At 66.3% G+C, this 229,439-nt stretch carries 208 protein-coding genes, 7 tRNA genes and 2 pseudogenes (2 of these 217 cut by a window edge); 146 read left to right on the top strand and 71 right to left on the bottom strand.

The annotated features are described in order from the left end of the window. The 3 genes from rsfS to HH110_RS08225 form a co-directional block, all read left to right on the top strand. Positions 1–55, top strand: partial view of a ribosome silencing factor gene (rsfS, locus tag HH110_RS08215; protein WP_121038588.1) — the 3' portion only. 377 nt of this gene lie to the left of the window's left edge; the window shows 55 of its 432 coding nt (coding positions 378–432); the start codon falls outside the window, past its left edge; the stop codon is at positions 53–55. A gap of 84 nt (positions 56–139) precedes the next feature. Further along, positions 140–610 carry a 23S rRNA (pseudouridine(1915)-N(3))-methyltransferase RlmH gene (gene rlmH, locus HH110_RS08220; protein WP_088434465.1) on the top strand — a complete coding sequence of 157 codons (471 nt, stop codon included), beginning with the start codon at positions 140–142 and terminating at the stop codon, positions 608–610. Positions 611–667: 57 nt separating this feature from the next. After that, positions 668–744, top strand: a tRNA-Asn gene (locus HH110_RS08225). 127 nt (positions 745–871) lie between these two features. On the opposite strand, the gene HH110_RS08230 is transcribed toward HH110_RS08225, so the two are convergent. From HH110_RS08230 to HH110_RS08240, 3 genes are all read right to left on the bottom strand, one after another. After that, the gene (locus HH110_RS08230; RefSeq protein WP_176989241.1) at positions 872–3,706 is read right to left on the bottom strand and encodes a TonB-dependent receptor; all 2,835 of its coding nucleotides are present in this window, start codon (positions 3,704–3,706) and stop codon (positions 872–874) included. Between the two features lie 180 nt (positions 3,707–3,886). Then, complete coding sequence (locus tag HH110_RS08235) at positions 3,887–4,540, bottom strand: energy transducer TonB (protein WP_176989242.1); 654 nt, start codon at positions 4,538–4,540, stop codon at positions 3,887–3,889. Positions 4,541–4,752: 212 nt separating this feature from the next. Beyond that, positions 4,753–5,487, bottom strand: coding sequence for an SIMPL domain-containing protein (locus tag HH110_RS08240; protein WP_176989243.1), 735 nt, complete (start codon positions 5,485–5,487; stop codon positions 4,753–4,755). Between the two features lie 130 nt (positions 5,488–5,617). Between HH110_RS08240 and HH110_RS08245 the strand changes: the two genes are divergently transcribed. Genes HH110_RS08245 through tldD form a run of 4 tightly spaced genes read left to right on the top strand, consistent with a single transcriptional unit; the run spans position 5,618 to position 13,070 of the window. Beyond that, positions 5,618–6,199 (top strand): Maf-like protein, encoded by a 582-nt coding sequence (locus HH110_RS08245; RefSeq protein WP_176989519.1) that lies wholly within the window; start codon positions 5,618–5,620, stop codon positions 6,197–6,199. Then, positions 6,192–7,679, top strand: a complete 1,488-nt coding sequence (gene rng, locus HH110_RS08250; protein ID WP_176989244.1) for a ribonuclease G — start codon at positions 6,192–6,194, stop codon at positions 7,677–7,679. Before HH110_RS08245 ends, rng begins: the two co-directional genes overlap by 8 nt. Before the next feature lie 30 nt (positions 7,680–7,709). Beyond that, positions 7,710–11,570: a YhdP family protein gene (locus HH110_RS08255; RefSeq protein WP_176989245.1), complete on the top strand. Its 3,861-nt coding sequence runs from the start codon at positions 7,710–7,712 to the stop codon at positions 11,568–11,570. A gap of 54 nt (positions 11,571–11,624) precedes the next feature. Further along, the gene (gene tldD, locus HH110_RS08260; protein WP_176989246.1) at positions 11,625–13,070 is read left to right on the top strand and encodes a metalloprotease TldD; all 1,446 of its coding nucleotides are present in this window, start codon (positions 11,625–11,627) and stop codon (positions 13,068–13,070) included. 77 nt (positions 13,071–13,147) lie between these two features. Here the strand turns inward: tldD and yjgA are convergent, their stop codons facing one another. Then, entirely contained in the window at positions 13,148–13,762 is a 615-nt protein-coding gene (gene yjgA / locus HH110_RS08265; RefSeq protein WP_176989247.1) for a ribosome biogenesis factor YjgA, read from the bottom strand. A 68-nt stretch (positions 13,763–13,830) separates the two neighbouring features. Here yjgA and pmbA point away from each other — a divergent pair, with 68 nt between their 5' ends. Further along, positions 13,831–15,198, top strand: coding sequence for a metalloprotease PmbA (pmbA, locus tag HH110_RS08270; RefSeq protein WP_176989248.1), 1,368 nt, complete (start codon positions 13,831–13,833; stop codon positions 15,196–15,198). 78 nt (positions 15,199–15,276) lie between these two features. Continuing rightward, a complete protein-coding gene (locus tag HH110_RS08275) occupies positions 15,277–15,654 on the top strand; it encodes a DUF4870 domain-containing protein (RefSeq protein ID WP_176989249.1) in 378 nt (125 codons plus the stop codon). A 102-nt stretch (positions 15,655–15,756) separates the two neighbouring features. Here HH110_RS08275 and HH110_RS08280 read toward each other — a convergent pair whose 3' ends face one another. From HH110_RS08280 to HH110_RS08300, 5 genes are all read right to left on the bottom strand, one after another. Further along, positions 15,757–16,635 (bottom strand): polyprenyl synthetase family protein, encoded by an 879-nt coding sequence (locus tag HH110_RS08280; protein ID WP_176989250.1) that lies wholly within the window; start codon positions 16,633–16,635, stop codon positions 15,757–15,759. Beyond that, on the bottom strand, positions 16,625–16,885 hold the full coding sequence (locus HH110_RS08285; RefSeq protein ID WP_176989251.1) for an exodeoxyribonuclease VII small subunit: 261 nt from the start codon (positions 16,883–16,885) through the stop codon (positions 16,625–16,627). Before HH110_RS08285 ends, HH110_RS08280 begins: the two co-directional genes overlap by 11 nt. 36 nt (positions 16,886–16,921) lie before the next feature. Continuing rightward, the gene (gene tilS / locus HH110_RS08290) at positions 16,922–18,211 is read right to left on the bottom strand and encodes a tRNA lysidine(34) synthetase TilS (protein WP_176989252.1); all 1,290 of its coding nucleotides are present in this window, start codon (positions 18,209–18,211) and stop codon (positions 16,922–16,924) included. 66 nt (positions 18,212–18,277) lie between these two features. After that, positions 18,278–18,838, bottom strand: coding sequence for a WG repeat-containing protein (locus HH110_RS08295; RefSeq protein ID WP_176989253.1), 561 nt, complete (start codon positions 18,836–18,838; stop codon positions 18,278–18,280). Next, on the bottom strand, positions 18,838–20,550 hold the full coding sequence (locus HH110_RS08300) for an alkaline phosphatase (protein WP_176989254.1): 1,713 nt from the start codon (positions 20,548–20,550) through the stop codon (positions 18,838–18,840). Before HH110_RS08300 ends, HH110_RS08295 begins: the two co-directional genes overlap by 1 nt. A gap of 149 nt (positions 20,551–20,699) precedes the next feature. Between HH110_RS08300 and HH110_RS08305 the strand changes: the two genes are divergently transcribed. The 7 genes from HH110_RS08305 (at position 20,700) to HH110_RS08335 (ending at position 28,248) form a co-directional block, all read left to right on the top strand. Continuing rightward, positions 20,700–22,028 carry a dicarboxylate/amino acid:cation symporter gene (locus HH110_RS08305; RefSeq protein WP_176989255.1) on the top strand — a complete coding sequence of 443 codons (1,329 nt, stop codon included), beginning with the start codon at positions 20,700–20,702 and terminating at the stop codon, positions 22,026–22,028. Between the two features lie 567 nt (positions 22,029–22,595). Then, a complete protein-coding gene (locus HH110_RS08310) occupies positions 22,596–23,126 on the top strand; it encodes a hypothetical protein (RefSeq protein WP_176989256.1) in 531 nt (176 codons plus the stop codon). Next, positions 23,123–23,761 carry a hypothetical protein gene (locus tag HH110_RS08315; RefSeq protein ID WP_241696481.1) on the top strand — a complete coding sequence of 213 codons (639 nt, stop codon included), beginning with the start codon at positions 23,123–23,125 and terminating at the stop codon, positions 23,759–23,761. The genes HH110_RS08310 and HH110_RS08315 overlap by 4 nt, the downstream gene beginning before the upstream one ends. A 56-nt stretch (positions 23,762–23,817) precedes the next feature. Then, complete coding sequence (locus HH110_RS08320) at positions 23,818–25,266, top strand: adhesin (protein WP_241696482.1); 1,449 nt, start codon at positions 23,818–23,820, stop codon at positions 25,264–25,266. Positions 25,267–25,422: 156 nt separating this feature from the next. After that, the gene (locus HH110_RS08325) at positions 25,423–26,109 is read left to right on the top strand and encodes a C39 family peptidase (protein WP_176989521.1); all 687 of its coding nucleotides are present in this window, start codon (positions 25,423–25,425) and stop codon (positions 26,107–26,109) included. Between the two features lie 9 nt (positions 26,110–26,118). Beyond that, positions 26,119–26,883, top strand: coding sequence for a hypothetical protein (locus tag HH110_RS08330; protein ID WP_176989258.1), 765 nt, complete (start codon positions 26,119–26,121; stop codon positions 26,881–26,883). A gap of 48 nt (positions 26,884–26,931) precedes the next feature. After that, positions 26,932–28,248, top strand: coding sequence for a hypothetical protein (locus tag HH110_RS08335; RefSeq protein WP_176989259.1), 1,317 nt, complete (start codon positions 26,932–26,934; stop codon positions 28,246–28,248). 31 nt (positions 28,249–28,279) lie between these two features. On the opposite strand, the gene HH110_RS08340 is transcribed toward HH110_RS08335, so the two are convergent. From HH110_RS08340 to HH110_RS08350, 3 genes are all read right to left on the bottom strand, one after another. Next, on the bottom strand, positions 28,280–29,617 hold the full coding sequence (locus HH110_RS08340; protein ID WP_176989260.1) for a sigma-54-dependent Fis family transcriptional regulator: 1,338 nt from the start codon (positions 29,615–29,617) through the stop codon (positions 28,280–28,282). Between the two features lie 247 nt (positions 29,618–29,864). After that, on the bottom strand, positions 29,865–30,626 hold the full coding sequence (locus HH110_RS08345) for a C40 family peptidase (RefSeq protein WP_194243679.1): 762 nt from the start codon (positions 30,624–30,626) through the stop codon (positions 29,865–29,867). A 146-nt stretch (positions 30,627–30,772) separates the two neighbouring features. Then, positions 30,773–31,312, bottom strand: a complete 540-nt coding sequence (locus HH110_RS08350) for a C40 family peptidase (RefSeq protein ID WP_176989262.1) — start codon at positions 31,310–31,312, stop codon at positions 30,773–30,775. Between the two features lie 111 nt (positions 31,313–31,423). On the opposite strand from HH110_RS08350, the gene HH110_RS08355 reads away from it, so the two are divergent. The 6 genes and pseudogenes from HH110_RS08355 to HH110_RS08380 all read left to right on the top strand — a co-directional run bounded on the left by HH110_RS08355 (position 31,424) and on the right by HH110_RS08380 (position 36,995). Beyond that, entirely contained in the window at positions 31,424–31,903 is a 480-nt protein-coding gene (locus tag HH110_RS08355; RefSeq protein WP_176989263.1) for a peptidylprolyl isomerase, read from the top strand. Positions 31,904–31,986: 83 nt separating this feature from the next. After that, a pseudogene (locus HH110_RS08360) lies at positions 31,987–33,384 on the top strand (DUF418 domain-containing protein); the annotation flags it as partial. Positions 33,385–33,389: 5 nt separating this feature from the next. Next, positions 33,390–34,745, top strand: coding sequence for a glutathione-disulfide reductase (gene gorA / locus HH110_RS08365; protein WP_176989265.1), 1,356 nt, complete (start codon positions 33,390–33,392; stop codon positions 34,743–34,745). 205 nt (positions 34,746–34,950) lie between these two features. Next, positions 34,951–35,871: a DMT family transporter gene (locus HH110_RS08370; protein WP_176989522.1), complete on the top strand. Its 921-nt coding sequence runs from the start codon at positions 34,951–34,953 to the stop codon at positions 35,869–35,871. Further along, positions 35,868–36,230 (top strand): MGMT family protein, encoded by a 363-nt coding sequence (locus HH110_RS08375; protein ID WP_342589233.1) that lies wholly within the window; start codon positions 35,868–35,870, stop codon positions 36,228–36,230. The genes HH110_RS08370 and HH110_RS08375 overlap by 4 nt, the downstream gene beginning before the upstream one ends. Positions 36,231–36,320: 90 nt before the next feature. After that, a complete protein-coding gene (locus HH110_RS08380) occupies positions 36,321–36,995 on the top strand; it encodes a rhomboid family intramembrane serine protease (RefSeq protein ID WP_121038514.1) in 675 nt (224 codons plus the stop codon). 92 nt (positions 36,996–37,087) lie between these two features. Here the strand turns inward: HH110_RS08380 and HH110_RS08385 are convergent, their stop codons facing one another. The 5 genes from HH110_RS08385 to HH110_RS08405 all read right to left on the bottom strand — a co-directional run bounded on the left by HH110_RS08385 (position 37,088) and on the right by HH110_RS08405 (position 50,945). Beyond that, entirely contained in the window at positions 37,088–39,100 is a 2,013-nt protein-coding gene (locus HH110_RS08385; protein WP_176989266.1) for a M13 family metallopeptidase, read from the bottom strand. A 144-nt stretch (positions 39,101–39,244) separates the two neighbouring features. Beyond that, positions 39,245–41,353 carry a M13-type metalloendopeptidase gene (locus tag HH110_RS08390; RefSeq protein WP_176989524.1) on the bottom strand — a complete coding sequence of 703 codons (2,109 nt, stop codon included), beginning with the start codon at positions 41,351–41,353 and terminating at the stop codon, positions 39,245–39,247. A gap of 220 nt (positions 41,354–41,573) precedes the next feature. Continuing rightward, positions 41,574–44,387, bottom strand: coding sequence for a TonB-dependent siderophore receptor (locus HH110_RS08395; RefSeq protein WP_176989267.1), 2,814 nt, complete (start codon positions 44,385–44,387; stop codon positions 41,574–41,576). Positions 44,388–44,790: 403 nt separating this feature from the next. Beyond that, positions 44,791–47,598 (bottom strand): TonB-dependent receptor, encoded by a 2,808-nt coding sequence (locus HH110_RS08400; protein ID WP_176989268.1) that lies wholly within the window; start codon positions 47,596–47,598, stop codon positions 44,791–44,793. 362 nt (positions 47,599–47,960) lie between these two features. Further along, complete coding sequence (locus HH110_RS08405; RefSeq protein WP_241696483.1) at positions 47,961–50,945, bottom strand: TonB-dependent siderophore receptor; 2,985 nt, start codon at positions 50,943–50,945, stop codon at positions 47,961–47,963. A 343-nt stretch (positions 50,946–51,288) separates the two neighbouring features. Between HH110_RS08405 and apbC the strand changes: the two genes are divergently transcribed. Both apbC and dcd read left to right on the top strand, forming a co-directional pair. Continuing rightward, entirely contained in the window at positions 51,289–52,143 is an 855-nt protein-coding gene (gene apbC / locus HH110_RS08410) for an iron-sulfur cluster carrier protein ApbC (RefSeq protein WP_176989269.1), read from the top strand. Positions 52,144–52,207: 64 nt separating this feature from the next. After that, entirely contained in the window at positions 52,208–52,780 is a 573-nt protein-coding gene (gene dcd / locus HH110_RS08415) for a dCTP deaminase (RefSeq protein ID WP_019182646.1), read from the top strand. A gap of 56 nt (positions 52,781–52,836) precedes the next feature. Here dcd and HH110_RS08420 read toward each other — a convergent pair whose 3' ends face one another. The 3 genes from HH110_RS08420 to HH110_RS08430 are packed head-to-tail and all read right to left on the bottom strand — an operon-like array spanning position 52,837 to position 54,113. Further along, entirely contained in the window at positions 52,837–53,001 is a 165-nt protein-coding gene (locus HH110_RS08420) for a DUF5668 domain-containing protein (RefSeq protein ID WP_167390309.1), read from the bottom strand. Between the two features lie 15 nt (positions 53,002–53,016). Beyond that, positions 53,017–53,439: an HIT domain-containing protein gene (locus HH110_RS08425; protein ID WP_176989270.1), complete on the bottom strand. Its 423-nt coding sequence runs from the start codon at positions 53,437–53,439 to the stop codon at positions 53,017–53,019. Further along, positions 53,436–54,113 (bottom strand): dienelactone hydrolase family protein, encoded by a 678-nt coding sequence (locus HH110_RS08430; protein WP_176989271.1) that lies wholly within the window; start codon positions 54,111–54,113, stop codon positions 53,436–53,438. The genes HH110_RS08425 and HH110_RS08430 overlap by 4 nt, the downstream gene beginning before the upstream one ends. 204 nt (positions 54,114–54,317) lie before the next feature. Between HH110_RS08430 and rimO the strand changes: the two genes are divergently transcribed. Together rimO and HH110_RS08440 are read left to right on the top strand one after the other, a co-directional pair. Beyond that, the gene (gene rimO / locus HH110_RS08435; protein ID WP_176989272.1) at positions 54,318–55,682 is read left to right on the top strand and encodes a 30S ribosomal protein S12 methylthiotransferase RimO; all 1,365 of its coding nucleotides are present in this window, start codon (positions 54,318–54,320) and stop codon (positions 55,680–55,682) included. Further along, positions 55,679–56,512 carry a DUF3025 domain-containing protein gene (locus tag HH110_RS08440; RefSeq protein ID WP_176989273.1) on the top strand — a complete coding sequence of 278 codons (834 nt, stop codon included), beginning with the start codon at positions 55,679–55,681 and terminating at the stop codon, positions 56,510–56,512. The genes rimO and HH110_RS08440 overlap by 4 nt, the downstream gene beginning before the upstream one ends. Before the next feature lie 29 nt (positions 56,513–56,541). Here HH110_RS08440 and greB read toward each other — a convergent pair whose 3' ends face one another. Together greB and HH110_RS08450 are read right to left on the bottom strand one after the other, a co-directional pair. Further along, a complete protein-coding gene (gene greB, locus HH110_RS08445) occupies positions 56,542–57,045 on the bottom strand; it encodes a transcription elongation factor GreB (protein ID WP_176989274.1) in 504 nt (167 codons plus the stop codon). A 55-nt stretch (positions 57,046–57,100) separates the two neighbouring features. Continuing rightward, the gene (locus tag HH110_RS08450; protein ID WP_176989275.1) at positions 57,101–58,606 is read right to left on the bottom strand and encodes a helicase HerA-like domain-containing protein; all 1,506 of its coding nucleotides are present in this window, start codon (positions 58,604–58,606) and stop codon (positions 57,101–57,103) included. 121 nt (positions 58,607–58,727) lie between these two features. Between HH110_RS08450 and HH110_RS08455 the strand changes: the two genes are divergently transcribed. Together HH110_RS08455 and HH110_RS08460 are read left to right on the top strand one after the other, a co-directional pair. Next, a complete protein-coding gene (locus HH110_RS08455; RefSeq protein WP_176989276.1) occupies positions 58,728–60,338 on the top strand; it encodes a transglycosylase SLT domain-containing protein in 1,611 nt (536 codons plus the stop codon). Between the two features lie 113 nt (positions 60,339–60,451). Beyond that, a complete protein-coding gene (locus tag HH110_RS08460; protein ID WP_176989277.1) occupies positions 60,452–60,793 on the top strand; it encodes a ribonuclease E inhibitor RraB in 342 nt (113 codons plus the stop codon). 158 nt (positions 60,794–60,951) lie between these two features. Here the strand turns inward: HH110_RS08460 and asd are convergent, their stop codons facing one another. Together asd and HH110_RS08470 are read right to left on the bottom strand one after the other, a co-directional pair. Beyond that, entirely contained in the window at positions 60,952–61,794 is an 843-nt protein-coding gene (gene asd, locus HH110_RS08465) for an archaetidylserine decarboxylase (RefSeq protein WP_176989278.1), read from the bottom strand. After that, positions 61,791–62,441, bottom strand: a complete 651-nt coding sequence (locus HH110_RS08470) for an SCO family protein (protein ID WP_176989279.1) — start codon at positions 62,439–62,441, stop codon at positions 61,791–61,793. The genes asd and HH110_RS08470 overlap by 4 nt, the downstream gene beginning before the upstream one ends. Before the next feature lie 148 nt (positions 62,442–62,589). On the opposite strand from HH110_RS08470, the gene prmB reads away from it, so the two are divergent. The 8 genes from prmB (at position 62,590) to HH110_RS08510 (ending at position 70,881) form a co-directional block, all read left to right on the top strand. Beyond that, entirely contained in the window at positions 62,590–63,519 is a 930-nt protein-coding gene (prmB, locus tag HH110_RS08475) for a 50S ribosomal protein L3 N(5)-glutamine methyltransferase (RefSeq protein ID WP_176989280.1), read from the top strand. Further along, the gene (gene aroC / locus HH110_RS08480) at positions 63,516–64,619 is read left to right on the top strand and encodes a chorismate synthase (protein WP_176989281.1); all 1,104 of its coding nucleotides are present in this window, start codon (positions 63,516–63,518) and stop codon (positions 64,617–64,619) included. The genes prmB and aroC overlap by 4 nt, the downstream gene beginning before the upstream one ends. Then, a complete protein-coding gene (locus HH110_RS08485) occupies positions 64,612–65,667 on the top strand; it encodes a D-glycerate dehydrogenase (RefSeq protein WP_176989282.1) in 1,056 nt (351 codons plus the stop codon). The genes aroC and HH110_RS08485 overlap by 8 nt, the downstream gene beginning before the upstream one ends. 203 nt (positions 65,668–65,870) lie before the next feature. Next, positions 65,871–66,896 carry an aspartate-semialdehyde dehydrogenase gene (locus tag HH110_RS08490; protein ID WP_176989283.1) on the top strand — a complete coding sequence of 342 codons (1,026 nt, stop codon included), beginning with the start codon at positions 65,871–65,873 and terminating at the stop codon, positions 66,894–66,896. A gap of 88 nt (positions 66,897–66,984) precedes the next feature. Further along, positions 66,985–69,024 carry a FimV/HubP family polar landmark protein gene (locus HH110_RS08495; protein ID WP_176989284.1) on the top strand — a complete coding sequence of 680 codons (2,040 nt, stop codon included), beginning with the start codon at positions 66,985–66,987 and terminating at the stop codon, positions 69,022–69,024. Continuing rightward, complete coding sequence (locus tag HH110_RS08500; RefSeq protein ID WP_176989285.1) at positions 69,021–69,404, top strand: VOC family protein; 384 nt, start codon at positions 69,021–69,023, stop codon at positions 69,402–69,404. Before HH110_RS08495 ends, HH110_RS08500 begins: the two co-directional genes overlap by 4 nt. Before the next feature lie 50 nt (positions 69,405–69,454). After that, positions 69,455–70,228, top strand: a complete 774-nt coding sequence (truA, locus tag HH110_RS08505) for a tRNA pseudouridine(38-40) synthase TruA (protein WP_176989286.1) — start codon at positions 69,455–69,457, stop codon at positions 70,226–70,228. After that, on the top strand, positions 70,225–70,881 hold the full coding sequence (locus HH110_RS08510) for a phosphoribosylanthranilate isomerase (protein ID WP_176989287.1): 657 nt from the start codon (positions 70,225–70,227) through the stop codon (positions 70,879–70,881). Before truA ends, HH110_RS08510 begins: the two co-directional genes overlap by 4 nt. A gap of 45 nt (positions 70,882–70,926) precedes the next feature. Here HH110_RS08510 and HH110_RS08515 read toward each other — a convergent pair whose 3' ends face one another. After that, positions 70,927–71,817 (bottom strand): LysR family transcriptional regulator, encoded by an 891-nt coding sequence (locus HH110_RS08515; RefSeq protein ID WP_176989288.1) that lies wholly within the window; start codon positions 71,815–71,817, stop codon positions 70,927–70,929. A gap of 95 nt (positions 71,818–71,912) precedes the next feature. Here HH110_RS08515 and trpB point away from each other — a divergent pair, with 95 nt between their 5' ends. The 5 genes from trpB (at position 71,913) to glmM (ending at position 77,022) form a co-directional block, all read left to right on the top strand. Next, a complete protein-coding gene (gene trpB, locus HH110_RS08520; protein ID WP_176989289.1) occupies positions 71,913–73,139 on the top strand; it encodes a tryptophan synthase subunit beta in 1,227 nt (408 codons plus the stop codon). Continuing rightward, entirely contained in the window at positions 73,136–73,834 is a 699-nt protein-coding gene (locus tag HH110_RS08525; RefSeq protein ID WP_176989290.1) for a hypothetical protein, read from the top strand. The genes trpB and HH110_RS08525 overlap by 4 nt, the downstream gene beginning before the upstream one ends. 7 nt (positions 73,835–73,841) lie before the next feature. Further along, positions 73,842–74,648: a tryptophan synthase subunit alpha gene (gene trpA / locus HH110_RS08530; protein WP_176989526.1), complete on the top strand. Its 807-nt coding sequence runs from the start codon at positions 73,842–73,844 to the stop codon at positions 74,646–74,648. Positions 74,649–74,785: 137 nt separating this feature from the next. Continuing rightward, positions 74,786–75,670 carry an acetyl-CoA carboxylase, carboxyltransferase subunit beta gene (gene accD / locus HH110_RS08535; RefSeq protein WP_019182669.1) on the top strand — a complete coding sequence of 295 codons (885 nt, stop codon included), beginning with the start codon at positions 74,786–74,788 and terminating at the stop codon, positions 75,668–75,670. Continuing rightward, complete coding sequence (gene glmM / locus HH110_RS08540) at positions 75,670–77,022, top strand: phosphoglucosamine mutase (protein ID WP_176989291.1); 1,353 nt, start codon at positions 75,670–75,672, stop codon at positions 77,020–77,022. Before accD ends, glmM begins: the two co-directional genes overlap by 1 nt. A 72-nt stretch (positions 77,023–77,094) precedes the next feature. Here glmM and HH110_RS08545 read toward each other — a convergent pair whose 3' ends face one another. Both HH110_RS08545 and HH110_RS08550 read right to left on the bottom strand, forming a co-directional pair. Further along, positions 77,095–77,949, bottom strand: a complete 855-nt coding sequence (locus HH110_RS08545; RefSeq protein WP_176989292.1) for a polysaccharide deacetylase family protein — start codon at positions 77,947–77,949, stop codon at positions 77,095–77,097. After that, positions 77,936–79,087: a glycosyltransferase family 4 protein gene (locus HH110_RS08550; RefSeq protein WP_176989293.1), complete on the bottom strand. Its 1,152-nt coding sequence runs from the start codon at positions 79,085–79,087 to the stop codon at positions 77,936–77,938. The genes HH110_RS08545 and HH110_RS08550 overlap by 14 nt, the downstream gene beginning before the upstream one ends. 397 nt (positions 79,088–79,484) lie before the next feature. Between HH110_RS08550 and HH110_RS08555 the strand changes: the two genes are divergently transcribed. From HH110_RS08555 to HH110_RS08695, 29 genes are all read left to right on the top strand, one after another. Further along, positions 79,485–80,420 (top strand): isopenicillin N synthase family oxygenase, encoded by a 936-nt coding sequence (locus tag HH110_RS08555; RefSeq protein WP_176989294.1) that lies wholly within the window; start codon positions 79,485–79,487, stop codon positions 80,418–80,420. A gap of 364 nt (positions 80,421–80,784) precedes the next feature. Further along, positions 80,785–81,540, top strand: a complete 756-nt coding sequence (gene tpiA, locus HH110_RS08560; protein ID WP_176989295.1) for a triose-phosphate isomerase — start codon at positions 80,785–80,787, stop codon at positions 81,538–81,540. A gap of 55 nt (positions 81,541–81,595) precedes the next feature. Next, positions 81,596–82,036 (top strand): preprotein translocase subunit SecG, encoded by a 441-nt coding sequence (secG, locus tag HH110_RS08565; RefSeq protein WP_176989296.1) that lies wholly within the window; start codon positions 81,596–81,598, stop codon positions 82,034–82,036. 49 nt (positions 82,037–82,085) lie between these two features. Then, positions 82,086–82,170: transfer RNA gene (locus tag HH110_RS08570), tRNA-Leu, on the top strand. A 112-nt stretch (positions 82,171–82,282) separates the two neighbouring features. Continuing rightward, positions 82,283–82,639 (top strand): NADH-quinone oxidoreductase subunit A, encoded by a 357-nt coding sequence (locus HH110_RS08575; protein ID WP_026069699.1) that lies wholly within the window; start codon positions 82,283–82,285, stop codon positions 82,637–82,639. After that, a complete protein-coding gene (locus HH110_RS08580) occupies positions 82,630–83,184 on the top strand; it encodes an NADH-quinone oxidoreductase subunit B family protein (RefSeq protein WP_019182677.1) in 555 nt (184 codons plus the stop codon). The genes HH110_RS08575 and HH110_RS08580 overlap by 10 nt, the downstream gene beginning before the upstream one ends. A gap of 32 nt (positions 83,185–83,216) precedes the next feature. Further along, positions 83,217–83,969 (top strand): NADH-quinone oxidoreductase subunit C, encoded by a 753-nt coding sequence (locus HH110_RS08585; protein WP_176989297.1) that lies wholly within the window; start codon positions 83,217–83,219, stop codon positions 83,967–83,969. After that, on the top strand, positions 83,966–85,273 hold the full coding sequence (locus HH110_RS08590; RefSeq protein WP_176989298.1) for an NADH-quinone oxidoreductase subunit D: 1,308 nt from the start codon (positions 83,966–83,968) through the stop codon (positions 85,271–85,273). The genes HH110_RS08585 and HH110_RS08590 overlap by 4 nt, the downstream gene beginning before the upstream one ends. A gap of 94 nt (positions 85,274–85,367) precedes the next feature. Beyond that, positions 85,368–85,895, top strand: coding sequence for an NADH-quinone oxidoreductase subunit NuoE (nuoE, locus tag HH110_RS08595; protein WP_121038421.1), 528 nt, complete (start codon positions 85,368–85,370; stop codon positions 85,893–85,895). Between the two features lie 3 nt (positions 85,896–85,898). Continuing rightward, positions 85,899–87,239, top strand: coding sequence for an NADH-quinone oxidoreductase subunit NuoF (gene nuoF / locus HH110_RS08600; RefSeq protein ID WP_123730636.1), 1,341 nt, complete (start codon positions 85,899–85,901; stop codon positions 87,237–87,239). After that, a complete protein-coding gene (nuoG, locus tag HH110_RS08605; protein ID WP_176989299.1) occupies positions 87,236–89,470 on the top strand; it encodes an NADH-quinone oxidoreductase subunit NuoG in 2,235 nt (744 codons plus the stop codon). Before nuoF ends, nuoG begins: the two co-directional genes overlap by 4 nt. Beyond that, complete coding sequence (gene nuoH, locus HH110_RS08610; protein WP_121038412.1) at positions 89,467–90,558, top strand: NADH-quinone oxidoreductase subunit NuoH; 1,092 nt, start codon at positions 89,467–89,469, stop codon at positions 90,556–90,558. The genes nuoG and nuoH overlap by 4 nt, the downstream gene beginning before the upstream one ends. A gap of 3 nt (positions 90,559–90,561) precedes the next feature. Then, positions 90,562–91,050, top strand: coding sequence for an NADH-quinone oxidoreductase subunit NuoI (nuoI, locus tag HH110_RS08615; RefSeq protein ID WP_121038409.1), 489 nt, complete (start codon positions 90,562–90,564; stop codon positions 91,048–91,050). A 9-nt stretch (positions 91,051–91,059) separates the two neighbouring features. Next, positions 91,060–91,716: an NADH-quinone oxidoreductase subunit J gene (locus HH110_RS08620; RefSeq protein WP_176989300.1), complete on the top strand. Its 657-nt coding sequence runs from the start codon at positions 91,060–91,062 to the stop codon at positions 91,714–91,716. Continuing rightward, on the top strand, positions 91,713–92,018 hold the full coding sequence (nuoK, locus tag HH110_RS08625; protein ID WP_019182685.1) for an NADH-quinone oxidoreductase subunit NuoK: 306 nt from the start codon (positions 91,713–91,715) through the stop codon (positions 92,016–92,018). Before HH110_RS08620 ends, nuoK begins: the two co-directional genes overlap by 4 nt. 7 nt (positions 92,019–92,025) lie before the next feature. Further along, entirely contained in the window at positions 92,026–94,230 is a 2,205-nt protein-coding gene (nuoL, locus tag HH110_RS08630) for an NADH-quinone oxidoreductase subunit L (protein WP_176989301.1), read from the top strand. A 23-nt stretch (positions 94,231–94,253) separates the two neighbouring features. Continuing rightward, positions 94,254–95,762: an NADH-quinone oxidoreductase subunit M gene (locus tag HH110_RS08635; protein WP_019182687.1), complete on the top strand. Its 1,509-nt coding sequence runs from the start codon at positions 94,254–94,256 to the stop codon at positions 95,760–95,762. A 36-nt stretch (positions 95,763–95,798) separates the two neighbouring features. After that, on the top strand, positions 95,799–97,259 hold the full coding sequence (gene nuoN / locus HH110_RS08640; RefSeq protein WP_176989302.1) for an NADH-quinone oxidoreductase subunit NuoN: 1,461 nt from the start codon (positions 95,799–95,801) through the stop codon (positions 97,257–97,259). Between the two features lie 126 nt (positions 97,260–97,385). Then, positions 97,386–97,462: transfer RNA gene (locus HH110_RS08645), tRNA-Met, on the top strand. Between the two features lie 211 nt (positions 97,463–97,673). Further along, positions 97,674–97,750 (top strand) — tRNA-Met (locus tag HH110_RS08650). 799 nt (positions 97,751–98,549) lie between these two features. After that, a complete protein-coding gene (rimP, locus tag HH110_RS08655) occupies positions 98,550–99,140 on the top strand; it encodes a ribosome maturation factor RimP (RefSeq protein ID WP_176989303.1) in 591 nt (196 codons plus the stop codon). A gap of 4 nt (positions 99,141–99,144) precedes the next feature. Then, the gene (gene nusA / locus HH110_RS08660; protein ID WP_176989304.1) at positions 99,145–100,656 is read left to right on the top strand and encodes a transcription termination factor NusA; all 1,512 of its coding nucleotides are present in this window, start codon (positions 99,145–99,147) and stop codon (positions 100,654–100,656) included. A gap of 95 nt (positions 100,657–100,751) precedes the next feature. Continuing rightward, positions 100,752–103,397, top strand: a complete 2,646-nt coding sequence (gene infB / locus HH110_RS08665; RefSeq protein WP_176989305.1) for a translation initiation factor IF-2 — start codon at positions 100,752–100,754, stop codon at positions 103,395–103,397. A 75-nt stretch (positions 103,398–103,472) separates the two neighbouring features. After that, complete coding sequence (gene rbfA, locus HH110_RS08670; RefSeq protein ID WP_176989306.1) at positions 103,473–103,901, top strand: 30S ribosome-binding factor RbfA; 429 nt, start codon at positions 103,473–103,475, stop codon at positions 103,899–103,901. 118 nt (positions 103,902–104,019) lie between these two features. Beyond that, positions 104,020–104,931, top strand: coding sequence for a tRNA pseudouridine(55) synthase TruB (gene truB / locus HH110_RS08675; protein ID WP_176989307.1), 912 nt, complete (start codon positions 104,020–104,022; stop codon positions 104,929–104,931). Between the two features lie 172 nt (positions 104,932–105,103). Beyond that, complete coding sequence (gene rpsO, locus HH110_RS08680) at positions 105,104–105,364, top strand: 30S ribosomal protein S15 (RefSeq protein WP_038687260.1); 261 nt, start codon at positions 105,104–105,106, stop codon at positions 105,362–105,364. A 147-nt stretch (positions 105,365–105,511) separates the two neighbouring features. Then, positions 105,512–107,620 carry a polyribonucleotide nucleotidyltransferase gene (pnp, locus tag HH110_RS08685; protein WP_176989308.1) on the top strand — a complete coding sequence of 703 codons (2,109 nt, stop codon included), beginning with the start codon at positions 105,512–105,514 and terminating at the stop codon, positions 107,618–107,620. 274 nt (positions 107,621–107,894) lie between these two features. Next, positions 107,895–109,079 carry a glycoside hydrolase family 18 protein gene (locus HH110_RS08690; RefSeq protein WP_176989309.1) on the top strand — a complete coding sequence of 395 codons (1,185 nt, stop codon included), beginning with the start codon at positions 107,895–107,897 and terminating at the stop codon, positions 109,077–109,079. A 51-nt stretch (positions 109,080–109,130) separates the two neighbouring features. Beyond that, positions 109,131–110,729, top strand: coding sequence for a winged helix-turn-helix domain-containing protein (locus HH110_RS08695; protein ID WP_241696485.1), 1,599 nt, complete (start codon positions 109,131–109,133; stop codon positions 110,727–110,729). On the opposite strand, the gene HH110_RS08700 is transcribed toward HH110_RS08695, so the two are convergent. From HH110_RS08700 to HH110_RS08715, 4 genes are all read right to left on the bottom strand, one after another. After that, positions 110,698–111,774: a serine hydrolase gene (locus HH110_RS08700; protein WP_176989311.1), complete on the bottom strand. Its 1,077-nt coding sequence runs from the start codon at positions 111,772–111,774 to the stop codon at positions 110,698–110,700. The genes HH110_RS08695 and HH110_RS08700 overlap by 32 nt on opposite strands. 108 nt (positions 111,775–111,882) lie before the next feature. Next, on the bottom strand, positions 111,883–113,448 hold the full coding sequence (locus HH110_RS08705; RefSeq protein WP_176989312.1) for a PepSY domain-containing protein: 1,566 nt from the start codon (positions 113,446–113,448) through the stop codon (positions 111,883–111,885). Between the two features lie 10 nt (positions 113,449–113,458). Next, positions 113,459–113,722 (bottom strand): hypothetical protein, encoded by a 264-nt coding sequence (locus HH110_RS08710; protein WP_176989313.1) that lies wholly within the window; start codon positions 113,720–113,722, stop codon positions 113,459–113,461. Continuing rightward, on the bottom strand, positions 113,722–114,018 hold the full coding sequence (locus HH110_RS08715) for a hypothetical protein (protein ID WP_176989314.1): 297 nt from the start codon (positions 114,016–114,018) through the stop codon (positions 113,722–113,724). The genes HH110_RS08710 and HH110_RS08715 overlap by 1 nt, the downstream gene beginning before the upstream one ends. A gap of 348 nt (positions 114,019–114,366) precedes the next feature. Between HH110_RS08715 and thrS the strand changes: the two genes are divergently transcribed. The 10 genes from thrS (at position 114,367) to HH110_RS08765 (ending at position 122,909) form a co-directional block, all read left to right on the top strand. Then, a complete protein-coding gene (gene thrS, locus HH110_RS08720; protein ID WP_176989315.1) occupies positions 114,367–116,271 on the top strand; it encodes a threonine--tRNA ligase in 1,905 nt (634 codons plus the stop codon). Positions 116,272–116,319: 48 nt separating this feature from the next. Further along, the gene (infC, locus tag HH110_RS08725; RefSeq protein WP_172838068.1) at positions 116,320–116,859 is read left to right on the top strand and encodes a translation initiation factor IF-3; all 540 of its coding nucleotides are present in this window, start codon (positions 116,320–116,322) and stop codon (positions 116,857–116,859) included. Between the two features lie 435 nt (positions 116,860–117,294). Beyond that, entirely contained in the window at positions 117,295–117,492 is a 198-nt protein-coding gene (gene rpmI / locus HH110_RS08730) for a 50S ribosomal protein L35 (protein WP_017355265.1), read from the top strand. A 10-nt stretch (positions 117,493–117,502) separates the two neighbouring features. After that, positions 117,503–117,862 (top strand): 50S ribosomal protein L20, encoded by a 360-nt coding sequence (rplT, locus tag HH110_RS08735; RefSeq protein ID WP_017355264.1) that lies wholly within the window; start codon positions 117,503–117,505, stop codon positions 117,860–117,862. 195 nt (positions 117,863–118,057) lie between these two features. Further along, a complete protein-coding gene (gene pheS, locus HH110_RS08740; RefSeq protein ID WP_176989316.1) occupies positions 118,058–119,053 on the top strand; it encodes a phenylalanine--tRNA ligase subunit alpha in 996 nt (331 codons plus the stop codon). A 93-nt stretch (positions 119,054–119,146) separates the two neighbouring features. Next, the gene (pheT, locus tag HH110_RS08745; protein WP_176989317.1) at positions 119,147–121,528 is read left to right on the top strand and encodes a phenylalanine--tRNA ligase subunit beta; all 2,382 of its coding nucleotides are present in this window, start codon (positions 119,147–119,149) and stop codon (positions 121,526–121,528) included. Between the two features lie 26 nt (positions 121,529–121,554). Then, positions 121,555–121,854: an integration host factor subunit alpha gene (locus tag HH110_RS08750; protein WP_005410432.1), complete on the top strand. Its 300-nt coding sequence runs from the start codon at positions 121,555–121,557 to the stop codon at positions 121,852–121,854. Then, a complete protein-coding gene (locus tag HH110_RS08755; protein WP_019182707.1) occupies positions 121,835–122,191 on the top strand; it encodes a MerR family transcriptional regulator in 357 nt (118 codons plus the stop codon). Before HH110_RS08750 ends, HH110_RS08755 begins: the two co-directional genes overlap by 20 nt. Before the next feature lie 67 nt (positions 122,192–122,258). Beyond that, positions 122,259–122,335 (top strand) — tRNA-Pro (locus tag HH110_RS08760). A 94-nt stretch (positions 122,336–122,429) separates the two neighbouring features. Beyond that, the gene (locus HH110_RS08765; protein ID WP_176989318.1) at positions 122,430–122,909 is read left to right on the top strand and encodes a hypothetical protein; all 480 of its coding nucleotides are present in this window, start codon (positions 122,430–122,432) and stop codon (positions 122,907–122,909) included. Here HH110_RS08765 and HH110_RS08770 read toward each other — a convergent pair. The 3 genes from HH110_RS08770 to HH110_RS08780 form a co-directional block, all read right to left on the bottom strand. Beyond that, positions 122,902–123,999, bottom strand: coding sequence for a tyrosine-type recombinase/integrase (locus HH110_RS08770; RefSeq protein WP_176989319.1), 1,098 nt, complete (start codon positions 123,997–123,999; stop codon positions 122,902–122,904). The two genes, HH110_RS08765 and HH110_RS08770, sit on opposite strands and share 8 nt — an antisense overlap. Before the next feature lie 5 nt (positions 124,000–124,004). Further along, positions 124,005–124,202, bottom strand: coding sequence for a helix-turn-helix domain-containing protein (locus HH110_RS08775; protein ID WP_176989320.1), 198 nt, complete (start codon positions 124,200–124,202; stop codon positions 124,005–124,007). Between the two features lie 775 nt (positions 124,203–124,977). After that, the gene (locus HH110_RS08780) at positions 124,978–127,077 is read right to left on the bottom strand and encodes a DNA cytosine methyltransferase (protein WP_176989321.1); all 2,100 of its coding nucleotides are present in this window, start codon (positions 127,075–127,077) and stop codon (positions 124,978–124,980) included. A gap of 229 nt (positions 127,078–127,306) precedes the next feature. Here HH110_RS08780 and HH110_RS08785 point away from each other — a divergent pair, with 229 nt between their 5' ends. Beyond that, entirely contained in the window at positions 127,307–127,993 is a 687-nt protein-coding gene (locus HH110_RS08785) for a hypothetical protein (protein ID WP_176989322.1), read from the top strand. 254 nt (positions 127,994–128,247) lie between these two features. Here the strand turns inward: HH110_RS08785 and HH110_RS19425 are convergent, their stop codons facing one another. The 6 genes from HH110_RS19425 to HH110_RS08815 form a co-directional block, all read right to left on the bottom strand. Then, the gene (locus HH110_RS19425) at positions 128,248–128,751 is read right to left on the bottom strand and encodes a hypothetical protein (RefSeq protein ID WP_241696486.1); all 504 of its coding nucleotides are present in this window, start codon (positions 128,749–128,751) and stop codon (positions 128,248–128,250) included. Then, positions 128,748–129,044, bottom strand: a complete 297-nt coding sequence (locus HH110_RS08795; protein ID WP_176989323.1) for a hypothetical protein — start codon at positions 129,042–129,044, stop codon at positions 128,748–128,750. Before HH110_RS08795 ends, HH110_RS19425 begins: the two co-directional genes overlap by 4 nt. Then, positions 129,041–129,232, bottom strand: a complete 192-nt coding sequence (locus HH110_RS08800) for a hypothetical protein (RefSeq protein ID WP_176989324.1) — start codon at positions 129,230–129,232, stop codon at positions 129,041–129,043. Before HH110_RS08800 ends, HH110_RS08795 begins: the two co-directional genes overlap by 4 nt. Continuing rightward, on the bottom strand, positions 129,229–129,501 hold the full coding sequence (locus HH110_RS08805) for a hypothetical protein (RefSeq protein ID WP_176989325.1): 273 nt from the start codon (positions 129,499–129,501) through the stop codon (positions 129,229–129,231). The genes HH110_RS08800 and HH110_RS08805 overlap by 4 nt, the downstream gene beginning before the upstream one ends. A 314-nt stretch (positions 129,502–129,815) precedes the next feature. Continuing rightward, the gene (locus tag HH110_RS08810) at positions 129,816–129,965 is read right to left on the bottom strand and encodes a hypothetical protein (RefSeq protein WP_176989326.1); all 150 of its coding nucleotides are present in this window, start codon (positions 129,963–129,965) and stop codon (positions 129,816–129,818) included. Further along, the gene (locus HH110_RS08815; RefSeq protein ID WP_176989327.1) at positions 129,962–130,192 is read right to left on the bottom strand and encodes a hypothetical protein; all 231 of its coding nucleotides are present in this window, start codon (positions 130,190–130,192) and stop codon (positions 129,962–129,964) included. Before HH110_RS08815 ends, HH110_RS08810 begins: the two co-directional genes overlap by 4 nt. 244 nt (positions 130,193–130,436) lie before the next feature. On the opposite strand from HH110_RS08815, the pseudogene HH110_RS19430 reads away from it, so the two are divergent. After that, positions 130,437–130,610 (top strand): annotated as a pseudogene (locus HH110_RS19430) (DUF4124 domain-containing protein); the annotation flags it as partial. Between the two features lie 48 nt (positions 130,611–130,658). After that, positions 130,659–131,003, top strand: coding sequence for a hypothetical protein (locus HH110_RS19435; RefSeq protein WP_241696515.1), 345 nt, complete (start codon positions 130,659–130,661; stop codon positions 131,001–131,003). Between the two features lie 22 nt (positions 131,004–131,025). On the opposite strand, the gene HH110_RS08825 is transcribed toward HH110_RS19435, so the two are convergent. Then, on the bottom strand, positions 131,026–131,361 hold the full coding sequence (locus tag HH110_RS08825; RefSeq protein ID WP_202803185.1) for a hypothetical protein: 336 nt from the start codon (positions 131,359–131,361) through the stop codon (positions 131,026–131,028). Continuing rightward, positions 131,315–131,803 (bottom strand): hypothetical protein, encoded by a 489-nt coding sequence (locus HH110_RS08830; protein WP_176989156.1) that lies wholly within the window; start codon positions 131,801–131,803, stop codon positions 131,315–131,317. Before HH110_RS08830 ends, HH110_RS08825 begins: the two co-directional genes overlap by 47 nt. Positions 131,804–132,373: 570 nt before the next feature. Between HH110_RS08830 and HH110_RS08835 the strand changes: the two genes are divergently transcribed. The 7 genes from HH110_RS08835 (at position 132,374) to HH110_RS08865 (ending at position 139,246) form a co-directional block, all read left to right on the top strand. Continuing rightward, positions 132,374–132,571 (top strand): hypothetical protein, encoded by a 198-nt coding sequence (locus HH110_RS08835; RefSeq protein ID WP_176989329.1) that lies wholly within the window; start codon positions 132,374–132,376, stop codon positions 132,569–132,571. Next, the gene (locus HH110_RS08840; protein ID WP_176989330.1) at positions 132,568–133,098 is read left to right on the top strand and encodes a hypothetical protein; all 531 of its coding nucleotides are present in this window, start codon (positions 132,568–132,570) and stop codon (positions 133,096–133,098) included. The genes HH110_RS08835 and HH110_RS08840 overlap by 4 nt, the downstream gene beginning before the upstream one ends. 49 nt (positions 133,099–133,147) lie before the next feature. Continuing rightward, a complete protein-coding gene (locus HH110_RS08845; RefSeq protein ID WP_176989331.1) occupies positions 133,148–133,321 on the top strand; it encodes a hypothetical protein in 174 nt (57 codons plus the stop codon). A gap of 199 nt (positions 133,322–133,520) precedes the next feature. Further along, positions 133,521–134,579, top strand: coding sequence for a CHC2 zinc finger domain-containing protein (locus tag HH110_RS08850; RefSeq protein ID WP_176989332.1), 1,059 nt, complete (start codon positions 133,521–133,523; stop codon positions 134,577–134,579). A 171-nt stretch (positions 134,580–134,750) separates the two neighbouring features. After that, positions 134,751–136,175 carry a VapE domain-containing protein gene (locus tag HH110_RS08855; RefSeq protein ID WP_176989333.1) on the top strand — a complete coding sequence of 475 codons (1,425 nt, stop codon included), beginning with the start codon at positions 134,751–134,753 and terminating at the stop codon, positions 136,173–136,175. A gap of 429 nt (positions 136,176–136,604) precedes the next feature. After that, positions 136,605–137,162, top strand: coding sequence for a hypothetical protein (locus HH110_RS08860; RefSeq protein WP_176989334.1), 558 nt, complete (start codon positions 136,605–136,607; stop codon positions 137,160–137,162). Next, the gene (locus tag HH110_RS08865) at positions 137,159–139,246 is read left to right on the top strand and encodes a phage terminase large subunit family protein (protein ID WP_176989335.1); all 2,088 of its coding nucleotides are present in this window, start codon (positions 137,159–137,161) and stop codon (positions 139,244–139,246) included. The genes HH110_RS08860 and HH110_RS08865 overlap by 4 nt, the downstream gene beginning before the upstream one ends. Before the next feature lie 323 nt (positions 139,247–139,569). Here HH110_RS08865 and HH110_RS08870 read toward each other — a convergent pair whose 3' ends face one another. Then, on the bottom strand, positions 139,570–139,809 hold the full coding sequence (locus HH110_RS08870; RefSeq protein WP_176989336.1) for a hypothetical protein: 240 nt from the start codon (positions 139,807–139,809) through the stop codon (positions 139,570–139,572). Positions 139,810–140,208: 399 nt separating this feature from the next. Here HH110_RS08870 and HH110_RS08875 point away from each other — a divergent pair, with 399 nt between their 5' ends. The 19 genes from HH110_RS08875 (at position 140,209) to HH110_RS08965 (ending at position 161,898) form a co-directional block, all read left to right on the top strand. After that, positions 140,209–141,759, top strand: a complete 1,551-nt coding sequence (locus tag HH110_RS08875; RefSeq protein ID WP_176989337.1) for a phage portal protein — start codon at positions 140,209–140,211, stop codon at positions 141,757–141,759. Continuing rightward, entirely contained in the window at positions 141,756–144,011 is a 2,256-nt protein-coding gene (locus tag HH110_RS08880) for a ClpP-like prohead protease/major capsid protein fusion protein (protein WP_176989338.1), read from the top strand. Before HH110_RS08875 ends, HH110_RS08880 begins: the two co-directional genes overlap by 4 nt. A 77-nt stretch (positions 144,012–144,088) precedes the next feature. Then, positions 144,089–144,451, top strand: a complete 363-nt coding sequence (locus HH110_RS08885; RefSeq protein ID WP_176989339.1) for a DUF2190 family protein — start codon at positions 144,089–144,091, stop codon at positions 144,449–144,451. Between the two features lie 76 nt (positions 144,452–144,527). Then, positions 144,528–144,824, top strand: a complete 297-nt coding sequence (locus HH110_RS08890; protein ID WP_176989340.1) for a hypothetical protein — start codon at positions 144,528–144,530, stop codon at positions 144,822–144,824. Continuing rightward, positions 144,821–145,183: a hypothetical protein gene (locus HH110_RS08895; RefSeq protein WP_176989341.1), complete on the top strand. Its 363-nt coding sequence runs from the start codon at positions 144,821–144,823 to the stop codon at positions 145,181–145,183. Before HH110_RS08890 ends, HH110_RS08895 begins: the two co-directional genes overlap by 4 nt. Further along, complete coding sequence (locus HH110_RS08900; RefSeq protein WP_176989342.1) at positions 145,180–146,049, top strand: hypothetical protein; 870 nt, start codon at positions 145,180–145,182, stop codon at positions 146,047–146,049. The genes HH110_RS08895 and HH110_RS08900 overlap by 4 nt, the downstream gene beginning before the upstream one ends. Continuing rightward, positions 146,046–146,492: a hypothetical protein gene (locus HH110_RS08905; RefSeq protein ID WP_176989343.1), complete on the top strand. Its 447-nt coding sequence runs from the start codon at positions 146,046–146,048 to the stop codon at positions 146,490–146,492. The genes HH110_RS08900 and HH110_RS08905 overlap by 4 nt, the downstream gene beginning before the upstream one ends. Beyond that, positions 146,468–146,764 carry a hypothetical protein gene (locus HH110_RS08910; protein ID WP_176989344.1) on the top strand — a complete coding sequence of 99 codons (297 nt, stop codon included), beginning with the start codon at positions 146,468–146,470 and terminating at the stop codon, positions 146,762–146,764. Before HH110_RS08905 ends, HH110_RS08910 begins: the two co-directional genes overlap by 25 nt. Before the next feature lie 82 nt (positions 146,765–146,846). Continuing rightward, complete coding sequence (locus HH110_RS08915) at positions 146,847–147,170, top strand: hypothetical protein (RefSeq protein ID WP_176989345.1); 324 nt, start codon at positions 146,847–146,849, stop codon at positions 147,168–147,170. Continuing rightward, on the top strand, positions 147,163–147,663 hold the full coding sequence (locus tag HH110_RS08920; protein WP_176989346.1) for a hypothetical protein: 501 nt from the start codon (positions 147,163–147,165) through the stop codon (positions 147,661–147,663). Before HH110_RS08915 ends, HH110_RS08920 begins: the two co-directional genes overlap by 8 nt. Beyond that, on the top strand, positions 147,663–148,466 hold the full coding sequence (locus tag HH110_RS08925; protein WP_176989347.1) for a hypothetical protein: 804 nt from the start codon (positions 147,663–147,665) through the stop codon (positions 148,464–148,466). The genes HH110_RS08920 and HH110_RS08925 overlap by 1 nt, the downstream gene beginning before the upstream one ends. Positions 148,467–148,576: 110 nt before the next feature. Then, complete coding sequence (locus HH110_RS08930; RefSeq protein ID WP_176989348.1) at positions 148,577–149,155, top strand: hypothetical protein; 579 nt, start codon at positions 148,577–148,579, stop codon at positions 149,153–149,155. Next, on the top strand, positions 149,155–152,919 hold the full coding sequence (locus tag HH110_RS08935; protein ID WP_176989349.1) for a Laminin subunit alpha-2: 3,765 nt from the start codon (positions 149,155–149,157) through the stop codon (positions 152,917–152,919). Before HH110_RS08930 ends, HH110_RS08935 begins: the two co-directional genes overlap by 1 nt. Beyond that, the gene (locus HH110_RS08940) at positions 152,916–153,332 is read left to right on the top strand and encodes a hypothetical protein (RefSeq protein WP_176989350.1); all 417 of its coding nucleotides are present in this window, start codon (positions 152,916–152,918) and stop codon (positions 153,330–153,332) included. Before HH110_RS08935 ends, HH110_RS08940 begins: the two co-directional genes overlap by 4 nt. A gap of 3 nt (positions 153,333–153,335) precedes the next feature. Beyond that, positions 153,336–156,941, top strand: a complete 3,606-nt coding sequence (locus HH110_RS08945) for a hypothetical protein (protein ID WP_176989351.1) — start codon at positions 153,336–153,338, stop codon at positions 156,939–156,941. Next, positions 156,938–157,972, top strand: coding sequence for a hypothetical protein (locus tag HH110_RS08950; protein ID WP_241696488.1), 1,035 nt, complete (start codon positions 156,938–156,940; stop codon positions 157,970–157,972). Before HH110_RS08945 ends, HH110_RS08950 begins: the two co-directional genes overlap by 4 nt. Continuing rightward, complete coding sequence (locus tag HH110_RS08955; RefSeq protein WP_176989352.1) at positions 157,969–158,286, top strand: hypothetical protein; 318 nt, start codon at positions 157,969–157,971, stop codon at positions 158,284–158,286. The genes HH110_RS08950 and HH110_RS08955 overlap by 4 nt, the downstream gene beginning before the upstream one ends. Before the next feature lie 653 nt (positions 158,287–158,939). Further along, complete coding sequence (locus tag HH110_RS19440) at positions 158,940–160,094, top strand: hypothetical protein (protein WP_241696489.1); 1,155 nt, start codon at positions 158,940–158,942, stop codon at positions 160,092–160,094. A 286-nt stretch (positions 160,095–160,380) separates the two neighbouring features. After that, positions 160,381–161,898 (top strand): P-loop ATPase, Sll1717 family, encoded by a 1,518-nt coding sequence (locus HH110_RS08965; protein WP_206677545.1) that lies wholly within the window; start codon positions 160,381–160,383, stop codon positions 161,896–161,898. Positions 161,899–161,927: 29 nt separating this feature from the next. Here the strand turns inward: HH110_RS08965 and HH110_RS08970 are convergent, their stop codons facing one another. Further along, positions 161,928–162,593 (bottom strand): SOS response-associated peptidase, encoded by a 666-nt coding sequence (locus HH110_RS08970; RefSeq protein WP_176989354.1) that lies wholly within the window; start codon positions 162,591–162,593, stop codon positions 161,928–161,930. 801 nt (positions 162,594–163,394) lie between these two features. Here HH110_RS08970 and HH110_RS08975 point away from each other — a divergent pair. Both HH110_RS08975 and HH110_RS08980 read left to right on the top strand, forming a co-directional pair. Further along, positions 163,395–163,859 (top strand): hypothetical protein, encoded by a 465-nt coding sequence (locus tag HH110_RS08975; RefSeq protein ID WP_176989355.1) that lies wholly within the window; start codon positions 163,395–163,397, stop codon positions 163,857–163,859. A gap of 88 nt (positions 163,860–163,947) precedes the next feature. Continuing rightward, complete coding sequence (locus HH110_RS08980) at positions 163,948–164,382, top strand: GNAT family N-acetyltransferase (RefSeq protein ID WP_206677546.1); 435 nt, start codon at positions 163,948–163,950, stop codon at positions 164,380–164,382. A gap of 30 nt (positions 164,383–164,412) precedes the next feature. Here the strand turns inward: HH110_RS08980 and HH110_RS08985 are convergent, their stop codons facing one another. Then, positions 164,413–165,384 (bottom strand): DUF2268 domain-containing protein, encoded by a 972-nt coding sequence (locus HH110_RS08985; protein WP_241696490.1) that lies wholly within the window; start codon positions 165,382–165,384, stop codon positions 164,413–164,415. Positions 165,385–165,501: 117 nt separating this feature from the next. Between HH110_RS08985 and panB the strand changes: the two genes are divergently transcribed. The 6 genes from panB to HH110_RS09015 all read left to right on the top strand — a co-directional run bounded on the left by panB (position 165,502) and on the right by HH110_RS09015 (position 173,012). Next, positions 165,502–166,347: a 3-methyl-2-oxobutanoate hydroxymethyltransferase gene (panB, locus tag HH110_RS08990; protein ID WP_176989356.1), complete on the top strand. Its 846-nt coding sequence runs from the start codon at positions 165,502–165,504 to the stop codon at positions 166,345–166,347. A 125-nt stretch (positions 166,348–166,472) separates the two neighbouring features. Next, complete coding sequence (locus HH110_RS08995; RefSeq protein ID WP_176989357.1) at positions 166,473–166,997, top strand: sigma-70 family RNA polymerase sigma factor; 525 nt, start codon at positions 166,473–166,475, stop codon at positions 166,995–166,997. Continuing rightward, positions 166,994–168,049, top strand: coding sequence for a FecR domain-containing protein (locus HH110_RS19565; protein WP_342589234.1), 1,056 nt, complete (start codon positions 166,994–166,996; stop codon positions 168,047–168,049). Before HH110_RS08995 ends, HH110_RS19565 begins: the two co-directional genes overlap by 4 nt. A 160-nt stretch (positions 168,050–168,209) precedes the next feature. Beyond that, on the top strand, positions 168,210–171,260 hold the full coding sequence (locus HH110_RS09005; protein ID WP_176989358.1) for a TonB-dependent receptor: 3,051 nt from the start codon (positions 168,210–168,212) through the stop codon (positions 171,258–171,260). Positions 171,261–171,336: 76 nt separating this feature from the next. Continuing rightward, entirely contained in the window at positions 171,337–172,719 is a 1,383-nt protein-coding gene (locus tag HH110_RS09010) for a hypothetical protein (RefSeq protein WP_176989359.1), read from the top strand. A 119-nt stretch (positions 172,720–172,838) separates the two neighbouring features. Further along, positions 172,839–173,012, top strand: a complete 174-nt coding sequence (locus HH110_RS09015; protein WP_019182774.1) for a DUF1328 family protein — start codon at positions 172,839–172,841, stop codon at positions 173,010–173,012. Between the two features lie 94 nt (positions 173,013–173,106). Here the strand turns inward: HH110_RS09015 and HH110_RS09020 are convergent, their stop codons facing one another. The 4 genes from HH110_RS09020 to HH110_RS09035 all read right to left on the bottom strand — a co-directional run bounded on the left by HH110_RS09020 (position 173,107) and on the right by HH110_RS09035 (position 175,488). Further along, the gene (locus HH110_RS09020; RefSeq protein WP_176989360.1) at positions 173,107–173,877 is read right to left on the bottom strand and encodes a transporter; all 771 of its coding nucleotides are present in this window, start codon (positions 173,875–173,877) and stop codon (positions 173,107–173,109) included. Positions 173,878–174,029: 152 nt separating this feature from the next. Next, complete coding sequence (locus HH110_RS09025) at positions 174,030–174,446, bottom strand: hypothetical protein (protein WP_176989361.1); 417 nt, start codon at positions 174,444–174,446, stop codon at positions 174,030–174,032. Between the two features lie 38 nt (positions 174,447–174,484). Then, positions 174,485–174,697 (bottom strand): hypothetical protein, encoded by a 213-nt coding sequence (locus HH110_RS09030; protein ID WP_176989362.1) that lies wholly within the window; start codon positions 174,695–174,697, stop codon positions 174,485–174,487. A gap of 2 nt (positions 174,698–174,699) precedes the next feature. Continuing rightward, positions 174,700–175,488: a MipA/OmpV family protein gene (locus HH110_RS09035; protein WP_176989363.1), complete on the bottom strand. Its 789-nt coding sequence runs from the start codon at positions 175,486–175,488 to the stop codon at positions 174,700–174,702. A gap of 114 nt (positions 175,489–175,602) precedes the next feature. Here HH110_RS09035 and HH110_RS09040 point away from each other — a divergent pair, with 114 nt between their 5' ends. From HH110_RS09040 to HH110_RS09065, 6 genes are all read left to right on the top strand, one after another. Further along, positions 175,603–176,277, top strand: coding sequence for a response regulator transcription factor (locus HH110_RS09040; RefSeq protein ID WP_176989364.1), 675 nt, complete (start codon positions 175,603–175,605; stop codon positions 176,275–176,277). After that, positions 176,274–177,638, top strand: coding sequence for an ATP-binding protein (locus HH110_RS09045; protein WP_176989365.1), 1,365 nt, complete (start codon positions 176,274–176,276; stop codon positions 177,636–177,638). Before HH110_RS09040 ends, HH110_RS09045 begins: the two co-directional genes overlap by 4 nt. 68 nt (positions 177,639–177,706) lie before the next feature. Continuing rightward, a complete protein-coding gene (locus HH110_RS09050; RefSeq protein WP_176989366.1) occupies positions 177,707–177,955 on the top strand; it encodes a hypothetical protein in 249 nt (82 codons plus the stop codon). A 258-nt stretch (positions 177,956–178,213) separates the two neighbouring features. Beyond that, positions 178,214–179,272, top strand: a complete 1,059-nt coding sequence (locus HH110_RS09055; RefSeq protein ID WP_176989367.1) for a linear amide C-N hydrolase — start codon at positions 178,214–178,216, stop codon at positions 179,270–179,272. Positions 179,273–179,389: 117 nt separating this feature from the next. Next, complete coding sequence (locus HH110_RS09060; protein ID WP_176989368.1) at positions 179,390–179,593, top strand: hypothetical protein; 204 nt, start codon at positions 179,390–179,392, stop codon at positions 179,591–179,593. Positions 179,594–179,762: 169 nt separating this feature from the next. Further along, positions 179,763–180,305: a DUF3011 domain-containing protein gene (locus HH110_RS09065; protein ID WP_176989369.1), complete on the top strand. Its 543-nt coding sequence runs from the start codon at positions 179,763–179,765 to the stop codon at positions 180,303–180,305. Positions 180,306–180,365: 60 nt separating this feature from the next. Here the strand turns inward: HH110_RS09065 and dxs are convergent, their stop codons facing one another. The 7 genes from dxs to HH110_RS09100 form a co-directional block, all read right to left on the bottom strand. Continuing rightward, entirely contained in the window at positions 180,366–182,276 is a 1,911-nt protein-coding gene (gene dxs / locus HH110_RS09070) for a 1-deoxy-D-xylulose-5-phosphate synthase (RefSeq protein ID WP_176989370.1), read from the bottom strand. A 116-nt stretch (positions 182,277–182,392) separates the two neighbouring features. Next, on the bottom strand, positions 182,393–183,052 hold the full coding sequence (locus tag HH110_RS09075) for an HNH endonuclease (protein WP_176989371.1): 660 nt from the start codon (positions 183,050–183,052) through the stop codon (positions 182,393–182,395). Positions 183,053–183,328: 276 nt separating this feature from the next. After that, complete coding sequence (locus HH110_RS09080) at positions 183,329–185,122, bottom strand: acyl-CoA dehydrogenase C-terminal domain-containing protein (RefSeq protein ID WP_176989372.1); 1,794 nt, start codon at positions 185,120–185,122, stop codon at positions 183,329–183,331. Between the two features lie 46 nt (positions 185,123–185,168). Beyond that, positions 185,169–185,660, bottom strand: a complete 492-nt coding sequence (locus HH110_RS09085; RefSeq protein ID WP_176989373.1) for an LEA type 2 family protein — start codon at positions 185,658–185,660, stop codon at positions 185,169–185,171. Between the two features lie 165 nt (positions 185,661–185,825). Beyond that, complete coding sequence (locus HH110_RS09090) at positions 185,826–186,365, bottom strand: lipocalin family protein (RefSeq protein ID WP_176989374.1); 540 nt, start codon at positions 186,363–186,365, stop codon at positions 185,826–185,828. Between the two features lie 318 nt (positions 186,366–186,683). Continuing rightward, positions 186,684–186,759: transfer RNA gene (locus HH110_RS09095), tRNA-Phe, on the bottom strand. Between the two features lie 203 nt (positions 186,760–186,962). Continuing rightward, the gene (locus HH110_RS09100; protein ID WP_176989375.1) at positions 186,963–188,144 is read right to left on the bottom strand and encodes a YbfB/YjiJ family MFS transporter; all 1,182 of its coding nucleotides are present in this window, start codon (positions 188,142–188,144) and stop codon (positions 186,963–186,965) included. A 94-nt stretch (positions 188,145–188,238) separates the two neighbouring features. Here HH110_RS09100 and HH110_RS09105 point away from each other — a divergent pair, with 94 nt between their 5' ends. Further along, positions 188,239–189,045, top strand: a complete 807-nt coding sequence (locus HH110_RS09105) for a helix-turn-helix domain-containing protein (protein ID WP_176989376.1) — start codon at positions 188,239–188,241, stop codon at positions 189,043–189,045. On the opposite strand, the gene HH110_RS09110 is transcribed toward HH110_RS09105, so the two are convergent. Further along, entirely contained in the window at positions 189,035–189,424 is a 390-nt protein-coding gene (locus tag HH110_RS09110; RefSeq protein ID WP_176989377.1) for a hypothetical protein, read from the bottom strand. The two genes, HH110_RS09105 and HH110_RS09110, sit on opposite strands and share 11 nt — an antisense overlap. Before the next feature lie 244 nt (positions 189,425–189,668). Between HH110_RS09110 and HH110_RS09115 the strand changes: the two genes are divergently transcribed. Further along, complete coding sequence (locus HH110_RS09115; RefSeq protein WP_176989532.1) at positions 189,669–190,667, top strand: zinc-binding dehydrogenase; 999 nt, start codon at positions 189,669–189,671, stop codon at positions 190,665–190,667. 124 nt (positions 190,668–190,791) lie between these two features. Then, positions 190,792–190,962 carry a hypothetical protein gene (locus HH110_RS09120; protein ID WP_176989378.1) on the top strand — a complete coding sequence of 57 codons (171 nt, stop codon included), beginning with the start codon at positions 190,792–190,794 and terminating at the stop codon, positions 190,960–190,962. Positions 190,963–191,078: 116 nt separating this feature from the next. Here HH110_RS09120 and HH110_RS09125 read toward each other — a convergent pair whose 3' ends face one another. Continuing rightward, positions 191,079–191,744 (bottom strand): DUF1993 family protein, encoded by a 666-nt coding sequence (locus tag HH110_RS09125; protein ID WP_241696491.1) that lies wholly within the window; start codon positions 191,742–191,744, stop codon positions 191,079–191,081. A gap of 180 nt (positions 191,745–191,924) precedes the next feature. On the opposite strand from HH110_RS09125, the gene HH110_RS09130 reads away from it, so the two are divergent. Beyond that, the gene (locus HH110_RS09130; RefSeq protein WP_176989534.1) at positions 191,925–192,356 is read left to right on the top strand and encodes a GNAT family N-acetyltransferase; all 432 of its coding nucleotides are present in this window, start codon (positions 191,925–191,927) and stop codon (positions 192,354–192,356) included. Between the two features lie 210 nt (positions 192,357–192,566). Continuing rightward, complete coding sequence (locus HH110_RS09135) at positions 192,567–192,962, top strand: DUF4440 domain-containing protein (protein WP_176989379.1); 396 nt, start codon at positions 192,567–192,569, stop codon at positions 192,960–192,962. A 123-nt stretch (positions 192,963–193,085) separates the two neighbouring features. On the opposite strand, the gene HH110_RS09140 is transcribed toward HH110_RS09135, so the two are convergent. Together HH110_RS09140 and HH110_RS09145 are read right to left on the bottom strand one after the other, a co-directional pair. Beyond that, a tRNA-Ala gene (locus HH110_RS09140) sits at positions 193,086–193,161 on the bottom strand. 103 nt (positions 193,162–193,264) lie between these two features. Then, positions 193,265–194,593, bottom strand: coding sequence for an acetamidase/formamidase family protein (locus HH110_RS09145; protein ID WP_176989380.1), 1,329 nt, complete (start codon positions 194,591–194,593; stop codon positions 193,265–193,267). Positions 194,594–194,926: 333 nt separating this feature from the next. On the opposite strand from HH110_RS09145, the gene HH110_RS09150 reads away from it, so the two are divergent. Then, the gene (locus HH110_RS09150) at positions 194,927–197,257 is read left to right on the top strand and encodes a TonB-dependent receptor (RefSeq protein ID WP_176989381.1); all 2,331 of its coding nucleotides are present in this window, start codon (positions 194,927–194,929) and stop codon (positions 197,255–197,257) included. A gap of 120 nt (positions 197,258–197,377) precedes the next feature. On the opposite strand, the gene HH110_RS09155 is transcribed toward HH110_RS09150, so the two are convergent. Together HH110_RS09155 and rnd are read right to left on the bottom strand one after the other, a co-directional pair. Next, positions 197,378–199,444, bottom strand: a complete 2,067-nt coding sequence (locus HH110_RS09155; protein ID WP_176989382.1) for a DUF4034 domain-containing protein — start codon at positions 199,442–199,444, stop codon at positions 197,378–197,380. Positions 199,445–199,590: 146 nt separating this feature from the next. Continuing rightward, positions 199,591–200,673: a ribonuclease D gene (rnd, locus tag HH110_RS09160; RefSeq protein WP_176989383.1), complete on the bottom strand. Its 1,083-nt coding sequence runs from the start codon at positions 200,671–200,673 to the stop codon at positions 199,591–199,593. 208 nt (positions 200,674–200,881) lie between these two features. Here rnd and HH110_RS09165 point away from each other — a divergent pair, with 208 nt between their 5' ends. Together HH110_RS09165 and HH110_RS09170 are read left to right on the top strand one after the other, a co-directional pair. Beyond that, a complete protein-coding gene (locus tag HH110_RS09165; protein ID WP_241696493.1) occupies positions 200,882–202,756 on the top strand; it encodes a formylglycine-generating enzyme family protein in 1,875 nt (624 codons plus the stop codon). Positions 202,757–202,857: 101 nt separating this feature from the next. Next, the gene (locus HH110_RS09170; RefSeq protein ID WP_176989384.1) at positions 202,858–203,760 is read left to right on the top strand and encodes a M48 family metallopeptidase; all 903 of its coding nucleotides are present in this window, start codon (positions 202,858–202,860) and stop codon (positions 203,758–203,760) included. Positions 203,761–203,790: 30 nt separating this feature from the next. On the opposite strand, the gene xseA is transcribed toward HH110_RS09170, so the two are convergent. Beyond that, positions 203,791–205,131: an exodeoxyribonuclease VII large subunit gene (gene xseA, locus HH110_RS09175; protein ID WP_176989385.1), complete on the bottom strand. Its 1,341-nt coding sequence runs from the start codon at positions 205,129–205,131 to the stop codon at positions 203,791–203,793. Between the two features lie 60 nt (positions 205,132–205,191). After that, positions 205,192–206,280: a tRNA epoxyqueuosine(34) reductase QueG gene (gene queG, locus HH110_RS09180; RefSeq protein WP_176989386.1), complete on the bottom strand. Its 1,089-nt coding sequence runs from the start codon at positions 206,278–206,280 to the stop codon at positions 205,192–205,194. A gap of 72 nt (positions 206,281–206,352) precedes the next feature. On the opposite strand from queG, the gene HH110_RS09185 reads away from it, so the two are divergent. The 6 genes from HH110_RS09185 to HH110_RS09210 all read left to right on the top strand — a co-directional run bounded on the left by HH110_RS09185 (position 206,353) and on the right by HH110_RS09210 (position 213,908). Beyond that, complete coding sequence (locus tag HH110_RS09185; RefSeq protein ID WP_176989387.1) at positions 206,353–207,831, top strand: NAD(P)H-hydrate dehydratase; 1,479 nt, start codon at positions 206,353–206,355, stop codon at positions 207,829–207,831. Between the two features lie 2 nt (positions 207,832–207,833). Next, positions 207,834–208,316, top strand: coding sequence for a tRNA (adenosine(37)-N6)-threonylcarbamoyltransferase complex ATPase subunit type 1 TsaE (gene tsaE, locus HH110_RS09190; protein ID WP_176989388.1), 483 nt, complete (start codon positions 207,834–207,836; stop codon positions 208,314–208,316). 88 nt (positions 208,317–208,404) lie between these two features. Beyond that, complete coding sequence (locus HH110_RS09195; protein ID WP_176989389.1) at positions 208,405–210,012, top strand: N-acetylmuramoyl-L-alanine amidase; 1,608 nt, start codon at positions 208,405–208,407, stop codon at positions 210,010–210,012. A 107-nt stretch (positions 210,013–210,119) separates the two neighbouring features. Then, on the top strand, positions 210,120–211,994 hold the full coding sequence (gene mutL, locus HH110_RS09200) for a DNA mismatch repair endonuclease MutL (RefSeq protein WP_176989390.1): 1,875 nt from the start codon (positions 210,120–210,122) through the stop codon (positions 211,992–211,994). A gap of 10 nt (positions 211,995–212,004) precedes the next feature. Next, positions 212,005–212,946 carry a DUF1684 domain-containing protein gene (locus tag HH110_RS09205; protein ID WP_241696494.1) on the top strand — a complete coding sequence of 314 codons (942 nt, stop codon included), beginning with the start codon at positions 212,005–212,007 and terminating at the stop codon, positions 212,944–212,946. A 2-nt stretch (positions 212,947–212,948) separates the two neighbouring features. Further along, positions 212,949–213,908, top strand: a complete 960-nt coding sequence (locus tag HH110_RS09210) for a TraB/GumN family protein (protein WP_176989391.1) — start codon at positions 212,949–212,951, stop codon at positions 213,906–213,908. Between the two features lie 122 nt (positions 213,909–214,030). Here the strand turns inward: HH110_RS09210 and phaR are convergent, their stop codons facing one another. The 3 genes from phaR to gluQRS all read right to left on the bottom strand — a co-directional run bounded on the left by phaR (position 214,031) and on the right by gluQRS (position 216,420). Next, positions 214,031–214,588 (bottom strand): polyhydroxyalkanoate synthesis repressor PhaR, encoded by a 558-nt coding sequence (gene phaR / locus HH110_RS09215; RefSeq protein WP_176989392.1) that lies wholly within the window; start codon positions 214,586–214,588, stop codon positions 214,031–214,033. Between the two features lie 132 nt (positions 214,589–214,720). Continuing rightward, a complete protein-coding gene (gene phbB, locus HH110_RS09220; RefSeq protein ID WP_152153448.1) occupies positions 214,721–215,461 on the bottom strand; it encodes an acetoacetyl-CoA reductase in 741 nt (246 codons plus the stop codon). 53 nt (positions 215,462–215,514) lie between these two features. After that, on the bottom strand, positions 215,515–216,420 hold the full coding sequence (gene gluQRS, locus HH110_RS09225) for a tRNA glutamyl-Q(34) synthetase GluQRS (RefSeq protein ID WP_176989393.1): 906 nt from the start codon (positions 216,418–216,420) through the stop codon (positions 215,515–215,517). Between the two features lie 93 nt (positions 216,421–216,513). Between gluQRS and htpX the strand changes: the two genes are divergently transcribed. After that, positions 216,514–217,386, top strand: a complete 873-nt coding sequence (gene htpX / locus HH110_RS09230) for a protease HtpX (RefSeq protein ID WP_176989394.1) — start codon at positions 216,514–216,516, stop codon at positions 217,384–217,386. Positions 217,387–217,643: 257 nt separating this feature from the next. Here the strand turns inward: htpX and HH110_RS09235 are convergent, their stop codons facing one another. After that, on the bottom strand, positions 217,644–218,471 hold the full coding sequence (locus HH110_RS09235; protein WP_019182815.1) for an inositol monophosphatase family protein: 828 nt from the start codon (positions 218,469–218,471) through the stop codon (positions 217,644–217,646). Between the two features lie 119 nt (positions 218,472–218,590). On the opposite strand from HH110_RS09235, the gene HH110_RS09240 reads away from it, so the two are divergent. From HH110_RS09240 to HH110_RS09250, 3 genes are all read left to right on the top strand, one after another. Continuing rightward, positions 218,591–219,364, top strand: coding sequence for an RNA methyltransferase (locus tag HH110_RS09240; RefSeq protein ID WP_176989395.1), 774 nt, complete (start codon positions 218,591–218,593; stop codon positions 219,362–219,364). 94 nt (positions 219,365–219,458) lie between these two features. Continuing rightward, positions 219,459–220,349 (top strand): phosphate/phosphite/phosphonate ABC transporter substrate-binding protein, encoded by an 891-nt coding sequence (locus HH110_RS09245; RefSeq protein WP_194243668.1) that lies wholly within the window; start codon positions 219,459–219,461, stop codon positions 220,347–220,349. After that, positions 220,346–222,472, top strand: coding sequence for a bifunctional diguanylate cyclase/phosphodiesterase (locus HH110_RS09250; protein ID WP_176989397.1), 2,127 nt, complete (start codon positions 220,346–220,348; stop codon positions 222,470–222,472). The genes HH110_RS09245 and HH110_RS09250 overlap by 4 nt, the downstream gene beginning before the upstream one ends. 7 nt (positions 222,473–222,479) lie before the next feature. Here the strand turns inward: HH110_RS09250 and epmB are convergent, their stop codons facing one another. Beyond that, on the bottom strand, positions 222,480–223,484 hold the full coding sequence (gene epmB / locus HH110_RS09255) for an EF-P beta-lysylation protein EpmB (RefSeq protein WP_176989398.1): 1,005 nt from the start codon (positions 223,482–223,484) through the stop codon (positions 222,480–222,482). Between the two features lie 126 nt (positions 223,485–223,610). Here epmB and efp point away from each other — a divergent pair, with 126 nt between their 5' ends. From efp to HH110_RS09280, 5 genes are all read left to right on the top strand, one after another. Next, complete coding sequence (gene efp / locus HH110_RS09260; protein ID WP_019182820.1) at positions 223,611–224,180, top strand: elongation factor P; 570 nt, start codon at positions 223,611–223,613, stop codon at positions 224,178–224,180. A gap of 241 nt (positions 224,181–224,421) precedes the next feature. Next, entirely contained in the window at positions 224,422–225,765 is a 1,344-nt protein-coding gene (locus HH110_RS09265) for a TRZ/ATZ family hydrolase (RefSeq protein WP_176989399.1), read from the top strand. Positions 225,766–225,781: 16 nt separating this feature from the next. Further along, positions 225,782–226,513 (top strand): bifunctional 2-polyprenyl-6-hydroxyphenol methylase/3-demethylubiquinol 3-O-methyltransferase UbiG, encoded by a 732-nt coding sequence (gene ubiG / locus HH110_RS09270; RefSeq protein WP_176989400.1) that lies wholly within the window; start codon positions 225,782–225,784, stop codon positions 226,511–226,513. Next, entirely contained in the window at positions 226,479–227,189 is a 711-nt protein-coding gene (locus HH110_RS09275; RefSeq protein WP_176989401.1) for a phosphoglycolate phosphatase, read from the top strand. The genes ubiG and HH110_RS09275 overlap by 35 nt, the downstream gene beginning before the upstream one ends. An 18-nt stretch (positions 227,190–227,207) precedes the next feature. After that, positions 227,208–227,915, top strand: coding sequence for a squalene/phytoene synthase family protein (locus HH110_RS09280; RefSeq protein ID WP_176989402.1), 708 nt, complete (start codon positions 227,208–227,210; stop codon positions 227,913–227,915). Positions 227,916–227,946: 31 nt separating this feature from the next. On the opposite strand, the gene HH110_RS09285 is transcribed toward HH110_RS09280, so the two are convergent. Next, a complete protein-coding gene (locus HH110_RS09285) occupies positions 227,947–228,792 on the bottom strand; it encodes a M23 family metallopeptidase (RefSeq protein WP_176989403.1) in 846 nt (281 codons plus the stop codon). Further along, positions 228,792–229,439: the 3' end of a dihydroorotase gene (locus HH110_RS09290; protein ID WP_176989404.1), read on the bottom strand. It continues 699 nt past the right edge of the window; 648 of the gene's 1,347 nt are visible here — the last part of the coding sequence; its start codon lies beyond the right edge, outside the window; the stop codon is at positions 228,792–228,794. The genes HH110_RS09285 and HH110_RS09290 overlap by 1 nt, the downstream gene beginning before the upstream one ends.

The raw sequence follows: 229,439 nt of genomic DNA on the forward strand, positions 1-229,439 counted from the left end.
CCAGCCGCCGATCGAACTGCTCGACGATGCGGACGACGACTACGACGCGCGCTGATCGCAGCGTGCAGGGTCACGACAACGGCGCCGATGGCGCCGTTGTCTTTTGCGGCGCCGCGTGCGGTGCCTGCCGAGGACAGAGATGAAAGCCAAGTTGATCGCCACCGGCGAACGTGCGCCGTCCTGGGTCGCGCAAGGCTTTGCCGAGTACCAGAAGCGGCTCTCGCACTGGTTGCCGTTCGAGCTGGTCGAGATCGAGCCCGGCTTGCGTGGCAAAGGGCGCGACGCGCGCCGCGCCACCGATGACGAAGGCAAGCGCGTGATCGCGGCGCTGCCTAAGAATGCCTACGTGGTCGCCCTCGATGTCCCGGGACGCCCGCTCAGTTCCGAACAGCTGGCGCAGCGCCTGGAGCATTGGCGCGGGCAGGGCAGGGATCTGGCCTTCCTGATCGGCGGGCCGGAAGGCCATTCCGCCGAGGTGTCGGCGATGGCCGACGAGAAATGGTCGATCGGGCCGCTGACCCTGCCGCACATGCTGGTGCGCCTGGTGGTCGCCGAGCAGCTGTACCGCGCCGCAGCGATGCTGGCCAACCATCCGTATCACCGCGCGTGAAATAGTTGTCGCCAGATGGGTTACATCCCGCGAAAAACGGGCTACAATGCGCACCCCGCCCGAATAGCTCAGCCGGTTAGAGCACTTGACTGTTAATCAGGGGGTCGTTGGTTCGAGTCCAACTTCGGGCGCCAAGATTTGAAAAAAAAGCCTCGCAGCGATGCGGGGCTTTTTTTTGTCCGCGATCCGCGCAGCTCGCATGACCGGCAAACAAAAAGCCCGGGCACTGCCCGGGCTCCTTGTTCCCCAAGTGCGGCTACCTCATTCGAAGGTGTACTTGGCACCGACGGTGAAGTAACGACCGATCGCGCCGCTGAAGTGCAGCGGGTTGTAGTTCACGCCACCGTAGGTGGTCGGATCCAGCGGAGCGATGCGGTCGAACAGGTTCTGCACCGACGCGTTCAACTCGAAGGCCTCGGTGATGTTCCAGCGACCGGACAGGTCGAAGGTGGTGAACGAGGAGATCTTCTCGACGTCGGTACCGTCGGCGTAGGCGAACTGGTACGAGCCGTCCGGACCGCGGAAGTCGGTGTTCTCCATCTTGGAGATGTAGTTGGCCACGCCGCTGACGCTCCACGGGCCCTGCTTCCAGGTGGTGCCGAAGTTGATGCGGTCCTTCGGCGTGCCGATGCAGTTGGTGACGTCGCAGTTGCCGTGGGTACCGGCGTAGTCGACGGTCACGTCGGCATCGGTACGCTCGAACTTGAGCACGTGGCTCCACTGCAGGTCCATTTCCAGCTGCCCCGGACCGATGTCGAAGGTCTGGCGGATGTCGGTATCGATACCGCGGACGCGGGTCGATGCGGCATTGATGTACTGCGTATTGACCGCCAGGATGCTGCCGGTGCCGGGAACGCCATTGAGCAGGTTGTTGTCGCGCAGCACGTTGCCGGCGGCAATCGCTTCGGCAGTGCTGCCCTGGGCGATTTCGTTGGTGCGCTTGATCTGCCAGGCGTCGACCGTCATCGAGGTGCTGGAGGTCGGCTGCAGCACCAGACCGACGGAGTAGCTCTTGGATTCCTCCGGCTTCAGGTCCGGATTCGGGCGGGTGATGATGGCGACCGGCAGTGCGCCGCAATCGTCATCGGTCGCACCCGGGGCCGGGTTGCCGCCGGGGCAGCGCACGGGGTCAGCTGCGTTGGAGAACGCCGCCAGGCCACCGTCGCCGTTCTCGGCCGGATTCGGTGCACGGAAGCCTTCGGCATAGCTGCCGCGGACAGCGATCCAGTCGGCCGGCGTCCACTTGATGCCGACCTTCGGCGTTGCCTTACCTTCGCCGCTTTCATATTTGTCGTAGCGGACCGCACCGGACAGTTCCAACTGCTCCAGCACCGGCGCGGACAGTTCGACGTAGCCGGCATACACGTTCTGGGTGCCGTCATAGGCCGAGTAGCCCAGGCCGATGATGTCGCCCTGGTCGGTGTAGGTCTGCGGGGTCAGGCTGTTGCTGGTCCTGCGCCATTCGGTACCCAGTGCCAGGCCCAGCGGGCCGCCCTTGAGGTCGGCCAGGCTGCGCGACACGGTGAAGTCGAACATGTCCAGGCTGGACTTGGCGCGTGCACTGATGTCCGGCGAGATGTAGTCATACAGCGCCTGCGAATTGAGGCCGGCGTCGTCACCGATGCGCCACACGCCACCCGGGCAGGCCGGGTTGCCGAGTGCGCACTGCACGGCGCTGTAGCGCAGGAAGCCGGTGCGCTTGTTGACCAGGTCGGTGCCCGAATGCAGGTAGGCGGTGTCGTAGCTCCATTCGCCCCAGTTGCCCTTGACCCCGACCAGGAAGCGGTTGAACTCGTTGGTGTTGTTGGTGACGCGCGGGCCCACGTCCCAGGCCGAATAACGCAGGCGCGAGGCCTGGCCCGGGATCGGGTTGTCCGGATGGGTCGGGCCGAGCACGGTGGCACCATCGCCGCTGTTGGCGTTGACCGGGCCGCCGGGATAGCCCCAGCCACCGGACACGCCGGAGGGCGTGTTGCTGAAGGTGGTTTCCTTCTTCGAGTAGCCGATCTCGGTGTAGATCTCACCGCCTTCGCCGAAGGCGAAGCTGGCACGGCCGAACACGTTGACGTACTTCTCTTCCGGGGTCAGGTCGCGGTACAGCTGGTTCGGATCCCACAGGCAGCCCTGCTGCTGTGCGGTGACGTCATTCTGGCCCGGGATGGTGGTCAGGCCGGCGCAGCCCGGCAGCGCGACGAGGAACGCAGGATCATCCGGCGTAACGGCGCGATCGTCGAAGACCGAACCGGTCGGGCCGACGCCGCCACGGGTGCCGCCGGACAGCGCGGCACCGCCCAGGAACTGCGCATTGTTGCCATAGCCGTAGCGACGGATGTCACCGGTGCCGATCCACTTGCGGTCCTTGCGGTCGCTGATCTTGATCGCGTCGGTCTTGCCCACGTCCAGGCTGAAGAACGCGTTCCAGCCGTCAGTGGCCAGATCGCCGGTACCGGCGGTCAGGGTGGCCTTCTTGGCATCGCCGTCGCTGTCGCCGGACAGGCCGTAGGAGGCGCGCAGGATGGCGCCGTTGAAGTCGCTGCGCAGGATGATGTTGACCACGCCGGCGATGGCGTCCGAACCGTAGATCGCAGAAGCGCCGTCCTTGAGGACTTCAATGCGCTCGACCGCATCCAGCGGAATGGTGCTCAGATCGGTGAAGACCTTCTGGCCGTCATCGGCCAGGCCGTAGGTCGCCATGCGGCGGCCGTTCAACAGGACCAGCGTGGAGCCGGCGCCCAGGCCGCGCAGCGAGATGCCCGCGCCGCCACCGGCAAAGCCGTTGCCGAAGGTCTTGGGAATGGAGCCCGAGCCGTCCGCGGTCAGGGTCTGCAGGTACTCGGCGACCGTGGTCTTGCCGGTGCGGTCGATTTCCTGGCGGGTGACCACCTGGACGGGGGAGGGAGTTTCGGTATTGGTGCGGGGGATGTTCGACCCGGTGACGGTGATCCGGTCAAGGTTGGTCGCCTGCTCCTGCGCGAACGCGGAGAACGACGCCATGGCGCCCACCAGCAGCAGCGCGCCGCCGGTAAGGATCGTGGAAATGGAAGTGGCCAGGCTGGTGCGGCGGCTGTCGTCGCGGCGTTGGATCGGGTGTTTCACAGCTTCTCTCCTGACTGGGAAAACCTAGATGTCAATAAGTCGACACCAGAACGGTGGCAACGGCGCCAATCTAGGTTTCCGGCAGGTGACGCAAGTGTGAAAAATTGCTTAATTCGCGAAAGAGGGTGTGAGGGGACTGTGTGAATGGGGAGAGCCCGTCGCAGGCTCTCCCCGGCACATCTAACGCGGCAACGTGAATTCCACCGGGACCAGGCCATCGGCCTCGACGACCTGGCCATTGACGGTGGCGGGCACGAAGCGCCAGTGGCGCATGACCTGCTGGCGCGCGGCCTGGTCGAACACGCGCGAGCCGCTGCTCTTTTCGATGTCGACCGCCAGCGGATTGCCATCGGTACCGACCCGGATGCGCAGCACGACCGTGCCCTGCTGGCCCAGGCGGATCGCGGTGATCGGATACGGCGGTGGCGGGGCGCTGCGGTACTGGAGCTGGGCACCCTGCGTCGGTGCGGCTGCGGCAGGCGCCGGCGCCAGCGAGGGCGGTGACGCCTCGGTGGCCGGTAGCGGGGACACCGCCAGAGCGTCATCAACGGGGGCAGTGAGCGTCGGCAGGGGCGTCGGCGGTCGCTGCGTGTTCACCGCTGCCCTCGGAACCTTCGGCGGTGCCGGATCGGCATGGACCCGTATCGGCGGCGGAGGCGGCGGCAGCACCCAGCTCACGCGCATGCGCTCGCGCGGGGCCGTGATCAGCGGCTGTGCGGCAGGAATCAACAACAACATCAGGGCCAGCGCATGGACCGCGATGGCAGTGCTCCACCCGAGCACGCGGGACGCTTCGATGTGCAGCGGGACAACCGGGGACGGGGTACGGACCATGCTCCACTCTCCTTGCCAGATGTGCGGAAACATCAACGTGCCTGCGCGGCGGATGGGGTCAGGCGGGGCCGTGCAATGACAGCAATACCCGAGCCCGGCACGGGCCGGAAGTCAGGGGCAGGGTGGGGAGTTGGCTGGCAGTCAGAATCGGACCGCGCACAGCATGACGGCGCCTTTCGGCGCCGTCACAGGAACATCGACCGGAGCGCGGATCAGCGGCCCAGATCGAACACCACGTCCAGGTTGACCGACACGGTGGATTCGCCCGGCGAAACCGGCGTCGACACATCGGCCGCCATCGGCGCCGCCTGGGCACGCATCATCACGGGACGGAAGTTGCCGCCACCACTCTCGGAGATGCTCACGATCCTGCGCACGCGCAGGCCCAGCGATTTCGCGTACGTCTCGGCGCGGGCCTGGGCCTTCTTCAGCGCCGCGAGGCGGGCCTCGTCATAGACCGGTTCGGGCTGGTCGATCTCGAACTGCGGGCCGTTGATCTGGTTGGCGCCCTGCGCGGCCAGCGCGTCGAGCACTTTGCCCAGCTTGGCGATGTCGCGCACCTTCAGGCTGACCGTGTTGCTGGCCTGGTAGCCGGTGATCTTCGGCGCTTCGTTGTCGGCGTAGCGGTACTGCGGGCTCAGGTTGACGCCGCTGGTCTGCACATCACGCTCGGCGATGCCGGCCGCCTTGATCGCGGCCAGTACCTTGGTCATCTGCTCGGCGTTCTGGCGCATGGCGGTGTTGCCGTCCACGGCCTGGGTGACCATACCGGCCGAGAGCGTCGCCACGTCCGGCACGCGCCTGGCCTCGGCATTGGCCGAGATGTTGAGCAGGGTGCCGTCGGCCGGCACGGCGATGGTGGGCTGGGACTGGGCGTGGGCGGTCATCGAAGCTCCCAGGGCAAGGGACAGGGCGAGCAGCAACGGGGACAGGGACGGGCGGCGCATGTACATCTCCTTGTGAAGACGTTGAGGTTGGTGTCGGGGCGATGAACGCGTCGTGAGGTTTGATGGGGTCGATCACGATTCAAGCGTGTTGCTCGCGATTCAGACAGTAGGCTCAGGTTATGCTTCCTCGATGCTTTATCTCGCCTCTCGATCCCCCCGACGAAACGAACTGCTTGCGCGCCTGGACCGACCGTTCCAGGCGCTCGACCTTCACGTGGCCGAAGTCCGTGCCGCCGACGAGTCGGCCGCCGACTACGTGCAGCGCGTCGCCGCCGACAAGGCGCGCGCCGGGCTGGCCCTGGTCGCGCACGATCCGGACGCGGTGGTGCTGGGCTCGGACACCGAGGTCGTGCTGGACGGGCGCGTGTTCGGCAAGCCGGCCGATGCCGACGACGCCTGCGCGATGCTGCGCACCCTGGCCGGGCGCACCCACCAGGTGATGACCGCCGTGGCGCTGGTCGCCGCGGGCCGGGAGCAGGGCGTGCTGGTGGTCTCGGAGGTGACGTTCGCGGCGATCGATGAGGATCGGATCGCGGCCTACGTGGCCAGCGGCGAGCCGATGGACAAGGCCGGCGCGTATGCGATCCAGGGCGGCGCCGAACGATACATCCGCCATCTGGCGGGAAGCTATTCGGGTGTGATGGGTTTGCCCCTGCAACAGACCGAGCAGTTGCTGCAGACGTTTGAACTGAAGGGAGTCGCCCATGTCTGAAGAAATCCTGGTCAATGTCACCCCGCGGGAAACCCGCGTCGCCGTCATCGAGAACGGCATGCTGCAGGAACTGCACATCGAACGCGGCTGGCGCCGCGGCGTGGTCGGCAACATCTACAAGGGCAAGGTGCAGCGGGTGATGCCGGGCATGCAGGCGGCCTTCGTCGAAGTCGGGCTGGAGCGCGCGGCGTTCCTGCACGCCAACGACGTGATCCGGCCGGCCCCGGTGGCCAGCCCCGATACCGAAGGCACGACCCTGCCGCCGCCGTCCTCGGTGCCGATCGTGGAGCTGCTGCGCGACGGCCAGGACATCGTGGTGCAGGTGGTCAAGGACCCGATCGGGACCAAAGGCGCCCGCCTGACCACCCAGATCAGCATTCCCTCCCGCTACATGGTGCTGCTGCCGCAGTCCAAGGTGGTGGGCGTGTCGGCCCGGATCGAGGACGAGACCGAGCGCGCGCGCCTGAAGACGCTGGTGACCGAGCTGTCTGCCCAGCACGGCGGCTATGGCTACATCGTGCGCACCAATGCCGAAGGCCAGCCGGCCGAGGCGATCGCCGAGGACGTGGCCTATCTGTCGCGCGTCTGGAACGTGGTGGAGCGCCGTGGCCGCGATGCCGCCCCGCTCAGCGTGATCTATGAAGACCTCAGCCTGCCGCTGCGCTCGGTGCGCGACCTGATCCGCAAGGACGTGGACAAGGTCAAGGTCGACTCCAAGGAGACCTTCAACCAGCTGCAGGCGTTCGTGGCCAAGTACATGCCGGTGCTGGCCGAGAAGATCGAGCTGTACAGCGGCGATCGCCCGATCTTCGACATGTTCGGGGTCGAGGACGAGATCGGCCGCGCGCTGGACAAGCAGGTGCCGCTGAAGTCCGGTGGCTACCTGGTCATCGACCAGACCGAGGCGATGACCACGATCGATGTGAACACGGGTTCCTTCCTGGGCCAGCGCAACCTCGAAGAGACGGTGTTCCGCACCAATCTGGAGGCCGCGCAGGCGGTCGCGCGCCAGCTGCGGCTGCGCAACCTGGGCGGCATCATCATCATCGACTTCATCGACATGGACGATGCCGAACACCGCCGCCAGGTGCTGCGCACGCTGGAGAAGGCGCTGGCCCGCGACCATGCCAAGACCACCGTGTACGACTTCTCGCCGCTCGGCCTGGTCGAGATGACCCGCAAGCGCACCGTGGAAAGCCTGGAGCGCCAGCTGTCCGAGCCGTGCCCGGAGTGCAGCGGGCGTGGCTCGATCAAGACCGCCGAAACGGTGACCTACGAGATCTTCCGCGAGATCACCCGGGCGGTGCGTCAGTTCGATGCGGCGCGCCTGCTGGTGATCGCCTCGTCCAAGGTCGTGGCGCGCATCACCGACGAGGAATCCTCGGCGGTGGCCGAACTGGAGGAGTTCCTGGGCAAGAGCATCCGCTTCCAGGCGGACGAGCAGTACCTGCAGGAGCAGTTCGATGTCGTGCTGCTCTGATCGCGGCCGGTCCGGCATTCCCACGTTCCGATGAGCACACCGCTCCGCCTGCGCCTGCGCCGGATCCGCCGCCATGCCGTGTATGCGGTGGCGATCCTGCTCGTGGGCGTGGCCCTGCTGGTCGGCACCGCCAGCCAGCTGCTGCCCCTGGCCGAGCGTCACCCGGACAAGGTGGCGGCGTGGTTGAGTGCGCGCGCCGGGCAGCCGGTGCGTTTCGACGCGTTGGATACCGCCTGGACCCGGCGCGGTCCGCTGCTGCAGCTCAAGGGGCTGCGCATCGGTGAAGGCCAGGGCCTGCGCATCGGCGAAGCGGAGGTGCTGGTCTCCATGTATGCCGGCCTGCTGCCGGGGCACTCGCTGACCGAGCTGCGCCTGCGCGGCCTTGCACTGGTACTGCAGCGTGCCGACGACGGCCGCTGGTCGGTGCAGGGCCTGCCGCAGTCCACCGCGGGCGACCCGCTGGAAACCCTGCGCCGGCTGGGCGAGCTGCAGGTGATCGGGGGCCGGCTGAGGGTGGATGCGCCCTCGCTGGGCGTCAACGCGACGCTGCCGCGGATCGACCTGCGCCTGCGCGTCAACGGCCAGCGCCTGCGCGTCGGCGCACGTGCCTGGGCCGACCCGGCCGCGCAGCCGCTGACGGCGGTGCTGGACTTCGAGCGCAAGCGCGGTGACGGGCAGGCGTGGCTCTCGGCCGACCCGGCCGATTTCCGGGCATGGTCCTCGCTGCTGCAGTTCGGTGGCATCGGACTGCAACAGGGCACCGGTGAACTCAATGCCTGGGTGGACCTGCGCGATCATCGGGTGGTGATGGTCACCACCGACGCGGACCTGCAGAACGTACAGGTCCGCGGCGTGAAGCTGGCGGATGGCACGCACCCGCAGCTCGCGCTGCAGACCCTGGAGCTGCGCGCCCGCTGGCGCTGGGTGCAGGGCGGCTGGCGCGCGGATGCACCGCGCCTTCGGATCGGTCTGGACGGCAGTACCCAGCAGTTGGATGGCCTGCTGCTGGCCGGCGGCCAGCACTTCGCCCTGGCCGGCGACAACATCGATGCCACCGCGCTGCTGCGCGGGCTGGCACTGACCGACCGGATCGACCCGGGCCTGCGCGAGTGGCTGCATGAGGCTGCGCCGCAGGTGCGCATGACCCGCGTGCGGATGGCGGGCGAGCAGGGCGGCGCGCTGTCGATCGAGGGCGATCTGGAGGACATCCGCTTCGCCGCGGCCGGTCATTCGCCCGGGCTCAGCGGCGTGGGCGGACGCTTCAACGGCGATGCCGACGGTTTCACGCTGGATCTGCAGCCGCAGCGGGTGATGCATTTCGATTGGCCGAGCGGGTTCGGCGAACGCCACGACGTGCGCCTGGGCGGCCGGCTGGTGGGCTGGCGTGACGAGGCCGGCGGCTGGCGGATCGGCACGGCGGCGCTGCGCGTGCAGGGCACCGACTACGCCGCCGACGTGCGCGGCGGCATCTGGTTCCAGAACAACGGCACCCGCCCATGGCTGGAACTGGCGGCCAAGATCGACGATGTGCCGATGACCGCCGCCAAGCGCTTCTGGATCCATTCCAGGATGAGCAAGGCCGCCACCGATTGGCTGGATGCCGCGCTGGTCTCCGGGCAGGTCCGCGGCGGCGTGGGCCTGGTCACCGGCGATCTGGAAGACTGGCCGTTCGACAAGAACAACGGCCGCTTCGAAGCGACCGGGCACATCGACGCCGGCAGCATCCGCTTCCAGCACGACTGGCCGACGATGGACAAGGTGGACGCGGACATCGCTTTCATCGGCCCGGGCTTCGAGCTGCATGGCAAAGGCGATCTGGCCGGCGTGGCGGTGGACCACTTCGATGCCGGCATTCCGGATTTCGGCGTGACCGCGCTCTACGTCAAGGCGACCAGCCGCAGTGATGCGGGTGCACTGCTGGCCATGCTCAAGCAGAGCCCGCTGCAGGCCACCTACGGCGAGACGCTGGACAACCTCACCGCGAAAGGTCCGGCAGCGGTCACGTTCGATCTGCTGCAGCCGCTGCACCATGTTGAAGGCAGCGGTCACCTGCAGGGCACGGTCGATCTGGATGGGGCGACCCTCGCCGAGAAACGCTTCGATCTTCTGTTCGAAAACATGCGCGGCACCGCCCGCTACGGCCATGGTGGCTTCGATGCGGAGAACCTGGCGGTGCGCCACCAGGGCCAGGACGGGCTGCTCAGCCTGCGCGCCGGCGAATTCGTGCGCGATCCGCAGCAGGCCTTTGAATCCGAACTCACCGCTTCGCTGGAGGCCGGTGCGCTGCTCGACCGCGCGCCGGAGCTGAACTGGCTCAAGCCTTACATCCAGGGCACATCGCGCTGGACCATCGGGGTGACCCTGCCCAAGGTCGCGGCCGGCAGCAAGGTCGAGCCGCCGACCGTGCTCAAGCTGCATTCGGATCTGGTCGGCACCACGCTGGAACTGCCCGCGCCGTTGGACAAGCCCGCTGCTACGCCGCTGGCGACGGACGTCACCGCGCAGTTGCCGATGGGCAGCGGCCGCGTCGATGTCGCGTTCGGCCAGCGGCTGGCCCTGGCTGCGCGCACGCGTGACAACCAGACCGGCGTGCAGGTCACCCTGGGCAGCGACCATGTGGATCGCGATCCGCCGGCCAGCGGGCTGGTGGTGAATGGTCGCAGCGGCTCACTGGATGCGCTGGAGTGGATCGGCCTGGCGCGCTCGCCGGGCGGCGGCGATGACAAGGACCCGATGCCGCTGCGGCACGTGGATGTGCAGGTGGGCCAGCTGCTGCTGGCCGGCGGTGTCTTCCCGCAGACCCGGCTGCAGCTGCGTCCGACCGGCAACAGCGTGGACGTGCGCATGGACGGCCCGTCGCTGGCCGGCACCCTCAGCGTCCCCAATGCCGAGGGCGGCACCATCGTCGGCAAGCTCAGCCGCGTGCACTGGCAATCGCTGCCCACGCCGGTGAAGGCGCCGAGCGACGGCGCGCCGATCCTGCTGCCGCCGGACGTGACCCTGCCGGCGCGGGTCCAGGCCAGTGCCAACGACACCAACCCGGCCAAGGTGCCGCCGCTGTCGCTGGATATCGACGACCTGCAGTTCGGCAAGGCCAGGCTGGGCCAGGCAGTGCTGCGCACCCGGCCGATGGCCAACGGGCTGAGCGTGGACCAGCTGCAGTTCCGCGCGCCCAAGCAGGAGATCGACGTCAGCGGGCGCTGGATGGGCATGGGCGAGACCGCGCGCAGCCAGTTCAACGTGCAGGTCAACAGCGAGGACCTGGGCGGGCTGATGCAGAACCTCGATTACGGCGGCCAGCTGCGTGGCGGCCAGGGCCAGTTGACCATGACGGCCGGCTGGCAGGGCGGCCCGTCGGACTTCCAGCTCGGCGCGCTGCAGGGCCAGCTCGATGTGCAGGCCCGCAACGGCCAGCTGCTGGAACTGGAACCCGGCGCCGGGCGCGTGCTTGGCCTGCTCAGCGTGACCCAGCTGCCGCGCCGGCTCATGTTCGATTTCCGCGATTTCTTCTCCAAGGGCTTCGCCTTCAACCAGGTCGAGGGCCGCGTGGCCTTCAGCGACGGCATGGCCACCACCGACAAGGTGCTGATCGAAGGCCCGGCGGCCAACATCACCATCCGTGGCCAGACCGACCTGCGCCAGCAGCGCTTCGACCAGACCATCGACGTCAACCCGCGCGCGGGCAACCTGCTCACCGTGGTCGGTGCGGTCGCCGGCGGCCCGGTCGGTGCGGCGGTGGGCGCGGCGGCCAATGCGGTGCTGTCCAAGCCGCTGGGCGAGATCGGTGCCAAAACCTACCGCGTGACCGGCCCCTGGGCCGAACCCAAGGTCGATGTGATCGACCGCGACGCAGCGCCCAAGCCGGCCCCGGCCGCCCCCCCGGCGCGCTGACCCCTTTCCCGCGCCCGGGTTGCGATCGCGCCCGGCGCCCATAGATCAAAGAGCATGAACAACAACGCACTTTCGCTGGCCACCGACCGTCTGCTGCTGCCCGCCGGGCTGGATGCGAACGGTCTGGAACGCACGTTCGGCACCCTGCTGGGGCCGGGCATCGATTTCGGGGATCTCTATTTCCAGCACGCCCGCCGCGAGAGCTGGAGCGTGGAGGACGGCATCGTCAAGGACGGTGCGCATTCGATCGAGCAGGGCGTGGGCGTACGCGCCATCGCCGGTGAAAAGACCGGCTTCGCCTACTCCGACGACATCCACAGCGACGCGCTGCTGGCCGCGGCAAACTCGGCCCGCGCCATCTCCCGCGAGGGCGGGGCGCAGTCGGCCCGCTCGCTGGTGCGTGGTAGTGGCCGCGCGCTGTACCCGGCGCTGGACCCCATCGACGGCATGGGCAACGAGGCCAAGGTCGAGATGCTCAAGCGCCTGGACCGCTACCTGCGCGCCGCGGACCCGCGCGTGCAGCAGGTGATGGTCAGCCTCTCCGGTGGCGTGGACACGGTGCTGATCGCGCGCAGCGATGGCGTGCTCGCGGCCGACGTCCGCCCGCTGGTGCGGTTGAACGTGCAGGTCATCGTCGAGCAGCACGGCCGTCGCGAGTCGGGCTACTCCGGTGGCGGCGGTCGTTACAGCTATGAAGAACTGTTTGCCGACGGGCGCCCGGAGGGCTTCGCGCGCGAGGCCCTGCGCCAGGCGCTGGTGAACCTGGAGGCGATCCCGGCTCCGGCCGGGGTGATGACCGTGGTGCTCGGCCCGGGCTGGCCCGGCGTGCTGCTGCACGAAGCGGTCGGCCACGGCCTGGAAGGCGACTTCAACCGCAAGGGCACCAGCGTCTATGCCGGCCGCATCGGCGAGCGCGTGGCCGCACCGGGCGTGACCATCGTCGACGACGGCACCCTGGACGGCCGCCGCGGCTCGTTGAACATCGATGACGAGGGCCACCCGACCCAGTGCACCACGCTGATCGAGGACGGCATCCTGGTCGGCTACATGCAGGATTCGCTCAATGCGCGCCTGATGGGCGTGGCGCCGACCGGCAACGGCCGTCGCGAGTCGTTCGCGCACATGACCATGCCGCGAATGACCAACACCTACATGCGCGCCGGCCAGCACGATCCCGAAGAAATGATCCGCTCGGTCAAGCGCGGCCTGTACGCGGTCAACTTCGGTGGTGGCCAGGTCGACATCACCAGCGGCAAGTACGTGTTCTCGGCCACCGAGGCCTACCTGATCGAGGACGGCAGGATCACCGCGCCGGTGAAGGGCGCCACCCTGATCGGCAACGGCCCGGAAACCATGCAGAAGGTGCGCATGATCGGCAACGACCTGGCCCTGGACGAGGGCGTGGGCATCTGCGGCAAGGATGGCCAGAGCGTACCGGTCGGCGTGGGCCAGCCGTCCCTGCTGATCGATGGCATCACCGTGGGCGGCACCCAGGCCTGAGCCGGATGCGTACGCCCGTGCTGCCCGATCACGCGGCCGCCAGCAGGGTGCTGGCGCCGCCGCGCGAGCGCCGGGACTCAGTCCTCGGCGTTCTCGTCGCTGTCGCTGTCCGTGTCGGCCACGTCGTCCAGCGCATCCTCGGACGCGGCGTTGACGCCCTCCAGGCCGAGCGCGGCGGGCAGCAGCAGCGTACGCAGCACCTGGAAGATCTCGCGGTACGCGCGCGGCGGCTTGTTCTTGGCTTTTTCGGCCTGGGCGTTGCGCACCAGCGTGCGCAGCTCCTGGCGGTCGGCATGCGGGTACTCGTCCAGCAGGGCGCCCAGCGCCTTGTCGCCGTCCTTGAGCAGGCGCTCGCGCCAGTCTTCGACGCGGTGCATGGTCGCCACTTCCCGGCGCGAGGTCTCGCTGTTGGCGTCGAGCGCGTCGCGGATCGCATCCAGCACGGCGTCGTCTTCGCGGCGCATGTGCTTGGCCAGGAACGCCAACTGGCGCTTGTGGGCGATATGCGCGGTGATGCGCTTGGCCTCGGCGATGTGCGGCAGCAGATCTTCCGGCACCGGCAGGCGCGCCAGCTGGGCCGGGGTCAGCGAGACCAGCTTCTCGCCCAGGGCCAGCACGTCCAGCGCAGCCCGGCGGTTCTGGCTGCGGCTGATATCAAGGAATTCACCGGTTTCTTCGTCGCGTCCGCGCATCGTCTTATTTCCACATCCGTAAACTGTGCCGGCGTCGCGCCGGGCACTCACCTGTACAGGATAAAGCATTGAACGTGATCTCCCCTGAAGTCTCCCCGGCCGACGACAGCCTGCAGCGCCTGGAGCAGCTGGCCGACATCTCCCAGCGCCTGCTGGAGCGGGCCAAGGCCCTGGGCGCCACCCAGGCCGAGGTCAGCTGCAGCGATGAGCGCGGGCTGGATGTGAACGTGCGCCTGGGCGAGGTCGAAACGGTCGAATCCACCCGCGACCGCGGCATCGCCGTGACCGTCTACTTCGGCCAGCGCAAAGGCAGTGCCAGCACCGCCGACCTGCGCGAGAGCAGTCTGGAGTCGACCGTGGCCCAGGCCTGCGCCATTGCCCGCCACACCGAGGACGACGAGGCGGCCGGCTTGGCCGAGGCAGCGCTGATGGCCCGCGAGTTCCCGGACCTGGACGGCTGGCACCCGTGGGAGCTCAGCGCCGATGCGGCGCTGGACCTGGCACTGGCCTGCGAAGCGGCCGGTCGCGAGGCCGACGCCCGGATCAGCAACTCCGACGGCGCCTCGGCCGCGACCGCGCAGAGTCTCTCCGTGTATGCGAACTCGCATGGCTTCATCGGCCGCGAGCGCAGCAGCCACCACTCGATCGGCTGCGCGCTGATTGCCGGGCAGGGCGATGGCATGCAGCGCGACGGCTGGTACAGCAGCGCGCTGGCCCGCGAGGATCTGGACGATGCGGCCTCAATCGGCCGCCGTGCCGCCGAGCGTACCGTTGCCCGGCTGGACCCGCGCTCGATGACCACCGCGCAGATGCCGGTGCTGTATTCGCCGGAGGTGGCCCGCTCGCTGATCGGCCACCTGCTCGGCGCGGTCTCCGGTGGTGCGCTGTACCGCCGCGCCAGCTTCCTGCTCGACAGCGTCGGCACCCGCCTGTTCCCGGACTGGTTCGGCATCGAGGAGCTGCCGCTGCTGCGCCGTGGGCTGCGCTCGGCGGCCTTCGATGGTGATGGCGTGGCCACCCGCAACTCGGCCCTGATCCGCGACGGCATCCTGGAGCGCTACATCCTGGGCAGCTACTCGGCACGCAAGCTCGGCCTGCCGACCACCGCCAACGCCGGCGGCGTGCACAACCTCAAGGTCCGCGCCAACGCGGGCGACCTGGTCTCGATCGCCCGCCACATGGGCAACGGCCTGCTGGTCACCGAGCTGATGGGGCAGGGCGTCAACAGCGTGACCGGTGACTACTCCCGAGGCGCCGGCGGCTTCCGCGTGGAGAACGGCGAGATCACCTACCCGGTGGACGGCATCACCATCGCCGGCAACCTCAAGGACATGTTCGCCAGCATCGAGGCGGTGGGCACGGACATCGATACGCGCTCGCACGTGCATACCGGCTCCATCCTTGTAGGACGAATGACCGTTGCCGGTAACGATTGACGTATTCTATGGAGGCTGCCCTGGCAGGCGGGGAGCCTGCCGCGTGCACTACCCATTACCTCGAACAAGGAGTTTCACGTGAGCGATTTCGATAACGTCACCACCCCGCCGCCGCCGGCGAGCGCCCCGGCCCCGGCCGACCAGCGCACCATGGCCCTGGTGGCGCACCTGCTGGGCATCTTCACCTGGTTCATCGGCCCGCTGATCATCTGGATGATCAACAAGGACGACAGCAGCAAGGGCTTCGTCATCGACCAGGCCAAGGAAGCGCTGAACTTCCAGATCACCATCACCATCGCGATGCTGATCTGCATCGTGTTGATGATCGTCATCATCGGCGGACTGCTGGCCCCGCTGGTCGGCCTGCTGAACCTCGTGTTCTGCATCATCGCCGCAGTGAAGGCCAACAACGGTGAGTACTACCGTTATCCGTTCACCCTGCGCCTGATCAAGTAATCGATCCGCAGCGCTGGAACGAAAAACGCCCGGGATTCCCGGGCGTTTTTTTGCGTCATCGCGTCGTAGAGCCACGCCATGCGTGGCTGCCTTCACGATCGCTCAATGATCCCGCTCAACCGCCAGTTTCGCCAGCGCACGCAGTGCATCGGCCGCCTCACCATATCCGGCCAGACCATCGAACATCTGTTCGCTCAGGGTGCGCAGGTGCGCCTTCGCGCCCTCCATGCCCAGCAGCGCCGGGAAGGTCGACTTGGCCTGCGCCTCGTCCTTGCCGGCGGTCTTGCCCAGCTGTTCGGAACTGGCTTCGACATCGAGGATGTCATCACGCACCTGGAAGGCCAGGCCCAGCGACGCGGCCACGGCATCCAGCGTCGCCAGATCGGCTTCAGGTGCCTGGCCACACAGCGCGCCCATGCGTACCGCCGCGCGGATCAGCGCGCCGGTCTTGAGCGCGTGCATGCGTTCAAGATCCTGCAACGGCTGCTGATGGCCGGTGGCATCGATATCCAGCGCCTGGCCGCCGCACATGCCGGCCGCGCCGGAGGCGTGCGCCAGGGTCTGCAGGCAGGCCACGCGCAGCGCGGCCGGCAGGGCCGCATCGGCGATCAGGCCGAACGCGCGCGTCTGCAATGCATCACCGGCGAGGATCGCGGTCGCTTCGTCGAAGGCGATGTGGGTGGTCGGCCGGCCGCGACGCAATGCGTCGTCGTCCATCGCCGGCAGATCGTCGTGTACCAGCGAATACGCGTGGATCAGTTCCACCGCCATCGCGGGGGCATCCAGCGCGCTTTCATCCGCACCGAAGATCCGGCCGCTGGCATACACCAGCAGCGGTCGCATGCGCTTGCCGCCACCGAGCACCGCATAGCGCATCGCCTGGTGCAGCCCACGCGGGGCATCGGTCGGAGAGGGCAGGCTGGCGTCTAGATGATGTTCGATCCGGTCGCGCCAACGCGCGAACGTGGCCTCAACCGTCATGGCCGGGCGGGTCGAACGGGACGGCGGTGTCGGGCTGGGCCGGATCGCTGAGCAGGCGCACGCGCAGTTCGGCCTGTTCCAGCGCCTGCTGGCACTGGCGGTACAGACCGACACCACGTTCGTAGGCGCTGAGCGATTGTTCCAGGCTCATTTCGCCGGTTTCCATCTTCTCCACCAGCTGCTCCAGCTCTTCCAGCGACTGCTCGAAGTGGGCAACCGGGGAGGTTTCATTGGGGGACTTCTTTGCCATGCGCCAAGTGTGGGCCGCCGGCCCGGCGGGGTCAATTCACGCCGCGCCCGGCGTCCACTGCAACTGCGCATGATGGGCCTGCAGCCACGGCTGCAGGGCGGCACCGATCACGCGGTCGCCGGCCGCCAGCAGGGTTTCCTCATCGAAAAGCAATGGCAGCTGGCGGCGTTGCCACGGCGGCAGGCCCTGCTGCTGCAGCAGGTCTTTGAGTGCGTGCGAATGCGCGCGCCCGGGCAGCTGGATGCGCTCGCCGCCGCGCCGCGCACGGATCTGCACCGGCGTATCGAAGCCATCGACTGCACCGATCAGGCGCAGCTCACCGCCATCGGGCAGGGCCAGCGGCGCGCGCCCATCCCAGTGCACGCTCCAGTCGGCCGGCAGCGCCAGGCTGGCCGAGAGCAGGTGCAGTTGCCCGCGCCAACGACGGATGCGGGCACCCTGCCAGGCGAACTGCGCATCGGCATGGTGCGCGGCCGGCAGCAGCTCGCGTTCGACCGCCTCGACGCCCGCGGCCGGCAGCGGTGGCAGGCCGCTGCCACGCACCCAGTGCCGCAGCAGGCGCGCGCGCCGTTCGACCGGCTGCCGCATCAGGCGCGCGCAGTCGATCACGCCGGGGCCCACGCTGCAGCGTTCCAGCGCGTCGCGGTCGGCGCTGTCGAGCAGATGCTGGGATTGCGCGCACAACGCCGCGCTGCGCGCGAAGGCCGCGTCCGCCTGCGGCCAGCGCTGGCGCAGTTGGGGGAGCACGTGCAGGCGCAGGAAGTTGCGGTCGGCGTCGTCGCTGGCATTGCTGGGGTCTTCGATCCAGTCCAGCCCTTCGGCCTGCGCATGCGCGCGCAGGCTGCTGCGCGGAACCTCCAGCAAGGGGCGCCACACGGTGCCGGCGCCAAATGCGCTGGTGACCTGCATGGAGGCCAATCCATCCACGCCGGAGCCGCGCAGTGCCCGCAGCAGGAACGTCTCGGCCTGGTCATCGCGATGATGGGCCAGCGCCAGCTGTTCGCCGGGCAGCAGCTGCGAGGCGAAGGCCTCGCGCCGCGCATGCCGCGCGGCGGCTTCCAGCCCCTGTCCCCGGTTGCGCGGTACCTGCACGCGGATCACCCGCAGCGGGATGTTCCAGCGGGCGCAGACCTGCGTGCAGTGCACGGTCCAGGCATCCGCCTGCTCCTGCAGGCCGTGATGGACATGTACGGCGCGCAGGCCAGCCGTGCGCTGCGCCGGCGAGGTGGCCAGCCAATGCAGCAGGACGGTGGAATCCAGCCCGCCGCTGAAGCCCACCAGGACCGGATGGACGACAGAGGGCGGTGGCGGAAGCAGGGGAGTCATGGGGAGAGCAGCCTCAGGCAGACCGGCAGTATCGGCGCTGCGTGGTGGCGATGCCACGCGGAGCCTTCATGGCGTCTCTGCGTCCATTGCCGAGCGGCCCTGGCGGTCGATGCGATACCAGGTGCCGCCGACCATGGCGGTATGGCCGTGGTCGTCCGGCGTCCCCTTCCGGCAGCCCTCGCAGACGCGGGCCACGCCGTCTTCGAAGGCCCAGCCGAAATCGAACGTGGCCGGGAAGGCCTGACGCAGCTCGGTATCGAAGTAGCCGATGCGCGCGCCGACGCGGCCGCGCACCAACCCTTCCACCACATAGTCCGGGCCGTTGTCGAAGGTGATCACCGGCAGCTGCCGGCCATCGGCGCGGACATAATGGAATCCGCCGCCGGCATGGACCGCCGCCAACCCGTCCTGATCGTAGGACAGCGAGGCCAACGCCTCGGGCGCGAGCGCAAGACGTCCGTTGGCCCACCGGCACCCGGCCAAGGACTGGAACCCGTCTTCCTCGGTCAGGGCCTCGCATTCCGTGCCCGCGCCCCAGGCGATGCCGGAGGCGAACAGACCGGCCACCAGCAGCAGGGGCCGCACCTGGCGGCCCCTGTTCGTTGCGTTGCGGAGGGGCAGACGCATTACTTCGTATCGCCGGCCTGGCGCTCGAAGGCGGTCGGCTTGGGCAGCTCGACCGGCACGCCCTTGGCGTCGCAGGTCCCGGCCTCGCACAGGCGCTGGCGCAGGCGCGGGGTGGCCTGCACGATCATGTGGTAGATCGCGTTCTGCTCCATCGTGCCGCGCACCGCCTTGCTGCCCGGGCCACGTGCCCAGATGCCCACGTCTTCGCCGCCATGGGATTCGCTCTTGGCCGGCACCAGCGCTTCCTGCATGTAATCGGGATGCTCGGTATCCACTGCGGTGAGGTCAGGCCGGCCGGTGGTCGGATCGAAGCTGCTCGGGTTGTGCGGATACCGTTTCGGCCCGACCGGCTGCTGGTTGGTGGCACCGGTGTAGCCCGGGCCGTTGGCATAGGTCAGCGTCGTGTAGGGCAGGCCCAGGCCATCGCGGGCCAGCTCCAGCTTGCCGGCGCCGTCTTCGCCACCCTTGTCCTTCACTTTGCCGAGGATCGGATTGCCACGCGCCGGATAGCCGACGAAGTTCAGCGTGTGCGAGTGGTCGGCGGTGACGATGATCAGGGTGTCCTGGTCCGAGGTCGCCTCGACCGCGGCACGCACCGCATCGGACAGCGCCACCGTGTCGGTCAGGGCACGGTAGGCATTGCCGCTGTGATTGGCGTGGTCGATGCGCGCGCCTTCCACCATCAGCACATAGCCTTCCTGGTGGCGCGACAGGTTGGCGATCGCCGCCTTGGTCAGCTCGGCCAGGCTCGGCTCACCGGCCGGATCGTCCTTGCGCTCGGCCTCGTAACGCATGTGGTCCGGCTCGAACAGGCCGAGGATCGCCGGTGCGTTCGCGGCGGCCTGCAGCTGCGTGGCGTTCCAGACATACGCACCCTGCGGGTGGGCCTGCTGCCACTCGGTCACCAGGCTGCGCCCGTCCAGGCGCTGACCGACCTTGTCATCGTATTCCGGATCGCGTTCTTCCACGGTGGTGAACTCGCCGCGGCCGCCGCCGAGGGCGACCAGCGGGCCGCGTCCGAAGCGCGCGGTCGACAGCAACTGCTGGGCGATATCGCGGCAGCCGGCAGCCTTGGCCTCCTCGGGCACGTCGGTATCGTTTTCCCAGTTGCGCTCCGGGGAGTGCGCATAGGTCGCCGCCGGGGTGGCATGGGTCAGGCGCGCGGTGGAGACCACGCCGGTCGCCATGCCGGCGCTGTCGGCCAGCTGCAGCCAGGTCAGCAGCCCCTTGCCCAGGCTGTCGGCGCAGTCATTGCGCGTGCCTGCGCTCACACCGATCGCGCCCATGTGGGTCTTCACGCCGGTGGTGATCGCCGTCATCGTGCCCGCCGAATCCGGCGTCTGCGAATCGGTGTTGTAGGTCTTGCTGAACGCCGTGGCCGGGAAGCGCTCCCAGGACAGGAGGTTTTCCTCGCCCGGGTGGCCGTTGCGCTGGCCTTCGAAGATGCGCGCCGCCGCCACCGTGGTCAGGCTCATGCCATCCCCCAGGAACAGGATGACGTTCCTGGCCTTGCCGTCCATCGCCCCGGTACTGGCCGCACGTGCCGCGCCGCTGCGGTACCACCACTGCGGGGTCTCCCCGGCGGGGTGGGCAATGGCCGGCACATCGACCTGGACCGCGCCGGCAGAGGCGCTGGAGGAGGGAGCGGTACTGGCGCAGGCGCCGAGCAGCAGGGTGGTGACGGCGGCCACCAGAGGCGTGAAACGGGACATGGACAGGAAAATCTCACATGTGAAACGGGCGTTCATTATGCAGAACGCCGCAAGGCACGCCGATGACACGCTGATTTTCCGTGCGCGCCTCGTTCCAGGGCCCCGCTTGGGCTAAGGTGCCTAGCTGTCAAATTACCTCTGGAACGCGCATGAAGCTGGTCTCTGCCTGGTTGCGGATCCCCTTCTGGCAACGGGTCCTCGGCGGCTTCGTCCTCGGCGCACTGGCCGGCTGGCTGCTCGGGCCCGCGGCTGAAACCTGGTTCGGGCCCCTGGGCGACCTCTACGTCACCCTGATCAAGATGATCGCGGTGCCGCTGGTGTTCTTCGCCGTGATCAACGCCATCTCCTCGCTGCACGGGCAGAAGTCCGTCGCGGCGCTGGGCGGGCGCACCTTCCTGTGGTTCATCATCACCGCCGCGCTGGCGGTCTGCGTGGGCCTGGCTGTCGGCACCGTCATGCAGCCCGGCAGTGGCGCGCTCAGCCTGAGCATGGACCACAGCTACACCCCGCGCGAAGTGCCCAGCGTGATCAAGGTGCTGATGGATGTCGTGCCCTCCAACGTGTTCTACGCGTTGACCGGCATCGGCACCCGTATCAATGCCGCCGGTGAAACCGTCCTCGCCGCGGGCCGTGGCTCGATCCTGCCGGTGATCTTCTTCGCCGGCCTGCTCGGCTTTGCCATGGTCAAGCTGGGCGACAAGGTCAGCGAAGCACGCAAGCTGACCGGGCAGATGAGCGAGATCATGATCCAGGTGACCCGCTTCGTGCTGGAGATCACCCCGCTGGGCACCTTCGGCCTGATCGCCGGCCTGGTCGGCAGCTACGGCTTCGAGAAACTGCTGCCGCTCGGCAACTTCGTCCTCGCCTTGTACATCGCCTGCGCCGTGCACATCGTGGTGGTCTACGGCAGCCTCCTGCTCATGCACGGCCTGAACCCGCTGAAATTCTTCCGCGGCGCCGCACCCGGCATGCAGGTCGCTTTCGTCAGCTCCTCCAGCTTCGCCGCGATGCCTGCCGCGATGCGCTCGATCACCCACAACCTCGGCGTCAACAAGGACTACGCCTCCTTCGCCGTTCCCTTGGGTGCCAGCATCAAGATGGACGGCTGCGGCGCGATCTATCCCGCCCTGTGCGCGGTCTTCATCGCCCAGTACACCGGCGTCCCGCTGACCCCCGAGCAGTACATCGTCGTACTGATCGCCTCGGTGCTGGGCAGCTTCGGCACCGCCGGCGTCCCCGGCACCGCCGTGGTCATGGCGACCGTTGTCCTCAGCGCCGCCAACCTCCCGCTGGAAACCATCGGCTACCTCTACGCCATCGACCGCATCCTCGACATGATGCGCACGATGACGAACGTCACCGGCCAAATGCTGGTCCCGGTCATCGTCGCCAAGGAAACCGGCCTGCTCGACCGCGCGGTCTACGACAACCCATCGACCAACCTCGGCGTGGATGAAGGCGAAGAACGAACGTCCTGATGCAGGCACCAACGCACCACCCAAAGACCGGCGAGAGCCGGTCTTTTTTTTCCGCTCGGGGTCGCCGCGAGCGTTACGCCCCGAAGCGACCGGCAGGCCCCTCTTCGGGGCTCGTGCGCGGTGGTAGGCGTACTGCAGACATGTGCTTGCTGAGGGGGGCGCCAGTGGCTGGGCTGCGCTTGTGGGCGAAATCAAGGAGGAGGGGACGGCCGCAGGCCGGCACCGGGGGACATTCGCCGACAAGCGTAGCGAGGCCCAGCGCTCGACACACCGGCCGCCCCCGCCAGTGAACAGTTGAAGCGTTGCGCGCGCCAGGCAACCACCCTGAATCCGCACCGTAAACCCCTGTATCACCCGGTGTAACACCCGTGATACACCCGCACCGCGTCTACCTGTCAGCAACGCGTGATCACCGCACCAACCCATTCATTCGCCCAAATGCCAACGCCCCTGTAACAGCAATGTTGCGTGCGGATAACCCGAACTGCACAGAAACCCCGCAAACACGGGCGTTCCGAACTTGGCACGAATGCTGCTCCAACCCTCCGCATGTCATCGGAGGTCGCCATGGACAGCGTTGCCGCATACCGCACACGACACACCACACTCTGGCTGCTCGCCGCCGCACTCATCCTGCCGGCCGCCGCCCACGCCTCCGGCGCGCGTCAGGGCGTCAAAGCCCAGCCCGGCGAAATCGTCCTCCTGCGTGACGTCTCCGCACGTCCCGCCTACCGCCCCGCACCGCCGGGCATGGCCCTCATCGCCGATCCCTCACCGCGGCGCGAAGTCGGCCAGGCCCTGGGGACCTCCACCGGCATGGACGAACTCAGCGACGACGACTACGCCTCGCTCGGCTCCAATACCGGGGCCGGCATTCCCCGCGGGGCCACCACGATCGAACGCGTCACCGGCCACACCGTCAACAGCACCCTGGGCAAAGCCACCGACAGCGGCATGCTCTCCAGCGGCCAGTTCAGCAACACCATCGGCGGGCCCATGGGCGCGGTCGGCAACGCCACGCGCGGCATCGGCGACCAGGTCCGCGGCGCACTCGCGCAGTTCCCGCTGGGCCAGCCTGCCGGTGGGCCGGGCAAATGAACACCGTCCTTCGCACCAGCCTGCTCAGCTGCCTGCTGCTCGCGCCGCTGGCCGTGCACGCCCAGCAGAGCAATGACTACGCCGCGATGCTCTCCTACCTCAACCAGAGCCGCATCGACGGCCGCACCCTGGCCGGCGCCGATGGCGCCATCACCGTCAACATGGCCGCCGGTGATCTCAACCAGCAGGCCAACCTGATGGGCATCGCCAACGGCCGCAACGCCCACATCACCGTGGACGCGCGCCAGCAGCAGTCCAACAACGTCAGCCTCAGCGACACCGCCATGGACGCCAGCGCCACGCTCGGTGGCCAGGCACTGAACGGCGCCAGCGGCGTCGCATCGATCAACCAGGCCAGCGGCAACGGCAACGCGACGCTCAACGTCGTCACCGCCACGCTGGCGCAACAGGGCATACGCGAAACGAACGACGAGGCCTTGGCCGCGTCGGGCGCGCTCGCGTCAGCAGGGGGGCAGGGGGCCGTCAACAGCGGTCGGTCGGCCGGAACTCGCAGGGTGGCGGTCGAAGCCTCCGCGCTGCAGGGATTCGACGGCGTCCTGCAACTCAATCAGATCGCGGGATCCGGCAACGCCACCGCAAACCAACTGAGCATTTCGGTGCAGTCCACCCCGTGAGTAGTCACATCCACCCGATTGTCTGTGATGAGAGAGAGGGCACCATGAACACCAACATGAAACGGACCGTACTGGCCATCGCCGTTGCCGCTGCATCCGCCTCCGCCGGCGCCAATGGCTGGGGCAATGACCGCGACAACCAGAACCAGAGCGCCAACATCAACCACCTGCACAACGTGGTTGAAACGCGCACCAACACCAACACCGATACCAACACCAACACGGATACCGATTCGCGTACCTGGAACCGGACCTGGAACAACACCCGCAACAACAACAGCACCACCAACACCACCATCAACGACAACGTGACGAGCAACACCAACGTCACCAGCAACCGCGACGTGACCAGCAATCGCAACGTCACCGAGAATGTCAACAAGACCAGCAACATCCAGGCCGACGAACGCCAGGAAAAGAACAACCACGGCGTTGACGTCAACATCGAAAAGGACCTGCGCCTGAGCTCGGACATCCGCTTCTCGGGTGATCCGGAAATCACCGGCTCGATCGATATCGACTCGGCCGCCATCGCGATCATCGACAACCGCCAGTCGATCACCAACAACCTGGCGGGCAATACCCTCGTGACCAACAGCGCCTCGATCGCCGACGACGTCGGTGCCGATGCCTCCGGCAACCTGGGCTTCAACGTTGCCGCCGGTGACAACAACGCGCAGGACAACGCTGCTTCGCTGTCCGCGGCGGACGCCTCCTTCAGCTTCGGCATGGCCGATGCGGAAGTCTTCGTCAACCAGTTCGGCGGTGGCAACACCACCCTCAACTCCGGCGTAACCAACGCCGCGGGCCTGGGTGGCAATGCCTTCAGCGGCGCGTCCGGCAACATCGGCGCCAACGTCGCCTCCGGCAACAACAACGAGCAGAAGAATGCGCTCGCTGCGTCGGTGGCCACCAGCGCCTATGCGACCTCCAGCATCAGCTCCAACCAGGTGTCCTCCGGCAACACCGTCAGCAACGCCGGCTACCTGCAGTCGATGACCGACACCGTGGACGTGAACCTCAGTGGTCGCGTTGCCGGTGCGACGTTGGCCGTGGGTGCAGGCCGTTACAGCGGCTCGGGTAGTGCCTACCAGAAAGACAACTACTACCTGGATACCTGGAGCGGCGCGCTGGACCATCCGAGCGGCAGCGAAACCGGTCATATCGACATGGATAGCGATATCCAGAATGCCACCGCCAACCCGAATCGTCCGGGCGTGGGCGGCATTGCGTTCGACACCGATGAGCGCGGCACCAGCCAGTTCGTGGAACTGGGCGTGGCCGACCTCTACGCGAGCCTGAGCGGCACCGTGTCCACCACCCGCTGGGTGAACGTGGATGCGACCAACACCGCAGCGTTGTCCGGCAGTGCGTTCTCCGGCGCCTCCGGCAACATCGGGGTGAACGTGGCCTCCGGTACCGGCAACCTGCAGGCCAACAGTCTGGCCCTGGCGGTTGCGCAGCCCTCCACTGGCGGCGGCGGTGGCGGCGGTCCGGAACAGTAAGTCTGTCCGTTTTCGCAAGCAGTACGCGTTGAGCGCAACAAACCCGGTCATCCGCCAATGACCGGGCTCCCCGGGAGCCCCTGTCCCTTCTCCCCCTTGGGGCAGGGGCTCCTTCCTGAGCCGGAGTACACGATGTCCACCCGAATGCGCACCTGGATGCTGGCCTGGGCACTGTCGATGCTGATGATGCCGATGGGCCTCGTGCGTGCCGGCGATGTCGGCTTCAGTGGCGTGCTGCCCAACGGGGCGGTGCTCACCCAGCGCGTGGAAAGCATGCAGGAACGGCGCTTCCGCAACGTGGTGAGGCAACACACCGATTACAGCTGTGGCGCGGCTGCCCTGGCCACGATCCTGCGCTACGCCTACCACCTGGAGGCGGACGAGGGCACGGTGATCGAAGGGATGATGGGGGTTTCGGATCCACAACTGGTCCATCAGCGCGGTTTCTCGCTGCTGGACATCAAGCGTTACGTCGAATCGATGGGCATGCGCGGCCGCGGCTACCGCGTCAACGAAGAGCGCCTGCGCTCACTGCGCGTGCCCGGGCTGGTGCTGATGGATGTGCGGGGCTTCCGCCATTTCGTGGTCCTCAAACAGGTCCGTGGCGATGTGGTGGATGTAGCCGACCCGATCCTGGGCAACCGCAGCATTCCCGTCAGCGAATTTCTCCAGGCGTGGCCGTCGCGCGCCGTGTTTGTCGTGATCGGCAGTGACTTCGATCGCAACACGGTACTGCTGCAGCCCGGTGAACGGCCGAGTGCCCGTTCGCTGTATGCCAGGCAGGGACCGATCACCGATGCCGAACTGGTCGACTTCGGATTCACCCATGCCGATCTGTTTTAAGGAGGCACCATGAACATCGCAACCTGGACGCCCGGCATCGTGTTGCTCGCGCTGCTGGGCATCGCGCCGGCGCACGCCGACGACAGCCGGCCCGGCAAGGGATTGAGCGAGATCCCCGATCCGGAATTGAACCTCATGCGTGGCCGCTACACCGTCGGTGGCAACACCGTGGCGTGGTTCGGCGTCACCATGGTCTCGCAGTGGCAGACCGCCGGCGGGCAGTCGGCGCAGAGCGCGCTGAAGCTGGGCATGGACTTCAGCCACGGCGGCAGCACACCGAAGATCAGCTTCGCACCGAGCGTGAGCGTGACCGCGGCCGATGCGCCGTTGCCGGTGACACCCGGGCGCAGCGTGGAGTCCAGCGGGCTGCAGAACGTGGCCGGCCTGAGCCAGAGCATCCAGGTCGCCGGTGACGGCAACCTGGCCAGCAACGCCACCCAGTTGACCGTACGCGAAGGCACCGCACCCACGCCCACCGGCGAAGGCGCGCACCTGGCCAGCGTGCAGCAGGGCGGTGTCAGTGCGTTGGCACAGCTGGAAGGCAACACGGCGAAGGTGCAGCTGCAGATCGAGGGTGTTGGTGCGGTCCAGCAGTGGATCCGCAACGGCAGCGTCGGCCAGGGCATCGCACTGGGCAGTGATGGACAGTCGGTCACCAACCGGCTGCAGATCGACCTCGTGAGGCAGTCGCTGGCCAACAACGTTCCGCTCAACCAGAACGTGGCGCAGGCGATGACGCTGGTACGCGGGGTAGGCATGGGGCCGGGCCAGTGATCCATCGGCACGGCAGGGGGAGCGTCAACACAACGGTGGGCCAAGGCAATGCACACGATGATCCGCGCAACACCGCTGGCGCTGGCGGCGCTGGCACTCATGGCGGCTGCGTCCGCCCATGCACAGGCGCAGCAACCTGCGCCGAATGACGCGGCCGACGTCAAGGCGCTGATGGCGCAGCTGGAAAGTCTCAAGGCCAACTACGCGCAGGAAGTAAGACGCCTGCGCGAACTGGACATGCAGGTGCAGGCCATGCAGGCACGACTGACCGGCAAGACCGCGCCGGTCGCCGGTGCCGCACCTCCACCCCAACAGGCACTGCCGGCCGGCACGCCCGCGGCACCGGCCAGCGCCGACGGCTATGCCAGCTCGGCGGCCGAAGCGCAGCAGGCCAAGCAGGAATCGCGGCGCAGCGTGGATGACGTCAAGCAGCAGCAGGCTGCGCTCTTCAGTCGCCGCTTCACGCTGGAGAACAGCCTCTCCTACGCCCGCTACGACCGTAAGCAGCTCAGCCTCAACGGCTTCCTGGCGCTGGATGCGATCTTCCTGGGCAACATCGCCATCGAGAACGTCGAGTCGGACACGCTGACCTACAACCTGGCCGCGCGCTGGGGTGTCAGCCCACGCCTGACCTTGAACCTGGACGTCCCCTATCTGGCGCGCAAGACCGTGTTCCAGAAGGGCGGCGCCGGCGGTTCGGCCGCGGCGATCGCGCAGGAAGAAACCACCGGCAACGGCATCGGGGATGTGGGCGTGAGCGCCAACTACCGGCTGTTCGCCGAACGTGGGCGGTTGCCGGAAACCGTGCTGACCGTGGGCGCGACCGCGCCCACAGGGCGCGCGCCGTATGGGCTGGACTGGAAGGTGCTCGAGCGCGACGACGATGACTTCATCCGCTTCGCCGTGCCCGAGCAGCAACCCACCGGCAACGGGGTGTGGCAGGCCAACGTCGGGCTTTCCGCGGTGAAGACCGCCGATCCGGCGATCCTGTTCGCCAACATCGGCTACATCCATTCCTTCCCGCGCAGTTTCGACGACATCGACGCCAACCCGGACACCACCAACCCGGGCGACGTGAAGCTCGGCGGCTCGTACTACTTCGGTGCCGGCGTGGCCTTCGCGTTCAACGAGCGCACCAGCCTGAGCATCTCCTTCAGCGACAAGCTGAGCGCGCGCGCCTCCACCCGCTACAAGAATGGCCAGTGGCTCAAGGTGATCGGCAGCGATGCCAACGCGGGCACGCTCAACCTGGGCATCACCTATGCCCTCAACCAGAAGACCACCCTGGTGAGCCTGCTCGGCATCGGCCTGACCCCGGACGCACCGGACTTCACCCTGGCCTTCAAGGTGCCGTACAGCTTGTGAGCGCGACTGCTCACACGCTGTACGGTCGGCGTCAGCGCAGTTCGGGCAGCGCGAGCTGGTGCTTGCGGCACAGCCGGTAGACCGTCACCCGCGAGACCTGCATGTGGCGGGCGCAGGCGGTGATGTTGAAATCGTTCTGGCGCAGCGCATGCAGCAGGGTCTCGCGTTCGGCGATCTGCTTTGCCCCCTGCAGGCCACGCTCGGCGGTGGGCAGCAGCGGTTGGCTCAGCTCCAGGTCCGCCGCGCTGATCAGCTCGGCGTCGCTGACGATCGCCGCACGCTGCACGCGGTTCAGCAGCTCGCGCACATTACCCGGCCAGGCGAAGCATTCCAGCGCCTGGATCGCCTCAGCGGTGAAGCCGCGCGCACGGGTCACGTGCCGGTGCCGGAAGCTGGCGAGGAAGTGATGGGCCAGCAGCGCGATGTCGCTGCCGCGCTCGCGCAGGGGCGGCAGGGGCAGGCGCAGCACATTGAGCCGGTAGAACAGGTCGCGACGGAAGTGGCCCTGTTCGACCGCCTTCTCGAGATCCACGTGGGTGGCGGCGAGCACGCGCACGTCCACCTCCAGCGGCCGATTGCTGCCGACGCGCTCGACCGTGCCCTCCTGCAGCACGCGCAGCAGGTTGGTCTGCGCATCCAGCGGCAGGTCGCCGATCTCGTCGAGGAACACGGTGCCGCCACTGGCCGATTCGAACAGGCCCAGGCGTCGCGTCGCCGCACCGGTGAAAGCGCCCCGCTCGTGGCCGAACAGTTCGGACTGGACCAGCGCGGCCGGGATGGCGCCGCAGTTCACCGCCAGGAACGGGCGCGCGTGGCGTGCCGACAGCGCATGCAGCGCCTGGGCGGCCAGCTCCTTGCCGGTGCCGGTTTCGCCGGTGATCAGCACCGGCAGGTCCACCGGCGCGTATTTGCGGATCGCCGCGCGGGTCACCTGCAGCACGGCGCTGTCGCCGATCAGGGACTGCGGGCCATGTTTGGCGGGCAGCGGGTCCGCGCCGGCCAGTTGCTGCAGCCGCTGCACGACCCGCGGCAGGTCGATCGGCGCGGTGTAGGTATCCACGCAGGCAGCGAGCAGCGCATCCAGCACCGGCGAGGCGCGCAGGGGTGCGGCCGGCAACAGAGCCAGCAGGCTCATGTGGCGGTGGTCGACCAGCAACTGCTGGAGATGGGCCAGGTTGGCCGGGACCGCGGTGCGCAGGTCCAGCAGGCCGACGACCTGGTCGCTGCCGCGCATGCCGATGCCGGCGCACTGTTCGGGGGCCACGCCGCGGACCTGCCAACCGGCCGCAGCTAGGGTCGCCCGTTCAAGCGTGAGGGGGTGCCCAAACCAGATCACACACCGGGCAGGAAAATCGGGGACAGCCGCCATGCGTCACCTTGTCGACGAGGATCGCGGGCGGTGTCTGCTGCCTGATCGGTTGCCACGGACGTGCCGCCCCACGTCCGGGTCCGTCCCCCGCCACGGTGCACAAGCGCCGGGCGCGTCGCCGGCCGGGAAAACAGCGGTGACAGAGAAGGGAACGCGGGTTGGGCCGGTCAGCGGCCAGTGCCGGTCGCCCAACGAAAAAGGCCGCTGCAGGGCAGCGGCCTTCGATCGGGCGGTTCAGCAGGGCGCGTCAGAGGTCGACGCGGCGGGCCTGCATGAACTTGCCGCCCCAGTAGCCGCTGACCAGGCTGTCGACGCGGACGTCCTTGCCGGTGCTCGGGGCATGCAGGAAGCGGCCTTCGCCGACATAGATGCCGACATGGTCGACCCGGCCCTTGCGGCCGAAGAACACCAGGTCGCCGGCCGCCAGCGCGTTGCGGTCATTGATCAGTTCGGCAGCGCCGTCATGGGCCATCTCGCGGGAAACGCGCGGCAGTTCGACGCCCAGCGCAGTCCGGAACACATAGCCGACCAGGCCACTGCAGTCGAAACCGCTGTCCGGCGAGGTGCCGCCCCAGCGGTACGGCGTGCCGAGCAGGGTCATCGCACGGCGCAGCAGCGACTGGACCTTGCCGTTGTCGGCGGCGTCGCCGGCCACGGTAATGGCGCCGGTGCTGGCGTCGTAGTTGGCAAGCAGGCGGCTCAGGTCACCGGCGAACATCGCCGAGCGATCCATGAGCGGGATGGTGTCGTTGGCCGCCAGGTGCGGAAGCAGGGCGGCGAGGGTGGCGCTGGCAGCGGCATCAGCCTTGCTGCGGGCCGGCGCATCCGCCTTGGGCTTGGCCGGCGCGGAAGAATCGGGGGTGACAGTGACGGGGGGTGCAGCAACCTCGGGAGCGGTCGTCGGTGCGGACTGCGCCCAGGCCGGAAGGCTGGCCAGGCAGAGTGCTGCAGCGAGGAAAGCGGGGCGGGCGCGTCGCCGGGTGGCGGCGGTCTGGCCTTTGCACGTCAGGTCGTCTGTCGTCACGCGGCGGTCACTGAATAAAAACGATGGGTGATGATGCCGTGTAAGCGCAGTGATTAGGTACAAATTCCGTTAATTTTTCGTTTACAACTGCGTGATGTCGGTCACAAATTTGGACCTTACCCCTGTTCAGCTTAGTTAAGGACGCGTTTCGCTCCCGTGTAGTGGTCCTTCCAATAGGGCCCGCCGAGCGAGTCCAGCCGGACCGTGCCGCCGGTGCTGGGGGCGTGCACAAAGCGGCCTTCCCCGACATAGATGCCGACATGGAAGACGTTGCCCTTGTTGCCGAAAAACACCAGATCGCCGGGCGCCAAGCGCTTGGGATCGATCTTCGGCCCCTGCACGGCGGCCAGATCGCGCGAGGTGCGCGGCAGGCGCAGGTCGAGCATCTCGCGGTACACGTACGCGACCAGGCCGCTGCAGTCGAAACCGGATTCGGGAGTGTTGCCGCCGTAGCGGTAGGGCGTGCCGACCAGGCCGATCGCGCGCATCAGCACGGCGTTGGCGGCCTGCGGATCGTTCGGGGCCACGCTGGGCCAGACCTGGGTCGAGGCGGGCGGCGCGGCCGGGCGGGTGGTCTTGCCGCCGCCACAGGCGCTCAGCAGGGCGATGATCGCCAGCAGGGCCAGGTGGCCGGGCAGGCGGGTCAGGCGCGAAACTGGCGTCATGTGCATGTTGTCCGGATAATGCGCGACCTTAGAAGGCCGTCATGATGGCGGCGTATCCGGCAGGCCACAACCCGCCTCACCCGTCTGCCCTCGGCAGTCTCCAGACCAGAGTTGCGCATGAAGATCGAAAAAGACCGCGTCGTCCGTTTCCATTACACCGTCGCCGAGCAGGGCCAGGAGCCGATCGAGAGCTCCAGGGACCGTGATCCGCTGGCGATCCTGATCGGCCACGGCAACATCATCCCGGGCCTGGAAAACGCCATGATGGACAAGGAAGCCGGCGCCACCTTCGAGGTGGACGTCAAGGCGACCGACGCCTACGGCGAGCGCCGCGACGGCCTGACCCAGCGCGTGCCCAAGAAGCACTTCGGCACCAGCAAGCTGGTCCCGGGCCAGCAGGTCGTGCTGCAGACCAACTTCGGCCCGCGTGCGGTCACCGTCGAGAAGGTCGGCATGAGCGTGGTCGACGTCGACCTCAACCATCCGATGGCCGGCAAGGACCTGCACTTCAACGTCGAGATCGTTGACGTCCGCGAAGCCAGCAAGGAAGAAATCGAGCACGGCCACGTGCACGGCGACGGCGGCCACCAGCACTGAGTGCGGTGACCCTTCGTTGATCCGACGGCCCGCTTCGGCGGGCCGTTTTCGTTTGTGCGGCAGGCCCGCGCGCGCGCGGCATAATGGTGGACCTGGTCAGCGGATTGCCTGTGAACGCAGCTTCTTCTCCTTTGCAGCCGGTGGGCGCCCACGAGCGCATCGCCGTCATCGACATCCTGCGCGGGTTCGCGCTGCTGGGCATCCTGCTGATGAACATGGAGGCGTTCAGCAGTCCGCTGGACCTGTCGTTCACCGGCATCGATCCGCATTGGCAGGGCGCCGACTACTGGGCCGACGCGGCCATCTACGTGCTGGTCCAGGGCAAGTTCTTCACCCTGTTCTCGCTGCTGTTCGGCGCGGGCTTCTCGGTGATGGCGCAGCGCGCCGACCTCGCCGGCCGCGCGTTCGCACCGTTCTATCTGCGCCGCAGTGCGGCGCTGCTGCTGATCGGCCTGTGCCACGCGCTGCTGGTGTGGTCCGGCGACATCCTGGTCATCTATGCGTTGATCTCAGTGCTGTTGCTGGCCTGTCGCGAGGCGCCGCGCAGCTGGCTGCCGGCAATGGGCGCGATCAGCTATCTGGGCGCGGCCGCCCTGGTGATGGTGCTGGGCGCCTTGATGAGCTGGATGGCCAGCATGGAGCATACCCAGGCGCCGCTGCGCGAAGCCATCGCACATGCCGAACAGACGATCGAACTGCAGCGTCAGGCGTATGCGCATGGCAGCTGGGCGCAGGCCGTGGGTCAGCGCCTGCATGATCTGGGCGCGATGTTGTCCGGGATCTTCGTCATCGGCCCGGAAGTGCTGGGCATGTTCCTGATCGGCAGCTGGTTCGCCCGCAGTGGTGCGCTGGCCGAGCCGGAGCGTTTCGCGCGGCTGTATGCACGGCTGCGCTGGGTTGCGCTGCCGAGCGGTCTGGTACTGATGCTGGGCAGTGCGGTCTGGCACCCCTACCAGGCGCCCGGCACACTCGATCTGGCCGGCGGCGTCGCCTATGCGATCAGTGCGCTGGCCGGGCTGCTGATGTGCCTGGGGTATCTGGCCTGGATCGTGCACGGGCGCGCGCGCCTGCAGGTGCTGGCACCGATGGGACGGATGGCGCTGACCCATTACATCGGCCAGTCGCTGGTCTGCACCTGGGTGTTCTACGGCTACGGACTGGGGGCGTTCGAGACGATGCCGCGGCTGTGGCAGATCCCGTTCGCGCTGGCACTGTTCGCCGTGCAGGTCGCCATCAGCCATGCGTGGCTGCGGTATTTCCGCTTCGGGCCGCTGGAGTGGATCTGGCGCGCGATGACCTATCTGCAGTGGCCGCCGCTGCGCCGGGCCTGACACGGCGGCGCCACCTCCCCTCACGTCTGGATCGCGGCCGGTCGTGGCATGCTGGAGATGCGCATGAGCGTCGGCACCGGCCCGTTGATGGCAGACCTGATCAACGACCGCACGCCGGCGTTCGATCCTGCCCCTTACCGAGTTGAGCGATGCCAATGACGACGCAATACGACTATGACCTGATCGTGCTGGGCGGCGGTTCCGGCGGCCTGGCCGCGGCCTTCCGCGCGGCGCAGCACGGCCAGCGGGTGGCGATGCTGGAGCCGGGTGAACTCGGCGGCACCTGCGTCAACGTCGGCTGCGTGCCGAAGAAGGCGATGTGGCTGGCCGCCGATCTGTCCGGGCGGATCGGCCTGGCCGCGGCGATGGGCTTCGACGTGCCGGTGCGCCCGTCGCTGGACTGGAGGGAACTGGTGGTGCATCGCCAGGCCTACATCGCCAACATCCATGCCAGCTATCTCAAGCGCCTGGATGAAAACAAGGTGGTGCGCGTGCCGCGCCGCGGTCGGCTGGTGGATGCGCACACGGTGGAATGCAGCGATGGCGTGCGCATCAGTGCCGCGCACCTTCTGATCGCGACCGGCGCACATCCGCAGCGCCCCGATATTCCCGGTGCCGGACTGGGGCTGGTCTCCGATGATTTCTTCAACCTGTGCAGCGCGCCGGAGCGGGTCGCGATCGTCGGCGGCGGCTACATCGCGGTGGAACTGGCCGGGCTGCTGCAGGCGCTGGGCAGCCGCGTGACCCTGCTGGTGCGGGGTGAGCGCCTGCTGGAGCGTTTCGATGCCGAACTGACAGCGCAGCTTGCCGAAAACCTGCGGCATCAGGGCGTGCAGGTCCACTTCGGCTATCGCCTGCGCGAGCTGCAGCGTGACGGCGACGCCGTGGTCGCGCTCGGCCATGATGGGCCCGCCGATGGTCACTTCGATGCGCTGTTCTTCGCCACCGGCCGACGCGGCAACAGTGCCGATCTGGGGCTGGAAGCGGTGGGCGTGGTGGTGGGTGACAAGGGCGAGGTGGAGGTCGACGAGTGGCAGACCACCGCGGTGCCGAGCATTCATGCCGTGGGCGATATCGCCGGGAAGGTGGGCCTGACCCCGGTCGCGATCGCCGCGGCGCGCAAGCTGATGGACCGCCTGTTCGGCGGCCAGCCGCAGGCGAAGATGGACTATGAGAACGTGGCCAGCGTGGTGTTCTCGCACCCGGCGCTGGGCGCGGTGGGGCTGAGCGAAGAAGAGGCCTGCGCGAGGTACGGCGACGTCCGCGTGTACCGCAGCAACTTCCGCCCGATGCTGCAGGCGCTGGCCGATGGCACCCAGCGCAGCCTGTTCAAACTGGTCTGCGTGGGCGAAGAGGAGCGGGTGGTCGGTGTGCACCTGCTGGGCGAGGCCGCGGATGAAATCCTGCAGGGGTTCGCGCTGGCGGTGAAGATGGGCGTGACCAAGGCCCAGTTCGACGACACGGTAGCGATCCATCCAACCTCTGCAGAAGAAGTCGTTCTGATGCGGTAGCAACGCGCATTCGCGCATCGCTCCCAAGGTTTGCGATGCAAACCTTGGGCCCCGCCTCACCATCACCCACATCCCCGCGCCTGTCGGCGCGCCCCCTTGACTCAAGGGGGCTGCTCCACCCGCCTGGTATCCGTGGGTGTCGAGCATGCGACAATTCCAGTTCCCCCGCTGCCCAGCCGCCTCCGTGCGGCTGTCCGCCGTCCCGATGCCGTCACCCGCTTCTTCGCTGCCCACGTCCTCCAGCCGCATCGCCGCCGGCGGCATCGCCTTGGCCGCGATCGGCGCCATTGCCGCCTCGGGCAAGGCGGTCATCGTCAAGCTGGCGTATCGGCATGGCGTGGATGCCACCACGCTGCTGGCGCTGCGGATGTTGATGGCCTTCCCGCTGTTCGCCCTGCTGGCCGTCTGGTCCGCGCGGCGCGCGCCGGCGTTGTCATGGGGCGATCGCGGGCGGGTGGTGTGGCTGGGTTTCACCGGCTATTACCTGTCCAGCCTGCTGGACTTCCAGGGCCTGCAGTACATCAGCGTCACCCTGGAACGGCTGATCCTGTATTTGAACCCGACGCTGGTCCTGCTGATCAGTCTGGTGCTGCTGAAAAAGCGCCCCGGTCGCTGGCAGGTGGCCGCACTGGTGCTGAGCTATCTCGGCGTACTGCTCGCCTTCGGCCATGACCTGCAGCTGGAGGGCGGGCGCATCGTGCTGGGCAGCGCGCTGGTGTTCGCCAGTGCGCTGAGCTATGCGCTGTACCTGTTCGGCAGTGGCCAGGTGGTGGCGCGGATCGGTGCGATCCGGCTGACCGCCTATGCCAGCTGCGTGGCCTGCGTGCTGTGCGTGCTGCACTTCGCGGTGCTGCATCCGATGTCGGCGCTGGGCCAGGCACCGGTGCCGGTGTACTGGCTCTCCCTGATCAACGCGACGGTGTGCACGGTCCTGCCGGTGATGGCGATCATGCTCGCGGTGAAGCGGATCCGCTCGTCGCTGGCCGCGCAGGTGGGTATGCTCGGTCCAGTCTCCACCATCGTGATGAGTCTATGGCTGCTCGACGAACCCATGGGGCCGTGGCAGATCCTCGGCACGGCGCTGGTCCTGCTCGGCGTGCTGCTGGTCAGCCGGGTCCGCGCGTGAACGCGGCCGCGATCGGCGATGACCCGGCAGCACAGGCGCGTGCGCGCATCCTGGCGGTGATCCGCGCGATCCCGCGCGGGCAGGTGATGGGTTACGGCCAGGTCGCGGCCAAGGCGGGGCTGCCGGGCAGGGCGCGGCTGACCGCGCGCGTGCTTGGCATGAATGACGACCCGGAGCTGCCGTGGCACCGCGTGCTGCGCTCGGATGGGCGCATCGCGATGCCGGAAGGCTCGGCCGGCTGGAAGGAACAGAGCCAGCGGCTGCGCGCCGAGGGCGTGGCGATCGAGCGGGGGCGGGTCAGGAGCATGACGGTGGCCGGCGCGGACGATCTGGATGCCGCCCTGTGGGGCCCGGGCTGACGCTGCCTGGGCGTTGAACAGGGCGCGCTGGCGCGCAGCGTGCGGCCGGGTGCTGCGGCTATGATGGGCGCAGTTCCAAAGGATGCCCCCATGTTTCCGCGACTGCCTACCGTCACCAAAGCGTTGTTGATCGCCAACGCCCTGCTGTTCCTGCTGCAGCAGCCGTTCCTGCTCGGCAATGCCACGTTCGAGCCCTTCATGCTGCAACCCCTGGGCGGTGGTTTCGATCCGTTCTCGCCCGGCGGCAACTTCCAGCCCTGGCAACTGCTCACCTATGGCTTCCTGCATGGCAGCTTCGGCCATCTGTTCTTCAACATGCTCGCGCTCTTCATGTTCGGTGCGCCGCTGGAACAGACCTGGGGCGAAAAGCGCTTCCTGACTTATTACCTGGTGTGCGTGGCCGGTGCCGGCCTGTGCCAGCTGCTGGTCGGCATGATGCTGGCCGACCCGGCCACGGTGCTGGGCGCTTCCGGTGGCGTGTTCGGCCTGTTGCTGGCCTACGGCATGCTGTTCCCCAACCAGCGGGTGATGCTGCTGTTCCCGCCGATCCCGATGAAGGCACGTACCTTCGTGATCGTCTTCGGCGCGATGGAACTGATGCTGGGCGCCACCGGCTGGCAGCCGGGCGTGGCCCACTTCGCCCACCTGGGCGGCATGCTGTTCGGCTGGCTGTTGATCCGCTACTGGCGCGGCCAACCGCCGTTCAACAACCGGCGTCCACCGGGACCTCCGAAGCGCCCCAACCACCTGCGCAGCATCAAATAACAGGGACGGAGGTGGTTAATAACCACCTCCGTCCCCATTAAAAAAAAAGGGCGCCCCGTGGGCGCCCTTTTTCGTTGACCAGGATGCAGGACTCAGCGCCAGACCTTGATCTGGTCGTTGTCCACGCGCTGCATCGGCTGGCCCGGCTTGCAGGTGAAGGTCGCGCCGAAGGACGGCAGGTTGGACAGCGGGCCGTTGGTGCGCCAGCGGCCCGGGGCCAGGATGTCGGAGGTCACGCGCTGGGCGGCGACGTTCGGCGACAACTGCTGCGGCCACAGGCTGGCCCAGGCGCGGAAGAAGCCCTGCTGGGCGGCCGGCTTGGCAGCCGGTTCGACGGCCTTGTAAGCCTCCCACGCCAGTTCGAGGCCGGCCAGATCGGCCAGGTTCTCTTCGCGGGTGAGTTCGCCGTTGACCTTCGCACCCTTGACGCCCGGGTAGTCGTAGCCGCTGTACTGCGCGGCGACGCGGTTGCCGAACAGCGTCCAGGCGGTCTTGTCGGCCGGGGTCCACCAGCTGCGCAGTTCGCCCTTGGCATCGACCAGCGCGCCCTTGGCGTCGATCGCACGGGTCAGCTCGTGGGCGACCAGCGCGCCGTAGTTGCCGAACAGCTCGGCGGTATCGCCCTTGGCGTTGAACACCGGGCCCTGCAGCACGGCGGCGGTGACGATCAGGCGGTTCTGCGCGATGTCATACGCCAGCGCCGGCTGCTGCGGCAGCACGTCCCAGCGGCGGTCGGCGTTGCCCTTGCCGATGCGCTTCATTTCTTCGCGGTGGCGCCAGGTGGACGCGATCAGCATGTTGCCGCCGAAGCTGCCACGGCCCATCGGCTGCACGGTGTAATCCAGATCGCGCAGCGGAGTGCCGATCTCGATCTTCAGTGCGGCCAGCTTGGCCTGCGCTTCGGTCTTGGCTTCATCGCTCATCCAGGTGCTGCGCTTGACCGCGTCGATCTGCACTTCGCGGATCTTGTCCACGACCAGGGCGGCCTTGCGACGGTCGTCGGCGGACAGATGCTTGGCCGCGTACTCACGGCCGACCATCGGACCGGCAGCGACGTTGATCGCATCCAGCACCTGCTCCCAGCGCGCCGGCGGCAGGGTCTGGCCACGGATCACGCGGCCGCGGAATTCGAACTCGGCGTCGCGGTAGGCCTTGGACAGGTACGGTGCCATGGCGTCACCCACGCGCCAGCGCAGGTAGACCTTCCACTGCTCCGGCTTGATCCGCGTGACCATGCCGTCGAGCTGCTTGAACAGCGCCGGATCGGCCAGCGAGACCAGGTCGTCGTTGACGCCCTGTGCCTTCAGGAAGGCCTCCAGCTGCAGGTTGCGATAGCGGCTGTTGAGCTCCTTGGTGGAGATCGGCGCGTAGTTGTTGAACGGGTTGTTGATGCCCGCCAGCGACTGCGCGTTGCGCGCCAGTTCGGTTTCCAGCGCGATCACCGACTGCGACTCGGCATCGAGCTTGTCGGCCGGGGTGCCGGTCAGGGCCAGCACCTGCTTGACGTAATTGCGGTAGCGCCCCATCAGCGCGACGGTGTCGGCATCGGTGCGGGTGTAGAACGCCGGATCCGGCAGGCCCATGCCACCCTGCATGAAGTAGCCGATGTGGCGGTCCAGCGCCTTCAGGTCCACGTCCGGCGCGAAGTTGAAGGCGACCGGGATACCGACCTGGTGCAGCGCGGCGATCGAGGCCGGCACGTCCTTGGCCTTCTTGATCGCGTTGATGCGGGTCAGCAGCGGGGCGATCGGGTTGGAGCCGTCGGCTTCCACCGCCGCTTCGTCCAGGCCGCTGGCCCAGAAGTCGCCGAGCAGCTTCTGCACGTTGCCCTGCGGTGCGGTCATCGCCGCATCCAGCAGTTCACGCTGCTGCTGGCGGGTGCGGTCGGCGAGCTGGCCCAGCGCGGTGGTGGCGCCGGTCTGCGGTACCGGGTTGGCCTTCAACCAGGTCGCATTGGTGGCCTCGTAGAAGTCGCTGCACTGCGCGCTGACGGCCGGCGCGCGGGCGGCGGCCTTCTTCTTCGGCGCGGCATGCGCATCGTGTGCGATGACCAGGGAGGCCAGGCTCAGGCCCAGGGCAATGGCGAGCGGACGGAGGTTGGACATGTAAAGCGAATCCAGCGGGGATGAGATCGCGCGAGTGTACCAAGCAAAGCGAAACGAGCGTGATGGCAGCGCGCGCCCAAAAAACAAAGGCCCGGGAAAATCCCGGGCCTCTGCATGGATCACATCACGCCGGGGCGCGATGGCTTACCAGATCACGACCTGCTGGTCGCCTGCGCGCACCATCGGCGAGCCGGCCTTGCACTGGAACGCAGCGGCGAAGGTCGGCAGGTTCGACGGGGCACCCATCGCACGGAACTGCGCCGGGGCATGCGGGTCGGTCGCCAGACGGACCTTCATGTTCTCCGGGGTGTACTTGGTGCGCCACACGGTGGCCCAGTTGAAGAAGAAGCGCTGGTCGCGGGTGAAGCCGTCGACCTTCGGGTCTTCCTTGCCGGCCGAGGCCTTCTGCAGGGCGTCGTAGGCGGTCGCCAGGCCGCCCAGATCGGCGATGTTCTCGCCCAGGGTCAGCTTGCCGTTGACCGGCTGGCCGTCCACCTTGTAACCGTCGAACTGCTTGATCAGCTTGCCGGTCAGGCCGCTGAAGTTCTTGGTGTCGGCGTCGGTCCACCAGTTCTCGAAGTTGCCGGTCGGCCCGAAACGGCTGCCCTGGTCGTCGTAACCGTGGGTCATCTCGTGGCCGATCACCGCACCGATGCCGCCGTAGTTCAGCGCGTCATCGGCCTTCGGATCGAAGAACGGCGGCTGCAGGATGGCGGCCGGGAACACGATCTCGTTCTGCAGCGGGTTGTAGTAGGCATTCACCGTCTGCGGGGTCATGCCCCACTCGGTCTTGTCCACCGGCTGGCCGATCTTGGACAGCGCGAACTTGTAGTTGAACGCATTGGCGGCACGGACGTTGCCCAGGTAGCTGTCGCGACCGGTGGTCAGGCCGCTCCAGTCACGCCACTTGTCCGGGTAGCCGATCTTCGGGGTGAAGGTTTCCCACTTGGCGATCGCCTTGGCCTTGGTCTCGTCGCTCATCCAGGTCAGGCCCTGGATGCGCTCCTTGAGCGCGGCGGCGAGGTTCTTGACCAGTTCTTCCATCTTCGCCTTGGCTTCCGGCGAGAAGGCGACCTTGACGTACAGCTGGCCGAAGGCATCGCCGGCATCGTTCTCGATGGTGCCCAGCACGCGCTTCCAGCGCGGCTTCTGCTCTTTCTGGCCGTTGAGGGTCTTGCCGTAGAAGTTGTAGCTCTCGTTGACGAACGCATCGGCCAGGTACGGCGAGGCGCCGTCCACGGTGTGGAAGCGCAGGTAGGCGCGCCACACCGACGGATCGGTATCACCCAGCGCCTTGCTCACTTCCTGGTGGAAGCTCGGCATGGCCAGCGAGAATTTCTCCGGCGTGGCGATGCCCTGGGCCTTGAAGAACTCGCTCCAGCTGAAGTTCGGGGTCAGCTTGTCCGCATCGGCCACGGTGACCGGGTTGTAGAACAGCGAGACATCGCGCGACAGCTCGACGCTGGACTTGGACGCCTTGGCCAGGCGGGTTTCGAACTTGACCACGTCGGCAGCCTGCTTTTCAGCATCCGCGGTCGCCACGCCGGCCAGTTCCAGCACCTTGGCCACGTGGGCCTGGTAGGCCTTGAGCTTGTCGGCGTTCTTGGCGTCGGTGTAGTAGGTGGTGTCCGGCAGGCCCAGGCCGCCCTGGCTGGCATAGGCCAGGTTCATGCTGGAATTCTTGAAGTCCGCTTCCGGACCGAAGCCGAACAGCACGTTCTCGCCCTTGGCTGCGCTGGTGCGCAGGTAGTTGGCGATCGCGTCCTTGTCCTGCAGTCCGTCGATGGCGGCCAGGTCGGCCTTGATCGGCTCGATGCCCTGGGCGTTGATCTTGGCTTCGTCCATGCCGGTGGCCCAGAAGTCGCCGACGATCTTCTCGATGCCGGCCGGGTTCTTGACCGCCGCGACCTGTTCGGCAAGCTGGTGCTGCACGGCGACCGAGCGCTCGTCCAGGATCGTGAAGGCGCCCCAGCTGGTGCGGTCGGCCGGGATTTCATTGGCGGCCAGCCACTTGCTGTTGACGTAGTCGCCGAAGGCGCCGCAGGCGTCCATCGCGGTGTCCAGGTCGGACGGATGGAAGGCGTTGTAGGCCGGCAGCTTGCTCTCGTCGAGCTTGTACTCGGTGACGGCCGTGGCGGCCGGCGCGGCGGTGGAGGCTGCGCTGTCCGTCGCCGGGGTTTCGTTCTTGCCGCAGCCGACCAGCGCGGCCGAAACGGCCAGGGTCAGCAGTACCAGTTTGGGTGTACGAGCGATCACGTGATTGGCCTCCAGGCCGGAAAGTCATGCAGGAATGGCCCGCAAGGGCCTGTGGGCCAGACGATACGCCGCTGGCCCGGCCTGCAAGGGTGTCGAAGGTCATGGCCGATGGCAAGCGGCCTGATCCGGTCAATCGCGGACCAGCGCCCGGCCCGGTGACGGCCAAGGAAAAGCCCCGCCTTGCGGCGGGGCCCGGGGGTGTCATCCCTGGTGCGGCTTAGTTGGTCTTGGTGCCGAAATCGTACTTGGCCTGCACGTACACCGCGCGACCGTACGGGTTGTAGATGCTGCTGTTGTACGGCGAGGCGACGTTGCCGGCGTAGCTGTGGGCCTGGCCGTCGGGCATCTTGTTGAACACGTTGTTGACCATCAGCGAGAGGGTCAGGTTGTCCAGCGCCCGGTAGTTCACGCTCAGGTTGTACGTGGTGTACGAGCCCCACTTGCCCGCCTTGTAGCCGGACGAATGCACGTAGTCGTAGCTCTCGCCCAGGTAGGACATGTAGTTCGGCGTCTTGCCGATGTAGTTGAAGTACAGCGTGGTGGTCCAGCGGTCCTTGGCCCAGCCCACCGAGCCATCGGTACGGACCTTGGCGTAGGCGTCGTAGTACCACATCGCATACGGGTCGCGCAGCAGATCCAGGTAGCCGTCGCCCGGCTGCGGCTGCAGCTCGCGCTTGAGGATGTTGGTGTAGTTGCTGGCGAACTGCAGCGAGCCGAAGCGGCCGATGTCCTGCACGTACTTGAAGCTGGCCGTGAGGGCCTGCAGGTTCTGGCGCGCCACGTTGAGTTTCGGCGTGAAGATCTGCTCGATGTTGCCGGCCGCATCGCGGGTGATCCAGTCGGCGACGTTGTCGCAGCTGGCCGAGGTCGGGTTGTCCTGCCCGTTGCGGCAGTAGTACTCCGCGCGCAGCAGCTGATCCGAGCTCAGGGTGTCGACTTCGTTGTCGATCTTCCAGTTGTAGTAGTCCACCGAGACCGACAGGTTGTTGATCGGTGCCCAGACCACGCCGGCATTCCAGACATCGGCGGTGATCGGTTCCAGCTCCGTGTTGCCGGCCTGCACGCCGAACACCGACTCGTTGCCGTACGGGCAGGCGAGGGTATCGGCCGGCGCATAGCCGAGCTGGCCGCAACGGTAGTAATCGACCGCGCCGTTGGCGTAGTAACCGCTCTCGCCCTGGAAAGCGTCGGGCAGGGTGGGGGCACGGAAGGCGGTGCCGTACTTGCCGCGGAACAGCAGGCTTTCGATCGGGCGGAACTCGACACCCACGCTGTAGGTGGCCTTGTCGACGGTGTTGTCGGCGATCTTGTAGGCGTCATAACGGCCGGAACCGGTGACGGTCAGCGAATCGATCAGCGGCAGGCGCAGTTCGGAGGTCAGCGCGTAGTTGCTGCGATGGCCATTGCCGGCCACCGAGGTGGTGCCCCACACGCTGCCGTCCATCAGGCGCTCGTCCGGGCGGTAATCCCAGCCTTCGCTGCCGGCTTCGGCGACGACGGCAAAACCGGCATCGCCACCGGGCAGGGTGAACAGTGAGCCGTTGGTGATCTGGAAGCGGCCCAGGTTCTGCCAGGTCTTGCTCTCGTTGTAGGTGTAGCCGGTGAAGCTCTGGAAATCGCCGGCCGGCAGCTGCGAATAGAACGCGCCCCAGTTCGGGCTGTAGATGTTGTAGCCGTCATCGGTGGTGCCGAGCACCGGACCGAGCACGCGGTTCTCGAAGTAGCTGTCGATGTCATCGGCCCAGCGCACGAAGCCGCGCTCGGTCAGCTTGTATTCGCCACGGCTGAAGCTGGCGCTGTAGTCCCAGTTGCCGAACGTGCCACGCCCGCCCAGGGTGACCTGGTAGGCCTTGTTGCGGTCGGTGTTGAGGATGTCCTTGTAGCCGTTCGGCCCGATGTCCTCCGGCGCGAACGCGCGCTGCAGGTTCATGTACTGATCGGTGTCCTGGTCATAGAACGCGCCGAAACTCAGGTCGCTGCCCCAGAACGTATAGCCCGAACCCGGGGTGTACTTGACCTCTTCCAGGCTGTACAGCGCATCGGCGAACAGGGTGAAGTTGTCGTTCACATCGAACGTCATCGAGCTGTAGAACTGGCTGCTTTCCTTGTCGTTCTTCAGCGTGCGGTAGCCCGCGCCGTAGGCCGAACCGCACGACTCGCCCGCCGCGCGGGTGCCGAGCACGGTGGTACCGCCGAACTGGCCGGCGACGCTGGCGCAGCGGGTCGGATCCATCATCACGAAGGCGTTGTTGTCCGCCGGCAGGTAGACCAGGAAGTCATTGGCCGGCACCTGCGCGCTGTAACCGACGCGGTTGTTGGTGCGGGTCAGGTCGCGCTGGTAGCCCCAGATCGGGTTGCTCTTTTCGTACTGGACGTTGACCAGCGCATTGAAGCGGTCATCGGCGCTGTTGAAGCCCTTGGCGCCGCTGACGCGGATGTTGTTGCCACCGCCCTCGGTGGTGGCGCCGCCACGGACGTTGAGCACACCGCCTTCCATGCGCTCTTTCAGGATGATGTTGACCACGCCGGCGATCGCATCCGAACCGTACAGCGAAGACTGGCCGCCCGGCAGGATTTCGATGCGCTCGACGATGTCGATCGGGATGCCGCTGAGGTTGTTGAACGCATCGCTGCCGTTGTAGAGCGCCGGGTACTGCAGCATCGGGCGCCCATTGATCAGGTACTTGGTGTACCCCGGATCCAGGCCGAACATGCCGGCCGCTTCGGCGCCCTGGGTGAAGGAGGCCGCGGTCTGGCCGCCCTGCAGGCCGCCGGTGGTCAGCGAGGACTGCTGCAGGACTTCGGAAATGCTGGTGAAGCCGCGGGTCTGGATGTCCTCGGCGGTGACGGTCAGCACCGGCGTGTGGTTCTCGATCTCGGTCTGCGGGATCAGCGAACCGGTGACGGTGACGCGGTCGAGATTGGTGGCGCCGTTGTCCTGTGCGAAGACGGTAGCGCTGGTGAGCAGCAGGCCGGTGAGGACGGCGGCGGCAAGCGGGTGACGCGAGATCGAATTACCTTGGCGAGACATGTGTAACCCCGTGTAGTGGTGATGTCGTGGCTTTCCCTTCCGTGGGACGTCTTGATGGCGTTCAACGGTGACCGGTCCCAGGCCTGTGACCATCCTTGGGTGTTTCATTCTGCGTTCAGTTGAAACCGGTGTGCGGCGAACGTAACACACGCTTAACGTGAAATTCGCTGAATGGTCATCCTCGGCCGGGGAGGAATATCGACCCGCTGTGAAATCGTTTGAAAAACAATCGCCTGGGCATGCATGAAATTTTATTCATGTTGCGCGGATGAGCGAGTGCTGAATATGGCGGTGTTTAACAAGTGAGATTAAAAGCCGATTCGCATTCCGAAACCCGGCGTCCGGACATGAAAAAAGCCCCGCCTTGCGGCGGGGCTCCAGGGTCCATCCCAGGACGTGGAACTTACTTCGCGCCGAATTCGTACTTGGCCTGCACATACACGGCACGGCCGTAGATGTTGTAGAAGTAATTGTTGTACGGCGTACCCGAGGTGCCCGGGTAGTTGCTCGCCTGGTTGTCGGGCATCTTGTTGAACACGTTGTTGACCATGACCGAGAAGGTCATGTTCTCCGCCGCGCGGTAGTTCACGCTCAGGTTGTAGGTGGTGTAGGAACCCCACTTGCCGGCCTTGGCGCCCGAGGAGTGCACGTAGTCATAGCCGTTGCCGGCGTAGGCCAGGTAGTTCGGGGTCTTGCCGACGTAGTTGAAGTACAGCGTGGTGGTCCACTTGTCCAGGGCCCAGGCCAGCGAGCCATCGGCGCGCACCTTGGCGTAGGAATCGTAGATCCACATGTTGTACGGATCGCGCAGCAGATCGAGGTACTCATCGCCCGGCTGCGGCTGCAGCTCGCGCTTGATCATGTTGGTGTAGTTGGTGGAGAACTGCAGCGCACCGAAACGACCCAGTTCCTGCACGTACTTGGCACTGGCGGTGATGGCCTGCAGGTTCTGGCTGGCCACGTTCATCTTCGGGGTGTAGATCTCGTCCAGCACGCCGGAGGCATCGCGGGTGATCCAGTCGTTGACGTTGTCGCAGCTGGCCGAGGTGTTGTTGACCTGGCCGTTGCGGCAGTAGTACTCGGCCAGCAGCAGCTGGTCCGAGCTCAGCGTGTCCACTTCGTTCTTGATCTTCCAGTTGTAGTAGTCGACCGAGAAGGACAGGTTGCTGAGCGGTGCCCAGACCACGCCCGCGTTCCACACATCGGCGGTGATCGGCTCCAGGTCCGGGTTGCCGGCGCGCTGGCCGAACACCGAGACGCTGTCGTGGGCGCAGCCGGTGGTATCGGTCGGGGCGTAGCCCAGCTGGCCGCAGCGGTAGTAGTCGGTGGCACCGTTGGCGTAGTAGCCGCTCAGGCCCTGGAAGGCATCGGACAGGCTGGGCGCGCGGAACGCGGTGCCGTACTTGCCGCGGAACAGCAGGCTCTCGATCGGGCGGAACTCGACGCCGATGCTGTAGGTGGCCTTGTCGACGGTGCTGTCCCCGATCTTGAACGCGTCATAGCGGCCCGAGCCGGTGACGGTGAGCGAGTCGAGCAGCGGCAGGCGCAGCTCGGAGGTCAACGCGTAGTTGCTGCGGTGACCCGCGCCGGCGACCGCGGTCGTGCCCCACACGCTGCCATCCATCAGGCGCTCGTCCGGGGTGTAGTCCCAGCCTTCGCTGCCGGCTTCGGCGACGACGGCGAAACCGGCATCACCGCCCGGCAGCGAGAACAGCGTGCCGTTGGTGATCTGGAAACGCCCCAGGTTCTGCCAGGTGCGGCTCTGGCTCTCGGTGTAACCGGTGAAGGTGGCGAAGTCGCCGGCCGGGATCGGCGCGTAGAAGGCCTCCCAGTTCGGTGCGAACACGGCGTAACCGCTGCGGGTGCCGAGCTGCGGGCCCAGCACGTGTTCTTCGAAGTAGTTGTTGATGGGGTCGGCCCAGCGCACGAAGTTGCGCTCGGTCAGCTTGTACTCGCCGCGGGTGAAGCTGGCGCTGTAATCCCAGTTGCCGAGCGTGCCGCGGCCGCCCAGGGTAACCTGGTAGGCCTTGTTGCGGTCGGTGTTGAGGATGTCCTTGTAGCCGTTGGCGCTGATGTCTTCCGGCGCGAACGCGCGCTGCAGGTTCATCCACTGGCCACTTGTCTGATCCCAGAAGCGGCCGTAGCCCGACGCGGTGCCCCACCAGGTGTAGTTGGAACCGGTGGCGTACTTCACGTCTTCATAGCTGTAGAGCACATCGCCGAACAGCTGCAGGCTGTCGTTGGCGTCGAAGGTGAACGAGCTGTAGACCTGCGCGCTGTCCTTGCCGTTCTTGACGGTCTTGTAGCCCGGGCTGTAGATCGAGCCGCAGGACTGGCCGGCCGCACGCGTGCCGAGCACGGTGGTGCCACCGAACTGCCCGGCAACGTTGGCGCACAGGTTCGGGTCCATCATCAGGTAGGCGTTGCCGGCCGCCGGATTGACGACCAGGAAATCGTTGGTCGGCACCTGCGCGGTGTAGCCGTTGCCGTTGGTGGTCCTGGTGACGTCGCGCTGGTAGCCCCAGATCGGATTGCTCGATTCGAACTGGGCATTGACCAGCACGTTGAGCCGGTCATCGGCGCTGTTGAAGCCGGTGGCCCCGCTGACGCGGAAGGTGCTGCCACCGCCTTCGGTGTAGGTGCCGCCGCGCACGTTCAGCACGCTGCCGTCCATCCGCTCCTTCAGGATGATGTTGACCACGCCGGCGATCGCATCCGAGCCGTACAGGGAGGACTGGCCGCCCGGCAGGATTTCGATGCGTTCGACGATGTCGATCGGGATGCCGCTGATGTTGTTGAACGTGTCGCCGCCGTTGTACAGGGCGGGGTAGGACAGCATCGGGCGGCCGTTGATGAGGTACTTGGTGTAGCTCGGGCTCAGGCCGAACATGCCGGCCGCTTCGGCACCCTGGGTGAACGAGGCGGAGGTCTGGCCGCCCTGCAGGCCGCCGGTGGTCAGCGAGGACTGCTGGAGCACATCGGCCACGCTGGTGAAGCCGCGCGTCTGGATGTCTTCGGCGGTGATGGTCACGACCGGGGTATGGGTTTCGATCTCGGTCTGCGGGATCAGCGAACCGGTGACGGTGACCTTGTCCAGGTTGGTGGTGCTGCTGTCCTGGGCGAAGGCGGTGACGGCGCTGGTCAGCAGCATGCCGGTCAGTACGGCGGCGGTCAGCGGGTGGCGCGAGAGAGTGGAGCGGTGGCGAGACATGGGCATCCCCGAGTGCAGTTTCGACGTGGGTGAGGCCATCCGTGGGGGCGGTGACATGCGATGTGAAGACTTCCTTGCTTCTTCATCGAACGTAACACAGCCTTAACGCGGCTTACACAAAGCAGTCACATGACAATCAGGAATAAGGGCGGATTTGCATAAAAAACGTCTTATAAAACAAGCGTGTATATAAATGTATCAATTTGTAACGCGTGCGTTGCTGACTAAGAGGTGAATGGTTCCGGCTGAAAACGATTCCTGTTTTTGGCCTTCCAAGCCGGAATGCAGCCGGGAAGCCAAGGTCCTGAAAGCAACAAGCCCGGCGGTTGCCGGGCTTGTTGGGTGGTGCGGTTCTGGAGGAATCAGAACTTGTAGTTGACGCCCATGTACATGAAGCGACCGATGTTGTCGTAGTACGCGCTACCCAGGTCGGAACCGAAGTAGTTCACCGGCGGGTTCTTGTCGAACACGTTGTCCACGCCCAGGTACACCTCCACGCCCGAGTCGGCCATCGTGTAGCCGATCTGCAGGTTGTGGTAGGTCATCGACGGGTTCCAGATCGGACGCTGCGAACCCGGGTTGGTGTTGTAGCTCTCCGGGAAGACACGCAGGTTCTTGTGGATGTAGACCATGTCCCAGCTGGCGCGGAAGTTGTTGAGCGTGTACTTGGCGGTGAACTGACCGCGCCAGCGCGGGTTGGTCACGTAGTTGGAACGCTCCTTGTACTCGTTCGGGAAGTCCTGGAACTCCCACTCGCGTGCTTCGAGCAGGCGGGTGCCGACCAGGCGCAGGTTGGTGTGGCCACCGGCCATGCCGAAGTCGTAGTTCATTTCCACGTCGACGCCGGTACGGCGGCTCTTGGCCAGGTTCTCGGTGACAGCGGTCCAGTCGTAGATGCTGTGTTCCGGGAACTCGGCGCCGTTGGAGCCGATAGTGCCGCCTGCCCCTGCGCGCTTGATCATCGAGCAGAATGCGTTGTTCACGCCTGCCGGAGAATCGACGCAGCGGGTCGCCAGGTTCTGTGCCGAGACCGAGCCGATCGCATCCTTGAGGGTGATGCGCCAGTAGTCGACCGACAGGCCGAAGCCCTCGAAGAACTCCGGCTGCCAGACGAAACCGATCGAGGACGAGTCGGCCTGCTCAGGCTTCAGGTTCGGGTTGCCACCGCTCAGGCCCGGACGGTTCGCGCTGTACGAATCCACCCAGTTGGCCGGTACGCCCAGTGCCGCGCAGTTGGCCGCGCGCAGTGCCGGATCGCCCGCCGTGCCCGGACGGTTGGGATTGGTCGCGTTGGTGTTGCACGGGTCGTTGATGACCGCGAAGTTCTGCGACTGCTCGTCGTACAGCTCGGCGATGTTCGGGGCGCGGATCGCCTTGGCGACGGTGCCGCGGACGCGCAGCGAAGGCAGCACTTCCCAGTCCAGGCCCACGTTCCAGGTCTTGGTCGAGCCGATCGTGTTGTAGTCCGAGTAACGGCCGGCCAGGTCCAGCGACAGGCGGCGGATGCCCGGGATGTCGGCCAGCAGCGGCACGTTGGTCTCGACGAACACTTCCTTGACGTCGTAGGAACCGCCGCCGCCCGCAATGGCGTTGAGGAAGGTCAGGCCCTGTGCGGCCAGCGGATCGGTGCGCTCGGTGCTCTTTTCCTTGCGGTACTCGACACCGGCAGCCACGCCGACATCACCAGCAGGCAGTGCGAACAGCGCATTGTTGGCCACCGAGGCGGCGAACACGCTCTGCTGCAGCTTGCCGTGGTACTGCGAGCGCACGTTGAACCAATCGGCCGCTTCCTGCGAGACCGCACCGTTGCCCATGATGCTGAAGGGGATGCAGCCATCGCCCATCAGATCGCGGCGATAGGCGCTGCCGGTCTGCGGGTTGATCGCGGCCGGGTTTACGTCCATGCGGCACACGATGCGGCCGTCGGCGGTGCGCACGGCATCCAGACCGGCGAACCAGCGCTCGTTGTAGCGGTTGTTGACGTTGACACGGTTGATCTCGGTCTCGCCGTAGTTGCCCGAAACCTCGTAGCTCCAGTTGTCACCGAACATGCCTTCGGCGCCGAACACGGCACGGCGGGTCTCACGCTTGACCTCTTCGCCACGACGGCCGGCATCGACGTTGAAGCGGTTCACGGTCAGCGTGCTGGCACCCGCCGCGTCCATCGCTGCACCGAGTTCCGGGGTCATGTAGGCGTTGTCGCGACGCAGGCGCAGCGACGAATCGAAGGTCGGCTGACCGAAGAAGGTCGACTCGGTCTTGGTGTACTTGCCTTCGAAGAACAGGCGGTGGCGGTCGTTCAGATCGAAGTGTGCCGCCGTGTTGAAGCTGATGCGGTCGAACTTCGGCTGCAGGTCGGCCACTGCGTTGAGATCGGTGAAATCGCAGTTGACGCAGCTGGTCGGGCTGACCACCGGGCCATCAAAGCGGTTCTGGCTGAAGCTGCCGTCCTCATTGAAGTGGTAGCGGTAGCCGTAGGTCTCCCGGCGCTGGTAATCGAAGACGCCCCCCATCTGGAAGGAGCCGCCGTAGGAGGTCGAGTAGTTGCCGCCGGGACGGGCAAGGATCGTCTGCGGGTTGCTCTGGCTCGACGGAATGCTCTTGTCATAGTTCGGGTTCGGCACGCTCACGTCGTACTGGCGGCCGATGGAACGGTCGCCACGGCCGAAGCGGTCCTGCTCGCTGTATTCCAGCGCGACGGCGACGTTACCGCGGCCATCGGCGAACGAGGTGCCGCCGGTGACGGCGACGAAGGAGCGGTTGAAACCGCCTTCGCCGGCAATGCCCTTCTGCGCGCGGGCTTCGAAGCCTTCGAAGTCCTTCTTCATGATGAAGTTGACCACGCCGGCCACCGCGTCGGCGCCGTAGATGGCCGAGGCGCCACCGGTGATCACTTCAACGCGTTCGATCCATTCCACCGGAATGGTGTTGACGTCCACCGCGGTGCTGCCGGGGTTGGCGCCGACATGGCGGCGGCCGTTGACCAGCACCAGGGTGCGGTCGTACCCCATGCCGCGCAGGTCCATCAGGCCCAGGCCTGCGGTACCGATGTAGCGGGTGGAGTTGCCCAGGGTGAACGAGGGCGAGAGCTGCGGCATCTTGTTCATCAGGTCGCTGATGGTCAATGCGCCGGTCTGGCGGATCTCTTCAGCGGTGATGGCGGTGACCGGGGAGGAGGTCACGAAGCCGGTGCGGGCAATGCGCGAGCCGGTGACGCTGACCTTGTCCAGATCGGTGGTCGCCGGGGCATCCTGGGCGAGTGCCGGGGAGGCGGCCAGCACCAGGCTGGCGATCAGTGCGGAGGTCAGGGTGTTGCGCGCCGGGGCGCTGTGGTGCGAGATCTTCAAATCATTTCGTCCCTCGGAACGGCCGAAAGACGACAACGTTCCGTGTTGAGTGTGGGTTCAGGCAAGCCTTGCCTGATTTCGAAATTAACATGAAGTTAACGGCACTTGTCTCATTTGTTACAGAAAAGTGAATGGGCGCCAACGACTTTTGCGTTCAGGATTTTTTCCAGTGTGCCCAACGACTTACGTTGATTTTGCCGAGTCTGTCAGTATGACTATTGGCTGAATGGGGGTTGTTTTTCACTGTTTGCCGCGTGAAACGCGTCCCAGTCCAGCGTCAGGCAGGAGCGGGGGCGTGCTTGTATCATGTGCGGTCCCCTTCCTGATCCAGCTGGAGTCCGCAGTGACAAGCTCCGCCCGTCGTCCCCACGCCAGCCAAGTGCAGAAGGGCTTGTCGCCGCACCCGCGCGTCCGCAACGTGATCGCGGTGGGCTCGGGCAAGGGCGGGGTGGGCAAGTCCACCACCGCGGTCAACCTGGCGGTCGCGCTGGCCCGGCTGGGCGCGCGCGTGGGCCTGCTCGATGCCGACATCTATGGCCCCAGCGTGCCGGCGATGCTCGGCCTGAGCGGCCGTCCGGAAAGCCCGGACAACAAGTCGATCGAACCGATGCGTGCGTTTGGGGTGGAAACCATGTCGATCGGTTACCTGATCGAGGACGAGACGCCGATGATCTGGCGCGGCCCGATGGCGACGTCGGCGATGACGCAGTTCTTCAACGACACGCTCTGGGACGATCTGGACTACCTGCTGATCGATCTGCCGCCGGGCACCGGTGACATCCAGCTGACCCTGACCCAGAAGATTCCGCTGGCCGGCGCGGTGATCGTCACCACGCCGCAGGACATCGCCACGCTGGATGCGAGAAAGGCGCTGAAGATGTTCGAGAAGGTCGAGGTGCCGGTGCTGGGCATCGTCGAGAACATGGCCGTGCATACCTGCAGCAACTGCGGGCAGGTCGAGCACCTGTTCGGCGAAGGCGGCGGCGAGCGCATGGCCGCCCAGTACGGCGTGCCGCTGCTGGGTTCGCTGCCGCTGGAAATCGGCATCCGCGAGCAGGGCGATGCCGGCACGCCGATCACCGCTGCCGCGCCGGAGTCCCCGGCCGCCCAGGCGTATGTGCGGGCCGCCGAGCGCCTGATCGAGGAAGTGGCCAAACGCCCGCGGGCCAGCATCCCGATCCTGTCTTCGCTGATCTGATTAGAATCGACACCCGGGCGCCCGTTGGCGGTGCCGTTGTCCCTTTACGCACCCAGGACCCCCCATGAGCATCAAGAGTGACCGCTGGATCCGTCAGATGGCCGAGCAGCACGGCATGATCGAGCCGTTCGAAGCCGGCCAGGTCAAGCAGGCCAACGGCCAGCGCATCGTCAGCTACGGCACCTCCAGCTACGGCTACGACGTGCGTTGCTCGCGCGAGTTCAAGGTGTTCACCAACATCAATTCCACGATCGTGGACCCGAAGCACTTCGATCCGGGCAGCTTCGTGGACATCGTCGGCGATGAGTGCATCATCCCGCCCAACAGCTTCGCGCTGGCGCGCACCGTGGAGTACTTCCGCATCCCGCGCGACACCCTGGTGGTCTGCCTGGGCAAGAGCACCTATGCGCGCTGCGGCATCATCGTCAACGTGACCCCGCTGGAGCCGGAGTGGGAAGGCCACGTCACCCTGGAATTCAGCAACACCACGCCGCTGCCGGCGCGCATCTATGCCAACGAAGGCGTGGCGCAGATGCTGTTCTTCCAGGCCGACAAGGACGACATCTGCGAGACCTCCTACAAGGATCGCGGCGGCAAGTACCAAGGCCAGACCGGCGTCACCCTGCCGCGTACCTGAGCCCACGCCCCGGTAGTGCCGGCCCACGTACCGGTAGTGCCGGCCAGCGACCGGTGTTACTTGCGGCCGAACAGCAACCCGATGCCGACCGCCACCAGGACCACCGGCCACCAGGTGAGAATCAGCTTTCCCATGTTCATGTTGGTCCAGCCCAGATTGCTGGCCAGCAGGAACAGGCCAACGAGGATCAGGACGATGGCGGCGACAAGGTTGGAACGCATCAGGGGCAGGGTCCGCTAGGGCTGGGGCGAATATCCTAGCCGTTCCTTCCAGTGCGCGACACGCTCGGCCAGCACGCCCGGATCAAAACGGTGCGCCTGCCCCTGGCCCCAGACCGGGCCCGGCCACGCCGGATCGCCGACATGGCGGCCGATCACGTGGAAATGCAGCTGGCGGACAATGTTGCCCAGCGAGCCGATGTTGATCTTCTCGACCCCATCGGTGCCTTTGAGCGCCTTGCACGCCCGGTTCAATTCGGTGCGCAGCTTGTCCTGCTGCTCGCCGTCCAGGTCGATCCATTCGGTCACGCCAGCCAGGCGCGGGACCAGGATCAGCCAGGGATACCTTTCATCGTTCATCAATCGCACTTGCGATAACGGCCCTTCTGCTACCAGTACGCTGTCGGTGGCCAGGCGTGAATCCAGTTCGAACTCGCTCATCCAAGATGCTCCGCAAAGAAGTCCAGGGTGCGTTCCAGCGCCAGGTGGGCGCTGTCTGGATCATACGCATGTCCGACGCTGCGGTTGAAGGCGTGATCGGCCGGGTAGACGAAGGTGGCCATCTGCGGGAGCTTTTCGCGGTGGGCCTTGATCGCCTCCGGCGGGATGCTCTTGTCCTGGGCGCCGAAGTGGAACATGACCGGCGCCTTGGGCGTTTCGTCCAGGTACTTCACGTTGCGGGCGCCGTAATAGCTGACCGAGGGCAGGCCCAGCCGCAGTGCGGAGAGCAGGGCGATGCTGCCGCCCCAGCAATAGCCGACCGTGCCAACCTTGCCGGCCGGGGCCAGCCGCGAGGCGGCCGCGCGGACAATCTCCAGCGCCTTTTCGACCCCGAGCTCGTCGACCATGGCCAGGCCGGCGGCCACGCCATCGCTGTCGTAAGGCAGTTCCGGCGGTTCGGTGCCGTCCGGGGCCGACTCGGCCAGATCGAAGAACGACGGGGCCAGCACTGCATAGCCCTTGGCGGCGTAGTCGTCGGCCACCGCGCGGATGTGCGGGTTGGCGCCGAAGATCTCCTGGATCACCACCAGGCCCCCGCGCGGCTTGCCTTCCGGCGTTGCCTGCCAGGCGCGGACCGGTCCGTAATGCGTATCGAGCGTGACCCACTCACCCATGGTGCGAGACTCCAGTTGGTTCAGGCATTCATTATCGGCCCCGCGCGGGTTAGCGCGATGTCAGGGGGGATGCCGTATCTGGCGGGATCGGCCCGATTCGGTTCAGGGGCGCGGACTGAACGCCGGTATACTTGCCGCCGTTTCCGGCCCCAGGTCCCCACGCCATTCCGGCATGGGCCCAGGCCCCCAGAGTCCTTGCGATCCATGTCCCAGCTGAACCCCAAAGTCGGCTTCGTCAGCCTTGGCTGCCCGAAGGCCCTTGTCGATTCCGAGCGCATCCTCACCCAGCTGCGGTCCGAGGGCTACGACATCGTTCCCTCCTACGACTCGGCCGACGTTGTAGTGGTCAACACCTGCGGCTTCATCGATTCGGCCGTGACCGAGTCGCTGGATGCGATCGGCGAGGCGATGAACGCGAACGGCAAGGTGATCGTCACCGGCTGCCTGGGCAAGCGCCCGGAGCAGATCCGCGAGGCCTACCCGAACGTGCTGGCGGTTTCCGGTCCGCAGGACTACATGAGTGTGATGGAGGCCGTGCATGCCGCGCTGCCGCCCAAGCACGATCCATTCGTGGACCTGGTGCCCGATTACGGCATCAAGCTGACCCCGCGCCACTACGCGTATCTGAAGATTTCCGAAGGCTGCAACCACAAGTGCAGCTTCTGCATCATCCCCTCGATGCGCGGCAAGCTGGTCTCGCGCCCGGTCGATGAGGTGCTGCGCGAGGCCGAGCGGCTGGTGCGCGGTGGCGTCAAGGAACTGCTGGTGGTCTCGCAGGACACCTCGGCCTACGGCGTGGACGTCAAGTACGCCGAACGCATGTGGCGCGACAAGGCCTACCAGACCCGGTTGAAGGCGCTCTGCGAAGGTCTGTCCGAGCTCGATGCCTGGACCCGCATGCATTACGTCTACCCGTACCCGCACGTGGACGAGATCGTGCCGCTGATGGCCGAGAACCGGATCCTGCCGTACCTGGACATCCCGTTCCAGCACGCCAGCCCGCGCATCCTCAAGCTGATGAAGCGGCCGGGCGCGGTCGACAAGACCCTGGAGCGCGTGCAGCGCTGGCGCCAGCTGTGCCCGGACATCACCGTGCGCTCGACCTTCATCGTCGGCTTCCCGGGCGAGACCGATGCCGAGTTCGAGGAGCTGCTCAGCTTCCTGGACGAGGCGCAGCTGGATCGCGTCGGTGCGTTCGCTTACTCCCCGGTCACCGGTGCGACGGCCAATGACCTGCCCGGTGCGGTGCCCGAAGAAGTGAAGCAGGAGCGCCTGGCCCGCTTCATGGAGCGCCAGGCAGAGATTTCCGCCGCGCGCCTGGAAGCCAAGATCGGCACCGTGCAGCAGTGCCTGGTCGATGCCATCGAAGACGGCATCGCGGTGGCGCGTTCGAAGGCGGATGCGCCGGAGATCGACGGCCTGGTGCATATCCAGAATGCCGACGAAGCCAAGCTGCGTGTCGGCCAGTTCGTCGATGTCGAGATCACCGAGAGCGACGATCACGACCTCTTCGGTGACGCGATCATCGCCGCCGAAGCGCGCAAGCCGTTCGATCTGCAGGTGCTGTGACCGCATCGGCGTCGACGGCCGATAGCGGCGGTCGACGCCGTTTCGTCGCGCCGCCGCGCGATGCGGTGGAGGCGGCCTGCTTCGCACAGCCGATCTATGCGGGGCTGGGCGGGTTCCGGGACCTGATGGTGGCGCCCGATTGGCCCACCGTTGCAGCGCTCGACGCACGCCTCGCGTTGCCGGACAAGCATCTGGTCGAGCAGGACGCGACGCTGCTCGCCGACGGCCTGCACTATGAAACACGCATCGCCGGGCGCGGCCGGATCGCTACCCGTGCGGACAACTGGCACGACCTGTTCAATGCCCTGGTCTGGGCGCGTTACCCGTCCATCAAACAGGCGCTCAACCGGCAGCAGTGTCGGCATATCGCGGCGATGGCGCCGGGGCAGCGCAACCGCGCGCAGGCGGCACTGACCCAGTTCGACGAGACCGGCGTCATCGTGCGTGTGCGCGATCCGGCGCTGCTGGGCGCATGGGACCGGCACGACTGGCCGGCGCTGTTCGTGGAGGGGGCAGGGCACTGGCGCACCGGTGGGATCGCGGTCGCGGCGGTGATCGGTCATGCGTTGCTGGAGCAGGCCCTGTTGCCGGAGCGCCTGCTGGTCGGCAAGTGCGTGGTGGTGCAGGGCGATGACGATGCCGCCGCTATCGCCGTGGCAGCGCGGGCGATCACGGACGGTGCGGTGCTCACTGATCCGCTGGAACTGCGGCCATTGCCGTTGGCGGGGATACCCGGGTGGCACGTCCACCAGGATGGGGGGTTCTACGCGCAGATCGAGTACTTCCGGCCGCGGCGCGAAGGGCGCGTGTATCCCGCAGCGCTGGGGTAGATCCACCCCACGCGTGGATGCGCTCCCGGTCAGCCGGGATACGCCACCGACAGGATCGCGAACCCGTGGCGCCCGCTCGGCAGCTCCACCTCGAACTCATCGTCCACGCGCTTCTTCAACAGCGCACGCGCCAACGGCGAATCGATGCTGATCCAGCCCGCACCGGCATCGGTCTCGTCCGGGCCGACGATGCGATACACGTGGGTGTCGCCCGAGTCGACGTTCTCCAGCTCGACCGTCGCACCGAAGAACACCGCGTTCGGATCGGTCGGGGCGGTATCGACAATGCGCAGCGCCTCCAGCCGCTTGGTCAGATAGCGCACGCGCCGATCGATCTCGCCCAGCTGCTTCTTGCGGTAGGTGTACTCGGCATTCTCGGAGCGATCGCCTTCCGCGGCGGCGGCCGCCAGTGCCTTCACCACTTCGGGGCGCTTGTGACGCCACAACTCATCCAGTTCGGTCTTCAACCGCTGATGGCCCTGTGCGGTGATCAGGGCCGTGCTTTTTTCCGCGGGGGGACGCCAACGCGACATCAGGTCTGCTTGTGCTCGTCAAAAGGTGCCGCGCCACAGGGCGCGACACGCAGTATCAACGCTTTCCGCCGAAAATGCCGCCGAGCAGGCCGCGCACGATCTGGTTGCCCAGCCGGGTGCCGACGGTGCGCGTGGTCTGCTTGGCCATGGTTTCGATCATGCCCTGGCGGCGCTTGGTGCCGAAGATCGCATCCTTGATCGACTGGCCGAAGCCCCCTTCCTGGGCCTCATCCTGTTGGCGGGTGCGGGCCTTCGGGGCATCGGCCTGCTCGACGGTCTTCTGCGCGCGCTGCGCCAACAGCTCCGCGGCGGACTCGCGGTTGATCGCGGTGTCGTAGCGGGTGCCGACCGGGCTGCCGGCACGTACCTGGGCACGTTCGGTCTCGGTGATCGCGCCCATCCGGCAGCGCGGCGGTGCGATCTGGGTCTGCTGCACCGGCGAGGGAATCCCCTTGTCCTGCAGCGTGGACACCAGCGCTTCACCGGTACCCAGCGTGGCCAGCGTAGCGGCCACATCCAGTTTCGGATTGGGCACGAAGGTTTCGGCGGCGACCTTCACCGCTTTCTGGTCGCGCGGCGTGAACGCACGCAGCGCATGCTGCACGCGGTTGCCGAGCTGGCCGAGAATGTTGGCCGGCACGTCATCCGGGAACTGCGAGCAGAAGTACACGCCCACGCCCTTGGAGCGGATCAGCCGGACCACCTGCTCGATGCGCTGCACCAGCGCCGCAGGTGCGTCATCGAACAGCAGGTGCGCCTCATCGAAGATGAAGACCAGTTTCGGCTTCTCCAGGTCGCCGACTTCCGGCAGCGTTTCGAACAGCTCCGAGAGCAGCCACAGCAGGAAGGTCGAATACAGCCGCGGCTTGAGCACCAGCTGGTCGGCGGCGAGGATGCCGATCACGCCGCGGCCATCATGGTTGACCCGCATGATGTCGGCCAGCTCCAGCGCCGGCTCGCCGAAGAAGGCTTCGCCCCCATCCTGGGACAGGCGCAGCAGCGAACGCTGGATCGCCGCGACCGTCTGCGCACTCACCAGGCCGTACTCGGTGGAGATGTCCTTGCGCTCCTCGGCGACCAGGCCGAGCAGGGCGCGCAGGTCATCCAGATCGAGCAGCAGCAGGCCGCGGTCGTCGGCGAGCTTGAACACGATGTCCAGCACGCCGGCCTGGGTGTCGTTGAGCTCCAGGATGCGGGCGAGCAGGGTCGGGCCCATCTCGCTCACCGTGGTGCGCACCGGGTGGCCGAGCTTGCCGTACAGATCCCAGAAAATGGTCGGGCTGGCGGCGGGCGCATAGTCGGCCACGCCCAGGTCCTTCGCGCGTTGCAGCAGCGCATCCGTCCCGGCACCGGCTACGGCCAGGCCGGAGACGTCACCCTTCACATCGGCCAGGAACACCGGCACGCCGATCCGCGAGAAGCCCTCGGCCAGCGTCATCTGGGTGACGGTCTTGCCGGTGCCGGTCGCGCCGGCCACCAGGCCGTGCCGGTTGCCCAGCCGCGGCAACAGGGTGACGGGGATATCGTCGGTGATGCCTTTGCCGAGCAGAATCGGATCCATGGTCAACTCGCAGTGTGAATAGGCGGGATTCTAAACGTCGGCATGGGCCGGCCGGCAGACGGGTTGCCCCGATGCAAGCGGCACGGCTACTCTGCCCCATCGTTCGCACACAGTGCCAAAAATGCCCGTTCCTGTCTTGCTTGTCCGTGGTTGGCCGTTGCTTGCCCTCGCCGCGATGCTGTCGTTCGTCCCCGAGGCCCATGCCCAGCGCGTCTCCGCCCGCGACAAGGCCAAGGTGGAAGCGCTCGATCAGCGCATGACGGCCGCCGAGAAGCGCTACAACGCGGCGCTGGTGCTGGTGAACAACGCCGACCCCAAGGGCACCAACGAGGCCGATGCCGCGCTGGAGGACATGGAGGATGTGATCAGCGCCTGCGTGGCCCAGAAGGGCTGCCAGGTCAGCAATCTGCTGCCGACCTACAAGCGCCTGCTCAAGAGCAACGCCGACAGCCAGCAGGACAGCGAAGACGGCGCGGCCATCGCCGACGGCACCCTGCTGGAGGCCGACCCGGACCATGTCGGGCCATTGGCTGCCGATGTCCCCGAAGCTGCCCGCGCCGCAGCGCTGCTCAATGACAAGCGGCACGCCTTCGACACCATGGTCGAGTACAACCCGGCCGTGCAGGCCGGCATCCGCCGCTGGCTGACCGACATGCGCCCGGCGCTGCTCACCAGCTACGAGAATTACCAGAACCTGCGCGCGGTGATGTGGCCGGAGTGGGAGAAGCGCGGCCTGCCCGAGGCGCTGCTGTTCGGCATCATGGCCAAGGAATCCAACGGCCGCGTGCATGCGTCCTCGCGCGCCGGCGCGGCCGGGCTGATGCAGTTCATGCCGGCTACCGGCCGTCGTTTCGGGTTGGGCCCGGACGGTACCGGCTTCGATACCCGGTTCGATGCGCGCAGTGCCGCCGAGGCCAGCGCGACGTACCTCAACGAACGCATGCGCGAGCTCAACAACAGCGTCGAGCTGTCGCTGGCCGGGTACAACGGCGGCGAAGGCCGCGCCATCCGCGTGTTCCGGCAGTATCCGGGGCAGGGCTTCTGGACCGACAGCGTCTACAACCAGTTCCCGGGCGAGACCAAGGACTACGTGCCGATGGTGATCGCCGCGGCATGGATCTATCTGCACCCGCAGCAGTACGGCGTGGAGTTCCCGAAAATCAGCGCGCAGCCGGCCACGATCCGCCTGGCCAAGTCGACCACCATCTACGAGCTGACGATCTGCCTGGGCAGCAGCGGCACCCGCGACGGTTACATGCGCGCGCTGCGCAACCTCAATCCGCGTTATGAGGCGGACGGCTGGATTCCCGCTGGGACGATCATCAACGCGACCACCCGCATCGCCGGCCTGTACAACCGCTTCTGCGTCAGCGGTCCGCGCGCCGATCTGGCCCGCACCCTGATCACGGCCGATCTGAATGCCGCGATCGTGCGGCCCACCGCGGTCAGCTATACCGGCAACGTGGCGGTGGGCAGCGTGGTTCCGGTCGCCCAGGCCCAGGCCATGCCGGCGGTGACCCCGGCCGCGCCTGTCGCTGTTCCGGCCGCCAAGCCCAAGGCCAAGCCGGCCCGCAGTTACAAGGTCGGCAAAGGCGAGACCCTGGGCAGGATCGCAGCAAAGTTCCAGTGCGATGTGCCCACCCTGGCGCGGGCCAACGGCCTCAAGGCACCGGCCTATTCGCTCCGGCAGGGCCAGAGCATCAAGCTGCAGGGCTGCGACAAGGACAAGTAAGACATAACCGGGTAGGCTCGCCGGCATCACGCCTGCGGCCGCCCGGCCCAGCACATCCATCGCAGCGCCGGCCGTGCCCGGCGCTCACCGCAACACGCATACAGGACAGCAAGATGGATATCACCGCGATCAACGAGATGTTCGCCAACATCCGTGAAAACACCGACTGGGACCTCAACGGCCCGATGCTGTGGGGTTACTTCTTCGTCAACACCACTCCGGAGCCGCTGCACGGCCTGGGCGAGAAGCTGGTCGAGCTCGGCTACACCCTGGTGGAAGTGTTCGAACCGGACCTGGAAGAGGGTGAAGCCCCGTACCACGTGCTGCACGTGGAGCGCGCCGAGGTGCACACCGAAGCCTCGCTGGACGCCCGCAACCACGAGCTGCAGGCGCTGGCCGAAGCGAACGGCGTGGAAGACTACGACGGCATGGACGTCGGCCCGGTCGAGATCTGATCGGCGCGATCCGATCGAACCGGACACAACGAAAAACGCCCCCGTTTCCCGGGGCGTTTTTTTGTGGGCGCCGATCGCGCACTTGAACCACCGGTAGTGCCGGCCGCTGGCCGGCTCCCCGGAACACCTGCGATGCCGGCCAGCGGCCGGCACTACCGTTACTTCAGGGTCGCCAGCGCCTGCCCCAGCTGCACCGCATGCTCGGCATCCAGATGCGGCGCGAACTCGGCCACGCCGGGCGGCAGCAGCACGATCACGGTCGAGCCGTAATTGAAGCGCGCCATCTCCGCGAAGCGCTCCAGGGTGATGCCCTTGCCGCGGTAATCCTTGCGCGTGATGGTATCGCCGTAGGCCGGAATCTCCTCGCCGCCCCACACCGTCTCCACGCCGGAGACCAGCAGCGCGCCGACCATCACCGAGACCATCGGGCCAAAGTCCGTATCGAAGTGGCAGACCAGGCGCTCATTGCGGGCGAACAGTCCCGGCACCTTGTTCACTGCGGCCGGGCCGACACTGAACAAACGCCCCGGCACATGCACGGTCTCGCGCAGGGTGCCGGTCCACGGCATGTGCACGCGGTGGTAATCCTTCGGCGACAGATACACCGTGGCGAACAGGCCGTGGTGGAAGACCTCGGCATCCTTGGCATCGCCCAGCAGTTCGGCGGCGGTGAAGGACTGGCCCTTGGCCTGGAAGATGCGCCCGTCTTCGATCGTGCCCAGCTGGCTGATCCGGCCATCGGCCGGCATCACCAGCGTGCGCGGATCGGCATCGGGCACGCGCGCGCCCGGCTTCAGCGCCCGGGTGAAGAACTGATTGAAGGTCGGGTAGCTGCGCGGGTCCGGATGGGCCGCTTCCGCGAGGTTCACCCCGAACTTCGCGGTCACGGTGTCGATCAGCCAGCGCGAGATCCGCGGGTTGCTGGAATACGCCAGTCTGCGCGCCATGGACGACAGCAGGCGGTGGGGCAGGGCGTAGCTCAGCGTGGTCATCAAACTCATGGGGCGGATTTCTCGGTCAGCAGGTGCAGGTCGCGGGCGATGGCCTGCGCTTGGAAAGGAGGACGGATCAGGCCGGCCAGGCGGCCTTGCGGGTCCAGCACGGCCAGGCTGGCCGAGTGTTCGAGGGTGTAATCCTCGGGATTTTCATCGAAGTGCTTGCCCGGCACCTTCTGGAACACGAAGCCCAGCGAGGTGGCGAAGCGCTCCAGCGACGGCACATCGGCGGTCGCGGCCAGGGTGTCCTTGTGGAAAGCGTGCACGTACTCGCCCAGCCGTGCCGGGGTGTCGCGCTCGGGATCGACCGAAATGAACACCAGCCGCGGGCGCAGCGTCTCCGGCAGGGCTTCCCACTGCTTCTGGGCCTGGGCCAGGTCGGCCAGGGTGGTCGGGCAGACGTCCGGGCAGAAGGTGAAGCCCAGGAACACCAGGGTCCAATGGCCCTTCAGCTCGCCCGGGATCAGGCGGGTGCCGTCGGACTGGCCGAGGTTGAAATCGGGCAACGGGCGCGGTTGCGGATAGAACGTGATCGATTCGGTGGCGGGGCGGTCACCGCCCGGCGTGGGCGCGAAGACCTTCTGCGCCACGACCAGGCCCAGCCCGGCGGCGAGGGCGATCAGCAGGATGATGCCGACATTGCGATTGAACATAAGGGCCCCGTCCCGGAAGTGGCCTCCATGATAGAGGGATGGGGGCGGTGGCGTCCTGTGGGTGGCCCGTCCACCGTTTCGACTGCAACGGATGCCCCGGCCCGCCCCAGCGCCTATAATCGAGGGCCACATTGTCTGTTGCCCCGCCATGACTGCCGAAACGGCCGCCGAACTCCACACGATCATCGATCTGATCCGCTACGGCACCAGCCGTTTCAACGCAGCCGGGCTGACCTTCGGGCACAGCTATGACAACGCCCTGGACGAAGCCACCCAGCTCGTCCTGCACAGCCTGCACCTGCCGCATGACCTCGGCCCGGCCTATGGCCAGGCGCGGCTGCTGCAGGAAGAGAAGGTGCGCGTGCTGGACCTGTTCCAGCGTCGCATCGACGAGCGTGTTCCGGCCGCCTACCTGACCGGTGAGGCCTGGTTCGCCGGCCTGAGCTTCAAGAGCGACACGCGCGCCCTGGTGCCGCGCTCCCCGATCGCCGAGCTGATCGAATGTGGCTTCGAACCCTGGCTGGCCGGCCGCGACGTCCATCGCGCGCTGGACCTGTGCACCGGCTCGGGCTGCATCGCCATCGCCATGGGCCACTACTACCCGAACTGGGAAGTGGACGGTGTCGACCTCAGCGACGAGGCACTGTCGCTGGCCGAAGAGAACAAGGAACGTCTCCAGGCGCACAACGTCACCCTGCTCAAGTCCGACCTGTTCAACGGCCTGACCGGCCGTCACTACGACCTGATCGTCACCAATCCGCCGTACGTCACCAACGACGAGACCGATGCCCTGCCGCGGGAATACTCCTACGAGCCGGACATGGGCCTGCGCGCCGGCGACGATGGCCTGGACCTGGTGCTGAAGATCCTGCGCGACGCCCCGCTGCACCTGAGCGAGGACGGCCTGCTGATCTGTGAAGTGGGCGAGTCCGAACAGCACCTGATCAAGCTGCTGCCGGAAGTCGACTTTGCCTGGGTCGAGTTCAAGGTCGGCCAGATGGGCATCTTCGCGGTCGAGTGCCGTGAACTGATCGCCCACAGCGCCCGCATCACCGAACTGGCGGCGCAGCGGCCGTGAGTTCCAACAGCTTCGGCAAACTGCTGACCGTCACCACCTTCGGCGAATCGCACGGTCCGGCGATCGGCTGCGTGGTGGACGGCTGTCCGCCGGGGCTGGAGATCAGCGCCGACGAATTCGCCCACGACCTGCAGCGGCGGGCCACCGGCAAGAGCCGGCATACCTCCGCGCGGCGCGAAGCCGATGAGATCGAGATCCTGTCCGGTGTGTACGAAGGCCGTACCACCGGCACCCCGATCGGGCTGCTGATCCGCAATACCGATCAGCGCAGCAAGGATTACACCACCATCGCCCAGCAGTTCCGCCCGGGCCATGCCGACTACAGCTACTGGCAGAAGTACGGCATCCGTGATCCCCGCGGTGGCGGCCGCTCCTCCGCGCGCGAAACCACCATGCGCGTCGCCGCCGGCGTGATCGCCAAGAAGTGGCTGCTGCAGCGTCATGGCGTCACCGTGCGGGGCTACCTCTCGCAGCTGGGCGAGATCACCCCGACCGGCTTCGACTGGTCCGCGGTGGAGGACAACCCGTTCTTCTGGCCGGTCGCCGACCAGGTGCCCGCGCTGGAGAGCTACATGGACGCGCTGCGCAAGTCCGGGGACTCGGTCGGCGCGCGCGTCAACGTCGTGGCCGATGGTGTCCCGCCGGGTTGGGGCGAACCCATCTACGGCAAGCTCGATGGCGATCTGGCGGCGGCGCTGATGAGCATCAACGCGGTCAAGGGCGTGGAGATCGGCGACGGCTTTGCCAGCGCCGCGCAGAAGGGCACCGAACACCGTGACCTGCTGACCCCGCAGGGTTTTGCCAGCAACCATGCCGGCGGCATCCTCGGCGGCATCTCCACCGGCCAGCAGGTCACCGCCTCGATCGTGCTCAAGCCGACCTCGAGCCTGCGCCTGCCCGGCGCCACGGTGGACGCCAGTGGCGCCTCCGTCGAGGTGATCACCACCGGCCGTCACGATCCCTGCGTCGGCATCCGCGCCACCCCGATCGCCGAGGCGATGATGGCGCTGGTGCTGATGGACCAGGCGCTGCGCCACCGCGCCCAGTGCGGCGATGTCGGCGAGATCACCCCACGCATCCCGGGCACGATCGATGGCTGATCGGCGCCCCAGGGTCTGGGTCAGCCAGCCGCTGTTCGACGATGTCGTCGATCAGCTCGGGCAGCATTTCGACCTGGCCATGACCGGCGACGTCACCCGCTATACGCCGCAGATGCTGGCCGAACAGCTGGCCCACGTCGACGGCGCGCTGATCACCCTCAACGAACGCATCGGCGCGGCCGAGATCGCCCATGCGCCGCAGCTGCGTGCGATCGCCAACGTCGGCGTCGGCTACAACAACCTGGATATCGACGCGCTCAGCGCTGCCGGCATCCTGGCCAGCAATACGCCGGATGTGCTGACCGAAACCACCGCCGACCTCGGCTTCGCGCTGTTGATGGCCACCGCACGCCGCATCACCGAATCCGAACGCTGGCTGCGTGATGGCCAGTGGGGGCAGTGGTCGTTCCAGACCATGCTTGGCGCCGACATCCACGGCAGCACGCTGGGCATCCTCGGCATGGGCCGCATCGGCCAGGGCATCGCCCGCCGCGGCGCGCACGGCTTCGGCATGCGCGTGCTGTACCACAACCGTTCGCGGCTGCCCGAGGCCACCGAGGCAGAGGTCGGCGCGCAGTACGTGGACCTGGATACCCTGCTGGCGCAGGCCGATCACCTCGTGCTCGTATTGCCCTACAACGCGTCCTCGCACCACATCATCGATGCCGGTGCGCTGGCGAAGATGAAGTCCACCGCCACCCTGGTCAACATCGCCCGCGGTGGCATCGTCGACGAGCTGGCGCTCGCCGATGCCCTGGCCAACGGACGCCTGGCCGCGGCCGGGCTGGACGTGTTCGAAGGCGAGCCGACGGTGCGCCCCGAACTGCTCGCCCTGCACAACATCGTGCTGACCCCGCATATCGGCAGCGCCAGCCAGGCCACCCGCCGGGCGATGGTGCAGCTGGCCGTGGACAACCTGACTGCCGCACTGGGCCAGGGCCCGGATGCCGGCCACCCGCCGAGCGCGATCAACGCCGATGCTGTCGCTGCCGTGAAAGCCGGTGGCGCGACCGTGGGCGGCAAAAAAATCGACGACGCAAAACGATAGGGAGCCGCGCCGGCCAACAGGCGAGGTTCCCGAACCGGTAGGTACCGACCGCGGGTCGGTACAGATCCCCAAGGCACGGCAGGTACCGATCGTTGGTCGGCACGCACATTCAACATTCCGGCAGGTACCGACCGTGGGTCGGTGCACATCCCCAAATCAAGGTAGGTACCGACCGTGGGTCGGTACACCCAACAGAGGTTCTCATGAGCAATCCAGATCGTCGTTTCCACGTCGCCGTCGTCGGTGCCACCGGTGCTGTCGGCGAAACCATGCTGGCCATCCTGGCCGAACGCAACTTCCCGATCGCCACGCTGAGCCTGCTCGCGTCCTCGCGTTCGGCCGGTGGCGAGATCGAGTACCAGGGCGAGAAGATCAAGGTCCAGGACCTGAGCACGTTCGATCCGAACGGCGTGGACATCGCGCTGTTCTCCGCCGGTGGCAGCGTCTCCAAGGAGTTCGGTCCGAAGTTCGCCGCCGCCGGTGCGGTGGTGATCGACAACTCGTCGGCCTTCCGCTACGACGATGACGTGCCGCTGGTCGTCTCAGAAGTGAACCCGGAGGCGCTGAAGAACCGCCCGCGCGGCATCATCGCCAACCCGAACTGCTCGACCATGCAGATGCTGGTCGCGCTCGCCCCGCTGCACCGCCAGTACGGCATCGAGCGCATCAACGTGGCCACCTACCAGTCCGTCTCCGGCGGCGGCCGCTCGGCGCTGGAAGAACTCGGCAAGCAGACCGGCCAGCTGCTCAGCTTCCAGGAAATCGACCCGCAGCGCTTCCCGGTGCAGATCGCGTTCAACCTGATCCCGCACATCGATGATTTCCAGGACAACGGCTACACCAAGGAAGAGATGAAGCTGGTCTGGGAAACCCGCAAGATCCTCGGTGATGACAGCATCCTGGTGAACCCCACCGCCGTGCGCGTGCCCGTGTTCTATGGTCACTCCGAAGCGGTCACCATCGAAACCCGCGACAAGGTCACCCCGGATGCCGCGCGCGAGCTGCTGGCGCGTTCGCCGGGCGTGGAAGTGGTCGACCGGCATGAAGCGGGCGGCTACCCGACCCCGGTCACCCATGCCTCGGGTACCGATGCGGTGTATGTCGGCCGCATCCGCGAGGATCTGTCGCATCCGCGCGGCCTGAACCTGTGGATCGTCTCGGACAACATCCGCAAGGGCGCGGCCCTCAATGCGGTGCAGTTGGCCGAACTGGTTGCTGCCGAAGGCTGATCGCAGGGGTGCCGGCGGCATGGGGATGCCGCCGGCACCCCGCATCGAAACATCGCCGATCACGGGGGGAGCCGCTATATTGGCCGCCATGAAGAACCGGGCTCCGGGCGCAGTGCGTCCGCTCAAGTATGTGTCGACGCTGCTGCTGGCCCTGGCCAGCAGTTCCGCCCTGGCCCTGGGCCTGGGCGATATCCGGGTGCTGTCCAAGCCGGGCCAGCCGCTGCTGGCCGAAATTCCCGTCATTTCCGCCGATCCGGCCGAGCTGGAGAACCTCCGTGTGGCGCTGGCCTCGCCGGCGACCTTCGCCCGGGTCGGGCTGGAACGGCCGTCCGGTCTGGTCAGCGAGCTGCAGTTCGAGTTGACCCGCAATGCGCAGGGTCGCGCCGTGGTGCGCGTCAGCAGCCAGAGCTCGGTGGTGACCCCGTCGCTGAACTTCCTGATCGAAGCCGATTGGGGGCAGGGCCGTCTGATCCGTGAATATTCCGCCCTGGTGGACGCGCCCAACAGCGCGGCCGCCGTGGCCGAACCGGAGATCGTCGCCCCGGCGGGCGCGATGTCCAATGCCATCATCCGCGAGCCGGCACCGCCGGCTGCGCCTGTCGCCGCGTCGCCGCCGCGCCGTGCGGAGCCGGCAGCCACGCCGCGCCCGGCCGCACCTCGCGCTGCGCCCGCCGCACCGGCTGCCGCCGACGGCAGCGTCACCGTGCAGCGGGGACAGACGCTGTCGCAGATCGCCGGTTCGCTGGCGCGCGAGCAGGGCATCAACCGCAACCAGGCAATGATCGCGCTGCTGCGGGCCAATCCCGAAGCCTTCATCCGGGGCAACGTGAACCTGCTCAAGCAGGGCGCCGTGCTGCGCACGCCGGGCGCCGAGGGCGTGGCCGAGATCGATGCACAGCAGGCCGCGGCGATCGTCCGCGAGCACACCGCGCAATGGCGGCAGTCGCGCGCCGCCATCCCGCAACCGGCAGACAGTGGCGTCGCCGCTGCGCCGACACCTGCGACCGCGGCAGCGAGCCAGGGCGCGCGCCTGGAAATCGCGCCGGCCGTCGCCGCCGCCGGCACCACCGCAGGCACAACCACCGGCACCGCTGCCGGCACCGAGGGCGACATGCTGGGTAACGAACAACTGCGTCAGGCCAAGGAAGACGTCGCCACCCGCGATGCCGAGATCCAGGAACTGCGCGAGCGCGTGGCCGAGCTGGAAAAGCTCAAGGCCCAGCAGCAGTCGCTGATCGCAATGAAGGACAACGATCTGGCCGCCGCGCAGCAGCGGCTGGAGCAGGCACCCGGGGCGCGCGACAGCGCCAGCGGTGGCTGGTACTGGCTGGGCCTGGTGGTGCTGCTGCTGGTGGTCGGAGGCTGGGCGCTGGTGCGCCGGCGCAAGCCATCGCCATTGCCGCCGCTGTCGCGTGATGGGCTCGATGGCGCCTCGCTGGCGGCGGCCGTGCCGGCCGTCGATCCTGCGGATACGCTGGCCGCGCAGCAGGAGGACGCGCACCGCGCGCCTGACGAAGAGGCCATTGCAGAGACCGACGTCTACGCCGGGCTGCGTCGCGAGCCGGTCTTCGCGCGCGATGCTTCCCCGCACGAAACCGTCCCGCAGGACCGCATCGAGGATACGCGCTGGAGCACCTCCGCGACGGATGATGCGCCGGTGTTGCCGGAGGTCGAGGCAACCGCTGCGTCGGCCTACGGCATCGACGCCGATGCCCAGCATGTAAACGTGGACGACGCGCTGTTCCGCGAACCGGCCCCGCTGATCGAGCCGCCGGCCCACGCGCTGGAAGCTGCGGCGCAGCCGTCGTTCCGCGGTGTGTTCGAGTTCCCGGACGAGTCGGTGACCGCCGAAGAACACGCTTCGGATGCGGGCGACGATCGCGCCGGCCACGATGCTGCGCCGGCCATCGCCAGCGGAGACGAGACCTCGGACGCCGCCGATCCGGCCGTCGACGAAGCGCCCATCGCGCCCATCGGCAGCCCCGGCCGTGATCGCCTGGAACTGGCCATCGCGTACCTGGACCTGGGGGATGCGGAAACCGCGCGCACTCTGCTGCATGAAGTGGCCGTCGGCGCCGATCCGCACAGCCAGGCCGAAGCGCGCGAACTGCTGGCGCGGCTGGGATGAGCGACGCCCGCCCGGTAACAGTGCGGGAGCGTCGCCTGGACTACGTCGAGTTCGCCTCGCGCGATCCCGCCGCCAGCCGCCGCTTCTTCGAGCAGGTGTTCGGCTGGTCGTTCGTGGATTACGGGCTGGACTACACCGCCTTCGACGACGGCCGCTTCCAGGGCGGGTTCTTCCGTGCTGAGCCGCAGACCGCCTCCGCGGGTGGCGCACCCTTGCTGGTGATTTACGCCGACGACCTGCAGCCCATGCTCGAGGCCGTGCGGGCCCAGGGTGGGCAAGTGGTCAAGCCGGTGTTCGCCTTCCCGGGCGGCAGCCGGTTCCAGTTCCTGGAGCCCGGCGGCAACGAGCTGGCCGTGTGGTCCGAGCGCGACGCCGCCTGATGCACTACCCGGCGCCCGCGCCGGTTCCCCCGAAAACACAGAGGTTCACCATGCGCTACGCACTGGGCGTGGAATACGACGGCAGCGAATTCAAAGGCTGGCAGCAGCTCGGTGAGAGTGGCTGTCCCAGCGTGCAGGCCAGCCTGCAGGACGCGTTGTCCTCGGTGGCCAATGCGCCGATCCAGGTCGTGTGTGCCGGGCGTACCGATGCTGGCGTCCACGGCGAATGCCAGGTCGTGCACTTCGATACCGATGTCGTGCGAGATCCACGCAGCTGGATGCTGGGGACCACCACCCGCCTGCCACGCTCCATTGCAGTGCGCTGGTGCGTGCCGGTGGCCGACGAGTTTCATGCGCGTTTCGCCGCGCGTGCACGCCGCTACCGTTATCGCCTGCTCAATCGCCAGGTCCGCCCGGCGCTGTACAGGCAGACCCTGAGCTGGGAGCGCCGGCCGCTGGATGCCGGGCTGATGCACGCGGCCGGTCAGGCCCTGCTCGGCGAGAACGACTTCAGTGCCTTCCGGAGTGTGCAGTGCGAGGCCCTGCACGCGCGCCGGAACATGCAGTCGCTCTCGGTGACCCGTCAGGGCGAGGTGGTGGAGGTCGCCGTTCAGGCCAATGCATTCCTTCATCACATGGTGCGCAATATCGTCGGTTCATTGATCCTGGTCGGCTGTGGTGAGCAGCCGGTCGCGTGGATGGGGCAACTGCTGGCCGGGCGCGACCGCACCGTGGCCGGTCCGACCGCTCCGCCACAGGGATTGGTCTTCGTTGGTCCCCTGTACCCCGACAACTGGCAGCTGCCTGCCGAGGTCACCTTATGAGCCGCTCCTTCTACCGCACCCGTATCAAGTTCTGCGGCATGACCCGTGCCGGCGACGTGCGCCTGGCCGGCGAACTCGGCGTGGACGCGGTCGGTTTCATCTTCGCCCGCGAGAGCAGGCGCCGGGTCGCGCCGGCCGAGGCCCGGGCCATGCGCCAGGCGATCGCGCCGATGGTCGACGTGGTGGCCCTGTTCCGCGACAACAGCAAGGAAGAGGTGCGCGAGGTGCTGCGCACCGTGCGGCCGACCCTGCTGCAGTTCCATGGCGAGGAAGATGAATCGTTCTGCCGCAGCTTCAACATGCCGTACCTGAAGGCCGTGGCCATGGGCGGCAAGGACGAGGTCAATGCCCGCCAGCTGCAGCTGCGTTTCCCGAGCGCGGCCGGCTTCCTGTTCGACAGCCATGCGCCCGGCGGTGGCGGCGGAACCGGCGTGGCCTTCGACTGGACCCGCCTGCCGACCGGCCTGCATCGGCCGTTCCTGCTGGCCGGCGGGATCACCCCGGACAACGTGTTCGACGCGATCGTGGCGACCCTGCCGTGGGGCGTGGATGTGTCCAGCGGCATCGAATCCGAGCCGGGCATCAAGGACGGCTACAAGATGCGCAAGTTCGTGGAAGAAGTCCGCCGCGCCGATTGCCACGAAGCAGATTGATCAGCTTGTCCAGCGGGTAGGCCACGACCGTTGGTCGTGGCGCACTCATCCTGTCAACTGCGCCTGCAGCCACCCGGCCAGCGCATCCACCCGCGGATCCGCCACCCCCTCCGGCGTGGCCAGCACCCAGAAGCCCCCGGTGGCGCCAAATCCCCACGGTGCCAGCACCCGGCCGGCCGCCAGCTCATCGGCCACAAGCGGCTCCGGCGCGATCGCCACGCCGAGCCCGGCGACGGCCGCTTCCAGCAGGTAGTACAGATGTTCAAAGCCGCTGCCCAACTGCAACTGCGCAGGTTCCAACCCATGCGACAGCGCCCACGCGGGCCACGCCTGCGGGCGTGAGGTGGTGTGCAGCAGCGGTTCGCCCAGCAGCGCGGAAGGCGGTTGATGCCGCAGCCTTGCCGCGGCCGGGTGTTGTGGACTGACCACCACGCCCACACGCTCCGGCGCCAGCTCCCGCACCTGCCAGCCGCGCGGCCACGGTGGCTGGGCCAGCAGCAGGACTGCATCCAGACCCTGCTGTTCGGCGGTGAAGCTGCCGTCCTGCGCGGACCAGTGCAGCGGCAGCTGGGGCAGGGCAGTCTGCAGGGCCTGCAGGCGCGGGATCATCCAGCGCGCCAGGATGCTGCCGCTGCAGCCGAGCACCAGCGCTTCGGGTCGCTGTTGGCGCTTGAGGGCCACCACCGCCTCGCGGATCTGCTCGAAGGCGCCCTCGCAGGCGGCCTGCAGATCCTCGCCGGCGCGGGTCAGGCGCAGCCCACGGCCTTCGCGCTGGAACAGCACGACGCCCAGGTGTTCCTCCAGCAGGCGCAGCTGGCGGCTGATCGCGCCGTGGGTGACATGCAGGGCGTCGGCGGCCCGACCGACGCCGCCCAGGCGGGCGGCCGCCTCGAAGCTGCGCAGGGCATTGAGCGGGGGCAACGGTCCGTCGGTCATGTGAGTTTTCCTGACAGGTCGTGGCAGATATTATCGATATTCCTGTCATGACAGGTGCGTTAAATTGGCAGCCTGTCTCCACCGGTTGTCGCGCTATGTCTGCTTCCCCCGTCTCCCCCATCGTCGATTTCCACGCCTACCCTGATGCCAACGGCCATTTCGGCCGCTACGGCGGGAGTTTCGTCGCCGAGACCCTGATCGGGCCGCTGCAGGAGCTGGCCGCCGCCTATGACGAAGCACGCCGCGATCCGGCCTTCATCGCCGCCTACGACAAGGACCTGACCCACTATGTGGGCCGTCCCAGCCCGATCTATCACGCCGAGCGGCTCAGCCAGCAGGTCGGCGGCGCGCAGATCCTGCTCAAGCGCGAAGACCTGAACCACACCGGCGCGCACAAGATCAACAACACCATCGGCCAGGCGCTCCTCGCCGCACGGATGGGCAAGAAACGCATCATCGCCGAGACCGGCGCCGGCCAGCACGGCGTGGCCAGTGCCACCGTGGCCGCGCGGCTGGGCCTGGAGTGCGTGGTGTACATGGGGGCCACCGACATCGAGCGGCAGAAGATCAATGTCTACCGCATGAAGCTGCTCGGTGCGACGGTGGTGCCGGTCACCTCCGGCTCGGCCACGCTCAAGGATGCGCTCAACGAAGCGATGCGCGACTGGGTCACCAACGTGCGCGACACCTTCTACATCATCGGCACCGTGGCCGGCCCGGACCCGTACCCGCGGATGGTGCGCGATTTCAATGCGATCGTCGGCCGCGAGGCGCGCGCGCAGATGCTCACCGATTACGGCCGCCTGCCCGATGCGATCACCGCCTGCGTGGGCGGTGGCAGCAATGCGATCGGCCTGTTCCATGCGTTCCTCAATGATCGCGACGTGCGCATCGTCGGTGCCGAAGCAGCCGGCGACGGCATCGAGACCGGGCGCCATGCCGCCTCCATCGCGGCCGGTCGCCCGGGCGTGCTGCACGGCAACCGCACCTATGTGATCTGCGACGACGACGGCCAGATCACCGAAACCCATTCAGTCTCGGCCGGCCTGGACTATCCGGGCGTCGGTCCCGAGCATGCCTTCCTGGCCGATGCCGGGCGCGCCGAGTATGTCGGCATCACCGATGACGAGGCCTTGGCGGCGTTCCACCAGCTGGCCCACAGCGAAGGCATCCTGGCGGCGCTGGAGTCCAGCCACGCGGTCGCCCAGGCGATCAAGATCGCGCGCGATCTGCCGCGCGACAAGCTGGTGCTGTGCAATCTGTCCGGGCGTGGCGACAAGGACGTGCACACCATCGCTGCCCGGGAGGGTCTGGTCCTGTGAATCCGCTGCTGCGCCAGGGAAGTGCGCTGCTGATGGTGGTCGGCCTGACCGGATGCACGCCGCCGGATCCGCCGGTGTTGCCGGCCCCTGCGGCACCGCTGGGTGCGGTGGCGCCGGCACGCGAAGAGGCCAGCAATGACGATGACATCGCCAACCGTCCGATCGAGGACGCGCCGGCTGGGCCACCGGCCGCCGAGGCAGGCGTGGCGGACGACGCCGTGCCGTCGGTGGTCTCGGTCGCGCTGGATCATGCGGGCGATGTCGTGGTCGGGCAGCGGTTCACCGAGCTCGCCGCCGATGGCCCCTGGCATTCGGCCGGCCTGAGCGAGGGCGAGCCCGCGGGCGCCTGCGAGTATTACGAGCGGGGCAACCTGCCCGAAGGCGTGTCGATGATGGTCGAGGACGACCATGTGCAGCGCTTCGAGCTGGCCCCGATCGAAGATTCCTACGAAGCCATCACCCAGCCCGGGCCGTTCGGCCTGCGCCTGGGCATGACCCGTGACGAGGCGCTCCAGCGGCTGCCGCCCGGCAGTACGCGCGCACCGCACGCCTATGACCCGGAAACGGGCGAGTACCTGACCTGGCAGGACCCCGGTTCGGATCTGGCGATCCGGCTGGAAATCCTCGACGGGGTGATATCGAAGCTGTACTGGGGCGCCAGTGGCGCTGTTGAACTGATTGAAGGATGTGCCTGAGATGTCCGTGGACCGTATCGATGCCTGTTTTGCCCGCCTGCGCGCTGAGCGTCGCAAGGCGCTGATTCCCTTCATCACCGCCGGTGATCCGGGCCTGGATGCCACCGTGCCGGTGATGCACGCACTCGCCGCCGCCGGCGCGGACGTGATCGAACTCGGGGTGCCGTTCTCCGACCCGATGGCCGACGGCCCGACCATCCAGCGCAGCTCCGAACGCGCGCTGGCGCGTGGGGCAGGGCTGCGCTATGTGCTGGAGACCGTCGCCGCGTTCCGCAAGGCCGACGCCACCACGCCGGTGGTGCTGATGGGCTACCTCAACCCGATCGAGATCCATGGCACGGCCCGCTTCGCGCAGTCCGCCATCGCCGCCGGCGTGGACGGCATCCTGCTGGTCGACCTGCCGCCGGAGGAAGCCGCCGAAACCCGCGAGATCTTCACCGCCGCCGGCCTGGCGCTGATCCTGCTGGCCTCGCCGACCACGGTCGATGTGCGCCTGGATGCGCTGTCCGCGATGGCACAGGGCTATCTGTACTACGTCAGTTTCGCCGGCGTGACCGGGGCGTCGGATCGTCTGGACAGCAGTGCCGCCAGTGCCCGCCTGCGCGACCTGCGCAGCCGTTCGGCGGTGCCGGTGGTGGCCGGCTTCGGCATCAAGGATGCGGCCAGTGCCGCAGCGATGGCCGTGGAGGCCGACGGCGTGGTGGTTGGCAGCGCGCTGGTGGCTGCGTTGGGCGAGGCCCCCGATGCCACGGCCGCTGCACAGGCCGCGCAGGCATTCCTCACGCCGCTGCGACGCGCACTCGACGCCGCCTGAAGCACGCAAACGTACGTACCAGAATGGTTTAAGCCAGCCCCCCGGCAACCGCCGGGGGTGCCCGAGCATGGAAACGGTGAGCTAGACTGTCCGCCTTTGCGGCCCCCGGGCCGCCCTGAACGGAAGTAGCATCCCGCATGAGTTGGCTCAGCAAGTTGATGCCGTCTGGCATCCGCACCGACAACGTCCCCAGCAAGAAGCGCAGCGTCCCCGAGGGCCTGTGGGAGAAGTGCAGCAGCTGCGGCAGCGCGCTCTACCGTCCTGAGCTGGAAGAGAACCTGGAAGTCTGCCCCAAGTGTGGCCATCACATGGCCATCCGCGCGCGCGCGCGCCTGGCCGCGCTGTTCGACGCGGACAGCACCACCGAGATCGGTGCGCGCCTGGGCCCGACGGACCTGCTCAAGTTCAAGGACCAGAAAAAGTACAGCGAGCGCATCAAGGCCTCGCAGAAGAACACGGGCGAGTACGACGCACTGATCGCCATGCAGGGCCTGATGAAGGGTCGCCCGCTGGTCGCTTCGGCCTTCGATTTCGCCTTCATGGGCGGCTCGATGGGTTCGGTGGTCGGTGAGCGCTTCTCGCTCGCCGCTGAAAAGGCGCTGGAGATCGGCGCCCCGTACGTGTGCTTCTCCGCCAGTGGCGGCGCGCGCATGCAGGAAGGCCTGTTCTCGCTGATGCAGATGGCGAAGACCTCGGCCGCGCTGGGGCGCCTGCGCGACGCCGGCCTGCCGTACATCTCGGTGCTGACCCATCCGACCACCGGCGGCGTGTCGGCCTCGTTCGCGATGCTGGGCGACATCAACATCGCCGAGCCGCAGGCGCTGATCGGCTTCGCCGGACCGCGCGTGATCGAACAGACCGTGCGCGAAAAGCTGCCGGAAGGCTTCCAGCGCTCGGAGTTCCTGCTCGAGCACGGCGCGATCGATCAGATCTGCGACCGCCGCGAGATGCGCGATCGCCTGTCCGAGATCCTGGCCATGCTGGCGCGCCAGCCGGCGCCCGCACCGGATGCAGCGGCCTGATGGCGTCGCGCAGGTACTTCGGCACCGACGGCATCCGCGGCAAGGTCGGTGAGGGCGTCATCTCCGCCGATTTCGTGCTGTGCCTGGGCAATGCGCTCGGGCGCGCGCTGACCGAGCGCAACGGGCGCCGCCCGGTGGTGGTGATCGGCAAGGACACACGCATCTCCGGCTACATGTTCGAAGCCGCGCTCGAGGCCGGGCTGGTCGCGGCCGGTGCCGATGTGCAACTGCTCGGCCCAATGCCGACCCCGGCGGTGGCCTTCCTCACCCGCACCCTCGGTGCGGATGCGGGCATCGTCATCAGCGCCTCGCACAACCCGCACTACGACAACGGCATCAAGTTCTTCTCCGCCGATGGCGAGAAGCTGGATGACGCCACCGAGCTGGCGCTGGAAGCCGCGCTCGATGCACCGTTCACTACCGTCGAGTCCGAACGTCTGGGCAAGGCCATGCGCGCGCGCGATGCGGTCGGCCGCTACATCGAGTTCTGCAAGGCCAGCGTGCCGCGCGGCTTCGACCTGCGTGGCCTGAAGATCGTGCTCGACTGCGCGCACGGTGCCACCTACCACGTCGCCCCCCTGCTGTTCCGCGAGATGGGCGCCGAGGTGATCAGCATCGGTGATGCGCCCAACGGCCTGAACATCAACGATGGCGTCGGCTCGATGCACATCGACAATCTGGCCGAGAAGGTCCGCGAGGTCGGCGCCGATTTCGGCATCGCTTTCGACGGCGACGGCGATCGCGTGCTGATGGCCGACGACCAGGGCAACCCGGTCGACGGCGATGACCTGCTGTTCGTGCTGGCCCAGGCCTGGCAGCGCAGCGGGCGCCTGCATGGTCCGGTGGTTGGCACGCTGATGACCAACTTCGGCCTGGAGCAGGCGCTGGAGCGGTTGAACATCCCGTTCCAGCGCAGCAACGTTGGCGACCGTTACGTGCATCAGGCGCTGGTGGAAAACAACGGCGTGCTCGGTGGCGAAGCCTCCGGCCATCTGCTCTGCCTGGATCGCGCTACCACCGGTGATGCGGTGGTCAGCGCGCTGCAGGTGCTGGAGGTGCTGCGTCGCGACGGCACCTCCCTGCGCGAGGTGCTGTCGGTGCTCAACAAGGTGCCGCAGAAGACCGTCAACGTGCGTCTGCAGGGCGCTGCCAAGGCGACCGTGCAGGCCGAGAGCGTGCAGGCCGCGCTGGTGGCCGCGCAGCAGGCGGTGAAGGGGCGCGGTCGTGCGTTCCTGCGCCCCTCCGGCACCGAGCCGGTGGTGCGCGTCACCGTCGAAGCGGACAGCGCCGAGCTGATGCAGGCCACGCTGGACAGCCTGTCCGCGGCGGTGAAGGCGGCGGCTGCGGCCTGAGCCGGCGGAAGCACGGCTGAATCGAAAACGCCCCGGGAGACCGGGGCGTTTTCGTTGCGGATCCGCTGCGGGTCAGGGCCCTGCCACCATCTTCTTTTTCTTCGCCTTGAAACGGTTGAACAGCGGCGCGATCAGCGGGTGGTAGCTGTAGGCGATGCGCTTGCGCAGCCAGCGGGCAGGACGGTCGCGGATCGCGAACCGGTAGATGTGCTCCGGATCGCCCCCGACCACGTTGCGGCCGAACGGGTGGGTCGTGTGCAGGTACTTGAAGCCCTGCGCCCGCGCGATCTGCACATAGTCCTCGTCGAAATCGCCGTACGGCCAGCACAGCGTGTCCGATACGTCGCCCAGCTGTTGCCGGAGCACATCGCGTGCCACCGACAGGTCGCCGCTGATGCCCTGGCGCTTGTGTTCGCGGGAGATGTCCTGCTTGAGCCAGCGGGTATGCGTGTGTGTGTGGCAGTGCACCTCGAAGGTGCCGGCGGCGATCATCTCGCGCGCTTCGCTCCAGCGCATCATGACGTCGTCGGGGCGGTTCTCCTGCAGGATGGCCGCCTCGCAGCCGCGATGGTCCGGCGTCGCGGGCAGGGGGGCGCCGGGCTGCCCGGCATGCGGGCGGACCTCGCCTTCGCCCATCCAGCCGGTGACCACGAACACCACCGCGTGCATCCCGTACCGCGCCAGGATCGGGTGCGCGTACACCCAGTTGTCCAGGTAGCCGTCATCGAAGGTGATCACGATCGACTTGGCCGGCGTCGGCTTGCCGGCGAGGAAACCGGCGTACTGGGCCAGGGTCAGCGAGGTCCAGCCGTTGGCTGCCAGCCAGGCGATCTGGCTTTCGAAGTTTTCCGGCGAGACCGTGATCATCCCCGGCGACGGGGAGACGTGGTGGTGCATCAACACCGGGACGGATCTAGCGTTGGCCATGGCCCAGTTCCTTCAACCACTGGTGGTAATAGTATTCGGTCGCTTCAGTGTGACCGGTCGGGGTGAAGCGGTGGGCGCTGCGCATCCATTCCCAGCCGGCCAGCCCCATCTGCTCGCGTCGGTCAGGCTGTTCGATCAGGGTTCGCAGCGCGCCGGTCAGCGCGGCCTGGTCGCCCAGTGGCGCAAGCAGGGCATTGCTGCCCTCCACCACCATTTCCGGGACCCCGCCGACACGCGTGGCGACGATCGGCACACCCACGTAAGCCGCCTCGAGAAATACCGTGCCGGCCGCTTCCTTGTGGGTGGCGAGGGCGAAGATATCGAAGGCGGTCATCAGCCGGCAAGCACCCTGGCGGTAGCCGAGCAGGTGGACCTGCGCGGTGATGCCGAGCTGCTCGCGCAGGGCGATCAGGCGCTCCATCACCGGCTGGCCGTCGCCCACGATCACCAACTGCACGCGTGGATCGGCGCGGCACAGCGGGGCGATCGCCTGCAGCAGCTCGAGGTGGCCCTTCGGCTCGCGCAGCACGGCGACGCAGCCGACCACGATCTGGTCGTCGCCGAAGCCCAGTTCGGCGCGCGTTTCCGCACGGGTGTCCTGCCGGCACTGCCACGGATCGCGCTTGGCGATCTGCGACCACTGCGGCGGCACCGCGATCGGCGGGACGATCCCCACGTGTGCGTCGTCGATCCCGCGGCTGACCATCAGCTTCTTGACGAAGCTGCTCACCGTCATCACCCGGTGGGGCAGGCCGGTGTAGGTCAGCAGCGAGTTGATCGGGCTCATCAGGTGGCGCGAGCGCACCACCAGTGGCGTACCCCCGAGCCGGGCGCCGGCCGCGGCGATCAGGCTGTCGCGGCGGCTGGTGGTGTTCACCACGTGGTAGCCATGGCGGCGCACCAGGCGCGACACCGACCAGATCCCGCGCAGCATGCGCAGCAGGCCGCCCATCTTCAGCGCGTGGACGGTGAAGCCGGCCTCGCGCGCCATCTCACCCAGGCGGGCGTCGGGCTGGCACAGCAGGGAGACGTCGTGGCCGCGGTCGCGCATGGCCAGCATGTGGCGGTAGATGTAGATCTCCTGCCCGCCAAATCCCTTGGCAGCCTCGGTATGGAGAATTTTCAGTGGAACGTTCATCGGTGGACAGTCCATGTGTGGAAACGCGCCCGCGGGATGCGCGGGCGGCCGTCGTCATTGCCTGCGGGATCGCGCCAGCGCATCCCATGCGCTGTGCGGTGCCGTGGGTGGAAGGTCGTGCGGGGGCCGCGGCCACGCGCGCGGCCCTGCCGGCGTGGGCCAGCGCAACGCCGTCGGCGATGAGGGGGAGGGCAGGGCAACCATGGGGCGGACCGGGCGACGCAAGGAGAAAAGGGGGCGGCGCGTAAGCGTCGCCGGTGGCCCGTTGTGGCCGTCCGGGCGCGCGCATTGTATCGGTTTGTATCAATGTATCGGTGGCGGGGATGGCCCGATCTGGCACAATGTTCAGCCGGGCCACAGCTGGCCCACCGACCACCATGAACAAGCAGGAATCGCTGTGAGCCAGATCCCCACCCTCGACATCACCCGTTTTGACACCGACCGCGACGCGTTCGTGGCCGAGCTGGGTGCGGCCTACCGCGAATGGGGCTTTGCTGGCATCCGCAACCACGGCATTCCGCAGGCCGACATCGACGCCGCGTATGAGGTCTTCAAGGCCTTCTTCGCGCTGCCGGAAGAGACCAAGCGCCAGTACCACGTGCCCGGCAGCGGCGGCGCGCGCGGCTACACCGCCTTCGGCGTGGAGACCGCCAAGGGCTCCCAGCACTTCGATCTGAAGGAGTTCTGGCATATCGGCCGTGAGATTCCGGACGACTCCAAGTACCGTGACGTGATGGCCCCGAACCTGTGGCCGAGCGAGGTTCTGGGCTTCCGTGAGCGTGGCTACGGCCTCTACCAGGCCCTGGACAAGCTGGGTTCGCGCGTCCTGTCGGCGCTGGCCCTGCATATTGGTCTGCCGGAGGATTTCTTCGCGGACAAGACCAACAACGGCAATTCGATCCTGCGCCCGATCCACTACCCGCCGATCACCGCAGAGAACATCCCGAACGTGCGCGCCGGTGCCCACGGCGACATCAACTTCATCACCCTGCTGGTCGGCGCCAGTGCGGCCGGGCTGGAAGTGCAGTCCCACGAGGGCAAGTGGGTGCCCTTCACCTCGGACGCGGACACCATCGTGGTCAATATCGGCGACATGCTGCAGCGCCTGACCAACCATGTGTATCCGTCCACGATCCACCGCGTGGTCAACCCTCCGGGTGAGCAGGCGCGCCAGCCGCGCTATTCGGTGCCGTTCTTCCTGCACCCGAACCCGGATTTCCTGATCGACGTGCTGCCGACCTGCATCACCCCGGAAAACCCGAGTCGCTACCCGGAGCCGATCACTGCCCACGGCTTCCTGGAAGAGCGCCTGCGCGAGATCAAGCTGAAATAAGCCACGAAGGCCGCCGAAAGGCGGCCTTCTTCATTCCGTGTCACGCCGGCCGCTGGCCGGCTCGCTCCACCGCACTCCGATGCGTGCCGATTGACTGTCAGAGGGTGGGCGTGGGTGGGTTGGCGGGACCGTTTTGCGCCATGGATGGCGCATAACGAGCCCCCATGGATGGGTTCACGGCGGGTCCCGCCAACCCACCCACGCCCGCCCAGCCCGGGCACGTCCACCGGCCCCGTCGCCCTTGCTTTTGATCTGGGACTGCGGCCGAAAATAAATATCCAATTGAAATGTAAGCGTTTTCCCGCCCACGCCATTTCGTTGCATCCGTTATCATGGCCGGCTGATATCCAAAGGAGCCATCGCCATGCGCCGCAAGATCGTCGCCGGTAACTGGAAGCTGCACGGCAGCCGCCAATTCGCCACCGACCTGGTCAGTGACCTGGTTGCCGACCTCCCGCTGCAGGGCGTCGAAGTCGTGGTCCTCCCGCCGCTCCCGTACCTGGGCGAACTGGTCGAAGCCTTCGAAGGCCGCGCCGTCGCCTTCGGCTCCCAGGATGTCAGCAGCAACGAAAAGGGCGCCTACACCGGCGAAGTCTCGGCCACCATGCTGGCCGAAGTCGGCGCCCGCTACGGCCTGGTCGGTCACTCCGAGCGCCGCCAGTACCATGCGGAAAGCAGTGAACTGGTCGCGCGCAAGTTCGCCGCCGCCCTGCATGCCGGCCTGACGCCCATCCTGTGCGTGGGCGAAACACTCGAGCAGCGCGAGGCCCATCAGACCGAGGCGGTCATCGCGGCCCAGCTCGCCCCGGTGCTGGAGCTGGTCGGCGCCGCCGGCTTCGCCCAGGCCGTGATTGCCTACGAGCCGGTCTGGGCCATCGGTACCGGCCGGACCGCCTCCAAGGAGCAGGCCCAGCAGGTCCACGCGTTCATCCGTGGCGAAGTGGCCAAGCTCGATGCTAGAATTGCGGATTCACTGTCGATCCTCTATGGCGGCAGCGTGAAGCCCGACAACGCCGCGGAACTGTTCGCACAGCCCGATGTCGATGGTGGGCTGGTGGGCGGCGCCTCGCTGGTGGCCGCGGACTTCCTTGCCATCGCTGCCGCGGCGGCGGGGCGCTAATTAGTAATGTTGCCGGCCCAACCGCCGGCACGACATGTCCGAGGACGGATTCGAAATGCTGATGTTGATCCTCAATGTGGTCTACGTGCTGGTCGCAGTGGCCATGATCGCGCTCATCCTGATGCAGCGTGGTTCCGGCGCGGCTGCAGGGTCGGGTTTCGGTGCCGGCGCCTCGGGTACCGTGTTCGGCGCGCGTGGCGCGTCCAACTTCCTGTCCAAATCGACCAAGTGGCTGGCCGTGGTGTTCTTCGGCATCAGCCTCTTCATGGCCTGGTACGCCAGCCATGGCTCGCGCCCGGCGGCGCAGCAGGACCTGGGTCTGATGTCGGCTCCGGCCGCATCCGCGCCGGCCGCACCGGCGGGCGAGCTTCCGGCCGTGCCGAAAGCCCCGGAAAGCCCGGTCCAGCAGCCTGTTCCGTCGGCCACTGTGCCGGCTCAGGCGGAAACTCCGAAATCTGGTGAAGAAAAGCCTTCGGAAGGCACCCAGACTCGCTGAAGACGGTTACAATATGCGGCGCACTGGAGAACAACCGGTGCGATCGTAAGCCCAGGTGGCGGAATTGGTAGACGCACTACCTTGAGGTGGTAGCGACGAGAGTCGTAGGGGTTCGAGTCCCCTCTTGGGCACCATTTGTTTGTAAGCGGGTTCGTCTGGCGCGCAAAGCGCCAGGTAGCGGTATCCGTCCACTCCCCCATGCCAAAGCGCCTGCAGGCGCAGCGGCAGAGGCAAGAGAGAATCGCTGTGCTGGCCGAATATTTGCCGTCTCTGCTGTTTCTGATCGTTGCCACTGGTATCGGCGTTGCGCTGATGCTGGTTGGCCGATTCCTCGGTCCCCGACGTCCTGATCTGAAAAAGCTCTCGCCGTACGAATGCGGCTTCGAGGCTTTCGAGGACGCGCGCATGAAGTTCGATGTGCGCTACTACCTGATCGCGATTCAGTTCATCGTATTTGATCTGGAAATCATCTTCATCGTGCCGTGGACCCAGGTCTTCATGGAACTGGGCGCACGTTCGCTGGTCACGATGGGCCTCTTCGTAGGCATGCTTTTCCTCGGTTTCATTTACGTCTGGAAGAAGGGAGCGCTGGAATGGGAGTAATTCAGACGCTCGACGGCCTGATGAACAACCCGGTCCCGGAAGGGCGGGTCGATGACATCCTGCGCCCCGAAGGCGACAACCCCCTGCTCGAAAAGGGCTACGTGACCACCAGCGTCGATGCGCTGTTGAATTGGGCGCGTACCGGTTCGATGTGGCCGATGACCTTTGGTCTGGCCTGCTGCGCAGTGGAAATGATGCACGCCGGCGCGGCGCGCCTGGACCTTGACCGTTACGGTGTGGTGTTCCGCCCGTCGCCGCGTCAGTCCGACGTGATGATCGTGGCCGGCACCCTGGTCAACAAGATGGCTCCGGCCCTGCGCAAGGTCTATGACCAGATGCCGGACCCGAAGTGGGTCATCTCGATGGGCAGCTGCGCCAACGGTGGCGGCTACTACCACTACTCGTATGCAGTAGTGCGTGGCTGTGACCGCGTCGTGCCGGTGGACATCTATGTCCCCGGCTGCCCACCTACCGCCGAAGCGCTGGTGTACGGGATCCTGCAATTGCAGAAGAAGATCTGGCGTACGCAGACCATCGCCCGCTGACATCCCTCCTGACAAGAGCACGCCAAGCCCCCATGGCAGAGCAAGCACCTTCCTTCATCGACCGACTTTCCGCACGTTTCGCAGGTGCGCAGGTCTTCGTGGTCGAACCCCGCGGCGAAGTGACGCTGGAAGTGCCCGCCGCTGACTGGCATGCCACCGCTCTGGCGCTGCGCGACGAATTCGGTTTCGAGCAGGCGGTTGACCTGTGCGGCCTGGATTACCTCGGCTATGGCAGCGACGAATGGGATACGGCCGATGTGTCGTCCCAGGGCTTCAGCCGTGGCGTCGAGGGCAAGTCCGTCGGTCGTTTCGCCTGGGGTGAATTCCCCACCCGCGAAACCAGCGATGGCGCCCAGCCGCAGCCGATCCCGCTGCAGCGTTTCGCCGTGGTCGCCCAGCTGCGTTCCTACCAGCACAACCTCATGATGCGCATCCGTTGCTTTGCGCCGAACGAGGAGCTGCCGGTGGTCGCGTCGCTGACCAACATCTGGCCGGGCCTGAACTGGTTCGAGCGCGAAGCGTTCGATCTGTTCGGCGTGATCTTCGAAGGCCACCCGGACCTGCGCCGGATCCTGACTGACTACGGTTTCGTCGGGCATCCGTTCCGCAAGGATTTCCCGCTGATCGGCAACGTTGAAGTGCGTTACGACGAAGAGAAGCAGCGCGTGATCTACGAGCCGGTGACCTCGGTCGAGCCGCGCGTCGGCGTGCCGCGTGTCATCCGTGACGACGCCCGTTTCCAGACCGCTGCCGGTGAATCCGCGCAGTCGGAGGCAAGCAAGTGAGCGAATTCACCCAGGCCCACCAGGCCTTTGCGAGCAACCCGGCCGAACTGCGCCAGGAAATCCGCAACTACACCATGAACTTCGGTCCCCAGCATCCGGCCGCGCACGGTGTGCTGCGCCTGATCCTGGAAATGGACGGCGAAACCATCATGCGTGCCGACCCGCACGTGGGCCTGCTGCACCGGGGTACCGAAAAGCTGGCCGAGTCCAAGCCGTTCAACCAGTCGATCGGCTACATGGACCGCCTGGATTACGTGTCGATGATGTGCAACGAGCACGCCTACGTGCGCGCGATCGAGACCCTGATGGGGATCGAGGCGCCGGAGCGTGCGCAGTACATCCGCACCATGTTCGACGAAATCACCCGCATCCTGAATCACCTGATGTGGCTGGGTTCCAACGCGCTCGATCTGGGCGCGATGGCGGTCATGCTGTACGCCTTCCGCGAACGCGAAGAGCTGATGGACTGCTACGAAGCGGTCTCCGGCGCGCGCATGCACGCGGCGTATTACCGTCCGGGCGGGGTCTACCGCGACCTGCCGGACCACATGCCGAAGTACAAGGAATCGCGCTGGCACAAGGGCAAGGCCCTGAAGAACCTCAACGCCTCGCGCGAAGGTTCGCTGCTGGACTTCCTGGAGAACTTCACCGTCGAGTTCCCCAAGCGCGTCGACGAATACGAAACCCTGCTCACCGACAACCGTATCTGGAAGCAGCGTACGGTCGGCATCGGCGTGGTCACCCCGGAACTGGCCCATGCGTGGGGCATGACCGGCGTGATGCTGCGCGGCTCGGGCGTTGCCTGGGATCTGCGCAAGAAGCAGCCGTATGCCAAGTTCGACGCGGTCGAATTCGACATCCCGCTCGGCAAGGAGGGTGACTGCTATGACCGTTACCTGTGCCGCGTGGCCGAGATGCGCGAATCCAACCGCATCATCAAGCAGTGCGTCACCTGGCTGAAGGCCAACCCGGGCCCGGTCATGGTCAAGAACTTCAAGGTCGCGCCGCCCAGCCGCGAAGACATGAAGGACGACATGGAAGCGCTGATCCATCACTTCAAGCTGTTCAGTGAAGGCTACTGCGTCCCGGTCGGCGAAACCTACGCCGCCGTCGAAGCGCCCAAGGGCGAGTTCGGCTGCTACCTGATGTCCGATGGTGCCAACAAGCCGTTCCGCGTGCACCTGCGCGCGCCGGGCTTCGCCCATCTGTCCTCGATCGACTCGATCGTGCGCGGGCACATGCTCGCCGACGTTGTGGCCATGATCGGCACCTACGATCTGGTGTTCGGTGAGGTGGACCGGTGATCGCATCCGCCTGCACGATGCCTGACACCCGCCGGCTGCTGCCGGCGCTGCAGGTTCTGGTTTTTAACGATTTCGTATTCGCTGAGGTCGGCCGATGAAGGCGACAGGTAATTTCGAGGCGGCGCGCGACGTCGACCCGATGGTGGTCTTGAATGACAAGACCCGTGCGCACATCGATCACTGGCTGGCCAAGTTCCCGCCGGATCGCAAGCGTTCGGCTGTCCTGCAGGGCCTGCACGCCGCACAGGAACAGAATGCAGGCTGGCTGACCGACGAGCTGATCGCCGGCGTCGCCAAGTACCTGGATCTGCCGCCGGTGTGGGCCTACGAGGTCGCCAGCTTCTACTCGATGTTCGAACTGGAGAAGGTCGGCCGCCACAACGTCGCCTTCTGCACCAACATCAGCTGCTGGTTGAACGGTGCCGAAGACCTGGTCGCGCATGCCGAGAAGAAGCTCGGCTGCAAGACCGGTCAGTCCACCGCCGATGGCCGCATCTACCTCAAGCGCGAAGAAGAATGCCTGGCCGGTTGCGCCGGTGCGCCGATGATGGTCATCAACGGCCATTACCACGAGCGCCTGACCGTCGAGAAAGTCGACGAGCTGCTGGACGGGTTGGAGTAAGACATGGCACATCATCACGCACCCAGTGGTCCGGTCGGTCCCGCACCGTTGCCGCACCAGGTGGTCTACACCACCCTGCATTACGACACTCCGTGGTCGTATGAAAGCTACCTCAAGACCGGTGGCTATGCCGCCCTGCGCAAGATCCTCGAAGAGAAGATCTCGCCGGAGCAGGTCATCGAAATGGTCAAGCAGTCCAACCTGCGCGGCCGTGGCGGCGCGGGCTTCCCGACCGGCCTGAAGTGGTCCTTCATGCCCAAGGGCACCATGCAGAAGTACATCCTGTGCAACTCGGATGAATCCGAGCCGGGTACCTGCAAGGACCGCGACATCCTGCGTTACAACCCGCATTCGGTCGTGGAAGGCATGGCGATCGCCTGCTACGCCACCGGCTCGACCGTGGGCTACAACTACCTGCGTGGCGAGTTCCACCACGAGCCGTTCGAGAACTTCGAGCAGGCCCTGGCCGACGCCTACGCGAACGGCTGGCTGGGCAAGGACATCCTCGGCAGCGGCGTGGACATCGACATCTACGGTGCGCTGGGCGCCGGCGCGTACATCTGCGGCGAAGAAACTGCGCTGATGGAATCGCTGGAAGGCAAGAAGGGCCAGCCGCGCTACAAGCCGCCGTTCCCGGCCAACTTCGGCCTGTACGGCAAGCCGTCGACGATCAACAACACCGAGACCTATGCCTCGGTGCCGGCGATCATCCGCAACGGCCCGGAATGGTTCGCAGGCCTGAGCCTGACCAAGAACGGCGGTCCGAAGATCTTCTCGGTCTCCGGTTGCGTGCAGAAGGGCGGCAACTTCGAAGTGCCGCTGGGCACCACCTTCGACGACCTGCTGGAAATGGCCGGTGGCCTGAAGCCGGGCCGCACGCTCAAGGGCGCGGTCCCGGGCGGCGTCTCGATGCCGGTGCTGAAGGCCGAAGAGCTCAAGGGCCTGCAGATGGACTACGACACCCTGCGTGCCCTGGGCACCGGCCTGGGGTCGGGCGCCATCGTGGTGCTGGATGACAGCGTCTGCTGCGTCAAGTTCGCCTGCCGCATCTCGCAGTTCTTCCACAAGGAATCCTGTGGGCAGTGCACCCCGTGCCGTGAAGGCACCGGCTGGATGCACCGCGTGCTGGAGCGCATCGTCGCCGGCAAGGCCACGATGGAAGACCTGCATCAGTTGAAGACGGTGGCCGGCCAGATTGAAGGCCACACCATCTGTGCGTTCGGTGAAGCGGCGGCATGGCCCATCCAGGGCTTCCTGCGCCAGTTCTGGGACGAATTCGAGTACTACATCGTCAACGGTCATTCGATGGTTGACGGCAAGAAGGTGGAGGCAGCCGCCGCATGAGCGCGCAACCCGTAAACCCGAGCGTGCCACCGGATCATGTGACCGTCGAAATCGACGGCCAGTCCCTGGTCGTGCCCAAGGGCTCGATGATCATCCAGGCCGCCGACAAGGCCGGCATTCCGATCCCGCGCTTCTGCTACCACGAGAAGCTGCCGATCGCCGCCAATTGCCGCATGTGCCTGGTCGACGTGGAAAAGTCGCCCAAGCCGGCGCCGGCCTGCGCCACGCCGGTCATGGATGGCATGAAGGTCGCCACCCGCAGTGAAAAGGCGCTGAAGTTCCAGCGCTCGGTGATGGAATTCCTGCTGATCAACCATCCGCTGGACTGCCCGATCTGCGATCAGGGCGGCGAGTGCGAGTTGCAGGACGTTTCGCTGGGCTATGGCCGTTCGGTCAGCCGCTTCAACGAGCGCAAGCGCGTGGTGCCCGACGAGGACATCGGTCCGCTGGTCGCCACCGAAATGACCCGCTGCATCCAGTGCACCCGCTGCGTCCGCTTCACCGCCGACGTTGCCGGTACCTATGAACTGGGTGGCATGTATCGCGGTGAGAACCTGCAGATCGGTACCTATGACGGCAAGCCGTTGACCACCGAGCTGTCCGGCAACGTCGTCGACGTCTGCCCGGTCGGCGCGCTGACCAACAAGGTGTTCCAGTTCCGCGCCCGTCCGTGGGAACTGACCGCACGCGAGTCGCTGGGCTACCACGACGCGATGGGCTCGAACCTGTTCCTGCACGTGCGTCGCGGCGAAGTGCTGCGCGTGGTGCCGCGCGACAACGAGTCGGTCAACGAATGCTGGCTGTCCGATCGCGACCGCTATTCGCACCAGGGCCTGTACAGCGAAGACCGTGCGGTCAAGCCGCTGCGCAAGGTCAATGGCGAGTGGAAGGAAGTGAGCTGGGCCGAAGGCCTGGCCGCCGCCAAGGACATCTTCGCCGCCCACCAGGGTGACGATCTCGGCGTGCTGGTGCACCCGTCGGCCTCGAACGAGGAGGGCGCACTGCTGGCCCGTCTCGCGACCGGCCTGGGCACCACGAACATTGATCACCGCATCAACAACCGCGATTTCTCCGACGCCGCCACCGCCGAAGTGTTCGGCCTGCCGTTGGCTGAGATCGAAGGCGCGGACAGCATCGTCGTGCTCGGCAGCAACATCCGCCACGAGCTGCCGCTGCTGCATGCCCGCCTGCGCAAGGCGCAGACCACGCGCAACGCGAAGATCCACGCCGTCAATCCGGTGGACTTCGATTTCGCCTTCAAGCTGGCCAGCAAGCAGATCGTCGCCCCGTCGGCCTTCATCGACGCACTGGGCAACGCCGAGCTGCGTGACGCCGTGAAGGGTGCCAGCAACGCCGTGCTGATCGTCGGTGGCATCGCCGAAAACCACCCGCAGGCTGCCGCGATCCGCGCCGCTGCGCGTGATTTCGCCGCCGCGACCGGTGCCAAGCTGTGCCGCATCCCGCAGGGCGCCAATGCCGTGGGCCTGACCCGCGCCGGCGTGCTGCCGGCCGGCAAGGACGTCAACGCCATGCTGGCCCAGCCGCGCAAGGCCTATGCCATCTACGGCATCGAGCCGGGCCTGGACTTCGCCGACGCCGCTGCTGCCCGCAAGGCGCTGGCCGGTGCCCAGGTGGTGGCTTTCAGCCAGTTCGCCTGTGCCTCGACCCGCGACGTCGCCGACGTGATCCTGCCGATCGGCGCACTGCCGGAAGTGGATGCCACCCTGACCAACCTCGATGGTCGCGAGCAGTCGGCCCGTGCCGGCGGCAAGCTGCCGGGCGAGGCGCGTGAAGGCTGGCGCGTGCTGCGTGCACTGGGTGGCGAGATGTCGCTGGCCGGTTTCGAGTTCACCGACCTGGCCGGCCTGCGCGCCAGCCTGGCCCCGGTCAGCGTCAACGTCTCGTCCTCGACGGCAACGCCGGTAGCGGGCGAGGGCCTGGAAGTGACCTCGACCGCCGCGATCTACCGCACCGATGCGGTGGTCCGTCGCGCCCAGGCGCTGCAGTCGCATCCGCTCAACAACGCCCCGCGCATCGTGCTCAACGCCGACGACGCCGCCCGCCTGCAGTTGGTGGAAGGCCAGATGGCCAAGGTCGGCACCGATGCCGGCCGTGCCACCTTGCCGGTGGTGGTCGACGCCCGCGTTGCCGCAGGGTCGGTCTGGATTGAATCGGGCCACGGTGCAACCGCACCGCTGGGTGCCGCACGCGTAACGGTGGTGGCTGCATGAACGAATTGCTGTTGAACGCGGTCGACCCGCTGCACCAGTGGCTGCTGTCACTGGGCGACATCGGCGCGCTGCTCTGGATCATCCTGAAGATCCTGGTGATCGCCATGCCGGTGATCATCTCGGTGGCCTTCTACGTGGTCTGGGAGCGCAAGCTGATCGGCTGGATGCACGTGCGCCATGGCCCGATGTATGTCGGCATGGGCATCTTCCAAGCCTTCGCCGACGTCTTCAAACTGCTGTTCAAAGAAATTATCCAGCCGAGCAGCTCGCACAAGGCGATGTTCATCCTGGCGCCGCTGATCACGCTGGGCCCGGCCTTCGCGGCCTGGTCGGTGATTCCCTTCGACGCGCAGATCGTGCTGTCCAACGCCAATGCCGGCCTGCTGTACCTGCTGGCGATGACCTCGCTGGGCGTGTACGGCATCATCCTGGCCGGTTGGGCCTCCAACTCGAAGTACGCGTTCCTGGGTGCGATGCGCGCCTCGGCGCAGATGATCAGCTACGAAATCGCGATGGGCTTTGCCCTGGTCGGCGTGATGATCGCCTCGGGCAGCCTCAACCTGAGCAGCATCGTGATGGCGCAGGCGGGCAACTCCGGTCTGTTCGACTGGTTCCTGCTGCCGCTGTTCCCGCTCTTCATCGTGTACTGGGTGTCCGGCGTCGCCGAAACCAACCGCGCGCCGTTCGACGTCGTGGAAGGTGAATCGGAAATCGTTGCCGGCCACATGGTCGAATACTCCGGTGGTGCGTTCGCGCTGTTCTTCCTGGCCGAATACGCGAACATGATCCTGATCAGCTTCCTGATCTCGATCTTCTTCCTCGGTGGTTGGCTGAGCCCGCTCCAGGGCTGGATCACGGCAGACATCTCGCCGTGGATCGACTGGATCTGGAAGGGCGGCTGGCCGTGGCTGCTGCTGAAGGTCTTCTTCTTCGCCAGCTCCTACATCTGGTTCCGTGCCAGCTTCCCGCGCTTCCGTTACGACCAGATCATGCGTCTGGGCTGGAAGGTCTTCATCCCGCTCACCATCTTCTGGATTGCAGTGACGGCGTTGATGGTGTTTTACGGCGTGATCCAGAAGGGCGTCTAAGCGATGAACCGAATTACCCATTACTTCAAAAGCCTGCTGCTCCTTGAGCTGCTCGGTGGTCTGTGGCTGACCCTGAAGTACGCCTTCAAGCCGAAGTACACGATGATGTACCCGATGGAGAAGTTCCCGCAGTCGCCGCGTTTCCGCGGTCTGCATGCACTTCGCCGCTACCCCAACGGTGAGGAACGCTGCATCGCATGCAAACTGTGCGAAGCGGTGTGCCCGGCGCTGGCGATCACCATCGATTCGGCCAAGCGCGAGGACGGCACCCGCCGTACCACCCGTTACGACATCGATCTGTTCAAGTGCATCTTCTGCGGCTTCTGTGAAGAAAGCTGCCCGGTGGACTCGATCGTCGAGACCCACATTCTCGAGTACCACTTCGAGAACCGTGGCGAGAACATCGTTACCAAGCCGCAGCTGCTGGCCATCGGTGATCGGCTTGAAGCCGAGATCGCCGAGCGTCGCGCCGCCGATGCCGCTTTCCGCTGAGGTCGAATGATGGATTGGGTAAATATCAGTTTCTGGGTCTTCTCCATCGTGGCGGGCATTTCCGCCGCGGCGGTGATCAGCGTGCGCAATCCGGTCTATGCCGTGTTGTGCCTGATCCTGACCTTCTTCTCCGTGGCCTGCATCTGGATCCTGGTCGGGGCCGAGTTCCTCGGTGTCGCGCTGGTGCTGGTCTACGTCGGCGCGGTCATGGTGCTGTTCCTGTTCGTGGTGATGATGCTGGACATCGATCCCTCCAACCTGCGCGAGGGCTGGGTGCGTTACCTGCCGCTCGGCCTGGTGGTGGCGGTGACGATGCTCGTGCAGATGCTGGTGCTGATCGGCGTGAAGGGCAGGGCGGTCAATCCGTTCCCGGTCGACAACGCTGCCGCGCTGGCGGCCGACACGTCCAACATCACCTGGCTGGCCCGCAGCCTGTTCACCGAGTACCTGCTGCCGTTCGAGTTCGCCGCCGTCATCCTGACCGTGGCCGTGGTTGCCGCCGTGATGCTGACCCTGCGTCGCCGCACCGGCCTGAAGACCCAGAACCCGTCCGAGCAGACCATGGTCAAGGGCAGCGACCGCCTGCGCGTCGTCAAGATGGATGCAGAGAAGCCGTTCGTGCACACCAACATCAAGCCGTCCAGCAACGAGGAGGCGCAGCCATGATCACTCTTGGCCACATTCTGGCGCTGGGCGCGGTGCTGTTCTGCATCAGCCTCGCCGGCATCTTCCTCAACCGCAAGAACATCATCGTGCTGTTGATGTCCATCGAGTTGATGCTGCTGTCGGTCAACATCAATTTCGTCGGGTTCTCGCGTGAGATGGGTGATACGGCCGGACAGCTGTTCGTCTTCTTCATCCTGACCGTGGCCGCGGCCGAGGCCGCCATCGGCCTCGCGATCCTGGTAACCCTGTTCCGTACTCGCCGCACCATCAATGTCGGCGAAGTCGATTCGCTGAAGGGCTGATCCGTAGATGGAAATCACTCTCTCCAAGAGTCTGTTGATCGCAGTGGTGCTCGCACCGCTGTTCGGCAGCATCATCGCCGGCCTGTTCGGTCGTCAGGTCGGTCGCGCTGGCGCGCAGGCGGTCACCATCCTCGGCGTGGCGGTCAGCTGCGTGCTGTCCAGCTACGTGCTGTACATGCTGTTGTGGGGCGGCGCCCAGCCGTTCAACCAGAACATCTATACGTTCTTTGAAGTGGGCCAGTACTCGGCGCACGTCGGCTTCATGGTCGACAAGCTGACCGCGATGATGATGGTCGTGGTGACCTTCGTGTCCTTCCTGGTGCACGTGTACACCATCGGCTACATGCAGGATGACCCGGGCTACCAGCGGTTCTTCAGCTACATCTCGCTGTTCACCTTCTCGATGCTCACCCTGGTGATGAGCAACAACTTCCTGCAGCTGTTCTTCGGCTGGGAAGCGGTGGGCCTCGTCTCGTACCTGCTGATCGGCTTCTGGTTCAAGCGCCCGACCGCCATCTTCGCCAACATGAAGGCCTTCCTGGTCAACCGTGTCGGTGACTTCGGCTTCATCCTCGGCATCGCCGGCGTGTTGTGGGTGTTCGGCACCCTCGATTACGCCACCGTGTTCGCCAATGCCCAGGTGCTGGGCCACCCGGATGCGGTGATCCAGATCTGGTCGGGCACGATCGACCTGTTCGGCACCTCCATCCCGGTGATGAGCGAGCCGGTGATCTGGTCGGTCGCCACCGTGATCTGCATCTGCCTGTTCATTGGTGCGATGGGCAAGTCGGCCCAGGTGCCGCTGCACGTCTGGCTGCCGGACTCGATGGAAGGCCCGACCCCGATCTCGGCGCTGATCCACGCGGCGACCATGGTCACCGCGGGCATCTTCATGGTCACCCGCATGTCGCCGCTGTTCGAGCTGTCGCAGACCGCGCTGAACTTCGTGCTGTTCATCGGTGCCACCACCGCGTTCTTCACTGGCCTGATCGGCATCGTGCAGAACGACATCAAGCGCGTCGTCGCGTACTCCACGCTGTCCCAGCTGGGTTACATGACCGTCGCCCTGGGCGTGTCCGCGTACTCGGCGGCCGTGTTCCACCTGATGACCCACGCCTTCTTCAAGGCGCTGCTGTTCCTCGGCGCGGGCTCGGTGATCATCGCCATGCACCACGAGCAGGACATGCGGAAGATGGGCGGCCTGCGCAAGTACATGCCGATCACCTTCGTCACCATGTGGATCGGTACGCTGGCCCTGGTCGGTACGCCGTTCTTCTCCGGCTTCTACTCGAAGGACACCATCATCGAGGCTGCCAAGCACCACGCCGAGATTTCCTCCAACTGGGTGGCCACCTATGGCTACTGGGCGGTGCTCGGTGGCGTGATCGTGACCAGCTTCTACAGCTTCCGCCTGCTGTTCCTGACCTTCCATGGCAAGGAACGCTTCCGCGATGCGCATGACGACCACGCGCATGGCCATGATGATCATCATGCCGACGCGCATGGCGCCGATGCACATGCTGCCGACGCTCACCACGGCGACGCGCATCATGACGATCATGGCCACGGCCATGGCGCGCATGAACCGCATGAAACCTCGTGGGTGGTCACCCTGCCGCTGATCCTGCTGGCGATTCCCTCGATCTTCATCGGTTACTTCAGCATCGGCCCGATGCTGTACGGCACCGACTGGAAGGGGACCCACGCCGAGCACGCGATCCCGGGACAGGTGCATTCGTTCTTCACCGGCATCGTTGATTTCTACGTCCCGGCGCGAGACACCATCGGTGCGCTGGCCGGTGAGTTCCATGGCCCGCTGGGCTTTGTCGGTCACGCCATGAAGGGCCCTGCGGTATGGCTGACCTTGGCAGGCTTCCTGCTGGCGGCGTTGTTCTACCTGTGGAAGCCGGAAATGGCCGGCAAGGCCCGCAAGACCTTCGCGCCGATCGTGTCGGTGCTGGAGAACAAGTACGGCTTCGACAAGCTCTGGATCGGCGGTTTCGCCGGCGGCGGTATCAAGCTCGGCAAGGTTTCGCGCGCGATCGACACGAATGTGGTCGATGGTGTGGTGGTCAACGGTTCGGCGCGCCTGATCGATCTGGCGGCCAACCTGCTGCGTCGCACCCAATCCGGTTTCCTCTATCACTACGCCTTCGCGATGATCATCGGCCTGATTGCCCTCCTGGGCGTCCTGATGCATTACCTGCGTTGATGACCTGTACGGAATAAGAAGACGTGTCGAACTGGCCCCTACTTAGTGTTCTCATCTGGCTGCCGATCATCGGCGGTGCATTGATCCTTGCCATCCGGGATGCCCAAACCGCCCGGTGGGCGTCCCTGGGCGTCGCGGTGCTGACCTTCGTGGCCAGCCTGTCGCTGCTCAGCGGCTATGACACGGGAATCGACGCGCTGCAGTTCGTCGAGACCCGCGCTTGGATCCCCGCCTACGACATCGGCTACAACCTCGGCGTCGACGGCATCGCGATCGCGCTGATCCTGCTGACCACCCTGGTCTCGGTGCTGGCCCTGATCGGTGCGTGGAGCGCGATCGACAAGCGCGTGAACCAGTACGTGGCCGCCTTCCTGATCCTGGAAGGTGTCACCGTCGGTATCTTCTCGGCGACGGACGCGATGTTGTTCTACGTGTTCTTCGAAGCGATGCTGATCCCGATGTTCCTGATCATCGGTGTCTGGGGCGGCCCGCGTCGCATCTACGCCGCGTTGAAGTTCTTCCTGTACACCTTCCTCGGCTCGGTGCTGATGCTGGTGGCCCTGATCTACCTGTACCTGAAGGGCGGCAGCTTCCAGCTGGCCGACCTGTACCAGCTGCAGCTGTCGGGCAAGGAACAGACGTGGATCTTCTTCGCCTTCCTGATCGCCTTCGCGGTCAAGGTGCCGATGTTCCCGGTCCACACCTGGCTGCCGGACGCCCACGTGGAAGCGCCGACCGCCGGTTCGGTGATCCTGGCGGCAATCGCCCTGAAGATCGGTGGCTACGGCTTCCTGCGCTTCAACCTGCCGATCGTGCCGGACGCCTCGCACGAGTGGGCCTGGCTGGTGATCGCGCTGTCGCTGGTGGCGGTGATCTACGTCGGCCTGGTCGCCCTGGTGCAGGACGACATGAAGAAGCTGATCGCCTATTCGTCGATCGCGCACATGGGCTTCGTGACCCTGGGTACCTTCATCGCCATGTGGCTGGTGCGTGACGCCGGCAACCCGGATGCGGCCCGCCTGGGCCTGCAGGGTGCGATGGTGCAGATGGTCTCGCACGGCTTCGTGTCCGGCGCGATGTTCTCCTGCGTCGGCGTGCTCTACGACCGCATGCACAGCCGCCGCATCGCCGATTACGGCGGCGTGGTGAACGTGATGCCCTGGTTCGCCACCTTCGCCATGCTGTTCTTCATGGCCAATGCCGGCCTGCCGGGTACCAGCGGTTTCGTCGGTGAGTTCATGATCATCATGGCCAGCTTCCAGCGCAATCCGTGGCTGGCACTCGGCGCGGCGAGCACCCTGGTGATCACCGCGGCGTATACGCTGTGGCTGTACAAGCGCGTGTTCTTCGGTGAAGTGGCCAATGCCCATGTCGCCGAACTGAAGGACATCAACGGTCGGGAGTGGCTGGTGTTGGGTGTATTCGCCGTGGGCACCCTTGCCCTGGGCCTGTACCCCAAGCCGCTGACCGACCTGATGGAGCCCTCGATCGCGAAGCTGGCGATGCAGATCGCATCCAGCAAGCTGCTGTAATCGGGCCGTCGAGAGTATTGATTCCAGGATTTGATGATGACCACCTCGCCGCTGTTGCCACTGACCGCCGCTGACCTCCCGCCGCTCGCTCCCGAGCTGGTGCTGGTCGGCAGTGCGTTCGCCCTGTTGATGCTTGATCTTTTCATCAGTGAGAAGAACAAGATCTGGACCCACCTGTTCTCGATCGCTGCGCTGGCGGTCGTGTTCTTCATGCTCGCCACCGGAGTGGGCGGGCAGGGCGAGGTCTTCCACGGCATGTTCGTCCGCGACAACGCGGCCGACGTGATGAAGACCGTGATCGTGCTGTGCAGCGGGCTGACCCTGATCTACGGCTGGAGCTACCTGCGCGAGCGCAAGCTCTACCAGGGTGAGATTCCGGTGCTGATCCTGTTCGCCACCGCGGGCATGATGATCCTGGTCTCGGCCGGCAGCCTGCTGATGGTCTACCTGGGCCTGGAACTGCTGGCCCTGTGCTCCTACGCACTGGTCGCCAGCAACCGTGAGAACGGCCTGGCCTCGGAAGCGGCGATGAAGTACATCGTGCTGGGTTCGCTGGCCTCGGGCCTGCTGCTGTACGGCATGTCGCTGATCTACGGCGCCACCGGCTCGCTGCACCTGGACGCCATCAATGCGGCCATCCCGCACACCGAAGAGAAGATGCTGCTGCTGACCGGCGCGGTGTTCATGATCGCCGGCGTGGCCTTCAAGCTCGGTGCGGCTCCGTTCCACATGTGGCTGCCCGACGTCTACCAGGGTGCCCCGGCACCGGTCGCGTTGTTCATCAGCTCGGCCCCGAAGCTGGCTGCGTTCGGCATGGCCTACCGCCTGCTGGAAATGGGCGTGGGTCCGCTGGCCGACGAGTGGAAGTACCTGATCGGTGGCCTGGCCGCACTGTCGCTGGTGATCGGCAACTTGATGGCGATCGCGCAGACCAACCTCAAGCGCATGCTGGCCTTCTCGACCGTCTCGCACATCGGCTTCCTGCTGATGGGCATGGCCGGTGGTGGCGAGCGGGGTTACTCGGCGGCGCTGTTCTATGCCCTGAGCTACGCGATCATGTCCACCGCGGCGTTCGGCGCGATCATCGCGTTGTCGCGCAATGGCTTTGAAGCCGAGAAGATCGAAGACTTCAAGGGCCTCAATGCCCGCAACCCGTGGATGGCCGGCCTGGTGTTGTGCATCATGGCGTCGCTGGCAGGCATCCCGCCGTTCCTGGGCTTCTGGACCAAGCTGGCCGTGCTCGGCGCGGCGATCCAGGGCGACATGCTGTGGCTGGCCATGGTCGGCGTGATCTGCGCCGTGATCGGCTGCTTCTACTACCTGCGCGTCATCAAGGTCATGTACTTCGATGAGCCGGTGGGCGAGCCGCTGCCGGCCAACAACGACCGCGTGCTGGGCGTGGTGCTGGGCGTGAATGCCCTGGCGCTGCTGGCCCTCGGCGTAGCGTGGAACCCGATCATGGTGTGGTGCCAGCAGGCATTTGCACATATTTCGTAAAAAACGATACAAACGTGCGCAACTCGTGTAATATTCATCTCCTGAGTTGTTGATGCAGCGGTTTCGCCAGAACATCGTTGCGGTAGGTACCCACCGTTGGTTGGTACACAACTCATCCGCTTCTGCTGCGGGGTGGAGCAGTCTGGCAGCTCGTCGGGCTCATAACCCGAAGGTCGCAGGTTCAAATCCTGCCCCCGCTACCATATAGCTCCGGTGCAAACCGGAGGCAGTGGACGAATCAAGCGATACCGGAAACGGTGTCGCTTTTTTCGTTCCAAGGTTCGGCTCGCGCTGGTTGTTTGGCGTTGGCGTTGGCGTTGGCGTTGGCGTTGGCGTTGACCAATGGCTGTCGCACAGCAAATGTTTCAAAGGGGTTGCACGGGATCTCAAACTCCCTTACAATTCCGCTTCTGCTGCGGGGTGGAGCAGTCTGGCAGCTCGTCGGGCTCATAACCCGAAGGTCGCAGGTTCAAATCCTGCCCCCGCTACCACAGAAAATCTGCAGTGCAGATGCAGTAGACGAAAAGGCGATCTCGGTAACGAGGTCGCTTTTTTCGTTATGGCATTGGCATTGGCATTGGCATTGGCATTGGCATTGGCATTGGCATTGGCATTGGCATTGGCATCGGCATCGGCATCGGCATCGGCATCGGCATCGGCGCGGCAGTGGAAGGGCGGCGATGGCGGCAGCGGTTGCGGTTGTTGTTGCGCCAAAGATGATCGACGCACACCCAGGGTCAACGACGGGTCGTCGCATGAAATGTCGCCACGCTTTTGCTTTTGACCTCAGTGACTGACCAGCCATTTCCGTAGGCAGCGGTGCGGGCAGGTTGGCGGGACCATTGGGGCGACATGGATGTCGCCCATGAGCCCCCATGGACGGGTTCACGGCGCGTCCCGCGGACCTGCCCCCGCCGCTGCCCACGACGAAGGTCACACACCCGCTTGGCTGTTCAGCTTTCCGAATAGGGACACCAGTAGCCACCCCAACCATTGCACCAGCGCGGTGCAACGGCTATCATCAGTGGCTTAGCGGACTGTCTACTCATATCCCCTCAACGGATATGAACAGGCCCCGCAACCGGCTTCCAGGAACGGCAACCTGTACCCAGGCCGCCGTGACCCCCGGAACGCTGGGCTCGCAGACGCGCACCACGTGCGCATCTGCACCGGAATCCAGCATGACCGGAGTTGTACCGGACAGGGGCCCAACGGGCCCTTTGTTGTTTCCGGAAGGTGGTCCATGCACTGGACCAGACCGTATTTCTTTTCAACGAATCAAGGCCGACTGTGAGCGACAAGGCAACCGAAATCGCGAATCTGCTCGCCCCCACCGTTCAGTCGCTGGGTCTCGAGCTGCTGGGCGTGGAGTATCTGACCGCACCGGGCGGCGCAACGCTGCGCCTGTACATCGACGTGCCGCTGGCCGAACAGCCCGAGCGCATCGTCAACATCGACGACTGCGAGCGCGTCAGCCGCGAAGTGTCCGCCCAGCTGGACGTCGAAGACCCGATCACGGCGAACTACACGCTGGAAGTGTCTTCGCCGGGCGTGGATCGCCCGCTGTTCACCGGCGCGCAGTTCGAGCGCGCCATCGGCGAATCCGCCAAGGTGACGCTGAGCCTGCCGCAGGACGGCCGCCGCCGTCTGCAGGGCGAGATCCTCGCCGTGGATATCGAACAGGGCACGGTGACCTTCAAGGTCGACAATGCTCCGTTCACCGCCGACATCGAGAACATCGACAAGGCACGCATCATGCCGGACTGGGCCGCCCTTGGCCTGGCTCCGACCAAACCGACTGGCCCGGCACCCAAACAGGGTGGCAAGGCGAACAAGAAACCATCCAACGAGCCGGCGGCCAAAAAGCCGCGCGCGGAGTGAGCCAATGAGCAAGGAACTTTTGCTGGTAGTGGATGCGGTCGCCAACGAAAAAGGCGTCCCGCGCGAAGTCATCTTCGATGCCATCGAGGCCGCGTTGGCTTCGGCTGCCAAAAAGCGTTACCCGGAAGAAGAAGTGCTGGCCCGTGTGTCGATCGACCACAAGGACGGCAACTACGAAACCTTCCGCCGCTGGGAAGTGGTGGCCGATGACGTGGTCATGGAGTCTCCGGACCGCCAGATCCGTCTGATGGACGCCATCGATGAAGCTGACGGCGTGGAAGTCGGCGATTTCATCGAAGAGCAGATTGAAAACCCGGACTTCGGCCGTATCGCCGCACAGGCCGCCAAGCAGGTGATCGTCCAGCGCGTGCGCGAGGCCGAGCGTCAGCAGGTGGTCGATGCGTGGAAGGATCGCGTCGGCGAACTGGTCACCGGTGTGGTCAAGCGCGCCGAGCGCGGCAACATCTATGTGGACCTGGGCGGCAACGCCGAGGCCTTCATCCCGAAGGACAAAGGCATTCCGCGCGACGTACTGCGCGCTGGCGACCGCGTGCGCGGTTACCTGGCCGAAGTCCGTTCGGAACCGCGTGGCCCGCAGCTGTTCATCAGCCGCGCCGCGCCGGAATTCATGATTGAACTGTTCAAGCTCGAAGTGCCGGAAGTCGGCCAGGGCCTGGTCGAGATCAAGGCCTGTGCACGTGATCCGGGCGACCGCGCCAAGATCGCCGTGCTGGCCCACGATTCGCGTACCGATCCGATCGGTGCCTGCATCGGCATGCGCGGTTCGCGCGTGCAGGCCGTGTCCAACGAGCTCAATGGCGAGCGCGTGGACATCGTGCTGTGGAACGAGAACCCCGCCAACTTCGTCATCAATGCGATGGCGCCGGCGGAAGTGCAGTCGATCATCGTCGATGAAGAAAAGCACTCGATGGACCTGGCCGTGGCGGAAGAGCGCCTGGCCCAGGCGATCGGCAAGGGCGGCCAGAACGTCCGTCTTGCCAGCCGCCTGACCGGTTGGCAGCTCAATGTGATGACCCAGGACCAGGTGACCGCCAAGTCCGAGGCAGAGCAGACCGTTGCCCGCCAGCTGTTCATGGACAAGCTGGAAGTGGATGAAGAAATCGCCGCCATCCTGGTGACCGAAGGCTTCAACACCGTGGAAGAAATCGCCTACGTCCCGGTCGGCGAACTGCTGGCCGTGGAAGGCTTCGACGAAGACATCGTCGAAGAGCTGCGTGCCCGTGCCCGCGATGCGCTGCTCAACGAAGCGCTGGCGGTGGAAGAAGGTCTGGAAGACGGCTCGCCGTCGGAAGACCTGCTCGCCCTGGAAGGCATGGACGAGGCGACCGCCTACGCCCTGGCCGGTCATGGCGTGCGTACCAGTGAGGACCTGTCGGACCTGGCCGCCGACGAGATCCTCGAGTTCGGCATCGAGGACATGGACCAGGAGCGCGCCGCCGCCCTGATCCTTGCCGCCCGAGCCGAGGAGATCGCCCGCCTGGAGCGCGGCGAATGAGCCAGCGATGAACAGTGCCCTGACCCGCTCAGGGCTTAGACTCCGCGCTGCCTTCGCACGTTTCGAGGGAGCGCCAACCAGATCATAGGATCCGAATGTCGCAGCAAACCACCATCCGCAAGCTTGCCGAACTGGTCAATACCCCGGTCGATAAACTGCTCGTACAACTTGCCGAAGCCGGCATGAAGTTCAGCGGTCCCGACCAGGTCGTGACCAGTACCGAGAAGGTGAAGCTCCTGGGCTTCCTTCGTCGCTCGCACGGCAAGACCGAGCAGCCCGTCGAGAGCACCGACGAAGCCGCCAAGAAGATCACCCTCAACCGTCGCAAGTTGCAGGAAGTGACCGTCAGCGCCGGCCGCAGCAAGACCACCGTCAACGTGGAAGTGCGCCAGAAGCGTACGTACATGAAGGACGCCAGCGGCAAGCCGATGACCGCGGATGAGGAGCGCGCCGACATCCTGCGCAAGCTGGAGGAATCCCGCCAGCGCAATCTGGACGAGCAGCGCGCACTGGCCGAGAAGGACCGTGCGCGCGATGAAGAAATCGCCCGCAAGCGTCAGGAAGAAATCGACGCCAAGGAGCGTGCCGAAGCCGAGCGCAAGGCGGCCGAAGCCGCTGCTGAAGCGGCCAAGAACGCACCGCCGGCCCCGGCCCCGGCTGCGGTCAAGCCCGCTGCTGCCGATGCTCCGGCCCGCAATGCGCGTCCGGCTGCACCGTCGGCTGCCCGTCCGGCACCGCGTTCGGACGATCGCAACTCGAACAACAACAACAACAACCGTCCGGGCGCCAAGCGCGACGACGATGGTGGCAACCGCTTTGCCGGTCAGCTGCATCTGTCGGCCGCCGATCGTGCCCGCCGCGGCAACAACAGCAACTCGCGCGGTCGTCCGACCGGGCGCGTGCAGCACGGCAGCCGCCGTGACAGCAACCAGTCGCGCAGCGGCGGTGGTGCCCATGGCTTCGAACGTCCGGTCGCTCCGATCGTGCGTGACGTGACCATCGGCGACACCATCACCGTCGCCGATCTGGCCCAGAAGCTGGCCGTCAAGGGCGGCGATGTGGTCAAGGCGCTGTTCAAGATGGGCGTCATGGCGACCATCACCCAGACCATCGACCACGATACCGCCGCGCTGGTGACCGAAGAACTCGGCCACAACGTGATCCGTGCCAACACCAACGACGCCGAAGACGCGCTGCTGGCGCTGGCCGGTGGCAACCAGGGCGAGCCGGTGGCACGTCCGCCGGTCGTCACCATCATGGGCCACGTCGATCACGGCAAGACCTCGCTGCTGGATTACATCCGCCGCACCAAGGTCGCCACGGGCGAAGCCGGTGGCATCACCCAGCACATCGGTGCGTACCACGTTGAAACGCCGAAGGGCGTCATCAGCTTCCTGGATACCCCGGGCCACGCGGCGTTTACGTCCATGCGTGCCCGCGGTGCCAAGCTGACCGACATCGTGGTGCTGGTGGTGGCTGCCGACGACGGCGTCATGCCGCAGACCAAGGAAGCCATCCAGCACGCCCGTTCGGCGGGTGTGCCGCTGATCGTGGCAATCAACAAGATCGACAAGTCCGGCGCCGATCCGATGCGCGTCAAGAACGAGCTGCTCACCGAGCAGGTCGTGTCCGAAGACTTCGGTGGCGACACCCAGATGGTCGAAATCTCGGCCAAGGCTGGCCTGGGCATCGACGACCTGCTGGATGCGATCTCGATTCAGGCCGAACTGCTGGAACTGAAGGCCGTGGCCGACGGCCGCGCCACCGGCGTGGTCATCGAGTCCTCGCTGGACAAGGGCCGTGGCCCGATCGCCACCGTGCTGGTGCAGCAGGGTTCGCTGAAGAAGGGCGATTACCTGGTCTGCGGTATCCAGTACGGCCGCGTGCGCGCCCTGTTCGACGAAACCGGCGCACAGCCTGACCAGGCGGGTCCGTCGATTCCGGTCCAGGTGCTGGGTCTGTCCGGCGTGCCGGATGCCGGCGATGACTTCGTCGTGGTCGAAGACGAGCGTCTGGCCAAGGACGTCGCGCAGCAGCGCGAAACCAAGCGCCGTGAATCGCGCCTGGTGCAGTCCGCGGGCAGCCGCATGGAAGACATCATGGCGACCCTGGGCAAGGGCGATGGCCAGCAGGTGCTGAACCTGGTGATCAAGGCCGATGTGCAGGGTTCGGTGCAGGCGCTGAGCCAGGCACTGGTCGCGCTGTCCAACGACGACATCCGCATCAACGTGATCCACTCCGGCGTGGGCGGCATCACCGAGTCGGACGCCAACTCGGCGGTTGCCTCCAAGGCCACCGTGATCGGCTTCAACGTGCGTGCCGACGCCTCCGCGCGTCGCATCATCGAGTCCAACGGCGTGGACCTGCGTTACTTCTCGATCATCTATGACGTGATCGATCAGGTGAAGCAGGTGGCTTCCGGTCTGCTCGGCGTGGAAATCCGCGAAGAGATCATCGGTATCGCCCAGGTCCGCGATGTGTTCCGCAGCTCGAAGTTCGGTGCGGTCGCAGGCTGCATGATCATCGAAGGTACGGTGAAGCGCAGCAAGCCGATCCGCGTCCTGCGCGACAGCGTCGTGGTCTTCGAAGGCGAGCTGGAATCGCTGCGTCGCTTCAAGGAGAACGTCGAGGAAGTCCGCAACGGTACCGAATGCGGTATCGGCGTGAAGGCTTACAACGACGTCAAGCCGGGTGACCAGATCGAGTGCTTCGAGCGTATCGAAGTGCCGCGCACCCTGTAATGTTCCAGGCCGGGCCGCATCACGCGGTCCGGCTTTTTCGCTTACGCATCACCCTTCAAGACGAGTCCGCCTACCGTGCCAAAGACCTTCCATCGAACCGACCGTGTTTCCGCCCAGATCCGCCGCGAACTGGGGACGCTCGTGCACAACGCCGTGCGTGTACACGGCCTGCCTTCGGTGAGCGTCTCCGACGTGGAAATCACCCGTGACATGGCGCATGCCAAGATCTTCGTCACGGCACTGATGCCCGAACGTTCGGTGGAAGCGATGAAGGGCCTGAAGGAACTGGCCTGGGAATTGCGCATGGAGCTGGCGCGTGCGATGAAGCTGCGCCACGTGCCCGAGCTGCACTTCCACTACGATGACTCGGTGGACCGCGGTGAGCGCATCGACAACATCCTGCGCGACCTGCCCGATACGCTGGCGGCAGAAAAGAGCCGGCAGGGTGATGAAGGCGATGAAGGTGTCGAAGACGACACCGACGAAGGCGAAAAGAAAGTCTGATGGACCAACAGCCCGAAAGGGCTGTTGTCTTATGGGGCGGGGCCTGTCGCAGCGCGACCGCTCCGCCGGAGGCCGGATTGACCGGCAGCGCCACACGGCGCCGTTTTGAATTGAATGCATGGCACCTCGAATTTCGTTCCGCCGCCTGGATGGCATCCTGCTGCTCGACAAGCCCGCCGGCATGAGCTCCAACGCCGCCCTGCAGGTGGCGCGGCGCCTGTACCGGGCAGAGAAGGGCGGCCACACCGGCAGCCTGGACCCGCTGGCCACCGGCCTGCTGCCGCTGTGCTTCGGTGAAGCCACCAAGATCGCCGGCCTGCTGCTTGGCTCGGCCAAGGCCTACGACGCCGAGGTGGTGCTGGGCCAGACCACCGATACCGATGACGCCGATGGCACCGTGCTGCGAGAGCGGCCCGTTCCTTCCATCAGCGCAGCGGAGCTGGAGGCGGCGCTGGCCCCGCTGCGCGGTCGCATCCGCCAGCGCGCCCCGATCTATTCCGCGCTCAAGCAGGGCGGTGAGCCGCTGTATATGAAGGCCCGTCGCGGCGAGGCGATCGAGGCACCCGAGCGCGATGTCGAGGTGCACGCGCTGGAGGTGCTGGACCAGCAGCCGACGCGTCTGTCCCTGCGGGTGACCTGCGGTTCAGGCACCTACATCCGCAGCCTGGCCCGGGATCTCGGCGAGACCCTGGGCTGCGGTGCGCATATCGCCGGCCTGCGCCGGCTGTGGGTGGACCCCTTCCGCGAGGCCCCGATGGTCACCCTGGAGACCCTGCGGGCCCTGGCCGAGCAGGGCGATGAGGCCGGCATGGAGGCCCTGCTGCTGCCGCTGGACGCGGGTCTGGCCCATTACCCCCGGGTCACGCTGGACGACGAGCAGACCCCCCGCTTCCGGGTGGGTCAGCGCATCCGCGACGCCGGCTGGCCGCAGGGTGGGGTGGTCGTCTTCGGCCCGGGCGAGGCGATCCAGGGCCTGGGCCAGGTCGACGAGACCGGTCTGCTGGCGCCGCAGCGCCTGTTCAACCTCTGACCGACCCGGCCCGGGACCCGACCGGTCCTTGTTCCGGAAGGCCACGGACGTTACAATTCCGCGGCCTTTTCAGGCTTCCCGCGTTCTGCGGGTTCATCCTTTCGTTCACGGCGAGTCGCGCGGTACGTCAATGGGACGTTTCTGCGGGCCACGCATCCAAGAGAAAAAAGATATGTCGATCGACACCCAGAAGGTCATTGAAGACAACAAGCGCAGCGCGGCTGACACCGGCTCCCCGGAAGTCCAGGTCGCTCTGCTGACCGCCCGCATCGAACTGCTGACCGGCCACTTCAAGACCCACAAGAAGGATCACCACAGCCGTCGTGGTCTGCTGCAGATGGTCAACCGTCGCCGCAGCCTGCTCGACTACCTGAAGAAGAAAGACGCTCCGCGTTACAAGGCCCTGATCGAAAAGCTCGGCCTGCGTCGCTAAGCACGAACCCCCACCGCGGCGCAGGAATGCGCCGCGGTTTTGTTTTGGCAGTACCGCAATAAACGTATGGGCCGGACAACCGGTCACCCGTCGGCGGCAAGGGTCGCCCGCGGTCCATTGAAGAAAGCATCATCCAAGGAAACCCCCGTGGCAAAAATCACCAAAACCTTCCAGTACGGCAAGCACACCGTCACGCTTGAAACCGGCGAAATCGCCCGTCAGGCCGGCGGTGCCGTCATCGTCAAGTTCGACGACACCGTGCTGCTGGTCTCCGCCGTTGCCGCCAAGAGCGCGCGTGAGGGCCAGGATTTCTTCCCCCTGACCTGCGACTATCAGGAGAAGTTCTATGCAGGTGGCCGTATCCCGGGCGGTTTCTTCAAGCGCGAAGGCCGCGCGACCGAAAAAGAGACGCTGATTTCGCGCCTGATCGATCGCCCGATCCGTCCGCTGTTCCCGGAAGACTACAAGAACGAAGTCCAGATCATCGCTACCGTGATGTCGCTGAACCCGGACATCGATGGCGACATCGCTGCCCTGATCGGTGCCTCGGCTGCGCTGTCGCTGGCCGGTACCCCGTTCAAGGGTCCGATCGCCGCCGCCAAGGTCGGTTACAAGAACGGTGAGTACATCCTCAACCCGACCGTGACCGAGCTGAAGGATTCGGAGCTGGAACTGGTTGTCGCCGGTACCGCCAACGCCGTGCTGATGGTGGAATCCGAAGCCGCGCTGCTGTCCGAAGACGTGATGCTGGGCGCCGTGACCTTCGGTCACCGCGAAATGCAGAAGGTCATCAACGCGATCAACGAGCTGACCGTGGAAGCCGGCACCAAGCCGTCGACCTGGGAAGCCCCGGCCAAGAACGACGTGCTGATCAGCGCCCTGCAGGAAGCCATCGGCCCGCGTCTGGGCGAAGCCTTCCAGGTGCGCGACAAGCTGCAGCGCCGTGACGCCATCTCGGCGATCAAGAAGGACGTGGTCGAGTCGCTGGCTGGCCGTGTGGCCGCCGAAGGCTGGAACCCGGCCGAACTGTCGAAGGAATTCGGCGAGCTGGAATACAGCACCATGCGCAACTCGGTGCTGGACACCAAGGTCCGTATCGACGGCCGTGCGCTGGACACCGTCCGCCCGATCTCCGTGAAGACCGGTATCCTGCCGCGTACCCACGGCTCCTCGCTGTTCACCCGCGGTGAGACGCAGGCGATCGTGACCATCACCCTGGGCACCGCCCGTGATGGCCAGGTCATCGATGCCGTCGCCGGTGAGTACAAGGAAAACTTCCTCTTCCATTACAACTTCCCCCCCTACTCGGTGGGTGAGACCGGCCGCATGATGGGCCCGAAGCGTCGCGAAATCGGCCACGGCCGCCTCGCCAAGCGCGGCGTGCTGGCAGTGATGCCGTCGCTGGAAGCCTTTCCGTACACCATCCGCGTGGTCTCGGAAATCACCGAATCGAACGGCTCCTCGTCGATGGCCTCGGTCTGCGGCTCCTCGCTGGCCCTGATGGACGCCGGCGTGCCGGTCAAGTCGCCGGTGGCCGGTATCGCCATGGGTCTGGTCAAGGAAGGCGATCGCTTCGTCGTCCTGTCCGACATCCTGGGTGACGAAGATCACCTGGGCGACATGGACTTCAAGGTGGCCGGTACTGCCGAGGGCATCTCCGCCCTGCAGATGGACATCAAGATCGAAGGCATCACCGAAGAGATCATGAAGCAGGCACTGCAGCAGGCCAAGGCTGGCCGTCTGCACATCCTGGGTGAAATGGCCCACGGCCTGACCGCCCCGCGCGAAGAGCTGTCGGACTACGCGCCGCGCCTGCTGACCATCAAGATCCACCCGGACAAGATCCGCGAAGTGATCGGCAAGGGTGGTTCCACCATCCAGGCCATCACCAAGGAAACCGGCACCCAGATCGACATCCAGGATGACGGCACCATCGTCATCGCGTCGGTCAACGCCATCGCTGCGCAGGCTGCCAAGGCCCGCATCGAGCAGATCACCTCGGACGTCGAGCCGGGCCGCATCTACGAAGGCAAGGTCGCCAAGATCATGGACTTCGGCGCGTTCGTCACGATCCTGCCGGGCAAGGACGGCCTCGTCCACGTGTCGCAGATCTCCAGCGACCGCGTGGAGAAGGTCGGCGATGTGCTGAAGGAAGGCGATGTGGTCAAGGTCAAGGTCCTGGAAGTCGACAAGCAGGGCCGTATCCGCCTGTCGATGAAGGCCGTCGAAGAAGGCGAGGGCGTCACCGCCGAGTAATCGGCCCACGCCGATCTCGCGGTAGGTGAGGACCGTTGGTCCTCACGCTTTCGCAGACACGAAAAAAGCGGGCTTCGGCCCGCTTTTTTTTTGTTCCCGATGCGACCCGCGTGACACGAAAAGTCACGCTGCAGCACGTTGCATGACGTCACGGGGCGGCCCGGAAGACCGCATGGACTGTCCGCCGGACGGATTCGCAGGACATCGTCGCCGATGGCACGCACAGGGTGCGCTGCACTGCTAACGTGGCCTCGCCTTCGACCGGGGAGATCCCATGTTCCGTCCTGCCGTCGCTGTTCTCGCCGTCCTGATCGCCAGCGTGTTGCCGCAGGCGGCCTCCGCCGCCGAGCCATTGCCCAGGATCATCGGCGCGTATTACCCCGGCGGCTCCGCCGACCGCTATCCGGTGGAAGACATTCCGGCCGACACGCTGACCCATCTGTTCTACGCGTTCGCCACCATCGACCAAGGTCAGTGCGTCGTCGCGCCGCAGGCCGACGCGCACTTCAAGGCGCTGGCCACGCTCAAGCGCGCGCATCCGACGCTGCATACGCTGATCTCGATCGGTGGCTGGAACGCCGGCGGCTTCTCCGATGCAGCGCTGACCGCGGAAAGCCGCCAACGCTTCGTGTCCTCCTGCGTGGCGATGTTCTTCGAGCGTCATCGCGGCAGTTTCGACGGCGTGGACATCGATTGGGAGTTCCCCGTGTATGGCGGCCCGACCGAGATCACCGACCGCCCGGAGGATCGGCGCAACATGACCCTGCTGGTGCAGGAGTTCCGGCGCCAGCTTGATGCGCTGGACAAAGCCGACGGCCAGCATCGGCTGGTCACCGCCGCATTGCCTGCGGGTCGGGTGCAGACCGATGGTCCGTACGATCCGGCACGCAGTTATGAGCTCAAGGCGCTGGGCCACGCGCTCGATTTCATCAACCTGATGAGCTACGACATGGGCACCGGCTTCTCGGCGGTGTCCACCTTCAACGCACCGCTGCACGCGGTGCCGGAGGATCCGCTGACGCCGGAACTCAAGCGCTGGAACAGCGTGGCCGGGGCGGTGGCCTACTACGAGCAGCAGGGGGTGCCGAAAGAGAAGCTGGTGCTCGGCGTACCGTTCTACGGTCGTGGCTTCACGCTGGAGGGCGACGCCAACCATGGCCTCTACCAGCGCTACAGCGCGCCGCATCCGGCCGGTGACTGGCGGCAGATCCAGGCCGGCATGCTCGGCCAGCCCGGCTGGGAGCGGCACTGGCACCCGGTCGCGCAGACCCCGTGGCTCTACAACGCTACCGAGAAGGTCTTCGTCAGCTTCGAGGATCCTACCTCGATCGGCCTGCGCGCGAGCTTCGCCAGGGACAACGGCCTGCGCGGCGTCTTCATGTGGGAGCTGACCGGCGACGATGCGCAGGGCAGCCTGCTCAAGGCCATGGTGGCGCCGTTCCAGGGCCCTGCGAAGTAACGCCACGGGAAGGGGCGCCGCGACGCAGTCGCGTGCCCTATGCTTGCCCGCATGGAGAGCGTCCGGCTGCTGGATCTGCACATCGACCGCAACGCACAGCACGTGCGGCGCGGGGATGAGCTGTTGCCGGTCAACGGGCTGAGTTGGCGGCTGTTGGAGTGTCTGCTGGCCCATGGCAACGCCGTCGTCGATTTCGACACACTGGCCGATCAGGTGTGGGCACCGGCGGTGGTCGGCGAGGATGCGATCAGCCAGCGCGTGAAGCTGCTTCGGCAGGCGCTGGGCGATGACAGCCGACGGCCACGGTATGTGCGCTCGGTGCGCGGCCGTGGCTACCAGCTGTGCGCGCCGCCGCAGCCGGAGATGCGCGACACCGTGGTCACCGTCAGCGCGGAGGGCGCCCTCGCGCCACGCCGGCACGGCGGTGCTCGCTGGATCTGGTTGGGGGCGGGCGTGACCGTCGTCGCGGTGGCTGCCGCCTTGATCGCGGTCCGTCCCGGCACCGCGCCGGTGTCGCCTGCCGATCCGGTCCTGCAGCGCGCTGCGTATTACGCGGGCATCGGGCAGGCCAGCAACAACGAGCGTGCGATCGGGCTGTACCGCCAGGCGCTGCAGATGGATCCGGAATCGTTGATGGCCAAACGTGGGCTCGCCCGTGCACTGGCGGCCGACGCCTGTCTGTTCAACGGCGCACGCGAACGCGCGCAGGAAGCGCTGGTGTTGGGCGGCGAACTGGTCCGCAAGGCGCCGGACGATGCGGCCGGCTGGGCCGCGCGCGGTTATGCCCACGATTGCCTCGGCGCGATGTCGCAGGCCATGGCGGACTACCGGCAGGCCCTGCAGCGCGACCCGGGTGACGAGCGCACGCGTGCGTCGCTGGCCTATCTGCACCAGGAAAAAGGCGACCTCGCGCAGGCACTGCAGGACAATCTGTCGCTGCGCGCGCCCGAGCGTGTCCGCTTCCGCGACGTGCAGGTCGCGCGCGAACTGGAACTGCTGGGTTTTACCGATGCCGCCGCGCGCCGGCACGCACGCAACTTCCAGCTCTATCCGGACAATGTGTTCGCCAACATCGCCTGGCCGCACAGCCTGTGGGCGATGGGCGAGCCGGGCAAGGCACGGCAGGCGCTCGATCAGGCACTCGCGCGCGGGACGCCGCACCCGCAGTTGCTGCGCCTGCAGGGCGAGATGCTGTTGTTGAGCGGGAATCGCAAGGGCGCCGCTGAAGCCTTCGAGCAGAGCCGTGCCCTGCGCCCGCAGCAGTCGATGGGGCAGACCTTGGCCGGCCTGTACGGCGATGACGCGGCCACACCCGCGTGGATCGCCGGGCACCTGCAGGTGCTGGAGGGCCAGGCCGACGATGGCTGGTCCGACACCGCGCTGGAGCGCGCGATGTTGCTGCAGGCCCAAGGCGACGACGCCGCAGCGCTGGCCGCCCTGCATCACGCGGTGGATGCCGGCTTCCGCGATGCGGCGTGGTTGCGTACCACGCCCTTGTTTGCGCCGCTGCACGGTGCGGCCGGCTGGCAGGGACTGCTCGACACGATCGAGACGGACGTATCTGCCCAGCGTGCCCAGGTGTTGGCCGCGCCGTGGCGGCCAACAGACCTCGAGGGCCTCAGCGCAGCGCCGGCAGCAGGAACTCGGTGAGGATGCGGCGCGACTGCGGGTGGGCGAAGCTGCGGTTGTAGGCCTGGCTGGTGATCACCGCCACCAGCTTCTTCTCCGGCATCACGAACACGTAGTTGCCGCCGTTGCCGGACATCGTCCAGACCGTGCGTTCGTGCCCCTCCACGGGAAGCTTCAGTCCCCACCACTGGTAGCCGTAATCGCTGCCGTCACCGGTGGTCGCCTGGGCGCTGAGCATCGCCCGGACATACCGGGCCGGGATCAGCTGCCGGCCCTGCCAGCGCCCCTCGGCCAGCACCAGCTCGCCCAACCGCGCCAGGTCACGGCTGCGGTAGCGCGTTCCGCCGCCGCCCATGCCGATGCCTTCCGGTGAGCGGTTCCACCTGCTCGCGGTGATGCCCAGCGGGCGCTCCAGCACCTGCGCGGCGTAGTCGGCCAAGGGCCGCTTCGTGGCCTGTTCCAGTACCGCGCCGAGCACGAAGGAATTGGCCGTGCAGTAGGCGTGTGACCGGCCATGCGGGCTGTCTTCCGGGCGCGTCATCCACGGTGCGAAGCCTCTGACCGGCAGCGACAGCGCGAAGTCCAGCCAGTGCTCGGTCACGTACATGCGCTCTTCGTTGCCGGCCGAGAACGCATTCTCGTCATCGCACTCCCACAGCGTGCTCATGGTGAGCAGGTCTTCCACCGTCATCGAGCGCAGCCGTGCATCCACCGGATGGCTGGCAGTGAACGCCGGGAAGTAGTCATACACACGGGCCTGCGCGCCGGGCAGGTGACCATCGCCGATGGCCGCGCCGATCAGCATCGCGGTCACGCTCTTGCTGGCCGAGCGCACGTCATTGAGGGTCTCCGCCGTGCCGCCGTTGAAGTAACCCTCGTAGGCTACCTGGCCGTCCACCAGCAGCAGGACGCTGGTGACCTGTTTGATGTCCTGGGTGGCGATCGCCGACTCCAGCGCGGTGATCCGGGCGCTATCCAGCGCCGCGGGTGCGGCGGGAGAGGTCAGTGGCAGCGCGGCTGCCAGGGCAAAGAGCAGGGCGGCAAGTCGGTGTCGGTGGTGGTGCATGGGCAGGGCTCCTCGAGATGAGGCCCGACTACGCCATGACGCGGTCTGAAGTGCTGGAAACGCGGCTGAAGAATTCTGAAAGCCCGCCGCAGCAGGCGTCCAGGGTGATCAGCGCGGTGCACTCCACACGCTGTTCGGGTCGCCATGCCGCGCGCGGCGCAGGCTCGCACGGGCCAGCGTGGCAAATCCGAAGGCCAGTGCCAGCGCCACCGCGTCCACCCAGAACAAGGGCCAGTAGCCACGTGCCGCGCTCGCCCACGGCCAGTAGCCTGTGAGTGCGCCGTGTACCACCGCCACCAGCGTGGTGCTGATGGCGGCCGCCCAGAGCAGCTCACGGGCGGCCTGGTCGGGGCGACGCAGTGCCGCCCACAGCGCACACGCGGCCCAGGTGGCGAAACAGATCCAGCGGATGCCGTGATCGACTGCCTGCGGCGCGACCTGCTCCAGGATCTGCGCGCCCACGAAGCTCGCCGAAACCGCGACGCACAGCCCGATGCACACCCCCACCGTGGCCCGGGCCATGTTGATCTGCGCGCGCCCCTGTTCCACCTGGCGCCGCTTGCGACGCGATTCGATCCACAGCAGGTTGCCGGAATAGAACAGGAAGGCGCCGCCCAGGCCGAGCAGGAAGTACAGCCAGACCACCACGCCATTGCCGAACTCGCCGAAATGCAGCGCGTAGGCCGCACTCAGGGTGGCGTGGTTGGCATCGCGCTGGCCGGGCAGCTGGCTGCTCAGCAGCCGTCCGCTGGCCGCATCCAGGCCGACCGCGCCGAGCGGCCCCAGGGTGCCGCCGGATTCACCGGTGATCTCGATCGTGGCAGTGGCATCGCCGGCATGGGCGAGCTTCAGGAAGGCCGGTTCGAAATCGGCCACGCCCTGCGCGCGCGCCACCTCGATGGCGCGGGCGTGCAGCATGCGCAGGTTCGTTCCATTGCCGGACTGGCCGCTGGGCTCGCGTACCGGTGCGGTGTCCATCGCGGCCGGCACCGCCTGCAGCAGCTTACCGTCGAAGATCAGCGGATTCAGCGCCGCCATCTGCAGGAAGATCAGGCAGAGCAGCGCGCCGGTGACCGCGAACATCAGGTGGAAGGGCAGGCTGAGCACGCCGATCACGTTGTGCGCGTCCTGCCACATCTGCTTGAGGTTGCGGCCCGGGCGCAGCGCGAACAGATCACCGAACAGCTTGGGCAGGTGGATGACCAGGCCGCTGAGCAGGGCCATGCCATACAGCAGGCTGACGATGCCCATCAGGTAGGTGCCCGCGACCGGCAGGCCGAGGCTGTAGTGCAGTTCGTTGACCAGCTCGGCCAGCCCGGTCTGCGGCGGCGTGATGCTGCCGTCGTAATGGTCCAGCCAGGCATACAGCCAGGTGCCCTTGGCATCCTGCCAATACGCGATCGGCTGCGGATGGTCGCCGCCGGGGAAGGTCATGCCCACATGGGTGCGTGCGGCCGGGTGGCGTTCAAGCACGCCGTCGAGCAGGCGCTGCGCGTCGTCCAGGCTGGCGGCGGGCGTATCCACCGCATGCGGGGTCTGCCACAGCGGCAGATCGTGGTGGAACAGGGTCAGCGCACCGGCGTAGAACGCCACGAACAGCGCGAAACCGGCGACCAGGCCGACCCACGTATGCAGCGTGGTGAAGGTGCGCAGGGTGTGGGAACTGAACTTCATCGCATCGCTCTCATTGCACCGCGCCGGTCAGGCGCAGCAGCCACAACAGGCCGAATCCGGCCACGGCGGTCGCGCTCATCATCGCCCACGCGCGCGGGCCGGTGCGGAAGCTGAAGGCCCAGACCGCGGCCAGCATCCACAAGGGAATGAAGGCGATCAGGCTGGGCACCAGCGCGTTCTGCCACGGCCCCGGCGGCAGCCAGGCGACCAGGCCGGTGGCCGCGGCCGCGACGAAGAACCCCGCCAGGAGGCCGGCGCCCGCGCGGGCCCACATCAGCGGATCACCTGTGCCGGGCGGTGCCACGCGGCCAGCAGCGGGAGCAGGATCGCCACCAGCATCCAGCTGCACAGCATCACCACCACGCCGGTGGCGATGCCCAGATTGGCGATCCACAGCCACAGCGCCGCCACGGCAGCCACCAGGCTGATCTGCCGGCCAAGACGGCCGGCACGGCGCAGGCGCGGCCAGCGGCAGTGCGGTGAGGCGGCATACAGCGCCAGCGCGGAAAAGGCGGAGCCGGCCAGCGCCAGGCTGCAGAAGCCGAGCGAAGTCAGCGCAACAGTGATCATCGGGAATCCAATCGGCAAACCTGTCCTGGGCAGGACAGTAATCCGCGCATGGTAATCATTGCGGTTTGTGGGCGCCACACGGACGCATTCAGGCGGTCCGCTGCCGGGCCGCAGCCGGGGGGGCGGCGCATTCATCACCGGATTGGTTTAAGATCAGGGCATCTCTATCGAGGCAACAAGGTGGCCCGCGCCCTGCGCCGGTCTAGCGTGTGACATGAGCACTACCACCGCCCACCGCTGAACGCCCCCGACGGCCCTGACGCAGGCGCCTTCGTGGCGCTTTTTTGTTGCCGCCTCGCCCCCGGATTCTCCAGGCCCCCTTGCGGGCCACCAGACCAAAGCACTCTCATGATCGCGATCACGCTCCCCGACGGCAGCCGCCGTGAATTCGAACATCCCGTCAGTGTCATGGACGTCGCCCAGTCGATCGGCGCCGGCCTGGCCAAGGCCACCATCGCCGGTTCGGTGGATGGCGTGCTGGTCGATGCCAGTGACGTCATCGACCACGATGCCAGCCTGCGCATCATCACCGCCAAGGACGAGGAGGGCGTTGAAATCATCCGCCACTCCGCCGCCCACCTGGTCGGCCACGCGGTCAAGCAGCTGTACCCGGACGTCAAGATGGTGATCGGCCCGGTCATCGCCGAAGGCTTCTACTACGACATCTACTCCGAGCGTCCGTTTACGCCCGAGGACATGGCCGCCGTCGAAAAGCGCATGGGCGAGCTGATCGCGCAGGACTACGACGTCATCAAGAAGGTCACTCCGCGTGCGGAGGTCATCGAGATCTTCAAGGCGCGTGGTGAAGACTACAAGCTGCGCTTGATCGAGGACATGTCGCCGGACATCCAGGCAATGGGCATGTATTACCACCAGGAATACGTGGACATGTGCCGCGGCCCGCACGTGCCCAACACGCGCTTCCTGAAGGCCTTCAAGCTGACCCGCATTTCCGGTGCCTACTGGCGCGGCGATGCCAAGAACGAGCAGCTGCAGCGCATCTACGGCACTGCCTGGGCCGACAAGAAGCAGCTCGAGGCCTATATCAAGCGCATCGAAGAAGCCGAAATGCGCGACCACCGCCGCATCGGCAAGCAGCAGGAACTGTTCCACCTGCAGGAAGAAGCGCCGGGCATGGTGTTCTGGCACCCCAAGGGCTGGGCGCTGTGGCAGGTGGTCGAGCAGTACATGCGTCAGGTTTACCGCAAGACCGGCTACGGCGAAGTGCGTTGTCCGCAGGTGCTGGACGTTGCGCTGTGGAAGCAGTCCGGGCACTGGGACAACTTCAAGGACAACATGTTCTTCACCGAATCGGAGAAGGGCACGTATGCGCTGAAGCCGATGAACTGCCCGGGCCACATCCAGGTGTTCAACCAGGGCCTGCACAGCTACCGCGACCTGCCGATCCGCTACGGCGAGTTCGGCTCGTGCCACCGCAACGAGCCGTCCGGCGCGCTGCACGGCATCCTGCGCGTGCGTGGCTTTACCCAGGACGACGGTCATGTGTTCTGCACCGAGTCGCAGATCGAAGCGGAAGTGACGGCGTTCCACCAGCAGGCGCTGGCGGTCTACACCACCTTTGGTTTCGAGGACATCCAGATCAAGATCGCGCTGCGCCCGGAACAGCGCCTGGGCGATGACGCTACCTGGGACAAGGCCGAAGGCGCGCTGCGCGCGGCGCTGGCCAGCTGCGGCGTGGAGTGGCAGGAGCTGCCGGGCGAGGGCGCCTTCTACGGCCCGAAGATCGAGTACCACCTCAAGGACGCCATCGGCCGTACCTGGCAGCTGGGCACGATGCAGGTCGATTTCATGATGCCCGGCCGCCTCGGCGCCGAGTACGTGGACGAAAACAGCCAGAAGAAGCACCCGGTCATGCTGCACCGGGCGATCGTGGGCTCGATGGAGCGCTTCATCGGCATCCTGATCGAGCACCACGCCGGGTCCTTCCCGTCCTGGCTGGCCCCGACCCAGGTGGTGGTGGCCAATATCACCGACGCCCAGGCTGAATACGTCAGCGAAGTGCGGAAAACCCTTGCAGATCAAGGCTTCCGCGTGAACGCCGATTTGCGCAACGAGAAGATCGGATATAAGATTCGCGAGCATACGCTGCAGCGGGTCCCGTACCTGCTGGTGGTTGGCGACCGTGAGAAGGAAAATGGCGCCGTGGCCGTGCGTACGCGCTCTGGCGAAGATCTGGGCAGCATGTCCGTCCAGGCCTTCATCGAGCGGTTGCAGGCAGAACAGTCCGTGTAAGAAAGTCCCGGCCCTGCGGATGCTCCGCGATGGGCCGGTTTGATTCCTCTGGGAGATTGCAATATCAGTACCCCTGACAACAAACAGAACCGCAAGAATCAGGAAATCCGGGTGCCGCGCGTACGCGTGATCGGCAGCGACGGAGAAATGATTGGTGTGTTGACGCGTGACGAAGCGCTGTCGATGGCCGAAGACGAAGGTCTGGACCTGGTCGAGATTCAGCCGCAGGCTGATCCGCCGGTGTGCAAGATCATGGACTTCGGCAAGTTCAAGTTCGAAGCGCAGAAGAAGGCCAACGAGGCCAAGAAGAAGACCAAGCAGGTCGAGATCAAGGAAGTGAAGTTCCGCCCGGTCACCGATGAAGGTGATTACCAGATCAAGCTGCGCAAGATGCGCGGGTTCCTGGAAGAGGGCGACAAGATCAAGGTCAACATCCGCTTCCGTGGCCGTGAAATGAGCCATCAGGAACTGGGTCGCGAGATGGCCAGCCGGATCGAAGGTGATCTGGGCGAGGACATCGTGATCGAGTCCCGTCCGCGCCTTGAAGGCCGGCAGATGGTGATGATGATCGCGCCGAAGAAGAAGTAACAGGCCGGCCCCAGCCCGAAAGGGTGGGGCGTGGAGCCGGGCCATGCCCGGCTGCCGGCGCCGCCGGAGTCGATTGCTTCAGATTCGCGTCAGAAGGCAAGGGCGTCTTTTCAGGCGCCTGTTGCCGTTTGCCGTGGCCGCAGCCTCCTGTGGCCCGCCCGGCGGGCGTTCCACGCCCTGTCGGCACCGGTAAACACCCGCCCAATCAAGCGTTTGCAACTGCCTGGATTCACGGGCATAATGGGCGGCCCCGTTTTGCGGGGGTGCTGTTTTGAACGGTTTCCCGCCCCACAAAGGCACGCTGTTTCAACGGCAAACAGGACCGGCCTGGTTCCCATAGGGGATCCCGGGCTTACAAGCAGGCAAGGGCACGGACGGAAAGTGTGGCAATGCCACCGCCCTGGTCAGTGACAAAACATCATCAAGGACATAGCAATGCCCAAGATCAAGACCAACCGGGCGGCGGCCAAGCGCTTCCGCAAGACCGCGTCCGGCAAGTTCAAGGCTGGCCACGCCAACCGTAGCCACATCCTCACGAAGAAGTCGACCAAGCGGAAGCGCAATCTGCGTCAGACGAACCATGTTCGTGCAGAAGACGCAGGCCGTTTGAACCGTATGCTTCCCTACCTCTGAGGACTGACCCATGGCACGAGTAAAGCGTGGCGTACAGGCGCGTCGCCGCCACAAGAAAATTCTGACCCTGGCGAAGGGTTACTACAACGCTCGCCGCAAGGTCTTCCGCGTTGCCAAGCAGGCCGTGATCAAGGCACAGCAGTACGCCTACATCGGTCGTAAGCAGAAGAAGCGCAACTTCCGTTCGCTGTGGATCACCCGCATCAACGCGGCTGCCCGCATCAACGGCCTGAGCTACAGCCGTTTCATGAACGGCCTGCTCAAGTCCGGCATCACCCTGGACCGTAAGGTTCTGGCTGACATCGCCGTGCACGACGCAGCTGGTTTTGCTGCACTGGCCGAAAAGGCCAAGGGCGCACTGGCGGCATAAGTCCATTCCCCTGCCGTTGCCGTTCACGCGCAACGGCTGTGGGTAAGGCAAATGCATGGGGAAGGGCGCAAGTCCTTCCCCATTCTTTTTTGTGTTGGCGGTGGCCCTCCCGGTGCCATCGATCGACAGCGGTGGCGACGGGGGTCGGCCCGACGCGCATCGCGATGGCATACCGACGCGAGGCTCCGGCTATCCATGAGTGACATCCAATCCCTGACCACGCAGGCACTGGCCGACGTGGCCGCTGCCCAGAGCCCCGACGCGCTGGAAGCCCTGCGCGTGGCCCTGCTGGGCAAGAACGGCAGCATCACCGCACAGCTCAAGCAGCTTGGTGGCCTGCCGGCCGATGAGCGCAAAGCCGCCGGCGAAGCCATCAACCGTGCCCGTGACGCGCTGACCAGCGCGCTGGGTGATCGCAAGACCGTGCTGGAAGACGCTGCGCTGGACGCGCGCCTGGCCGCTGAAGCGATCGACATCACCCTGCCGGGCCGTCGCGATGAGCGCGGTGGCCTGCACCCGGTGACCCGTACCCTGGAGCGCATCACCGAGATCTTCGGTCGCCTCGGTTACGAGCTCTCCGAAGGCCCGGAAATCGAAGACGACTGGCACAACTTCGAAGCGCTGAACTTCCCGCCGCACCACCCGGCGCGTGCGATGCACGACACCTTCTATTTCGGCGATGGCCGCCTGCTGCGCACGCATACCTCCGGTGTGCAGGTGCGCTACATGGGCGAGCACGCACCGCCGCTGCGGATGATCGCGGCCGGCAAGGTGTACCGCAGCGACAGCGACCAGACCCATTCGCCGATGTTCCACCAGGTCGAAGGCCTGCTGGTCGATGAGCACTCCACGTTCGCCGATCTGAAGGGCACGCTGTCCGAGTTCGTGCGCGCGTTCTTCGAACAGGATTTCGAAATGCGCTTCCGCCCCAGCTACTTCCCGTTCGTGGAACCCGGTGCGGAAGTGGACATCGCCTGGCAGCAGCCCGACGGCAGCACCCGCTGGCTGGAGGTGCTCGGCTGCGGCATGGTCCATCCGAACGTGCTGCGCAGCGTCGGCGTCGATCCGGAGCGCTATACCGGCTTCGCCTTCGGTATGGGCGTGGAGCGCTTTGCGATGCTGCGTTACGGCGTCAACGACCTGCGCGCGTTCTTCGAAAACGACGTGCGGTTCCTGAAGCAGTTCGCGTAAGCGCGTCAGCGTAGCGCCGGGCCATGCCCGGCTGGACAGGATTCAAGACCATCACGGCCCAGGCGCCTGCGCCGGGCCCACCAAGGTGACACCATGAAATTCTCTGAAAACTGGCTGCGCAGCCACGTCCCGACCACCGTTTCGCGCGATGAACTCAGCGCGGTGCTGACCGCGATCGGTCTGGAAGTGGAAGAGGTCGATGCGCTGGGCGATGGCCTGCAGCATGTCGTCGTAGCCAAGATCATTTCCGCCGAGCGCCATCCCGAAGCCGATCGCCTGCAGATCTGCCAGGTCGATGCGGGGCAGGGCGAGCACCTGCAGATCGTGTGTGGCGCGCCGAACGCACGGCCGGGCCTGGTCGCCCCGCTGGCGATGGTCGGTGCGCAGATCGGCGACCTGAAGATCAAGCCGGCCAAGCTGCGTGGCGTGGAGTCCAACGGCATGCTGTGCTCGGCCAAGGAGCTGGGCCTGGACACCGATGCCTCCGGCCTGTTCGAACTGCCGGACGATGCGCCGGTCGGCCAGACCCTGGTCGAGTACCTCGGCCTGCCGGACGCCAGCATCGAGATCAAGCTGACCCCGAACCGCGCCGACTGCTTCAGCATCCGCGGCATCGCCTTCGACGTGGCCGCCGCGTGCGCCAGTGAAGTGGTGCCGTTCGACGCCGCCCCGGTGCCTGCCGTGGGCACGCGTGAGCTGGCGATCCGCCTGGATGCCGGTGCCGAAGCGCCGCGTTATGTCGGTCGCGTGATCGAGGGCGTCAACGCCCGCGCCGCGACCCCGCTGTGGATGGCCGAGCGCCTGCGCCGCAGCGGCGTGCGCCCGGTCTCGCTGCTGGTGGACGTCACCCAGTACGTGATGCTCGAGCTCGGCCAGCCGATGCACGCCTTCGATCTGGGCACCCTGCAGGGCAGCATCGGCGTGCGCCGTTCGCGCGCCGGTGAAACCCTGAAACTGCTCGACGGCCGCGACGCCGCGCTGGACGACAGCTTCCTGCTCGTCACCGATGCCGACCGCCCGATCGCGCTGGCCGGCCTGATGGGCGGCTTCGATACGCGCGTCACCGACGACACCACGAACGTATTCCTGGAAGCCGCGCATTTCGCGCCCGCCGCGATCATGGGCCGGGGCCGCAAGCTCGGCCTGCACACCGATGCCGGCCACCGCTTCGAGCGCGGCGTCGACCCGGTGCTGCCGCGCACGGCGATCGAGTATGCCACCCGCCTGATCCTGGACCTGGCCGGCGGCACCCCGGCGCCGGTCACCGAGGCCGTGCGTGAGGCCGACCTGCCGGCGACCGCCACCATCGCCCTGCGCCGCGCCCGTATCGCGCGCGTGCTGGGCATCCAGATCGCCGATGCCGATGTGGAGCGCATTCTGCGCGCGCTGGGCATGGACGTAACCGCGTCCGCCGATGGCTGGCAGGTCACCGCGCCGAGCCGCCGCTTCGATATCGCCATCGAAGAAGACCTGATCGAAGAGCTGGCCCGCATCCACGGGTACGAGCAGATTCCGACCACGCTGCCGGGCGGTGCCTCGCGCGTGGCGATGCCGACCGAGACCCGCCTGGACGACCTCAGCGTGCGCCGCCAGCTGGTCGCCCGTGACCTGCAGGAAACCATCAACTACGCCTTCGTCGATGCCGCGCTGCTCGCGCAGTGGCAGCTGGACGAGGGCCTGGTCGCGCTGGCCAACCCGCTTTCCGCCGAACTGGCGGTGATGCGCCCGTCGCTGCTGCCGGGCCTGGTCGCGACCCTCGGCCGCAACGCCGCGCGCCAGCTGGGCCGCGTGCGCCTGTTCGAACTGGGCCGCGTATTCCATCAGCAGGCCGGCGAGGGCCAGCCCGCCCCGCTGGAGACCCAGCGCGTGGCCGCTGCGATCTGTGGCGATGCCGACACCCAACAATGGGGCCTGCCGACCCGCAAGGTCGACTTCCACGATCTCAAGGGCGACCTGGAATCGCTGGCGGTCGCCAGTGGCGCCGAACTGGAGTTCAAGCCGTCGCAGCGTCCGTATGGCCACCCGGCACGTTCGGCCGAGGTCTACCGTGACGGCGTCAGCCTGGGCTGGATCGGCCAGATCCACCCGCGCCTGGCCAAGGCCATGGATATCGACGTGGACGTATTCGCTTTCGAGCTGGACCTGGCCCCGCTGGCCACCCGCGCGCTGCCGCGGGCGAGCGAGCTGTCGCGGTTCCCGTCGATGCGCCGCGATCTGGCCTTCCTGGTGCCCGAGGCCGCGGCCTGGACTGACCTGGAAGCCACCCTGCGCCGGGCCGTCGGCCCGCTGCTGCGCGAGGTCACCCTGTTCGACCGGTACGTCGGCCAGGGGGTCGAGCCGGGGTTCAAGAGTCTCGCTATGGGCTTGATTTTGCAGGACAAGTCGCGCACTCTGACGGACCGCGACGTGGATGCGGTGGTGGCCGAGGCGGTCTCTGCCATGGAGCGTGAACATCACGCCCGGATCCGCGGCTGAGCGGGAAGCATGGGGGATAGCAGGCAATGGCATTGACCAAGGCGGAGATGGCCGAGAAGCTGTTCGACGAAGTCGGTCTGAACAAGCGCGAAGCCAAGGAATTTGTCGACGCGTTCTTCGATGTGCTGCGTGAAGCATTGGAACAGGGACGTCAGGTGAAGCTGTCCGGCTTCGGGAATTTCGACCTGCGGCGCAAGAACCAGCGCCCGGGTCGCAACCCCAAGACCGGTGAGGAAATTCCGATTTCCGCCCGTACGGTGGTCACCTTCCGTCCGGGCCAGAAGCTCAAGGAAAGGGTAGAGGCATATGCTGGATCCGGGCAGTAACCGAGAACTTCCGCCGATACCGGCCAAGCGCTACTTCACCATCGGTGAAGTCAGCGAACTGTGCGACGTCAAGCCGCACGTGCTGCGCTACTGGGAAACCGAGTTTCCCAGCCTCGAGCCGGCCAAGCGCCGCGGCAACCGCCGCTACTACCAGCGCCACGACGTGCTGATGGTCCGCCAGATCCGCGGCCTGCTCTACGAGCAGGGCTACACGATCGGCGGCGCGCGCCTGCGCCTGGAAGGTGCCGATGCGCGCGAGGAATCGGCGCTGAGTAACCAGATCATCAAGCAGACGCGTATGGAACTGGAAGAAGTGCTGCAATTGCTGCGCCGCTGAACCATTTTTCACGCAAACCCGTTATACTCGTCGGCCCGCTGAGAGGCGGGGACATTGCCAGCATCATCGGGGCGTAGCGCAGCCTGGTAGCGCATCTGCCTGGGGGGCAGAGGGTCGTCGGTTCAAATCCGGCCGTCCCGACCAAACTGGTAATAAAAACAAAGGCCTACGCAGCGATGCGCGGGCCTTTTTTTTGCGTCACCCTATTCTCCCCCTATTCTCCCCCTATGGACCCGCTATGGCTCTGCTGTATCGAGGCGTCTCGAAGGTGCTTGACTCTCAGAACGGCGGCAAGCTCCTGCCGCGCGGCACCAAGTCTGAAGTCGCGATCTTGGCGGACGGGGAATTCTTGGCCGATGGGACTTTCTTCGCTTCCTCGACGGTCGAAAATGCCGCCCGGCTGCACCGCAAGATCTCGGGTTCGCACGGCGGCAGCTATGTCTCGTTCACTACTGATAGAGAAGTGGCGCTTCAGTTTGCGACCAACCGGTTCAGCGAGTCTGGCTGGATATACGTGGTTGACGACCAGCTTCTTTCGGCTCATGACGTGATCGCTTGGGTTGGAGAAGACGCCGAGTGGGCTGAAGAGGCTGAGGTCTCACTGTCGACGAAGGATGGGAAAGTGCTTCCGGCCGGGATTGTGGTGGATCGCTACGAGGTCGATCGAAAAGGTCGTCGCTTGGTCAGCCCTGAGCAAAACGCGGACCTGACTATCTGACGAGTACGCTCCCTGTCTGCACTTCCTGCCATGGTGTGTCGTGGCCTTCGAGATAGTGCTCTGTCATCGATGTAGAAGAGTGGCCCATAAGGCCCTGCACCTGCTCGATCGCCCAACCAGATTCGCTCAGCAAAGCACCGCCCAGGCTGCGGATTTCGTGGAAGCTCGGCGGGTTGTCGCCCTTGATGCCGGCCGCTTCGCGCGCGTCGAGAAATGCTCGCGTCACCTGCTCGGGCATGACTTGCGTGTGGTGCTGCCGCGCTGCTGCGCGCTTGTTCGACGGCCTTGCGCGATCGGGAAGGCGATGCACCACGTAGGGCGACAGCACGGTGTCGCGTGCCTGGGCGAGCAAGGTGGACAGCTCGTCGCCGATCCTGATCTTCAACTTCACCAGCGTGCTGCCCTCGGTTTTCTGCGGGACCACCCACAGGAAGCCATCGCGCACGTCGGAGAACTTCAACGACACCACGTCCTCGCGGCGCAGCAGCGTCACCAGTGACAGGTCCATAGCCAGCCGCAGCCACGGCTCGGCCTTTTCCCAGATGGCCGAATAGGCCTCCTTCGTCAGGCGCGCGCGCTTGCGCTCGTGCTGGAACCGGCGCGTGGCGAGGACCGGGTTGGTGTCGATCCAGCCCTCCTGCACCGCGCAGGCCATGATCCAGCCAAGTACCAGACGGAACTGCTGGCGCGCGCGGTCGGACTCGGTGACACCGCGGATGAACTCCGCGCAATCCTTGACCGTGACCTCTTCCACCGGGCGGCTGCCGATGCCGGCCTCGGTGCGCCGGATCACGCTTTCGTAGACCTCTGCGGTCTTCGGTGCCCAGTTGCGACCGGGCACGTCGTCGCGTCGGAACACGGCGATCGCGTCGGCCACGGTCTCGCGCGAGCCTATGACTTTGTCGACCAGGTCGTTACCGGGCAACAGCATGGCGTTGAGCTTCTTGGCCGCGGCGAACGCCTTTGCCTGGTCCCGGCCCATGAATGTCTCGCGCTTGGTGACCGGGTGGCGGTATTTGAATCCGCCCTTGTTGGGGTAGAGATTGTCGGGCCAGCCTTGCCGGCCGGCGCTGCGCTTGCGTGGTGACATTGTTCCTATCCTGCTTTCAGTACCCGCTCGACCAGGTTGTCCCCGTCGGCGAGCCATGCGTGTTCGTCGATGAACCAGGTGCCGCCCACCTTTTTTGCGGGGATCTTTCCATCTCGAAGCCAGCGCTGGAGTGTGGGAAGACTTGGCCGACTTGCCTTGTCGAAGTACCGATCTAGCCATTTTTCTGTGGTCATCAGGTGCATTTTTTCTCCTTCGGACCATTGCCTCCGTTGCGACCGGCGGTATGAGGCTGCGCGTTCATATCTGATGGATCAGCCGCGACTCTGCGTGCGGAAAGCGATAGCATCAGAGCAGTCATCCGCTGACTCTGGTGTGGCTTATGGCAATTCCGCCCCCAATCCCGCACGGCAGGCAGTCTTTTCACCTTCGCTCTTGGCAGGACTTGGTAGCCAAGCTCAGTTTTGAGATTGAGGAGTTCGACCGCACCAGGTTGATTGACCGCGACCCGGAGTTCAGGACATTTCGAGCAGTCAATGGAGCCGTCACTGCATGGCACATCGGAGACTGGCTTTGGGACTGGATGACTAGGCATCAGCCGCAGTATTTCGTACCCGCAGCGGAACACGTTGGAATATCGATTCTTGCGGAACACGATTCGGCGAGAATCGCTGCATTGCTTGCGAAGGGGATGGCGACAAAGCACCGGGATTTGGCAATCTGCCGAACTATCACCAACGCATACAAACACGTGAGAAGTACTCGATTTCCCGATGTCCTCACGACGCATCCGGTTCACGTCTTGCAGGTTGTTCGAGGGACAGACAGGGCTGCGGGCGAGTCCTGGCACGATTTGAGAGTCTTCTCGGATGGGCAAGTACACGAAATTGCCGATGTGTTGAAGGGAGCGGCGGCTTCGTGGACCTCGCTTTTTATGCACTGTGGCCTCTGGACCGTCCGCGACGGCTGGATTGTGGAGACGCGTCCATAAATCCACGTCGATCATGGGAACAGTAGTTTTCATGCAGCGTCCGCGAGTCGTGCTGCTGCCGGGTCCAGATTGGCCTCGGCCAGTGCGCGCAGCGGCGGCGGGCTGACGCTGTTGCCGACCATGCGCACGGCTGCGCTGGTGGTCAGCGGGGTGCCGTTCGCCGTGCGGTCGATGATGTAGCCCACCGGGAAGCCCTGCGCGCGGTACAGCTCGTGCGGCTTCAGCATGCGCAGGCCGATATCGACGATGACGTAGGGGGTGCCCTTGATCACCACCGTGACCAGCGCCAGCCGGTCCTTGGTGGTGATGGTGTCGGCCGGGTCGGTCAGGCTCGGCACGTTGGCGCCGGTGCCGTAGTACTTCACCAGGAAGGCGGCCACGCGCAGTGCGCCTTCCTGATGCTCCGGCGACAGCTGGGCAAGGTCTGCGGTTACCAGCTGCTGCTGACTGCCGGTGGCGGTGATCGTGTTGACCGGGTTGCGTGCATCGCGCCCGCCGCCCTCGTAGAAACCACCGTTGGCCTGCTCGAGGAAGGCGGTAGCCACGCAGTGGTGTTCGGCCTGCGCGGCAACTGTGGAAAGCGGAGCGCGCGCGTCTGCGCCGACCATGTTCCTGCGCAGGGTGACCAGGCTGGCGGCAGCGATGCCCAGCGCGTGCGCAGCGCCTGCAGGCCGGGCCGCGCCAGCACCCGATGTGATCGTGGGCACCGGATCGGTGACCGGCGTGCCGATGCTGTCACCCTGGAACTTCACGAGGTGCGGCGCCGCGATCGCGTGCTTGATGCCACCGGCCACAACCGTGCCCAGCGGCTGCTGCAGGTCCAATGCACGCGGTGCTTGGCCGGCGCGCTCGCCGTAGCCAGTCTGCACCAGCACCGGCGCCACCAGCGCGGTGTCCGCCTTCGCGGTCATGGTGTACAGGGGATCAGCGCCAGAGCGCGGCTCCGACTGGCCGGCCCGGCCGCCAACGCCGGCAAGGATCGGCGTGACCACGGAGAAGTGGCCGCCCTTCACCCCGGCGCAGACGGTACGCAGTGGCTCGTCGGCTCGCATGGTGCCCAGCGAATGGCTGCTGTTCGCGTGCTCGGCAATGAACGGGGCAAGCTCGGGCATGGCCAGCATCAGCTCGCCGCGGTGTGCAGCGGTGATGGTGCGCAGCGGCTCGTGCACGCCATGGACGCGGTCGGCACCCTGGTGGGTCACCGGCACAATGAACGGGTCCGCCGACTGGATCACGTGGCGCACGGTGCCCTTGGCAATGCGACGCATGGTGGCGTCTGCCAGTGGCCGCTTCCGCCCGAAGATGGACGGGCAGGGGATGCTGAAGTCCAGGCAATCGGCGGCGGATACGCGCGGCTGCTGGCCCGGCGCGGTGCCGTGGCTTGCCGCCGGCCACACGATCGGCTCGCCGTCGCGGCGGCCGAGCAGGAACAGGCGTTCCCGGCTGGTGCCGGCGCCGTAGTCGCTCGCCACGAGCTTGCGCCATTCGACCGCGTAGCCCAGCGCACGCAGCGCGGCGACGAACTGCCGCCAGGTGCGGCCGGTGCGGCTCTTGTCCGGCACCAGCTGCTGATGCTCGACCGGCACGCGCTCGCCGCGCGCTGCGGCGGTGCCGTCCATCTTCAGGACGCGACCGGTGGTCTTACAGCGCTTGGCGATCAGCGGGCCCCAGGTCAGGATCTGCCACACGTTCTCCATCGAGAAGATGCGCGGCGCGGTGTTGGTGCCGTTGACTAGGTCAGCGCGCAGCAGCATGCCAATCCACTTCAGCACGACCCACGACAGGGCGCGGGTCTTCCGGCTGCGCGGCTGGCCGCCCTTGGCCTGGCTGAAGTGGGTGCAGTCCGGAGACGCATGGAACCAGCCGATCGCGCGGCTGGCCACGTCTACGCGCGGGTCCGCATGCCAGATGTCTTCGCGGTGGTGGCTGGTGAGCGGGTGGTTCGCCGCGTGCATGCCGATCGCCAGCGCGTCGTGGTTGTAGGCGAGCGCCGGGTCTTGGCCCAGCGCCTGCTTCAGCGCCTCGCTGGCGCCGCCGCCGCCGGCGAATAGATCGACCACGATCTCACCGGCGCGCAGGCGCGAGCGCTGCGGTAGCGGGAAATTGAACGAGCGGGAGCCATCAGCCATGGGGGCAGTCCTTGTGTTCGCTATCGGGGCGCAGTCGGGTGCGACGGTGGAGTGGAGGCTTAATGGTGGCTAGGGAGGCGAGCTTAGTCGCGTCGCGGCTAGGCACAGCTCTAGTTGTGCGGCGCACAGATTCCTTTCTGCTGTCACCCTGCGGAGTACCACTTACTAGGCTACGTTTGATCGCGTGCGTGGGGTGACGAGGCCGGACGTAGTTCATGACAGAATCGGCATGAAGATCGGGGGTGCAGAGATGACTAAGCGACGGATTGTTGAGCTTTTGGTTAGCCCATGGTTTCTGGCACCCCTTTGCTTCGGGAGCGGAGCTGGACTTGCAGTTGCAATCCTGGGGGTACCGCTTCTCTGGACACCAGAGGCGGCAGGTTGGGCATCTGCCATCGGAACAAGTGCGGCAGCCATTGTTGCTTTGGTGGTCGGGGTAGTGCCTGAGATCAATCGCCGACGCGAAATGGAAATCAAGTCCTTCGCGCAAATGCACGTAACTGAGTCCTCCTTGGAAACTCAGCTCTTGCATGTCAGTGTGGCAATCGAGCACGCACGACAAGAGTTCTTGGATGCTGCGGCTCGGAGAGCGATATTTGCCGCCATGGAGAAGTTCGATCCAATGCCCGTGGCTGCGCTCCTCAACTTCCCCGAACACCTCGGCCCAGGAGTACTCGGCAACACTTCGCGTTGTGTCGTGGATATGAACCGCGTCGACGCGTTGATGCGTACCTTTCGAAGTGTCCCCTCCGAAAGTGTGATCGAAGGCGGAGAGTGGCTGACAGGGGTACTGGTTAGTGCATACCTCTCGATGGATGACGCGCGGAGTGCATACAGCGTGGCGCTTGGCCGCAAGCCGTCGCGTTTGCCCGAAGTGCCGGCGGAGGTGATCGCGGCACGTGCTGCGAATGAGTGAGATCGCCGATACCCCCCCGATCAGCGTAGTTTCGAAATCGTTCACCTGGACGCGCAGCCGGGGGAGTGCAACGCGCAGCGCGACAATCATGCTTCGGCGAGCGTCCCCGTGATAGAAGTTCAGGCTGACGACGTGCGCCACGCAGCTACGGTCGCGAGGGAGTAATCGATAGACGAACCCGAAAAGACCCATCGGGAAACGGCCCCAAGAGAGCCCGTCAAGCTTCTTCGGCGAGCGCCGCGCCACCAAGCGGCTCATGGGTGGCCTCGTTGCGCGGTTGCCTGCGCCAGCCGTTGGCTGCCGGAGGCGTCATTGATCTCGCGGCGGGTCATCTCGCGACGGGTTGGGGTATTGCCCAGGACTTCGACCTTACCGCCGGCGCGCCGGAACGCGGCAAGCTGATCGGCGATTTCGGCGCGATCCCGGTCCTTGTGCTGGACCGTGGTGCTGTTGTGGCTGCCCGTGGGCACCGAGCGCATCACACGCGCGGCAGCGGCCCGAGTCGGCTGCACACGTGCATCTGGGGCACGCATCAACCTGTGCATGGTGGGCGTCAGCATCCAGATCCTGTCACCCCTGTTGATGCTGGCTTGCACCTGACCGGTATCGCACATTACCGCCAGCGAACTTTTGAGTTGCTTGGTGGAGCAGTCGATGCCGGCAGCGAGAAGCTGCTCGGCGGTTGCGCCAGCCGGGCGATCGAGCAGGAGTGCCCGGATTGAGGCGGCGCGGCCATGGCGTTGAATCTTGGCGGTCATGCAATTTCCTTGGGGGTCTGGTCGCGCACGGTCACGCCTTGTCGATCGAGCCAGCGACGGGCCGCCTGCAGCGACTTCTGAGAGAGGGGGTAGTGGCCTGCGCCTATCCGCAACTGACGGCCACGGACGGTCGCGGTGCGCCCCTTAGCAGCCGAGACCTCGGTCGGGACGGCGCTGTAGGGGCTGGCATACAGCCCGGCCCACAGCCAGCCCGCGCAGACCATCAGCACCAGGGTGGTGCCATGGCTGCCAGTGGGGAACGAATGCTCAACGGGGAGAGCCGACGCTTTCATGCGGCATCCGCCTGGTCAGCAGAGGCGCGATATGAGGCAGCGAGCACATCCCATTGCGACGCGAAGCGCCGCAACGTCTCTGCCAGCTCTTCATGGTCGACCATGGACTCGGCATCGGCTTCCACGCGCAGTGCCGCGGCGTATGCCGCCTTGGCCTCGGCAACCTTGAGGTAGTAGTCGCGGGTCATGGGGCCCCCGCGCTGAGGCGTGCCTGCTCGACCAAGGCAGTGGCTTGCGCCATGCCCGATTTGGTCAGCGTGGCCTGCGTCGGAAAACTTGGGTCGTCGTAGTCGATCAATGCGCGCTCGTAGAGCCAGTTGGTGACCCGCCGCGTAAAGACCTTAGCGGGCTGCCTGGTCGAGCAGAAGCCGCCACGGGTGCGCTTCAGCACATGGCCGGCCGCAGCGAAGGCAGTAACGAGCGCGGCACGCTCCAAGGGTTTGAGTGGTGCAGCCATTGCGTTCTCCAGGTCAGGCGGCGTGCTGTGCAGGCAGGCGCGCCAGCACGGCGGCGCGGGCACGGGCAAGGTGGGAAATTGGGATCAGCTGCGATGCCAGATCCGGATCGGTCCAGCGCAGCTCGGCGATCGCGAGGGACTCACTCGGTACCGTTGCTCTCTGGCAGAGATGGCACTCGAAGTGCAAGAGGGCCGGCACAGGTGCGCCGAGCTGGTGGCCTGCCGGCGCACCAGTAGTCGTCACGATTTGCGGGCGGTGCCTTGGGCGGCACAGCGGTACAGAGGCGGGGGCAGGGCGGGAAGTCTGCATGGCATCACCCACGAACGCTGGAGGACGCCGCCCAGCGCGCCTGATTGGCGTCGCGGTCGGCGTGGGCCTGGCTGATCTCCACCAGGCGGAGAGGCACGACGATGGCTGCCACAGCGCCGACGAGGGCCCACGCGATCCGGTACCGGCGGTTCATGCCCGCACCTCGGCTGCCATATCGCGCGATTCGGCTTCAACGCGGCGGGCGGCAACCCCCATGCGGCGCGATCGGCGCAGCTGGTTACGGCTGTGCTCGCCAGCGCTGCGGGCTCGCAGGACGTTGGCGCGGGTGTGGTCGCGGGCGGCCTGCGCCAGCAGGCACGAGGCGGCCTGGGGCAGCAGCGGGGCCTTGGGCAGGGAGTCGGCAGCGGTGCGGTAGGACATGGCGCTCTCCGTAGAAAAGGAGGGCGCCGGCGGGCCTATTGCCTGGGGAGGGGCATCTGCGGCTCAGCAGGGGAGGGCTGGAGCGCAGTGACGACCCGCCGGTCGCCCGTCGGCTGGGGTGCCGACGGTGCGATTTATCTCACAGCTAAATCATCAACGCAATAGCTGTCAGCTAAATTGATGGTATTGGGCTGTTGGACCCTAGGCGCGATAATGCAGGTAGTCAGGGAGAGTGGGGTGCAGGATGCGGATCTGGAGCGTGTTTGTAGCGTTGCTGGCAGTTGGGCTGACCTCAGCGCCGGCGGCAGGCCAGGTTTACAAGTGCAAAGGGCCTGGCGGAGAGACGGTCTATGCTCAGAATCCCTGCGGCAGCTCCGCTGAGCAGGTCAAGCTGAGATCGACTCGCCCCGCGACCCGATCAGATGCGGAGCTGGCGAACCGAGAGGCTGTCTTCCGCTCAACGGATATGACCGATATCGCCATCGCTGAAAGAAACTGCCTGTCGTCCGCAAATTCCAGCATTTTTGGCCCGGTGAACAGTCGAGCTGCCGATTACCAGCGGCAGATCGCGGCGCTCCATAGCGAAGCAGCTACCGCAAAGAACAATCTTGCTGGTGCGACGTTCCAGGCAGGCATTCGCAATCAGATTGCCGCCCTGCAAAGTACGTTGAGCGCTGAGCGGCTAGGGGCCGATAGTGCGATGGCCGCTTCTCGGCAGCGCTGCGCAGACGAAAGGCGCAGCAAGGAAGCGGCCGTCAGAAGTGTCTATGACGCGCGTTCCGACGGTGCGCGGCCAGCGGCTGGGCACTAAGCGCCAGCCGCGAAAAACAGCTTCAGTCAGCTGCAGGAATCGCCACGTTACGGATCAGTCCCGCCTCTTCAATCGAAACGCCTTCGACGCAACACTCGCGTGCGTACTCCATCTCGCGGTGGAGCTGCATCAGGTCGGCGTCCTCAAGGCAGTCAATGCTTGGCAGGTTGAAAGTTGCCTGTGCGATCAGGCAGCCCAGATTGTAGTGATCGCGCAGCCAGCGAATCCTTCGCAGAATTGAGTCCCGGGTGATGCCGTCGATCAGGGTTGGCCGCGGGGTAGTGATCACCCGCAGGCGTGGCTGTGGATCCTTACGCCTTTCGACGCGCTGCGCGATGATTTCCGCTAGCGCTTCCATGGACCCCGGTTCCGGTGCCTTCTTCTTCTGCGTTTCCATTCTTCTCCCTAAGTCGATCGGCAAGCGCCTTGCTGAAATCGATCAGGTTGTCGGGTGTGACCGTAACCTCACCTCGCCTATACAGATACTCGTACGCATACGCCAATGGCGTGCCGTCGAGTTCATTGTCGAAGTCGTAGATGTCGAGATTTGAGAAGGTCAGCCTCAACAGCCTGAGCGCGGAGGCGATGATCTCAGGGTCTATTCGCAGGGGCTGAGATGACTGATTGCTGCTGCTCTCAGCACCGCGCTCGTGCGCGACGTCCATCCACCCGTGCGCGAGAGAGCTCAAGCGTTCGATCTTGCGCGCAACGTCGTCACCCATCTTCTTCCCGCCCAAGAGCTGGTTGAGATAGGAGGGGGACATGTCCAGGCGGATCGCAACCGCCTTTTGAGTACCCAAGGCGGCTGCTAGTTGATCAACTAGGGTCCGAAGGTTGTGCTGGCGGGTACTGGTTACGTCCATCGCGTAAGAGTAGCTAGGGGCTAAAGCCCCGTGTTTCGCCACCAGCTTGACAGCATCGTTTAGCTCTGGGCTAAATATGCCCACATGGACCTCCTAACCTTCATTTCAGATTCCGAGCGGAAGCGTCGCCTGGCAGCGCTGACGGGCGCGTCCGAGGGCTACCTTTGGCAGTGCGCCACCGGCTGGCGGGGTAAGCGCACCAGTCCAGAGCTTGCCCAGAGCATTGAGCGCGCATCTTCGGCCATCGGTGCCGAGGTGGGTGTCGAGGGGGTCTTGCGATGCGACCTTCGCCCCGACATCTGGCCTCCAGGGGAGGCCGCATGAGCGTCTCTGCGATCCCGCTCGAGTCTGACCTTTCAAATGGAGAGGTCGGGTGCCTGGTGGACATCTCCCTCATTGACACCCGTCACCCCGACGGTATTGCGCTCTCTGTTGATCAGTGGGTGGCTTTGCGTGAGCAGCGACAAGCCGTAGGGCGACCGCTTCATTGGTGGGAGGTGGCGTCCCATGGGTAGGGAGCGCGCACTCCGGGGTGAAGAACACTGCGACCACGCCGCCAACGCCCCGATTGACATCGAAGGTGCGAAGCGCGCTGAAGCGCATGCGGTGCTGGAAATGGATGATCTCGCTCATGGCCTGCATCTTGTTGCAGCGGATGGGCTCGGCGAAACGATGAAATGCAGTCTGTTTCAGGGTGACGCATGACGTGCCAACGATCTGACCTCTACTGGCGGGATGCGCTCTACAACGCCGTGTCGAAAGCGCCGGGCAACGTCCAGGCAGCAGCGGCCTACCTCAGCGACCGCCGCGGTAAGGGCATCACGGGCGAGACCCTGCGCAAGAAGTTACGTGGTCTGGCGGGTGAATCGCTGTCGATGGAGATGGCAGAGATGCTCACCGAGTACCTCCAGCAGTTCGTGGACACCGCTGAGCTGGCAACCGATTGGATCGCCTCGCTCGGCGGTCAATTCAACCTGATGGTGGATTTCGTGCCACCGCCGCCCGAGGGCGGCTGGCCCAACGAGCTGGAAGCGCTGCAGAACAAGCTGCTGCAGCTGCATGCGATGACCGGCCGGCTCTCGGGCACGACTCTCGAGGCGGTTGCTGACGGTGATCTGAGTGTCAGCGAGGCAGACGGGATGCAGGACCTGACGCGCAGCATCCGAACGCTCTGCTTCCGCCTGGAGCGCAACGCCTGCAGGGCGGCCAAAAAAGCGGTGAGCCGTGAATGACGTGGCTACCTTCCGCGCACCCCGGGCACGGTACAGGCGACGAGGAAAGATGAGCGCTGCTGCCTGCCGTGCGATGGAAGAGGCTGCCCGTGCGCTGACTGACGCCGTGCCCGCGCTTGTCGGCGACGAAGCGATGGCGGAGCGCGAGCGCCTGCGTCGCGAGGACGAGTTGAGGGCTACTGCCCAGCGCGAGCTGGACCTTGGGGGTAAATCGTGGGCGTGAGTTGCTGCCTGCTCAAGGCCCTCGATATCGGCCGTAAGCCGCGCTCAGAATGGAAGGCCTCAATCGAGGCGCTGCCGACGACGTGTCCGCACCCTGGCGTCTGCACTGGCGACGTCGGGTGCCGTGAGCGCATTGCTGACTACATGCGCATGCAGTGGAACATGGCTGCAGCCCGCGCGGCACGCAAGGGCGGGCGATCATGATTCACAACGGCATCGATGTCGAAGCGATCAAGAACGCCGTGGATCTCGATGAGGTCATTGGAAGGTATGTGAAGCTCCGGCGTACCGGCAGGGAATCCACCGGCCTGTGCCCGTTCCATGAAGAGGGATCCCCTAGCTTCACGGTCAACCCTGCAAAGGGATTCTTCCATTGCTTCGGTTGTGGCGCCCACGGTGATGCCATCGGTTTCATTCAGAAGATCACCGGCCTCGATTTCAAAGAGGCATGTGCGCAGCTGGGCGGCCACGAGTTCGCGCCGGCCTCTCCGACCGCCCGAAAAGTGGTGGAGCAGCCCTTGGAGGTGAACTGGGTGCCCTTGCTGCCGGTCCCTGAGGCCGTGCCGCCGCTGATGGCTGGCGGGGAATGGACTGTGCCGATCTGGAACCCGAAGAACGGGAAGCTCCGCCGAATGAAGCCGACTCGGGTGGACGCCTACCGCGACGCCGAGGGGCGTCTGCTTGGGTACGTCCTGCGCTGCGAGTTCGTCGAGCAGTCCTCGCAGAAGCTCAAGAAGTGGACGCCGCAGGTAACGTGGTGCGTCGGTCCTGACGGCCAGCAGCAGTGGTGCCTGGTCAAGTTCCCAACACCGCGCCCTCTGTGCGGCCTGGACGCGCTTGCGGCCAAGCCGGATGCGCCGGTACTGATCCCCGAAGGCGAAAAATGCCGCGCGGCTGGCGCTGGCGCGTGGGCGGGGTACGCCGCACTGACCTGGGCTGGTGGCGGCAATGCCGTCGGCAAGACCGACTGGTCGCCAGTGGCAGGCCGTGATGTCGTGCTTTGGCCTGATGCAGACCCTGCAGGCCGGAAGGCAATGCTGGGCTGGCACAACGACGCGGGCAACTATGTCCCGGGCGTAGCGCAGCTCTGCGCACGCGCTGGGGCGAAGTCGATCCGGATGATCGACGTGAGCGGGCAGCCCGACGGCTGGGATATCGCCGACGCACTCGAGCTGGACAAGTGGACGCCGCGGCAGCTCGCAGCCTGGGCGGCTAATCGCGTCGTCGAACTGAATGTGGTGGCACCCGATGTCACGTAACGGCCGCCTGTTGGAGCGCATCAAGTACTCGGACCGGGAGCTGGCACGGCTGTATCGCCTCGCTGCCAAAGCGGCCATCGAGAACCCTTACGAATCCTCGCGCGCTATACGCCGCGAGCGTGCAAAGGCGTATCTGCGCATCGCGCGAGGACATAAAAAGGCAATACGGGGATGACAGAGCCGAAGCGTAAGAGATTGACCGTGGTCGACGGTGGCCGCGGTGCGCCGCCGCCAGGCGGTGGTGGGGTAGATCCGGAAGCATGGAAGATCAACCTGACGTTCAACCGCGACCACAACGTCGAGGGGACGCTCCACAACCTGATCCTGATCATGGAGAACGATGAGCGGCTGGCAAAACTGTTCTGGCTCAACGACTCCAGCAACCAGGTGAAGCTGGAGCGGGATCCGCCGTGGAGTGGTGGTAGCCGGGAAGAGTTCATTGACACGGACGCATATGAACTTTCCGCGTGGCTGCAGCACCCTGACCGATACCGGATGAAGTGCAGCGATGACCTCGTGCTGAAGGCGGTGATCGCGGTGGCACGACGCTACAGGCGCCACCCCATCCGCGAGTACCTCACTGCGCTGGAGTGGGATGGCGTGCCTCGCGTTGAGCGGATGCTCACGGTCATGTTCGGCGCGCCGGACAATGCATATAGCCGGCGCGCAGCGCAGTGCTTCATGGCGAGTGCCGTGGCGCGCTTGCTCTGGGTAGATCCGAAGCAGCCGTTTGTCGGCGCGCAGGTTGACTTCATGCTGGTGCTCGAAGGCGAGCAGGGCAAGCAGAAGTCCAGCGGCCTGCGCGCAATCTTCGGGAGCCAGTGGTTCGTCGAGACCAGCGAGTCACCTAGCGGCAAGGACTTCTACCAGGTGATCCAAGGTGCCTGGGGCGTAGAGATCGGCGAGATGGACTCCTTCTCCAAGGCGGACGTGACCAGCGTAAAGACCGCCATCACCAGGCGCGTCGACAAGTTCAGAGCGCCGTACGACCGCGTTCCTCGCTCGTACAGGCGTGAGTGCGTACTCACCGGCACGACCAATGAGCATCAGTATCTGCGCGATCCGACGGGTGGCCGGCGCTTCCTGCCGGTCAGGACGGAAGGGCAGGTGCGCATCGATCTGATCACCGAACAGCGCGATCAGTTGTGGGCTGAGGCCGTCCAGCTGTTCGAGGGTGGCTTCGACTTCTGGGTACTGCCCGAGGACGCCAAGGAAGAGCAGGCCGCGCGGTACGTCGGCGACAGCTGGGAGGGCAGGGTGGAGGCGTGGGTGGAGATGCGAGCCGACACGTCCAAGTATCCGACACGCCTGCAAATGGCTACGAGGCTCGGCTGGGCGACCACCGATGACCTGTTGACCTTCGCTATAGGGCTGGATGCCGGCAAGCACGGGAGGCCGGAACAGATGCGTGTGGCAGCAATCATGAAAACGCTGGGGTGGGAGAGCGCGAGGCGGCGCTGGCCCGAGGGTGGTCGCGAGCCCCGCTGGTTTCGGGTTGGTGAATCTGTCGATGACTGGATGGCGAGCGCCAGCCAAGGCAAGGCGAGCGGCAGCCAGGGCAAGCATGCGGAGGTGGGTGATGGCCCTGACTTCTGACCAGACCTCGGCAGGATCGTCCGGACCTGTCCTAACCATTGACCAGACCTTGACCCTTGCAACGCAAGGCCGTCCCGACCGTCCAGACCTTTTCGCGCGCGTGTACATGGAAGACCACCCCATCAAACCAATCTCAAAACCTCTCAACAGGCATGGACAGTCTGGACATTTAGGACAACTCAACAGCCCCAAGGGTTTGCGCTGTCCAGACCTTGCCTCGATGGTCGGGACGGTAAGGACGGGCGGGATGTTCCACGCGAATCCAACGACGGGCGCGGCGGCCGGCCGCCCGTCCCATCGGCAGGCCCCCTCGGCGCGGGTCCTCCTGGCCCGTGGGAATTGCGGGCCACCAAGCGCGCGATGCTCGAACGTGTTTCTGGTTCTGAGTTTGGTTCCGATGGAACTAGGGGGTTCCGCATGAGTTCCGAAATGGACCTGATGACCGTTGCCCAGTACGCAGAGCACCGCGGGGTCAGCGATTCGTACATCCGCCGCATGCGTCGCGAGGGCAAGTTGGTCTGCGACGGCAAGGCGATCCGCGTCCAGGCCAGCGACAACCTGCTGAATGACGTGACGCACCCGCTGCGCGGCGGCGATCGCACGCCTGGCGCGGAAAGCCCGGCTGCCGCCACTGCTGGCGTTCTCTCCCCCTCCGGCGGGCCGAGTGTGCAGGAGGCGCATCGCCGCGAACGGCTGGCGCGGGCGCGTATGGCAGAGCTGGAGCTGGGGGAGCAACTCAACGAGCTGACGCGGACGAAGGGCGTGGAGCGCGCTGTGTTCACCCTGGTGCGCCAGGCGCTTAACAGCATGATGAACCTGCCGAGCAGGCTGCGATCGCAGCTGGCCGCAGAAAGCGAGCCGCGCAAGGTAGAGGCGATGCTGGAGGATGAGATTCGCAAGATCGCCGAGAAGATGCAGAAGGACGCCCAGGCACTGTTTACCGGTGCCCCTGCTGAGCCTGCTCCGCTGCAGCAGGCCGCCGAATGAGCCTCGACCTGATTGCGCATGATGTGGTGCTCGCAGATCCGCAGAGGGTCGTTTGTTCCGCTTGGGAGAAAGCCTGGACGTTGCCGCCACGGCAGACGGTCAGCGAGTGGGCCGATGCAAATCGAATCATCGCCAAGGGCGCGGGTGCCGAGCCCGGTGAGTGGCGTACGGCTAGAAACCCGATCCTCCGCGAGATCATGGATTGCCTAAGCGACCATTCGCCGATCCGAATCGTCGACTTCATGAAGTCAGCCCAGATCGGTGCCACCGAGATCGGCATCAACTGGACCGGGTACGTGGTTGATCGCGGCTCAGATTCGATGATTGTGGCGCAGCCGGTAAAGGACCTCGCCCGCAGCTGGGTGCTGTCGAAGTTCGATCCGGCGGTGCTAGAAATGCCCGAGCTGCGCGCCAAGTTCGCTACAGACAACACGCTGGAGAAGCACTTCCCCGGTGGCACGCTGTGGGCAATCTGGGCCAACTCCAGCAACCAGCTGCGCCAGCGCACCGCTCGCTACATCTTCATGGATGAGGTGGACGAATACCCGAAGGACCTGGGCGGTCAGGGGCCGGCCGACCAGCAGCTGGAGGCGCGCGCCAGCTCCTACGGCGACCGGGGCAAGGTCTATCGCGCCTGCACCCCAACGATCGCAGGCGCCAGCGCCATTGAGGCCGGCTACCAGGCAGGGGACATGTGCGTCTACGTGGTTCAGTGTCCCGAATGTGGCGGTGAGCAGACGCTCGACGTGGAGCGTCTGCAGCCGGATGGGACGTTTGCCTGCGAGGTGAGCGGCTGCGTGATCCACGAGCACCACAAGGACACGATGCTGGCTGAGCGGGGTTTCGGCGGGACCGCGTACTGGAAGCCGACCAATCCGGCGGCCGACCCCTATCACCGCAGCTTCCACGCATGGGCCGCTTATGCGCCCTTGGGTCTGGGGCCGTCATGGAAGGATCTGGCTGACGCGAAGGCAGAGGCCGATCGCGATCCGAACAAGATGGCTGGCTTCTACAACCTCAAGCTGGGTCTCCCCTTCGAAGGCGAGCGGCAGCAGCAGGATTCTGAGGAGGTCGCGAAGCTGGCCGAGCCGGGTGTGCACAGGGGCATCGTTCCGCCTGGTGGATTGGTGCTCACGGCAGGCGTCGATTTCCAGCACGACCGCGCTGAGGTCCAGGTGATCGCTACCGGTCGCGGGCAGCGACGCTGGATTGTGGACTACGCGGTAATCGACCTGGATCCAACGATCCTGGAAACGTATGACGCGCTGGATGGGTACCTGAAGGGAACGTGGCGCACAGCGAAAGGAATTGAGATGGGCATTTCTGCGGCAGCGCTGGACGGCGGCAACTGGACCGAGACCGTGGCGCAGTTCGTCAAGAAGGCGGTGGGCAACTCTGGCTCCAACCGAATGATCGAGACTCCGCTTGGCTTCATCAAGCAGGCTGTCTACTTGGTGCGTGGTCGTGCGGAGAAGAAATCGGACCGTGCCGTCTACCGCCCGGCCAAAACCGAGGTCAACCACCGTGAAAAGACAGTGGCCCGCAGCATTGGTGTGTGGGGTGTCGGCACGTCCGTGCTCAAGCACATGGTCTACGGCTGGCTGACGGCCGCGCTGGGTGCAAAGGATGAGGCTGAGCGGGAGGGTGCAGACGAAAACCTCTCAGTGCGTATGCTGCGCTTCCCTGGTGGACGTGGCGATGAAGTGCACGATCCGCTTAACCCCGATCCGGGTGCGTTGCCGGCCCGCTACTTCAAGGGCTTGACGGTGGAGTACTTCGATCAGGACGCGGGTGCATGGATCAAGCCGAAGGGAGCAAGGAACGAAGAGCTGGACACCGTCGTCTATGCCATCTGGGCTTCGCTCGCCCCCGCGGTAAAAGCGGACGTCATTCGCGACTCGCAATGGGCTGCGCTTGAGGAGCAGTATCACCCTGTGTCACATGGGCTGTTTGACCAGCCTTCGGATTTCCGTGAAACATCGGCGGTTGCGCCTGCGCCCGTTGTACCGGCCAAGCCAATGCATGCGCCAGTGGTATCGCCTCGATCTGCAGGCATCGCAGCACGCGATGGATGGGGATTCTAATGGCCCGTCGTAAGGAGGCTGAAGATCAATTGCGGGACCGCATTCTGATCAAAATGCGCGAAGACATCGGCATCAGCGAGGCTATGGCACAACCTTTCGTTGAGTCAGTCATGCGATGTTTCGCAGGGGAGAGACTCTATTTCCCTGCTATGTCGCGAGCGTATCCGGTCGAAGAAATTCGAATGCTCTTGGAGCGCGGGACTACAGCCAGCGCTGTATGTCTAAAGTTCGACCTGTCCCGACGGCAGTTGAACAGACTCTTCCCTGGTGGAATTCCCAGGGCAAGGGGCGGCGCCTGACAAGGCGCCGCCAGCTTTCCAGCATCAGTCCGGCTTGGATCGGTCCAGTCTGACCATCGCGGGGTCGAGCTTCATGAGCTTGCCCTCCGCATCTTCTACGAGCGCGTAGGTGACCGCGAAATAGTTGTTGCCTTCATCGGTGATCGTGTCATTGACAAGGCCGTGGAAGATACCCGGATGGTCCTTGTATGCATACTGATACTGGCAAACGATAGGCGTCTTTCCCAGCACAGCTGATTCAAGCGTTTTTACGTCATTGGTCATTTGGAATTCCTTTTTCGGGATGCGCAGATTTATTGCTGAGGTCTGCGTAGGGAGTTTGACAGCTTAAGCAAAAGCTGGCGCGCGTGAGATGGCAAGTCATTGAACGTTAAGCGCTTTCTGCGGCTTGCTAGCCCGGTTTTGGCGTTACTTGGCGCGCGCACCTCTTCAAAATATGTGCATGACAACTGCACAGCAAATGCTCGGACACTACGCACAGGCGGAGATCGCCGTGCTGAAGGGGCAGAGCGTTCGCTTCGGCGAGCGGCAGCTGACGCACGCTGACCTGGCTGAAATTCGAAAAGGCCGCGCTGAGTGGCAAGCGGTTGTTGACCGTGAGGCAAACGGGGGCCGTCGCCGTCGGGCGGGTTGGGCTACTGCGGACTTCGGCGGTTCCACCTGATGGCATCCGCATCGATCGCCCGTCAACGCTTGCTGACCACCACCGCTGCAGATCGCGCAGATCACGCAGATCGCGCAGTACGCGCCCCGGCGGCGGTCCCCGTTGAAGCCCGTGCCCACGAGGTGACCCGCCCGTCGCGCAGCCGGAAGCTCGCCCGTGACTGGGGCAGCGGCGGCGCTATCGCTGGCATGGACGCCCGCCAGCTGAGGGATCAAGCGCGGCACCTCGAGCGTGATCTGGATCTGGCGGACAACGCCCTGAACGTTCTGGTACAGAACACGGTCGGCTCTGGCATTGATGTTCTGGCTTCCCCGCGCTTGCCGGGCCAAGCGATCAACCGCGACCTGGCACTGCAGCTCGATGATCTGTGGGACGAATGGTGGGACCGTCCGGAGGTCACTCAGACGCACGACTACGGCGCATGTCAGCAGCTGCTGGCACGGAGCTGGTTTCGCGATGGCGATGTGTTCTATCAGGACCTGATCGGCTTCGTGCCGGGATTGGCACATGGCAGTGGCGTCCCCTACAGCATCGAGATGCTGGAGGCGGATCTGGTGCCTCTTGAGTTCAGCGACCCCTCCCGAAACATCCTGCAGGGCGTCGAGAGAAACGCCTGGGGCCGCCCTGTCGCATTCCATGTCTACAAGCAGCACCCGGGTGATCCCTCCGGTAACCGGCTTGAGACGAAGCGGGTCTCTGCTGACTTCATGCATTGCATCGCCAACCTGAGCCGGCTGCACCAGGTACGCGGACTCAGCGTGTTCGCCAGTTCCATGTCCCGCTTCGAGGATGTGAAGGACTACGAAGAGTCGGAGCGGATTGCGGCCAAGGTTGCTGCCTCGATGACCTTCCAGATCAAGAAGGGCGAGGGCAGCATGTTCGGCGGCGCTGACGGGCTTGGTGGTCGTGTGCTGATGCAGGACGGTGCTCCGGTTCGCGAACTCCGCATGGCACCTGGCGCGATCTTTGACGATCTGCTGCCGGGCGAGTCGATTGAGAGCCTCAGTTCCGATCGGCCCAACCCGAATGCCGCGACCTGGCGCAAAGAGCAGTTGCGCGCCGCCGCCGGCGGTATCGGTGTGAGCTATTCCAGCCTCTCGCTGGACTACAACGGCACGTACTCGGCTCAGCGACAGGAGCTGGTGGAGAAGTGGGGCAGCTACCTGATGCTCGCCGAGCGTTTCATCGCGATGAGCATTCGCCCACAGCGGCAGCGCTTCATTGAAGCGTGCGTACTGGCAGGCAAGGTCAAGTTGCCGCGTGGCTGGACGCTGCGCCACTTGGCCGCGTCCACCTACGTGCGGCCTGTCATGCCGTGGATCGATCCGCTGAAAGAAGCCTATGCCAAGGGTGAGGCCGAGGACCGGGGCTGGGTCAGCCCGCAGCAGAACATCCTGCAGTACGGAAACAACCCGATCGACGTGCTGCGCCAGCGAGAAGACTGGCAGCAGCAGGCCGCCGAAATCGCGCCGACGGCGCCCAATACCAGCGCAGAGGCCCGGGCACAGGTGCTCGGCTCGCTGACGCGCGATCTTTCCAGGAGCGAATGACCATGCGTGGAGTGAGCCTGTTGGCAAGCACCATCAACCTTTCCATCACCGCCGACGCTGGCCCGGACTGCCAACTGGGGCCGTGCCTCTTCCAGGTGCACGCCGAGGCTGACACTGCCGAAGTCATGATCTATGGCGCCATCGGCGGGTACCTCTTCGAGGAATCGGTGTCCGCGCTGGATCTGGTGGAGCGCATCGGGCAGATCACCGCCTCGACCATTCACGTCCGCCTGAACAGCGTGGGTGGCGTCGTCACCGACGGTATGGCGATCTACAACGCCCTGAAGTCCCATCCGGCCCGCACCGTGGTGACTGTTGAGGGGCAGGCCGCCTCCATCGCGTCGCTGATCCTTCAGGCGGGCGATGAGCGCCGTGTCTTCGCCAGCTCGCTGGTCATGGTGCATGGGCCGCGCACCGTCGCGGCTGGCACTGCCACGACCTTCCGTCAGAACGCTGAGGCGTTGGACGCCCATGCGGCAGCGATGCTTGAGGCATATGCCTCTCGTTCGGGCCGCCGTGAGGACATGGAACGGCTGCTCACCGATGACGCCGATCACTGGTACTCGGGTCCGCAGGCGATCGAGGCCGGCCTGGCCGACGTGGTGGTAGATGCCGATCCTGGTGCCAGCGCCCGCTGGCAGGCCGCCTCGGCAGTCGCCGTTACCGGCTATCTCCAAGCAATCGAGGGGGCTGGTGCGCCGGTGACCGCCCAGCTGCGTCGCCACATCGTTGCCAGCCTCTCCCCGCAAACCTTCGCCTCACTCCCTGAGGTAAGCCAGTCGGCCGTGATCGGCCATATCGAGGATCCCACCATGAAACAGCAGTACGCCACCATCCTCGCCAGTGCCGGTCTCGCGACCGCCGCAGCGGCGGGCAATACCGCAACTCCGGCCGTAGCTCCCCCAGCTCCCGCAGCTCCGGCGCCGGCGCCCGTCACTGCCGCTGCTCCCGCGGCAGATCCGGTAGCGGCGGCGATGCTCGCGCTGCGGACGCGTAACACCGAGATTCAGGCGATTGCGCAGACACACATGGGCATCCCGGCCGTGGCTGAGTACGTCAATGGAATCATCGCCGCGGCAGACATCAGTGTGACCGCCGACAACGCCGGCCGTCACATCCTGGCGCTGCTGGGCTCCAACGGCCGGCCCCTCAACGGCAATGCTGGAATCGTTCCGGGCGGTGATCAGCGCGACCTGACCCGTGCCGCCATGGCGAACGCCATCGAGGCCCGCGCCGGCCTGGTGCAGGCCACCGATGGCAATCCGTTCCGTGGCATGACCATGGGCGAAATCGCGCGTGCATGCGTCCAGGCCACCGGAACGAACGTGAACGGCATGGACCGCATGCAGATCGTGGGCATGGCTTTCACGCACAGCACCTCGGACTTCCCGGCACTGCTGGGCGACGCCTCGCGCCGCGCTGTGGCGCAGGGCTACCAGGAGGCGGAGGAGAACTTCGACCAGTTCACCCGCGCGGTGAACGTGCCGGACTTCAAGCCGACCAATCTGGTGGGTCTGGGTGCGTTCTCGGATCTGGACATCGTGCCGGAGGGCAGCGCGTACAAGCAGGGCACCTTCAGCGAACAGTCGCAGGCGATGAAGATCGTCACCTACGGCAAGCTGTTCACCATCACCCGCCAGGCCATCATCAACGACGACCTGGGCATCTTCAGCGATGTGCCGCGCAAGATGGGCCAAGCTGCCCGCCGGACGCTGGCGAAGGCCGTCTTCGACCTGATCAACAGCAACCCCCGCTTGGCCGACGGCAAGCTGCTTTTCAGCGCGGATCACGGCAACGTGCTGCCTGCCGCGCTGATCAGCACGGAAAGTGTCGGTGCCATGCAGGCCGCAATGCGTCTGCAGAAGGATAAAGACGACAATCTGATCCAGGTTCCGATGAAGGGCCTGCTGACGCCGGTGGCGCTGAATCTGCGTGCCCGCGCCGTGCGTGACTCCGAGTACGCCGTTGGTGCCGGTGTCGGTGAGAAGGAGCCGAACACCGTGCGCAACACCTTCGAGGTGTGGGACCACGGCCGCCTGGACCAGAAGGATCCCAAGGCGTGGTACGGCCTGGCAAACCCCGCGTTCGTTGACGGCATCGTCGTCGGCTATTTGGACGGAAATCAAGCCCCGTACCTGGAGCAGGAGCAAGGCTTCACGGTTGATGGCGTGGCCTGGAAGGTCCGCCTGGACGCTGCGCCGGCGATCGCCGACTACCGCGGCATCTACAAGAACCCGGGCAATCCGACCTGAGCCTCCGCCACATTTGAGCGCGGCCGGGTTGCCGGTTCGCGCCCAAGCGATATCCCTTTCGATTTGAGGAAACAGTCATGAAGAACGCACATCAGGACGGCCGCGTGCTGGACGTGGTGCTGGACAAGGCGGTCAAGAGCGGCGGTGTCGTCGCGAAAGGCAAGCTGTTCGGTGTCGCCGTCACCGACGGCGGAATCGGCGACCGCATCGCGGTCCACGTGGAGGGCGTCTTCCGCCTTCCGAAGCTGGCAACCGCAGTCGTTGCGAACGGCGCGGCGGTCAACTGGTCCAGCGCTGACGAGCGGGTGATCGTCGCAGATGGCGGCGCGGCGGACTTCAACGGCTTCGGATACGCCGTGGAGCCGGCGGCGAACGGTGATGCTGAGGTGCTGGTTCGCCTGACGCCGGGCACCGCAGCGACCGGTACCGGCGGCGCATAAGGGTTAGCCCACCACCGCACACAGATGCCCGGGTGGCGTGTGCGGTGGTGGAGCTTCTACGAATACAGGGGGATCGATGAGCACCACTGATGCAAATGCCCAGCTCGACCGGGCCATGAACGGCAAGTTTGCGTCTGTGGCACTCAAGGTCGCCATCTTCGCGCTGCCTTTCGTGCTGTCGGTGGCGGGCGGGGCAGTGAGCTGGATGCTCAACGACATCCGCACCATCCAGGCGGAGCAGGGCAAGGGTCTTCAGCAGGTAACCAGCGACGTGCAGGTGGTCAACGCGAAGCTGGACAACGGGGTGATCTGGCGGATCGCCGAGCTGGAGCGTCGTCTTAATACCGTGGAACAGGCGCAGAAAACACCATGAAACGCATCCTCTCCTTCTTCAGCCGCTGGCAGGAGTTCATCCTCTGGCTGCCGGTCCTGATTTTCTTAGCGCTGCTCGGCTGGGTTCTGCTGGGCGCGCTCGACCGCACCATCGGCGGCGACTTGTTGGCGCAGCTGCTGCAGCTGCCGATCTCCGCCGCGTACCTGGCGACCGCCTGTGCAGCTGCCTGGCTGTTCAAGCGCACCTATCTGTTCGACCTGCCTGAAGATGAAGAGCGGCAGTTGCATGACGCTGCCCGGGCTGGTGACCGATCGGCCTGGCGCATGTTGCTGCTTGATCGCGCCGAATGGATGGGGCTGGTTGGCCTGTTCGTCGCCTTCTTCTGGATCGCCCGATGATCGCCCGGCGCGTTCTCGCCGGCCTGCTGGTCGTCGCGCTCACCGCTTGCGGCCAGGACCCGGTGGCAGCGTCCGTGCCTGTCCCTGCTGATGCGCCGGCAGCTGCCCTCGCTGAGGCGCGTTCAGAGGTGGGCGACGTTGTCGCCCCGGTGGTTCAATCGGCACAAGAGTCCACCGCAGGCGCAGTGATGCCAGTGGTCGTTGCGCTGCAGGAGGCCGTGCAGCAGGTCGTGCCACCGGCGGCCAGCGCCCCCCAGGTGTCGCTCATCTCGCCGGCTGCTGTTGCGCTGATTGTCCGCTGGGAGGTTGGCAGCCAAGCGCTGTACACGCGGCGCTATGAGGCGCCCATCTGGCCGGGTGGCGCATCAGGCGTGACGTGGGGCATCGGCTACGACGGCGGTCATCAGACCCGCCAGCAGATCGGCTTGGATTGGTCAGCGCTGGCCGCGACGTCCCGCCTCCAGGCGACCGCTGGGATCACCGGCCCTGCCGCGCAACCCGTCGTGCGGGATCTCCGCGACGTGCGCGTTTCGTTCGGGCTGGCGAGTGACGTGTTCGGCGTGGCCTCGCTCCCGCGCTATCACGCCAGTGCGCGGCGAGCGTTCGGTGCCGACGGGTTCGATGCGTTGCCCGCCGACGCCCGCGGTGCACTGGTCTCCGTGGTCTATAACCGCGGTGCCTCGATGACCGGTCCGGCGCGCACGGAGATGCGTGCGATCCGCGACGTGTGCCTGCCTGGCGCGGACGTGCATTGCATCGCGGGCCAGATTCGCCAGATGTGCCGACTGTGGCGTGGTACCAATCTGGAGGCGGGTCTCTGTGGGCGTCGCGAGGACGAAGCCGGTCTGACGGAGCGTGCGCGATGAAGCTGCCCTCGGTGGTCACGGTGAAGCCGCTCTTGTGGGTGATCGGGGTTCTCGCCTTGGTGGTGATCGCACTGTCTGTCTGCCTTGTGGTCGTGCGGGCCAATGCTCGTGCTGCCGCTGCCACCTATGAAGGCGCGGCGACTGCCTGCGCCTCGCAGAAGGAGGGCGCCACCACGCGGGTTGCGGAGCTGGTTAAAGCCAACGCTGGCTACGGCCGCACTGTTGGTGTCCTCCAGGCTGAGCTGGCGTTGGCGCAGAACCAGGCAGCAACGCTCAAACGCCAGAGCGACAGCGCTGTAGCTGCGGCAGAGGCCCGCGAGGCGGATGCCAATCAGACGTTGAAGCAGTTCATGAATCGCTATGCCGGCCAAGCGCGTGAGACGCGCTGTGCGCTGGCCCTGACCGAGGTGGAAGGATCATGCCCAGCATTCTCCGGCTACTGAACGTCGCGGCGCTCGCCGCCGTGCTTGCTGCCTGTGGGCGGACCAAGCCTGATGCAGGCCCGGCGCAGTGCGCGGTGACCCCTGAGCCTGTGGTGGTGGAGCGGCGCGTATACGTGTCAATCCCGGCCGCGCTTACGCGCACTGAGGCCGTTCCCGAAGGTCCGATTGCGCAGTGCTTCGACGTTGCCGCGCAGCGCAGGGCGGTCATCGAGCGGCAGAACGGACGCGCTGAGCAGGTTCGCGCGATTGAGGGCACCGAGGTGAAGCCGTGAGCGCGCTCCTGGCCTTCGCTGTCGTCGTGCTGTGTCTTGTGTTGGCGCTGTGCGTCACCAATCGTCGTGGGGATCGCCGGTGATGGGGCAGCGCGCATTCCTCGCCGAGATGGATGCAGGGCTTCATGCCAGCTTTGCCGCGGCCGGCATGGCCGACATGGGTGAGTACACGTCCCCGGGTGCCGATGGACCGATGCCGTGCCAGGTGTATGTCGATCGCAACATCGAAACTATCGGCGGCCTGCAGCAGTTCCAGGCTGGCCGCGTGGAGATCGCCTACGTTCGCTCTGAGGGGTTCAATCCTGTGCAGAAGGGGCAAGTTCTGGTTGACGGTGAGCGCTACATCAACTCAAAGCTGATTTCTGATGACGGCTCGCTGAGCCGCTGGCTGGTGGCACGTGTCTGATAGCGACCTGAAAGAGCCAGTCACTTGGCAGTTGGTGGAGTTTCTGGCGGAGCGGGTGAGGTTGATCAAGAGGGAATCGGGATTCTTCACTGATATCGGTGCTGGCCTTCTTTTGCTTGACGATGAGGACAGCCCAGCCAGTCTCACTGTTCCTGCAACCGCCATCGTGGTGGACCGCATCACCGGGACGGGCGGCGGCCGCGCTCAGACCAGCTCAGACGTTGCTGTGACTATCGAGTTCAGCGTGCCGCGATTCCAGGGCGAGGATCGCCCTAATCGATTGGTTCATCGCGCTCGGCACGACCTGATCTCCGCTCTCAAGTTCGATGTGCGAGATCTGCCGTTCGGACTCACGAAGTTCGAAGTCATCGACTCGCAACTGGCTGCCGTCGCCGATGACGACGGTCATTCAAGTGTTGTCGCTCAGATCACCGCGCGGGCCGGTCTGACCGAGAGTTTCCAGCCCGTGTCCATTTCCCAGGAGAAACCCTAATGGCCCAACAGCCCAAGGTTCGTAAGTTTGCCGGCGATCTGCGCTTCTTCGAGTACGGCGCCGGTGCCAACCTCGTCCCCGTCATTCCGGACTCGGATGACAAATTCGGCAACAAGCCGCTCGAACAAAGCTCGCTGACGTTCAGCTATGAAGCTGGCGACACGACCGAGGTGAAGAGCAAGCGGCGCGATGATCGCTACGGCCAGATCATCCACACCGATGCCAACCCCGGCACCACCGGAATCAGTGTGACGGCATTGGAAGTGCCGCCGGCGATCCTGGCGCGCATGCTCTACGGCAGCGCTGTGTCGTCGTCGGTTCAGGCCGGCGAGGTTGAGGATCGGCCGCTCGCGGTCTACAGCAAGGACGTGCCCGTTGATCTCGGCCACCGTTTCGTACTGGCGTCGCCGGTGCCGGTCGTCAAGAAGGGCTCCACGACTCTTGTGGCTGGCACCGACTACGACATCGACAATCGGCAGGGGCTGTTCATCCCCCTGGCCGGCGGCAGCATTGTCCACGGTGATGCGCTTACCGTCTCGTACAGCTTTGACGGCTATCTGGAAACGGCCATCAATGGTGGTGCGGTGCCCAACAAGTCCTTCATGATCTTGGGAAACCTGCAGGACCGGATCAGTGGGGAGGACGGCCTGCTTCGCATCCCGCAGGTCGATCTGACCGTTGACGGCGATGTGGACTGGTTCAGCGACGAGCCGATCCAGGTGACCCTGACCGGCTCGGTCATCTTCCGATCGGAAGAGACCGCGCTGTACACCTTCAAGGTGTACGAGCAGAAGGCCAGTTGATGCGGCAGAGGGCTGCTCCCAGTCCTCAGTGGTCGGCGCCTGAGATGGTGCCGACCACCTTTGCGTGGGGGCTCTGAGCTATGGGCAGGTTCGCCAGCCTCGACCGACGCATGAATGCCGCTGCCTTGGCACGCATTGCTGCCAAGGTGAATGGTGTGAGTGCGGCGGCGATTGCAAAGGCCGACGCTCGTTCGGCCATCACGGTGCGTCGGCGGTTCGAGCCGGCGGCGAAGAGAGCCATTCGTGAGATCTACAACGTACGGGTTAGCGATCTGACCGGGCGCTTCACTGTGCGCACGGGTGCGGATGAGAACGGTGAGTACATATCGCTGAATGCCTCGGCCAGGCCGCTTCCGCTGGTCGGGTTTGGTGGACGCTGGGGCGGTCGAAAGACAGCCGGTGCGACCGCCCTGATCCAGAAGGGTGAGCGGAAGGTCTACAACTCGGCCTTCATCGCGACGGTTGGTGGTCAAAGGCGCTTGGTGGCGCGCCAGTTCTCGCGTGACGCCACGGCGTCGTCGGGGCGCGATGGGCGCCGCAAGCTGCGGACGCTCACAGGTCCGAGTGCATTCCAGATGGTGATGGGCCAAGGCGACGTGGTCGTTACACGCCTGGCTCGTGAAATGAACGCTTACCGCGGCAGCGAGCTCATTCGGCAGCTCAAACTTGCAAGGCAGGGGAAACGTTGATGGCGAACAATGCGGCATTCGAGGAAGCGCTGCGGCTGGTGCTGGAGACCAGCGGCACTGAGGGCGTAGATGAATTGCGCCAGGCGCTTGCCGAGATGGGCGTGGCCTCGGATGCTGCCGTGGCCGACACCGGGAAGCTGGTGGACAAGCTGGCCGAGCTCAACGCCACCGCCGAGAAGGCCGAGGCGTTTGACGGATTGCTGGTCACGTTGGCCGATCTGGAAACACGCTTTGACGCCAACCAGAAGGCCGCCTACCAGCTTTCGTTGCAGATCGCTGAGACAGCTTCCCCATCGAAGGAGCTGCTGAACGCTCAGCGGAATCTACGCGCAGAAGGGGACAAGCTGAAGGCCTCGCTGAATAGTCAGTGGGAGGCGGTGGTAAAGGCGGACACCGCGCTGGGCGGCTTGGGCGTCAATACGGCGCAGTTGGCCGAAAGCCAGCAGCGCCTGCGGGACGATGCTGAGCGCACCGCGAAGGCGTTCACCGAACAGGCAAAGGAGGCTGCCCAGGCCGCCGCCGAAAGCCGCCGGCGGAACCAGCAGATTGAGGAAAGCGATAACCGGTTCCGCGACCAGGCGAAGGCCAGCACGGCAGCCGCTGAGTCGCTGAAGGCCTATCGCGACCGCGCCAGCCAAGCCGCGCAGGAGACTGCTGAGCTGGGAGTGGCGGCCACTGCCACCAGCTCGATCATGAGCAAGCTGAAGGGCATCGCTGCGACCGCCCTCGGCTTCATCGGGTTCGGCAAGGTCGTCGACGGCATCAAGGACATCATCAAGGAAGGCAGCGACGCAGAACAGGAACTGGGCCAGCTGGAGGCCGCGCTCGCTGCGACTGGTCGGCAGGGCGAGTTCACGGCCGAGCAGCTGGCGCGGATGCGGCGGCAGCTGCAGGGGGGTCTCTTCGACGACGGGCAGATCTCCGCAGCTCAGGTGCGCCTGCTGTCCTACACGAACATCGTGGGCGAGCAGTTCCCAGCAGCGATGCAGGCCACGATCGATCAGGCGCAGCGATTGGGCATGAGCCTGGAGGCGTCGGCCGAGGTCGTTGGCAAGGCGCTCCAGACCCCGTCGAAAGCAATGGAGTCCCTCAGTAAACAGGGCTTCACCCTGGAGGACAGCCAGAAGCAGCTGATCAAGCAGCTGGAAGCGACCGGCAGGGTGGCTGAGGCGCAGGCCATCATTCTTGACGTGCTGAACGAGTCTTACGGCGGTGCGGCCGCAGCCGCCAAGGTGGGCACGATCGCCGGCCTGTGGAAGGAAGCGACCGAGCGGTTCAAGGACTGGAAACAGGAAGTCGCCGATCAGGGTGTGCTGACCTACTTCAAGGCTCAGCTCACCGACATGCTCACCGTCGTGGATCGCCTTGCCAAGGACGGCACTCTCACGCGCTGGGCCAAGCAGACGGCCGACGGCATCATCACGATGGCGCAAGCGGTCAAGGGTGCGACCACTTGGGTGGTGGAGCACAGCGGCGCGCTGGTTACGTTGGGTAAGGCCTTTGCGACCTTTGCCATCATCAAGGCAATCGCTCAGGTGAACACCTGGCGCATTGCGCTGGCAGCTTCGACGCGGGCGCAGTGGGCCAACGTCGCCGCGATGGATGCGACTGGGAAGCGTGCTGTAACGCTGGGCAACATCCTCAAGAGGATGCCCACGGTAGTGCCGATCACGGTGACGCTGCTCGGCTTGGAGCTGTTGGCCAAAGGGCTGGAATCGATCGGGCGTGCGATTGGCGATGAGCTGGGTAAGAACAGCCAGGCGATGAAGGAGGCTGGTGAGATCAGCCGCCGGCTTCAGGAGACGCTGTATCAGGAGGCTGTTGCTCGCAAGGCCGTCGCCAACGGCCTGATCGAGTTCCGGGATACCGCCGTCCAGACTTCCGCACAAGTGGCGGCGATGGCGGAGGCGGAGCGCCAGTCCTATCAGGCCCGGGTGGAGGGGCTGAAGCAATACCTGCAGGCGCAGCTCGCCTTCTTGCTGCGCATGCAGGCCATGGGCATCGCCACCGATGACCAGCTCAAGCAGCTGGAGCAGGTGAAGCTGCGCCTGCGCGAAGCCAATGAAGGCTATCGCGCGATCGCCGAGGGAGCCCGCGTCGCCGGCGACGCGATGAAAAATGGCATCGGTGCCGGGGCCCAGCTGGTGCTGGAGCAGCTGGTGGGCATCGACCGAGACGCCAAGCTGGCATCCACCTCGATTTCGAAGTTGTTCCAGGCGCTCAACTTCGCAGACACGCGCTCGCTGGAAGACGTGGCTGTGGCGCTGGCGCACACGGCCGCGCAAGGCGCTGCTGCCGGGCGTAACGTTCGGGACGGCCTGCTGGACGTCCTACAGCAGCTTTCCGGTGAAGAGCTGCTGCGCTTCCAGCAGGCATCGCAGACGGCGTTTGACGCGCTGCCGGCGGCTGCTGTGGACGCGGCCGCGGTGCTGCAGCAGACGCTGGCGGCATCTCTCCAGAATCTGGGTGTCTCCGCCGAGCGCGTCGGGCTGAGCTTCGGTAAGGCTGGGCGTGATGCGATCGCCTCGTTCGCGGCCATCTCGGAGAACGCGCTCGCCACCGGTGCTCAGATCGAGGAAGCCTTCCGCGCCGCGCTCGGCAAGGTGTCGACCATCGATGAGGCCCGTACGCTGGGCACGCTTCTGGAGGCCGCCGGCACACGTGGGAAGGTGGGCTTTGACCAAGCGGGTCGCTCGGCGGCGGCCTTGCACTCCCGGATTCGTGACATCACCAACGCCATGGATCCGCTGAACAACGAGTTCGGCAAGCTCGGCATCCAGTCGCAGGCATCTCTCAACGCAGCGCGGGACGCTGCAAAGTCGGCCTTCGAAGAGATCCGACGGGGCGCAGCACAAGGCAAGGCGAGCATCGAGGACGTGCGGCGCGCTTTCCGGGCGTACGCAGAGAGCGCTCGGGAGGCCGCAGCAGATAGCGACGTGACCCAGAAGTTCATGGTTGAGTCCCAGCTGGAACACCTGGGCGCGATCTACCGGGTCAACGATGCGATGGACGACCTGAAGGAAAAGGGCACCTCGGCGACCCGTGCCGTGGCAGATGGCGCGGCAGGCGCTGCCCGCGAACTGGATGGCGTGGCTGCCTCTGCCGGCGGCGCCGCCAGCGCGACCGAGGCTGTGGGTGCGGCGGGCAGCAACGCGGCCTCGGGCTTGGGTGGCGCTGACAGCGCGGCGCAGGGTCTGTCGTTCTCGCTGGGCGACCTCTCCGGAAAGGCCCGGGAACTCTTCCAGACCTTGGGCGGGCAGGACTCCCTTGAGAAATTCGCCACCCTGATGAACGGCATCAGCAAGCAGCGCCGTGACCTGGCCGAATACAACGCCGAGCTGGAGCGGACCCTCAAAAGCAATGACGAAATGGGGGTGCAACGCGATGCGCTGGCGTCGAAGTTCGACTACCTCGGCACCGCCGAGCTGGAGCGCACGTTGCAACTGGAAACGCAGATCAAGCAGCAGATTCAGGCGCGCGACCAAGCCGCCCGGCAGGCAGTTGAGCAGCGCCGCCAAGAGGCGGAGGCCGCCCAGCGGCAGCAGGAAGCCGAGGACGCCAAGCGCGTCGGCAACGCCAATGGCAGTGGCACGGAGATCCTGCGGATCGAGTGGACGGCACCCAGCGCGTCGGTGGCGGCCAGTGCCAGCGCGCAGGAGCGCGCGACCGCTGAGCGCCTCGCCTCCCTGGTCGCGCCGCTGGTGCTGGACCGGGTGGCCCGCAGCCGCAGTGTCTCGGTGAGCGCGGGGAGTCGCCGCGGATGAGCGTCCTCTCGTTGGCGGGCATCGCGCTTCCCGCAGATCTCCAGTGGACCGATGAGTTCACCGCCTGGCGCGTGGGGCAGGCCGTCAAAACCAGCCTCACCGGCGCCCTCATCGTGCAGGAATCAGCGATGCAGGCAGGCCGCCCGATCACCCTCCAGACCCAGCGGGATGGTTCTGCCTACGTGGCACCTGTCCGTCTCGATGTGCTGCGCGCCCTGCAGGCGCTGGAAGAGCTCCCGCGCACGACCTCTTTGCCCCTGATCCTGCCCGCCCACAACGGCGGCCAGCGCGAGCTACCTGTGCGCTGGCGGCGGACTGATGGTCCGGGCATCGAGGCTGACCCCATTCGTTTTGCCGTGCCTGCCCTGGACGGCGACTACTTCTCCATCACCCTTCGACTCATGACGGTGTAAGCGATGACGATCTCAGCAACAGACATCAAGATGCGTCAGTCGCAGCGACTGACCGATAACCCGGACGGCGGCGGCCGCATGGTCCAGACCGAGATCGTGGACGGGCAGATGAACAACCTGTTCCCCGATATCGGCGATGAAGAGCGCACCACCGGTCGCGCGACCCTGCGCAAGATGTTCGTGCACCTGGATACGCCGGGGCCGGATGTGCTCAAGGATGCGATCGGGGTGCTGATCGATCCGCCGGCCGATCCGCGCGTGAGCGTGAGCATGTTCTCCACGGGCAGCTACAGCGACGTGCGCGCCGATGCGCGCAGTCGCGTGGAGGGCTATATCACCCGTGGCACCGAGTCGCGCTACATCCTGCTCAACGACCACTTCATCGGCCAAATGGCGTTGCAGTTCTACTGCACCAAGGATGCGCCCAGCCCGGACATCAACGACAACCTCTGCCTGCTGACCAATGCCAACGGGTATGACCCGGCCGAGCAGTACGTGCGGGTGAAGAGCATCCTGTCCCGCACGACCCGCACCTTCACCGATGCCGATGGCGCCTTCGAGCGTGACGTGATCGTGGTCGAGATCGTCAACGCGCTGCTGCTCCGCTTCTATGGGCAGGAGGTGGTGCGCTTCACCTCCACCAAGCCGCCGACCCGTGTCTATGAGACGAACGTGGTCGACGCCACCAGCTATCACAGCGTCAAGCGGCTCACCGCGGCAGCGGCGCCGGGTGACCTGTCCGTCCAGGTGGACAGCCCCTATGTCGCGATCGTGCCCACCTCCACGGCCGAGACGGCAGTGAGCGATGTGCTCGCCGGGCTCGGGGCGATCAGCTACGTTCCGGCTGGGCCGGCTGGCTCGCTGACCCTGCAGTTCACCAGCAGCTTCAGCGCCGGTGTCGCGGTCACGCGCTACCTGGGCAACTCGATGGCCGTCGGCTCGGTCAAGGTTGCTGCCGGCGCGGTCGAACTGACCGACGACGGCACGGGTGGCCTGGTCTCGGCCGGGCAGTCGCCGTGGTCCGGCACCGTGGACTACCAGTCGGGCGCCGTGAGCGTCGCCCATTCCACCGGTACCGGCAGCACCCCGGTCACGATCACCGCGACCCCGGCCGGCGCGGTGGTGCAGCAGGGCTTCAACGACGAAATCGTCGTGACCCAGAACAACCAGGGCTACAACTGGCTGTTCCAGATCGAGCCGCTGCCGGCGCCGGGTACCGTGGTCGTCGACTACCGCGCCCTGGGCAAGTGGATCCGCCTGACCGACAACGGCCGGGGTCAGTTGATCGGCAGGCCGGGGCAGGGCAGTGGCACCGTCAACTACGCCACAGGCTCGGTGGTGATGACTGCCGGTGCGCTCCCGGATCTGGGCAGCAGCGTGATCACCAGCTGGGGCACGGCAGTCGTGGCTGAGGCCCGTGCGGGCGATGTGGCCATCCAGCCGCCGGCGCTCCACTTCATGCTGCAGAACGGGGGTGTGGTGCCTGGCACCGCAGCCTTCACTCTTCGTGTGGCTGGCCAGAACGTGGCGGTGAGCGACAACGGTGCGGGTGAGTTGCTGATCGGCGGCGTGGCGCGGGGCGCTATCGCCTATGCCACGGGCGAGGTGAGCATTCGCCCGGCCACGCTGCCGGATGCCGATTCGCAGCTGGCCTGCCAGTACGAATGGGGCGACTCGCAGACCGCCGCCCCGACGCCGACGCCCGACGGTGCTGGCCTGGTCTCGTTCCAGCTGCCGGCCGGTCCGGTGCGCGCCGGTAGCGTCAATCTGGACTGGATGATCTCGGTGAGCGCCGACGCCGACGGCATGCCGAGCACGCCTGTCGCCATGCGCGTGCTGGCAAAGGATGACGGCCAGGGCAACATCCGAGGCGTCTCCGTCGGCGGCCAGCCGTTCAGCACGGTGCTGGGCGCGGTGAACTACGCCACCGGTGCGGTCACCCTGCAGGCCGGGAAGTTCACCGTCCACCAGGTGTCTGTGCCGATCTATGAGATGGGCGGCAACCAGCGCTGGAAGGTGACTGGCTATCACCGCAAGGACGTGCCGGCGCAGTTCTCGGCAGGCACGCTGATCTCGCTGGGCTGGAGCGTCGCGGGCGCGGCGCAGACCACCGCAAACGAGAGCCTGGCCCTGCCGCCGGTGGAGCTGCTGCTCACCCCGACGATCAGCGACAGCATCGTGCCCGGCAGCGTGCGCTTCACCTACCGTGGCCGCACGTACGTCGATCGCAGTGGTGCGCTGTACCACTCCATCGACCCAGTCAATGGTGCTGGCACCTATGCCGGCACCATCGACTACGCCGGCGGTGCTGCCAATCTGACGCAGTGGGCGCCCGGGGGCGGCAACACCGTGCAGGTCCAGTCGCTGCTCACCCGCATCGCCGATCCGGGCACCGCGGCCGTGTTCTTCCGCACGCCGGGCTCGCCCCTACGGGCAGGCAACTTCACCCTACGCGCCACGACCTTGGATGGCATCCTGCTGACCGCCTCGGCCGACATCAACGGTGTTATCAGCGGCAGCCAGGTGCGCGGGCTGGTGGACTGGGAGAGCGGGCGAGCGTCCGTGCAGTTCGGCTCCATGGTGCCGGTGGCCGGCAATGAAGGGGCGCCGTGGTTCGACCCGGCGGCCGTGGTGGGCGACCAGGTCTGGAAGCCGACGCTGGTCCTGGCCGGCTCGGTCTACATCGGTGCGGTCGTCTTCCGCTCCATCCCGCTGTCGGCCGTGGTGGTCGGCTTCGAGTCCGTCCGCTTGCCCAGCGATGGCCGGGTGCCCGCATTCAAGCCCGGCCAGACGGTGCTGATCCATCACACGGCCAAGCACCCGGTGGCGTCGCCGGCGGCCGGCCAGGTGGTGAACCTCGGCCGCGGCCGACTGTCGGCTATCGAGGTGCGTGACTCAGCGGGCACGCCGGTGGAGAGCGTCTGGTACACCTCCGATCTGGATGTGGGCACGCTGACGTTCTCCGACCCGCTGAACCTTTCTGCCTACGTACTGCCCATCATCATCAGCGATCGCGTGGAAGACCGGCGGCTGGTGGTGCAGCCGCAGATCACTGGTGAGATCGAGATCAACAGTGGGCTGACCCACGACTACCCGGCCGGTGAGGCGCTGATCAGCACCGCGCTGCGCTTGGGCGAGGCGAACGGCTCCCTGGACCTGCAGGCGCGGGTGGAGAACCTGTTCGATCAGTCCGCTTGGACGAATGTGTGGAGCAATGTGCCGATCGGGAGTACCGCCTCGGCAAGCTACAACGACACGGACTATCCGCTGGTCGTCGGCAACGCTGACGCGATCACGGAGCGCTGGGCAGTGCGGTTCACCAGTGCCACCAACTATGAGCTGATCGGCGAGACCGTCGGCATCATCGCCACCGGCAGCACGACTACCGCCTTGGCGCCGATCAATCCGCGCACCGGGCAGCCTTACTTCACGATGCGCTTCCAAGGCTGGGGCACGGGCTGGGCGACGAACAACGTTGTTCGTTTCAACACCATTGGCGGCCTTGCACCGGTGTGGATGGTGCGCACGACACTGCCCGGGACGCCCGAGAGCGCCACCGATTCCACCCGATTCCAAGTCATTGGCAACGTAGCCGGAGCAGCTGCATGAGTCTCATCCCGAATGTTTACCGCAGCACCGATCCGGGCGCACCCGTTCTGACCGGCCAGGCCGGTTCCCTCATTGCGCTGCTGCACGCAGTGCTGGTCACGGGCTATGGCAGTGGCGCCAACGTCAAGCCCGGCGCGGGGTGGACGCGGCCGTTCTCCAGTTCGGGCGTTCATGTCTACCGCAACAGCCAGGTCAATGGTTCCGGGTCCTACCTGCGCGTACGTGACGATGCATCGGCGGACATGCTCAACACGCCTGCCTTGGCACAGGCATTGGCTTACAGCTCGATGACCGATATTGACACCGGCATGGATCGCACGCCGAGCGTGGCGCTGCAGGCGCAGGGGTCGCTGATCGCGAAGGCACCGGCGGCCGGCGCCACGGCCCGCCGTTGGATGGTAGTGGCTACTGATATCGGCTTCTATCTGTTTACGCAGTGGCATAACTTGGCCGGTGAGGTCGGCGCCTACTACTACGGCGACCTGATCTCTTCAGTGCCAGGTGATGCATATCCATTTGTGACTTTTGGTGCGCACGCCCTCACCAGCTACAACGGCACGTGGGGATCTGAGGTCTGCTCTGTCTTCTGGTGCTCGACCTTGGACTCGGATGTGACCGCGGTGTCGGCCCGGACGAACGGCTACATCCCCGGCGGCTTCGTGATGCGCAGCTACAGTGCGGGCCTTTCCTCCCCGGGGCGCGTGACCACCGTAGGAATTCTCCCCATTCCGAGTGGTGGCGGGAATAGGTCCTACGGCAGCAGTGCATACCGAGCGGGACCGGATCCGGCGCACGGTGGGTACAACTACATCGCCGCTGCGGTCCGTGAAGGCTCTCATGCACTGCGAGGCTACCTGCCAGGCGTGCTCGTGCCACTCCACTCGCGCCCCTTCGCCGATGGCGCGGTTGTTCCCTACGTCGAGGGTATGGGCGTGGGGCAATGGCTGGCGAAGACCTACAACATTGCCGAGCCCGACGTCGCTGATCGCAACGGTCAGGTGCTCTTCCGCTTGGATGCGCCCTGGAAATGATCGTACAAACCTTCTATCGGAACTTGGGCCAACTCACCGGTGACGGTTACCTGGGTGGCGATCCGCCGACAGGGGACGATGATGGTCGCGCAAAGATCGTCAATGTCCCTTCCCGGATCAGGGTGTCGGTGTTTGTAATGCATGACGCAGTCAACGTGATCTACGTAGGCTCGGTCCTCAGTGGTCATGACGGTGTGTGGCGAATGGCAGGTATTGATCGGGCGCTGCGCTACCGCGTGATCGGCACGGACTTGAACGCGGGGGTGAACTCGGCGATTCAGGACTGGGTTACGCCGGCGAAGATGGTGAGCTGATGGCCGTGGCATCAGGCAACTGGGTGGTCCTCAACCTCGGCCCCCGGTATCTGGGAGGCGGCGAGGTGATCTCGCTTAACCTCGGTACGGACTGGAATGACACGCCCGTCGAGCCGGTGGTTCGTGGTCTGCGGACCGACGCCGGACTTCGATGGGGGCGCACTCGCGCGACCCGCGGAAGTGTGCGCGTCGGTTGGGGGGCGTCTGCACTTCTGAGCGCACACGCGGCACCTGGCTGGGGTAGCGCAGCGGCTGTAGAACGTCAGGCGGTACTTGGCTGGGGTCTGACGCCTCTGCTGAAGAGTAGCTCCACGCTGCACTGGCAAGTCGCTGCAGGTGTTCGACCCGCGGGCATGCTGCTCCCCTGGACATCCCTCCCCACGGCACAGACTCAGCTGGGCATCCATTGGTATTCCAGCCTGCCCGGGCTGCTTGCTGCCTCTCGCTTCTCTTGGAGTAGCGGTCGCGCCTCTCATCTCAGCGTAGACATTGCGTGGTCGGCAAGTCCCGATGCTCGCCATGCATCGTGGGCGGCGCCATGGCGTGCGTTGCGGCAGGGCAGGCGTGCGGCCACGTTGCCGTGGGGGGCGGCCAAGCCCCTGCCTTGGATTGTCCGCCCGCCGAAGCCTGGCCCGGATCCCGACCCGGAACCGGTGTTCCCGCCCGGCAATCTCGTTGCGCTCAGCCTCGGCTGCGCGCTGATCAGCACTCCGGGCCTTGCACCTCTCAATCTCGGCGCGACCGCCTGTTACCTGGTGCGCCCGCAGCAAAGGACATACGTCGTGATCAACAGCATTTCCGTGGTGCGCATCCCCGATCGCACACCCATTGAGGTGGAAGGGGTGTCGATCCTGTCGAGCGTCGACGCTTGGGGCATCAGCTTCGATGTGGACCTCGCCGACAGCGCTCAGCTCGCCCTGCTGAAGCCCACGGCCGCCGGGCCGCGTCAGGTCGAGGTGACCCTCAACGGCTACGTCTGGACGGCCATCATCGAGACCTACCGCAAGCAGCGGGAGTGGAACCGGGTGGGCGTCTCGCTGACGGGCCGCTCGCGGACGGCGTTGCTCGCCGCGCCGTATGCGCCGGCACGGGTGAAGGCGACCACCGAGGACCGCAGCGTCGCGCAGCTGGTGGGCGAAGAGCTGGCCGACACCGGGTTCACCGCCGACTATGGAACGGTCGATTGGGTGGTGCCGGCGGGTGCCTGGTTCTACGACGGCACCCCGGCCATGGATGCGATCGCCCGACTGGCCGGCGCCAGCGGGGCGGTCGTGCAATCGGACCCGGCGACCCAGCAGCTGCACGTGCGGGCGCGCTACCCGGCCAGCCCCTGGGACTGGCGCAGCACTCAGCCGGACCATGTGCTGCAAGAGGACATCATCACCAGCGAGAGCCTGCAGGTCCGCAGCGCGCCGCTGTACGACGCGGTGATCGTGACCGGGGAGCTGGCTGGGAAGGGCGTGACGTGCAAGGTTCGCCGGCAGGGCGAGGCGGGGCAGCTGTTCGCGCCGCAGGCCAGCGACCCCTTGATCAACACCAGTGCCGCCGGCGCCGAGCGTGGCCGGAACATCTTGTCGGACCGCGGCGAGCAGGCCGCCATCGAGCTCGTGATCCCGCTGTTCGGTGCGCCTCTGGTCCCGGGCCAGATCGGCAGGGTGCAGCCGCTGGATCTGGTGGAGGTGGTGGGCGACGCCGGCACCTGGCACGGGCTCTGCACGGCCGTGCGGACCGAGGCGCGGGCGGACAGCAAGGCGCTCGTGATCGAGCAGACCATCACCCTGGAGAGGCACTACACCGATGCGAACTGATCTGTGGGACCAGTTTGATGGCCTGGTCGGCCCCAGCCCCCGGCTGCTGGCGACCGTCACCGCTCATAACGCAGATGGGACCAGCAGCCTGGTCGCCTATGACGGGGCGCAGATGCGTGCTATCGGCATCTTGGGCAGCACCATCCCTTACAACGTGTGGGTTCGGGATGGGCGTATCGTCGAGTTGGCCCCAAATTTGCCCCTCGCCGAAGTCGCTGTCTAGCAGGTATGGCGGTGTCGAGAGCTCTGGTGCTAGGCTGCGACTACACCAATAGCAGGGATGCTTATGAATACGGCGAATGTTTCGATGAAATCTCTCTTGCAATCGCTTCAGCTCGGTAGCTCTGTGGCAGAGTTCGACCAATCGCTGGAAAAGTACTTTGTCGAGAATCAAGCATTCACTGCGTTGATTAAAAATGAAGCCGACGTAGTCGCAGGAGACAAAGGCACAGGGAAAACTGCCCTTTTCCGCATCCTGCAGGAGCGGCGCGCTAAAATTCCTGAGCTTGTCGGAATTGAGGTGATTGAAGGATTTAACCCGGTCGGTAGTCCGATATTCCAGCGCCTAGTTCATCAGGCGGTGATGACCGAGGGTCAGTATGCGAGTCTCTGGAAGGCTTATTTCCTGTCTTTGATTGGAAACTGGTTGCTTGGCATTGTTGGAAAAGATTACAGCGAGGCAAGCGCTGAGCTAGATCGTTTGCTAGAGGCGGCCGGGCTGAGGTCAAGGGATGACAAGCCCGAGACGATATTCTCGAAGATCGTGAACGCTGTGCAGCGGGCGCTTCTTGTGCGGCCAGCTGCTGCGCAGGTTGAGTTTTCTCTTTCCGAAACCGGGCTGCCAGTTATTACGCCCCGGCTGGAATTCACTCCGATTGAGAGCGTCAAAAACGTTGAAGAGGTCTCTTACTCGGAGGCATTCGCCTTGCTTGATCGTTGCTTGGCCGAGTTGGATGTCACGGTATGGGTGGCAATGGATCGACTTGATGAGGCGTTCCAAGGTTTCCCCGATGTCGAGGTCCCGGCGCTTAGAGCGCTGCTACGAACCTACCTGGATCTGCTTGCATTCGATAAGCTCCGTCTAAAGCTATTTGTGCGCCGAGACTTGTTCAGGCGAGTGATCGGCGGCGGTTTTGTTAACTTGACCCACATCAATGTCAGGAAAACTGAAATTTCCTGGGACGATCGAGAGCTTATGTACTTGCTGGCGCAGCGAGTTCGAGATAGCGGAGATTTTTTGAAGCTGCTCGGTCTTGTGGGGGCGGATGATGAGACGATCTTTTACAGGATTTTTCCGAATAAGGTAGATCAGGCGGAGCGCAAGCCTACTAGCTTTAATTGGATGATGTCGCGGATACGTGATGGGAATAACGTAAAGCCGCCCAGGAATTTGATTGACTTGGCGAATAGTGCTCGCGAAGTGCAGATCAATATGGACACCAGAGCCAACCGTGATTACGACCCGGACCAGCCATTGGTTTCCGCTGATGCGATTCGCGAGGCGCACGGTCGCCTCAGCTCTAAGCGCGTTGAGGACACGCTTTTGGCGGAAGCGGGTACAGAGCTAGGCGCATTGATCAACCGGTTTAAGCGTTCCAAAGCTGAGCACAACCTGGACACGCTATCTCAGGTGCTGGCGCTGTCTGGCGATGAGCTATCGATCAGGGTCGGGCAGCTGACCGAGATCGGCTTTCTTGAAGAGCTGAAGGCATCTTGGAAGATACCGATGCTCTATCGCGAAGGGCTGGAAATCACTCAGGGAAAAGCATTTTCCGTGAGCGAAGAGCCCGATGATGGCGAGTGACGATCCTGCGCGTGGCGGGGCTTCGTCAATCAACGCAGGTGTCCCAGTAGATCCCTTGAATTGTTTCGCGGAGAATTTGCCGCTCGGCTGACCCTGTAGGCTTCCATCTCAGGGACTGCTGCGGCGGCAAGCATCGCCATGGCGTGGTCGGGCTCGGCCGCCAGCCACTCATCCGCTTGGCTGGCCGTCAGCCACACCGGCATGCGGTCGTGGATATCGGCCGAGACACCGCTGCTGTCCCCGGTGATGACGGTGAAGGTGCCTAGGTTGTCCGGGTCGAGCAGGGGGCTGGTGTCTTCCCACAGGCCGGCGGCCAGCAGCGGCCCGGTCGCGTGAATGAACCACGGGTCCTTCTTGCCATCCTCGGCATTGACCGACCACTCGTAGTAGCCGGCCATCGGGATCAGGCACCGCCGCTTCTTGAATGCCGACCGGAATGCCGGCTTGGTCGCCACGGTCTCGATGCGCGCATTGATCGTCGAGCCCTGCAGCTTCTTCGCCTTGGCCCAGAAGGGCAGCAGGCCCCAGGACAGGCGAGTGACCTGCAGGCCGGTGCCGCGATCGAGGATCACGGAGGCGCGCTGGGTCGGCGCGAGGTTGTAGCTTTCCGGGATCGACAGCAGGTCGCCCACCAGCTGGGGGAACCCCAGGGTGTCAGCGTTTCGGATTGGGGTCTGGACGAATCGGCCGCACATGGCCGAACCATAACCCCTACCGGTGGCCCGGGCCTTCGCGCGGCGTGCACTCCGACGGGCCGGGGCGGCCTATCCCCACACCAGGCCGGGCAATCACCCTGTGCCGCCGCAGGCTCCGCGCGGGCAATCTGTCCTCGCCGGATCCGGGAGCCGCAGGCAGCTCAGCCCGGGTGCTGGGGCGCCTGAGCAGCGCCCCGCCGGCACCGTCGCAACCCCTGAGACGTCCGGGCGTATCCTGCGGGCATGGACACCCCAGACAAGCCCGATCCGCCCGAGCGCCCGGACCCCACCAAGCTGGCTCCGGGCCTTGGCCACCTACTGATGCGCGACACCCGGACCCCAGAGCAACAGCAGGCCGCCTCGCTGAAGGAGTCGGCCAGGCGCTCGGGCAGGGGGCGTTCGAAGTGGTGGGAGAAGGTTGGGGAGTGATGCGAGGCGTCACCCTATCGGCTGGTAACTCATTGATCGGTATATGCAGGGATTGCCACTTTTCGCAGGCTCCTGCGCAGGCTTGATCCCTTAGCAGTCAATGACTTAGCCCGGTGAAGGGCGATGCCTGGGGGGCAGAGGGTCGTCGGTTCAAATCCGGCCGTCCCGACCAATGTTGGTGATTCGATCAAAGGCTTGTGCAGCGATGCGCAGGCCTTTTTTCTTTTTGTCCGAGTCCATCCTGCGGGCAAGACCGATGGTGTGGTTGGCTGTCCCCCGTCACTGTGAATGCTCTTCTCTGCGAACCCATGTCTGCCGCAATGTGCGGCAACAGCAGTGAAGCACCTTCATACGACCTCAGGGGAGATACTCATGGTGATACGCCTGCCTGCTTTTGTTTCTTCCGTGGCGCTGATCTGCGCCACGCTCGTTGTTTCCAATGACGCTGCTGCTGCCGTCCCGGACAGGATGACCGTGGAGACCAAGGCACGTTACACGGTGGGTGCGTCCGAAGCCGATGCCCTTGACCGTTGGCTCGCACGTACGCCAGAGGCCGAGCCCCGTACCCTCGACTGGGGAACGGTGACCATCTCGTCGTTCAAGCGGGTAGATCCGCTCGCCATACGGACGGCGAACGCTCCTCCCGTCCCGCTCCCCACAAGGGGCACGCCGGGAGAGCAGCTGACCATCATCAACGAGCTGCCTGGCGGCTTCAGGGAGCGCTGGACGTTTGAATGGGTCGCTCCCCGAGGGGGCGGCGGTGGTGGAGAATGGAAACAGACGCACTACGAGTCGCTTGCGCCTGTCAGTGGCCTGTATCGACCCGATGAGTTGTGATGGAGGCGGAATGACGCCGGGCGAGTCGTCGCAACGGGCGACAATGTCAGGCACGCCGCCCTGCGGCCCAGCGAGGAGGGATACACGCGTGATCGAGATTCGCCAGGCAACGATGCAGGACCTGCGAGCGCTGGTGGCCATCGACAGCGTCGCCGCACAGGCGCCGGAACGCGCTGAGCTGATCCGCGCCTGGATCGGGGCGGATGCGTGCTACGTGCTCACCGTCGACGCATGCGCCGCCGCGTACGGCGTACTCGACTATCACTTCTTCGGCTGCGGCTTCATCGAGATGCTGATGGTCGATCCAGCGCGCCGTCGCCAAGGGCTGGCCCGGATCCTGATCGAGCACCTGAAATCCGTCTGTGTACACCCCAAGCTGTTTGCATCGACCAATCGTTCCAACACCCGGATGCAGGCCGTGCTTCTGCAGACCGGCTTCGAGCCCAGCGGATACATCGACAACCTCGACCCCGATGATCCCGAGCTGGTGTTCTACTGCAGGGTCACCCCGGACGAGGGTTGAGCCTTCGCACAACGTTTGCCAGCTGCGTTGTCAGAAGTAGCCACTGGCCTTGATCACCCCATCCACAGCCGCCGCATCGTCATACCGCAGCTCGATCAACGTGGCTATCGCCTTGGCTTTGTCCGGTTGCGCGGCGTAGTACGCGGTGGCAATCCGATACCCCACGTAGTAACCGAGATCGCTGACCCCGAAGCGGTTGGCGCTGCTGTTGTACAGCCAGTCGCGGTAGTCGTTGCCATGCCGGTCGGCCTGGAACTGCCGCCTGAGCTCGGCTTCGTGCGACGGCCCATGGACGTACAGCGGCAGGTCGGGCTTCTTTCCGGTGACGAGCTCGGCGACCAGTTCCGCCACGCCTTCGCGCAACGCGTACTGCGCCAGGGTATCGCCGGCCCCGATCTGCTGCGTATGGATGTACTCGTGGATGTTGTTCTGACCGTTGTTGTGGAACGGCTGCGAGGCATAGAACGTACGCAGCCGGGTCTGCAGCGGTTCGGGGAGCTCGGACACATCGACGCTGTCGTCGCCCAGGGCAAGTTCGGCACCGATCAGCACCTTGTCATCCAGGGTGGTGCCGCCGGTGCGCAGTACCCCGATCGCATAGGTGATGCTGGCCGGGCGCAGGGCGGGATACAGGCGTTTCAGCGTCGCCAAGTCGGCGTCCAGCCCGGCGCTGGCGGCGAACGCACGGTCGGTCAGCGGCCGCACGGAGGCCCAGTAGCGCGGCCAGGCGTCGATCGCTGCCACGTACTGGCTGGCGGTATAGCCGCGGGCCTCCATCAAGGCGTGCAGGCCGGGCGTGCCCTTGTCGATGTAGAGCGACTGGATGAGCTGCTGTTTACGCGCGGCATCGGCTTCGCTGCGGATCGCATCGTGGGCAAGCCAGAAGTTCGCGATGTCGGCGGTGATCACCCGGGACGAGGCGGGCGGCGCCGCTGCCGCCATGGTCCATGGCAGGGTGCCTGCGATAAGCAGGGCCGAGAGGATGCGCGCCCATGGTTTCATGTCGTTCTTCGTCGGATGGGTGATCCACCGTTGGATGCAGGAACCGGTCAGAAGGTTTAAAGGGACGGGGAGCTGGCACACTCTGATCCCACGTTGTCCCCCACCAGGATGCTTCGCATGACCGAACAGCTCCATCCCTACGCGACGCCGGGCACTGCCCCGGTCCCGGCACCGCGCGTGCGCATTCCACATCTGCAGCAGATGAAGGAGCGTGGCGAGAAGTGGGCCATGCTGACCGCCTACGACATGTACACCGCGACGATCTTCGAAGACGCCGGCATTCCGGTGCTGCTGATCGGCGATTCGGCGTCCAACAACGTGTTCGGCAACGACTCCCTGCTGCCGGTCACGGTCGATGAGCTGATGCCGCTGGTGCGCGCGGTCAGCCGCTGCACGCGGCGCCCGCTGGTGATCGCCGATCTGCCGTTCGGCTCCTACCAGGCCTCGCCGGAGCAGTGCTTCCACACGGCCGTGCGTTTCATGAAGGAGGGCGGCGCACACGCAGTGAAACTGGAAGGCGGCATCGAGATGGTGCCGCAGGTCCGCAAGCTGGTCAGCTGCGGCATCCCGGTGATGGCGCATATCGGCTTCACGCCGCAGTCGGAGCATCAGCTCGGCGGCTTCCGCGTGCAGGGGCGGGGCGAGGATGGCGCACGGCTGATCGAGGAGGCGCGCGCGCTGGAGGCTGCCGGTGCTTTCGCGGTACTGATGGAAATGGTCCCCGGCACGGTGGCCGCACAGATCACCGCGGCACTGAAGATTCCCACCGTCGGCATCGGAGCGGGCAACGACTGCGATGCGCAGGTGCTGGTCTGGCAGGACATGGCAGGGCTGCGCACCGGCAAGCTGCCGCGCTTCGTGAAGCAGTACGCGGACATGCACGGGCTGCTGGAAAAGGCCGCGCGTGAGTTCGCGGAAGAGGTGGGTGCGGGCACGTTCCCCGGCCCGGAACACACGTTCTGATCGATACGCGCGCGGCCTGAGGCGCGTTTCCACGGTACCGCCGCGCGGCGGTACCGTGTCGCCTGCGTCATCGAATCGTCATGCAGGCCACGTACCTTCGCCGCACCTGGGGGCGAGGCGGGATCGTGGCCGAACACGCAAAACGGCGTTTGGCGCGCATGTTTCTGGAGCAGGGGCCGGTGCTGAGGGGATTCTTCACCCGCCGCGGTGCGCGTCAAGATGCCGAGGACATGGTGCAGGAAACCTATCTGCGCCTGCTGCGCGCACATGAGGATCACGGCGAGGCGATCGCCAATCCGGAGGCCTATCTGTTCACCGTCGCGCAGAACCTGGCGCGCGAGCAGGCCGCGCGTCGGCGCTGGTCGATGCTTCCGATCGATGATCTGGAAAACCTCACCACGCTGCTGACCGGCGAAGAAACCGTCGAGGATGCCGCCGAGCGCGAGCAGCGCCGCACGCATCTGCAGACGCTGCTGGGCACCTTGCCCGAGCACACCCGTGCGGTGTTGGTGATGCAGTACCGCGATGGACTCAGCTACAAGGAGATCGCCGAGCGGCTGGGCGTGTCCTCCCATATGGTCAAGAAGCACGTGGTGCGTGGCCTGTCCGTGTGCCGCCGCGCGCTTGCCGGTCATGCGGAGGCGTGGTGAGCGAGATTCCCGCGCCGCGTCCTTCCCTCGCCAACGAAGCCGCGCACTGGCATGCGCTGCAGCGCCAGGGCGGGGTGACGCCTGATCAGCAACGCCAGTTCATGACCTGGCTGGTGACCTCGCCGGCCCACCTGCGCGAGTACATCACGGTCAGCCGCGTGGCCAGCGAGCTCAGCGATGCGTTGCGGGGCATGGCGGTCGACCTGGATGCGCTGATTGCTGCAGGGCCACCGCCGGCCGACGACAACGTGGTGGCGCTGCCGGTGCGTCGGCGCCCGCCGCAGCCGGTGGCATCGCGCGCGTCACGCCGGCACCTGCCGGGTATCGCCGCCGCCGCCGCGCTGCTGCTGGGTGTGGGGGTGGTCGGCCACATGGCCTGGCCACAGAGCCGCCACTACGTCGCAGCGCATGGCGTGCCGCGCAGCTTCGCGCTGCCCGATCACACCGTGGTGCATCTGAACGCGGAGAGCGAACTATCGATCCGCTTCACCCTGCTGAGCCGCCGCGTGGAGCTGTCGCGCGGGCAGGCCAGCTTTGTGGTCGCCGAGGAACGTCGTCCCTTCGCCGTGCATGCGGCAGGGCTGGAGGTGCGCGATATCGGCACGACCTTCGACGTGTCGCTGCGGCGCGAGCAGGCGAGGATCGAGGTGGCCGAAGGCAGCGTGCAGGTGCGCGGCGACTCGGGCCAGGGCCGTCTGCTCGCTGATCTTCGCGCCGGGCAGAGCGCCCATATCGACTACCGCGACCAGTCCGTCAGCATCCGCCAGCAGCATGCGGACACGATGACCGCATGGTGGCGACGCCGCGTGGTGTTCCAGGACGAGCCACTGCGCGAGGTGGCCGAGCAGTTCAACCGGCTCAACGACGTGCGCCTGCAGGTGGATGACGATGTCGCCGGCGCGCTGCGCCTGACCGGCAACCTGCGTGGCGATGATCTTGCATCGCTGCGTACCTTCCTCGATCAGCAGCCCTCGCTGCATACGCGTGTGGTCGACAGAACGATCCGTGTGGGCAGCCGCTCTGCCGCTGGGGCCGCGCAGAAACCGCAGTAATGGCAGTTCCCCGCGGGACCGCGGGCGGCGCTGCCAAGGGCTGTCAAAAAAAATTCATCGAACTACCGGTGCCCGATCCGCGCCCTGCGCCCTCGTAGTCCAGGCAAGCGCGAACGATTCCGTCTCGCGACGCTCATACCCCCCCCACTGGACTTCTACGATGCGCCGCATCCTTTTCCTTTCGATCGCTCTTGCCCTGCAGAGCGCTGCCGTCACCGCCACCGCGCAGGAATCGCGTGTTGCCAGCGAGGCGATTCCGGCCCAGCCGCTCGACCGTGCGCTCAATGATCTGTCGCGCCAGACCGGGCTGCAGTTCGTCTACAACGCGCAGCAGGCCGGCAACCCGCGCACCCGCGCCATGCCCGCCGGCCTGGCGCCGCAGCAGGCCCTGGAGCAGCTGCTGCACGGAACCGGCCTGCGCTATCGCTATCTCAACGACACCACGGTGACCATCGAAGCGCGCAGTGATGCCGCACCGTCGGGCACGTCCGCCGTGCCCGTCGCCACATCCGCCGTGGCGTTTGAAGCGGCAGCCGCGGGCGCTGGCGATGCCGGCCTGCAGCAGCTGGAGCGCATCGACGTGGTCGGCAGCTACAGCCGCAGCCTGGAGCAGGCCGTGGACATCAAACGCGCCACCATCGGCTTCTCCGATTCGATCGTCGCCACCGACGTGGCCGACTTTCCCGAGCAGAACCTGGCCGAAGCCCTGCAGCGCATGCCCGGCGTGACCATCGAGCGCGACAAGGGCCTGGGCAGTCGCGTCAATGTGCGTGGCCTGCCATCGGAGTACACCCATGTCTCGATCAACAACCTGGCCACCGCGTCGGGCAGCGGTGGGCGTGACATCGAGTTCGACATCTTCGCCTCGGAGATCATCCAGCAGGTGACGGTGCTGAAGTCGCCGACCGCGGCGGACGAGGAGGGCGGCATCGCCGGCTCGGTGCAGATCTCCACCGCGCGCCCGTTCGATTACACCGGCCGCAAGCTGGTGGCGTCGGTCGAAGGCGCGCACAACTCGATCTCCGAAGAGGTCGATCCCAAGTTCTCGTTCCTGGCCAGTGATACCTGGGGTGACTGGGGTGGCCTGGTGTCCTTCGCCACCGCCAAGCGCAGCAACCGCACGGATGCGACCTCCGGGATCAACTTCCGTCCGATGTCGCGCTTCCTGGGGGCCTCCGGCACGCGCGGTACGCAGGCTGCCGCGGTGCTGGCCCGCGATGCCGGTGTGGTGGTCAAGAACCGCAACGACACCGATGAAAGCAACCTGATCGTGTTCCAGGACAAGGTCGGTGACCGCGTGTTCGTGAACGACCAGGACAAGTGGGGCGCCACCGCCTCGCTGCAGTACAAGCCGAGCAGCCGCTTCAGCCTGACCTTCGATGCGATGCTCGGCGGCTACGACACCACCGAAGACGAGTACGACGCAGCCGCGTATTCCGCCTCCAGCCGCAGCACGCTGGAGACCATCCATGACTACGACGCCAGCACGCTGTCGCAGTACGGCATCGTGGTGCTGCGCGATGTGTCCTACACCGCCACCCAGCACGAAATGCTGAGCAAGGAGCGGATCAACAAGACCGATTTCAGCCAGTACAGCATGGCGATGGATTGGAAGGGCGATACCTGGGGTGTGGATGCGATGGTCGGCTATTCCGGCGCCGACAAGACCCTGGATGCCAGCAACCTCAAGCACGTGGCCTACGCGCCCTCGCGGACCCGCTGGACCGGCAAGAGTGGCGAGACGATTCCCAGCGCCAACCCGGCCAGCATCGACATGTACAACGCTTCGGACAAGTACCTGTTCGAGGCCTATGAAACCACGCTGGAGAAGGTCAGCGATGACAAGTACGCCGCCCAGGTGGATGTGAACAAGGCGCTGGAACTGGCCTTCCTGCCGGCCCTGCGCAGCGTCCAGTTCGGTGCGCGCTACACCGACAAATCCAAGCAGCGCGAGTACGGCGAAGCCAAGATCTACGGGCCGGATGCGGGCAACAACAGCTGGGTCAACAAGCGCACCCTGGCCGACAGCCCGCTGCAGTCGATCGGCGACATCGTGCCCGGGGGTGGCTACTCGGTGAAGGACCTGGACTGGAAGATGGTCTCCAACGACTACGCACGCAGTGCCTTCCGCTATCCGGGCTTCGCGACGCCGTTTGATCCGGGCCAGTACTACCGGGTCGATGAGAACGTGACCAGCCTCTACGCGATGACCGACATCGGCTTCGATGTGGGCCGCGTGCCGGTCTCGATCAACGCGGGCGTGCGCTATGTGGATACCTCGGTGCAGTCCTCCGGCTTCCACCCGGTCCAGCGGGCAGACGGTACCACCGGCTATACCGACACGCCTGTCTCGCGCAAAGGCAGCTACAACGATCTGCTGCCGAGCCTGAATGCCACCGCCGAACTCGCCGAAGGCCTGGTGCTGCGTGGCGCGGCCTCCAAGACCTTCATCCGCCCGGCGTTGACCGACATCGCCTACAAGCGCACCGCCAGCTGGAGCTCGTTCCGCTTCACCGATGGCAACCCGGATCTGCAGCCTACCTATGCCAAGCAGTGGGAGCTGGGGCTGGAGAAGTACCTGGACAACGGTGGCCTGCTCGCGACCTCGTACTTCCACAAGAAGATCGACGGCGTGGTGATCAATGCGCTGACCGGCGTGGTGCCGGATGTGGCGGTCTACAACGCCAACGGCTCGCTCAACGGCACCTATGATTTCGATGTCTACCAGCCGATCAATGCCGACGGAACGTACGTAGTGAAAGGCGTCGAGCTGATCGCGCAGCTGCCGTTGAGCATGCTGCACCGTTCGCTGGAAGGCTTCGGCATCAATGCCAACTACACGATGCTGGACAGCTCGCTGGCCGGCGAATCCGACCTGGGCGTGAGCACGCCGATGCCGGGTCTTTCGGAGAAGTCATACAACGTCACCGTGTACTACGAGAACGCGCGCTTCGACGCGCGCGTGTCGTACAACCACAAGGGCGAGTATGTCGAATCGATCGGCTACAACATGTACCCGATCTGGCGCGATGACTACGGCCAGGTGGACGTGTCGATCGGCTATCGCCTCACCGACAGCATCAAACTCAGCCTGAAGGGCATCAACCTGACCAACCAGGCGACCACCGGCTACACGATGGATCCCGCCTTCCCGACGATGTACGAACGCTCCGGCCGCCGCATCAGTCTCGGCCTGCGCGCGGACTTCTGAGCCGCCCGCTTCGCGGTGCATCCGGAGGCGCGTACGCGTGCCCCGGATGCGGCCGCCCGTTTGTGAGGAATACTTGATGCGACATTTCTTTTTCCTGCCGCTTGTGGCCGTGCTGGGGTGGCCGGTGGTCGCCCAGGCGGCGGATGACGATGCCGGCCGCAGCTGGCAGGCCGGTGATCACCATGTCCACAGCGAGTGGAGCGTGGACTGGGATCGCAGCACCCTGCCGCCGACGCCGATCCGTGGCGGCGACTCGTCCTACACCCGCACCCATAACGCCCGGCAGGCGCTCGCCAATGGGCTGACATGGATAGTGCATACCGATCACGGCGGGCCCGGGCATTCCGCGGTCACCCGGGACCATGCGTGGCCGGCGCTGCTGGATGCGCGGCGCGAGGTGCCCGGGCTGATCCAGTTCAACGGGATGGAATTCGACGTGCCGGCGGGCGAACACGCTTCGCTGATCATCGTCCCGGGCCCGGACGAGCGCGATCAGCTGGTCGCGATCGAACGCGGGTACAGTCGCAGCGAGCCGCTGCAGGGCAGCCGTGATGATGGGCAGACGATGCTCGATGCACTGGCCCACATGCGGGCGCTGCCGGCGCCCCCGTTGATGTTCATCAATCACCCCTCGCGCACCGCCACGGCGATGGGCCGGTGGGGCGATGTCGAGCCCGATGAACTGCGGGCGTGGCATGGCGCCGCACCGCAGGTCCTGGTCGGCATGGAAGGCGCGCCGGGCCATCAGGCCACCCGTGTCCATCGTGGCCTGTATCGCAATGCCGATGCACCGACACTGGGCGGCTTCGACCAGATGACCGCGACGGTGGGCGGGACCTGGGACACGCTGCTCGCCGAAGGCCACCGCTTCTGGATCACGGCCAGCTCGGATTCGCACGTCAATCAGCGCGACGGCGGCAGCGATTTCGATCCCGGCCAGTACAGCAAGACCCATGTCTGGGCGCGGCGTGACGCCGAGGACATTCTCGATGGCCTTCGCCACGGGCGGATGTTCGCGGTGACCGGTGATCTGATCGATGCGCTGGAGCTGCGGGTGAGTGCGGACGGTCACGATGCACGCACTGCAACGATGGGTGGCACGCTGTCGCTGTCCCCTGGGGCGTCCATGCGCGTGGAACTGCGGGTGCGTGTACCGGCCTCAGCCAATCACGCTGGGCGGCACCCGGTGCTGGATCACGTCGAATTGATCGTAGGCGGCCCCGGCAGTGGAAATGGGCCTGTGATGCAAACGCGTGTGTTCGGCGCCAGCGACTGGCAGGTGGACGGCGCATGGCGCTCGGTGTCCTGGGTGTTGCCGGTCCCCGCCCGGGGCGGTTTCGTCCGTGCCCGCGGCAGTAGCACTGCGGAGCTGACGCCGCTGCCCGATGTGCCAGGCGAAGATCCCTGGCAAGACCTGTGGTTCTATTCCAATCCCGTCTTTGTGGAGGCCGTGCTCTGAGCGGACCCCGCTTGAGAGGCAAACTTCACGCCGTTCAGCCGACGCGTTCACGAAGGTGAGACAGCCCGCTGGCTACCGTGGAGTCCTGTCATTCAACCCGATTCGGGGAAAGGATCATCATGATCAAGTGGGCCATCATTTTTGCCGTCATCGGCCTGATCGCCGGTGCCCTCGGTTTTGCCGGCATCGGCGGCGCTGCGATCGGCATCGCCAAGTTCCTGTTCTGGGCCGGCATCATCATCGCCGTGGTGCTGTTCGTGCTGGGCATGACGATCGCCAAGAAGGTGACCTGACCCGTCGCGTAAACACGCGGCGGTTCCACACCAAGGCCTGCGCGGCATCGCGCAGGCCTTTTTCGTTGGCGAGGCAGCACGCGCCCCGCAAGTCTCAGTTGAAGTACACCGACACGCCCAGCCCGGCCTGGGTATCCGGGCTGTCGTCGTCCAGCCCCACATCGAAGGACGCATCGAGCTGCACGGTCGGGCTCGCCATCCAGGTGATCCCTGCGCCTGCGATCCTGCTCGAGGGCTCGCCGTCCGTATGGGTGAAGCCCGCTTCCAGATAGGTGCTGACCGTGTCGGTGGCGGCGAAACTCAGGCTGGGCGCCCAGGTGACGCTGTCCTCGCTGCCGCCGCGGGTCACGTTGGCGTAGAGCGCGCCGGTCCAGCGGTCGCTGACCTCGTACTCATAGCTGGCACCCAGCGCGTACTGCGTCGCGCCCTCGCTGAAGTCGCGTGAGCCGGTGGCAAAGGTGGTGGTGGCCAGCAGGGCCACGGCGTGCCTGTCCGATGGCAGGGGCAGGGCGACTTTGAGGCCGATGCCGAGATCCCCAGCCCCACGGCTGCGCGCAGCCGGCGCATCGCGCGGCGCCACGCGCAGGTGGTTCCAGGGCGAAGTGAAGGCCTGCAGCTCAACGTGGCTGGACACGCCGATCCGCAGGGCGAGGTCGGCACTGTACTGCGTGCTCAGCACCCCGTCCGCGTCGCGGTCGCGGCTGAAGCTGGGCAGTCCCGCCTCCAGCGCTACGCCACCGCGGGGCAGCGTCGAAGCCGCAAACCCGATGCCCGGGCGATCGAAGGCCAGCTCGGGTGGCGCATCCTCCTGCGCGGACGCGGCAGTGGAAAACACCAGGGACAGCAGCAGCGCTGTACATCGCATGGAAATACTCCCGGCCGGACCATCACGGCATCAAGGAGCAGCCAGCCTGCTCCTTGGCCGGAATGTAGCACGGTGATTTTCGCGCTTCTGTGCAGATCCCGGCGCAGCGTCCTGCGCCGTGGCGGCACCGCGACAGGGTGGCGCTGCAGCGGTCAGTGTGCCGGGCGGGTCATGGCGATGAGGGCATCGCGCATGCGCACGGTCGCTCCGTCGGGTGTCGCGTCACAGCCGAGCACGCAGGCGCGGAGCAGGAATCCATCGGCGGCGTGCCGGGCGGCGGTCAGCTGCGCATCGCGACGGTCGAGCGGATGCTCGCGCAATACGGCATCCAGCCACGAACGCCGCGCGGTGACCCATTCGCTGTCGACGTGGTGCGGCCGGCAGTCGACGCTGATGGTGCGCCCGATGTCGAACAGCTCGGCGATGTAGGCGCGCGAAAACCGGCCGTGGGCCTGGCTGTCGCGCTCCATGCGCTGCTGGATCGCACGGTGGAGATTGGCCACGATCGCATGCGCGGCGAGGTCATCATTGGCTGCTTGCAGCAGCGAGGTATCGGTTGCGTTGTGCATTCGCGCCTCCAGGACACCGGTGGGGGAAAAACGAGGAATCAGCCGCGCGGCAGGACGGGATCACCCTGCTGCAGCAGGGTGTCCAGCAGTGCGACGACGCGCTCGCCCTGGCCCTCGCAGGCCAGTTCGAACGTGGTCTGCCCGTCGAGTGCGGGCAGCGGGGAATGCAGAATCCATTCAAGAACGGCGGCGCGGTCCGGCTCGATCTGCAGGGCCAGATCCGCGACACGACGTACGATTCCCTGACGCATGATCAGAATCCGTAACTGAGGGAGAGGGCGGCGGTATCCATGTGGTCGCCACGGGTCATCGGGCTGTCACGCATGGCATCGGCCAGCGACGTGCGTCGGATCGAGGCGGTGGCGGTCCAGCGCGGCCCCAGCGGCATCACCGCGGCGATGTCCAGGTAGGGCGACACGCCGCTGCCGGCCGAGTAGCGCGCCAGGCCGCTGCGGGCGGCTTCGCGTTCGCTGACACCGAAGTAGTAGTCGTTCAGATCTGCGCTGGCGTAGTTCACGCCCACCGCAGGCATGAAGGTCACGCGGCCGGCCGGGATCGGGTAGGCATAGCGGGCGTCGGCCGAGAAGCCGCCGCCGTGCCCGGTCACTTCTGCCTGCGCATTGGCCTGCAGCACGCCCCATTCGGCCTGGTGCCGCCAGGAGACGCCGAGCATGCCGGACAGGCTGCGGTTGTCGAGCTGGCGCAGCTGCGGGTCGTGGCTGTCGCGGCGCTTGAAGCGCATCACGTAGGGCGAGGCGGTCAGGGCCAGCTCGGACTGCGCCGTCTGGTGCAGGCGATAGCCCACGCTGCCCCCGCGGAAGAAGAACGAACGGCCTTCCCAGCTCACGATCGGGGCGGCCAGACGATCGGTGTCATAGCCGGCGTAGGGGGTCTTGAGCGCGACGACGGCAATGCCGACGCTGCTTTTCCTGCCCGTCTCGGGGGCATCGGCTGCCTGGGCGGCCGTAGCGGTGAACGCACTGGCCAGGGCCAGGCCAGTCAGGGTGGGAAGCGGACGCGAAAAACGAAAACGGACGTGCATGGACCTGCCGAGGGGGAACAACCGGAGTGTCATGGTGGGCGCCCTACATTGTCGGAACGTTACGTCCGGCTGCGCGGTACCATCGCCTCCTTCGTACCCGCAGGCACCGCTCCCATGCGCCTTCTTCTCCTGGAGGATGATCCGGAAATGGCCAGCGCGATCCAGGTCAGCCTGGCGCGCCACGGCATGGTGGTCGACGTGGTCGGCACGATGGCGCAGGCCGATGAAGCGCTCAAGGCCGGCGTCCACCAGATCCTGCTGCTGGACCGGCAGCTGCCTGATGGCGATGGCGCCAGCTTCGTCCGCATCGCGCGCGAGCACGTGCCGAACCTGCCGGTGATCATGCTGACCGCGCGCGCGTCGGTGGCCGACCGGGTCACCGGGCTGGACGTCGGCGCGGACGATTACCTGACCAAGCCGTTCGCCGTCGAAGAGCTGCTCGCGCGGATCCGCGCGATCTCGCGGCGGCCCTCGCAGATCACCTTGCCGGTGTTGTCGCTGGGCCGGCTGCAGTTCGATTTCGTCTCGCGCGAGGCGCGCGTGTCCGAGGTGCTGCTGGCGCTGCCGCGACGGCAGCTGCTGGTGCTGGAGGCGCTGGCGCTGCGCCAGGGGCGCACGGTGGGGCGCGCTTCATTGCTGGAGGCCGTGTACGGGTTCGACGACGCGATCCAGTCCAACGCGCTGGACGCGCATGTCTCCAAGCTGCGCAAGGCGCTGCTGGAAGCGGATGCGGGCGTGGAGATCCACGTCATGCGCGGGATTGGTTATCTGCTCAAGGACACGCTGTGAGATTGCTCAAGCCCGACTCCCTGGCGTTCAACCTGGTGTGGAAGGTCTGCCTGATCCAGACCGCCACGATCGCGCTGGCATTGAGTGCAATGGTGCTGACCTACGGCGATCGCCGCTCGGCCTACATCGACTGGAAAACCAGCGACCAGATCGCCTCGGCGATCAGCCTCGGTCCCCAGGGACTGGAAGCGGATCTGCCGAAGGTCGATGCAGTGGTACCACGGCCGCCGGCGACCTTCTGGTTCGCCGCCGCCGATGAGCAAGGCCGACGCCTGGTGCATGGCGATGTTCCCGTGCAGTACCGCCAGTTGGTGGCACGGCTGGATCAGATCGAGCAGACCGACATCCGTACCCGCATCAATGCCGATGCGCTCGCCGTGCGCGTGGTGGTCGCCGATCGGCCGGAAGGGCGACTGCACGTGGCGGTGGGGGGCATTCCCGAGCGCAGCATCGTGCGCCAGCTGCTGTTGATCTTCCGCTATCTGGGCGGCTGGATCGCGCTGCCTGTGCTGGTGATCACCCTGGTGGTGGCACCGTGGGTGATCCATCGCGCGCTGCGCGGGGTGAATCGTGTGGCCGCGCAGGCGGCCGCGATCCAGGTCAACGAGCGTGGCAGCGGCCTGGATACCCGCGCGGTACCGCTGGAAATCTACCCGCTGGTGGACGCCTTCAACGCGGCCGTCCGCCGCATCGGTGAAAGCTACGACGCGCAGGACCGCTTCCTGGCCGGTGCGGCGCATGAGCTGCGCATGCCGATCGCGATCCTGGCCACGCGCCTGGCCGACCTGCCGCCGGGCGATGCACGTTCGCGCCTGCAGCTGGACCTGAGCCGCCTGAGCAACATTGCCGAGCAGCTGCTGGATCTGCAGCGGCTGGACCGGCATGGCAGCCAGTCCCAGCGCATCGACCTGTCCGCGCTGACCCGCGACGTGGCCGCCGATGTGGCGCCGCTGGTGGTGGATGCCGGCTACGGGTTCTCGGTGGATGCCCCGGAGCAGCCGATCTGGGTGCGCGGCGACCCGCATGCGCTGCACCGGGTCATCGCCAGCCTGCTGCAGAACGCCATTGCCCACGGCGGCGGGCGGGGCATGATCGCGGTGGCGCTGCACGACGACGGCTGCCTGTCGGTCAGCGATGAGGGCCCGGGCGTACCGGAGGCCGAGCGGCTGTCCGTGTTCGAGCCGTTCCATCGGTTGCGGCCCAGTGGCAGCGGCAGCGGCCTTGGCCTGCATCTGGCCCGGGAAATCGTGCTGCGTCATGCCGGGACCATCGCCGTGGATGGCGCGCCGGGTGGCGGTGCGCGGTTCCTGGTCGTGCTGCCGGTGGATCCGCGGCCGCAACCGGGGCTGGCCCCGGCATGACCAATGGCAGGTGATCCGGCCCGGGCATCGTGGGACAACAGGTGCGTCCCCTTTCAGGTGCCGGTTCGATGCGCGTACGTTCGCTGTTCCCTGTGATCGCGGTATCCGCCCTGTCCCTGCTGGGCCTGTCCGGGTGTGCCACCTATGACGACGTCGCTTCGCGCCCGCAGTGCGAGGATTCGCCGCAGGTGAAGGACCTGCCGGCGCAGGTCGCCCGCCGTGAAAGCCGCTGCAATGAGTTGAACATCCGGTTCAACGACGATCGTGGCGGCGACAGCAAGCCGCTCGATTTCGGCGGCAAGAACAAGGACGGTTGATCCCGCGTTGGTCAGCGTTTCGCCGGCCCGGCCGGCGGCGCAGCGCAGTAGGCGGCAGGATGCAGGGTTCACTCCTCCATCACCGGGCGTGGGCTGATATGACGCTCGACGATTCTGCCGGTGTTGCGTTGTAGTCCGTGACGGGCACCGCGGAACGCGATGATGCGTTGAAGCAGGATGCGTGCGACCCGCCTGTGTGGACATCGCCGGTATCAGGTTTGACGCCAGGTTGTCAGCGCCACTGCCAGGAGGCACGTCATGAAAACACTGTTTTCGCTGCGTCACATCGCACTCGCTGCGGCGCTTGCCTGTGTCTCCGCCCAGGCCGATGCCTGTACGCGCGTGGTCTACCTGGGCGACAACCAGGACGTCATCACCGCCCGCTCGATGGACTGGAAGAGCGACGTCGCCACCAACCTGTGGCTGCTGCCGAAAGGCATCGCCCGCGATGGCCAGGCCGGCCCGCGGTCGATCCGCTGGACCTCGCGCTACGGCAGCGTGGTCGCCACCGGCTATGACATCTCCACCACCGATGGCCTCAACGAAGCCGGGCTGTCGGCCAACCTGTTGTGGCTCGCCGAATCCGAATACCCGCAGCAGCGCGGCAGCAGGCCGGGGTTGGCGATTTCGTTGTGGGCGCAGTATGTGCTCGACAATTTCGCTACCGTCGCCGAGGCCGTCACCGCGCTCGAACGCGAACCGTTTTCGATCGTGACCGACAAGGTGCCCGGCGAGTCGCGGCTGGCCACGCTGCACCTGTCGCTGTCCGATGCCAGCGGCGACAGTGCCATCGTGGAATACATCCACGGCAGGCAGGTGATCCACCACGACCGTGCGTACCAGGTCATGACCAACTCGCCGGTGTTCGATCAGCAGCTGGCGCTCAATACCTACTGGCAGGACATCGGCGGCACCGTCATGTTGCCCGGCACGAACCGCTCGGCCGATCGTTTCGCGCGCGCGAAGTTCTACATCAACGCCATTCCCAAAAGCGAGGATCCGGTGGTGGCGCTGGCCAGTGTCTTCAGCGTGATCCGCAACGTCTCCGTGCCCTATGGGATCACCACGCCGGGCGAACCGAACATCTCTTCCACGCGCTGGCGGACCGTGGCCGACCACAAGCGCAGGCTGTATTTCTTCGAATCGGCGATGACGCCCAATACCTTCTGGGTGGACCTCAACAAGGCGGACTTCTCGCGCGGTGCACCGGTGCTGAAACTCGATCTGGGCCCGGACCAGCGCAATGTATTCGCCGGCGACGCGCTGCCCCGGTTCCAGCCGTCCGAACCGTTCCGGTTCCTCGGTACCGACGGCTGAGCAGAATCAGACTAATCCGATACCGGCAGGCGGCGGCCTGCTCTATCGTTCTTGGCGAGGGAAGGATCCCTCCCGTCGTGAGCTTCCCGCCCAGACTGCCGCAAAGGAACGATCCGCATGGTGATCAAACTGCAACACATCGAACGCCGCTGGCACGTCGTGCACCCGGCCAAATCCGCGCCGATCGCCTTCCGCAGCGGCGCCATCGCCTTCGATTTCGCCGATGCGCTGGCGCGCGAGCACTACGCCGAGACCGGTCACAGCAGCGCGGTCCGCGTACAGGTGCTGGAGACCTACGTGGACGCGGTCCGCTACGGCTGAGCATCATCCCCGCTTGGAGGAGGAGAATGTGACGCGGGCCACGCTGTCCCGGTCAGCTCCGCGTCGGGTACCTAAATAGGGGATGAAATCAGCGACTTCTGGCCTATGTCGCACGCAGAGACGATCACCGATCCTGTGCGCCTCCCCAAACGGTAACGAGGAACGCATGATGAGCAACAGGAAGCCCACGGGGTCGAATCGCTGGCTGTGGGTCGTGGTGCCCGCACTGATGGCGCTGGCCGGTGCCGCCCAGGCGCAGAACTACGACCGCTACTACGACGATGGCTACAACGGTGGCCCGGTGCGCTGCGAATCGGTCAAGAACCGTACCCAGCAGTGCGCCTTACCTGGTCGTGCCCGTCTGGTGCGGCAGATTTCCGGCTCGCCCTGCATCGAAGGCCAGACCTGGGGCCAGGCGCGTGATGGTGTCTGGGTGACCCAGGGGTGCCGGGCAGAGTTCGTCGCGGAGCGCGGCCGGCCCTCGCACGGGGGCTGGGGCAACAATGGCGGCCATGGCAATGGCCGTGGCGAGCTGATCACCTGCGATTCCAACGATCGCCGGCAGCGCCGCTGCAACGTGACCATCCGGCGTGATGCGCGCTTGGTGCGGCAGACCTCCAAGACCGCCTGCATCGAAGGGGAGACCTGGGGCTGGGACCGCAGCGGTGTGTGGGTGGCGGGCGGTTGCCGCGGTCAGTTCGCGGTGAATTGATCGGTATTGCCGATCCTGGCGGCCTGCCATCACAGATGACAGGCCGCGTGCCGCGAGCGGTCAGCCCGTGGCGCTGAGCGGCTGGCCACTCTTGACCAGCATCGGCCAGCGCTTGAGCACGGCCTGGCGGATGCCGGCGGCATCGATGCCGGCCTCGGCCAGCAGGTCTTCGCGGCTGGCGTGGTGCTGGAAGCTGTCCGGCAGACCCAGGTGGAGGAACGGCCTGAGCACGTCTTCGGCGTTGAGCAGCTCGGCCACACCGGAGCCGGCACCGCCGGCGACCACGTTGTCCTCGATGGTCACGAAGCCTTCGTGGCGCTGCGCCAGTTCCAGCAGCAGGGCGCGGTCCAACGGCTTGATGAAGCGCATGTTGACCACGGTCAGGCCCAGCTCGCGGCCCACCTGTTCGGCGGCGCTCACGGTGCTGCCAAAGGCGAGCAGGGCGATGCGGCTGCCCTGCAGGCGCAGGTCGGCCTTGCCGATCTCCAGCGTGGACAGGTCCGTGCCGGCAGCGATACCGGTGCCACTGCCGCGCGGATAGCGCACGGCGGCCGGGCCGGCGTAGCGCAGGCCGGTGGTCAGCATCTGGCGGCACTCGGCCTCATCGGACGGCGCCATCACCACCATGTGCGGCACGCAGCGCAGGAAACTCAGGTCCAGGTTGCCGGCATGGGTCGCGCCGTCCGGGCCGACCACGCCAGCGCGGTCGATCGCGAACAGCACATCCAGCTCCTGCACGGCCACGTCGTGGACCAGCTGGTCGTACGCGCGCTGCAGGAAGGTCGAATAGATCGCCACCACCGGCTTGGCGCCCTGGGTGGCCATGCCGGCGGCCAGGGTCACCGCGTGCTGCTCGGCGATCGCCACGTCGAAATAGCGCTCCGGGAACTCCTTGCTGAAGCGCACCAGGCCCGAGCCTTCGCGCATCGCCGGGGTGATCCCCATCAGCTTCGGCTCAGCGGCCGCGGCATCGCACAGCCAGTCGCTGAAGACGTCGGTATAGGTCGGCTTCTTGGCCCCGCCCTTGGAGACCAGGCCCTTGTCCGGATCGAACGGGCCCACGGCGTGGTAACCGATCTGGTCACCTTCGGCGCGCTCGTAACCCTTGCCCTTGGTAGTCATCACGTGCAGCAGCTTCAGGCCCTTCAGGCTCTTTAGCGTCTTCAGCGTGGCGACCAGCGCCGGCACGTCGTGGCCGTCGATCGGACCGGTGTAATGGAAGCCCATTTCCTCGAAGAACGTGGACGGCACGAACATGCCCTTCCAGTGCTCTTCCCAGCGCTTGACGAAGCGCGCGGTCGGGTTGTGCTTCTTGTCGCCGAGGATCTTCTTGCCGCCTTCGCGCAGCGCATTGAGCGTGCGGCTGCCGGTGGCGCGGCCGAGCATCTTGGTCAGCCCGCCGACCGCCTCGGAGATCGACATGTTGTTGTCGTTGAGGATCACCAGCAGGTTCGGTTCGCTGTCCATGCCGCCGGCGTGGTTGAGCGCTTCATACGCCATGCCGGCGGTCATCGCGCCGTCGCCGATCACGGCCACGACCTTGCGGTCATCGCCTTCGGCCTGGCGCGCGATCGCCATGCCCAGCGCGGCCGAGATCGAGGTGGAGGAATGGCCGACGCCGAAGGTGTCGTACTCGCTTTCCTCGCGCTTCGGGAACGGCGCGACGCCGTCCTTCTGCTTGACCGTGTGGATCTCGTCGCGGCGGCCGGTCAGGATTTTGTGCGGGTAGGTCTGATGACCCACATCCCAGACCAGCTGATCGACCGGTGTCTGATACAGGTAGTGCAGGGCAACGGTCAGTTCGATCACGCCCAGGCCGGCGCCGAAATGGCCGCCGCTCTTGCCCACCGATTCAATCAGGTAGGCACGCAGTTCATCCGCGATCGCGGGCAGTTCGGATTCATCGAACCTGCGCAGGTCATCCGGTGACTGGATGCGCGCAAGGCGGGGATAGCGGGCGGAGTCGATCATGTTTATCGCGCTTCTTCTGAGCGCCTATTTTCCCCCCCAAATGGGGGTGGGGCAAGCAAACCGCCTTTTCAGTGAGTAAACGGTGACGGTGGCTGCGACAGAACGTCGCAGCGCGCTCAGGCGGAGAGCTTGGAACGCTTGGGAAGCTGCGCCTTCAGAAACGCCATCTGATCGGCCAGGATGTTGCGGTTGGACAGGATCATGTGTTCGATCCAGCTCGGCCGGTAGGGCACCGCGAGCAAGGGCATGCTGGCCTGCTGCGGGGTCCGGTTGCTCTTGCGCGAATTGCAGTGGAAGCATGCGCTGACCACGTTCTCCCACACGTCCAGCCCGCCCTTGGAGATCGGCATGACGTGGTCGCGGGTCAGCTGGGGGCGATTGAACTGTTGCCCGCAGTACAGGCACAGGTGCGAATCGCGCGCGAACAGCGCGGGATTGGACAGGTTCGGGGTGGGATCGATCGCGCGGGAGCGGGCGTGGCCGCGGGCGGCGATGATCGGGTGCAGGTCCAGGCCACTCTGCAGGCCGGTGGTGCGGCAGATGCCGCCATGGATGTGCAGGCAGGGGTCGCCGAGGGTCCAGGCCACCGCGCCGCGCGCGTAGAGGCAGGAGGCATCCTGCCAATTGATCCAGTCGAGCACGCGCCCGTGGGCGTCCAGGGCCAATAACCGTACCGAACCAGGCCGATGCAGCGTAACGATCGGCGACACCTCGGCGACCGGGGCGGACGAGGCTCCGGTATCGATCAGACCCAAGCGTGTAGTGTCTGTCTCCATCGGGAAAACAGCTTATACCCGAATCGTTACCAAATGGGTATAGGCGGCAAGCGCCTCTACCCATTTGGTAACGATTCGGACAGGCATTCCACCTTGACCCCGCGCCTCCGGCGCGCCCCCTTCAACAAGAAGGGGGCTTTTCTCCAGAAGGTGTATCGGGGGGCCGACCAACGGTCGGCACCTACCGACGATCAGGCATCGGTGTCCCGACTGGCGGTCGGCACCTGCGTGGCGGTCAGGTAGCCACCGACCGTTGGTCGGTGGTCTGGCGACCGATCAACCTTCGCCGAAGTGCGCGTCGGTCATCGCCATCAGCGGCTCGGCGCCGGCCTGGATCGCGGCGGCGTGGCTGAGCGTGCGCGGCAGCACGCGGGCGAAGTAGAACCGGGCGGTTTCGCGCTTGGCCTGCTTGAACGCCGCGCTCTGCGCGGAAGCATCGGCGGCGGCGACGCTGCGCGCCCACCAGTAGGCCAGCACCACATAGCCCGAGTAGAACAGGTAATCGAAGCTGGCCGCGCCGAGCTCATCCGGGTTGCCGGCCGCGCGCTGCAGCGTTGCCATGGTCAGCTTGCCCCATTCGTCGGCCTTGGCGCGCAGCGGCGCGATGAACTCGGCCAGCGCCTCGTTGCCTTCATTGGCCTTGGCGAAGGCCTCGATCTCGGCGAGCATCAGCTTCAGTCCGGCGCCCTGGCTGGACGCGGTCTTGCGGCCGATCAGGTCCAGCGCCTGGATGCCGGTGGTGCCTTCGTACAGCGTGGTGATGCGCGCATCGCGGGCCAGCTGCTCCATGCCGTGCTCGCGGATGTAGCCGTGGCCACCGAAGCACTGCAGCGCGTTGTAGGTGTTCTCGATACCCCATTCGGTCTGGCAGGCCTTGGAGATCGGGGTCAGGAAGCTCACCAGCGTATCGGCGCGCTCACGCTCGCCGGCATCCTCGGCATGGTGGGCGATGTCGATCAGGGTGGCCGCGTGCAGCGCGAGCAGGCGGCTGCCTTCGACCAGCGATTTGATGGTCAGCAGCATGCGCCGCACGTCCGGGTGGACCAGGATCGGATCGGCCGGCTTTTCCGGGTTCTTCGGGCCGCTCAGCGAGCGCGACTGCAGGCGCTCGCGGGCGTACTTGAGCGCGTTCTGGTAGGCACGCTCGGACAGGCCGATGCCCTGCAGGCCGACCCCCAGGCGTGCGGTGTTCATCATGGTGAACATCGCCTGCAGGCCCTTGTGCGGCTGGCCGACCAGGTAGCCTTCGGCACCGTCGAAGTTCATCACGCAGGTGACCGAGCCCTTGATGCCCATCTTGTGTTCGATCGAGCCGCAGCGCAGCGCGTTGCGCTCGCCGACCTTGCCTTCGCGGTCGACCTTGAACTTCGGGGTGACGAACAGCGAGATGCCCTTGGCACCGGCGGGTGCGTCGGGCAGCTTGGCCAGCACCAGGTGCACGATGTTGTCGGTGAGGTCGTGCTCACCGGCGGTGATGAAGATCTTGGTGCCGGTGATCGCGTAGCTGCCGTCCGCGTTCGGCTCGGCCTTGGTCTTTAGCAGGCCCAGGTCGGTGCCGCAATGCGGTTCGGTCAGGCACATGGTGCCGGTCCAGCGGCCTTCGATCAGCGGCTTGAGGAAGGCATCCTGCTGCCACGCCTCGCCGTGCTGCTTGAGCGCTTCGATCGCGCCGTGCGAGAGCAGCGGGAAGTTGCCCCAGGCCAGGTTGGCGGCGTTGATCATTTCGTTGAGCGGCACGCCCAGCGTATGCGGCAGGCCCTGGCCACCCAGCTCCGGCGCAGCGGTCAGGCCGGTCCAGCCGCCGTCGACGAACTGCGTGTAGGCCTGCTTGAAGCCGGGCGGGGTGGTGACCTCGCCGGTGGACTGGTCAAGCACGCAGCCGATCTCGTCGCCCACGCTGTTCAACGGTGCCAGCACGCTGGTACTGAAGCGGCCGGCTTCTTCGAGCACGGCATCGACCACATCGGCGGTGGCATCGGTCAGGCCGAGACGCGCGAACAGCGGCTCGACCTTCAGCACGTCATGCAGGGCGAAACGGATATCGGAAAGCGGGGCGGTGTAGCTGCTCATCGGGTACGGTCTCGATCAGTGGCAAAGGAAGGCGGAAAGCCGCCGGTCAGCGCAGGACGCCGGGCAGGCCGGGGGCCTGGTTGAGCGTGCTGCGGCTGTCAATCTCGAAAGTGCGTTGCTTCTTTTCCTGCGGGGTGGCGCTCACCGAACCCTTCAGCGAATACCCCAGGGTGCGGTTCCCGGCCAATGCATCGGCCATGACCAGGCGTGCGCCCGAGCTTGGCTTGAGCTCCACGTTGACCACATCGGCCGACACGCCGCCGATCGACAGCGCGGGCTGCAGCTGCAGCTGGCCGGCGTCCTGGTCGCTGACCGTGAGCTGGAGCGAGACGGCGTCGAAGGTCATCGGCATCGAGCTGAAGTTCTGCAGGCGCAGCGCGACTGTCCAGCTGCCATCGGCACGCACCGTCAACTCCTGCACGCTGGCGGCCGGCTCGGAAACGCGTTTGACCGTCTTGTTGCAGGCGGTCAGGGCCAGCGAGGCGATGACGATCAGGGCGAGGGCGAGGGCGAGGCGGGGACGGAAGCGGTGGGACATGGCGCAATCCTCAGGCGGGTGTTGCATGGGTATGAGCATACTACGGCGTATGGTGTTCGCGCTGCCTGCGGCAGCGTGACGCAAGGGTAGGGCACCGGAAGGAGGACGCCACGTGCTTTTAGTCTTGGGGGCGCGCCCAGCGGGCCGCCGGGCGGCGTGGGCGGGTCAGTCCAGCGGCGCCATCACCCGCAGCGGGGCGAGGTCATAGCCCATCGCCTCGGCGCGGGCCTTGAGCTGCCCGAACAGGGCGGTGTCCATGCTCGGCGAGCGCGACAGGATCCACAGGTACTTGCGGTCCGGCTCGCCGACCACCGCCCATTGGTACTCCGGGTCCAGTGCGATCACCCAGTAGTCGGCCCAGACCAGCGGTACCCAGGACAGCCAGTCCGGCACGAAGCGCACCTGCAATTGCCCAGGGTGGCCCTCGACCGGGCGCGCCACGCCATCGGCGGCCACGCGGTCGCCATCGGCCACGCGGCAGGCGTTGTGCACACTGATCCGTCCATCGGCACGCAGGCTGTAGGTGGCGGTGATGTCGCCGACGCACTTCTTCTGGAACGAGACCGGCAGGTGTGCGATTTCATGCCACTGGCCGGCATAGCGGTCCATGTCCAGCGCCTCCACCGAGGTCACCGGCGCGGCGGCCCAGGCCGACCCGGAGGCGGTGAGGGCGAGCAGGGCACTGATCAGATAGCGGCGGCGCATTCTCGACACTCCACACAAGACGCAGCGAGCTTAGGCACAGGCAGGACGGAAATTGTGAATATTCCGTCATCCGGTGCGGGGAGGTCGCCGCGTTGTACACCTGCAGTGCGTTGCGGATCGCCGTTTCGATCATTGCGTCATCGTCGCGTGCGCTGACGCGTTGAGCGGAGGTCGTGGCACGCAATCACGCAGCGGACAGGCGAGTGATGATCGGCGCACGAAGCTGTGCGCGCACTGCCTGGTTGAAGGACATGATGTGGCTGTGCCGAACGACAGACAAAAAAAATGACCTGCATTTCTGCAGGTCATCTGAAAGTGTGGTGGCCGGGGACGGAATCGAACCGCCGACACGGGGATTTTCAATCCCCTGCTCTACCAACTGAGCTACCCGGCCACTTCATCGCTGCGTTGCCGCTGGCGAGGACGCGAATAATACGGAGGTATGCAGGGTTCGGCAAGCGTTTCGCGAAAAAAATTTCACATTTGTTTCCGAGCCCTTGTCCGCAGGCGTCCAAGTACTTGATCCAGCGGGTGAGGGCGCGTCACCCGAGCGCATGAACATCGGTTCAGGCGACCGCGCGGCGCGGCTGGCATCAATCACGCCGCGGTCGATCCTGCATCGTCGGGCATGCACCACAGCAGCACGATGCCGATCGCCATCATGATCGCCGCCAGCACCAGGGCGCCTTGGTAGCTGCCGCTCTCGCGCGCCAGCGTGCCGGCGATCGCGGGGGCGATGATCTGGGCGACGCCATAACTCAGCGTCAGCATCGCCATCGCCTCGGCCGGGTTGTGCGGATAGTGGCGGCCGACCACGGTCAACGTCAGGCTGACGATGCCGGCGAAAGTCATGCCGAACAACACCGCGCTGGCCGCGCCCGCCGCTATCCCATCGTCGAGCAAGGGCAGCACGAACGAGACCGTCTGCAGTGCATACGCGAGCATCAACGCGCGGATCAGCCCCAACCGTGCCGCCAGCCGGTCCCAGGCAAACGTCGAGGGAATCGCGGTGATACCGACCAGTACCCACACCCAGCTGCCGCGACCGGCGAAGGCAGGGGTCTGCACCAGGATGGCAACGATGAACGTCGCGCTGACCACGAAGCCGAACCCCGCGCAGAAATACGATGCGATCAACAGCCCGCGCCAACGCCTGCCAGGCGCGGGAGGAGCGGCCGCAGCGGTCGCGTTGGAGATGGGTACCGGCGCCGGCATCCAGGCCCAGGCCGGGACCAGGAACACGATCGCCAATGCGCCCAGCGCCATCCACTGCCGGGAGGAGGCCAGCTGGTCGGCCATCGCCGCAGCCGCCAGCCCGGAGACCGCGATTCCCAGCCCAAGGCCGGCGAAGTGCAGGCCCAGCTGCGGGCGTCGCTGGTGGGCGAGCAGCCAGTTGAGCACCAGCCCCGAGGCGAGCAGCAGGCCGGCGGTGCTGGACAGGCCTGCCACGAACCGCAGCACGCCCCAGCTGCCCATCTGGCCGGTCGCGCCCATCAGGCCGGTGGAGACCACCGCAAGCACCAGGCCGATGCGGTAGAAGCGGAACTTCAGCTGCATGTCACCGACCCGGGCGACCAGCAGCGTGCCGGCCAGGTAGCCCAGATAGTTGAACGTCGCCAGCCAGCCGCCCCCGGATGCCGACAGTCCCGCGTCGGCGCGCATCGCGGGAAGCAGGGGCGTATAGGCGAAGCGCGCCAGGCCCACCGTAAGCACCAGGGCACAGACGCCGGCAGCGATGACCTGCCAGGCATGACGGGGCGGCGGGGCGACAGGGGACATGTGCGTCGGTGGCAGCGGGGAGGCCCCTATCGTGCGGGGAAGGCACTGACGGCGTCTTTCGATAGAATGACCGCTTATGTCGATGAGGCGTCACATGGCCGCGATCGAGCGAACTGCCCCGGGCTGGCGTGAAGTCCCCGTGCCGCCGCTGCGCCGGTTGCCATGGCCGGTGGTGGCACGCAGCCAGTGGCTGGACGCCGGCGAGCGGTTTCCGCCGCACGTCCACGCCTGGAACCAGCTGGTATACGCCAGCATGGGCGTGCTCCAGGCCAGTGCCGGACACGCCCGCCATGTGATCACGCCGCAGCAGGCGCTGTGGGTGCCGACCGGTACGCTGCATCACACCGGTGCATTGAGTTCCTCGGCCTTCCGTAATCTGTATGTGGGTGACGATCCAGCGCTGGGGATGCCGACGCACTGCGTGGTGCTGGACGTGTCACCGCTGCTGCGCGAGTTGATCATCGAAATCGACCGCACCGTGCCCGATCACGACCGCACCTATTACGCCACCTTGTGCACGCTGATCACCGCACAGCTGCCGCGCCAGCCGCAGCACGCCCGGCATCTGCCGTGGCCGCAGGATGCCCGCCTGCAGCGCTGGTGCCAAGCGCTCTACGAGCAGCCTGCCGATACCCGCAGCGTGGAGGACTGGGCGCCGCTGCTGGGTGCATCACCACGCACCCTGGCACGCCACTTCGAACGCGAGACCGGCATGCGCCTGCGCGACTGGCGGTTGCGGCTGCGCCTGCTGCGCGCCATCGAGTGGCTGGCGCAGGGGCGTTCGCCGACGGTGATCGCGCACGCGCTGGGCTACGCCTCGGCGTCGGCGTTCAACTACATGTTCCGGATCGAGATGGGCATGAGCCCGCTGCAGTGGAAGCGGGCACGCACTACGGCGTAACCGGGCACGCCAGGCTGACCAGGCGCTCGTTCTCGAAGCGTGCGTGGATCATGCCGTTGTCGGCTTTGCCTTCGGGCCACTCTGCTTCGTCGCCCGCGCCGGGCAGGGGATCGCCCAAGTGGAAATACACGCGGCCACGGCTGTCGCCGATCCGCACCTTGTCGCATGCCGCGGCCGGCGAGGCCATCTCGCCGCAGTCGCCCTGCAGCAGGCACAGGCGGGTATGGCACTTGCCCGCACCGGACGACCAATGGCCCTGCGCGACCAGGCAACCGGGCTCGGTCGCCAGGATCGCCCAGCATGCCAGGCCGAACACGGTCGTGGCGGACATCAGCACCGGCAGCAGGTAGCGACGTCGGCGGGAAAAGGAAGCATTCATGACGCGATGATGCGCCCTGGCCGGCGGCGAGGGCAACGCATGCGCGGTGCAGCGTACGGATGGAATGCTGTGACGCCATCCGGATCATCGGTCGCTGTCGCACAAGGCGATTCCACCGCCGCGTCGTCCTGCACCGATGGAACGCTGTTTTACCCCCCTCCTGGACGTGTCCGGAAGGCTTACTGTCGGGGTTCCTTTTCGTCTCCCCGGAGCCATCCGCCGATGAACGCTTACCAACACCCGCATCGTGCTCGCCTCGCGCCCCAGTGGTGCCCCCGTCGCGGCCAACTTCCGCGTTGAACAGGTGCCGGTTCCCGCGCCCGGCGCGGGCGAGGTGCTGCTGCGCAACCGCTATCTGTCGCTGGATCCCTACATGCGCGGTCGCATGGAGGAAGGACCGTCCTACGCGGCGCCGGTCGCGCTGGATGCGGTGATGGAGGGGCGCACCGTCTCTGAAGTGCTCGCCTCCAACCACCCCGGTTTCTCCATCGGCGAGCACGTCCTGGCGCCCGGCAACTGGCAGACCCATGCGGTCATCCCCGGTGATCAGGTGAGCCGCACGCTGGAGGATGACGGCCTGCCGATCAGTACGGCACTCGGGGTCTACGGCATGCCCGGGTTCACCGCCTATGTGGGACTGCAGGAAATCGGCAGGCCGCAGCCGGGCGAAACCCTGGTGGTGGCCGCTGCCAGCGGACCGGTCGGCGCGACGGTGGGGCAGATCGCCAAGCTGCAGGGCGCGCGCACGGTCGGCATCGCAGGGGGCGAACAGAAGCGTGCGTATCTGGAAACACTGGGCTTCGATGTGGCGCTGGATCATCGCGCCGACGATTTCGCCACGCAGTTGCGTGGGGCGGTTCCCGACGGTATCGACGTCTACTTCGAAAACGTCGGGGGCCATGTCTTCGATGCGGTCGCGCCATTGCTCAACGACTTCGCGCGCATTCCGGTCTGCGGCACGATCGCCACCTACAACGCACGCGGCGTGGTGTTGCCGGGGCCGGACCGGCTGCCGGGTTTCATGAGCCAGGTACTGCGCCAGCGCCTGACCGTGCGCGGCTTCATCCAGTCCGATCTGCACGCCTTCTTCCCCGCGTTCCTGCGCGACATGGGGCAGTGGCTGAAGGACGGCCGCGTGCAGTATCGCGAGGACATCGTGCAGGGACTGGAGCGCGCGCCCGAGGCCTTCTTCGGCCTGCTCAAGGGCCACAACTTCGGCAAGCTGGTGGTCAAGCTGGATTGAGCGGCCCGGCGCGTGTGAGTGCGACGTGTGCAGGAGTGCGCCGATCATGATTCGTGCCTCACGATCGGCTGGTTAGTCTTCCCATGAAGGCGCCGCTCCGGCGCCCGTACGAGTGAGTAGAACCATGGCAGACACCAAGCCCAGCGAACACGGCAAGCAGGAAGGCATCGAAGAGAGCCAGCAGGACCGCAAGCAGGATGAAACCGCCAAGCAGCGGCCGGGGCAGACCGATCAGGCGATCCACGATGCGGGCACGCGTCGGCCGGAGCGCAAGGACACTCCCGAGGGCGCGTAAGCGATTGCGCGAAGGCGGTGAATACCAGCACGTCCCGGGAAGATTCTTCACGGGGCGGGCTGTTGAATACGGGTGAGGCAAGGGGAATCGCGTTCAGCCCTGGCCGGGCGTGTGGATCAGCCAGCCTGCCGCATCCAGGCGAACATGTGCGGCACGTAATCTGCCTTTCCCAGAGGCACGCCGTTGTGGCGCAGGATGTTGTACGCGGTGATCAGGTGGAAATAAAACTGCGGCGTGGCCCAGTTGGCGGCGTATTCGCTGCCCTTCATATCAAACGCAAGGCCACCTGCCAGCTCGATGGCCACGTCAAGTGAAGCGCCGGCATCGATCTGCGCTGCGTCTGCCGCAGCCAGATGGTCCAACGTCTCGTCGATCAGCTCCCGCGTCTGGTCCATGTCGCCGGGCGTGCACAGCACCGGCAGCGGTTGCCCAGTGAGACGGCACACCGCCTCACGCGCTTGAGTGCAGGCAAACTGTATCTGTTTCGCCAGCGGATACATGTCCGCAGCCAACCGCGCTGAAAGCAAGTCTCGCGAGGAATAGCCGGTGGTCAGCGCATGTGCGTCGGCCTTGTCCAGTTGGCCTCTGAGCGCACGAAGCATCTGCGCGAAGCCGCAGATGTTCACTTGATGGATGGACATGGTGCTTCCTTGCGTGGTGAGCAGTCGAGGCGCGCCGCACGGCAGGCAGTTGCACTCTACGGCGGTCACCGCGAGGAGTCTTTCGGCCTCATCGGCTTGACCATCGACGCGCAGGAGATGGAACTGTCCGGTGTTGGGCATGGGCCTATGTGGTTCGCGGCGGGGCCGGGATGCCTCGGACGTGAATCATAACCGTCCGCTTGTTGAGTTTCGGCTACCAGAAGCTGGTTCCGCATGCGAATTGGAAAGCAACGGCGGGTGCTTGGGGAGGGGTTCGATTTGCTAGGATTCAAGGTCCCGACACTGCTGGCGCAAGGAACAATGCAGCTCGATATCACCATCACAGACTCGCCCAGTAGGGAGTCGCTCGATCTGATTACCAGCGGGTTGGACGGTTTCAATCTGGATGCCGCCGGTTACGCCGACCGGCGCGAACTGGCAGTGCTGGTCACCGATCCGCAGACTGGCAAGGTACTAGGCGGTCTGACCGGCCGGACATCATTGGGGATGTTGTTCATTGACCTGTTCTACCTCCCGGCGGAACTGCGTGGGCAGGACCTCGGCTCGCGCATTCTTGCGGCCGCTGAGGACGAAGCCAGGCGGCGGGGGTGCCGTTCTGGTCTGTTGTATACGATCAGTTTCCAAGCGCCGGACTTCTATGTAAAGCAGGGCTGGCGCGTGTTCGGCGAGATACCGTGCGAACCTGCTGGGACGCGTCGAGTGTTTTTCAGCAAGGACTTGTTGGCGTCCTGAGGGTGGGACGGCTCCAGTGAGGTCGTGCAGTGGGGATTTGCCAGTCTCCGGAGCCAGTGATAGGGTCACCTCATGCAATTTGTACGCGCCCTCACGTTGATTATTACCACCCTCCATAAGGGTGGGTAGAGCGCGTCTCGTTTCCAGACAACGCAACCCGCCGCGAGGCGGGTTTTGTTTTTCCGCTCGCGGCCATTTTTGGAGTCAAGAATGTCCGACCATCCCCTGAAAACCCTCATCGAAGCCGCAGACCGATCCATATCGGCTGGAGATTTCGAGGGCCTCATGCGGTTCTACACAGATGACGCCACCCTGGTGGTGAAGCCTGGCATGTACGCCAGAGGCAAAGACCAGATCAAGAGAGCATTCGAGGCGATCTCTGCGCATTTCGACGGCCAATTGAAGGTTCGGCAAGGAAAGATGGAAGTGATTGAGGGCGGGGAAACGGCGCTGGTTGTCATGGAAACATGGCTGGATAGCGCTGATGAAGACGGCGCGGCGATTTCGACGGTTCGTCGGGCCACCTACGTGTTTCGTAGGGAGCCGGCGGGCAACTGGCTATGCGCTGTGGACAACTCATACGGCACTACTCTGCTCGACAGCTGACCACGGGGGGAGGTGGCGCGCCGGATAGCGAGATCGGAGAGTGGGGGCACCTCAACGAAAAAAGCCGAAACCCCTGTTTTTGCAGGTGTTCCGGCCTTTCGAGTGCCCTGTCGGGCTGAATAGTGGTGGAGCCAAGGAGGATCGAACTCCTGACCTCGTCGATGCGAACGACGCGCTCTCCCAGCTGAGCTATGGCCCCACGGGTGGTGCAACTGCGTGGCGTACCCGACCTCGGCCGTACCTCGCGATGGGCCTAGTCTAGCGCCGACCGGCGTTGCCTGCCAAGTGGGGCCTGGTCCGGATCACGGGCGGGCGCCGGGTGTACTGCCCGGTGCCCGTTCGACCTGCCGCAGCAGGGCTTTGTCCAGTTTGGCCGCCACCCCGACGCTGCGCCCGGCCAGATTGGCCACCACGAAGCTGACCGAGCTGCCCAGCACCTGCGCCGTCTCGGACAGGCTCAACCCGTAGTCCTGTTCCAGCCACTGCGCCATGCCCGCGGTGGCAGCGCGCAGCGCATCTTCCAGCGAGCCGGCCTGGCCCAGCACCATCACCTGCGTGGCCGATTCCACCCGGGGCGCAGACTGCGCGCGGGACTTGATCACGTCCACGCTGAATTCCACGTCCATGGACGTCTCCAGCGCGTACTGCGAGGTTTCGCCATCGCCCTGCAGCGCATGCGCATCGCCCAGGTAGAGCAGGGCGCCGGGCTGGGACACCGGCAGGTATACGGTGGCGCCCTCGCGGATTTCGTTGAAATCCATGTTGCCGCCGAAACGGCCGGTATCGCCGGTGGAGATCGGCGCGTTGCCGAAGCCGGGGGCGACCGCCAGCCCGCCGAGCATGGGCCGCACCGGCACCCAGAAATCCTTGAGCTTGCCGGTGGCAGCTTCCGGCCGCGCGCGCTCGCGCTGGCGGTCCAGCGTCCAGCGCACGGGTTTATCCAGTGCGGTGGCCTTGGCGGCCAGCGCCGGCGTCTGTGCGCGGCCGACGATGCTGTCCAGGCTGTCGGCATAGTTGCGGTTCAAGCGCAGCCGTTTGATGTGGATGGCCAGCACATCGCCGGGCTCGGCATCCATCACGAAGAACGGGCCGGTCTGCGGATTGCCGAACAGGGCCCGGGTCTGGCCCTGCGCGTCAACGCCGCCGGAATCCAGCGTGGTGGTGCGTACGCTGTCACCCGGCCAGATGGTCAGTACAGGTGCGCGGTGGGGCGAGAACTCGTTGGCGTACGAGGTAGGCACGAAGTCGTGCTGCCGCGGACCTCCGGCCGGTCGATCCGGCAGGCGGCGCGCGCTGAAGGGGTGGGTCGCGCGCCGCTCGCTGGCGTTGGTGTCGGGGTAGTCGGCGGTCCCGCGCAGCGTCGCGCCGGCCTGCGTGCCATGGAAGCGGTAGGTCGCCCCATCACTGCCGGTCACGACGAACGCCAGCGTGTCGCCCTCGCGGCTGCCCTGCAGCGTGTCCCCGTCGAAACGGCCCTGCAGCGGACCCTGCTGGTCGGGCAGGGTCAGCAGCTGATAGGCCGGGTTTCCCCACAGGTCGGTGGTGACCAGCCACTGCGCAGGGGGCTCCCCGGCCTGGGCGGCCGAGGCGGACAACAGCAGGAGCAGGGCGGCCAGGCGGCAACGGGACATGCGGGAATCTCGTGGGTGACCGGCGCAGTGTTTGCGGGAGGTACACGGACGACAAGTGCCGGGCGGCACGTGACGGATGGCAGGTAACGCGCCGAACGCGAAGCCCGCCCTTCCGGCGCGCGCGCGGGGCGGGCATAATCCGCGCCAGAAGACACGGCCGCATAGCCAAGTGGACCAGGGGGGCCGGACAGCCGTCGCCCATAACGCCCTGACACCAATCTGCAACATCCAGCCAATACCGTGCCGCATCGCTGTTTCCACGGCGATGTCGATTTCCTATGGTGCCCGGCCATGCCGCCGGCTGCCCCGATCTGTACTACCAGAGACCTCTGCATGCCCGCTCTACGCCACGCTTCAGTGTCGACGCGTCTTCTTTCCCGTTCCCTGCCGCGCCGCCGCGCCCTGGCGCTGGCCTGTGCTTCGGCCGCGCTGATGCTGTCCGCCGCCGCCTCGGCGCAGGACGCCCAGTCCGCCAGCGCAACCTCGCTGGACACCATCACCGTCACCGCCGACCACCGCGAACGCAACCTGCAGGAAGTGCCGGTCTCGGTCGGCGTGGTGCAGGGCGAGAAAATCCGCGACTACACCGCCGGCGGCGATGACACCCTGCTGGCGCTGTCGGGCAAGGTGCCGAGCTTCTACGCCGAAACCACCACCGGCCGCATCTTCCCGCGCTTCTACATCCGTGGCCTGGGCAACATCGACTTCTACCTGGGTGCCTCGCAGCCGGTGTCGATCATCCAGGACGACGTGGTGCTCGAGCATGTGGTGCTGAAGTCCAACCCGGTCTACGACGTGGACCAGATCGAAGTGCTGCGCGGCCCGCAGGGCACGCTGTTCGGCCGTAACACCACCGCCGGCATCGTCAAGTTCGACACCATCAAGCCGAGCCAGGATTACAGCGGCCGCGTGCAGGCCAGCTATGGTTCGTACGGCAGCGTGGCGATCGATGGCGGCTTCGGCGGCCCGATCAACGACATCGCCTCGTTCCGCGTGTCGGCGCTGTACCAGCACCGCGATGACTACGTCGACAACACCTACAGCGGCCCGAGCGCCGATGGCACGGTCTCGCCGAAGAAGAACGCCATGGGCGGCTTCGACGACCGCAACGTGCGCGCGCAGCTGCTGCTGCAGCCGAGCGACAACTTCTCGCTGCTGGCCTCGGCCCACGCACGCGATTACGACGGTACCTCGACCCTGTTCCTGCGCAGCGCGCTGACCAAGGGCTCGAACAAGACCGACGTGCCGCGCGACAAGGTCGCCTACGACGAAGCCGACAACAACCCGCAGGCCTACAAGACCTACGGCGGCTCGGTGAAGGCGATCTACGATTTCGGCAATGTCTCGCTGACCTCGATCACCGCCTACGAAACCACCTCCGGCTACAGCCGTGGCGACACCGACGGCGGCGCGGCGGTGAACTACCCGGTCAACGGCGTCTCGAACGGCTACGGCCAGTCGATGGGCCAGATCCGCGACCTGGACCAGTGGACCCAGGAATTCCGCCTGGCCAACGCCGATGACAACCGCCTGAAGTGGCAGGTCGGTGCGTTCTACTTCGACGGCCGCGACACCACCGATTTCTACCAGCGCGCCTGGTTCCTGAACACCGCTGCCCGCAACCCGAACAACTGGGTGCGCCTGCGCAACGTCAACACCTCCTGGGCCGGCTTCGGCCAGGTCAGCTATGACGTGACCGACAAGTTCACCCTGACCGCCGGCCTGCGCCAGACCAAGGACGAGAAGAAGACCCGTCTGCTCAAGACCGCCGATACCGCTGCCGGTGCCGTGACCTACAAGGGCCGCACCTACGTGGAAATGTCCGACACCACGCCGAGCTGGGACCTGAGCGCGATGTATGCGTTCAACCCGCAGCTGAGCGTGTATGCGCGCGTGGCCCGCGGCTTCCGCGGCCCGACCATCCAGGGCCGTTCGGCCGTGTTCAACGCCGATTTCACCACGGCGAACTCGGAAACCATCCTGTCCTGGGAAGCCGGCATCAAGAGCAGCCTGTGGGACAACCGCCTGCGCGTGAACGCCGCCGCGTTCACCTACGTGGTCAATGACATCCAGCTCAACGGCAACGATTCGGACGGCAACGGCGTGCTGTTCAACGCCGACAAGGCCAAGGCCTACGGTCTGGAAGCGGACATGGAACTGCGTCCGATCCCGAACCTGGCCCTGAGCGCCGGTGTCAGCCTGCTGCACAGCGAAATCCAGGACGACCGCGTGTACGCGCAGGTCTGCGCCCTGAACGGCGCCGTGGTCTGCACGGTGAACGATCCGACCATCAAGGTCGGTGCCAACACCTTCGCGCAGATCAACGGCAACCCGCTGCCGAACGCACCGAAGTACAACATCAACCTGGCCGCGCGTTACGACATGCCGGTCAACGACAGCGATGTGTTCTTCGTCTCCACCGACTGGAACAAGCAGGGCTACACGAGCTTCGTGCTGTACGACTCGGCCGAGTTCAACTCCAAGGGCAGCTTCGAAGGCGGCCTGAAGCTGGGCTACTCGGCCAACTACGGTGCCTGGGAAGTGGCGCTGTTCGCGCGCAACATCACCAATGAGAAGAACCTCAAGGGTGTGATCGAAAACTACATGGCCGCGGTCTACAACGAACCGCGCACCGTGGGTGTTTCGCTCAACATGAACTGGTAAGTCACGCGACCACCGGTGCCGCAGGGCACCGGTGACAGCGAGTGGTTCCGACAACGCCCCGCGATCGCGGGGCGTTTCTGTTTGTGCACCCCGGTCAGCGACGTGGGGTAGTCATGCCGCTCATACCGACTGCATATCCTGGCGGTCCGGCACGGAGTCGAAGCCGAAGGTGAGCTGCCAGCTGCGCAGGTCCACAGTGTCGCGGTCGCGCGCCTGTTGCCTGGCCGCCCGGCTGGCGCCGAACAGTTTGCCCTGGCCCTCGATCAGCGGGCGCATGCGCAGTACATCGGCATTGTCCGGCTCGGCTTCGGCCGCCCGGTCCACCCAGACCTTGGCCAGGAACGCGTTGGCGGGCACGCCGTTGCCGAAGTGGAACACGTCGGCCAGGAAGCCGGCAGCCCAGGCCTTGGTGGCAGTGTCGCCACGCCACCACAGCGGGCCGAGCAGGTCGAACACGGCTTCCTGTTTGTCGCGGTCATCCTCACCCTGGTACAGCAGCACCGCCAGGTTCTTGTGCGCCGGCCGCCACACGCGGTCGTGAGGGGCGGCCTCATCCACGCAACGGCGGTACAGCGCGCGCGACTGCTGCTGCACAGCCGGGTCGGGCGTGTGCTTGAAGGTTTCGCTCAGCTCCCATGCGCGGTTGTAGATCGCCACCAGGTCGCCCGCCTCGATGGCGCGCTCGGTCCACGCCGCGGCCTGGGCCGGATCGGCGAACGCAGGGAAGTCGCGGCCGGCCACGCGACCACGGTACAGGTCCACCATCGCCGCCATCGCGCGGCGGTCACCGCCTTCGGCAAGCTGCTGCATCATGTGCAGGCCGGCCGGTACGGATACGTCGCAGAACAGGTTGGCCGCCACCGTGGAAAGGTTCACCTCGTCCTCGTCCGCCATCGCCATCGCGCGTTGCAGATGCAGTGCGGCCAGGGGCGTGTCGAGGCTGAAACCGAACAGCCCGGTATGGCGCGCAGCGGACAGCCACGCCAGCGCATGCGCGCTGTCGGTGAACGCCTCGACGCTGGCCAGCACCTGCGCGAACAACGCATCGGCGCCCTCGACGTGGGCAAACAGCGCGCAGGCTTCCAGCGCGTTCATGCCTTCCTCGACCACGGTGGCCGGGTCCAGCGCGAACGCCTCGGCCAGGCAGGTGTAGGCATGTGTCATGCGTGCCGCGTCCCAGCGCACGTCGTTTTCTTCGGGTTCGTCACGGCCCAGCTTGTAATCCAGCGTCGCCCACCAGCACAGCACCAGCGCGCGCGTGGGCGCATCCAGGTGCAGGTCAAGCAGGTTCGCGTAGGCGGTGTCGTGCTGGGCGATCGCCTTTTCTTCATCGGCCTCCGGCGCGAACCAGAGCCAGTCGCGCTCCTTCATCACGCGCAGGCGGTTGCGCTGCGGCAGCATCAGCCGGGCCGCATACGGGCCGTCGATGAAGTCCTGCATCAGCGCGTGGCTGCCGCCCCAGCGCGGGTACAGGTAGTACAGGAAGGTTTCGAGCAGGCCGACATCGTCCGCGCGCAACGCCAGCGCGTGCTGCAACCAGTAATCGGCGGCGTACTCGAAGTCGTCTTCGGTGCGCTGCGCCAGCCGTGCTGGCAACGCCGGCAGTTCCGCCAAGGGGGCGCCGTAAGGCGCCAGCAGCGCCAGTGCCGCCGCATAGCCGTCCGGATCCTGCTGCTGCAGGGATGCGTACAGTTCTGCCCGCCCACCGCGCTGCAGCTGCTGCAGCCAGCGCGGTTCCCCCAGGTAGCAGGTCAGCCGCATCACCTTGCCCAGCACGAAGGCCGGGCGCGGATGCAGCGCGATCGCGCGCAGCCACGCGGCCAGCGCATGGTCGCGGGCAAGGCTGGCACCGGCCCACTGCGCGTCGCGGATCAGGTCGGCGGTCTCGCTGGACCGGATCTGGCTGGCCACGCGCTCCCACAGCGACCCCAGCGCCACCCAGGGATGGGGGCTGTGCGGCTGCTGCGCGCACCACTGTTGTGCCTGCTGCAGTCGTGCGGGCAGGGCCTGCGCCGGGTCGATCAGGCTGGACAGCAGCCAGCCGTAGCCGTAGCGGGGCGACCCGCCGTCGAGCCAGCGCTGCTCCAGCCCGGTCAGGAGCCGATCGAGATCGTCGAAGCGCGCCTGCTGCAGCGCGTCGCGTGCGCGCTGGCGCAGCTCAAACGCGTCGCTGGGGGAATCGGTCATGGGGACCACGTCCTTGTCGAAGTTCAATCGCGCATTCTAGGCAATCGGCGTGCGCCGTTGGTGGGTCGCCATGGGCGCGACGCGCTGCGGGTGCAGGGCGTCGCGTGTTGCGTGGGACTCACTCCTGCATGCGGTTGAAACGCCGATCACCCGGCCGGCGGCAACAGCGCCGAGAGGATCGGCTCCAGCTGTGCCTGGCGCCAGCCCGCCAGCGCGGCCGGCCACTGGCGGCGCTCCAGATAGCTTTCCAGATGCTTGCGCGAGGCCAGCACGCCATCGGGCAGGCCGAGTTCGGCACTGCGCGCGGTGACGGCATCCTGCAGCCGCTTGAGGGCCTGCTTGTTGGCATCGTTGGCCGGCAGCGCCACCGGTGCGTCGGCTTCGTCGGCAAGCGGGGTGATCAGTGCCTGCCACACCTGCGCGGCCAGCTTGCGGGGGGCCTTGGGGAAGCCTTCCATCAGCTTGGACAGCGCATCCACATCGGCGGGCGGGGTGCGTGCGAGCACGGCCGCCAGCTCGTTGTCGAGCACCCAGCTGCGCGGTTTGTCGCTGGCACGCGCCTGCACGTCGCGCCAGCGCAGCAGCCGCAGCAGACGCAGCTGCGCAGAGGTGTCCATGAACTGTGCCGAGCGCATCGCCACGTGCGGCCAGCGCTCTTCATCGTTCTCGACACTGGCGAGCAGGCGTTCGGCGTCATCCTGCAGCCACTGGCGGCGGCCCAGTTCTTCCAGGCGCGCGTCGATGGTGTCGTGGATCTGGAAGAGGTATTCGACGTCGTCGGCGGCGTACTCCAGCTGCGCCTCCGAGAGCGGGCGGCGCATCCAGTCCGAGCGGGTCTCGCCCTTGGCCAGGGTGACGCCGGTGACGGCGGTGACCAGTTTCTGGTAGCCCATGCCGCCGCCGATGCCGGCCAGCGATGCACCGATCTGGGTGTCGAACAGCGGGCGCGGCAGCACCCCGCAGGCCACCTTGAAGGTGACCAGGTCTTCGCTGGCGCTGTGCATGATCTTGAGGATGGCGGTATCGGCCAGCCACGGCGCCAGCGCCTCGTTCATGCCGGGGATCAACGGGTCGATCAGCAGGATTTCGTCACCGACCGCCATCTGCACCAGCGCCAGTTGCGGCCAGTACGTACGTTCGCGGATGAACTCGGTGTCCAGGCCGATGCGGGTGGGGCGCTGGCGGTAGCGCTCGTCCAGTTCCGCCGGGGTTTTGATCCAGTAAGCCACGTGGGATTCCATGTACTGCAAAGGGATGCTCAGGTCGGGGAGGATAGCCTAACCCCGTGTTACGGCCGGCATGCCGCGGCGCGGTGATGAACACCCGGGCCGTTGGCGGTCGCCGCCCACGACGGTGGCGATTATGATGATCCCCTGTCCGCGCCGTCGGCATGCCGCCTGGACTGCACTGCGCGCAGGCACACCCCGAGGAGTTCATTTGCGATCGTCAGGCACATTGCCGCTGCTGTTTACTGCACTGTTGGGCCTGCTGGCCGGCTGTTCACCCGCGCCGGCCCCCGCGCCCGCGGCAACGCCTGCCGCCGTCCCGGCCAAGGCAGCGGCCAAGGCGAGCGCACCGGTGGCGCAGGTGACCATCGGCGGTGAGGACGCCGCCGAGACCGTGGAGCGCTGGCAGCCGCCTGCGGTGACCCTCGCCGAGGACGGGGTCGCGCAGGCCCGCCGTGATGCCGCACGCGCGTTCGAGGAAGACCGGCTGTACCGCACCGCCGAGGACGCGATCCCGATCTGGCTCGCGCTGCTGCAGCACGATCCCAAGGACCGCGCGGCCGAGGCCGGCCTGAAGCGCGCCCGGCAGCGTCTGCTGGAAGAGGCCTCCGTCCTGCTGGATCGCCCGCTCAAACAGCGCGAGGCGCTGGCCGAGGCCAGCGCAATGGCCCTGGTCCTGCTCACCCTGGCGCCGGACGATCCCAAGGTGCGCGAGCTGCAGTCGCGGGTGGAGATCGCCCAGCGCGTGGTCGCCTACAACCGTGCCGGCGAAGAGGATCTGCGCGCGGACCGGATCGGCGAGGATGGCGACGGGGCCATTCCCAATTTCCGCGAAGCGCTGGCGCTGGATGCCGACAGTGCGCGTGCCCGGCAAGGGCTGGCAGCGGCCGAGAGCGCCCTGATCCGGCGTGCGGAAACAGCCGCGCGGGCCACCGATTTCGCCACCGCGGGCACCTGGCTGGCGGAAGCGGCCAAAGTCCGTGACTCCTCGATCACCATCGCCGATGCCTTCGAACGCATCGAGAAAATCCGCGCCGATACGCTGGCGCGGCTGCGCAACGAGGGCCTGCGCGATCTGGCCACGCCGCAGGGGCTCAAGCCGGCGCGGCAGAAGCTGGAAGATGCACTGCGCATCGCCTTGCCCGGCGATCCCGTTGTGGGCCAGTTGCGCGAGCGCATCGAACTGGTCACCCATTACGGCAGCTTCCGGCCGCGCCAGGTGTTCAGCGATGCGCTGCGCGATGGGGGCCGCGGGCCGCAGATGATCGTGGTGCCGCATGGCGGGTTCCAGATGGGCGCGGCCGAGAACGAGCTGGGCGCGACCGATGCCGAAAAGCCCTCGCATTACGTGCGGTTCGAACGGGGCTTCGCGATGTCGATCACCGAAGTGACCGTCGCCGATTTCCGGCGTTATGTGCAGGCCACCAAGGCCCGCCCCCGCGCCACGCGGCGCGGCCATTCGATCGTGTACGACGAGCGCAGCGGCAATTTCGTGCGGCGCAGCGGGGTGGACTGGCAGTCCGATTACAACGGCGCCGAGGCCATCGCCAATCTGCCGGTGATGCACGTCAGCGTGCGCGATGCCGAGAATTACGCCAGCTGGCTGTCCGAGCAGACCGGGCGCTCGTACCGGCTGCCCAGCGAGGCCGAATTCGAGTATGCCCTGCGCGCGGGCAGCAGCGGCCGCTACCCGTGGGGCGATGCAGGTACCCCGCCGGCCCGTGCGGGCAACTTCACCGGCGCCGAGGATGTCTCGCCGTCCCGGCGGCACTGGTACAACGCCTTCGTCGGCTATGGCGATGGATATTGGGGGCCGGCCCCGGTCGCCAGCTTCGATCCCAATCCCTGGGGACTGCACGACATCGCCGGCAACCTCAGCGAATGGGTGGCCGACTGCTGGCATGCGAGCTACCGGCGCGCGCCGTCCGACGGCGTGGCCTGGTTCAACCCGGGCTGCCGGCAGCGCGTGATCCGCGGCGGCAACTGGGCCAATGCGCCGGCCCAGACCCGCGCCGCATGGCGGCAGTCGCAGGACTCGGACACCACCACCGCACGGATCGGCTTCCGGCTGGTGCGCGGGATCTGACGGATCGCCGTGCGGCCGGATTTCACCCGGCCGCACGGCGCGCGTTCTAGGATTGGCACAGCGTCGGGCAGGGTGCCACGGCCATCTCAGGAACCAAGCGCATGCGCAACGATCCATTCGGCGGTCAGCAGCAGGGCCGCGCCCGGCGGCCGGGCCTGTTCGGCAACATCCGCTGGTGGGTGCTGCTGGCGTTTGCCGGCTATGCGGCGTTCTATTGGTTCTCCAACCGCGCCGTGGATCCGTATACCGGCGAGAGCGTGCTGATCGACAGCTCGCTGGATGCCACGCAGGAAAAGGCGCTGGGCCTGCAGGCCTACCAGGAGATCCTGGCGCAGGAGCGCCCGCTGGATCCGAACGCACCGCAGTCGCGCGAGATCCAGGCGATCGCCCAGCGCCTGATCGCCAAGGTGGACGTGGTGGAAACCGCCCTCGCCGAAGAACATGGGCTGAAGCCGGCGCATTTCGCGCGTGATTTCGAGTGGGAGGTCAACGTGATTCCCTCCGAGCAGGCCAATGCGTTCTGCCTGCCGGGCGGCAAGATGGCGGTGTACACCGGGCTGATCCCGGTGGCGCGTACGGTGGATGCGATGGCCGTGGTGATGGGCCATGAGATCGCGCATGCGTTGCTGCGCCATGGTGCCCAGCGTATGGCCCAGCAGAAGATGACCCAGATCGGGCAGATGGCCGGCGCCGCCAGCGGCATGGACCCGCAACAGCAGCAGATGATGATGTCGGCGATGGGCTACGGCTACCTGCTGCCGTACGCGCGCAGCCACGAAACCCAGGCCGATGAAGTGGGCCTGATGCTGGCCGCGGCGGCCTGTTTCGATCCGCAGGAGGCGATCCCGTTGTGGGAACGGATGGGGCAGGCCAGCGGCGGGCAGTCGACCTCGGAATTCGCGTCCACGCATCCCAATCCCGGCACGCGCATCCAGAACCTGCAGGCGTTGATGCCGAAGGCGATGGAGTACCGGCAGACGTTCTGCGAGAGCGCGGGGCGCTGACCGTCAACGCCTTATCGGCGATGCGCTGGATCAGCGCGCCGGTTCGTTGACCGTTACGTCGATCACGCCGTCCTGCACGCGCGCCTTGAGCGTATCGCCCGGGCGCACCTGCAAGGGCGAGCGCACCAGGCTGCCATCGTCGTCACGGGTCAGGATCGCGTAGCCACGCGCAACCGTGGCCAGCGGACTGACCGCTTCCATGGAGCGGGCGAGGGCACGCAGGCGCAGGCCGTCGCGCTGCAGCTGGCGGCCGATCGCACTGTCCGCGCGCGGCTGCAGGCGCTGCAGGCGCTCACGCAGGGCGTCCAGCCGGCGCTGCGGATGGCCGCTGCGCAGTACGGCCGCGGCGTGGCGCAGGTGGGCAAGACGGTTCTGGTGCTGCGTGGCCCAGGCCGCGTGCAGGCGGCGCGCAACGTCCTGCTGCCGGCGCTGCAGCAGCTGCAGGCGCGACTGCGGGCTCTGGGCGTTGAGGCGGAGCAGGGCACGGTCGGCGCGCTGCATCGCCTGCCCCAGGCTGTGCCGCTGCAATTGCGCCAGGCGTGCATCAAGGCGACGCACGCGCAGCAACAGATCGCGCTGGTCGGGGACCAGCAGTTCGGCCGCGACCGAGGGCGTCGGCGCGCGCAGGTCGGCGGCGAAGTCGGCCAGGCTGAAGTCGGTTTCGTGACCCACCGCAGACACCACCGGGGTCTGGCTGGCCGCGATCGCGCGGGTCAGCTGCTCATCGTTGAAGGCCCAGAGATCCTCCATCGAGCCGCCACCGCGGGTCAGCAGGATCACGTCGTAACGGCCGCTGGCATCGGCCGAGCGCAGCAGCGCGGTGAGCTGGGCGGCGGCGCTGTCGCCCTGCACCAGGCTGGGCAGCAGATCGACCTCGAGCATCGGGAAACGGCGCTCCAGCACGCTCAGCACGTCGCGTACCGCCGCACCGGTCGGCGAGGTGATCACCGCCAGGCGACGCACATGCGCCGGCAGCGGCCGCTTGCGCTCGGGGGCGAACAGGCCCTCGGCCTCCAGGCGTGCCTTGAGCTGCTCGAAGGCGCGGCGCAGGGCGCCTTCGCCGGCTTCTTCCATGTGGTCGAGCACCATCTGGTACTCGCCGCGGGCTTCGTACAGGGTCAGCCGACCACGCGCGAGCACGCGCATGCCTTCGCGCGGCACGAACTTCAGCCACTGGCTCTTGGGCTTGAACAACGCCGCGCGGATCTGCGAGCGCGCATCCTTCAGCGTGAAATACATATGGCCCGAAGCCGGGCGCGTCACGCTGCCCAGCTCGGCCTCCACCCAGATCAGCGGGAACGCGCCTTCCAGCAGGTCGCGGGCCAGGATGTTGAGCTGGCTGGGCGTGAGAATCTGCGCGCTGCGGTCCATGGAGGAATCAGGCCAAACGGTACGAACGGGACGCCATGGTCGCACGTCGGCGGGGATGCTTCATCCTGCCGTGGCGCGCGCGGCGTGCTGCTGCAGGGCCCAGGCCACATGCTCGCGCACGAGCGCTGAAGGATGCTCGCGCCGCGCGTGCAGCGCGGCCAGTGTTTCGGCGTGGCTCGGCGCATTGCCCAGCGCCACGGCGATGTTGCGCAGCCAGCGCTCATGCCCGCTGCGGCGGATCGGGCTGCCTTCGGTGCGGCGCAGGAACTCGTCTTCCTCCCAGGCGAACAGCTGGGCGAGCGAGGCGGTGTCCAGGTCGTTGCGCGCACGGAAATCCGGCTCGTCGGTGCGCTTGGCGAACTTGTTCCAGGGGCAGACCAGCTGGCAGTCGTCGCAGCCGTAGATGCGGTTGCCCATCGCGGTGCGCATCTCTTCGGGAATCGCACCGTCGTGTTCGATGGTGAGATAGGAGATGCAGCGGCGTGCATCCAGGCGGTGCGGGGCGATGATCGCCTGGGTCGGGCAGACATCGATGCAGCGCGTGCAGGTGCCGCAGTGCGCACTGGCCGGCGTATCCACCGGCAGCGGCAGGTCGATGTAGATTTCGCCGATGAAGAACCACGAGCCGCCCTGCTTGTCGATCAGGCAGGTGTGCTTGCCGATCCAGCCCAGCCCCGCGTTGCGGGCGAGTGCGCGCTCCAGCACCGGAGCCGAATCGACGAAGACGCGGTAGCCGAACGGCCCGATCTCGGCGGCGATGCTGTCAGCGAATTTCTGCAGCCGGTTGCGCATCAGCTTGTGGTAATCGCGGCCCAGCGCATAACGCGCCACGTAGGCGCGGTCGCCATCGTGCAGGGTGTTCCAGGCCTCGGCGTCGTCCTTGTGGCCGTAATCCATGCCGACCGAGATCACCCGCACGGTGCCCGGCAGCAGTTCGTCCGGCCGCGCGCGCAGCGTGCCGTGCCGCGCCATCCACTCCATCGTGCCGTACAGGCCCTTGCCCAGCCAGTCGGCCAGGTGCGCTTCGTCCTCGCGCAGATCGATGCCGGACACGCCGCAGCGCTGGAAGCCGTGCACGCGCGCGATCGCACGGATGCGTTCGGCGGCGCGGGCCAGATGGACGGGGGCGGGCAGGGGGACGGCGGACATGGCCTGGGCGGAAACGGAGCCTGGGAAGGGCGCGGCAAGGCTGCGCCTGGGCGACAAGTATAGAATCCCGGCATGCCCGAGCTTGCTGAACTGTTCGATATCGCCGCCGCGCGCCGCCTGGATGCGCAGGCCAGTGCCCTGCGGGGCGATGGCGGTGCCTCACTGATGGAGCAGGCCGGCCAGGCCGCCTGGCACTGCCTGCTGGAGCGCTGGCCGCAGGCGCAGCGGATCGGGGTGGTGGTTGGTGCCGGCAACAACGGCGGCGATGGCTACGTCGTGGCGCGCCTGGCCCGCGAGGCCGGCCGCCCGGTGACGGTGCTGCGGCTGGACACCGATGCCCCGGCGACGCCGTTGTCCCGGCAGGCCGAGCAGGCCTTCATCGCCGCCGGCGGTGGGGTGGAACGCTTCGATGGCCGCATGCCGGCGGTGGACCTGCTGGTGGACGCGCTGTTCGGCATCGGCCTGAACCGTGCCCCGGCCGGTGCGGCAGCCGATCTGATCACGGCCATCAACGCGGCGGGCGTGCCGGTGTTGTCGCTGGACGTCCCCAGCGGCGTGGATGCGCAGACCGGCAGCGTGCCGGGCGTCGCGGTCCGCGCCACGCTCACGCTGCAGTTCATCGTGCGCCACCAGGGCCTTTACACCGGCGCGGCGCTGGAACATGTCGGCGGACGTCGCCTGGCGCCGTTGGAACTCCCTCAAGCCGCTGCGGCAGGCGTGCAGCACAGCGCCGAGTGCTGGCAGCCATCGCGCCTGCGTGCGCAGCTGCCGGCGCGCCGCGCCAATACCCACAAGGGCGAATCCGGCCACGTGCTGTGCGTGGGCGGCAATCTCGGCAGCGGCGGGGCGGTGATGCTGGCCAGTGAATCGGCGTTGCGCGCCGGCGCCGGGCTGGTCAGCGTGGCGACCCAGTCACCGCACGTCGCACCGCTGCTTGCGCGCCTGCCCGAAGCGATGGTGCATGCCGTGCAGGACGCGCAGGAGCTGCAGTCCCTGCTGCCCCGTGCCGGGGTGATCGCGATCGGGCCTGGCCTGGGCCAGGACGACTGGGCGCACGAACTCTGGCGGCAGGTGCTGGCCAGCGGCAAACCGCTGGTGATCGATGCCGACGCCCTGAATCTGCTGGCCAAGGCGCCACGGACACTCAGCGACGCGATCCTGACCCCGCACCCGGGCGAGGCGGCGCGGCTGCTCGGGCTGACCACCGCGCAGGTGCAGGCCGACCGCTTCACGGCGGCGAACGCGCTGGCCGCGCGTTTCCACGCCGTGGTGGTGCTGAAGGGCGCCGGCACCGTGGTCGCCGCGCCCGACGCACTGCCGCGGGTGGTGGCCGCCGGCAACCCCGGCATGGCCGTGGGTGGCATGGGCGACCTGCTCACCGGCATCATTGCCGCCCTGCGCGCGCAGGGGCTGGGCGCCTTCGACGCCGCCAGCGCCGGCGCGCTGCTGCACAGCCTGGCCGGCGATGCCGCCGCCAGTGACGGCCAGCGGGGCCTGCTTCCCACCGATCTGCTGGCGCCGCTGCGCCGGCTGGTCAATCCGGACGTTTGAACATGATCGAGTTTTTCCTCGCGCAGCCTGAAGACACCGACCTGCTCGGGCAATGGCTGGCCGCGACCCGGCCGCCGCAGGCGGTGATGCAGCTGCAGGGCGACCTGGGCGCCGGCAAATCCACCCTGGCCCGCGCACTGCTGCGCGCGCTGGGCGTGCAGGGCGCGATCCGCAGCCCCACCTACACCCTGGTGGAGCGCTATCCGCTGGCCGACGGCCATGAGGCCTGGCACCTGGACCTGTACCGCATCGGCCAGGCCGAAGAGCTGGATTTCCTGGGGCTGGACGAAGGCAGCGCTTCGCTGTGGCTGGTCGAATGGCCCGAACGCGGTGCCGGCGCGCTGCCGCCCACCGACCTGGAAGTGGCACTGGACATCCAAGGCCAGGGACGCCGTGCCCGGCTCACCGGGACCAGTCCGGCGGGTCGCGAATGGCTCCAACGGCTGCCTCAAGGGGGTGACTTGCAGGCCCTTTCTGTCGGCTGACACTAGGAAACACCGGCAGGTTACGGATTATTAAGGGAAAAGGAGTTGCATTTCATTCAGCGCGGTGATTGAATCCTGACCTATGCCAATGGGGAAATCTCTCGCTGCCCTCTGCACTGCCGTCGGACTCTGTCTGGCGAGCGCGCTGTCGTGGGCGGGCGAAGTCCGCCAGGTGGCCGTGGAGACCGGTGCGACCGGGACCCGTGCGGAGATTTCGCTGGCCGGCAGTGGGGGGTACAAGACCCTGTCCCTGGCCGGTCCGAACCGCCTGGTGGTCGATTTCCCGGACTCCAGCGCGATCCGCAACCTCAAACTGCCTGCGCCGAAGGGCGTGGTCACCGCGGTCCGCACCGGGCAGCCGGTGCCGGGCACGTTCCGCGTGGTGTTCGACCTGGCCGAATCGGTGGCGCCGTTCCGTCCGCAGATGATCAAGCAGGGCGATCAGTCGCGGCTGGTGATCGAGTGGCCGGGCGATGCGCCGAGCGCGACCAACGTTGCCACTGCGCCCGCGCCGATGCCTGCCGCTGCGCAGGCTGCGGTGCCTTCACCGGCGCCGACCGCTTCCGCGCCGGCACCGACCCCCGCGCAGACCGCCGCCCAGTCCGCACAGGCGCGCAGCGATGCCGCGCGCGCCACGGCCTTGCTGACGGCTTCGGTGCGCCAGCAGGCCAGTGCCACGGTTGCCACCTCGGCGCCTGCCCCGGGCCCGACGGCGACCACCGCCACCACCGTGAATGTCGCGGCCGCCGGCACCGCCAACGCCGCCAGCAACAGCGCCTCGCCGGCGGCGATCCTGGCCGGTCAGGCAACCGGCGCCGTCGTCGCCAGTACGCCGGTTCCCACGCCGGTGCCGACGCCGACCCCGGTTACGCCGCAGGACAATCCGCGTCCGGCGATGCCCAGCGATGCCTCGCGGGTCAAGATGCGTGCGGGCATGCGGCCGCTGGTGATCGCGATCGATCCGGGCCATGGCGGCCAGGATCCCGGCGCGGTGGGCCCGACCGGCAAGCGCGAAAAAGACATCACCCTGGCGGTGGCGCGTGAACTGGCCCGCCAGGTCAACGCAACGCCCGGCCTGAAGGCCTACCTGACCCGCGACAGCGACGTGTTCATCCCGCTGCCGATGCGCGCGCAGAAGGCACGTGCGGCCAAGGCCGACATGTTCATTTCGATCCATGCCGATGCCGCGGAAAACCGTGCGGCGACCGGCTCGTCGGTGTATGTGCTCTCGACCAAGGGTGCCTCCTCGCAGCGCGCCCGCTGGCTGGCCGACAAGGAAAACGCCGCCGATCTGGTCGGTGGCGTACGCCTGCAGCAGACCGAAGGCACCTTGGCCAACGTGCTGCTCGATCTGGCCCAGAGCGGCTACATGAAGGCCTCCGAAGACGCGGCCGGGCACGTGCTCGGCGGCCTGAAGCGGATCGGCAAGAACCACAAGCCCAACATCGAACGCGCCAACTTCGCGGTGCTGCGTACCTCGGACATGCCGGCGATGCTGGTCGAAACCGCCTTCATCTCCAATCCGGATGAAGAGCGCCGCCTGATCGACCCGGCGTACCAGCGCCAGATTGCCGGTGCGGTGCTCGATGGCGTGCATACCTTCTTCAGCCGCCAGCCGCCGCCGGGCACCCTGTACGCCGCGCGCGCCCAGGCCGAAATCGACGCCGCCGGTACCGTGGCGGGTGGCAGCAAGTAACCCCTGCGGGTTGCATCGCCCGGCGCACGCTATCATCACGGGATGACGTCCGTTTCCCGCCTCCGCCTCGCCGCCCCGCCTGCCACCTCCGCTGCCGGGAGGTGCGCATGAGCATCCGCCAGCTCCCCGACATCCTGATCAACCAGATCGCCGCCGGCGAAGTGGTCGAACGCCCTGCGTCCGTGGTCAAGGAACTGGTCGAGAACGCGCTGGATGCGGGCGCCACCCGGGTCGATATCGACCTGGAAGAGGGCGGCGTGCGGCTGATCCGGATCCGCGACGACGGCGGTGGCATCGCACCGGAAGAACTCGCGCTGGCGGTGTCGCGACACGCCACGAGCAAGATCGCCAGCCTGGACGATCTGGAATCGGTGGCCACGCTCGGCTTCCGCGGCGAAGCGTTGCCGTCGATCGCCTCGGTGAGCCGTTTCACCCTGAGTTCGCGCCGCGCCACCGACGAGCACGGCTCCGCCCTGCAGATCGAAGGCGGCCGGCTCGGCGAAGTGACCCCACGCGCGCATGCGCCCGGCACCACGGTGGAAGTGCGCGAGCTGTTCTACAACGTGCCGGCGCGCCGCAAGTTCCTGCGTGCCGAGCGCACCGAGCTGGGCCATATCGAAGAGTGGCTGCGTTCGCTCGCGCTGGCGCGCCCGGATGTCGAGCTGCGCGTATCGCACAATGGCAAACCCTCGCGTCGCTACAAGCCCGGTGATCTGTATTCCGACGCGCGCCTGGGCGAGACGCTGGGCGAAGATTTCGCCAACCAGGCGCTGCGCGTGGACCACAGCGGTGCCGGCCTGCGCCTGCATGGCTGGATCGCGCAGCCGCATTATTCGCGGGCCAGCACCGATCAGCAGTACCTGTACGTCAACGGCCGCTCGGTGCGTGACCGCAGCGTCGCGCACGCGGTGAAGATGGCCTACGGCGACGTGCTGTTCCATGGCCGCCAGCCGGCGTATGTGCTGTTCCTGGAACTGGACCCGACCCGCGTCGACGTCAACGTGCATCCGGCCAAGCATGAAGTGCGTTTCCGCGATTCGCGGCTGATCCATGACTTCGTCTACCGCACGCTCAAGGAAGCCTTGGCGGAAACGCGCGCTGGCATGACCGCGGCCGGTCCGCAGGTGCATGCCACCGAGAGTGTTGCCACTGCGGCGCCCGCCTACGGTCTGCCGTCTTCCGGCGGCACCGGCTATGCACTCGCCGGTAATGGAGCAGGCGGTGGTGGCATGGGTGGCGACTGGCGCCCGCAGCAATCACCGCTGGGGCTGCGCGTGGCCGATGCGCCATCCGCCTATGCAGCGCTGTATGGCGCGCCCGGCGGAACCCCGGCGGCGGGCAGCTTGCCGCCGATGCCGACTGAAAACGGTCTGCCGGTGACCGCCGCCGACAGTGGTGTTCCACCGCTGGGCTACGCGATCGCGCAGCTGCATGGCATCTACATCCTGGCCGAGAACGCCGAAGGCCTGATCGTGGTGGACATGCATGCCGCGCACGAACGCATCGGCTACGAACGCCTGAAAACCGCGCACGATGGCATGGGCCTGCATGCGCAACCGCTGCTGGTGCCGATCACCCTGGCGGTGGGCGAACGTGATGCCGATACCGCCGAACGCGAAGCCGAGACCTTGACCTCGCTGGGCTTTGAAATCACCCGTGCCGGCCCCGGCTCGCTGCACGTGCGCAGCATTCCGGCGCTGCTGGCCAATGCCGAACCCGAGGCGCTGCTGCGCGACGTGCTGACCGACCTGCGCGAACATGGCCAGAGCCGACGCATCGCCAGTGCCCGCGACGAACTGTTGTCCACCATGGCCTGTCACGGTGCGGTGCGCGCCAACCGGCGCCTGACGGTGCCGGAGATGAACGGACTGTTGCGCGACATGGAAATCACCGAACGCTCGGGTCAGTGCAATCACGGCCGACCGACCTGGGCGCGTTTTTCACTGGCGGAAATCGACCGCTGGTTCCTGCGCGGACGTTGAGGGGAAGGTCATGGGGAAGCACTCGGGAGTGTGGGCCGCCGCGTTGCTGCTGGCCGTGGGCGTGACCGCGTGTGGCGGCAGGAACGAGGCGGCGCCGGCCAAGGTCGCCATCGATCCGGCCTTCGAAGCCGGACAGCAGCAGTGGCGGCAACAGCGCTACGAGGAGCTGCATGCCGCCGATGGCTGGACCAGCCTGGTCGGCCTGCATTGGCTGGAGTACAAAGCGCATTACATCGGTCGCGGGCCCGGCAGCGGCATCCGCCTCGCCGTGGGCCCGGACAAGCTCGGCATGGTCGCGCGTGAAGGCACGACTGTCTGGTTCACGCCGGAGCGTGGCGTGCCGATGCGCGTGGACGGCAAACCGGCCACCGGCCGCATCCGCTTCTTCAGCGATCGTGATCCCACCCCGACGGTCATCGCCTTTGACGACGACAAGGGCCAGCTCAGCCTGATCCATCGGGGCGAGCGTTTCGCGCTGCGGGTCAAGCATGCCGATGCGCCGTCGCGGACGAACTTCACCGGCCTGACCTACTGGCCGGGCGGTCCCACCTGGCGCGTCACCGCGCGCTTCGTGCCGCATCCGGCCGGCAAGACGCTGCCGATCGTGGACATCACCGGGCTGACCACCAACATGCCCAATGCCGGCGCGCTGGAATTCGAGCGCGACGGCCGCACCTGGCGGCTGGAAGCGATCGGCGAACCGGGTCGCGACCTGTTCGTCATCTTCGGCGACCGCACCAGCGGCCACGGCAGCTATCCGGCGGGTCGTTATCTGGATCTGCCCGCGCCCGATGACCAGGGCCGCGTGGTGATCGATTTCAATCACGCCTACAACCCACCGTGCGCGTTCACCCCGTTCGCGACCTGCCCGCTGACGCCCCCTGAAAATCGCCTGGACCTGCGCGTGGACGCAGGCGAGCAGGCGTACCACGCTCCCGAAGGAGAGGCTTGAACATGTCGATGTTGTCGCGCCTGTTGTCCCCGATGCTGATCGCCGCGGGCCTGTTGATCGGTGCCGGTGGTGCCGAGGCACGCCCGGCCGCGCCCGCCACGCCCGTGGCCAAGGCCACGCCGCCGGTTCCCCTGCTGTGGAAAGTGACCGGCCCCGGCGACAGCCGCCTTTACCTGTTGGGCTCGTTCCACCTGCTGCAGCCCAGCGATTACCCGCTCTCGCCGGTCGTCGACGCGGCGTTCGCGGCCTCGCAGCGCGTGGTGTTCGAGCTGTCCCCGCAGGACATGGAATCGCCGCAGCTGGCGCAGAAAATGGTGCAGGCCGCGGTGCGTACCGATGGTTCGGAGCTCAAGCGCGATCTGGATGCGGCGACCTGGACCAGGCTCCAGGCCTACGCACAGGAGAACAAGCTGCCGCTGGCCCAGTTGCAGGGCATGAAGCCGTGGTTCGTCGGCCTGACCATCACGTTGAGCCAGTTCACCAAGATGGGCCTGGACCCGGCGCTCGGCCTGGATCGTCATTTCATGTCCCGCGCCGCGAGCGCAGGCAAGGCGACCGACGGGCTGGAGGACATCGATACCCAGGTCGCGGTGCTGTCGGGGATGTCGGCCAAGGAACAGCAGCAGATGGTGGCCGAGGCGCTGGAGCAGGCCGGCAAGGGCGACGAGATGGGCCGCAAGCTGCACGATGCCTGGCGCCGGGGCGACGACAAGCTGCTGTGGACGTCGATGGCCACCGAAATGCGTGGCCAGTACCCGCAGCTCTACAAGCGCATCAACAGCGACCGCAACGACGCCTGGGTGCCCAAGCTGCAGCAGCACCTGCAGGCCGGGCAGGGCGGCACGATGGTGGTGGTCGGCACCCTGCATCTGCTGGGCAACGATGGCGTGGTGGAAAAGCTGCGTGCCAAGGGCTACAAGGTCGAGCGCGTCTGCACCGGCTGCGCCAAGCCCAAGCGCTGATGCGCGCGGCCGGGATGGCGCCAGGGCTGGCCGGACGGCGACGGTGACATCGCCGGGCCCCTGAACGAAAAAAGGCGCGGCCCGTGGGCTGCGCCTTTTCTCTGTGTGCGGGGAGCCCGGGCTCAGCGGCGGGTCTTGCCCGCGCCCGGTGCCGGGGTTTCCGGCTTCTTGCCGGCACCGGTGCCGGTGCCCGTGCCTGTGCCTGTGCCGGTACCCGTTCCGGTGCCACCCGGGCGGCCGCCGAAGCCGGTGCCCATGTTGCGCTGGAAGTCCTGCCACATTTCCATGTTGCGCTCGGTCAGCTGGTTCATCATCGCCCACGGGGTCTGGCCGAGGAGATTGCCCATCTGCTGGCGGAACTGCTGCTGCTGGTCCAGGAAGACCTGCATGCTGCGCTCCAGGTAGTTGCCCATGAAGCCCTGCAGCGAGTCGCCGTAGAAGCGGATCAACTGGCTGAGCAGCTGGGTGGACAGCATCGGTTCGCCGTCCTGCTCCTGGTCGGCGATGATCTGCAGCAGCACCGAGCGGGTCAGGTCATCGCCACTCTTGGCGTCACGCACCTCGAAGTCCTCGCCATCCAGGATCAGCTGGCGCACATCCTCTATGGTGATGTAGCTGGAGATTTCCGTGTCGTAGAGCCGGCGGTTCGGATACTTCTTGATAATGCGGGTCGCAGCCATGAAGCAGTCACTCATCACAGTAGGCGCGCAGCATGGCGCAGTGCAGCAGCCTATGCAACCGCCATAGGTAGCAAGGGGCCGCATTTATGTTGCGCAACATGGGGTGCAGCAAATTCGCCCTTCTCCGGGCCCTTACCACCCCATGTGGTGGCCGCCGTTGATGTCCAGGTTGGAGCCGGTGATCCAGGACGCTTCGTCGTTGACCAGGAAGGCCACCGCGTAGGCGATCTCTTCCGGCTTGCCGAGGCGGCCGGTGGGGATGTCGGCGATGATCTTGGCACGCACTTCGTCCGGGACGGCCATCACCATGTCGGTGGCCACGTAGCCGGGCGAAATCGTATTCACGGTAATGCCGAAGCCCGCATTCTCACGCGCCAGCGAAATGGTGAAGCCGTGCATGCCGGCTTTGGCGGCGGCGTAGTTGGCCTGGCCATACTGGCCCTTCAGGCCGTTGATCGAGCTGATCTGGATGACCCGGCCCCAGCCGCGGCGGCGCATGCCCTCGATGACCGGGCGGGTGACGTTGAACACCGAGTTGAGGTTGGTGTTGATCACATCGTGCCACTGGTCCGCGCGCATGCGGTGGAACGTGGTGTCGCGGGTGATGCCGGCGTTGTTGATCAGGATCTCGACCGGGCCCAGCGCCGCTTCGACGGCCTGCACCATGCTCTCGGCGGTGCCGGGGTCGGACACATCGCCCGGGAAGATCGCCACATCGCAGCCGCGGGCCAGCATCTTCTCGCGCCAGGCCTTGGCTTTTGCTTCGTCACGGTAGTTGGTGGCGACCCGATGGCCCTGGTCGGCCAGACGTTGGCAGATGGCAGTACCGATACCGCCGGTACCACCGGTGACCAGTGCGACGCGAGATGTCATGAGCAGCTACTCCGAAAGGCAGGGCCAACAAGGGGGAGAACGATTCTGCAACATCAGCGGGCAAAAGGGGCAGCCTCGCCAGCCGCATGCAGGGTTGAAATGTCGCCCGGTGGCAACCGTGCCGGATCGAAGCCGGCGGCGGCCTGCGGCAGCCAAAGGTCGACCTCGTCGACCGCCGCGCCGATGGTCGGGTCCTGGCCGAGCTGCCGCCACGCCTGGCGCAGGGCCGGCAGCGGTCGGGCGGGGTCGATCGGCAGCGCCGCCTCGGACTTGGACAGCTTGCGCCCGTCGGGGCCGAGCAGCAGTGGCAGATGCAGGTAGCGCGGCGTCGGCAACTCGAGCGCCTGCTGCAGCAGGATCTGGCGCGGGGTCGAGTCGAGCAGGTCGGCCCCGCGGACCACGTCGGTCACGTGCTGCGCGCCATCGTCGACCACCACCGCCAGTTGGTACGCCCAGTAGCCGTCGGCCCGGCGCAGCACCACATCGCCGACCTCGGCGTGCACGTCCTGGACGATCGTGCCCTGCAGGCCGTCATCGAAGCCGACCACGCTGCCCGGTGGCACCCGCAGCCGCACGGCAGGGTGCGCGCGTTCGGCGCGGGCCACGCAGCGGTGGTGGATGCCGCCCTGCGCGGCCAGCTCGCTGCGGCTGCAATGGCAGACAAACGCCTTGTCCTCGCGCAGCAGCCGCTCCAGCGCCGCCTCATACAGCGCGTCGCGCTGGCTCTGATGCACCACCGGCCCGTCGCTGATGAGTCCGCAGGCGGCCAGCATGGCCAGCTGGCCGCTTACCGCGCCGGGCACCGTTCGAGGAGGATCGACGTCCTCCACCCGCACCAGCCAGCGGCCGCCGGCGTGGCGCGCGAGCAGCCAGCTGCCCAGCGCCGCCAGCAGTGAGCCGGGGTGCAGGGGGCCGGTGGGCGAGGGCGCAAAGCGCCCGCAATAGGAGGGATCGGACATGGACTATGAATCGTCGGTCAGTTTGCGACTTGAATTCAAGCTGAAGTCACCGCAGATTTGCACTCATCAACCTCCCACGAGCGTCCTTTTCCCATGTTCAGTCGCATTGCTCTCTTCCTTCTGACCAACTTTGCGGTGCTGATCCTGGCCGGCATCGTGATGTCGGTACTGGGCGTTAATCCCAACCAGATGAGCGGTCTGCTGGTCTTTGCGGCCATCTTCGGCTTCGGCGGCTCGTTCATTTCACTGCTGCTGTCCAAGTTCATGGCCAAGCGCTCCACCGGCGCGGTGGTGATCACCGAGCCGCGCAACCAGACCGAGCGCTGGCTGCTGGCCACCGTGGAACGCCAGGCCCGCGAAGCCGGCATCGGCATGCCGGAAGTGGCGGTGTATGAAGGCCCTGAAATCAACGCCTTCGCCACCGGCGCCAATCGCAACAAGGCCCTGGTCGCGGTCTCCACCGGCCTGCTGCACAACATGAGCGAAGACGAAGCCGAAGCCGTGCTCGGCCATGAAATCGCCCACGTCGCCAATGGCGACATGATCACCATGGCTCTGTTGCAGGGCGTGCTCAACACCTTCGTGATCGTCCTCGCCCGCATCGTCGGCGGCTTCATCGACAGCGCCCTGTCCGGCAACCGGGAAGGCGGCGGCCGCGGCTTCGCGTACTACATCATCGTGTTCGTGCTCGAAATGGTGTTCGGCCTGTTCGCCACCATGATTTCCATGTGGTTCTCCCGTCACCGCGAATTCCGTGCCGACGCCGGCGGTGCCCACCTGGCCGGCCGCCAGAAGATGATCGCCGCGCTGGAACGCCTCAAGGTCAACCACGGCCAGAGCACCCTGCCGACCCAGATCGCCGCCTTCGGCATCGCTGGCGGCGCTGCCAAGAAGCTGTTCATGAGCCACCCGCCGCTGGACGAGCGCATCGCCGCGCTTCGCGCCGCCAACAACACCGTGGTGTAACCCACACCGCAGTGCGCTGACCAGAACGCCCGGCTTTCGCCGGGCGTTTTTGTTGGGCGCGGCCTCGGGCCCTCAGCTATGGAGGTGCTGCCGTTGCCGTTCGCAGCCGTTCAAGAGCAGCCGACCAGCGGTCGGCACGACCGACGCACGACGAGCCAGGCACGCGATGACCCGTCCAGCAGGGCGCACGATGACAGCCCCACAAACGCAGACGGCGCCCGAAGGCGCCGTCGTCATGCAGATCGCAACCCGCCCGATCAGAACTTCGCGTCGAACTCCGCCGCGTAGCCGGTATTGACCAGGACCTTCTGCAGCGCATCGCTGATCTTCACGTTGCCCGCGACGATCTGCTGGGTTTCCGGACCACGGCTGTCCATGCGGGCCGGGGTCGCGCCCTTGAAATCGCAGACCCGGCCACCGGCCTCACGGACCAGCAGCACGCCGGCTGCGATATCCCATGCCTTCACGCCGGCCTCGAAGTACGCATCGGCGCGGCCACAGGCGACATAGGCCAGATCCAGCGCCGCCGAACCGGTGCGGCGCACATCTTCCGCCTGCACCAGCAGCGCATCGACGGCCTTCAGCTGCGCACTCGTGCGCTGGCGTTCACGCGGGGCAAAGCCGGTATGGATCATCGCGCCGCCCAGATCCTTGCGCTCGGCAATACGGATACGGCGGTCGTTGAACACCGCGCCCGCACCACGGCTTGCGGTGAACAGCTCATTGCGGAGCGGATCGAAGATCACCGCGTCGATCGGCTCACCGTTCTCGACCAGGGCGATGGACACGCAGTAATGGGGGAAGCCGCGCAGGTAGTTGCTGGTGCCGTCCAGCGGATCGATGACCCACATGTAACGGTTGACCGACTGCACGCCACCTTCCTCACCCATGATCCCGTACTCGGGATAGGCGCGCTTGAGTTCCTTGACGATGACCTTTTCCGCATCTGCATCGACTTCACTGGCATAGTCCATGCGGCCCTTCTGCACGACGTTCAACGCCTCGAGCTTGTTGATGTTGCGCAACAGGACGTTGCCGGCGAGGCGGGCGGCCTTGACCATGACGGTGACGGCGGGTTTCTGCATGGCGAAAAGCTCCCGTAAAGGCAGAGTAGGGGTTTGGCGGGGGAAAAGAGCGGTCCCGGCGCAGAGGCCGGTCGCACAGTTTACCATTTGTCGCTGTCCTGCTCCCATTTGGCCTGTTCATGTCCGTTGAAACCGCTCCCGCCCGCATCCGTTTCGTCCTGGTCGGCACCCAGCACCCCGGAAACATGGGGGCGGCCGCGCGGGCCATGAAAACCATGGGCCTGGGCCGCCTGGTCCTGGTGGCCCCGGAAAAACCGCTGGATGAAGAGGCCTTCCGCCGCTCCGCCGGCGCCGAAGATGTCCTCGGTGACGCCCCGGTCGTGGCGACCCTGGCCGAAGCCGTGGCCGATTGCCGCTTCGTGCTGGGCTGCACCGCCCGCTCGCGTCGGGTGCAGCTGGAAGAACTGCTGCCGGCCGTGGCTGCCCAGCGGGTGCTGGCCAAGGCCGCCGAGCCGGCCGAAGTCGCCTTCGTGTTCGGCCGCGAGCGCACCGGCCTGACCAATGAAGAGCTGCAGCTCTGCCATGCGGCCGTGCACATTCCCTCCAACCCAGAGTTCAGTTCCTTGAACCTGGCCGCCGCCGTCCAGGTGCTGGCCTATGAAGTGCGCATGGCGATCCTCGGCGCCGCCGAAGCCCCGGTCGCTGCCCCGGCCGAGCCCGGTTTCGGCGAAGCGCCGGCCAGCCATGCCCAGGTCGAAGGCCTGTTCGGCCAGCTCGGCGATACCCTCGATGAGATCGATTTCCACAAGGGCCGTGCGCCCGAATCGGCGATGCGCAAGCTGCGCCGCCTGTTCCTGCGGACGGAACTGAGCGAACAGGAAGTGCGGCTGCTGCGCGGCATCCTGTCCGACGCTCAGCGGATGGCGCGGTTGGCGACGAATAAGCCCCTGTAAGCTGACGCAGTTCTCATTTTTTCGGGTAGTCTGTCTCGATTCCTTGGGGGGAGTGATGGGCTTGTCGAGACTGCGAAGGCTGCTGCAGAGCGTAATGCTGTGTCTGGCCATCGCCGCGATGACCGGTCCGGCGCTGGCCGGGCCCGCCCATGTCCTGGTGCTGGGCCGGATCAGTGACGACCCCAAGTCACACTATGCGCAACTGCAGCCCCTGCTCGATTACGTGATCCCCCGCATGCACGACGTCGGTATCACCGAAGGCCGCATCCTCATGGCGCGCGATGCCCAGCAGATGGGCAGCTACCTGCGCCGCGGCCGGGTCGACTGGGTGACCGAAACCTCCGGCACCGCCGTGGCCCTGGGATTGCGCAGCGGCGCCAGACCGCTGCTGTTGACCGAGCGCAGCGGCGTGCGCGACTACCACACCGTGTTCTTCGTGCGCCGCGAGAGTCCCATCCAGACCCTGGAAGACCTGCGCGGGCACACCCTGGCCCTGCAGAACGTGGCGTCCACCAGTGCGTATCTGGTGCCGGTCATGACCCTGCTGCAGCATGGCGAAACGCCGGAGATACTGGCCTCGATCGGTGATGTCGCCGCGCCGGATACGGTGGGTTACGTGTTCGCGCGGTCGGAGTCGAACATCGCCACGTTCGTCCACAAGGGGCTGGTCGACGCGGGGGCGGTGAGCAGCGTGGACTGGTCCGATGGCAAGCGCATTCCCGCCAATTTCCTGCGCGATTTCCGCGTCATCCATCGCACCGCGCCGTATCCGCGGGCGGTCGAGATGGTGCGCGAGGGCCTGGACCCGCAGGTGCGCGACCGCCTGCAGCAGGTGCTGCTGGACGCCGCGTCCGATCCGCAGGCACGGCCGGCATTGAAGACGTTTTTTGGTACTTCCGGGTTCCACCGGGTGGATGCGCAGATGCAGCACCGGCTGGATGAATTGAAACAAGGCTTGACGCGCGTGCGGATGGAAGTGGAATGAGTCGCTTGGGTTCCGGAATGCAGGCCCGCTTCGTGCTGGCGATGGGCGGCGCGATGCTGGTCGTGGTGGCGATCGTGGCCGTGGTGCTTGGGCGCCAGGCCACGATGCAGGAGGAGGTGCAGCACCTCAGTGGCACGGTCATCCATGACCTGTTCGACCGCAGCGTGCGCAGCCGGGGCGAAGCGCTGGCGCGTGAGCTGTCCGATGCGCTGGCCAACCCGCTGTACTACAACGACCTGGAGCAGGTCGGGGCGCTGGTGCGCAATACCTCCCGGCAGCAGGTGGTGCGTTATGTGCTGGTGTTCGACGACCAGGGCCGGCTGATCCACGATGGCACGGTGGACGTGCTGGAGTTCGGCCAGCCCATGACCGACCCGCTCGCTGCAGGTGCCGCCGGCGCACGCGAACTGGTGGTGCAGGCCTCGCCCAAGGTGCTCGACAACGCGATGCCGATCATGATCGGCAACCAGCGGATCGGCGGGGTGCGCGTGGGCATGGCGCTGGACGATGTGCAGGCCATGGAGCGGCAGGCCAACCAGACCTTGGGCGATCGCCTGCAGCAGGTCGGCAAGCGCCATCTGGGGTGGCTGCTGCTGATGCTCGGCCTGTTGATCGGGATCGGCGCGGTGGTGATCATTTACGTGCAGCGCACGCTGGTCACGCCGATCCGTTGGCTGGCCGGTGCTGCCCGCCAGATCGAGGCGGGCGATTACACCCTGCGGATGCCGGAGAGCCGCCGGCAGGACGAGGTCGGCGAGTTGATGCGTGCGTTCGACCGCATGAGCCAGGCAATCGCGCGGCATGACCGCGAAGTGCGGCACATGGCCTATACCGATGCGCTGACCGGCCTGACCAACCGGCTGGCGTTCCGCGAGGCGCTCGATCATCGCCTGATGGCGGCGCGCGCCTCCGGACACCGGCTGGGGCTGCTGTTCGCCGACATGGACGATTTCAAGCGAGTCAACGACACCCTGGGGCACGAGGCCGGCGACGAGGCGCTACTGCAGTTCGCGCAGCGGATCAGCGCGGCGGTCGCCCAGGCCGGCGGCGACGAGGCGTTGTTGGCGCGCTTCGGCGGCGACGAGTTCGTGATCCTGATCGGAGAGGGCGATGTCGCCGCCGGGGCCCGCGAGCTGGCCGAGATCCTCGTGCGCGAGCTGGGCAAGCCGCTCGTGGTGCAGGGCCGGGAGCTGTTCCTGGGCACCTCGATCGGCGTGACACTGTTCCCCGATGATGCTGCCGATGCCACCACGCTGCTGAAGAACGGCGACATCGCGATGTACCAGGCCAAGATGGCCGGCAAGAACTGTTACCGCTATTACAGCCGGGCGATGGACCATGCGGTCGAGCGCCGCGTGCACATGGAGCAGGAGTTGCGCGGTGCCTGGGAGCGCGGCGAACTGCGGCTGGCCTACCAGCCGATCTTCCGCACCCGCGACCGTCGCATGGTCGGGGTGGAGGTGCTGCTGCGCTGGCAGCACCCGACCCTCGGCACGATTCCGCCCTCGGTGTTCATCGAAGTGGCCGAGCAGAGCGGCCTGATCGAGGTGATCGGCCCCAAGGTCCTGCGCGCGGCCTGCACCGAGGCGGTGCAATGGCCGGCCGGCGTGGACGGCGAGGGCCTGTTCGTGTCGGTCAACGTGTCACCGCGCCAGCTGCGGGGCGGGGAACTGCCGACCCTGGTCGCCGACTGCCTGCGCGATACCGGCCTGCCGGCCTCGCGCCTGCACCTGGAGCTGACCGAAACGGCGGTGATCGGCGATGAAATGCTGGCTGCGGCGCTGCTGGACAAGCTGCACCGGACCGGCGTCAAGGTCTGGCTGGATGATTTCGGGACCGGCTTCTCGGGCTTGAGCCACCTGCGCCAGGTGCCGGTGGACGGGGTCAAGATCGACAAGAGTTTCGTCGCCGACATGCAGCGCGACCCGGACGACCTGGCCCTGACCACGGCGATCATCGCCATGGCCCATGCGCTGGGGATCACCGTGGTCGCCGAAGGCATCGAACAGGAAGTGCAGTTCGACCTGCTGGCCCAGCGCGGCTGCGACCTGGCCCAGGGCTACTGGCTCAGCCACCCGGTCAGCGCGACCGAGGTGGTGCAGCTCCTCGAATCGGGTCGCTGATTAACAATTACACCGGCCGCTTGCTGGTGTCGCCGGAGATCTCGCGGACCAGCTTCGGCACCAAATAGCCGGACAGGCGCGCGGTCAGCTGCGCATGCAGGTCCTTGGCGATGTCGTCGTCCACTTCGAAGTGGGCCACGCCTTCGACCCGATCCACCTGGTACAGGTAGTAGGGCAGCACACCGGCGGCGAAGCTGCGCTCGCTCAGTGCCTGCAGCGCCTCGATCGAATCGTTGACCCCGCGCAACAGCACCGCCTGGTTGAGCAGGGTGGCGCCGGCCCCGCGCAGGCGCGCCATCGCGGCATCCACCGACGCATCGAATTCGTTGGCGTGGTTGGCATGGATCACGAACGCCACCGGCCACGGCAGGCTGTCCAGCCACTGCACCAGTTCGTCGTCCACCCGTTCGGGCAGCACCACCGGCAGCCGGCTGTGGATGCGCAGCCGGCGCAGGTGCGGGATCTGCCTGAGCGCCTGGGTCAGCTCGACCAGCTTGTGCGTGGCCAGCGACAGCGGGTCGCCGCCGGACAGGATCACCTCGTCGATGTCCGGGTCCTGCGCGATCGCGTCCACCGCATCGCGCCAGCCCTCGCGGGCCGCGTTCTCGGTGCCGTAGTCGAAATGGCGGCGGAAACAGTAGCGGCAGTTGATCGCGCAGCTGCCGGTGGTGACCAGCAGGGCACGGCCGCGGTACTTCTGGATGACCCCCGTGGCCTTCTTGGCCGCGCCGTCACCGACCGCGTCCAGGCTGAAGCCAGGGACGATCTTGAGCTCGTCGGTGATCGGCAGCACCTGGCGGAGCAGGGGGTCGTGGCGGTCGCCGTGGCGCATCCGGGCCGCGAAGCCCTGCGGCACGCGCACCGCGAACTGGCCGGCCGCTTCGTCCGAGACGCCCAGCTCCACCGGATCCAGCCCCAGCTGCCGCAGCAGCTCGCGCGGGTCGCGGATCGCCTCGCGCCACCGTTGCTGCCAGCGGACGGGGGCGGCCAGGGGCGTGGCGGAAAGCTGCATGGAATGGGGGCCTGCGGTTATCATGTGGGTCAGAAATATCGAGTCACCCCACCGGTGTCGGTGGGATTTCCCATTCTATCCGGCTCGCCGCGCCTGCGCGGCGTTTGCCCATTCAGGAGTTTCAGCATGGCCACTGTTGGCATGAACGACGTCAAGAACGGGATGAAGATCCTGGTCAACAATGAACCAGCGGTCATCACCGAGACCGAATACGTCAAGCCGGGCAAGGGCCAGGCCTTCACCCGCATGAAGTACCGCTTCATCAAGTCGGGCCGCGTGGTCGAAATGACCATGAAGGCGACCGATGACGTTGAGAAGGCCGACGTCGTGGATACCAACATGGACTTCATGTACAGCGACGGCGAATTCTGGCACTTCATGGACCCGGAATCCTTCGAGCAGGTCCAGGCCACCAAGGCCGGCATGGGCGGCGCGGAGAAGTGGCTGAAGGGCGAAGAGTCCTGCATCGTCACCCTGTGGAACGGCGAGCCGATCTTCGTGCAGCCGCCGAACTTCGTCGAACTGAAGATCACCGAAACCGACCCGGGCGTCCGTGGCGATACCTCGGGCGGCGGCGGCAAGCCGGCCACCCTGGAAACCGGTGCGGTGGTCCGCGTGCCGCTGTTCGTCAACCAGGATGAAATCATCAAGGTCGACACCCGCTCGGGCGAATACTCCGCGCGCGCAGGCAAGTAATCCGGCGAAGCCGGATTACGGTAGAGCCGACCGTTGGTCGGCTGCGCCACCCGGTAGCCGATCGTTGATCGGCCGGCCCTTGCCAGTGCCGACCGTTGGTCGGCACCCAGGCGCAGCCCGGCGGCACTTCCCGGCGTTCATGATGCCGACACCACGCGCAGCCGAGCATGGCTCGGCTCTACCTCCAGAGCGCCCCGGTCGCACACGCCTTCGGGGTCGCCGCCCAGCACAGTGAGTCCGCATGACCGACACCGCCCGCATTCCCGAAGCCTGTGACCTGTTGATCGAAGCCGGTTACGTGGTCCCGATCGAACCGCATGCGGTGGTGCTGGAAGAGCATGCCGTGGCCGTGCGCGGTGGCGAGATCGTCGCGATCCTGCCGCGTGCCGAAGCGCGCGAGCGCTTTGCGCCCAAGCAGACGGTCTCGCGCCCGGAGGCGGCGCTGATGCCGGGCCTGGTCAACGCGCATACCCACAATCCCATGACCCTGCTGCGGGGCGTCGCCGACGACCTGCCGCTGATGGTCTGGCTGCAGCAGCACATCTGGCCGGTGGAAGCGGCGGTGATCGGGCCGGAGTTCGTGGCCGACGGCACCACCCTGGCGATCGCCGAGATGCTGCGCGGCGGCACCACCTGCGCCAACGAAAACTACTTCTTCTCCGACGTCCAGGCCGCCGTCTACAAGCAGCACGGGTTCCGTGCGCTGGTCGGCGCGGTGATCATCGATTTCCCGACCGCCTGGGCCAAGACCGACGACGAGTACTTCGCCAAGGCCGGCGAGCTGCACGACCAGTGGCGCAACGACCCGCTGATCGGCACCTCGTTCGCGCCGCACGCCCCGTACACCGTCAACGACGCGAACTTCGAACGCGTGCGCATGCTGTCCGATCAACTGGATATGCAGGTCCACCTGCACACGCATGAGACGGCTCAGGAAATCAGCGACTCGATCAAGCTGCATGGCCAGCGTCCGCTGGCGCGGCTGGATCGGCTCGGCCTGGTCAACGACCGCCTGATCGCCGTGCACATGACCCAGCTGACCGAGGCGGAAATCCACCTGTGCGCCGAGCGCGGCGTCAGCGTGGTGCACTGCCCGGAATCCAACCTCAAGCTGGCCTCCGGCTTCTGCCCGGCCTGCGCCCTGCAGCGTGCCGGCGTGAACCTGGCGATCGGCACCGACGGCTGCGCCAGCAACAACGACCTGGACATGTTCAGCGAGAACCGCACTGCGGCGATCCTGGCCAAAGCCGTCGCCAATGATGCGACCGCGCTGGACGCGGCCACCACGCTGCGCGCGGCCACGCTGGGCGGCGCCCGCGCGCTGGGCTTCGGCGACCGCATCGGCTCGATCGAGGTCGGCAAGCAGGCCGACCTGGTCTGCGTGGACCTGTCCGCGCTGGAAACCCAACCGCTGCACCATGTGCTTTCGCAGCTCGTCTACGCCGCCGGCCGCCATCAGGTCAGCGATGTCTGGATCGCCGGCCAGCCCAAGCTGGTCCAGCGCGAACTGATTGGCATGGACACCGCGGCGATCGTCGCCAACGCCCGCCAGTGGCGCGAGCGTATCCGACACATCCGTGCTTGATGCACCAAGGATCCCCATGAACACCCCTCCTGCTTCCACCAATTTCGATCAGGCCGAACTGGACAAGTTCGCCGCGCTCGCCAACCGCTGGTGGGACGTCGACGGCCCGCAGAAGCCGCTGCATGCGCTGAACCCGGTACGCCTGAAGTACGTCGCCCAGCGCGTTACTCTGCGTGGCGCCCGTGTGCTCGACATCGGCTGCGGCGGCGGCCTGCTCAGCGAGGCGCTGGCGAAGGAAGGTGCGGACGTCACCGCGATCGACCTGGCCCCGGAACTGGTCAAGGTCGCGCGCCTGCACGGGCTGGAGTCCGGCGTCAGCGTCGATTACCGCGTGCAGGCCGCTGAAGACCTGGCCGCCGAACAGCCGGGCAGCTTCGACGTGGTCACCTGCATGGAAATGCTCGAGCACGTGCCGGACCCGGGCGCGATCATCGCCGCCTGCCACCGTCTGCTGAAGCCGGGCGGCCAGCTGTTCCTGTCCACCGTCAACCGCACCCCGGCCGCGTTCGCCGTAGCGATCGTCGGTGCCGAGTACGTGGCGCGGCTGCTGCCCAAGGGCACGCACCACTACCAGGATTTCATCAAGCCGGCCGAGCTGGGCAAGTGGCTGCGCGAAGCGGATTTCAACCTGCGCGACGTCAGTGGCATGGCCTATGAGCCGTGGGGCAACCGGGCCCGCCTGAGTCCGCGCACCGACATCAATTACCTGGCCCATGCGGTCAAGCCGGACGCCGCCGCCCGTGTCTGAGCTCGGTTTCCCGCCGGCGGTGCTGTTCGATCTGGACGGCACCCTGCTGGACAGCGCGCCGGACATGCTGGCCACCGCCAACGCGATGCTGGCCGAGCGCGGACGTGGGCCGATCACCCTGGGCGCGCTGCGCCCGGTGGTCTCCAAGGGTTCGCGCGCGATGATTTCGGTGGCCTTTCCCGAACTGGGGCAGGTCGAGCGTGATGCGCTGGTGCCGGAGTTCCTGGAACGCTACGAGGGTCTGATCGGCCAGCACGCGGCGCTGTTCGATGGCATCACCGGCATGCTCGACGCACTTGATGCTGCCGGCTGTGCCTGGGGCATCGTGACCAACAAGCCCGAATACCTGGCCCGCCTGATCGTGCCGCAGCTGGGCTGGGAACAGCGCTGCAAGGTGCTGATCGGTGGCGACACCCTGGCCCAGCGCAAGCCGCATCCGCTGCCGCTGCTGGCCGCGGCCGAACGCATGGGGATCGTACCGGGCACCTGCGTTTACGTCGGCGATGACGAGCGCGACATCGTCGCCGCCAACGCCGCCGGCATGGCCTCCGTCGCCGCCCTGTGGGGCTATCGGCTCGATGCCGACGATCCGATGGCCTGGGGTGCCGACACCCTCGTCGCCCTGCCCGAACACCTGCAACATGCCAAGGCGTGGCCGCTTCCGCGCACGCTCTAGCCTTTCAAGGAATACACCGTGAGTACTTCCAGCGCCCTGGACAGCTTCCTGGACAAGTGGCGGACCCGCTGGCCCGAGTGGCAGGTGGCCGAACGCTTCGTTCCCGAGAACCAGCGCACCCTGGTGGTGGCGTGGTTCTCGCTGCTGCAGGAGTTCGACGACATCCTCAACACCGCCGGCGATCCGATGCCGTCGGACGCCAAGCTGGCGTGGTGGGGGGAAGAGCTGCGCAGCTGGTCCGTGCAGCGTTCGCGCCATCCGCTGGGTCGAGTGCTCGAGCCGGTGCGTGCGCCGTGGGCAGAGCTGGCCGAGACCCTGCCGGATCTGATCGACGCGCGTGCGGTACCGGTCGATCCGGCGCAGGCGCTGCGCGCGTTGCAGGGCTATGCGGCCGCCGTGGCTGCGGTCGAAGCGGTGATGTTCGACAGCCCGGCGCGTGGCGATGTCGCCACCCCGGTGCTGGTGCAGACCCTGGCCCAGCGCCTGCACGAGAGTGGTGTTGCTGCCATTCCGCGTTCGCTGCTGGCCGAGGATGACACCGCCGCGCCGCGCCGGTGGGCGCAGCAGTTGCTGGCGAAGTGGCCGGCGCGGGTGGCCGGCCCGCGGCCCCGCCGGCTGTACGCCGCGTTGGCCCGTGCCCGCCAGCAGACCTGGGCGCAGGACCGCCAGTACCAGGCCACGCCGATGCGTACGCTGTGGCTGACCTGGTGGGCTGCGCGCGGCTGAGTGTGCGTGCCGGCCAGCGGCCGGCACGCCGTTATTTCCCGCGTTCCAGCACCAGCAGCGGGTCGATACGGGTATCGAACCAGTTCATGCCCCAGTGCAGGTGCGGGCCCGTCGCGCGACCGGTCGCCCCGACCGCGGCGATCACCTGGCCCTGTTCCACGCGGTCGCCGACCTTCACGTCGATGCGCGACAGGTGCAGGAAGTTCGAACTGATCCCGAACCCGTGATCCAGCAGCAGCGTGCCGCCGGTCAGATACAGGTCCGGGCCGGCGAAGGTGACCACGCCGGCGGCCGGTGCCTTGACCGGCGTGCCGGTGGGGACCGCGATGTCCATGCCGGAGTGACCCGAACCGGGCTGCCCGTTGTAGACGCGCGCATTGCCGAAGCGGCCGCTGATGCGGCCCTGCACCGGCCAGATGAAGGCCTGCGCGAAGTCGGCGCGGTTGTCATCGCGGGCACGCGCGGCGGTGACCTGGGCCTGCTCGCGCTTGATCCGCTCGGCGATCGCCGGCGGCGGGTTGACCGTCTTCGGTGGCACGCCGTTGACACGCTCGGTCGGCCAGTCACGCGGGGTGACGGCGATGCTGACCGTTTCGTTGCCGCCGTCCGGACGCTGCACCTGGACCTGCAGCGGCCCCTTTTCATCGCGGCCGATGCCGAACACCACGCTGCCGTACCCGCTCACGCGCAGGGTGCGGCCGCCGTACTGCACGACGCTGCCGGCGGGCACCTTGCCGATCACCATCGCGCCCTGCGAGGCGCTGGCCGGAAACACCACCCGCGCATCGGCCTGGGCCACGGCAGGCGAGGGCAGCAGGCTGCCCATCGCCGCGACGCCTGCGGCCGCCAGGGCCGCACTCAACAGCCGTGCCCGCATCAGCGGTCGAAGCTCATGCGCTGGCCGTTCGGCGAACCCACCAGCTTTTCGCCATCCCACGCCAGCTGCCCGTTGACCCAGGTCGAGGCGATGCGCGAGCGGAACGTGGTGCCTTCGAACGGCGACCAGCCGCACTTGGACAGCACGTCTTCGCGTTTGACGGTGAAGGGCACGTCCTCGACCAGCACCAGATCGGCGAAGTAGCCCTCGCGCAGGTAGCCGCGCTGGCTGACGTCGAACAGCTGGGCCGGCGCGTGCGCGAACTTCTGCACGACCTGGGTGATCTCCAGCTTGCCTTCGTGCACCAGCTCCAGCGCGGCGACCAGTGCGTACTGGACCAGCGGCAGGCCGGACGGCGCCTGCGCATAGGGCTTCTGCTTCTCTTCCCAGGTGTGCGGCGCGTGATCGGTGGCGAGCACGTCGATCACGTCATCGGCCACGGCGCGGGTGAGTGCCTCGCGGTCGCTGGCTTCCTTGATCGCCGGGTTGCACTTGATCAGGTTGCCCAGGCGCGCGTAATCGCTGCGGTCGAAACGCAGGAAGTGGATGCAGGTTTCGGCGGTGATCTGCTTGCGGCTGCCATCGGCGCGGATCAGCGGGCCACGCTCGAACAGGGCCAGCTCGTCGGCGGTGGAGATGTGCAGGAC

It is taken from the genome of Stenotrophomonas sp. SAM-B, assembly GCF_013387485.1.
Taxonomy (GTDB): Bacteria; Pseudomonadota; Gammaproteobacteria; order Xanthomonadales; family Xanthomonadaceae; genus Stenotrophomonas; species Stenotrophomonas maltophilia_AA.

Coding starts and splice junctions, on each gene's coding strand:
- rlmH (WP_088434465.1), top strand. CDS start 140: ATGAAAGCCAAGTTGATCGCCACCGGCGAACGTGCGCCGTCCTGGGTC.
- HH110_RS08235 (WP_176989242.1), bottom strand. CDS start 4,540: ATGGTCCGTACCCCGTCCCCGGTTGTCCCGCTGCACATCGAAGCGTCC.
- HH110_RS08240 (WP_176989243.1), bottom strand. CDS start 5,487: ATGCGCCGCCCGTCCCTGTCCCCGTTGCTGCTCGCCCTGTCCCTTGCC.
- HH110_RS08245 (WP_176989519.1), top strand. CDS start 5,618: ATGCTTTATCTCGCCTCTCGATCCCCCCGACGAAACGAACTGCTTGCG.
- rng (WP_176989244.1), top strand. CDS start 6,192: ATGTCTGAAGAAATCCTGGTCAATGTCACCCCGCGGGAAACCCGCGTC.
- HH110_RS08255 (WP_176989245.1), top strand. CDS start 7,710: ATGAGCACACCGCTCCGCCTGCGCCTGCGCCGGATCCGCCGCCATGCC.
- tldD (WP_176989246.1), top strand. CDS start 11,625: ATGAACAACAACGCACTTTCGCTGGCCACCGACCGTCTGCTGCTGCCC.
- yjgA (WP_176989247.1), bottom strand. CDS start 13,762: ATGCGCGGACGCGACGAAGAAACCGGTGAATTCCTTGATATCAGCCGC.
- HH110_RS08280 (WP_176989250.1), bottom strand. CDS start 16,635: ATGACGGTTGAGGCCACGTTCGCGCGTTGGCGCGACCGGATCGAACAT.
- HH110_RS08285 (WP_176989251.1), bottom strand. CDS start 16,885: ATGGCAAAGAAGTCCCCCAATGAAACCTCCCCGGTTGCCCACTTCGAG.
- tilS (WP_176989252.1), bottom strand. CDS start 18,211: ATGACTCCCCTGCTTCCGCCACCGCCCTCTGTCGTCCATCCGGTCCTG.
- HH110_RS08295 (WP_176989253.1), bottom strand. CDS start 18,838: ATGCGTCTGCCCCTCCGCAACGCAACGAACAGGGGCCGCCAGGTGCGG.
- HH110_RS08300 (WP_176989254.1), bottom strand. CDS start 20,550: ATGTCCCGTTTCACGCCTCTGGTGGCCGCCGTCACCACCCTGCTGCTC.
- HH110_RS08305 (WP_176989255.1), top strand. CDS start 20,700: ATGAAGCTGGTCTCTGCCTGGTTGCGGATCCCCTTCTGGCAACGGGTC.
- HH110_RS08310 (WP_176989256.1), top strand. CDS start 22,596: ATGGACAGCGTTGCCGCATACCGCACACGACACACCACACTCTGGCTG.
- HH110_RS08315 (WP_241696481.1), top strand. CDS start 23,123: ATGAACACCGTCCTTCGCACCAGCCTGCTCAGCTGCCTGCTGCTCGCG.
- HH110_RS08320 (WP_241696482.1), top strand. CDS start 23,818: ATGAAACGGACCGTACTGGCCATCGCCGTTGCCGCTGCATCCGCCTCC.
- HH110_RS08325 (WP_176989521.1), top strand. CDS start 25,423: ATGCTGGCCTGGGCACTGTCGATGCTGATGATGCCGATGGGCCTCGTG.
- HH110_RS08330 (WP_176989258.1), top strand. CDS start 26,119: ATGAACATCGCAACCTGGACGCCCGGCATCGTGTTGCTCGCGCTGCTG.
- HH110_RS08335 (WP_176989259.1), top strand. CDS start 26,932: ATGCACACGATGATCCGCGCAACACCGCTGGCGCTGGCGGCGCTGGCA.
- HH110_RS08340 (WP_176989260.1), bottom strand. CDS start 29,617: ATGGCGGCTGTCCCCGATTTTCCTGCCCGGTGTGTGATCTGGTTTGGG.
- HH110_RS08350 (WP_176989262.1), bottom strand. CDS start 31,312: ATGCACATGACGCCAGTTTCGCGCCTGACCCGCCTGCCCGGCCACCTG.
- HH110_RS08355 (WP_176989263.1), top strand. CDS start 31,424: ATGAAGATCGAAAAAGACCGCGTCGTCCGTTTCCATTACACCGTCGCC.
- gorA (WP_176989265.1), top strand. CDS start 33,390: ATGACGACGCAATACGACTATGACCTGATCGTGCTGGGCGGCGGTTCC.
- HH110_RS08370 (WP_176989522.1), top strand. CDS start 34,951: ATGCCGTCACCCGCTTCTTCGCTGCCCACGTCCTCCAGCCGCATCGCC.
- HH110_RS08380 (WP_121038514.1), top strand. CDS start 36,321: ATGTTTCCGCGACTGCCTACCGTCACCAAAGCGTTGTTGATCGCCAAC.
- HH110_RS08385 (WP_176989266.1), bottom strand. CDS start 39,100: ATGTCCAACCTCCGTCCGCTCGCCATTGCCCTGGGCCTGAGCCTGGCC.
- HH110_RS08395 (WP_176989267.1), bottom strand. CDS start 44,387: ATGTCTCGCCAAGGTAATTCGATCTCGCGTCACCCGCTTGCCGCCGCC.
- HH110_RS08400 (WP_176989268.1), bottom strand. CDS start 47,598: ATGTCTCGCCACCGCTCCACTCTCTCGCGCCACCCGCTGACCGCCGCC.
- dcd (WP_019182646.1), top strand. CDS start 52,208: ATGAGCATCAAGAGTGACCGCTGGATCCGTCAGATGGCCGAGCAGCAC.
- HH110_RS08420 (WP_167390309.1), bottom strand. CDS start 53,001: ATGCGTTCCAACCTTGTCGCCGCCATCGTCCTGATCCTCGTTGGCCTG.
- HH110_RS08425 (WP_176989270.1), bottom strand. CDS start 53,439: ATGAGCGAGTTCGAACTGGATTCACGCCTGGCCACCGACAGCGTACTG.
- HH110_RS08430 (WP_176989271.1), bottom strand. CDS start 54,113: ATGGGTGAGTGGGTCACGCTCGATACGCATTACGGACCGGTCCGCGCC.
- rimO (WP_176989272.1), top strand. CDS start 54,318: ATGTCCCAGCTGAACCCCAAAGTCGGCTTCGTCAGCCTTGGCTGCCCG.
- greB (WP_176989274.1), bottom strand. CDS start 57,045: ATGTCGCGTTGGCGTCCCCCCGCGGAAAAAAGCACGGCCCTGATCACC.
- HH110_RS08450 (WP_176989275.1), bottom strand. CDS start 58,606: ATGGATCCGATTCTGCTCGGCAAAGGCATCACCGACGATATCCCCGTC.
- HH110_RS08455 (WP_176989276.1), top strand. CDS start 58,728: ATGCCCGTTCCTGTCTTGCTTGTCCGTGGTTGGCCGTTGCTTGCCCTC.
- HH110_RS08460 (WP_176989277.1), top strand. CDS start 60,452: ATGGATATCACCGCGATCAACGAGATGTTCGCCAACATCCGTGAAAAC.
- asd (WP_176989278.1), bottom strand. CDS start 61,794: ATGAGTTTGATGACCACGCTGAGCTACGCCCTGCCCCACCGCCTGCTG.
- HH110_RS08470 (WP_176989279.1), bottom strand. CDS start 62,441: ATGTTCAATCGCAATGTCGGCATCATCCTGCTGATCGCCCTCGCCGCC.
- prmB (WP_176989280.1), top strand. CDS start 62,590: ATGACTGCCGAAACGGCCGCCGAACTCCACACGATCATCGATCTGATC.
- HH110_RS08485 (WP_176989282.1), top strand. CDS start 64,612: ATGGCTGATCGGCGCCCCAGGGTCTGGGTCAGCCAGCCGCTGTTCGAC.
- HH110_RS08490 (WP_176989283.1), top strand. CDS start 65,871: ATGAGCAATCCAGATCGTCGTTTCCACGTCGCCGTCGTCGGTGCCACC.
- HH110_RS08495 (WP_176989284.1), top strand. CDS start 66,985: ATGAAGAACCGGGCTCCGGGCGCAGTGCGTCCGCTCAAGTATGTGTCG.
- HH110_RS08500 (WP_176989285.1), top strand. CDS start 69,021: ATGAGCGACGCCCGCCCGGTAACAGTGCGGGAGCGTCGCCTGGACTAC.
- truA (WP_176989286.1), top strand. CDS start 69,455: ATGCGCTACGCACTGGGCGTGGAATACGACGGCAGCGAATTCAAAGGC.
- HH110_RS08510 (WP_176989287.1), top strand. CDS start 70,225: ATGAGCCGCTCCTTCTACCGCACCCGTATCAAGTTCTGCGGCATGACC.
- HH110_RS08515 (WP_176989288.1), bottom strand. CDS start 71,817: ATGACCGACGGACCGTTGCCCCCGCTCAATGCCCTGCGCAGCTTCGAG.
- trpB (WP_176989289.1), top strand. CDS start 71,913: ATGTCTGCTTCCCCCGTCTCCCCCATCGTCGATTTCCACGCCTACCCT.
- accD (WP_019182669.1), top strand. CDS start 74,786: ATGAGTTGGCTCAGCAAGTTGATGCCGTCTGGCATCCGCACCGACAAC.
- glmM (WP_176989291.1), top strand. CDS start 75,670: ATGGCGTCGCGCAGGTACTTCGGCACCGACGGCATCCGCGGCAAGGTC.
- HH110_RS08545 (WP_176989292.1), bottom strand. CDS start 77,949: ATGGCCAACGCTAGATCCGTCCCGGTGTTGATGCACCACCACGTCTCC.
- HH110_RS08550 (WP_176989293.1), bottom strand. CDS start 79,087: ATGAACGTTCCACTGAAAATTCTCCATACCGAGGCTGCCAAGGGATTT.
- tpiA (WP_176989295.1), top strand. CDS start 80,785: ATGCGCCGCAAGATCGTCGCCGGTAACTGGAAGCTGCACGGCAGCCGC.
- secG (WP_176989296.1), top strand. CDS start 81,596: ATGCTGATGTTGATCCTCAATGTGGTCTACGTGCTGGTCGCAGTGGCC.
- HH110_RS08580 (WP_019182677.1), top strand. CDS start 82,630: ATGGGAGTAATTCAGACGCTCGACGGCCTGATGAACAACCCGGTCCCG.
- HH110_RS08585 (WP_176989297.1), top strand. CDS start 83,217: ATGGCAGAGCAAGCACCTTCCTTCATCGACCGACTTTCCGCACGTTTC.
- nuoE (WP_121038421.1), top strand. CDS start 85,368: ATGAAGGCGACAGGTAATTTCGAGGCGGCGCGCGACGTCGACCCGATG.
- nuoF (WP_123730636.1), top strand. CDS start 85,899: ATGGCACATCATCACGCACCCAGTGGTCCGGTCGGTCCCGCACCGTTG.
- nuoG (WP_176989299.1), top strand. CDS start 87,236: ATGAGCGCGCAACCCGTAAACCCGAGCGTGCCACCGGATCATGTGACC.
- nuoH (WP_121038412.1), top strand. CDS start 89,467: ATGAACGAATTGCTGTTGAACGCGGTCGACCCGCTGCACCAGTGGCTG.
- nuoI (WP_121038409.1), top strand. CDS start 90,562: ATGAACCGAATTACCCATTACTTCAAAAGCCTGCTGCTCCTTGAGCTG.
- HH110_RS08620 (WP_176989300.1), top strand. CDS start 91,060: ATGGATTGGGTAAATATCAGTTTCTGGGTCTTCTCCATCGTGGCGGGC.
- nuoK (WP_019182685.1), top strand. CDS start 91,713: ATGATCACTCTTGGCCACATTCTGGCGCTGGGCGCGGTGCTGTTCTGC.
- nuoL (WP_176989301.1), top strand. CDS start 92,026: ATGGAAATCACTCTCTCCAAGAGTCTGTTGATCGCAGTGGTGCTCGCA.
- nuoN (WP_176989302.1), top strand. CDS start 95,799: ATGACCACCTCGCCGCTGTTGCCACTGACCGCCGCTGACCTCCCGCCG.
- nusA (WP_176989304.1), top strand. CDS start 99,145: ATGAGCAAGGAACTTTTGCTGGTAGTGGATGCGGTCGCCAACGAAAAA.
- infB (WP_176989305.1), top strand. CDS start 100,752: ATGTCGCAGCAAACCACCATCCGCAAGCTTGCCGAACTGGTCAATACC.
- truB (WP_176989307.1), top strand. CDS start 104,020: ATGGCACCTCGAATTTCGTTCCGCCGCCTGGATGGCATCCTGCTGCTC.
- rpsO (WP_038687260.1), top strand. CDS start 105,104: ATGTCGATCGACACCCAGAAGGTCATTGAAGACAACAAGCGCAGCGCG.
- HH110_RS08690 (WP_176989309.1), top strand. CDS start 107,895: ATGTTCCGTCCTGCCGTCGCTGTTCTCGCCGTCCTGATCGCCAGCGTG.
- HH110_RS08695 (WP_241696485.1), top strand. CDS start 109,131: ATGGAGAGCGTCCGGCTGCTGGATCTGCACATCGACCGCAACGCACAG.
- HH110_RS08700 (WP_176989311.1), bottom strand. CDS start 111,774: ATGCACCACCACCGACACCGACTTGCCGCCCTGCTCTTTGCCCTGGCA.
- HH110_RS08705 (WP_176989312.1), bottom strand. CDS start 113,448: ATGAAGTTCAGTTCCCACACCCTGCGCACCTTCACCACGCTGCATACG.
- HH110_RS08710 (WP_176989313.1), bottom strand. CDS start 113,722: ATGTGGGCCCGCGCGGGCGCCGGCCTCCTGGCGGGGTTCTTCGTCGCG.
- HH110_RS08715 (WP_176989314.1), bottom strand. CDS start 114,018: ATGATCACTGTTGCGCTGACTTCGCTCGGCTTCTGCAGCCTGGCGCTG.
- thrS (WP_176989315.1), top strand. CDS start 114,367: ATGATCGCGATCACGCTCCCCGACGGCAGCCGCCGTGAATTCGAACAT.
- rpmI (WP_017355265.1), top strand. CDS start 117,295: ATGCCCAAGATCAAGACCAACCGGGCGGCGGCCAAGCGCTTCCGCAAG.
- rplT (WP_017355264.1), top strand. CDS start 117,503: ATGGCACGAGTAAAGCGTGGCGTACAGGCGCGTCGCCGCCACAAGAAA.
- pheS (WP_176989316.1), top strand. CDS start 118,058: ATGAGTGACATCCAATCCCTGACCACGCAGGCACTGGCCGACGTGGCC.
- pheT (WP_176989317.1), top strand. CDS start 119,147: ATGAAATTCTCTGAAAACTGGCTGCGCAGCCACGTCCCGACCACCGTT.
- HH110_RS08750 (WP_005410432.1), top strand. CDS start 121,555: ATGGCATTGACCAAGGCGGAGATGGCCGAGAAGCTGTTCGACGAAGTC.
- HH110_RS08755 (WP_019182707.1), top strand. CDS start 121,835: ATGCTGGATCCGGGCAGTAACCGAGAACTTCCGCCGATACCGGCCAAG.
- HH110_RS08765 (WP_176989318.1), top strand. CDS start 122,430: ATGGCTCTGCTGTATCGAGGCGTCTCGAAGGTGCTTGACTCTCAGAAC.
- HH110_RS08770 (WP_176989319.1), bottom strand. CDS start 123,999: ATGTCACCACGCAAGCGCAGCGCCGGCCGGCAAGGCTGGCCCGACAAT.
- HH110_RS08775 (WP_176989320.1), bottom strand. CDS start 124,202: ATGCACCTGATGACCACAGAAAAATGGCTAGATCGGTACTTCGACAAG.
- HH110_RS08780 (WP_176989321.1), bottom strand. CDS start 127,077: ATGGCTGATGGCTCCCGCTCGTTCAATTTCCCGCTACCGCAGCGCTCG.
- HH110_RS08785 (WP_176989322.1), top strand. CDS start 127,307: ATGAAGATCGGGGGTGCAGAGATGACTAAGCGACGGATTGTTGAGCTT.
- HH110_RS19425 (WP_241696486.1), bottom strand. CDS start 128,751: ATGACCGCCAAGATTCAACGCCATGGCCGCGCCGCCTCAATCCGGGCA.
- HH110_RS08795 (WP_176989323.1), bottom strand. CDS start 129,044: ATGAAAGCGTCGGCTCTCCCCGTTGAGCATTCGTTCCCCACTGGCAGC.
- HH110_RS08800 (WP_176989324.1), bottom strand. CDS start 129,232: ATGACCCGCGACTACTACCTCAAGGTTGCCGAGGCCAAGGCGGCATAC.
- HH110_RS08805 (WP_176989325.1), bottom strand. CDS start 129,501: ATGGCTGCACCACTCAAACCCTTGGAGCGTGCCGCGCTCGTTACTGCC.
- HH110_RS08810 (WP_176989326.1), bottom strand. CDS start 129,965: ATGAACCGCCGGTACCGGATCGCGTGGGCCCTCGTCGGCGCTGTGGCA.
- HH110_RS08815 (WP_176989327.1), bottom strand. CDS start 130,192: ATGTCCTACCGCACCGCTGCCGACTCCCTGCCCAAGGCCCCGCTGCTG.
- HH110_RS19435 (WP_241696515.1), top strand. CDS start 130,659: ATGACCGATATCGCCATCGCTGAAAGAAACTGCCTGTCGTCCGCAAAT.
- HH110_RS08825 (WP_202803185.1), bottom strand. CDS start 131,361: ATGGAAGCGCTAGCGGAAATCATCGCGCAGCGCGTCGAAAGGCGTAAG.
- HH110_RS08835 (WP_176989329.1), top strand. CDS start 132,374: ATGGGTAGGGAGCGCGCACTCCGGGGTGAAGAACACTGCGACCACGCC.
- HH110_RS08840 (WP_176989330.1), top strand. CDS start 132,568: ATGACGTGCCAACGATCTGACCTCTACTGGCGGGATGCGCTCTACAAC.
- HH110_RS08845 (WP_176989331.1), top strand. CDS start 133,148: ATGAGCGCTGCTGCCTGCCGTGCGATGGAAGAGGCTGCCCGTGCGCTG.
- HH110_RS08850 (WP_176989332.1), top strand. CDS start 133,521: ATGATTCACAACGGCATCGATGTCGAAGCGATCAAGAACGCCGTGGAT.
- HH110_RS08855 (WP_176989333.1), top strand. CDS start 134,751: ATGACAGAGCCGAAGCGTAAGAGATTGACCGTGGTCGACGGTGGCCGC.
- HH110_RS08860 (WP_176989334.1), top strand. CDS start 136,605: ATGGACCTGATGACCGTTGCCCAGTACGCAGAGCACCGCGGGGTCAGC.
- HH110_RS08865 (WP_176989335.1), top strand. CDS start 137,159: ATGAGCCTCGACCTGATTGCGCATGATGTGGTGCTCGCAGATCCGCAG.
- HH110_RS08870 (WP_176989336.1), bottom strand. CDS start 139,809: ATGACCAATGACGTAAAAACGCTTGAATCAGCTGTGCTGGGAAAGACG.
- HH110_RS08875 (WP_176989337.1), top strand. CDS start 140,209: ATGGCATCCGCATCGATCGCCCGTCAACGCTTGCTGACCACCACCGCT.
- HH110_RS08880 (WP_176989338.1), top strand. CDS start 141,756: ATGACCATGCGTGGAGTGAGCCTGTTGGCAAGCACCATCAACCTTTCC.
- HH110_RS08885 (WP_176989339.1), top strand. CDS start 144,089: ATGAAGAACGCACATCAGGACGGCCGCGTGCTGGACGTGGTGCTGGAC.
- HH110_RS08890 (WP_176989340.1), top strand. CDS start 144,528: ATGAGCACCACTGATGCAAATGCCCAGCTCGACCGGGCCATGAACGGC.
- HH110_RS08895 (WP_176989341.1), top strand. CDS start 144,821: ATGAAACGCATCCTCTCCTTCTTCAGCCGCTGGCAGGAGTTCATCCTC.
- HH110_RS08900 (WP_176989342.1), top strand. CDS start 145,180: ATGATCGCCCGGCGCGTTCTCGCCGGCCTGCTGGTCGTCGCGCTCACC.
- HH110_RS08905 (WP_176989343.1), top strand. CDS start 146,046: ATGAAGCTGCCCTCGGTGGTCACGGTGAAGCCGCTCTTGTGGGTGATC.
- HH110_RS08910 (WP_176989344.1), top strand. CDS start 146,468: ATGCCCAGCATTCTCCGGCTACTGAACGTCGCGGCGCTCGCCGCCGTG.
- HH110_RS08915 (WP_176989345.1), top strand. CDS start 146,847: ATGGGGCAGCGCGCATTCCTCGCCGAGATGGATGCAGGGCTTCATGCC.
- HH110_RS08925 (WP_176989347.1), top strand. CDS start 147,663: ATGGCCCAACAGCCCAAGGTTCGTAAGTTTGCCGGCGATCTGCGCTTC.
- HH110_RS08930 (WP_176989348.1), top strand. CDS start 148,577: ATGAATGCCGCTGCCTTGGCACGCATTGCTGCCAAGGTGAATGGTGTG.
- HH110_RS08935 (WP_176989349.1), top strand. CDS start 149,155: ATGGCGAACAATGCGGCATTCGAGGAAGCGCTGCGGCTGGTGCTGGAG.
- HH110_RS08940 (WP_176989350.1), top strand. CDS start 152,916: ATGAGCGTCCTCTCGTTGGCGGGCATCGCGCTTCCCGCAGATCTCCAG.
- HH110_RS08945 (WP_176989351.1), top strand. CDS start 153,336: ATGACGATCTCAGCAACAGACATCAAGATGCGTCAGTCGCAGCGACTG.
- HH110_RS08950 (WP_241696488.1), top strand. CDS start 156,938: ATGAGTCTCATCCCGAATGTTTACCGCAGCACCGATCCGGGCGCACCC.
- HH110_RS08955 (WP_176989352.1), top strand. CDS start 157,969: ATGATCGTACAAACCTTCTATCGGAACTTGGGCCAACTCACCGGTGAC.
- HH110_RS08965 (WP_206677545.1), top strand. CDS start 160,381: ATGAATACGGCGAATGTTTCGATGAAATCTCTCTTGCAATCGCTTCAG.
- HH110_RS08970 (WP_176989354.1), bottom strand. CDS start 162,593: ATGTGCGGCCGATTCGTCCAGACCCCAATCCGAAACGCTGACACCCTG.
- HH110_RS08975 (WP_176989355.1), top strand. CDS start 163,395: ATGGTGATACGCCTGCCTGCTTTTGTTTCTTCCGTGGCGCTGATCTGC.
- HH110_RS08985 (WP_241696490.1), bottom strand. CDS start 165,384: ATGAAACCATGGGCGCGCATCCTCTCGGCCCTGCTTATCGCAGGCACC.
- panB (WP_176989356.1), top strand. CDS start 165,502: ATGACCGAACAGCTCCATCCCTACGCGACGCCGGGCACTGCCCCGGTC.
- HH110_RS09005 (WP_176989358.1), top strand. CDS start 168,210: ATGCGCCGCATCCTTTTCCTTTCGATCGCTCTTGCCCTGCAGAGCGCT.
- HH110_RS09010 (WP_176989359.1), top strand. CDS start 171,337: ATGCGACATTTCTTTTTCCTGCCGCTTGTGGCCGTGCTGGGGTGGCCG.
- HH110_RS09015 (WP_019182774.1), top strand. CDS start 172,839: ATGATCAAGTGGGCCATCATTTTTGCCGTCATCGGCCTGATCGCCGGT.
- HH110_RS09020 (WP_176989360.1), bottom strand. CDS start 173,877: ATGCGATGTACAGCGCTGCTGCTGTCCCTGGTGTTTTCCACTGCCGCG.
- HH110_RS09025 (WP_176989361.1), bottom strand. CDS start 174,446: ATGCACAACGCAACCGATACCTCGCTGCTGCAAGCAGCCAATGATGAC.
- HH110_RS09030 (WP_176989362.1), bottom strand. CDS start 174,697: ATGCGTCAGGGAATCGTACGTCGTGTCGCGGATCTGGCCCTGCAGATC.
- HH110_RS09035 (WP_176989363.1), bottom strand. CDS start 175,488: ATGCACGTCCGTTTTCGTTTTTCGCGTCCGCTTCCCACCCTGACTGGC.
- HH110_RS09040 (WP_176989364.1), top strand. CDS start 175,603: ATGCGCCTTCTTCTCCTGGAGGATGATCCGGAAATGGCCAGCGCGATC.
- HH110_RS09050 (WP_176989366.1), top strand. CDS start 177,707: ATGCGCGTACGTTCGCTGTTCCCTGTGATCGCGGTATCCGCCCTGTCC.
- HH110_RS09055 (WP_176989367.1), top strand. CDS start 178,214: ATGAAAACACTGTTTTCGCTGCGTCACATCGCACTCGCTGCGGCGCTT.
- HH110_RS09060 (WP_176989368.1), top strand. CDS start 179,390: ATGGTGATCAAACTGCAACACATCGAACGCCGCTGGCACGTCGTGCAC.
- HH110_RS09065 (WP_176989369.1), top strand. CDS start 179,763: ATGAGCAACAGGAAGCCCACGGGGTCGAATCGCTGGCTGTGGGTCGTG.
- dxs (WP_176989370.1), bottom strand. CDS start 182,276: ATGATCGACTCCGCCCGCTATCCCCGCCTTGCGCGCATCCAGTCACCG.
- HH110_RS09075 (WP_176989371.1), bottom strand. CDS start 183,052: ATGGAGACAGACACTACACGCTTGGGTCTGATCGATACCGGAGCCTCG.
- HH110_RS09080 (WP_176989372.1), bottom strand. CDS start 185,122: ATGAGCAGCTACACCGCCCCGCTTTCCGATATCCGTTTCGCCCTGCAT.
- HH110_RS09085 (WP_176989373.1), bottom strand. CDS start 185,660: ATGTCCCACCGCTTCCGTCCCCGCCTCGCCCTCGCCCTCGCCCTGATC.
- HH110_RS09090 (WP_176989374.1), bottom strand. CDS start 186,365: ATGCGCCGCCGCTATCTGATCAGTGCCCTGCTCGCCCTCACCGCCTCC.
- HH110_RS09100 (WP_176989375.1), bottom strand. CDS start 188,144: ATGTCCCCTGTCGCCCCGCCGCCCCGTCATGCCTGGCAGGTCATCGCT.
- HH110_RS09105 (WP_176989376.1), top strand. CDS start 188,239: ATGGCCGCGATCGAGCGAACTGCCCCGGGCTGGCGTGAAGTCCCCGTG.
- HH110_RS09110 (WP_176989377.1), bottom strand. CDS start 189,424: ATGAATGCTTCCTTTTCCCGCCGACGTCGCTACCTGCTGCCGGTGCTG.
- HH110_RS09120 (WP_176989378.1), top strand. CDS start 190,792: ATGGCAGACACCAAGCCCAGCGAACACGGCAAGCAGGAAGGCATCGAA.
- HH110_RS09125 (WP_241696491.1), bottom strand. CDS start 191,744: ATGCCCAACACCGGACAGTTCCATCTCCTGCGCGTCGATGGTCAAGCC.
- HH110_RS09130 (WP_176989534.1), top strand. CDS start 191,925: ATGCAGCTCGATATCACCATCACAGACTCGCCCAGTAGGGAGTCGCTC.
- HH110_RS09135 (WP_176989379.1), top strand. CDS start 192,567: ATGTCCGACCATCCCCTGAAAACCCTCATCGAAGCCGCAGACCGATCC.
- HH110_RS09145 (WP_176989380.1), bottom strand. CDS start 194,593: ATGTCCCGTTGCCGCCTGGCCGCCCTGCTCCTGCTGTTGTCCGCCTCG.
- HH110_RS09150 (WP_176989381.1), top strand. CDS start 194,927: ATGCCCGCTCTACGCCACGCTTCAGTGTCGACGCGTCTTCTTTCCCGT.
- HH110_RS09155 (WP_176989382.1), bottom strand. CDS start 199,444: ATGACCGATTCCCCCAGCGACGCGTTTGAGCTGCGCCAGCGCGCACGC.
- HH110_RS09170 (WP_176989384.1), top strand. CDS start 202,858: ATGCGCAACGATCCATTCGGCGGTCAGCAGCAGGGCCGCGCCCGGCGG.
- xseA (WP_176989385.1), bottom strand. CDS start 205,131: ATGGACCGCAGCGCGCAGATTCTCACGCCCAGCCAGCTCAACATCCTG.
- queG (WP_176989386.1), bottom strand. CDS start 206,280: ATGTCCGCCGTCCCCCTGCCCGCCCCCGTCCATCTGGCCCGCGCCGCC.
- HH110_RS09185 (WP_176989387.1), top strand. CDS start 206,353: ATGCCCGAGCTTGCTGAACTGTTCGATATCGCCGCCGCGCGCCGCCTG.
- tsaE (WP_176989388.1), top strand. CDS start 207,834: ATGATCGAGTTTTTCCTCGCGCAGCCTGAAGACACCGACCTGCTCGGG.
- HH110_RS09195 (WP_176989389.1), top strand. CDS start 208,405: ATGGGGAAATCTCTCGCTGCCCTCTGCACTGCCGTCGGACTCTGTCTG.
- mutL (WP_176989390.1), top strand. CDS start 210,120: ATGAGCATCCGCCAGCTCCCCGACATCCTGATCAACCAGATCGCCGCC.
- HH110_RS09205 (WP_241696494.1), top strand. CDS start 212,005: ATGGGGAAGCACTCGGGAGTGTGGGCCGCCGCGTTGCTGCTGGCCGTG.
- HH110_RS09210 (WP_176989391.1), top strand. CDS start 212,949: ATGTCGATGTTGTCGCGCCTGTTGTCCCCGATGCTGATCGCCGCGGGC.
- phaR (WP_176989392.1), bottom strand. CDS start 214,588: ATGGCTGCGACCCGCATTATCAAGAAGTATCCGAACCGCCGGCTCTAC.
- phbB (WP_152153448.1), bottom strand. CDS start 215,461: ATGACATCTCGCGTCGCACTGGTCACCGGTGGTACCGGCGGTATCGGT.
- gluQRS (WP_176989393.1), bottom strand. CDS start 216,420: ATGTCCGATCCCTCCTATTGCGGGCGCTTTGCGCCCTCGCCCACCGGC.
- htpX (WP_176989394.1), top strand. CDS start 216,514: ATGTTCAGTCGCATTGCTCTCTTCCTTCTGACCAACTTTGCGGTGCTG.
- HH110_RS09235 (WP_019182815.1), bottom strand. CDS start 218,471: ATGCAGAAACCCGCCGTCACCGTCATGGTCAAGGCCGCCCGCCTCGCC.
- HH110_RS09240 (WP_176989395.1), top strand. CDS start 218,591: ATGTCCGTTGAAACCGCTCCCGCCCGCATCCGTTTCGTCCTGGTCGGC.
- HH110_RS09245 (WP_194243668.1), top strand. CDS start 219,459: ATGCTGTGTCTGGCCATCGCCGCGATGACCGGTCCGGCGCTGGCCGGG.
- HH110_RS09250 (WP_176989397.1), top strand. CDS start 220,346: ATGAGTCGCTTGGGTTCCGGAATGCAGGCCCGCTTCGTGCTGGCGATG.
- epmB (WP_176989398.1), bottom strand. CDS start 223,484: ATGCAGCTTTCCGCCACGCCCCTGGCCGCCCCCGTCCGCTGGCAGCAA.
- efp (WP_019182820.1), top strand. CDS start 223,611: ATGGCCACTGTTGGCATGAACGACGTCAAGAACGGGATGAAGATCCTG.
- HH110_RS09265 (WP_176989399.1), top strand. CDS start 224,422: ATGACCGACACCGCCCGCATTCCCGAAGCCTGTGACCTGTTGATCGAA.
- ubiG (WP_176989400.1), top strand. CDS start 225,782: ATGAACACCCCTCCTGCTTCCACCAATTTCGATCAGGCCGAACTGGAC.
- HH110_RS09275 (WP_176989401.1), top strand. CDS start 226,479: ATGCGGTCAAGCCGGACGCCGCCGCCCGTGTCTGAGCTCGGTTTCCCG.
- HH110_RS09285 (WP_176989403.1), bottom strand. CDS start 228,792: ATGCGGGCACGGCTGTTGAGTGCGGCCCTGGCGGCCGCAGGCGTCGCG.